Consider the following 229,430-nt stretch of genomic DNA (forward strand, 5'->3'; position numbering starts at 1 on the left):
GATCCAGCCCGCCCGCCACGCCATGCTGATCGGCGAACGACAGGCTGCCATAATCCGGTGCTCCGACGCGGCCGAACCCGCCCAGCGCAGGCGGAGTAGACAGGAGCGGCGCGTCCATGGTCGGCGCGCGCGCATAGGTCGGCAATGCCTGATCCAGGTCACGAACGTCCGCGCCGCCGAGCGCGGCGGGCGGAACGGCGACGGGTTGCGGCCCGACGCCGTCGGTAGCGGCGTCGGGCCACCCTGCGCCACCGGGCGCGCCGACCGCCGCAGTCTGCCCGGGCAGCGCGGAGAACAGCGCGCTGGCGATCCGGGCGAGCAGCCGCTCGTCCTCGCCAGCCGAAGGCACGGACACCGACGCGTCGGGCCGATCAGTTGTACTGATATTCATGGTAAAGTCCCACATCCACGTCGTCCAGCACGGCGACCGCGTCGTCGGTGAGGACGGCCAGCGAGCAATAGAGCGAGATCAGGTAGGACGAGATCGCCTTGCTGTTGATCCCCATGAAGCGCACCGAAAGGCCGATGCTTTGTTCGCCGGGCAGGTTCGGCTGATAGAGGCCGATCACGCCCTGCTTGGCCTGGCCGGTGCGGAGCAGCAGGATCTTGGTCTTGCCGCCTTCGATGCGGATCTTGTCCGACGGGACGAGCGGGATACCGCGCCACGTCAGAAACGGCGATCCGAAGATGTTGACCGTGGGCGGCGGCACGCCACGACGGGTGCATTCACGCCCGAAGGCTGCGATGGCAAGCGGATGCGCCAGGAAGAAGGCCGGTTGCTTCCACACGCGCGCCAGTATCTCGTCCAGATCGTCCGGCGTCGGGCGGCCGTTGCGCGTCTTCAGCCGGTTGGCTGAATTGGTGTTGGCGATCAGGCCGTATTCCGGATTGTTAATCAGCTCCGATTCCTGACGTTCCTTGATCGTTTCGATCGTCAGACGCAATTGTTCCGCGGTCTGGTGATAAGGAGCGCTGTAGAGATCAGCGACGCGCGTATGGACCTCGACCACCGAGTTGACCGCACTCAACAGGATCTCGCGCGGATTTTCATCATAATCCACGAACGTCTTGGGCAGTATCCGCTCATCCCGTGCCGAACACTCGACCTCGATCGCGCTTTCTTCCTTAACCTTGTTCAGGCGGAAGATGCCCGCCTCGACCGGCACCCATTCGAGGAAGTGAACCAGCCAGCGTGGGGAGATCGTGGAAAGCTGCGCGGTCGTTTTGGTCGCATTGGCCAATTGCCGCGCCGCCACGTCCCCGAGCGCGGTAGGTAGAGAAACTTCCCCGGCCATCAAAGACTCCATTTTATATATTCTATCATAAACAAGCAGTTACCATATGGGAAACTGACTTGCTTTGATATATTGGCGGATACTTCATGAGTCGAGCATCTGTCAATTGAAGTATGTAAGTGTTCATCGGATTGAGTAGTTTAATTTTTCTCGATGTAATAGTTGCGCAATTACAGAATGTTGCCGGACGGGCAATGTCATCGCTATCCTCGACGGTCCGGCCCGCCATCCGAGCCATGTGACGTGACGGTTACTTTTACACGATAAAGGCGACGGGGGCGCTTTGAAGCGGCGATAGGTGCTTCCTTGGCCAGCACTGCTTTGGCAGAAGGATAGGTTTCGGGATCGCAAGAGCATCCAGCCCATGGCGGCGCGGGCCGACGGCTTGAACTATGGCCGGCTGCACCATTTCATCGGCGCGGCTCTCTGGGATCGTGCGCCGCTGGAGGCGATCTTGTGGCGGCAGGCGGACGCATTGGTCTGTCGGCATCGTTCCGGCGGGCCCTGAGCGCGCGGGGGTTATGCTGGGCGGTCGGCATTCCACGGCATCAGAAGGTCTATCCGGTTGACATGCGATTGATCTTCCCGATGGCGGGGCATGGCAGACCGCGTGTCTGCCATGTGTCCGACGTCACATCCCGGGGACTGTCAGGAATTTTGTGCGGGCGGCCATAGGGTGGAATGGGAAGGACCATCGAAATGGCAATCGACAAGGACGTACTGGACCAGCTTCTGGCTGGTCGTGATCCGCAAGAGTTGTTCGCCAAGGACGGTCTGCTCGACGAGCTGAAGAAGGCGCTGTCGGAGCGGATGCTGTCAGCGGAGCTCGACGATCATCGTAAGCGTCCGGTCTTCTCCGCCTTGCTGACGAGGTGATGCGCAAGCCACAGGTGCGGCACTGTGGCAGACACCGGTGCGGCATCATGGCAACGCGAATTATCGAGATGGATGGGCCTGAGCCGCGACGACGGTTCAGCGACGATGACAAGGCGCGGATCGTGTCGGAGGCGATGATGCCGGGGGCAAGCGTGCTGGACGTGGCGCGGCGACACCGGGTGTGCACGTCGCTGGTGTACCGCTGGCGACGCACGCTGCTGCGCGACGGGGTCGCGAGCGAAGCATTGCCCTTGCCGGGCGCGGCGTTCGTGCCGGTCGAAGTGGCGAACGTACCTATGGCGCCGCAGCCGGAACCGCTCGGACCGGGTGTGGTGGAAGTGGTCGGCCCGGCCGGGCAGCGCATCCACTGGCCCCTCCCATCGACGCGCGGGTGCTGAAGGCCGTGCTGGCCGGTTTTGCTTGATCGGGCCGCCGAGCGGCGTCCGGGTGTATCTGGCGGCCGGGGTCACGGACATGCGCAAGGGGTTCGACGGGCTGGCCGCGCTGGTGCAGTAGCGGCTGCGCCAGGATCCGTTTGGTGGTGCGGTGTACGCCTTCCGGGGCAGGCGCGGTGATCTGGCCAAGCTGCTGTGGTGGGACGGCCAGAGTCTGGTGCTCCATGCCAAGCGCCTGGAGCGGGGCCGGTTCCTCTGGCCGGCGACCGCGGACGGTGTCGCGGTACTGACCCCGGCGCAGTTGTCGATGCTGCTCGAAGGGGTGGACTGGCGGCATCCGATCCGGTCCTCGCAACCGGTACTGGCCTGGTAAAAAGCACGCTTTCCTGCGGCTTTCACGTGTATCGGCACGATTGTTACGGTATAAGTGGGCTTGTCGCCGGGACTGTCAGGAATTTTGTGCGGGAGGCCGGTTATCGTCGTCAGATGACGAAGCGCTCTTCGAAGATCACGGCGAACTGGCTTTTGGCCTCACCCCATTCGCGCGGTGGACGTTTCCATTCATCCGCCGCGTGATGGAGCACGAGATATAACAGTTTCATCGCGGCATCGTCACCGGGGAAATGGCCGCGGGTACGGACGGCACGGCGAACCTTCAAATTCAGGGCCTCGATGGCGTTCGTAGTGTAGATGATCGGCGAACGCCCTCGGGAAATGCGAAGAACGGGATAACCTGGTCCCAGTGCCGCCGCCAGCTCATGGCGATGGCCGGGTGTTTGTGGCCCCAAGGGCCTTCCTCGAACGCCTCCAGCGCCGCCATGCCGGCTTCCGGCGTCTCGGCCCGGTAGACGCCGCGCAGCCCCTGGGCGATGAACTTGTGCTGCTTCCAGGACGCAAAGCTCATGCTGTTGCGGATCAGATGGACGATGCAGGTCTGGACGACGGTTTCGGGGGAGACGGCGTTGATCGCCTCGGAGAACCCCTTCAGGCTGTCCACGACGGCGATCAGGATGTCGGCGACGCCGCGGTTCTTGAGCTCGTTCATGACTCTCAGCCAGAATTTGGCACCCTCGGTCTGTTCGATCCAGATGCCGAGCACCTCTTTCGTGCCGTCTTGTTTCGTGCAGTCTGGCTGAATGCCCAGCGCGATGTACACCGCCTTGTTCCGGACGAACCCTTCGTCCCGGGTCTTCACCCGGATCGCGTCGAAGAACACCAGCGGATAGCAGGTGTCGAGCGGCTGGCCCTGCCATTCGGCAACCGCCTCCAGCACCGCATCAGTAACGCTGGAGATCAGGTCGGGCGAGACATCGATCCCGTACAGTTCCTCAAGATGTCCCCGGATCTCGCGCACCGTCATGCCACGTGCGTACAGCGAGACGGCGTGCCGGGGCATGATCCCCCGGATCATGCCCTGTCCGGCGCGCTGTCGTCGAAGTCGGGGAGACGGCGTTGGTACTTGGCGATGAGCTTGGGGTCGAACGTCCCCGCCCGGTCGCGCGGCACGTCCAGCGTCACCTTCGACGTGCCTGTCAGCATCGTCTTTCTCGACGGTTCGTTGCGCCGGTTGATGCTGCCCGCGGCGCCTTCGTTTTCCAGATGATCGTCGAACTCCGCTGACAGCATCCGCTCCGGCAGCGCCTTCTTCAGCTCGTCGAGCAGACCGTCCTTGGCGAACAACTCCTGCGGATCACGACCAGCCAGAAGCTGGTCCAGTTCGTCCTTGTCGATTGCCACTTCCGGTGACCAAGGCCGTCCGCCTGTTTTCCACCTTCGGTCATTCATTCAGGACCAAGGGAAGGGTGATGCCGGAAATACTCCTTCCTGTCTGCCAGCACAGGCCTGTCCCGAAAACGATCGGGAAACGGGAATCATCCTTTGACGGCGACAGGCTCGATCAGGTCCCAGCGGTGGGCATAGAGGTCTTCGAAGACGGCAACGATGCCATAAGGATCTGGCCGAGGTTCCTCGACGAAGCGGATACCCCGTTGCGTGTAGGCAAGGTGGTCACGGGCAAAATCATCTGTTTCGAGAAATAGGAACACGCGACCACCACTTTGATTGCCGATCACCTTGCACTGCCGGTCACCGACAGCCTGCACCGGTGGCAATGGAGCCGCCGCGGCGTGCGGCGCGACCACGGCCCATCTGAAATGGTGAAACGGGAATAACGAAGATGATGCTGGTCATTGTATGCACGAACCTGAACCGCATCGTTCGTTACTGAAGGCTCGTCCATGTCCCCGCTGTTTACCGGCCTATCGGCCTTTCCGCTCACGCCCGCCAATGCCGATGGCGTCGTCGATACGGACGCGCTGGGGATATTGGTCGATCGTCTCGCGAACGCTGGTGTCGACTCGATCGGCCTGCTCGGCAGCACGGGGAGTTACGCTTATCTCGATCGTACCGAGCGCATCCGTGCGATTGCGGCCGGCATCGAAGCTGCGGGCGGACGTGTGCCTGTCATCGTTGGCGTCGGGGCGCTGCGGACAAGCTGGGCGGTCGAACTGGCCCGCAACGCGGAGCGCGCGGGCGCAAGCGGGCTGCTGCTCGCACCCATGTCCTATTTCCCTTTGAAGCAGGACGAGGCAGCGGCCCACTACCGCGCGGTCGCCGGAGCGACCGCGCTGCCGCTTTGCATCTACAACAATCCCGGCACGACCGGCTTTATCTTCTCCGATGCACTGATTGCCGATCTGGCAGCCGTGGCGGGCATAGCCGCGATCAAGATGCCGCTGCCGGCGGACGCGGACTATGTCGCCGAACTGGCCAGCCTGCGGGCGATGACGCCGGAGACGTTTGCGATCGGCTACAGCGGGGATTGGGGCGCGACCGCGTCGCTACTGGCCGGGGGCGCAGCCTGGTACAGCGTCGTTGCCGGCCTGCTGCCCGAACCGGCCCTCCGTCTGACGCGAGCAGCTCAGGCGGGACGCCGGGACGAAGCCGAAGCAATGGAAGCGGCATTCGCTCCGCTGTGGGCGCTGTTCAAGGCACATGGGAGCCTGCGTCTCATGTACGCGATCGCAGACCGACTCGCGCTGTCCGTCGGTGACCCACCGCTGCCGCTCATGAGGGCACCGGCTCCGGCCGTGGCCGCCGTCCATGCGGCGCTTGATCGCCTCGGCGTCTGAACCCTCGTCGCCGGTGCGGTCGCGCTCACTTCATGGCTGGCGCTGCGGTCCCCGCGTCGAGACCGAAGACGGTTCCCGGCAGTTTCGCGATACAGTCCCCGCTCAGGGGCGCGCCGGGGTCATGAAGGAACGCCAAGGTCATCTGGCCGCCGCACCGGTTGAACATCGCCCCATGCGACTGGCCGGGTATCTGTACGAACCGGGCGTTCGGCATGGTGCGGAGCAGGCGACGCCCCCAGGCGGGAGGGGTGACGGGATCGAACTCTCCGGCGAGAATGAGGACCGGCACGTCGCTTTTCACCGGCTGGTTCGCCTTCGCGTCAGCGGGTGACACGCGCCATGCGGCACACATTTCGGGCGTGGCGGTACGATTATCCACGCCACCCAGGTCCAGCGCCGGGGCCGTTTGCGCGGCCATCCGCAAAGACGTCTCGAACGGCATCTCCTCGCCGCACCAGATCGACAGGCGCAACCCCCAGTTGAAACTCGATGGAGTCTGTCGGGTCAGCGGCAGCAATCCGGCCAGCCGTCCATCTGCCGCCTCGCTGATGATCCGCGGCAAAGTGGGGATGATGGCGGGCTGCTGCAGACCCGCGCCGACGGCTTCGACGATATCGCGACCACGCAACATACGGTCCGGCGCCGCTACCCCGCTCCGATCGGCGTCGGCAACGAGCGTCGCGAAGCGAGCGTGAAGGTCGGGATATCGGGTGTCGCACGCCGGGTCGTTCGCGCACGCGGCCAGCAAGGCGTCGATCGCCCGTCGCAGCGAAGACGCGGCGGTTTCGTCGTAGTTGACGTCGATCGGCAGGACCGAATCCAGCACGACGCTCCGCAGCCCCTCGGGATGGCGTTGCAGCACCGTCTGCGCGAGGCGCGTGCCGTACGAAAAGCCGATCAAATTCCATTGCCGGATACCCAGCAGCCGGCGGAGAGCATCGAGGTCGTCGGCGGCTTCGGCCGAGGTATAGCCATCGAGGTCGACCCCGGATGCGACCAGTGCCGCCCGACACCGTGCGACCGCCTCGGTCTGCCTGGCAGGATCCGCGTTCTGCGCGCGGAGGACGTTGATATCGGGACACGCCAGCGACGGGCGAGCAAATGCGTTGCCCCGTCCTTCGAGTAGGATCAGGTCGCGTTCCATCAGGAACGGATTGCCTTTGCCCGTCGTGCGCCCGTCGATGCTGCTCAGGCCCGGCCCGCCGGGGAGATAGACGACCGGATCGGCCGCGGGGGTGGCGGCCGTGCTGCGAAAGATCATCACCGGCAGGCTGATCGTGCGACTGCGCGTCTTCCGCCGGTTCTCCGGCACATACAGGACGCCGCATTCAATCCGCTCGCCGGGCATCACCTTCACGGCGCATTCGGCTTTCTCGAAGCGCGGCGCGGGACGCTTGGCACCGGACGCATGTGCCGCCGTCGCGATCATCATGACAGCGACGATGACGGGAAGCTTGGCGAGGTTTGTTTGTGTCATCATCGGTCCTCGATGCCTAAGTTACCACTGTATCATGTCACCAACACACTTTGGCAGGCGTCAGACGCCGCTGCAACCAGTGCGATCAGACCGTGAGACGGGTCTGCCGTCGTGGCGATCCTCGACACGTCGAGCGTGTTGCCATAGTAATACACATATGCGAGGATGACGGCAGGCTTTCTCCTTCGGGGTCATTGCATGAACACGCTGGTCCTGGCGGCTTTACTCCTGTTCGCGACGCCTGCTTGTGCCCAAGTCCCGGGCGAAGGGTTGGCGGCGTTCCTCAAGGCGAAGATGCAAAAGGAGCGCATACCGGCGCTTCAGGTCGCCGTCGTGCAGCATGGGACGATCGTGGCATCGGCAGCCTATGGCATCGCCGATGTGGAGCATGACGTGCCCGCTACCACGTCCAGCATCTTCTCGATCAATTCCTGCACCAAGGCGTTCACGGGCGTCGCGATCATGCAGCTCTCCGAGGCAGGCAAGCTGAGGATCGACGATCCGCTTTCCAAATATCTCGATGACCTGCCGCCGGCGTGGCGGGCGATCACGATCCGGCAAGTCCTTTCGCACGTGTCGGGGCTGCCGAACATCATCGATGACAAGGAACATTTGATCGGCGACGGGACCGGAGCGTCGGCATGGGCGGCGGTGAAGACGCTGCCGCTCGAGTTCAAGGCGGGGGCACGATACAGCTATAACCAGACCGGCTACGTCATGCTGGGCCGGATCATCGACAAGCTGAGTGGCATGCCGTTTGCGGCGTTCATCGCGAAACAGCAGTTCGCGCCTGCCGGGATGGTGCATACCCGGTTCGGCGATTCCTCCGACGTCGTGCCCCAGACGGCGCGAAGCTATTCCTATCTCGCCAACACCGATGGCGTCTGGCGGAAAGGCGACCGGCTATTGGCGACCTACGCGACATTTCCGGGCTATTTCAGGACAGGGGCAGGCATCCTCTCCACGGCCGACGATGTGGCGAAATGGCTGATCGCGCTCCAATCCGGCAAGCTCCTGAAGGACAAGGCCAGCGTCATCGCCTTGTGGACGCCGATCGTGCTGAACGACGGCACTACCGCAGGCACGAACGAACTGCTCAACGGATCGGGGCTGGGCTGGCCGGTGACGATGCGGACGGAGCATCCGGCGGCCGGCCCGATCGGCGGGATGCGATCGGCCTTCTTCGTCTATCCGAAGGATGACCTGTCCGTCGTCGTGCTGACAAACCTTCAGGGCGCCAACCCGGAATATTTCATCGACGAGGTCGCTGGCTATTACATTCCCGGGATGCACGAGGCCGATGGCTTCGGCCTGCCGCCGGCCGTGAAGGCGTTTCGTGCCGAACTGCTTCGCCATGGCTTCCAGCAGGCGCCGCGCATATTGCGTTCGATGCAGGCGAAGCCGAGCGAGGCCGAACTGAACGCCTGGGGCTACAAGCTGCGCGAGCAGGAGCAGCCGGATCAGGCTCTCGCCATCTTCAGGCTGAACGCGGCTAATAACCCCGGAAGCTGGAATGCGCATGACAGCCTGGCGGAAGCGCTGGAGGCGACGGGCGACCGCGCCGGTGCGATCGAGCATTTCAAACGATCGCTGGCCCTCAATCCCGGCAATAGCAATGCGACCGAGCATCTGAAGACGCTGGGAACGCCGCGAACACGGACAAATTAGTTCGGATCAGGACGACGAGCGGCACTGCGGAAGTGGCGCGTTGATACCGCAGATTTCTCAAAAGGACTGGTGATCGAGGGATCGGACGCCGTTCCGCCGGAAGCGAGTTTCGGGAAAGCTGGCGGCAATTGCCGACGCGGATTATCGACTATCGTGCTGTCGCCGTTCCGCTCGCCGTCGGACGAATAAATCGTTGTGGGAGTTGCCGTCGTTGATTGTTCGCCAGGCCACCATTGCCGATCTGGACACACTGGTGCCGTTGTTCGACGCCTACCGCCAATTTTACGAGCAACCGTCCGACCTGATCGGCGCGCGATCGTTCCTGTTCGATCGCTTCGAACATCAGCAGTCCATCATCCTGCTGGCTTGTGAAGGAAGCCGGGCGGTTGGTTTCGTACAGCTATTTCCTTCTTTCTCGTCAGCAAGGCTCGCCCGCACGTTCATCCTCAATGACCTGTTCGTCTCCCCTGACGCGCGCGGTATGGGGGCGGCACGCATATTGCTGGACGGGGCATGTGAATATGGCCGGAACGTTGGCGCAGCGCGGCTTTCGCTCTCTACCGCCGTCACCAACACGATCGCCCAGTCGCTTTATGAAAAGGCCGGGTGGACACGCGACGACAAATTCTACGCTTATGGCATCCCGTTGACCTAACACAGAGACGCTTCCCGATTGGCAACGGGCCGCAAGACGGCCGGGGCATTCCCATTGGGTCAAACTTCGGGAAGGACCCGATTGCGGACGTTTGGATCGCGCTCCCTACTTCTCAAACTCGGACATTCGTTCATTGTGGTCTTGCGCGGCGCTAAGCGCCCAATGCCGTTATTCGGCGCTGACCGCCTGACACTTGAGGTTGGATGCGTCGTGCGATGACGCCAGTGCGATCAGATGGCATGCTCCAGATCACTTGCGTTTGAGACAGCCCTGTGATGCATTGGTCACCAAGCAGAAGGCTAAGTCGTTGTTTTTGCAGGCGGTGGCGGGATCAGGAAAAATCCTCGTCGCGCCCACTATCCCCATCTAGCGTCGATCGCGCGATCGGTGGTTGGGGCCGACATCCGCTCGGAGCGTACGCTGAATTTGGGACCCGAGCCGCCAGCCTTCTTCTGCTGTTCAGGCCGAACCGGGTCGCCGAGCAGGCTCTTCGCTACACCAAGAATGGCCAGTTTCAGCGCTATCGGTCGTTCTTAGCAGCGATGGTGATCGGCAGTCTTATACCACTTCATGTCGGTTCGGACCGGCCTCCGCGGCTCATCGAGTGCTTGAGCAAACTACATGAACGAACGGGCGCAGTTGGGAAGCGCATGCAGCGCGCTGGATGGCGGGAAGTGGGTCTCGTCCGCCTCAAAGCCGCCGAGCGGCTGCCGCCCAATGCCAGTCTCGTGATCCTCGTAAGAGCCGCCCGGAGGCGGCCCTTGGGCAGCAAGCAGGGTCAGGATCGTCGTTCGCCTACATCGATCCGATTGCCATCCGGGTCGGCGAAAACGAAGGCACGTTGTCCGTAAGCCTTGTCGGCAAGACCCTTTATGATCCGCACACCTTCAACCTCACAGATGGCATAGAGCGCCGCCACGTCGCTGACGAACATATGCATGACATTGACGGTTGAGGCTTTGTGGTCTGGCTTTTGGCTCAAATGGATTTCGGCGCGATCCTTTTCCATTACCATGAAGCCAACCGGATCGCCGTTTTCAAACACCTTCCGGAAGCCCAGCACACGCGCATAAAAATCCTGCGCGGCCTGAATGTCGCGGACACAGATGCCAGGCGCAACACGGCCGAAGCTGATCTCGGCCACAGCGGAGTCCGCCATCGTCTCTTCCTTGTCGGGCAGGGGCGGCGGTGCGCGTGCCGGTTATGGAGCGGTGTCCGAGCCGTTTTGCTGCTTTGTCTGCCGGAACATGTCAACAGAGAGGATGGCCGCGCCGCGATGCCACTAGGTCGCACCATTCAACTGCCGAATTTGCATGCCCGAAACCAGGCATTTGCCGACATGAACGAATGGCGGGAGTTGGGAAGGTAAATAACGGTGTGAATAGCCGCATCTGGGTCCGGGTCGACGCCGAGGGTCGGTCGCGCTAGCCTCAGCCTCATGCTCTCAACCGTCTGTCGATCTGCTAACCTTACCCTCAACGATGATGGAGCCCAGCTGTTCGCGCAAGCTCTGGACGAAGCGGCGTGCGATCGCCTCGAGACTGCCTTGGCCGCGCTGCCGACCAGCAGGCCGGGTGTGCGGATAGGGGAGGGGCGGCAACTGCAGCCCTTCCTCAATGACGCCGGACCGGTCGGCGCGATCGCGACGTCGGTGCTCGGGGAACAGGCTCGCCCTGTACGTGCGATCCTGTTCGACAAAACCGCGGAGCGGAACTGGGCGCTCGGCTGGCACCAGGACCGCACGATCGTGGTTGAGAAGCGTATCGACACGGACGGGTACGGGCCGTGGACGGTTAAGTCCGGGCTGATCCAGGTGGAGCCGCCGTTTGAGATCATTGAGCGCATGGTGACGCTGCGCATACACTTGGATGCGGTTGACGAGCGCAACGCCCCCTTACGCATCGTGCCCGGCTCGCACCGGCTGGGCCGCCTGCCCGAAGCCGAGATCGGGCGTGTGGTGACGTCCTTCGGCGAGCGTCTCTGCCTTGCCGAACGGGGTGATGTTTGGCTCTACGCCACATCGATCGTTCACGGCTCGCTTGCAGCCGATCCGCCGCGACGGCGCCGCGTCCTCCAGATCGACTTCTCGGCTGACGCGGCCCCAGGTCCGCTCGCCTGGCGCGGCATGTAGGCGCCAGGGTTGAGGCATCCCCGCACTCGCACGGTGCTGTTCGTGTGCAGCCAGAACAGGCTGCGCAGCCCCACCGCCGAGCAGGTGTTCTCGCGCCGGGAGGACTTGGAGGTGGACTCTGCCGCACTAATCACGACGCCGACAACCCGCTCACGGCCGAGATGGTCGCGTCGGCCGACGTGATCTTCGTCATGGAGAAGGCGCACCGCAGCAAGCTGCAGCGGCGCTTTCGGGCGGCACTGGGGGGCAAGCGCGTGGTCTGTCTTGATATACCTGACGAATACGACTTCATGCAGCCTGAACTCGTCCGGCTATTAAAAACCAAGGTGAGCCGCCACCTGCCTGCGGCGCCAGTGACGCAAAAGCCGAAGGCTTGATCGACCGGTTCGACATGCCGAGCGAGTTCCTGCGTCATTCAGATTAACGAATGGCCGAAATTGGGAAATGAGCCAGGGAGACTGAACGGCCGGAAATGGGTCACCCAGACATATCTGGCTCGTCGTCGAGCCTAGACGTAGCGGCCAGACAAAGTGGCCAAGCGGCGTTGATCACGGTATCTACGGAGTGAATATAGTTGTTAGCTCCCCAGTCCAACGCGATATGGAGAAGACCGCCCTCAATTCCACGCCGTAATAAGGGGTCCCCACGCCAATGGCCGTTCTGATCTGAGGCCAGCGCAGCGAACAGGGGGGACGACAGATCATGCATGGACTGGCGGATCGCATCGTCGATTTCAGGCGACACCCCGACAATCTCGATCAGAAACACCCGCGCGGCCGCCGGATGCGCGCGCAGGGCGGCATAATAGGCGCCTAGCATCCGCCGGACGCGATGCTTGGCAGATTTGCCCGGTTCGTCGGCTTCAACTATTTGGGTGAGGAGCGCCTGGATGACTTCGTTGAAAGCCGCCAGCAGTAGTTCCTCGCCATTCGCAAAGCTTTCGTAGAAATAACGCTCGGTCAGGCCGGCCTCTCGGCAGATCGCCCGGACACCGGTACCGTGGAACCCTTGCGTTCCGTAGAGGCGCACACCTGCCGCGATCAGCATTTCGCGTCGTTCGGCCCGGCGCGCATCAAGCGATCTGCCGGTCCAGCGTTTTACAGTCGTTGTCGTCATGCTCCTTCCATAGTCCAATTGACAATGACAACCAGCATTGTCACTTATATGCCGCGAGGATGAGCGGAGACGGATATGGAGCGACTTGACGTTCTGATCGTAGGGGCGGGACTGTCCGGCATCGACGCCGCTTATTGGATCTCGAAGGGCAAAGCGCATCGTCGCTGGGCGATCTTCGAAGCGCGTGATGCGATCGGCGGCACTTGGGATCTGTTCCGCTACCCCGGCCTGAGATCTGACTCAGACATGGCGACGCTGGGGTTCCCGTTTCGGCCATGGACGGGCGACCGCTCGATCGCTGCCGGCGCCGACATCCGCGACTATATCCGCGACACTGCCGCCGAGTACGGCATAGATCGGGGCATCCGCCTGAAGCATCGCGTTACCGCAGCCGACTGGTCGTCGGCGGACGCTGTATGGACGGTGACGTACGAAGCGGCGGGCGACGTGCGGCAGGTTGCCTGCCGGTTCCTGTTCTTGTGTTCAGGCTATTACGATTATGCCGCCGGACATGCGCCGACGTGGCCGGGTATGGCGACGTTTGCGGGACAGATCGTTCATCCGCAATTCTGGCCCAACGCGCTCACCATCGCAGATCGCCGCATCGTCGTGATCGGATCTGGTGCAACCGCGGTTACGCTGGTGCCGGCGCTTGCAGAAATGGGGGCCGCGCACGTCACCATGGTACAGCGGTCGCCGACATATATCGTCTCGCGCCCGTCGCGAGACATGCATGCGCAAACGATGCGACGTTGGCTGCCCGCACGCGCGGCGGGGGCGGCAATCCGCTGGAAGAATATCCTCTACGGCAGCTTCGTCTACACGATGGCGCGTCGCAAGCCGCATGTGGTGAAGCTGAAGATCGCGCAGCATCAGCGCGCGATGCTGGGTCCCGATTTCGACATAGAGACGCATCTGACACCACGCTACGATCCCTGGGATCAGCGGCTGTGCCTGGTGCCGGATGGGGATCTGTTCAAGGTGCTCCGCAAGGGGCAAGCGTCGATCGTGACCGACGAGGTCGCGGCGTTCGAACCGGGCGGCCTGCGCCTCGCGTCGGGCGGGGTGGTGGAGGCGGACATCGTCGTCACCGCCACCGGCTTGAAGGTGCAGCTCATGGGAGGGGCGCGGATCACGGTCGATGGCGAGGTCGTCGATCCGGGACGTCGGCTGCTCTATAAGGGCGCGATGCTGGACGGAGTGCCGAACCTTGCCTTCGCGATCGGTTATACCAATGCATCATGGACGCTGAAGTGCGACCTGACCTCGCAGTTCGTCCGCCGTTTACTGGACCATATGGCGGCGCGCGGTGCGACGAGCGTGGTACCAGTTGCGCCCGCAGCGCCAACCGACGAGCCGCCGATCCTCGACCTGACTTCCGGTTACGTCCAGCGTGCCGCCGCGCTGCTTCCGCGCCAGGGCGCTCGTGCGCCCTGGCGGGTGCAGCAGAACTACGTGCAAGATCTTTGGGCGCTGCGCACGGGGCAAATGGACGATGGCGTGTTGCGCTTTAGCTATGCGCGAACGACGCCAACGGGGGTGGCGGTATGAGCGCTCGACTGATGCTGGACGGCAAGGTAGCGGTCGTCACCGGTGCGGCAAGCGGGATCGGGCGTGCGATCGCGCGATCAATGGCGGCTCGGGGCTGCGATGTTGCCATCGCAGATATCAATGAGGCCGGCCTTGCCGAAACTGCGGGGCTGATCGGCGATGCCGTTCGCGTGACCTGCCATCGGGTCGACGTGGCAGATCGGAGCGCCGTCGCGCGCTTTCCCGACGAGGTCGCGGCAGCGCATGGCGTGGTCGATGTCGTAATCAATAACGCCGGCGTAGCGTTGGCAGGGACGTTTGCCCAGTTGACCGAGGCGGAGTTCGACTGGCTGCTTGAAATCAATCTTCAGGGTGTGGTGCGGATGACCCGGGCGTTCCTGCCTGTGCTCGAGCGGCGGCCGCAGGCGCAGATCGTCAACCTGTCGAGCCTGTTCGGCCTGATCGCACCCCCGGGTCAAAGCGCCTATGCTGCAGCAAAATTCGCGGTACGCGGATTTTCGGAGGCGCTGCGCCATGAATTGGAGGCGGCGGGGTCGCCGGTCGGGGTGAGCGTCGTTCATCCCGGTGGCGTGCGGACCGGCATCGCGACGAATGCCCGTGCGGCCGCGGCGGTAGATGCGGTCGAGGCCGCCAGGCAACAGGCGCATTTCCAGAAGGTGTTGCGCCTCGATGCAGATCAGGCGGGAGAGATCATCGTGCGCGGTATCGAACGGCGCCAGCCACGTATTCTGGTCGGGCAGGATGCCAAATTGGTCGCCGTGATCGAACGTCCTATGCCGGTGGGCTATTGGCACATCATTGGTCGCCGTCGCGGTTGATCCAGCGTCAGCCCCTTGGCGACGGCAGCAGCTCCTCCAGCGTGCCGTTGGGGGCCGCTCGCTCCAGCAGCGACGCGAGCAAGTCTACCGACTCCTGCATTGCCTGGGGATCATCGATGAACTCGCGCCCCAGTGACATCCCGCGCATCGCCCAGACGACTAGGCGGATCGCCGAATTATCAACGACGGTGGTTCCGAGCCGGTCGCGGAATGCCTTTGCTGCCAGCTCTTCAATCGCGCTTTGCACGGGCTTGATGAGCGTCGCCAAATCGGGGTCGCTGCGCGAGGCGACGAAGATCTCGAGGACCGCCATGCCCGATGGCCGCGACAACACCTCCCAGGAAATGCGCGGCCAATCCGAAACGCGCGATCCGATCTGCCGCTCGCGTTGCAGTTCTCGATAGGCGACCACCTCTGCGTCAAAGACCCAACGCACCACCTCGGCGATGAAAGCGGCGCGGGACGCGAAATGATGGGTTATTGCGCCGCGGCTAATCCCAGCCTCGTCGGCAATGATCGCGTTGCTGGCGCGCGTGTATCCTAGCCGGCTGATCGCGCGCACTGCTGCCTCGAAGAGCGCCGCGCGGGTTTCCGCCGTTCGCTGTTCCTGCGTCCGCCGCTTAGGCCTCGTTTCGCTCATCATCATCGTCTCATTTCATAAAAGCATGAGCCGGTCACGCTGCACGAGACAAGGCCTTACGTATCAGAAGCGCCACTCGAATGCGCCACCGATCCGGCGGAAGGCATTGTCAGGCAAAGTCTGTACATATTGTCCGGCGGAGAAGTTGCCGGGGAAGATGGCAGCGGCGTAGCGCTTGTCGAACAGGTTCCGGACGAACACACTGAAGCGGGCGTGATCGCCGATGTCGGCGATACCGATCGTCCCGTTGACCAGTGAATAGCCCGACTGGATCGTATTGGGATCGTTGACGGCGTAGAAGAAGCGGCTGCGATACCGCCAGTCGGCGGTCACAAAGACCTTCAGGTCGTTTCCGATCGGCTGATCGATGTTGGCGGCGAGGCTTGTTGTCCACTTCGAGGCGCCGACCAGTGGCGTGCCCGCGGCATTGAAACTGGGGCCAGCGAGTGTGCAGCCTTGCGCGGCGGTCTGTCCGGAGAAGCAGGCGACGTTATAATTGCCGTATTGCGCGTCAAGATAGGTGATGCCGCCGTTGAAGCTGATGCCGCGCGCGGGTCGGACGATCGCCTCCGCCTCGACGCCGCGGGTCTTCAGTTCGCTCGCATTGCCGGTGCGGAACGAGCCCAGGCCGCCATTCAGCGTAGGGTCAAAGACTTGCGCTTGAAAATCGCGAAAGTTGTTAATGAAGCCGGCGACGTTGAGGCTCAGCTTGCGGTCGAGCAGGTCGAATTTCCCGCCGATCTCGTAAGCGTCGACCTTTTCCGGGTCGACGTTGAATGCGACCCCTGCCGCAGAGCTGATTGCCGGCCCCTTATAGCCGCGCGTGTAGGTGGCGTAGAGATTGGCCGTTGGCGCTATCGCATATTCGATGCCCGCGCGCCCAGAGAAGCCGTTGGCGTTGCGACCCGCCAAAATGGGCGCGGCGAGGGCGCCGATGCAGCGCCGGCCGCCGCTGAGCAGGAAGGTGACGAGGTTACACACGCCCGGTACCGCGGTGACGGTGGTCGTCGAGTCGATCTCGTCGCGCGTGTAGCGACCGCCGGCAATCAGACGGAGCTGCGAGGTCAGGTTGAAGGTCAGCTGCGCGAAGCCGGCATAGCTTTTAGTCGTGTAGTTGAAGTTCGATTGCCCATTGACCGGCGACAGGCGCACGGGGAAGCTGGCGGGGAAAACGCCGAACGTACCATCCTGCAAAATCTGCGCGTCGATATGCTGGCGGAAGAAATAAAGGCCTGCGGTATAGTCGACGAATCCATGGCCCGCATTGAAGAGGCGGAGCTCCTCCGACAGCTGATAAGACTGCGAATTGGCGATGTTGGTGTCGAAGAAAGGCACCGGCGTCTGATCGACATCGTTGTTCGCACGCGCCTTCAGGTTTCGATAGGCGGTGACCGACGTGATCGCCACTGGACCCGCATCGTAATTGACCGACAGCTGCGCGCCGGAGCTCTTCTCGTCGCGCACGACGTTGGTGCTGCCGATCGCGGTCTTGTTGTTTGTAGGGGAGGCGACGACGCCTAGCGCAGTGTTCTGCGCGAAGACGAAATTGGCAGGCGCCAGCGGGCGGAACGCGGCGGGAATTGGCGTCGGGTCGTTGCCGCCGAATTTGCGGATCGTCGAATAGGCTTCGATCCCGCTGTTGTTCTGGTTGTCGACGATCGCGTAAAGAGTCAGTCGGTCGGTCGGCTTCCACAGCAATTTGCCGGTGCCAAACCAGCGCCGCACTGGGTCGAGCCGGCCAGGGCCGACCAATTGCGTCGAGGGCTTCTGATACTGATATCCGCCGACAACGCGCAACGCCATGGTATCGCCGATCGGCACGTTCACCACTGCCTGTGACTGAACCTGGTCGCGACTGCCGGCCTGCACGCGGCCGCTGCTGCTCCACGTGCCGAGCTCTGGCCGCGCGGTGGTGATCGAAATGAGGCCGGCGGTGGTGTTCTTTCCAAACAGCAGCCCCTGCGGCCCGCGCAGCACCTCGACGCGCTCGACATCCGCCAGCGAATTGAGCGGGACGTAGCGCGGTAGCGTGATGTTGACGTCGTCGACGGCGATACCGACCGCGGACTCGATGCCATAGTCGAAAGAGTTGGTGCCGACGCCGCGGATCGCGAAATTAGGCACGCCAGGGGTGGCGGTGAAGTTGAGGCTAGGGGCGCGCTGCGTGATGTCGGCCAGCTGGTTCGCACCGGTTTCGCGCAGCGATTGGCCGTTGACGACGGTGATTGCGATGGGGACGTCGCGCAGGTTTTCCGTGCGGCGCTGTGCGGTGACGACGATGTCGCCGTCGGCAGAGCTCGCGTCGGCCTGCGGAGTCGTAGCCTGGGCATCGGTCGCCGGAGCGGTCTGTGCCTGCGCACTACCGGCCCATGCCAGCACGCTCGAACCAATCAGCAGTGCCAATCCACGCATCGTCTTTTCCTCACCCAATTCGCGGTCCGTGCCGCTTGACAACAAGCATTGTCTGTCTGAAACATACTGTCAAGCGCGTATGCAAGTTACCGCGCGATCGGGAGTAAGCATGATGACATTTCGGTACACCCGCGCAGTGGCGCTTGCCGTCCTGCTGGGCTCCGCCGGATCGGCAGGCGCGCAAACCGCCCGGTCCCCGCAAACCAGCGAAGCGAACGCCGATCGACGTGCATCCGAAACCGAACGACGCATGCAGCCCGATGAACGGACGGTGCTGACCCGCGGCCTGTGGGCAATCCCGCTGATCCCGAACGTGACGATACCAGCCGAGGCAGTGCTGGGCGCGGGCTATGTCACCGGCATCCCGCGGCTCGACGTGCCGGCACTGGTTGAAACCGATGCGAGCCTGGGCGTGTCGTACATCGCGGGACTGCGCAAGGACGGCGCGACGGCATTGCCGTCGGCGACGGCGATGGGGTCTACGTGGAACCCCGGTCTGATCCGTCGTGGCGGTGCGATGATCGCGGGCGAGGCGCGTGCGAAGGGCTTCAACGTTCTGCTGGGCGGCGGGATTAACCTGATGCGCGATCCGCGCAACGGGCGGACGTTCGAATATTTCGGTGAGGATCCGCTGCATTCCGGCGTGCTGGGCGGCGCAGCGATCGACGGCGTGCAGTCTCAGCACGTCCTTTCCACGGTCAAGCATTTCGCCCTCAACGCGCAGGAGACCGGGCGGCATGCGGTGGACGGCAGGATCGCCGACGATGCCTTTCGCATGAGCGACCTGCTCGCCTTCGAGATCGCGATTGACCAGGGTAAGCCCGGAGCGGTCATGTGCGCCTACAACCGCGTTGAGGGCGCGCCGGCGTGCGGCAGCGACTATCTGCTCAACCGCGTGCTGAAGCGGGATTGGCGCTATCCCGGCTTCGTGATGTCGGACTGGGGCGCCGTCGGCGCCACCGATTTCGCGCTCGCCGGACTCGACCAGCAGTCGGGTGCGCAAATCGACAAGCAGGTGTTCTTCGGCGCGCCGCTGGCGGCCGCCGCGGCGCGCGATCCCGCCTACGCCGGTCGCGTCGCCGACATGAACAGGCGCATCCTGCGCTCGATTTATGCGATCGGCCTGGATGCCAACCCGCCGGTGAAGGCGCCGATCGATTTTGCCGCAAACGCCGCGATCGCCCGTGCGGTCGAGGACGAGGGCATCGTGCTGCTGCGCAACCGGAACGCGCTGTTGCCGCTGTCGAAGGACGTGGGCTCGATCGTGGTGATCGGTGGCTATGCCGATGCGGGCGTTCTGTCAGGCGGCGGATCGACGCAGGTCCAGCCCGTCGGAGGGCCGGCGGTATCATTGCCGATGGGCGGCGAAGGCCCCCTCGCCAAATACAACAACCAGACCTTCCACGGCACCGCGCCGCTCGCAGCGATCCGTGCGCTGGCGCCCAAGGCGAAGGTGACGTTCGTCGATGGGCGTTATCCTGCTGAGGCCGCCGCGGTCGCGCGCCGCGCCGACGTCGCCATCGTCTTCGCAACGCAGTGGATGAGCGAGGGTGCCGACGTGCCCGATCTGTCGCTGCCTGGGGGGCAGGACACGACGATCGCCGTGGTCGCCGCTGCCAATCCCAAGACGATCGTCGTGCTAGAAACCGGCGGCCCGGTGTTGATGCCCTGGCTCGAGCGGACGGGGGCAGTGCTCGAGGCGTGGTATGGCGGCGCGAAGGGCGGCGATGCGATCGCGGCGACGCTGTTCGGCGACGTGAACCCGTCGGGTCGGTTGCCGGTAACGTTCCCGGCCTCGATCGAGCAGCTGCCGCGGCCGGCGCTACCTTATGCGGGGATGATCGACCGCGATTTCGCCGCCGGGTTAGCGGCGGGCAAGAGCTATCCGATCGATTACAACATCGAGGGCGCGGACGTCGGCTATCGCTGGTTCGCACGCAAGGGGGCGGTGCCGCTGTTCCCGTTCGGGTTTGGCCTCGGCTATACGACCTTCGAGCACGGCGCGGTGAAGATCGTCGGTGGTGCGAACCCCCGAGCAACCGCCACGATCCGCAATACGGGGACGCGCGCAGGCAGCGACGTGGCCCAGCTCTACCTCGTTTCCACGCCCGCCGGACGTACGCTGCGCCTCGCCGGGTTTGCCAAGGTGGCTGTCGAGTCAGGCGCGATCGCAACCGCAACCATCCCCATCGAACTGCGCCTGCTCGCCGATAATAAGGGCGGCCGCTGGAGCATGCCCGCGGGAACCTATCGCTTCGCGCTTGGCCGGTCCGCCACAGATCTCGGCCCTGCCGTCACCGTGACCTTTCCAGCGCGTCAGTGGCGCTAACCCTCCTTAGCAAAGGATTATCCGATGTCGCGTCACCGCATCGTCAGCGCTTTGGTCGCGCTCGTTTGTCCGATGTCCGCCTCTGCGCAGGGCATTCCGGTCGCGCCGATGGCGACACCGGCGCAGTCCGGCGCTATTCCGCTCGGCACCGGCGGGGTGCCCGGCATGCCGGCGGAAAGCTGGTTCACGCTCGCCGGCCGTCCGACCGTGCGCAACGTGTCGACCGCGACGCTGCTGCCCGTTCTGCCCGCCAAGGACAAGGCGACGGGCGCCGCGGTCGTTATCGCGCCTGGTGGCGGCTTCGTGATGGAATCGATGGAAGCGGAAGCGATGAAGCCCGCGCGCTGGTTCGCGGATCACGGTATCGCCGCTTTCGTCCTCAAATATCGTCTGGATCCCACGCCCGCGGCGATGGAGGCGTTCAAGCAGGCGGCACTCGCCCGTTTCGCGGCCGCCGCTATGGCGGGCGCGAAAGGGGGGGCGGACATCCCCGCGCCCGCGCCGGCACTCGCCGATGCACAGGCGGCGATGGGACTGGTGCGAACCCGCGCCGCGCAATGGGGCATCGACCCCAAGCGCGTCGCGTATGTTGGCTTTTCGGCGGGAGCGATCATGGGCGTGGATCTGGTAAGGGCCGCTGCCCCCGGGACGGCTCCAGACCTGTTCGCCGCCATCTATCCCTCCATGGCGCCGACCACCGTATCCCCGAACGCACCGCCGCTGTTCGTTGCGGTGGCGAGCGACGACGAGCTTTTCGGCAAGCAGGGCTACGGCCTGCCCGACAGCTGGCGCCGTGCCGGACGCCCGGTCGAGTTGCACGTCTACGAACATGGCGGCCACGGCTTCGGCTTCGACGGCAAGGCCGGCACGACCAGCGTCGGCTGGAACCAGGCGCTGCTCGGCTGGCTCGGCGCGCACGGCTGGCTCACGAAACAATAGGAACGGCCCGGAGAGGCTGGCTGAGAGGATAACTCCCTGACAAGGAGACGGGACAATGCGTTGGTCATTGATAGGTGCGTTGATTGCGGTGGCCATGATCCGGCCGGTCACAGCGGCGACGTACCAGCCGAACGGGCCGATTGAGCGGCGCTACGCCGCGGATGGTCCATGGGCGACGACAACCACCGTGTCGAACAGTGCGTGCGACCGTGAGGGCAACGTCTGCGACATCTGGTATCCATCAACTCTAGGCATCAATCCGTTAAGGCGGATGGCGGACAGGTTCCGCCACCCCGTCATCGTCTTTGCCCATGGGACCGCCGACATCGTGCCCGCTGACAAGAACGGATCGACCTTGGCGCGCTGCCGCAGGTAATGCGGGGTTCGATCTTCTATGTCGGCGGTGATGCGGACGTCATCTCCAGCCTGCCGCTATGAGCCGTGGGAGCCCATTCCGCGTTCCCGGCCCCAGATGACGGCGCCGCTGCGCCGGCTCACCCCCAATTTGGAGTAGATCCTCGCGACGTGGTTGCGCACGGTGTTGCGCGACAGGCTCAGGCGCTCGGCAATGGCGCTATCGTCCAGATCGTCGCAGATCAGGCCGAGCACCTCCCGCTCGCGGGGGCTAAGATCTTCGGCGGGGGATTGCGTCTGTGGGCGGCGGAGGGTGGCGAGCTTGTCGAGGATAGATCGGCTCAACCAGCTCGTATCCTGCATCACCTCGTCGATGGCTCTGGCCAGTTCGAGTTCGTCGCGGCGGCGCTCGGTCACGTCCTGATAGAGCCACAGCACGCAATCCGTGCCATCGACGTTGATGGATTCGCCCGAAACGAGGCAGTCGATCAATTCGCCCGCGCGTGACCGCAGACGCGCTTCGTAGTGCCGCAACGTGCCGTGTTCCGCCACGAGCCGGTCCGCTGCGTGATAGGCGTCGTGCACGTCCCATACGCCCTGGCCATCCGTCGTCGGCGCGATCAGCTCTGCGCTGTCATATCCCGTCAGTGCCCGGAACGCCGCGTTGACGCGGATGATCGACCGGTCGGCGCCTTGCGTGACCGCCATGGCGACGGGGGCCATCTCGAACACGGTCAGAAGATGTCGTTCGCTGGCGGCGAGCGCCTGTTCCGCCTCGCGTCGCGGCTGAAGGTCGGCGAAGGTGAGCAGCAGCGCGTCCTCTTGCGTGACGTCGATCGGTTGGCCGGCGAACAAGACCAGCCGCCGCGATCCGTCCGCCGTGAGCAATTCGGCTTCGGCCTGGGGTACGACCCGTCCCTCCTCGATCAACGCCCTGACCTCTTTTGCGCCCGCGAGGCCGTCGAGAAGCTCCAGGCCGAACAGCGCCTTGCCCCTAAGGTCGTCATCCCTGAACCCTGTCAGCGACTGGAATCCCTGATTGGCCCGCATCACGCGCAGATCGGACAGGCGCACGACCAGCGCCGGTGCCGGGTTCGCCTGGAACATCGCCTTGAACCGCGCTTCGGCATCGAATCGTGCGGAGACATCGCAGAGAACGAGCGCAAGATAGTCCGGCTCTCCCCCATCCACATCCATCGTGACATCGCGAACCTGATGCACCCAGCGCACCTCGTCTTCGCCGGCCGGCATCACCTCGACGATTTCGTCCGGAAAGCTTTCCCCGGCGAGCAGCCGGAACAGCGGATACTCGCGGCGCTTGAGCCGCCGGCCAGTGCCGGAGCGGAGCGTGAAGCGTTCGGCATAGCCCTCGGCGGTCGCACCCAGATCTTCGAGCTTTTCGATCCCGTGCATGCGCAGTGCCGCGGCGTTGGCACTCAGGATCACGCCGGTGGCATCGAGCAGGATCACGCCGTCCAGCAATTGCGCCATAAGCTGTTTGAGGTGGCGGAACGTCGGCGAGGATGCGGGTGAAGCCATGGTCTTACAAGCGCTCGGGCAGCGTCGACGTTCCCGATCGGCACTAGTCCGATTAGTGCTGGCGCACCAATAGCCCCGGCCTGCGATCTGGTGCCGATCTGAACATCATCGTGCCGTCGCCCGTTGAGCGACCACGAAATCATGATGTGAAGGAACCACCATGGGACTGATTGTACTTCTTATCGTCGGCGGATTGATCGGCTGGGTGGCGAGCATGATCATGCGCACCGACGGCCAGCAGGGGATATTCCTCAACATCGTCGTCGGCATCGTCGGCGCCATGCTCGCGGGCTTCCTGATTACGCCGCTGATCGGCGGCGCACCGATCACCAGCGGCGTGATCAGCATCCAGTCCGTGGTGGTGTCGCTGTTGGGCGCGGTGGTGCTGCTGGCGATCATCAATCTCTTTCGCCGCGGCGCGGTGCGCTGAGCGACAGCCCGGCCGTGCGTCCCGCCCGAAAGGGGCGGGCGACACGGTCGGGCCGACGCCCGTGCGGAACCGTCGATCGGTCCCCCGAACGCGGGCCGGTCGCAGACCCCGCATGAAGACCACAACATCAACCCAGGAGAGTTTATGGTTCGATATCTGGTGGCCGCCTCGGCCGTCGCCCTGTTCGCCAGCGCCGCGCCGGCGCAGACCCAGGCCGGCTCCCATAACCCGGCGGTAAAGAACGGCGCGCCGCATAGCGTCGCAGCGCCTGCCAAGGGCGCCAATTCGTTTACTGAGGATCAGGCGCGCGGTCGCTTTGCGAAAGCGGGCTACAAGCTCGCTTCGAAGCTGACCAAGCAGAATGGCCTTTGGCAGGGTGCGGCGACGAAGGGCGGAAAGCAGCTCACGTTGATGCTGGACTACAAGGGCAACATCACGACGCGCTGACCGAATTGATGAGGAGAGATGTTATGTCACAGACCGTTACGCGCCTGTTTGACCATTATGCGGATGCCACTGCCGCAGTCCGCGATCTGGAGCAACTCGGGATTGCGCACGATGATCTGAGCATCGTTGCCAGCAACGCCGACGGGCATCATGGCGACCATGCCACGCATGATGATGAGGGAGTCAACGATCACGGCGATGTCAGCCGCGGCGCATCGACCGGCGCGATGCTGGGTGGCGCGGGCGGTCTGCTCGCAGGCCTTGGGCTTCTCGCCATCCCGGGGCTCGGGCCGATCGTCGCTGCCGGTTGGCTTGCGGCAACGGCCGCCGGAGCCGGCATCGGCGCGGCGGGTGGCGCGGCGACGGGCACCATCGTCGGCGCGCTCAAGGACGCCGGGCATGACGAGAACGACGCTCACGTCTATGCCGAGGGGGTTCGTCGCGGCGGTTCGCTGGTCAGCGCCAAAGTGCCGGACGCGCTGGTCGGCGAAGCCGAAGCCGTGCTCGACCGGAACGGCTCGGTGACGGCAGCGACTCGCGGCGCCAGCTATCGCGAGAACGGTTGGAACTCGTTCGACCCGGATGCTCCTGCCTATACGCTCGATCAGGTGCGCGAGGAGCGTACCCGCTACGCGCAGCCGGCGCGCTTCTGAATACGGCTGTCGGCTCCCGTCGAAAGGCGGGGGCGGACAGTAACCCGCGAGGCGCTGTGGTCACTCGTCACGATCAGGCGGATCGTACTCGTCAGCGGGCACATCTGACAGCTTGAATGAGATCGCCGTGCCCGGCTGCTCAGCCTGTTCGACCGAGCGCCGTTCACTGTAATTAAGCTGAACCGCGAAGCTTGAGGCGGGAATGCTCTTCAAGTTCGACGACCTCAAAGTCGAAACGCCTCCATCCGTGCCGCTTCGCCGCTTCTTCCAGTAAAGCCTTCTTGCTGGCCGCCTCCTTTGCGGAGGCTGTGTGACCCCAGAACACCTCGGTCCTGCCATTGTGAAGATGCGCGACGATGCGCCAGTAATGGGTGAAAGGCGCAGCCGTGGGGCCGATCGTCTTTACATAGCCGTCGGCCATCGTCGCGGTCAGGTAGCGCTTCTTCCTAGCCATTGCCGCGGGATAGCGCAGTGGCGGCGAATGCGGGAGAGCAGCCCTCGCTTTACCTCTCGTCGGGCCGGCCATTCCCGTTGGGCCCGACTGCGTAGAGAGCGACCGAACGCTCCAGCTCAGCCCCATCAGGTGATGGCCCACCGATCCGTCGACCGCGCGCCACCTCGCCCAGGCGAATTGTAGCATTCGCGGCGCTCGGATCCACGTTTCCGTGGCGCCCGAGTCCGGCGCGCTCACGAGAGGCTTGCAACCCATCGTTGCAGCGCGGGAGTGTCGCGCATGTCGCCGGTGTAACGGTGAACCGGCACCGCAGGGACGTTCGATCCGCGCTTGCGGCCGCGATAGACCTTCATCGGCACGATCGCCTGCGCGAAGCCGCTCGGCAGGGGGACGCGGCGGATGTCCATATAGAGCGAGTCGGCGCCCGTCTCCTGCCCGATCTGCACCGCGCCGAGCGCAGTCCACAGGTCAACCGCGTCGAGGCAGGCGGACGCGCAGCCGAGGTCGGTCAGCACGTACACCCGGCCCTTCGGCGGCAGCACGGGAGCCGTGATATCGGTGGGCGGCGCCGCGGCCTCCTCGTCGGCCTCCCGCCACAGCGTGTCGCCGCGCGCGAGCGCGCTGTTGAGCCCCGCAGAGACACGATCCCCCCAGCGCATCGCCTCGGGCGAAGCGTCCGGCGCCGCTCGCCAGGCGGAGCGATAGCCGTCGATCGTCGCAAGATTGCCTGGCGACACGCGCCAGTCGACCGCCTGGCTATCCGATGGCAGCCTCCGAATCGCAGCGGCGCCCCATAGGATCGTCGCGACCTGTCTCGACCAGTCGGACGAGCCGCCATTGTTGCCGCGCAGGTCGAGCACGATGCGCGGCGCCGCCGCGAGCCCTGCGGCATCGGCCTTCATGCTGGCGATCAGCGGCACCAGAGCTTTGGCATCCTTACCCATAGGGTCGCTGTCAAAACCCGAGAGCGTGTACCAGCGAGTGCCATCGGGCAGCGTCGTCCCGCCGATCTCGGGATGCGCGCGCGGGCTCGCCGCCGCGAAGCGGGTGTCGAACTCGGCGTCGGGCAGGTCGCGCCATTGCAACACGACCTCGCGCGATCTGCCGTCTACCGTGAAGCGGCAGCGTGCGGGGCGACGGACGTACGGGTTGCCCGCGTCGATGAACAGGCGGCCCGCGGTTGAGGCCCGCTGGCTGAAAAGACTCCAGCGGCCGCGGAAATCGCCGACGTTCCGCATGGCGAGGGTCTTTGCGGGGATGCCGTCGCAGCTTACCAGCTCGGCGCCAAGCGGCAGGGCAACGTCGTCGGCGCGGGTGACAACCACCGCCCGCTCGGCACCGTCGAGCGTGGTGAGGAAGCCCGGCCAGCGCAGCGGCAGCGGCACCGGCTGGTTGACATCGAACGCGACATGGCCGTCGTCGAAGCCAGCGACATAAGCGCGCATCGCCCACAGATAGGCAGGATAGTCGCGTGCGTTCGCCGCCCGGCGCAGCGCCAGTGCGAGCCCGGCATCATTGCGCTCGGTGAAACGGGGGTCGAGGCGATTGACCGGGCCCGGATGGTTCGCCGCTATCGCGTCGTGGAACGCGGTCGCATCGGCCCGCAGCGTTGCCGACCAGTCGCGGAGCGGCTCAGCTGCGGCGGCTAGCAACGGAATGGTGAGTGCGATCAAGCTCTTGTGCATGGTCATGTCCTCAGTAGCCCTCCGGCGTCGCGTCGAGCATCGCGGCGGGCGTCGACCCGGCCTTGCTGTTCGAGGCGGTGGCGGGCGGGCCGCTCGACTATGGCTATCTGCACGCCAAGGGCAAGGCGATGCTGGCGAACGACTTCGCGCCGAGCTTCTCGGTCGAGAGAGGCGCCAAGGATGCGCAGCTCGTTAACGATGCGGCGACGGCGGCCGGGGTGCAGGTCGATCTGGCGGCGGCGGGGCTGGAACGCTTTCGCCGGGTGGTCGCGGCCGGGCATGGCGATGCGGATGTCGCCGCTTCGTTCTTGGCGTGACGCGCGTCGAGACGCTCGTCGACAGCCTGCCGGTCGGTCGCCTGAGCAAGCCGAGGGACAACGCACTCTGGAAAAAACGCTGCGCTGATCGATAATCCATAAGGTTAATCGGAAGATCATATCTGCAGCAGGTTCCGCGCGATGCGCCAGACCACGTCCAAATGACCGGGCAACAAGATCACACCCCCGCATGGTCGTTCGGCACGCGGGCGCAAGATGGGCGCGATCGTTTGCCTATAGAACAGGAACGGGACTCCCGTCGGTGTGAAGCCGGCTTGCAGGGTTTATGCGCGTGCCTCTCGGCGACTGCCCTTGCGGCGGGCTTGCCGTCGACTGACGGGATCGCCACGAGGTCCACCAGCAGATGGGCGGCACGGTCCTGCGCTCCGTCCGGCGCAATCTGCGCCGCGACCAGTGATCGCCGCGACGAGGCTCGGGAGGATCATAAGGTCACCCGCGCGCACGTATAAAGGAAGCGGCCGTTGATCCCGATCGGCGACAAGGGGTCGTACGCCAGATTGCCCGCGCCGTTGAAATCGTCGATCGACCGATCGGGATAACGGTCGAGCAGGTTGCTTCCCCCGACGCTCACGGTCATTCCGCGGCGCACGGCCAGCGACAGCTCGGCATCAAGCGACCATGCCGCCCCGAACCGCTGCCGCGGCGTGAAGCCGCCGCCGAAATCGAAGACGTGTTCGACCGATCCATAGCGGACGCCGCGCAGGAGACCGGAGACCGCCCCACGGGCCGCATCCGCCGACAGGATGATCTTGTCGCGCGGTGCGGCGGTCTCCAGCGTATTGGTCTCCTCCAGCCCGATCAGCCCGCCGCCGATGCCGTTGGCGGCGAGTTGCGCCGGCGGCGCCGTGACGCGACGGATCGTGTTCCTGGCATAGCTATAGGCTGCGGCCAGTCCGATCGTGGTGCCGCCGTAGGTGCGGCGATAGTCCGCGACCGCATCGATCCCGCGCGTCTTCAGGTCGACCGCGTTAGTGAAGAAATTGATCGCGTCATAGGTGGCGAGACCGAGCGCGCTGCGCCGCGACGGCGTCACGGCGGACAGATCGAAGCGTTCCGACAGTGTGATGCGATCGTCGATCAGGATTTGGAAGACATCGACCGACAGCCGCAGTCCCGGCACCGGCGTGGTGGTGATCCCGCCCGACAGGTTGACGCTGCGCTCGGGTCGCAGGTCGCGCGCGCCCAGTCCGCGCGCCGCCGGACTGTCGACCGGCAGCGTAGAGACGCGGCGCAGCTGCCCGCCCTCGCCAAAACTGAGCGAGGTGGCAGACGTGCCGAGCTGTGCGAGGCCCGGCGCGCGAAAGCTGTTCGACACCGATCCGCGTACCGCGAGGCCGGGTGCGATCGCCCAGCGCACGGCGGCCTTCCCCGCCACCGCGGTGCCCGCATCCGAATAATGTTCGATCCGTCCCGCCACATCGGCCAGCACGCCCGGCAGCAGGTCGGCAGAGGCTTCGGCATAGCCGGCCACGACGTCGCGCCCCAGCGAGCGGGCATCGTCCGGAGTCAACCCCGGACCGGCCTGGGCCCCCGGCTGCAATCCCAGTGACGCCGGATCCGCGAGCGGTCCGATCGCATAGGAGGCGGCATCCCCGGGGCGGGAGCGCCAGCGCTCATGCCGATATTCCAGGCCCGCCGCCAGCGTGACGGGCGAGGTCAGCCCGAGGTCATAGTCCCGCGACACGTCGAGATTGCCGACGAGCTGATCCGAGCGGGTTCGGGACAGCAGGAAGGCGGTCGGGCTGGCGGCACCGAGCGAATAATTGAGCGAGTCGCGCAGCCGATAGCGGATCCAGTTGCCGCCATAGGTGACGCTGCCATCGACCTTCCACCCGCCAAGTATGCCGCGCACGCCAGCGGTGACCGAAAGGTCGCCGTTGCGGACGAGACTTTGCGGGAGGAACCCGTTGCCCGGCTGGCCGGGCGCGACATAATCGTCGCCCTTGCCGTCGACGATGACCGGCCAGCGGAAGAAATTGGCGCCGGCCGCTTCGCGCAGATGCAGGATGCCGAAGCTGTAGAGCGTCGCGCCGTCGTCGCCCGCGCTTTCGGCATTGAACCACAGATGGCCGCTGTCGACCCGCGGATCGCCGACCTTGAACAGCCGCCGCCCGAGAAATGCGTCGTTGCGCGGATCGGCATAGCTGCCGTTCGATAGATATTGGCCGCCGCGATCATAGCCGGCGCGGTTGGTGCCTTGCTGCCGGCCATAATCGCCGCCAAGGGTAAGAAAGCCGGTCTCGCCGAGCCGCGTGCCGGTCTTCAGGTCGATGACGGCGGTGCGCCCGTCGTGCAGTGTCCGGTCGAGCGCATCGGGCCGGGTGACGTTTCCGCCATATGTGATGCCGGCGGCGGCGCCATGGTCGAGCCGGTCGAGACCGATATCGACGACGCCGGCGATCGCATCCGAGCCATATTGCGCGCCCGCCCCGTCGCGCAGCACGTCGAGCCTCGCGACGCCGCCGACGGGTAGCGTGTTGAAATCCACCGGCGCCGTGCCGCGGCCGATCTTGGCGTCGAGCGCCGTCGTCGCGGTGGGATGATAGCGTTTGCCGTTGACCAGCACGAGGACCTGATCGGGCGAAAGACCACGCAACTGCGCCGCGCGCACGGTGTCGCCGACGCCCGAATTCGACTGGCGCGGGAAGTTGAACGCGGGCAGCAACGTGGCGAGCGATTGGGCGAGCTCGCCGTTCGCGCCCGCCTGACGGATCGCATCGCCGCGGATCACATCGATCGGCACCGGGCTGTCGGTGGTGTTGCGTCCCGCGCCGCGCGTGCCGATGACGGTGATATCCGCCCGGGCAGCCTCGCCGTCGTCATCCGGGTGCGCCTCCTGCGCCCGTACGCTGCCGCCAGCGACCAGCCATATGGCCGCGACCCCGACGAGCAGCCGCTGCCGCATCATCCTCATCATGTCCCCCATCGTCGTCTTGCAATCCGATATTCCATTTGACTGGTCGGAATTGGCAAGGATTGATAACGGACCCGTAACAAAAACTTCCCGGCCCTTCGGCTGGGGCTGAACGGGGACGTACATGACGGAATCCGCGTCTTTCTTGCCGACCGGCGCCGAGCGCGACATGCCGCTGCGCCGGTTGATCGGCCCCTGGCAGGCGTCGTCGGTGGTGATGGGCATGGTCGTCGGCGCCGGTATCTTCCGCTCGGCGTCGTTCGTCGGCAGCGCACTGGGATCCGCGTTCGCCGTCTATGCCGCCTGGACGATCGGCGGCATCGTCGCGCTGATCGGGGCGCTGTGTTACGCCGAATTGAGTTCGGCCTTTCCGCATCCCGGTGGCGATTATCGCTTCCTCAAGGAGGCCTATGGCGACACCATCGCGTTCCTGTTCGCCTGGTCGCGCTTCGCGGTGATCTTCACCGCCTCGGCCGCGATGCTCGCCTTCGTCGGGACCGATTATCTCGGCGAGATGATCCCGATGGACGGCACTGCGCGCGCGATCCTCGCGGGCACCCTCGTCGTCGCGCTCAGCGCGATCAACCTGCGTGGGTTACGGACGAGTGCGCGCAGCGAAGTGGTGTTCGTCCTGCTCGACGTCGTCGCGCTGCTCGCGGTCGGCGGCGCCGCATTGTGGCTGACGTTGCAGGGCGGCGTGGAGCATAATCCGGTTTCCGGCTCGTATCCCACACCCGATTTCGGCGTGGCGATGGTCTATGTCATGCTGGCTTATGGCGGCTTCAACGACGCCGCGACGCTCTCGGCCGAGGTGCGGCGGCCGCGCGACATGACCCGCGCGCTGATCGGTGGGATGAGCGCGGTCACCGCACTCTACCTCGTCGCCAACTGGGCCTATCTGCAGGTCCTGGGCAGCGCCGGTCTCGCGACCAGCGACGCGCCTGCCGCCGCGGTGATGCTCGCCGTATTCGGGCGCACGGGCGAAACGATCATGGTCGCCGCGGTCGGACTGGCGACGATGGCGGTGCTCAACGCGCTGCTCATCGTCGGGGGGCGCACGCTTTATGCCGCGGCCGCCGACACGCCCGGGCTGGAACGGCTCGCCGGCTGGGACCTGTCGCGTGGCGTGCCGCGCGCGGCGATCCTGCTCCAGACCGTCATCACGCTGCTGCTGATCGTGTGGGGTGCCCTGACGCCGACCGGCTTTGCGACGATGGTCGACTATATGTCGCCGGTCTATTGGCTGTTCCTGACGCTCAGCGCGCTCGCCGTGCCGATCCTGCGCCGCAAGCGCCCGGCGGCGGTGCGGCCGTATCGCATGCCGTTCGCGCTATTGTTGTCGGCGATCTTCGCCGGAGTCGCGCTCTACATCCTTCGCGCCAGCGTCGTCCATGTCGGCCCGATCGGCGCGCTGACCAGCTTCGGTACGATCGTCATCGGTCTGGTCGCACGGTGGATCCTGCACCGCTACGCCGCGCGCCGCGACGCTCGCGAGGGCGCCTGCGTCCACTGACGAACGCCACGTGGGGCGCCGGACGGCTCCAGGCGAGCCGCGATCCTGTCGTTCAGCTCTTCGGCAGCCCGGGCGGGTTCGTCTGCGACCGGTCGATCGCTTCCGCTTCGAGGCCCCAGCGTTTGAGCAGGCGCGCGTAGGTGCCGTTGGCGATCTGCGCGTTGAGCGCCGCGGTGATCGGCTCGGTGAGTCCCGATCCCTTGCGCGTGGCCACCGCGACCTGCGCGGCCAGCGGCCAGCCGCCCGAGAAGCTGCCGACCTTGCGCGTCTTGCCGTCGCGCGCCGCCCAGGCGGAGGTCGAGTTCGGGTCGAACGACACGTCGACGCGGCCAGACAGCAACGCCAGCCGCATGATCCCGGTATCGTCATAATATTGCGGTTTCGCAGGCTTCAGCCCGGCGGCGATATTCTGCGCGTTCCAGCGATCGAGGATCTGCGACTGGTTGGTGCTCGCGCCCACCGCGACCGACAGGCCGGCGATGTCCCGCGGCGCGTTGACCGCCTTCACCGGCCCGTCGCTGCGCGTGTAGATGCCGAGCAGGTCGTTGCGATAGGTCGAGAAATCGAACTTGGCCTTGCGCTCCTCGGTCACCGTCACGTTCGACAGCACCGCGTCATATTTGCCCGATTCCAGCCCGAGCGGCCAATCCGCCCAGGCGACCGGGACGACATGCAGTTCCAATCCGAGGCTGTCGGCGATCAGTCGCGCGGTATCGGGCTCGGTGCCGATCACCGTGGTGCCGTCGGCGGCGAAATCGGCGAGCGGCAATTGCCCGACCGTCATCGCGACGGTCAGCGTCCCCGGTTCGGCGAGACGCAGCGGCTTGGGCAGCCGCGCGATCACCGCGTCGACCTTCTTCGCGCGGATCGGTGGTGCGTCCTGCGGCCCTGCCGCATCGGGCGGCGGCTTGCAGCCCGGCGAGACGAGCGTCAGCGCAAGGATCGTGGTGAGGATCAGCCGCATTCAGAGGACCTTGGAGAGGAATTCGGCGGTCCGCGCCTCGCGCGGCCGGGTGAGGATCTGGTCGGGCCGGCCGGTCTCGACGATGCGGCCGGCGTCCATGAACACGATCGTATCGGCGACCTCGCGTGCGAACCCGATCTCGTGCGTGACGATGATCAGCGTCGTGCCCGATCGCGCCAGCTCCTTGATGACGTCGAGCACCTCGCCCACCAGTTCGGGGTCGAGCGCCGAGGTCGGCTCGTCGAACAGCAATACCTTGGGTTTGAGCGCGAGCGCGCGGGCGATCGCGACGCGTTGTTGCTGGCCGCCCGACAGGTGGCGCGGATAGGCGTCCGCCTTGTCCGACAGGCCGACGCGCGCGAGCCATTCGCGCGCCTCCACATCGATCTCGGCCCGCGGGCGGCCGCGCACGCTGACCGGCGCCTCGACCACATTCTCCAACACGGTAAGATGCGGAAACAGGTTGAAGCCCTGGAATACCATGCCGACGTCGACGCGGCGGCGCAGGATTTCGGGCTCCTTGAGCTCGAACAGCAGCTCGCCCTGCTGGCGATAGCCGATCAGCGCGCCGTCGACCGCGATGAACCCTTCGTCGACGCGTTCGAGATGGTTGATCGTGCGCAGCAGCGTCGACTTGCCCGAGCCCGAACGTCCGAGGATGACGGTGACGCTGCCCGAGGGTGCGGTGAACGACACGTCGTCGAGCACGCGCAACGCCCCGAAGCTCTTGGTGACATGCTCGACCACGACCGTACCGCCGCGGACGAACGGGAGCGCGGCGGCCGCCGGCGGCGCCGCGGCGGACGAAGCCGGGGATGCGACGGCGAAGGACACGCGCGCCGCCGTTCCCGCCGCGCCGCGCGCGAAGCGCCGCTCGATCCGTCGCTGCGCCACCGACAGCGCGGTGAGGATGATGAGATACCAGACCGTCGCCACCATCAGCAGCGGCACGACGTCGAGGTTGCGCCGGTAGATGACCTGCACCGTGTAGAACAATTCGGGCAGCGCGAGGATGTAGACGACCGACGTCCCCTTCGCGAGATTGATGATCTCGTTGAACGCGGGCGGCAGGATGCTGCGCATCGCCTGCGGCAGCACGATGCCGAAGATCTGGCGGCGGCGCGGCAGGCCGAGCGCGGCGGCGGCCTCGCGCTGGCCATGGTCGACCGACAGGATGCCGCCGCGGATGATTTCCGACGAAAAGGCCGCCTGGTTGAGCGTCAGCCCGATCACCGCCGCGCTGAACGGGCTGATGAGTGCGGTCGTCGACCAGGATGCGAAGGTGATGCCGGTCAGCGGGATGCCGAGGCCGATCGTCGCGTAGAGATAGCCGAGATTGTTGAGCAACAGCAGCAACACGATCAGCGGGATCGAGCGGAACAGCCAGATATAGCCCCACGCCACGCCGGCGAGCAGCGGCGATCCCGACACGCGCGCCAGTGCCAGCGCGGTGCCGAGCAGCGACCCGAACAGCGTGCCGAGCAATGTCAGCAGCAGCGTCCGCCCCAGCCCGGCGATCACCGGTTCCGACAGAAACCATTGCGCGAACACCGGCCAGCCCCAGCGCGGATTGCCGAAGATCGACGCGGCGATCGACGCGATCAGGATCACCGCGATGACCGTTCCTGCGGTCCGCGCCGGATAGCGCGCCGGGACGATGCGCAGATGGTCGTAGCGGCCGGTCGCGGCATGGTGATCGGACGGCAGCACGGCGGCGGTCATGCGTCGCGCACCGTCTTCGCCAATCCCTTTTCGAAGGGCAGCTTGAACAGCGCCGCGAGATCGGCCTGCGGATCGTAGAGCGGGCTATAGCCGAGCCGGTGGTAGAGCGCCGCCGCCTCGGGCTGGCGGAAGCCGGTGGTGAGGAAGACGCGGGTATAGCCCAGCCGTGTCGCCTCCGCCTCCAGCGCGGCGACGATGCGGATCGCCAGCCCCTGCCGGCGATGGCGGTCGGCGGTCCAGATCCGCTTGAGCTCGGCGGTGAGTGGATCGGCGTGGCGCATGAAGCCGCCCCCCGCGATGGGCTCGCCGTCGCGCAGGAGGAGCAGGAAGGCGCCGTGCGGCGGCTCGAACGCCTCCGCCGGGTAGCGGTGATAGACCTCCTGTTCGGCGGCACCGGCATGATCGGGCAAATCGCCGTAACGACGGTCGTATTCGCCGAGCAAGCCTTCGAGCAGCGGGCGGGCGAGCGGGTCGCGTGGCGACGATGGGACGATCCGGTCCTGTTCAAATCCCGGCGGCGCGGCGGCGGCGCCGGCATGCAACGTGGCAGGGGCGGTGGACATCGGACGATCCTCCGGACTCAGGACAGATAGGTCTCGGCGAGCCGCGCCCAGAAGGCGGCGGCGGGCGCGATGACGGCATCGTTGAAGCGGTAGCGCGGGCTATGCAGCGGCGCGCCGTCGCCGGTGCCGACGAACAGGAAGCTGCCCGGCCGCGCCTGCAGCATGAAGGCGAAATCCTCGCTCGCGGTGCGCGGCGCGAGGTCGGCGATCAGCCCCTCCGCGCCGAACAATCCGGTCGCGACGTCGCGCGCGAAGGCGGTTTCGGCGGGATGGTTGATGACGCTGGGGAAACCGGCGCGCTGCTCGATCTCGGCGGTCGCGCCGAAGCCGGCGAGCACCTGCCGCGCGAGTTCGGGAATGCGCGCCTGCAATGCGTCGCGCACCTCGGGGCGGAAGGTGCGGACGGTCAGCTTGAGATCGACGTGATCGGGGATGACGTTGGCCGCGTCGCCGCCGTGGATCGAGCCGACCGTCACCACGGCGGTGTCGAGCGGCGCGACGTTGCGCGACACGATCGTCTGCAAGGCGGTGATCAGATGCGCGGCGGCGACGACCGGGTCGACCGTCTCGTGCGGTGCGGCGCCATGGCCGCCCTTGCCGACGACGCGGATGCCGATCCAGTCGACCGAGGCCATCGCCGGCCCGTCGACGAAGCCGAGCTTGCCCGCGGGCAGGCCCGGCCAATTGTGCAGGCCATAGACCGCGTCGCAGGGAAACCGCTCGAACAGACCGTCGGCGATCATCCGCTTCGCGCCCTGGCCGATCTCCTCGGCGGGCTGGAAGATCAGGTGCAGCGTACCCGAGAATGTGCCCTGTTCGGCGAGATAGCGCGCCGCGGTCAGCAGGATCGTCGTATGACCGTCATGGCCGCAGGCGTGCATCCGGCCCGGCGCCTCGCTGGCGAACTCGAGCCCGCTCGCCTCCTCGATCGGCAGCGCGTCCATATCCGCGCGGATGCCGAGCGACCGGGTCCCGTCGCCGCGCCTGAGCGTTCCGACCAGCCCGGTGCCGCCGACTCCGGTGGTGACCGCATAGCCCCAGCCGCGCAGCAGGTCGGCGACGCGGCCGCCGGTGCGGTGTTCGTCCCACGCCAGTTCGGGGTGGCGATGGAAGTCGTGTCGCAGCGCGATCGATTCGTCGATGAACGTCTCGATCGCGGCATGGACGGGCGCGACGTTCCGGCGGAGCATTGTATCGGTCATGCGCTGCGCCGCGTATCGGTGGCGTCCGTCGCCGGCGCCGCATGGCGGCTTTCGCGATAGGGCAGGCCGAGATGGTCGCGCAGCGTCGTGCCGTGCAGCACCCGGTCGTAGCGTCCGCGCGCTTCCAGCGCCGGCAGCACATGCGTCACGAAATCGTCGAGCCCTTCGGCGGCGACGGGAAAGCCGAGGATGAAGCCGTCCGCCGCGCCGGTATCGACCCAGCGGATGATCTCGTCGGCGACCTTTTCGCCGCTGCCGAGGAAATGCGGTCGCGGCGTCGCCGAGCGCAGCGCCACCTCGCGCAGCGTGAGGCCGAGCGCGCGCGCCTCCGCCTTGATCCGGTCGGTGGTCGAGCGGAAGCTGTTCGCGCCGATGTCGCCCAGCTCGGGGAAGGGGGCGTCGAGCGGATGGGCGCTGAAATCATGGTGGTCGAAGAACCGGCCGAGATAATCGAGCGCATCCTCGATCGTCAGCAGGTTGCGGATCGTCTCGAATTTCGCCTCCGCCGCCGCATCCGTCGCGCCGGTGACCACGGCGATGCCGGGGAAGATCTTGACGTGATCCGCGGATCGGCCATGCACCACCGCGCTTGCCCGGACCTGCGCGCGGAAGCGCGTCGCCTCGTCGTGCGTCGCCGGACCGGTGAACACCGCATCGGCGAACTTGCCGGCGAGCCCGATCCCCGCCTCGGACGATCCCGCCTGGAAAATGACCGGCTGCCCCTGCGGCGACCGGCCGATGTTGAGCGGCCCCTCGACCGCAAAGAACCGCCCCTTGTGGTCGAGCCGGCGGAAGCGCGCCTTGTCGACATAGGTGTCGCTCGTCCGGTCGCGCGGGAAGGCGTCGTCGTCCCACGAATCCCACAGCCCCTGCGCGACGGTGAGATATTCGTCGGCGATCTCGTAGCGCAGCGCGTGATCGGGATGCGCGCGCCCGTAATTGCGGCCCGACCCCTCGAGCGGCGAGGTGACGACGTTCCAGCCGGCGCGGCCACCGCTGATGAGGTCGAGCGAGGCGAATTGCCGCGCGACGGTGAACGGATCGCTGTACGAGGTCGATACGGTGCCGGCGAGGCCGATCCGGCTGGTCGCGGTTGCCAATGCGGACAGGATGGTCAGCGGCTCGAACCTGTTGAGAAAGTGGGGAATCGACTTTTCGTTGATGTAGAGTCCGTCGGCGACGAAGGCGAAGGCGATGCCGTTCGCCTCGGCCTTCAGCGTCTGCCCGGTGAGGAAGGGCAGGTTGATACTGGCGTCGGCCGGATTGCTCGGGTGCTTCCAGGCATGCATGTGGCCGCCGGGACCGTGCAGCATGAGGCCGAAGGGGATCGAAGACCGGCTGCTCATCGCATTCGCTCCTGGCGTAAAGGGGGTCAGGCCGCGCGCGCTTCGAAGGCGCGGGCGGGGGACAGGGTCAGCGGCGCGAGCCGCTCGATCGAATCGAGCCGCTGGGCGAAGCCGGCGACCGGCGTGTCGATGACGAATTCCTCGACGCCGAACGCGGCGTGCAGCCGGTCGAGCTCGGCGCGGACCTGTGCCGCGGTGCCCGACAGCACGTTCGGCACGATCTCCTCGGTCGTATAATCGGCGACGCCTGCCTGCCGCGCGAATTCGGCGGCGGCATCGAGATTGGGCAGGTTGACCGTCTGCCCATCGGCGAGCCGCACGCGATAGAGGCGCAGCGGGCCGACATGGCGCCGTGCAATCGCTTCGGTCTCGGCCGCGAAGGCGACGAGCGCGAGCAGCGGCGACCGGCCCGTCGCCGCGCGATAGACGGCGAAGGCGCGACCCATCCGTTCGGCATCGCCGTCGAAATGCCCCGCATAGCAGAAGTCCCAGCCGAGCTCGCCGGCGAGCGCCGCGCTCTCGACGCTGGCGCCGAGCAGGATGCGGCTCGCCGGCTCCTCCGGGCGCGGCGCGGCGATCGCGCCGGCATAGGGATGGTCGTCGGGCAGCGCGCCGGTGACGAACGCGTCGAGGTCGCGCAGCTTCGCCGCGAAATCCTGCGCCGCCGCCCCTTGCTGGTTGGCGCGGAGCGCCCGCGTCGCATTGGGGAGGCCGCCCGGCGCCTTGCCGATCCCCAGATCGACCCGTCCCGGCGCGAGCGCGGCGAGCAGATTGAACGTCTCGGCGACCTTATACGGCGGATAATGTTGCAGCATCACGCCGCCCGAGCCGACCCGGATCCGCCGCGTGCGCGCGAGCACGAACGCCGCGAGCGTCTCGGGCGCCGAGCTGCCCAGCGTCGCCATGCCGTGATGTTCGGCGAACCAATAGCGATGATAGCCGAGCTGGTCCGCGCGCACCGCCAGCTTGACGGTCCCGTCGAGCGCATCGGGCGCGGCGACCCCCTCGGGGATCAGGGCCTTGTCGAGGATGCTCAGGCGATAGGCCATGGTGGTCGCATATCCTCCGCATTGTTCGCCGCGACATCGGCCGTATCGTCTGATTTAATACCTACCAATCTCATATGATAACATAGTTCCATCTGGAGCAGTTAAAGCCCAGCTTTGCCGATTCTTCAGGAAAGCTCGATCGCCGGGCCAAGGCATTCCCTCGTCATGACAAATCATCGATACCCTATCGTTCTAATGGGAATTATAGAAATTCTATCAGGCGATCGGCGCGACGCTCCGTAGGATGCGGGGGTCGGAGCGTGGCCGGGACAGGCCCTCCGTCCCGGTTCCGTCAGAATGGCCGGTCGTAGCGAATGGAGGTGCTCGCGTGACGGAGAAGAACGTCCTTCGCTTGCCGAAGGCAAATCTGGTCGGTGCCGCGCCACGCCTTCGCCGCCGGGCACGGTGCGGGATAAGCCTCGTCGCGGCAATGCTCGGGCTAGCTGCGGAGGGCGGAGCGCCGGTTCGCGCCGCCGATGCGGGGGCTACGGTCGACTGGGTCGCGGCGCCGATCGTCGCGGCACGGCCGGGGCGCCGGGTCGTCATCACCGTCCGCGGCACGATCCGCGACGGCTGGCACGTCTATGGGCTGAAGCAGGCGGCCAACGGTCCGACGCCGCTGCGCGTCTCGCTCGACCCGAATGCGGTCGCTCGAGCCGACGGTGCGGCCAGCGGCAGCAGTTCGATCAACGCGTTCGATCCCGCCTTCGGTTTCGTCACGCCGACGCATGCCCATGCCGTCAGCCTGACCGTGCCGGTGCGGCTTCGCGCCGGACTGGCACCGGGACGCCAGCAGGTACCGGTCACCATCCGCTACCAGTCCTGCGACGGCCGTATCTGCCTGCCGCCGCGAACGGTGCATATCGCGGCACCGGTCGAGATCGTCGCCTGAGCGATGGGAGGCGTGGTTCGCTCCCCCCGATCCGGTGCTGAGGCACGACGCGACTCCATGGCCGCGGTCATCGGGCCGCTGTCGCTCGTGGTGGCGACGCTGACGCTCGGTGGCGTCGTCGCCGCCCGGCATATGATCGGTTACGCCGACGCGCAGATCGCGGTGCAGAACCAGGGCTATGTTCCGTTCAGCGATGCGCCGATCCGCTATCGCGATCCGGTCCGCGATCCCGTCGCGCTGGCGCAGAAGGCGCTCGATGAGGGCCGGGCGACGCTCGCCTATGACAAGGACCGCGGCTACCTGCCCGCGGTGCTCAAGCTGCTCGGCATCCCCGTCAGCTCGCAGACGCTGGTGTTTTCGAAAACCAGTTTCCAGTTCACCCGCATCTCCGCCGATCACCCCCGGGCGCTCTACTACAACGACGACGTCTATGTCGGCTCGGTGCATCAGGGAAAAACGGTGGAGCTGATCTCCTTCGATCCGATGCAGGGGGCGATCTTCTACCTGCTGGACGATGTCGACACCGCCCGGCCGCGATTCCAGCGCGCCGAGCTGGACTGTACCCAATGCCATATCGCCGCCGGTACGCGCGGAGTGCCGGGGGTGCTGCTACGCTCGGTCTACCCGGCGCCGACCGGCACGCTGACACCACGCGCACCGCAATATATCACCGACCAGAAAAGCCCGCTCGGCGAGCGCTGGGGCGGCTGGTACGTGACCGGCGCGCTGGCGTCGGCGACGATGGCCAATGCCGCGACCTTGCCGGCCGCTGCGGCAGTCACGCCGGCGGACCGGCGCTTGCCGGCGTTGGGACCGATTAGCACCCGCTTCGACGCCGCCGCCTATCTGACGTCGACCAGCGATCAGGTCGCGCTGCTGGTGCTCGGCCACCAGACGCAGATGCACAATCTCATCACATTGACCAACTACCAGACACGGATCGCGCTGCACATGCTGGCAGCGGGCGGCAAGGTCGCAGCGACCCCGCCGGCGCTCGAATCATTGCCGCCCGCGACGCAGGAGATGATCCGGCGCCCCGCCGAGCAACTGATCCGCTATCTGCTCTTCTCGGGCGAGACGCCGCTCGGCGGGCTGGACCGGCGCAGGACGATCGCCGCCTCCGCATTTGCGCGCACGTTCGCAGCGCAAGGTCCGCGCGACCGGAAAGGCCGCTCGCTCCGCGACTTCGACCTGCACGACCGGATCTTCCGCTATCCGTGCAGCTACCTGATCTATTCCGCCGCGTTCGACGCGATCCCCGAGCCGGCCAAAGGTTATGTTTACCGGCGCTTGCTCGAAATCCTGACCGGCGGCGACCGGAACGCCGATTTCGCCAGTTTGTCGGCGGCGGATCGCGAGGCCATCCTGTCGATCCTGATCGACACCAAGCCGGACCTGCCGCCGGCATGGCGCCGCCACGCCGCCGCCACCGGCCCGTCGAACGTGCGCACGATCCTGAAGACGTAACGGCCCATCCATCATCCACCACGCGATAGGAGACCATCATGACGATGATTTTCAAAGCCACCGCATTCGCCGCCGCACTCCTCGCCGGCGCCCCCGTGATCGGCGCCGAGCCGAATGCATCCGCCGTCATCGGGCGATGGGACGCGGTCCTGTCGCGCAACGGTGTCGACATTCCCTTCCGCCTCGACATCGCGCCGGACGGGGAGGGGCTGAAGGGTGTCTTCTACGATGGCTTCAAGCCCTATGACGGCACCACCAGCGCCACCTTCCGCGACGGCAAACTGGTGCTGAACGTCGATCATTATCTTACCACCATCGATGCGAAGCTGCAGGGCGGCAATCTGGACGGCACCGTCGTCGCGCAGAATCGCGAGACGAGCGCCGACTATGCCTTCCACGCCGTTCGCCACGTCGATGCGCCGCCAGCCGCGGTGAAGGCGCCGGCGATCGCGGGCAATTGGGAAATCCCGCTCGCCACGCCCTCGTCGAAGGGCGAGAAGGCATTCCGCTTCGTCGTGCAGCAACAGGGGGCGGATGTCGCTGCGTCGATCCTGCGCATCGACGGCGACACCGGCGCCTATGCGGGCAGCTTCCGCGACGGCAAATGGGTGCTCAGCCATTTCGACGGCAGCCGCCCCGGCGTGATCGTCGTGACGCCCAGGGTGGACGGCGCGCTCGACATCCAGCAGCAAGTGGAGCGGCCGAAGGTCGCGGCGGCCGGCGAGGCGGCGCCCGTCGCCAGCGATTATGCGTCGGATGCGGCACCGGACGGCCGCTATGCGAAGACGCTGGTCGCCTATCGCCCCGCCGTCGCGCGGGCGAAGGGCTTTGCCGAGCCGGATGGCTTCCTCACCCATACCACGGTCACCAATCCGAACGAGAAGTTCAAATTCGCCTTCCCCGACAATGACGGCCGTATCGTCACCAACGAGGATCCCCGCTTCAAGGGCAAGGTGGTGGTGGCGGTCGTTACTGGCACCTGGTGCCCCAATTGCCACGACGAGGCGCAATATCTGGTCAAGCTGGATAAGCAATATCGCGATCGCGGGCTGGCGATCGTCGCGCTCAACTTCGAGGAGCCCGAGCAGCAGGACACGCTGAAGCGGCAGAAGGCGTTCGTGAAGCAATATGGCGTCAAATACACTTATCTGGAGGCGGGATCGCCCGCCCAGATGTGGGAGAAGGTGCCACAGCTCGCGCATCTCGACACCTGGCCCGCGACGATCTTCATCGGTCGCGACGGCAAGGTGAGGGCGGTTCACTCCGGCTTCGCGTCACCGGCCAGCGGCAGCTATCACGCCCAGCTCCAGCAGGATTTCACCGGTCGCATCGAGCAGTTGCTCGCGGAGCCGGCGCCTGCCGTCGCATCCGCTGGGTCTGCCGTGCGGGTCGCGGCGAAGTGATGCGGCGGACGCGGACTGTGCCGGTTCCGGCGGTGCATTGCACCGGAAGCGATGTGGGGTCGGATCGATGCCGGTCGGATGGACGCTGATGCTGCCCGGCGGCGCGGTGGTGCTGTGCGTGGTCGCCGCCGCAAATGCCCAGCATGTCGATCCGCGACCGCGCGGCGCGGTGCTGTTCGAGAATCGCTGCGCGCGGTGTCACGGCGTGGCGGGTGATGGCGACGGCGGCCTTGCGCCGTCGCTGATCGGTATTGTCGGTCGGCCGACGGCGAGTCGATCGGATTACGCCTATTCCACGGCGTTGAAGGCGAAAGGCGGTATCTGGTCGCCGGAGACGCTCGATCGCTATCTCGCCGATCCGCAGGCCTTCGCGCCGGGTACGGAGATGGACGTTCATTCGCCCGACCCGGCCGAGCGCGCGGCGATCATCGAGCAACTGAAGGGGCTACGATAATGGGCCGCGATCCAGGCTCCGCCGGCCCGGCACCGAGCGGCCCGGCACTGGCCGAAGGGCGTGATCGGACGGCATCGGTCAGCGACATGGCGGCCCCGCCGGCGGAGACGGCGGTGATATGGGACGGGTGGGTACGCCTGGTCCATTGGCTGATCGTGCTGCTCTTCGCCGTCTCCTGGTACACACATGGCGGCAATCTGGAATGGCACCGTTATGCCGGCTATGGGCTGCTCACGCTGGTGCTGTTCCGCATCTATTGGGGCTTCGCCGGCAGTACCACCGCGCGATTCTCCCATTTCGTCACCGGCCCCGCCGCCACGATCCGCTATGCGCGCACGTTGCTGCGACGCACGTCCGTGACCCGGGTCGGGCACAATCCACTGGGCGCGATCGCCATCGTCCTGCTGCTCGCGCTGTTGCTGACGCAATGCCTGATCGGGCTGTTCGTGACCGATATCGATGGATTGGAATCAGGCCCACTGTCGGCCTGGGTCAGCTTCGACACCGGTCGGCTGCTGTCGGAATGGCATGGCCGCATCTTCAGGGCGTTGCAGGCGCTGGTCGGGATCCATGTCTTCGCGATCCTCTTCTATCTGATCGTTCGGCGCGACAATCTGATCGGCCCGATGCTCACCGGCCGCAAGCATCTGGTCGAACGGGTCGAGCCGCTGCGGCTTGGCCGCTGGTGGCACGGCGCTGCGGCTTTGATCGTCGTCGCGGTTCTCGTCCTCGCCGTCGTGCGGACAGGCTGACCGCGCCATCCATTCCCCCCCTTATCAAGCGAGAGAGACGATGTTCTGTAAACGACTGACCCGGGGCCTGCCGACGATCATCATGCTGCTGGCGGGTACGGCCGCGGTGGCGGGCGGCATCAATGACGTGATCGCCACGCGACAGGCGCACTATCGGGAGATCGGCAAGGCGTTCAAGGCGATCAACGACCAGCTCAAATCCGACAGTCCCGACCTCGCCGTCATCAGGGCCAATGCGCCGGTGGTCGAGCGGCTGGCGCGACAGCAAGGCAAGGAGAATTGGTTTCCCGCCGGATCGCAGGCCGGGCAGGGACTGCAGACCTCGGCAAAGCCCGCCATCTGGCAGAACCGGGCCGACTTCGAGGCCAAGCGCGCTGATTTCCTAAGGGCTGCGGCCGGCTATACCGCGATCACGGGCAGAGGCGACGTCGCGGCGATCGGTGCCGCGACCGCGACGATCGGCAAGACCTGCAAAGGCTGCCACGAAAGCTATCGCGATCAGGACAGGAGCTGACGATACGACCGCCGGCGCCTTCATTTGTCGGCGTGTCTGTTTGCGGAATTTGCCACTTTCTCCTCCCGCTGTTCGTCTGCGAATTTTTTCATGGTATGCCGACTTGGCATGCAATGGCCGTGCTTTAAACAATTAATATACGCTAATACTTATTTAGTACGATATTAGATCAGATCTTAATATGTAAAGTCGGAATGTATATTGGAGAAGAATTGCTGTTTTGTTGATCTGGCATTTGAAAGATCATCGTCCCTTTGCCCTCCCACACCGTCGCGCCGCGAGATCAGCAGACGGCGGCTGGGGGGCCAGACAAGGGGGAACAGCTTTGGCCATCTTCACCATCGTGCGCGTCGCGTTGCTGGCATCGGCAATGTCGACCACCATCGTTCATGCCACCGATCGCAAGCCGTCCGACACCGCGTCGGCCGCGACGGCTGACGGAAGCGACGACATCGTCGTCACCGGTACGCGGCTGACCGGCACCCGTGCCGCCGACAGTCCGGCGCCGATCCAGTTGGTCGACAGCAGCAGTCTCGTCCGCACCGGCCAGCCCGGTCTCGTCCAGGCACTCAACCGCATCGTGCCGTCGCTCAACGTGCAGGCCTTTGGCGGTGATGCCAGCAACCTGAAACTGTCGCTGCGACTGCGCGGGTTGAGCGCCAATCATGCGCTCATCCTGATCGACGGCAAGCGTCGGCACGGCACGTCCAACCTCACGGTGGCCACGACCGGCGGCTTCGTCGGTGCGGCGGCAGCAGACCTCAGCTTCATCCCGGTCAGCGCGATCGATCATGTCGAGGTGCTCACCGACGGCGCCGCGGCGCAATATGGTACCGATGCGATTGCCGGCGTCATCAACGTCATCCTCAAGAAGAACCACCGCGGCGGCCTGCTCACCGCGACCGGCGGCGCCTATGGCGAGGGCGATGGCGAGACGCTGGGCGGCGCAGCCAATATTGGGCTGGGGTCGTCGTCGGCCTTCCTGAACGTGACCGGCGAGCATCGCTATCACGATTATAGCGATCGCGGCGGGCCCGATCAGCGGGTCTTCACCGCCGCCAACCGTGCCAATCCGGCGCTGCCGTTAATTCCCGGCTATCCGCATCTCAACCGTATCTACGGCGATTCCAAATATGAGCTGTCGCTGTTGAGCTACAATGCCGGGCTCGATCTGGGTGGCGTGGAACTCTATTCCTTCGGCAATTACGGTCATCGCTTCGGCCAGTCGCGCCAGAACTATCGCTTTCCCAATATCGCGCCGACGCTCTGGCCACAGGGCTTTACGCCGGTGTTGACCGACGACGAGGACGATCTGTCCGTCACCGGCGGGGCGCGCGGCGAACTGGCCGGCTGGCATTGGGATTTGGCGTCTACCTATGGCAAGGATATCAATCGGATCCGCAACATTCATTCCGCCAATAGCTCGCTGATCGCGGACACCGGCACCAGTCCGACCGACTTTCACGTCGGCGATTTCGTCGCCAGCCAATGGAGCAACACGCTCGATATCAGCCGTCCGATCGAGATCGGGCTGGCGGGGCCGCTCAACGTCGCAATCGGCGCGGAATATCGACAGGAAAGCTATGGCATCCGCGCCGGCGACGCGCCATCGCGCTACAAGACCGGCGTGCAGGCCTATCCCGGTTTCGCGCTGACCGACGCCGGCACGCACCGGCGGCGCAACGTCGCGGCCTATGTCGATCTGGCGGCGGAGCCGGTCGCGCGGCTCCAGCTCGATGCCGCCGGACGCTTCGAGCATTTCAGCGACTTTGGCGACACGCGCGTCGGCAAGCTCACCGCCCGCTACGATACCTCGCCCGCCCTCGCGCTGCGCGGCACGATCAGCACCGGTTTCCGCGCGCCGACCCTGGCGGAAGAATATTATTCGGCCACCAAGGTGTCGCCGACCTCCGCCGGCGTCAATCTGCCCGCGAACGGCGCCGCGGCGCGGTTGCTCGGAATCACCGGATTGCGACCGGAGAAGTCGACCAATGTCAGCGCCGGTCTGGTTCTTCGTCCGGCCCACCGGCTCAACGCCACGCTGGACCTCTACCGGATCGATCTTCGCGACTGGATCGTCAGTACCGGCACCGTCTACGGCCTACAGACGATCAACGGTGTCCGGACGGTGCGCTCGCAGGCGGTGACCGACGCGATCATCGCGAACGGCAACGTCATCGACCAGACCGTGACGTCGACGTCGATCTCAACCTTCGTCAATGGCGCGGACAGCCGGACCAAAGGCGTCGATCTGGTCGTCAATTACGATCTGCCGCTGCCCGGGTCGGCGACGCTCGACCTGACCTTGATGGGCAATTACGGCCGGACCCGCCTGACGAAGCTGGCCGCCCCGTCGCCCCAGATTGCCGCGTCGGGCCAGCGCTATCTGGACCTGACCGCGATCTCCTATCTCGAAACCGCCGCGCCCGACTATAAGCTGTCGCTCGACAATGTCTTTCGTAAGGATGGCTGGGCGATCGACTTGCGCGGTACGCTCTATGGTCCGTCGTCGGCCTGGATCGACGGCGGCGGCACCAGCAATTTCGTTCGCAACGTCGTCGACAAGGCGTTGATCGTCGACCTCGACATTCACTATGCGATCACCAGTACGATCGGCATATCAATCGGCGCGAACAATCTGTTCAACGTCTATCCGACCAAGGTCGACCCGATCACTTACGCCGCCGGGCTGGCCGCGGGCGGCAACGGCGTCGCCACGACCAACAATTGGGCGCCGTTCGGCATCAACGGTGGCTATTACTACAGCAACCTGACGATCAAATTCTGATGTGGGGGCGGGACCCGCCGGCGCCCGGCGGGTCCTCGCGTGAGGAAGATCGTCACCTTTGGCATCGGGCGCAGCGCCAATCAGCGCTGGGGAACACCGCCGCATGCCAAGGTGACGGCAGTCCATCGCCTCACGCTTTCGCGCGGTCCGGCGGTCATAATCCCACCGACAACGTCGCCTGCACCGTCCGCGGGCTGAGCGGCCGGAACAGTCCGTCGCCCGTCACCGCCGGCGAGATGAACGACAAGGCGTCCTTGTCGAACAGATTGTCGACGTTCAGCCGCAGGCGGATGTTGCGGACCGGCCCGATGCTGATGCCGTCGCCGATATCGACATAGGCGGACACGACGGTGAAGCCGGGCACCTGCGATCCGGGCGCGTTGACGAAGGTCGACTGGCGCCGGCTGGTATATTTGGCGGAGAGGTTCGCCACCAGCCAGCTCGCCGGTTCCACCGTCAGCCCGCCCGACACGATCCAGCGCGCACTGTCGGGGATCGTCTTGCCGACGGTCGCGAAAGCGGTCGGGCTGGCCGCGATATCGTCAAGGAAAGTGGCGTTGTTCCAGGTGACGTTGAGGTTGGCGTAGGCAAGACCGCCGGTCCATGCGGGCCGGTAATTGCCTAGCAGCTCGACGCCATAGGCGCGCGTCCGTCCGACATTCTGGTAGAAGGTCTCGGTGACGGTGGTGGTGCCGGGCAGGATGGCGGCGATCGCCTGGATGCGATTGTCGAAGCGCGTGTAATAGCCGGTCAGCGATGCGAAGAGTTCGCGCTGGTTGGTGCGGATGCCCAGCTCCGCGTTGCGCGACCGTTCGGGCGCGGGCGCCGCCACCACCGCCGCCGAGCTGTTGAGCGCGACCGCATAGATATCGTCCATGCCCTTGGGCAGCGCGAGATTCTCCGAATATGAGGCGAAGATCTGGCTGTGGTCGTCGGGCAGCCGCAGCAGCAGGCCGGCGGTCGGCAGGAAGGCGTCGCGATAATGCGCGCGATTGTAGTGCGGGCCCCAGCCGGGTCGCACCGTGTCCGCCACGACGCGCGCATAATCGTTGAAGTCGCGATAGCCGCGCTGCTGATAGTCGAGGTCCAGCCCCTTGATGCCGAGGTCGAGGCTGACCGCGGGCGAGAGGGCGATCCGGTCGCGCAGGAAGACCTGCGTCGTCTCGCGTCGCGACCGATAGTCGCGCCGGCGATACACCACTTCGCCGTAATTGGCGGCGCTGGCCGGCGATCCGTCGGTCGTGTTGTAGCGCAGCTGCGTGCGGTGATAGCGATCGCTTTCCGCCCAGATGCCCAGATCGATCGCGTGCGCGCCGAGATCGGCATGCAGCGCTTCGACGATGCCGTAGCGGTCGCCGCCGACTCCCGAAAAGCCGAATTGCGTGCCGCGGGGCGCCACCACGGCCTGACCCAGCGCGGCCTGCTGGCGATAGCGCGTCAGGCTGTTGGCATAACTGTCGGGCGATACGCCATAGCCGGATTTGTCTTCCCAATAGACCGTCGTCTCCAGTTGCACGCCATCGGCGATGCCGGCATGCGCCGTGCCGCCGTAGAGCCGGTCGTGGCGGACGTTGATCGAGAGATGCGAATTGTAGGTATAATTGGCGTTCGAATAGCGCGGTCCGCCGGTGACCGGCGCATACTCCGGCACGCTGCCGATATAGCCCCGGTCGCGGCCGGTCTTGCCACCGAGATCGGGAGTCGCCGACAGATAGTCGGAACGCGACAGGGTGGGCGAGTCATAGTCGAAGAAGTCGTTGCTGACGAACTTCAGCCGTGCCCAGCTGTCGCCGCCCAGCTCGATCTGCGCCGCCGCCTCCCAATGTTCGCGGTCGACGCTGCCCGCGCCGCGCCACAGGTCGCTGTCGAGCTTGGTCCGGCTGACGAACGCCGCGACCGGTCCGATCCGGCCGCTGCTCAGCCGCACGAAGGTGCGTTTGAGCCCATAGTCGCCGAACGTCTGCGCGGCGAAGGCGCCCGCCTCGTCCTGCGGCGCGATCGAGCGATAGGACACGATCGGGCCGAGCGACGCATAGCTCGGCGCGGTGACGCCGCCGGCGCCGGGCGACGCCTCCACGACCGCGAGATTCTCATTGTCGACATAGCGGAACACCGGGCTGCCGCCGAACGCGTCGCTGCGTCCGGTGGGAATGCCGTCCACGACGAAACCGATCTGGTCGAGGTTGAAGGCGCGCACCTGCACGCTGTTGCCGAACTCGTAAAGGCCGAGCGCACCGTCGGTCTGCACGTTGAAGCCCGGCAGCGCCTCCAGCATCTTCAGTCCCGAGATGCCCGAGGGTGCCGAAAGCAGCGCATCGCGGGTCACCGCGACGGTGCTGGTCGTCCGATCCTCGCCGATCGCCTGCGTCGCCTGCGAGATGCGCCGGCCGCTGACGACGATCTCGCCGCCTTCCTGCGGCTGGTCCGTATCGACCTGTCCCGTCTCGGGCCGCCCGGTCTGCGCCGTCGCCAGGCCCGGCACCAGCACCATGATCGGCATCAGTGCGATGCAGGCGCGTCGCCGCGCACGTGAAGCACTCATCTCGTTCCCCCCTTCGATGGCTTGATGCCCGGGCGTATCGCCCTCGGCACGCCGCCATCGTGTCGATCCGTCGACGGGGAGCAACAAACTTATACTATATTGATGGGAATTAGACTCGCGGCGATGGCGGTCGTCCGACATCACGCAAGCGAGCGACGTCCGACCAGCTGTCCGGTGCACTGCCGAGGCATCGAAATGGGGAGGGGGTTAGACCGACGCCGACCCCGCAATGGGGGGAAATGGCTCCCTGAGTAGGATTCGAACCTACGGCCGCTCGATTAACAGTCGAGAGCTCTACCGCTGAGCTATCAGGGAACGTTGCGTCGTGGAGGGGGTCTATAGCCGCCAGAAATCGGAGTGCAACCCCGTTGTCACCTTTTTCCACAGCTTCGTGTCAGGAGACGAACTGCTCCATCGTGATGCGGTCGTCGAGCGCGTGCTCGGGGTCGAACAGCAAGGTCAGCTCGCGCGCGCGGTCCATGCAGATCGCCACCTCGGCAACGTCGCGGAACTCGCGCTGGTCGGCGACCGCCGATACCGGGCGCTTGGCGGGGTCGAGCACGCGCAGCGTGATCCGCGCCTTGTCGGGCAGGATCGCGCCGCGCCAGCGCCGCGGCCGGAACGGGCTGATCGGGGTCAGCGCCAGCATGTTCGAGCCGAGCGGCAGGATCGGCCCCTGCGCCGACAGATTGTAGGCGGTCGACCCCGCCGGCGTCGCGACGAGGATACCGTCGCAGGCGAGTTCGGGCATGACGACGCGGTCGTTGACGGTCACTTCCAGCTTCGCGGTCTGCCGCGTCTCGCGCAGCAGCGACACCTCGTTGATCGCCGGCGCGCGATGGACGCGGCCGTCGATGCCGGTGATCGTCGCGGCGAGCGGCGTCACCTTGAACGACTTGGCGCGGTCGAGCCGCTCGCCGATGCCGTGGCGGCGCCATTCGTTCATCAGGAAGCCGACCGTGCCGAGGTTCATCCCGAACACCGGCACCGGCGCCGCGCGCCGGTCGAGCAGCCCGTGCAGCGTCTGCAACATGAAACCGTCGCCGCCCAGCGCGATGATCACGTCGGCCTCGGCGGGATCGACCCAGTCGAGCGCGTCGGCAAGCTCCGCCGCCGCGGCCTGCGCGGGTGCCGTCGGGGAGGCGACCAGCGCCCGCCGCTCGTAGCTCATCCGCCGGTGACGCTCATGTGGCGGGCGACCGCGGGGGCGGCGTCGCGGCCGATGCGGAAATCGTGCCGCGCCGGCTTGCGGGTGAGGCCGAGGTCGATCGCCGCGTCGAGCCCGTCGATGCCGCCGTCGCGCAGCGCCGCCTTGAGATCGACCTGATCGTCATGGCCGAGGCACAGATAGAGCTTGCCCTCGGTGGTCAGCCGCACGCGGTTGCAACCGTCGCAAAAATTGGCGGTGAGCGGCGAGATCAAGCCGAGCTTCGTCGCCGTCCCCTCGACCCGCCAATAGCGCGCCGGCCCACCCGTACGATGCGCGTCGCGGTGCAAGGCGAATTGCGTCTGGAGATCGGCGAGCACGCGGGTCAGCGGCACGAAGCGATCGGTGCGATCCTCGTCGATCGCGCCGAGCGGCATCGTCTCGATCAGCGACAGATCGTGGCCTTCTTCTACGCACCAGCGCAGCATCGCCGGGATTTCGGCCTCGTTGAGCCCGGCAAGCGCGACCATGTTGATCTTGACCGCGAGCCCCGCCGCCTTCGCCGCGGCGATACCGCGCAGCACCTGGTCGAGGTCGCCGTGGCGGGTGATGTAGCGGAAGCGCTCGGCGTCGAGGCTGTCGAGGCTGACGTTGATCCGGCGGATACCGGCGTCGACCATCTCCTGCGCATGCTGGTCGAGCCGCGTCGCGTTGGTCGTCATGGTCAGTTCGTCGAGCCCGGCGCCGACGTGGCGGCCGAGCCGCCTCACCAGATCGCCGACGTCGCGGCGCACCAGCGGCTCGCCGCCCGACAGGCGGATCTTGGTCACGCCGCGCGCGATGAACCGCTCGGCGATGATCGCGATCTCGTCGAGGCTGAGCAGCTTGGCACGCGGCAGGAAGGTCATCTGCTCGGCCATGCAATAGCGGCAGCGCAGGTCGCACCGGTCGGTGACCGAGATGCGCAGATAGCGGATGGTGCGACCCTGGGGATCGACCAGCGCCGCGGCGGATTGGGGGAGAACGCTGGTCATAGGATGGAGCTAGGCGGTCAACCGTTCAGCGACAAGTCCGTTCCCGTTCGACAGATCGCCACCACCTGCCATTGCCGCTTTGCGGTCAGGGGCTTAGGCAGGGGGCAATGGGTATCGAGGCCGAGCGGGCGACGCTGTTCATCGTTTCGGGCGCGGCCCGCAGTGCGGGCGACGCCGCGGTCGGCGATCTGCCCGGCTGGCGGATCGTCGCCGACGAGGGCGGCGAGGGGGTCGCGGCACGCGCGCTGGCGAGCCGGCCGGCGCTGTTGCTGGTCGACGGTCGCGGCGATCCCGCCGGCGGCCTCGCCGGCGTCCGCGCGCTCGGCGGCCTCGCCGGGGCGACCGGCGGCGCCTTGCTCGCGGTGGTCGACGACGGTGCGGCGCTCGACGAACTGCACGTCGCCGGCGCCACCCACTTTCTGATCGACCGCGGCGATCCCGCCGAGCTCCACCAGGCGATCCGCTTCGCCGCGCGCACGCCGCCGCGCGAGCCCGGCGAGCGTCGCGGGCGCGGCATCGGCATCAGCGTCGAGGCGGGCGATGCCGAAGCATGGATCGGCAGCCGCCTCGCCGCGGGCACGCCGGTCGGCGTGCTGATGATCGCGCTGTCGCGGCTCGACATCCTCAACGCGGCGCGCGGCCGCGCGGTCGGCGACGCGCTGATCGCCGCGGCGCGCGCGCGGGTCGAGGCGATCACGCTGGCGCTGCTCGGCCCGGCCGGCTTCGTCGCCGCGCCGACCGGCGGCGACATGATCGTCGCCTCTGCCGCGGCGCCGGCGACGCTCGCCACGCTCGCCGCCGCGCTCGACGCCGCGCTTGCCCAGCCGCTGCTGGTCGGCGCGCGCCAGGCGGTGCTGGGAAGCCGCTGGGGCATGGCGGCGAGCGGCCCCGACGACGATGCCGCGCGGCTGCTCCGCCGCGCCGGCGAGGCGCTGGTCGCCGCCAAGGCGAGCGACGGCGCGATGATCCGCGTCGCCGGGCCGGAGGGCGCCGCGCCGCTCGATTCGCTGGCGATCGACCTTCATCTCGCTATCGAGCGCGGCGAGATCGACGTGCTGTTCCAGCCGCAGGCGCGGATCGATACGCGGACGATCACCGGTGTCGAGGCGCTGGCGCGCTGGCATCACGGCCGGCTCGGCCCGCTCGGCGCCGACGCGCTGTTCGCCGCCGCCGACCGCGCCGACCTCGGCATCGCTTTGTCCGATCACATCCAGCGGCTGGTGCTCGCCCGCGTCGCCGCCTGGCCCGCCGCGCTGTCGGCCTTGCGCGTCTCGCTCAACCTCACCGCCGGCGATCTCGGCCGGCCGGGCTTCGCCGCGCTGTTCCTCGACCGGGTCGCGGCGAGCGGCGTGCCGTTCGACCGCCTCACCGTCGAGATCACCGAGACCGGCGCGATCCGCAATCTGGAGGCCGCCGCCGAGGTGCTCGCCACGTTGCGCGCGGCGGAGGTGCGGGTGGCGCTCGACGATTTCGGCACCGGCTATTCCAGCCTCGCCTATCTCACCGCGCTGCCGCTCGACTATCTCAAGCTCGACAAGGCGCTCGCCTGCGGCATCGCCGCGACCGCGCGGCAGCGCGGCGTGGTGCGCGCGGTGATGACGCTGGCGCGCTCGCTCGACCTGCCGGTGATCGCCGAGGGGGTGGAGACCGACACCCAGCGCGCTTTGCTCGCCGCGGAGGGCTGCGCCTATCTGCAAGGCTATTGGCTCGCCGAGCCGCTCGACGAGGCGGCGCTGGCGGCGATGGTGGAGGGGACGCGATGCTGATCGTACCGATGATGCTCGCCGCAGCAGCGGCACCGACGACCGCGGAGGCGGCGATCACCGCGGCGATGACCGACAGCGCCGCCGGCTGGAGCGCGGGCGACATGCCGCGCTTCCTCGCCGTCTATGCCGAGAATGCGGTGTTCGTCACCAAAGACGGCCTCGTCCGCGGCAAGCCGGCGATCGCCGCACGCTATGCGAAGACTTACGGTGCTGATCCTGCCGCGCGGGGGCGATTGTCGTTCCGCATGCTCGGCTTCCGCCGGATCGACGCGAATCATCGGATGCTCTGGGCGAAGTGGCTGCTCGACTATCCCGGCGGCAAGCAGGATGCGGGCGTCACCTCGCTGCTGTTCGAGCGGCAGGCGACCGGCTGGAAGATCGTCTCCGACCACAGCAGCTGAGCGGCCGATACGCCCGTTCGCCCTGAGCCTGTCGAAGCCTGTCCTGAGCGACGCCGCAGGCGGCGTCGAAGGGGGCGGTGAGACTCAGGCCCTTCGACAAGCTCAGGGCGAACGGGGGAAAGGGTGTGGCCGTAAGCCACTCACCCGCAGCCTTCGCCAGCCCCTCCGACCACGGTAGCTGACCCGCCAACAGGCCTACCTCCGTTCGCCCTGAGCTGGTCGAAGGGCAGGTGAGACTCAGGCCCACCAACAAGCTCGGGGCGAACGGGCCGTAGCCGCGAGCGCTTACCCCGCCGCCTTCGCCAGCCCCTTGGACAATTGCAGCGCGCCATGCAGCCGCGATTTCGCATCCGGCCACGCCCGTTGCAGCACCAGCTTGCTGTCCGGCCGCAGCTTCGCGACGCCGTTCAGCCGCTCGACATAGGCCAGCAGCCCGGGAACGTTGGGCGGCGTATCGTCGTGGAAGCCGACCAGCACGCCGCGCGGCCCGACGTCCATCTTGGCGATACACGCCTTGCGCGCATTGAGCTTGATCTCGATCACCCGGATCAGATTGTCGGTCGCGTCGGGCAGCGGCCCGAACCGGTCGATCATCTCGGCGGCGAACGCCTCGATCTCGCGATTGTCCTCCAGCTCGTTCAAGCGGCGATACAGGCCCATCCGCAGGTCGAGGTCCGGCACGTAATCGTCCGGGATCAGGATCGGCGCATCGACCGTGATCTGTGGGCTGAAGTCGCGCGGGCGCAGCGCCATGCCGCCGGCCTTGGCGTCCATGATCGCCTCTTCCAGCATCGACTGGTAGAGTTCGTAGCCGACCTCCTTGATATGCCCCGATTGCTCGTCGCCGAGCAGATTGCCCGCACCGCGGATATCGAGATCGTGGCTGGCGAGCTGGAAACCGGCCCCCAGCGAATCGAGATCCGACAACACCTTGAGCCGCTTCTCCGCGGTCTCGGTCATCTGCCGCTCGGGCGGCGTCACCAGATAGGCATAAGCGCGCGTCTTCGACCGCCCGACCCGCCCGCGCAGCTGATAGAGCTGCGCCAGCCCGAACCGGTCGGCGCGGTTGACGATGATCGTGTTTGCCGAGGCGATGTCGATCCCGCTTTCGATGATCGTCGTCGAGACGAGCACCTCGAACTTCTTGTCGTAGAAGGCGCTCATCCGTTCCTCGACCTCGGTCGGGCTCATCTGGCCGTGCGCGACGACGTAGCGGATCTCGGGCACCTCGTTGCGGAGATATTCCTCGAGATCGGGCAGGTCGGCGACGCGCGGCGTGACGATGAAGCTCTGCCCGCCGCGATAATGTTCGCGCAGCAGCGCCTCGCGCAGCACCACCGGGTCCCAGGGGATCACGTAGGTGCGCACCGCGAGCCGGTCGACCGGCGGCGTCTGGATCACCGACAGCTCGCGGATGCCGCTCATCGCCATCTGCAACGTGCGCGGGATCGGCGTCGCGGTCAGCGTCAGCATATGCACGTCGGCGCGCAGCGCCTTCAGCCGCTCCTTGTGCGTCACGCCGAACCGCTGCTCCTCGTCGACGATGACGAGACCGAGCCGCTTGAAGTCGATATTCTTCGCCAGCAACGCATGCGTGCCGATGACGACGTCGACCGTGCCGCCGGCGAGTCCTTCCTTGACCGCCTTGGCCTCGCCCGCGGGGACGAGCCGCGACAGCCGCCCCATGTTCATCGGAAAGCCTTCGAAGCGGGCGCTGAAATTGTTGTAATGCTGCCGCGCGAGCAGCGTCGTCGGACAGACGACCGCAACCTGCTTGCCCGCCATCGCCGCGACGAAGGCGGCGCGCAGCGCGATCTCGGTCTTGCCGAAGCCGACGTCGCCGACGATCAGCCGGTCCATCGGCTTGCCCGCCGACAGGTCGCCGAGCACGTCCTCGATCGCGCGATCCTGATCGTCGGTCTCGGCATAAGGGAAGCGGTCGACGAAGCTCGGATAGCCGCTGACATCGGGTTCGAGCACGTCGCCGGGGTGCAGCGCGCGTTCGGCGGCGGTCTTGATGAGCTCGCCCGCGATCTCGCGGATCCGCTCCTTCATCTTCGACTTGCGCCGCTGCCACGCCTCGCCGCCGAGCCGGTCGAGGCTCGCGCCTTCCTCGTTCGAGCCGTAGCGCGACAGCACCTCGAGATTCTCGACCGGTACGAACAATTTGTCGCCGCCGGCATATTCGACCGCGACGCAATCGTGCGGGCTCTTGCCGACGGGGATCGAGGTCAGGCCGAGATATTTGCCGATGCCGTGGTCGCTGTGGACGACGAGGTCGCCCGGCGTCAGCGCCGCGATCTCGGCGAGGAAGGCGTCGGCGGACTTCTTGCGCTTGGCGCGCCGCACCAGCCGGTCGCCGAGCATGTCCTGCTCGGTAAGTACGGCGACGTCGGGCGCGGTGAAGCCGTGGTCGAGCGGCAGCACGACGAGCGCGACGCCCGCCGACTTGCCCGTATCGGCGACGCCCAGCGCCTCCTGCCAGCTGTCCGCCGCCTTGCCGCCGTGGAGGCCATGGTCTTTGAGCAGATTGCCCAGCCGCTCGCGCGCACCGACCGAATAGCTCGCGAGGACGGGCTTCTTGCCCGCCTTGCGCAAGCCCTTGAGATGATCGACCACCGCCTCGTAGACGTTGGCGCTCGCCGACCGCTCCGGCCCGAAGTCGCGCGGTCCGTCGACGTCGAAGTCGAGGACGGTGGCGCTTTCCGGCTCGTGGAACGGCGTCGTCAGATGCGCGCGCGCGGCGTCGAGGCTCGCCGCCCATTCCTTGGCGTCGAGATACAGCGTCTTCGCGGCGAGCGGCCGATAGCTCCCCGGCTGCGCCGCCTCGGCGCGCTGGCGGTTCTCGTAATAATCGGCGATCGATTCCATCCGCCCCTCGGCGGCGCCGGTGACGCCGAAGTCGCGCACCACCACGTCGTCGGCGGAGAGATGGTCGAACAGCGTCGCCAGTTTCTCCTCGAACAGCGGCAGCCAATGTTCCATGCCGGCGAGCCGCCGCCCGTCGCTGATCGCCTGATACAGAGGATCGCCGGTCGCGGTCGCGCCGAACTTGTCGCGATAGCGGGTGCGGAAGCGCTTGATCGATTCCTCGTCGAGCAGCGCTTCCGACGCGGGCAGCAGCGTGAAGCCGTCGATCCGCCCGGTGGTGCGCTGGTCCTCGGGGGAGAAGGTGCGCACCGTCTCGATCTCGTCGCCGAAGAAATCGAGGCGCAGCGCCTGCTCCTCGCCGCTCGGGAACAGGTCGAGGATGCCGCCGCGCACCGCATATTCGCCCTGGTCGTGGACCGTTTCGGTGCGGACGTAGCCGTTCGCCTGCAACAGCCGGGCGAGATCGTCGCGATCGATCCGCGCGCCGGGCTCCAGCGTCGCGACGAGCTGGCGGATGCGGAACGGCGTCAGCACGCGCTGCGTCGCCGCATTGGCGGTGGTGAGGACGAGTTGCGGCGTCTTCTTGGGGCGCTGCAACTGCCACAAGGCCGCGATCCGCTCCGCCATGATGCGCAGCGTCGGGCTGGCGCGATCATAGGGCAGGCAATCCCACGCCGGGAAGCTGATGACCTCCAGCTCGGGCGCGAAGAACGCCGCCGTCGCCGCGACCGCGCGCATTGCCGCATCGTCCGGCGCGACGAACACCGCACGGCCGCCCTTGCCGCTATGCGCCGCGGCGCGCGCGAGATCGGCGAGCAGCGACGGCTGGAACCCGGCGGGCACGCCGGCGAGCGTCAACGGGGATTTGGCGGACAGGATCGTCTTCAGATCGGGCATTTTTTTCTCGGTTGGGCGCCTTTGCGGACGAGGTGCCGGCAGATGGCATGAACGAAATGGGTCGGCCGATGGAGCAGGTAGCTCGCCCCCATATTCCCCGTCACCCCGGACTTGTTCCGGGGTCCACCCCGCGGCGGGGAGCGGGGCTGGAGGCGTGAGCGGACCCCTGCGGTCCGGTGGACCCCGGAACAAGTCCGGGGTGACGGGTGGAGGCGGCGAGACCTTCGCAAACCGCCGACAGTGTCAGCGGCTGACCGGCACGTAGCTCAGCGAACGCATCTGCATCATCATCGGCCCGTCCCATTCGGGCGGGCAGGGCAGCGATCCGATCGCCCAGCCCATGATGTCGACATCCTGCTCCTCCAGCAGCGTTTCGAACCAGTCGAGCTGTTCCGGCGTCCAGTCCGCGCCGTGCGCGTCGAAGAAGCCGCCGATCATCAGATCGGCCTCCTTGGTGCCGCGATGCCAGGCACGGAACTTCATGCGCTTGAGGCGGGTGGCGTGATCCATCGACAATCCCATGCAAATAGCCCGGCAACCGCTGGCCGCGGCGGTCGGGTACGGTATAGCGGTCATGTAGTCATGCGCCCCGATATCCTCAATCCGCTGTTCGCCGAGGTCACCGCCCTGAAGGGGGTCGGCCCCGGCCTCGCCAAGCCGCTCGACCGGCTCGGCCTCGCCCGCGTCGTCGACGTCGCCTTCCATCTGCCCAGCGGCTGGATCGATCGCCTGCCGCGCGACGAGCTGGACCATGCCGATGCCGGCCGCATCATCGCTATCACTTTGATTCCACGCGATTATAAGACGAGCACCGGCCGCGGCCCAACCCGCGTCCAGGCCACCGACGCGGCCGGCAATAGCGTGAACTTAGTGTATTTTGGCGGCTCGTCGGGCTGGGTGAAGAAGCTGCTGCCGCTCGGCGAGCCGCGTCGCGTGTCGGGCAAGCTCGAAAGCTACGGCGAGACGCTCCAGATCATCCATCCGGACCTCGGCGAACCCGACGAGCTCTTCCGCGAGCGCGAGGCGATCTACCCGCTGTCCGAGGGGCTGACCTCGCGCCGCCTCGCCGGCTTCGCCGCGCAGGCGATCGAGCGCGCGCCCGAGCTGGCCGAATGGATCGAGCCCGGCCTCAAGGCCAAGCGCGGCTGGCCCGACTGGCGCGAGGCCTTGCAGCGCATCCACGCCGACCCCGCCGACAAGACCGCCCGCGAGCGTCTCGCCTATGACGAGATCTTCGCCAACCAGCTCGCGATGACGCTGGTCCGCGCCGATACGCGCAAGCGGCGGGGCAGGGCGCTGGTCGGCGACGGCCGGCTGCGCGACCTGCTGCGCCTGCCCTACACACCGACCGGCGCGCAGACCCGCTCGGTGGCGGAGATCGAGGGCGACCTCGCCCAGACCGCGCCGATGCTGCGGCTGCTGCAAGGCGATGTCGGCTCGGGCAAGACGCTGGTCGCCGCCATGTCCCTCCTGATCGCGGTCGAGGCCGGCGCGCAGGGCGCGATGCTCGCGCCCACCGAGATCCTCGCCCGCCAGCATTACGACAGCCTGCGCAAACTGCTCGCCGGCCTGCCGATCGAGATCGCCGTCCTCACCGGCCGCGACAAGGGCAAGGCACGCGAGGCGACGCTGATGGCGCTCGCCAGCGGCGAAATCGACATCCTCGTCGGCACCCATGCGATCTTCCAGGAGGCGGTCGGCTACAAGGACCTCGGCCTCGTCGTCGTCGACGAGCAGCATCGCTTCGGCGTCGCGCAGCGCATGCTGTTGCAGGCCAAGGGCAAGGCACCGCCGCATCTGCTCGCGATGACCGCGACGCCGATCCCGCGCACGCTGACGCTCGCGCAATATGGCGAGATGGACGTCAGCCGCTTGGACGAGATGCCGCCCGGCCGCGAGCCGATCGAGACGCGCGTCGTCTCGGAAGACCGGCTCGACGAGGTGGTCAATGCGATCGGCCGCCATATGGCCGACGGCGGTCAGGCCTATTGGGTCTGCCCGTTGGTCGAGGAAAGCGAGAAGAGCGACCTCGCCGCCGCCGAGATGCGCGCCGAGACGCTGCGCAACCGCTTCGGCGAGCGGATCGGCGTCGTCCACGGCCGGATGAAGCCCGCCGAGAAGGACGCGGTGATGGAGGCGTTCGCCGCCAACCGGCTCAGCGTGCTCGTCGCGACGACGGTGATCGAGGTCGGCGTCGATGTGCCCAATGCAACGCTGATCGTCATCGAGCACGCCGACCGCTTCGGTCTCGCCCAGCTCCACCAGTTGCGCGGCCGAGTCGGGCGGGGCGGCGGGCTTTCGCGCTGCCTGCTGCTGCGCGGTGCCTCGCTGAGCGAGACGTCGCGCGCGCGGCTCGCCCTGATGCGCGAAAGCAATGACGGCTTCCGCATCGCCGAGGAGGATCTGCGCCTGCGCGGCGGCGGCGAACTGCTCGGCACGCGCCAGTCGGGCGAGGTGACCTTCCGCCTCGCGCTCCCCGAGATGCTCGCCGACCTGCTGCAATGCGCGCAGGACGACGCCCGGTTGCTGATCGATCGCGACGGGGGCCTTGAAGGGCCGAGAGGGCAGGCGGCGCGCGTGGCGCTCTACCTGTTCGACCGCGATGCCGGGGTCGCGCTGCTGCGATCGGGGTGACGCGCCCAGAGCAGCGTGCCGTATCCTCCCCCCTTGTGGGCAGGGCTATCGCATATGGACGTCTGTAAGATTTGATGATTTCCAAAACCACTCCGTCACCCCGGCTTTGCGCCGGGGTCCCGCTTCTTTGGACGGTGCGAAGAAGCGGGATGCCGGATCAAGTCCGGCATGACGGGATGTAAATACCGTCGCAGCACGCCGAATAGTCATCTGCGATTGCCCCGCCCCGCAAGGGGAGGACAAAGCGGGAGCCCCGCGATCCCCCAGGAACCGCTACCCTGCCATCGCCCCCAGCACGGCATGATAGCGGTTCGCGGGGATCGGCCGCTCCAACTGGCAGCCGATCCGGCCGCCCAGCGCCCAGCGCACGACGACGCGGACGTCGCCCACCGCGGGCAGCCGGATGAAGAGCCAGTCGCCGGCACCCACCGCCACGTCGCTGCGGATCATCAGACCCGACGGCGACAGATTGACGATCAGCACCGTGACGCGACGCTCGTCGGCGAGCATCGCGCTGCTGCGATGATGCACCTCGTCGCGCGGTTCGCTGCGGTCGTCGGACAGGGTCGCTGCAATCACCACCAGACTCCTCCGAAACGATCCTACTCCAGACCATTTCGGACTTATCCCTACAGGGTGATGCGTTTACGAGTCCTTACCGTGCCGGGGTGAGCAGCCCGTGCAGCTTCTTGCCCGCCGACACCCGCACCTCGGCCTCGCCGAGCGCGATCGTCGCCGCCTCGTCGCTCACCTTCTCGCCGTCGATGCGCGCGCCGCCACCAGCGATCAGCCGCCGTGCCTCGCCCTTCGACTTGGCGAAGCCGAGCGCGACCAAAGCATCGACCACCGCGATCGACTCTCCGGATACCGCAACGCTCGGCAAGGCATCGCCGCTTGTGCCCTCCTCGAAGGTGCGCCGCGCCGTCTCCGCCGCCTGTTCCGCCGCCGCACGACCGCGGCACATCGCGGTCGCCTCGTTGGCGAGCACCTTCTTCGCCTCGTTGATCTCCGCCCCCGGCAACGCCTCCAGACGCGCGATCTCGTCGAGCGGCAGGTCGGTGAACAATCGCAGGAAGCGGCCGACGTCGCGATCGTCGGTGTTGCGCCAGAATTGCCAGTAATCGAAATGCGGCAATTGATCCTCGTGCAGCCACACCGCACCGGCCATCGTCTTGCCCATCTTGCCGCCGTCGGCGGTGGTGATCAGCGGCGTGGTGACGCCGAACACCTCGGTGCCATCCATGCGGCGGGCCAGCTCGATGCCGTTGACGATATTGCCCCATTGATCGCTGCCGCCCATCTGCAACCGGCAGTTCGCACGCCGCGACAGTTCGAGAAAGTCATAGGCCTGCAGGATCATGTAATTGAATTCGAGGAAGCTCAGCGATTGCTCGCGGTCGAGCCGCAGCTTGACCGAGTCGAACGACAGCATCCGGTTGACCGAGAAATGCTGGCCGACGTCGCGCAGGAACGGGATATATTCCAGCCGGTCGAGCCATTCGGCATTGTCGACCATCACCGCATCGGTGGGGCCGTCGCCGAAGGTCAGGAAGCGCTCGAAGATCCGCTTGATCGACGCGACGTTCGCCTTGATGCCATCCTCACCGAGCAGCTTGCGCGCCTCGTCCTTGAAGCTGGGATCGCCGATCTTGCCGGTACCGCCGCCCATCAGCACGATCGGCTTGTGGCCGGTCTGCTGGAGCCGGCGCAGCAACATGATCTGGACGAGGCTGCCGACATGGAGCGACGGCGCGGTCGGATCGAAGCCGATATAGCCCGGCACCACCGTCTTCGTCGCGAGCGCATCGAGCGCGGCGGCATCGGTGAGCTGGTGGATATAGCCGCGCGAGGCGAGCGTGCTCAGCAGGTCGGACTGGTAGGTCATCCGCGCCGGTTAGCAAGCGACGCGACGCCCGTCACCCTCCGCAGCTGCCGGAAGTTACCGCCTTGGCAATTGGCTCTGCGGATCGACCGGTGTGCGGCCCTTGCGCAACTCGAAATGCAGTTCGGGCTGGTCGGCGAAGCCGGTGTCGCCCGACAGCGCGATCGTTTGGCCGCGCTTGACGCTCTGCCCGCGCTGGACGAGCAGCTTGGCGGCATGGCCGTAGACGCTGGTCCAGCCGTTGCCATGGCGGACGATGACGAGCCCGCCGAGTGCGGCGATGCCGTCACCGGCATAAGCGACGACCCCGTCGGCGGTCGCATGGACCGGCGTCGATACCGGCACCGCGATCTTGATCCCGTCGTTGCGTTCGCCGCTCTTGCCCGGCCCGAAGCGGCGGACGACCTTGCCGTCGACCGGCCAGACGAAGCCGCCCTGCAACCGTGCCGGCGCCGCGACGACGGCGGTCGGTGGCAGCACGCGGCCGGGGTTGGCGACCGGCTTGGCGGGGGCCTGACGCGGTGCCGCCGCGGGCTCGCCACCGGTCAGGATGTCGTCGATGTCGAGCTTGAACGCCGCCGCGCGATCGGCACGGCTCGGCGCGGCGCCGGGATCGCCGGGAATCAGCACGCGCTGCCCGGCGCGCAGCACATAGGGTTCCTCGAGCGCATTGGCGGCGACGATGCGCGACCATTCGACGCCATAGGCGCGGGCGATGGCGATGCCCGTCTCGCCGGGACGGACGAGGTGATAGCGCCCGCCCGGGATGGTCAGCCGCTGGCTGGCGCGGATCGTATAGGGCGGCGCCAGTCCGTTCGCGCGCGCGATCGCCTCCGATCCCGCGCCGGTACGCTCGGCGACGCGGCGCAGCGAATCGCCCGGCGCGACGACATAGCTCTGCTCGGCGACGACCCGCGCATCGGGCGTGACCGGCCGTGCCTCCCACGCCGGGCGCGCCGTGCGCGGCATCGCGACATCGCCGCGTGCGGCGGGACGGGTCGGCGGCAGGTGGCGAACGGGCGGGGTTGACCGCGGCGGCGGCGGTTCGTTGCGCGGCGCGGGTTCGCTATACTGTGGGACGCGTTGCGGCGGCGGCGCGCGCTCCACCGACGGCGGTGCGTCGACGCTCGGGATACAGGCGGACAGCGTCAGGCCGGCGAGCGCCAGACTGCCTGCGATCCGCCCCCGCACCATGCCGTCAGCGCTTGGCTTCGAGCCGGTCGAGCCCGCCGAGATACGGCTGGAGCACCGCCGGCACTGCGACCGAGCCGTCCGCCTGCTGGTAATTCTCCAGCACCGCGACCAGCGTCCGGCCGACCGCCAGCCCCGAGCCGTTGAGCGTGTGAACGAAGCGCGGCGCCTTCTCGCCCTCGGCACGGTAGCGCGCGTTCATCCGCCGCGCCTGGAAGTCGCCGCAGGTCGAGCAGCTCGAAATCTCGCGATACGTATCCTGTCCCGGCAGCCAGACCTCGAGGTCATAGGTGCGCCGCGCGGTAAAGCCCATGTCGCCCGCGCACAGCAGCATCCGCCGATAGGGTAGCTCAAGCGCGTCGAGGATGCTCTCGGCACAGTGCGTCATCCGCTCGTGCTCCGCCTCGGACGCCTCCTCGGCGACGATCGACACCATCTCGACCTTGTCGAACTGATGCTGGCGGATATAGCCGCGCGTGTCGCGTCCCGCCGCGCCCGCTTCCGAGCGGAAGCAGGGCGTCAGCGCCGCGAAGCGCAGCGGCAGCTCGCCCGCGGGCAGGATCGCCTCGCGCACGATATTGGTCAGCGACACCTCGGCGGTCGGGATCAGCCAGCGGCCGTCGGTGGTGCGGAACAGGTCTTCGGCGAATTTGGGCAATTGCCCGGTGCCGAACACCGCCTCGTCCTTGACGAGCAGCGGCGGCGCCACTTCCTCGAAGCCATGGTCGCGGGTCAGCGTGTCGAGCATGAACTGGCCGAGCGCGCGTTGCAGCCGCGCCGCCGGCCCGCGCACCAGCGTGAAGCGCGCGCCGGCGATCGCGACGCCGGTCTCGAAATCCAGGCCGATCGCTGGCCCGATCGCGTCATGTTCGCGCGCCGGGAAGGCGAAGGCTGGCGGCGTGCCGCGCTGGTGGACGACGACGTTGCCGCTCTCGTCCTCGCCGGCCGGCACGTCGGCGGCGGGCAGATTGGGCAGGGCGGCGAGCGTCGTGTTCAGCCGCTCCGCCGCATCGGCCTCGCCGGCCTCGAGCTGCGGCAGCAGATCCTTGAGCGCGGCGACCTCGGCCATCAACGCCTGTGCGCGCGCCTCGTCCTTCTGCGCCTTGGCCTGGCCGATCTGCTTCGAGAGATCGTTGCGGCGGGTCTGCGCGTCCTGTGCGGCGGCGATCGCGGCGCGGCGCGCATCGTCGAGCGACAGCAGCGCCGCGGCCTGCGGGGCGACGCCGCGGCGGGCGAGGGCGGCGTCGAAAGTGGCGGGATCGTCCCGGATGGCGCGGATGTCGTGCATGATCCGGCGGCTATGCCGCCGCGCCCCCGACCGCGCAAGTCGGCAACCCCATCGCCCTCGGCGGCGTTGACCCCGAGTCCAACGATCAGGAGTAACCCGATGCAGGTCCCCCACAATGCCTTCGTACTGGTCGCCGACGGCCGCAAGGCCCTGTTCTTCCGCAACGAGGGCGATGCCGAATTCCCCAACCTGCAGGTCGAACACGCCGAGGAACGCGTCAATCCTGCCGATCGCGACCAGAAGACCGACGCCGCCGGCGGTGCCAGCGCGACGCAGATGGGCACGATGGACGAGGTCGATTTCCATCAGCAGGAGGAGGATCGGTTCGCCGCCGACACCGCCGATATGCTCAAGCGCCGCGCACTGGCGAACGAGTTCGACTCGCTGATCATCGTCGCGCCGCCGAAGACGCTCGGCGAGTTGCGCCGCCACTATCACAAGGAGGTCAGCAACCGCCTCGCCGGCGAGCTGGCCAAGGATCTCACCGGTCATCCGGTGCCCGACATCGAGAAGGCGCTCAGCGCCGCCTGACGACAGCCTGATGCGACAAGGGGTGCCGGACGCGAGTCCGGCACCCCTTTGCCTGTCCGTCGATCAGGCCGCCTGTGGCTTGGCGAACCGCTTGCGGGCGATCAGCGCGGCGGCGGCGGCGCCGAACAGCAGCACCATCGGCGGGGCCGGCACCGGCGCGGGCGGACCGCCCGACGATCCCGGCGGTCCCGGCGGGCCGCCGTGATGGCCGCTCGACGTCCAGCCACCGTTCGATGACCAGCCGCCGCTGGTGCTCCAGCCCTTCGAGCTCGACCCGTAATTGTTCTGGTTCTGCCCCTGGCCCTGATTTTGATTCTGGTTTTGATTCTGGCCCTGGTTTTGATTTTGCCCCTGGTTCTGGCTCTGGTTGTTGCTGTTGTTGTTCGTGTTGGAATTCTGGTTGTTGTTCGAATTCTGATTGCTGTTGGAATTGTTGTTATTGTTGTTGATGTCGACGTTGGCGCCACCGGTCGAGCTGCTGGTCGACGACGAGCTCGATATGTTGCCCGACGACGAACTCGACACGTTGCCCGACGACGACGAACTGCCCGACGAGGAACTGCTGGTCGAACTCGACCCGCCGCTCGACGTCGACGAGATCACGACGCTGCCGCTCGATCCGGACGATCCGCCGCCGAAGAAGCCACCGCCGAACCCGCCGCCAAAGCCGCCGCCGAACCCGCCGCTGCCGCCGACCACCACGGGTACGCCGCCGCCGCCGCCGCCGATGAAGCCTTGCGCCGCGGGCAGCGGCACCGGCACGGGCGCCGCCTGGCTGGCCACCGTCACCACCGCGGGGGCGCAGCTCGTCGTGGTCGTCGTGACGACGCGGCGGCGCACACCCTGGCGCTGCACCGCGGCGACCTGCCGCCGCACGACGACGCGCTTCTTGACCTGCTTGACGTAGACGGGTCGGTTCGGTCGCTCGGCGACGTGCACGGCACCGCCACCGATCAACGCTCCCCCGCATGCGCAAGCGCATAATTTCGCCAAGGCCATCCTTACGGACATAAGGTCTCTTTCTCGTTGCTGGTGGCCATGCCCCAGAATCCCGCTCGCAGCACGGCGGTGCTGCCATAGGACAAAGGGCCAAAGAAACGATTAAGTGCAAGAACCTTCGGCACTTTGTCGCACCGATATCGCCTTTTCACCACGCCGATGTGTCGCGATCGCCGTTAACGTACCAGAGTGGAACAGATGTTTGATTCGCCGTTAACCACGACCGCCCCGTCGCGGCGCGGTCGCATTCTGTCCGCCGGCATGCTGCAATAAAAGAACGCCGAGGCGTACGATTCGGCAACTCTCATCGCTTGTGGTTCCTTTCGGGCGCGATTATAGGCGCTTCAACCATTTGGGGGCGGCCCCGAGGTCATCATGGGGCCGGAGGGAGAGTGGTATGGCAACGCAAGTCAGTCAGATAGACGATGTAACGACCAATCCGCCGGCGGCCAACGATGCCGACGATGGCTATCGACCCAGCAACGACGAACCGTTCATGACGCGGCGTCAGCAGGCGTATTTCCGCAACAAGCTGCTGCGCTGGAAGGATGCGATCCTCCAGGATGCTGCGGGCACGCTCAACCAGCTCCAGGTCGACTCGCTGCGCGAGGCCGATCTCACCGATCGGGCGTCGAGCGAGACCGACTGGTCGATCGAGCTGCGCACCCGCGATCGCCAGCGCAAATTGGTCTCGAAGATCGAGGCGGCGATCCGCCGCATCGACGAGGGCGAATACGGCTATTGCGAAGTGACCGGCGAACCCATCAGCCTCGGCCGGCTGGAGGCGCGCCCGATCGCGACGATGACGCTGGAGGCGCAGGAGCGGCACGAGCGCAACGAGAAGATCTCGCGCGAGGATTGAACCGGCGTGGGCGGTTAACGCTTTCGCCACCATCGGCCATTAGGCGCCGGCGCCTAATCCCGCACGGTCACACAGGCTTCGTTTATGGACAGCTACTCCCACGACCCGTTCGACAAGGCCGATGCGGCCGGTGGGTCGCAGCGCAGCCGTTCGCGCGACAGCCTGTTCCTCATGGCGCAACTGCGCTTCGAGGAGGAGACGACGGTCCGCGACGTGCGCGTCCGCAATCTGTCGGAGGGCGGGCTGATGGTCGACTGCGCCCGCGTCAAGGAGCCGGGAACGCCGGTTTCGCTGGAGCTGCGCGGTATCGGCAAGGTGACCGGCAAGGTCGCCTGGTGCACCGAAGGCCGGATCGGCATCGCGCTCGACTCGCCGATCGATCCCAAGAAGGCCCGCAAGCCGGTGAGCGGGGCCAAAGGATAAAGCGGGATCGACCGTCGGGGCATCTGAGCAGGGGTCCTGCATGACCCTGATGCAAAAGGCCCCTCCGCGACGGGAGGGGCCGAAGGGCCTTACAGGCCGCTGAGCTCTTCCTTGAGCTTCAGCTTCTTGCGTTTCAGGTCGGTGAGGATTGCGGCGTCGGGCAACGGGCGGTGGACCTCGTCGGCGATGCGGCGGTCGAGCGCGGCATGCTTGGTCTCCAGTGCCTGTTGATGCGTCGTCTGCATTTCGGTTCCTCCTGATGCATGCGTGTTGGGGGACTGAGTAAACCATCGAAGAGGTTAAAAGTCCTCATCGCAAAGCGACGAACGCGATTAGCCGAGTGGCTACGTGCGACGACTTGGTCCGCGCCCGCGGCTGGGCTAGGGGAGCCACGCAGGCGGCAGGGGATTAGGCATGGACGAAGCACAGATCATCGCCCGGCTCGACGCGCTGCGCACCGAACATCGCGATCTGGATGCCGCGATCGACGCGCTCACCGCGACCGGCGTGCCCGACCAGTTGCAGGTCGCGCGACTCAAGAAGCGCAAGCTGCGGCTGCGCGACGAGATCGCCAATTGCGAGGATCAACTGATCCCCGACATCATCGCCTGAGATTATTTCGTCCCGGACCGAATCACTTCGGCACAATCGGCACAATCGGGACCGTTGCGGCACCTGTCCAAGCCGGGGGGCTTGTGCCACCCAACGGTCATGACCCGCAGCAGCAGCGAATCACGCATCCACGATCGTCTGATCGACTCGCTTTATACCGAGGCGATGCTGCTCGCCGACGAGGCGCGCGACTATTTCGACAGCGAGGGCCGGCTGGAGCGCGAGACGCTCGATCCGCTGATCCGCGTCGGCTTCTCCTGTGAATCGCTCAAGATCACCACGCGGTTGATGCACGTCATCGCCTGGCTGCTCACCCAGCGTGCCATCGACGCCGGCGAGATCAAGCCGCGCGAGGCGCTCGACCCGACGCGCCGGCTCGGCAGCGCGCCGCAGTTCGACGCCGATCTCGTCCGCGCGCTGCCGGTGCGCGCGCAGGGTCTGGTCGCCGCCAGCGCCAATCTCCATCGCCGCGTCGGCCTGCTCGACGATGCGCAGGTGCCGCACCCGACGTCGAGCCCGGTCCACCATCTCCACGATCGTCTCGCGCTGGCCTTCTGAACCGCGGTCTGTCCTACATCGGCGACGCCCGCTAGACCGGCGACATGGCGCGCCCCGTTCTCCTCCAAAGGCCTTCCCTGCCTAGAAGAGAAGGACTGGCGTCATGTCAAAAACGGAAACGATCTGAGCCGATCGTTTCCGTTAAGGTGTCCATCTTGTCCATGTCGTCCAACACGACGCACGGCTCAGCCGAGCAGGCGCGCCTTCGCCGCGGCATATTCCGCCCCGAATCGTGCAACGCGGTCGGCGACGCTCTCGACCTTGTCGATCACGCCGATACCCTGTCCGGACCCCCAGATGTCGCGCCACGCCTTGGCCTTGCTGCCGTCACCGCCGCCGAAGTTCATCGTCTTGAGGTCGCCCTCGGGCAGATTGTCGGGGTCGAGCCCCGATGCGGCGATCGAGCTGCGCAGGTAATTGCCGTGCACGCCGGTGAACAGATTGGAATAGACGATGTCGGCCGCGCGGCTGTCGACGATCGACGCCTTATAGTCGGGCGCGGCATTCGCCTCTTCCGTCGCGATGAACGGCGAACCGATATAGGCGAAATCGGCGCCCATCGCCTGCGCTGCGAGGATCGCGCCGCCGCTGGCGATCGATCCCGACAGCGCCAGCGGTCCGTCGAACCATTGGCGGATCTCCTGCACGATCGCGAACGGCGACAGCGTGCCGGCATGGCCGCCGGCACCCGCCGCGACCGCGATCAGCCCTTCCGCGCCTTTCTCGATCGCCTTGCGCGCGAAGCGGTCGTCGATCACGTCGTGGAGCGTGATGCCGCCCCAGCCGTGCACCGCGGTATTGAGGTCCTCGCGCGCACCGAGCGAGGTGATGACGATCGGCACCCGCCATTTGGCGCAGGTGGCGAGGTCCTGCTCCAGCCGATCGTTCGACTTGTGGACGATCTGGTTGACCGCGAACGGCGCGGCGGGCGCCTCGGGATGGTCGCGGTCGTGCGCGGCCAGTTCCTCGGTGATCCGGTGGAGCCATTCGTCCAGCAGCGCCTGCGGCCGCGCGTTGAGCGCCGGGAACGAGCCGACGATCCCCGCCTTGCATTGCGCGATCACCAATTCGGGACCGGAGATGATGAACAGCGGCGAACCGATCACGGGCAGGCGCAGGCGGTCGAAGATCGGGGGTGTCATGGCGGCGGTTTCCTCTCTGGATCGGTTGTTTAGCGCAACCGATCGGCCTGTCCAGCAAGCCCCGTCTTGCCCGCGCCGCCCAAAGGCGTATGGGCCGAATGATACAGTGTTTCCGGAGTGTATCCTTCCATGAAGCTAGCCGTCGCCGCCGCCCTTGCCTTGACCGTCTCCACCCCCGCGCTTGCCGCCGGCAGCCTGCCCGCGACCGTCGTCCCGGTGCTCTACGACATCGACGTCACACCGAATGCGCAGGCGATGACCTTCACCGGCAGCGAGACCGTCCAGATCGACGTCAAGGCGGCGACCAGGACGATCACGCTCAACGCCGCCGACCTGGCGATCGCCGCGGCGACGTTCGACGGCAAGGCGGTGCCCTTCGCGCTCGACAAGGACAAACAGCAGCTCGTCCTGACGTTGCCCGCGGCGGCGAAGGTCGGCCGCCACACCGTCGGCTTCCGCTGGAGCGGCAAGATCAACCAGTCCGCCGCCGGCCTGTTCGCGATCGATTACACCAATCAGGACGGGTCGAAGGCGCGCATGCTCGCGACGCAGTTCGAGGCGCCGGATGCGCGCCGTTTCGCGCCGATGTGGGACGAGCCCGCGTTCAAGGCGAAATTCCGGCTGAAGGCGACCGCGCCCGCCGGCCAGCTCGCTTTCTCCAACATGCCCGCCGCCTCGGTGGCGAAGCAGGCGGACGGCACCCAGCTCTACAGCTTCGCCGAGACGCCGGTGATGTCGAGCTATCTGCTCTATCTCGGCATGGGCGATCTGGAGCGCAAGACGGTACAGGCGGGGAACGTCGAGATCGGCGTGATCACCCGTCGCGGCGTCGTCGACCAGGGCGATTACGCGCTCGCCGAGGCGAAGCGGCTATTGCCCTATTACAACAGCTATTTCGGCCAGCCTTATCCGCTGCCCAAGCTCGACATGGTCGCCGGGCCGGGTTCCAGCCAGTTCTTCGGCGCGATGGAAAATTGGGGCGCGATCTTCTATTTCGAGCCCGAATTGCTGTTCGACCCGAAGCGCGCCACCGAAAGCGGCCGTCAACGCATCTTCACCGTCGTCGCGCATGAGATGGCGCACCAATGGTTCGGCGACCTCGTCACGATGAATTGGTGGGACGACCTCTGGCTCAACGAGGGCTTCGCCTCGTGGATGGAGAACAAGTCCGCCGCCGACCTCAATCCGGCGTGGAAGGCCGATGCGGCCGCGGTGTCGACCGATCGCGAGGCGGCGATGGGCATCGACGCGACCGCCGCGACGCATCCGATCATCCGCAAGATCGAAACCGTCGACCAGATCGGCGAGGCGTTCGACGGCATCACCTATTCCAAGGGGCAGGCCGTCATCGGCATGCTCGAATCGACGCTCGGCCCCGACAAGTTCCGCGACGGCATCCGCCGCTACATGGCCAAATACAAGTTCGGCAACACCGTGACCGAGCAGCTCTGGGCCGAGCTGTCGGCCGCGGCCGGCCAGCCGGTGGCGGAGATCGCCCACGGCTATACGCTGCAGGGCGGCGTGCCGCTGGTGACGCTGACCGGGGCGCGCTGCACCGGCGGCACCACCACGGCGACGCTGGCGCAGGGCCGCTTCGGTCTCGACGCGGCGTCCAAGACGCCGCAGACGTGGCAGGTGCCGCTGGTCGTCGCGACGATCGGTGGCGGCGAGACGCGGACGATCGTCACCGGCCCGGCGACCACCGTCTCGGTCAAGGGTTGCGGCACGTTGCTGCTCAACAAGGGCAAGGGCAGCTACACCCGCGTGCTCTACGACCAGCCCGGCCATGACGCTCTGGTTCGCGACTATACGCGGCTGCCGCTCGAGGATCGGCTCGGCACGCTCGCCGACGATTATGCTTTGGCGGCGGGGGGATATCAGGACCTGTCGCGCTATTTCGCGGTGATGGGTCAGGTTGGCGCCGGCGCCGATCCGCTCGAATGGTCGCTGGTTTCCGGCCGGCTCGGCGGACTCAACGGCCTGTTCGAGGGGACGCCGCTGGCCACGCCGCTGCGCGCGCGCACCGTCGCGATCCTCGGTCCGGTCCTCCAACGCATCGGCTACACCGCCCGGGCGGACGAATCGCCGCTGGTCGGCAATCTGCGCGAGAATCTGGTCGGCCAGCTCGGCGCCAACGGCGATCCGGAGGTGCTGCGCCAGGCGCGCAGCTACGTCGCCAAGCTGGCCACCGATCCGACCGCGATCCCGCCGGCGATCCGCCAGCCGATCCTCGCCACCTTCGCCGCCAATGCGAGCGCGGCGGACTGGGACCTGCTGTTGCGCCTCACCAAGGCGGAGACCAATCCGGTCGCCAAGAACCGCTTCGTCTCGTTGCTCGGCTACGCCAAGGACGATGCGCTGGCGACGCGCGCGCTGGAGTTGCTCAAGACCGACACGTTCACCGCGCCGCAGCGTGCCGCGCTGCTGCGCGCGGTGTCGGGCGAGCATCCCGACATGACGTTCGACTGGGCGGTGGCGAACCGCGCGCTGGTCGAGGGGTTCATCGAGGACAGCAGCAAGGCGAGTTTCATCGTCGGCCTCGGCGGCGGTTCGGTCGATCCGGCTATGCCCGGCAAGATCAATGCCTTCGCAGCGACGATGCCGGAAACCTCGCGTGGTCCCGCCAAGCGGGTGGTGTCGAGCATCGCCGTCCGCAAGGCAGCGGCGGAGCGCCTGCGTCCGGCCGTCCAGACCTGGCTCGGCAAGAGCGCCTGACCGGGCAGGGGGCGGCCTCGCGGCCGCTCCCTCGTCGGATCAACCGCCGGCGCGAGCCGGAATGCCGGTGACTTCCGCCACCCCGTCGTCACCGAGTGCGACCAGCCACGCGCTGCCCTCGATGCACCGCACCGCCCATACCGGCTTGCCCTTGCGATCGGCCTGGCGGGTTACCGCAGCGACGCCCTGGCACGGCTGTTTGGCATCGTCGATCGCCCGGTAAAGCACGCCGTTGAGCTGCCGCGGCGGCAGCGCGGTGACCTTGGCGATATAGCCGGTTTCCTTGGGTGCGGCGCTGGCGATATTGGCGGCCTGCGGTTCGGGTTGCGATCCGCAGCCGGTCAGGGCCGCGGCCAGCATCAGCATCAATCCATTTCGCATTGCCGTCTCCATCGTCCTGTCCGCCCGAAGATAGGCGGGGGAGGCCGGGATCGACAAGGCTCCGTGTGAGGCTCCGGGGCGCTTCAGCGCCAGCCGGTGATCGCCCGCCCGCGGTCGACGTCGTGGTCGACCACTTGCTGGGTCAGGCGCAGGAACAGCCGCTGCGCCTGCCGCCATGCGACCGCGCCCGCGCGCCGGTCGCGAACGCGATCGCCGACGACCAGCCGGCTGCCCCAATCGTCGACCGCCGCCGCCAGATCGTCGGGCGCGCCGCCGGGGCGGATCACCAGCGAAGGAAAGGGCAGGCGCGATCGGGGGGAGGCGAACAGGTCGCCCGCATCGGTCGGCGGCGCGAACAGCAGCGCGCCGGCGACCTTGCGGACATCGTCGGTCGGCGACAGCCGCGCCCACCATGCGCTCGCCGCGCAGCCCAGTCCCTCGGCGACGATCAGCACGCGCGCATCGGCCTCGCGCACCGCCCGGTCGAGCTTCGCCGCCCAGATGTTGCGCGTCGCCGGCGAGCGCGCATCGAGCGGCACCGCACCCGATCCGCCTGCGGGCCAGCCGAACATGCGCTGCCAGGCTGGCGTCTCTTCCCCGTCGCCGATCGTGACGATCGACAGGCGGGGGTCGGCAAAGTTCAGGGCGGCGATGGCGGTCATGCGCGTCTCACTCCTCGACGCCGGGCGACTCGGCGAAGGTCGAAGTATGAACGCTTCCTGACGGCGGACCAGCCCCGATACGCTCTCGCGCGCCGAAGCGGGCGGCGGGCGGGACGATCATCGCAGCAGCGGGTAGCCGAGCGCGATCGCATCCCGCTCCGCCGATCGGACCGGCGCCAGTGCAGTCTCGTCCGCTGGTATGATATCCCGCAGGAACAGCGCGTCGCGGGCGGTCGCGAGCGTCGGATCGGCGATCACCGCCGCAAGCGCTGCCCGGATCGCGGCGAGGTGCGCGTCCGACGTCGCCGCTGCGGTGACGAAGGGCAGCGCGGGGGTGGCGCCCGTCGTCGCGATCACCCGCAGCCGCCCGGTCGACACCGGCTCATGGCGTCGCAGCGCCGCCCAGGTCACGCAGTCGATCGCGGCACAATCGGCCTCGTCGCGGACGATCGCCTCGGCACTGGCGCGGTGGCTCCCCGTCACGACGACCTGCGAGAAGAACGCCGTCGCGTCGGCCAGCGGTGCCACGACGGCGCGCAACAGGTTCATGCCGGTGTTAGAGGCCGGCGCATTGATCGCCGCCCGCGATCCCCGCAAGTCTGCGACGGCATCGATCCGATCCGCCGCCCGTACGACGATGACGCTGCGGTGGCTCGCACCGTCGCAGCCGGGCGCATCATAGACCGGCAGCGCGACCACCAGCACCGCCGGCGCGTCGGCGGCGGTCAACGGATAGCCGCACGCCTGCGCGAACAGCAGGCGAGCGTCGTGCCAGATCGCCTCAACCGATCGCGACCGGTCGAGATCGTCGGGCACGCCGGGAATGCCCGCGACCCGCAGCCGATGTGCGAGACCGCGCCAGAGCGCGTCGTTTGCCGCTCGCTGTGCCGGGTGATCGTACATCCCGAGCGACGCGACCAGCGTCACGCCGCTTGATCCGGCCGATAGGCGGGATGGTGCAGATCGTCGTGTGCACGGAACGCAAAGCGACGCAGCACCTCGCCATATCCGCGATAGATGCGGCCGCCCTCGGCGACGAACCGGTCGCGATGCGCGCGGTGATAGGCGGGCAGGCGATACCACGGCAGGCCCGGGCGCTCGTGATGCGCGACATGAAGGTTGTTGTTGAGGAACAGCAGGGCGAACGGTCCTCCACGCTCGACGATCGCCGCATGGGCGGTGGTTGCGAGATCGGCACGATGCTCGGCATAGCTGCGCAACAGCGTCAACGCGATGCCGGGATAGATGAAGGCGACCAGATAGGTGCCGATCGGCAGGCCGACATGGCTGAGCCACGCGAGCAGCAGCGCCACCCCCGCCAGATGCGGCAGCCAGTCGCGTGCGACTGCTCCCGGCGCGCGCCTCATCCGCCCGATCTCGCCGGCGAGAAACCGCCCGACCACGAGCGCCGGTCCGAAGAGCAACTGACCGATCAGGGTCGCCTGCACCGCCGCCAGACGCCGCGCCACGCCGCGACCGGCATGATAGCGCGATTCGGGATCGGCGGCGGGATCGGTGATCGCGCCGCAGCCGTGATGGGCGAGATGCGAGCGCCGGTACATTGCATAGGGCAGGTATAGGCTCAGCGGCGGCATGCCGATCATGTCGTTGAGCAGGCGACGATCGGTAGGATGACCGTGGATCGTCTCATGTTGCAACGACCCCTGCCAGCCGACGATCGCCCCGCCGAGCAGCATCAGTATCGGCAGCGGCACCAGCGCATGCCAGGCGGTGAGCGCCAGCCACCCGCCGTAGACGACGATGGCGACGGCGATCGTCGGCCAGTCAACGGCCGCCGCGGCACGTCGTTGAGGATCGGACCGGGGCATACAGTCTCCTGACGTTCTCCCATCAATCTCCACGCTTTCGATAGGATTTGGCAAGCCAAGGCTTGCTTGTCACGGAGATCGCTCAGCTTGTTGGGTACGGGGCATCGTCAAGCGGCGCTTCCTCGGCTAGCGAATGGCTGCGGCCGTCGATGGCCTCGCGAAGACGGAGCAGACAGACGATGCCGAAGACGTTGGTAACCGGGGCGGCGGGTTTCATCGGCATGCATACGGCGGAAGCGCTGCTCGCACGCGGCGACAGCGTGGTCGGCATCGATTCACTCAACGATTACTATGATCCGGCATTGAAGCAGGCCCGGCTTGCCGAACTCACCCGGCGGCATGGCGACCGCTTCACCTTCCTCGCGGTCGATTTCGCCGATGCCGCGACGTTGCGCGACGCGCTGGCACCGCATGCGTTCGAGCGCATCGTCCATCTCGGCGCGCAGGCGGGCGTCCGCTACTCGATCGAGCATCCCGAGGTCTACGGCCAGTCCAACCTCGTCGGCCATCTCAATATCCTCGAACTCGCACGCACGCGGCGGGTCGAGCATCTGGTCTATGCGTCCTCGTCGTCGGTCTACGGCGGCAACGCCTCGGTACCGTTCCGCGTCGAGGATCGCGTCGATCGCCCGGTGTCGCTCTACGCCGCCACCAAGCGCGCCAACGAGGTGATGAGCGAAAGCTACGCACACCTCTATCGCCTGCCGCAGACCGGATTGCGCTTCTTCACCGTCTACGGCCCGTGGGGCCGGCCGGATATGATGCTGTGGATCTTCACCCGCGCGATGTTCGCCGGCGAGCCGATCCCGGTGTTCAACAACGGCCAGATGGAGCGCGACTTCACCTTCATCGACGATATCGTCGCCGGCGTGATCGCCGCGCACGACCAGCCGCCGCCTGACGACGGGCAGGAAAAGCCCGGCGGCAGCGTCGCGCCGCACCGCCTCTACAATATCGGCAACAACCGCTCGGAGCCGCTCGGCCGCGTGATCGGCTTGCTCGAGGCGGCGATCGGCCGGCCGGCAGTGCGCCGCGACCTGCCGATCCAGCCTGGCGACGTCGTGCGGACCTTCGCCGACATCACCGCGATCGTCGACGATCTAGGCTATCGGCCGACCACGACGATCGACGTCGGCGTGCCGCGCTTCGTCGACTGGTATCGCGCCTATCACCGGCTCTAGGACGCCACCGCCCACGGCGCTGTCGCCAGCGCCCGGGCGAGATGATCGATCAGCACCGTGACGCGGCGCGGGCGCAACGGGCTCGGCGGGGTGATGAGGTGGAGACCGAGCGGCGCGACGCTCCACTCAGGCATTGCCACCTCCAGCCGCCCCTCGCGAATTTCGCGCCAGACGAGGAATTCGGGCTGTAGCGCCAGGCCTTGCCCGGCGAGCAGCGCCGGGTTGAGCATGTCGGCATTGTCGGTCCAGACGCGTACCGGCGGCTCGACCGTCTCCTCGCCGAACTGCGGATGGCCGAAGCGCCAGACGCCGCGGCTCGACCCGCCGGTATAAGCGAGCGCGCAATGGTCCTTGAGCTGCGCGGGGTGGCTCGGCCGCCCGTGCGCGTCGAGATAGGCGGGCGCAGCGACGAGCAGGATGCGCACCGTGCACAGCCGCCGCGCCAGCAGTGAGCTGTCCTCCAGTGCGGCGATGCGCAGTGCGAGGTCGAAGCCTTCCGCAACCAGATCGACGCGCCTGTCGCTCAGCGCGAAATCGAGGGTGATCTCGGGATAGGCGGCGAGGAAGTCGGGCAGCGTCGCACCGACATAAGCGGTACCGAACGACAGCGGCGCGCTGATCCGCACCAGTCCGCGCGCGACGTCGGATTGCTCCGCCGCCTCGTCCTCCAGCGCCTCGCCCTCCTGCAGAATGCGGCCGGCGCGGGTGAGCGCCGCGCGCCCCGCCTCGGTCAGCGACAGCCGCCGCGAGGTGCGCGACAGCAAGGCGACGCCGAGCCGCGCCTCCAGCCGCGCGATCGCCTTCGACACGGTCGGGTTGGCGAGGCCGAGCGCCTCCGCCGCGCCGGCGAAGGAGCCGCGCTCGGCGACCTTGGCGAAGATCGCCCAGGCTTCGAAATCGGGGAGGCGACGTGTCATTATCGGCAATGATGAGATGCCATCATTGCCGTTTCGTCAAGTCGCCCGCTCCCCCATCTTGGCCCCAACAGGAAGCGTCCCGGCTTCCACAGGAGACAGACCATGATCGACCGTCGCCCCTTCGCCAGCCTCGGTGGTGCCAACCACGGCTGGCTCGATGCCAAGCATCATTTCTCCTTCGCCAATTACTACGATCCCAAGCGGATGGGCTGGGGCCCGATCCGCGTCTGGAACGACGATACGATCGCTGCCGGCACCGGCTTTCCGCCGCATCCGCATGCCGACATGGAGATCATCACCTATGTCCGTGAGGGTGCGATCACGCATCAGGACAGTCTGGGCAACATCGGCCGTACCGAGGCGGGCGACGTGCAGGTGATGAGCGCCGGATCGGGCGTGCGCCATTCGGAATATAATCGCGAACCCGGCACGACGACGATCTTCCAGATCTGGATCGAGCCCAAGACGCGCGGCGCTGCGCCGTCATGGGGCGCCAAGCCCTTCCCCAAGGGCGAACGCGCCGGCACGTTCGTAACGCTCGCCAGCGGCTTCGGCGACGATGCCGACGCGCTGCCGATCCGCACCGACGCACGCATCGTCGGGGCGACGATCAAGGCGGGCGAAACGGCGGAATATGCCCTCGGCGCCGGCCACCATGCCTATCTGGTGTCGGCGACCGGCAAGGTCGAGATCAACGGCGTGGCGCTCGATGCGCGCGACGGCGCCGCGATCGTCGACGAGGCGGTGATCCGCATCACCGCGACCGAGGATGCCGAGATCGTCCTGGTCGACGCCGCCTGACCCCGACCGGGGAGCGCGCCTTGCGCTCCCCGGCACTTGCCGCGAAGGGGGTGCGATGAGCGATACCATCCTGATCTTCTACGGATCCTACCGGTCCGACCGGCAGGGCATCCGTCTGGCGCATTATCTGGTCGACGCATTCCGCGCCCGCGGGGCCAATGCTGAGCTGATCGACGCCAAGGCGCTCGACCTGCCGATGCTCGACCGCATGTACAAGGAATATCCCGCCGGCGAGGCACCGGCGGCGCTCGAGGCGCTGGCGGGCAAGATCAAGGCAGCGGACGCCTTCGTCTTCGTCGCCGGTGAGTATAATTGGAGCGTCCAGCCCGGTCTCAAGAACTTGACCGACCATTTCCTCGAGGAATGGTATTGGCGCCCCGCGGCGATCGCGAGCTATTCGGCCGGGCGCTTCGCCGGCGCGCGTGCCGGTCTGGCGTGGCACGGCATCCTGTCGGAGATGGGGATGGTCGTCGTGTCGAGCAGCCTCGCGGTCGGCGGCATCGGCCATGCGCTCACCGCCGAGGCCGAACCGGTCGGCGACGGCGGCGCGAGCCTCGACAAGGCGTTCCCGCCCTTCGCCGACGATCTCGCGTGGTGGACCGAGGCGGCGCGAGCGCAACGGGCGATCAAGACGCCGCCCTATTGAGCGTCCGCCGCCTTACGCGCGGCGCGGAAGCGATGGAGCAGCGGCTCGGTATAGCCATTAGGCTGGTCCACCCCTTCGAACACGAGCGCGCGGGCGGCCTGCCAGGCGAGGCTGCTAGCCTCATTCCCGTGCATCGGCCGATAGAGCGGGTCGTCGGCATTCTGCACGTCGACCTTCGTCGCCATCCGCGCGAAGGCGGCATCGACGTCGGCGGGTGACGCCACGCCATGCAGCAGCCAATTCGCGATATGCTGCGACGAGATGCGCAGCGTCGCGCGATCCTCCATCAGGCCGATGTCGTGGATGTCGGGCACCTTGGAACAGCCGATCCCCTGATCCACCCAGCGCACGACATAGCCGAGGATGCCCTGCGCATTGTTGTCGAGCTCGGCGCGCACTGCGTCCGCCTGCCAGTTGCGCCCGGCTTCGGCGACCGGGAGCGTGAGCAGGTCGGCGAGCGGCGCGGGGGTCTCGGCGCTGCGCGCGCGCTGGCGGGCGAAGACGTCGACGCGATGGTAATGCGTCGCGTGCAGCGTCGCAGCGGTGGGCGAGGGGACCCAGGCGGTGTTCGCACCGGTCTGCGGATGGCCGATCTTCTGGTCGAGCATATCGGCCATGCGATCGGGCGCCGCCCACATCCCCTTGCCGATCTGCGCCTTGCCCGACATGCCGCAGGCGAGCCCGATCTGCACGTTGCGGTTCTCATAGGCGGCGATCCATGTGCTCGTCTTCATCTCGGCCTTGGGGATCATCGCGCCGGCGTGCATCGACGTGTGCAGCTCGTCGCCGGTGCGGTCGAGGAAGCCGGTGTTGATGAAGACCAGCCGGTGGCGGACCGCGTGGATGCAGGCGGCGAGATTGGCGCTGGTGCGGCGCTCCTCGTCCATCAGGCCGAGCTTGATCGTATGACGGGGCAGCGCGAGCAGGTCCTCGACCGCGTCGAACAGGCGGTCGGCGAAAGCGGCCTCGGCGGGGCCGTGCATCTTGGGTTTGACGATATAGATCGAACCGGTGCGGCTGTTGCGACCGCGATCGTGGCGCGCGATCAGTGACGTGACGATCGCGTCGAGGATGCCCTCGGGCGCGTCGCTGCCGTCGGGCAGGCGGACCGCGGGCGTGGTCATCAGGTGGCCGACGTTGCGGACGAACAGCAGGCTGCGTCCGGGCAGCGTCAGCGGGCTGTCGTCGGGGGCGGTGTAGGTGCGGTCGGGGGCGAGCGTTCGGGTGCGTGTAGCGCCGCTTTTGGCGAAGCTGGCGGTGAGGTCGCCCTGCATCAGGCCGAGCCAATTGGCGTAGGCGACGACCTTGTCGTCGGCGTCGACCGCGGCGATCGAGTCCTCGAGGTCGCAGATCGTGGTGAGCGCGCTTTCGAGGCGGACGTCGGCGATACCGGCGGGGTCGGTGGCGCCGATCGGGTGGGCGCGGTCGATCACCAGCTCGATGTGCAGGCCGTGGTGGCGGAAGAGCAACGTGTCGCCGGCACGGCCGACGCGCTGCGCGGGGTCGGCGAGCACGGGATCACCGCCCGTCCAGTCGGCCCAGCGGCCGCTGGCGAGCGGCACGGCTTCGTCGAGGAAGGCCTTCGCCCAAGCGATCACCTGCGCCCCGCGGGCCGCGTCGTAGCCGCCGGTGGCGGGCGTGCCGGGGAGCGCATCGGTGCCGTAGAGCGCGTCGTAGAGGCTGCCCCAGCGCGCGTTGGCGGCGTTGAGGAGGAAGCGGGCGTTGAGGATCGGGACGACGAGCTGCGGCCCCGCCATCGTCGCGATCTCGGCGTCGACGCGCCCGGGGTCGATCGCGAAGGGGGCGGGCTCCGCAACGAGATAGCCGATGTCGGTCAGGAAGGCGTGGTAGGCCGCCGGGTCGAAGGTGTTGGCGCGGTGCCAGCCGTCGATCGCCGCCCGGAGCCGGTCGCGCTCGGCGAGGAGGGCGCGGTTTTCGGGGGCGAAGCGGGCGAAGAGCGCGGCGACACCCGACCAGAAGGCGGCCGGGTCGAGGCCGGTGCCGGGAAGGGCCCTTTCCTCGATGAAGGTCGCCAGCGGGGGGGCGATGACGAGGCCGGCGCGGTCCATAACTTCTCTATCCTCTCGCATAGGCCGTGAGGCTAGACCCAAGGTCGGCCGTTCGCTAGCCATGAAGATGTTGAAGCAGTTTATCCTGTGGAGAACGAATGGCCTTCGATCCGGACTATGCGCTGTTCGTCGCGGTGGCGGCGGGCGGCAGCCTGTCGGCGGCGGCGCGCAGCCTGCACATTTCGCCGGCCATGGCCTCCAAGCGGTTGCAGCGGCTGGAAAACAGGCTGGGCGTCCGGCTCGTCCACCGGACCACGCGGCGGCTGGCGTTGACCGAGGCCGGGGCGCGGTTCCGCGACGATCTCGACGGGGTGCTCGCCGCGCTCGGCGAGGCGGAGGCGCGGGTGACCGGCGCCCGCGGCGAACCGGCGGGGCCGCTGCGCGTGTCGGCGCCGACGTCGTTCGGGCGGCTGCACGTCGCCCCGCATCTCGGTGCGTTTCTGGCCGCCTATCCCCGCATCGATCTCGCCTTCGACCTCAGCGACCATTTCGTCGATCTGCTCGGCGAGCGCGTCGATTGCGCGATCCGGATCGCGGGGGCGGTGCCGGGGAGCGTGGTGGCGCACCGGCTCGGCGAGAGCCGGCGGGTGTTGTGCGCGGCGCCGGCCTATCTGGCCAAGCACGGCGCGCCGGGGCGGATCGGCGATCTCGCCGACCATCGCCTGCTCGCCGCCGACGGGCAGATGCCGTGGCGGCTGGTCGCCGCCGGCAAGACCGTCGCGATCGAACGCGCGAGCCATGTGCGGACCAATTCGAGCGAGATGATCCGCGAACTGGCGCTCGGTGGCGTCGGGATCGCGTTGCGGTCTTTGTGGGATGTCGGCGACGCCTTGCGCGACGGGCGGCTGGTTCGCGTGCTCGACGCGTGGGAGGGATCGGCGGAGGTCGGCATCTATGCGGTGCACCTGCCCGGTCCGGCGGTGCCGGCGGCGGTGAGCGCCTTCGTCGCCTTCCTGCGCGAGACGATCGATCCGCGGCGCTGGGAGGCGATGACACCGGCATGACGCCGAATTCATGGAACATGACGGTTGCGTCACGGCTTTTCCCAGCAAGGTTTCGTTACAGGAGTTCGCCATGAAGAGTCTGATGTTCCTCGCCGCCGCCACCGCGCTCGTCGGCGCACAGCCGGCGCTCGCCAAAGGCTGTATCCGTGGCGCCGCCGCCGGCGGGGCCGCCGGCCATTTCGTCGGCAAGGGCCATGCGATGATGGGCGCGGCCGCCGGCTGCGTCGCGATGCACCACCATTATGCCAAGCAGGCGCGCGCGCAGAAGGCCGCGGCGAAGCAGCGCTGAGCGTTTCACCCGGCGTATCGGGGTGAGGACGACCCGGACGGCGCAGGCCGTTCCGGGTCGTTCGTGTTTTCGGGCTCGGGTGTCACCGTGCCTCGACACGCTCGGGACTGACGGTGGGGTCGTCGGCGTAAGAAGAAGGGTGATTCGCGCAGAGGCGCGGAGGCGCGGAGGTGTTGCGCTCGCCGCGACAGCGGCGCTTTCCATCTGCCATGAGGGAAGGGACCGCGTTTGCCGCAAGCGGAACACCTCCGCGTCTCTGCGCCTCTGCGCGAACAGAACCTTCTCCAGAGGGCATTCACAGCGCGGAGGTTCCGCCTAGCTTTTCACCCGGCCGCTCAATTCGCCGCCGGCCTGCGGGTCGAACCTCGCACTGACGAAGATCACTGACGGTGGGGTCGTCGGCGTAAGAAGAAGGGTGGTTCGCGCAGAGGCGCGGAGGCGCGGAGGTGTTGCGCTCGCCGCGTCAGCGGCTTTCTCCATCTGCCATGAGGAGAAAGGACCGCGTTGGCTGAAGCGGAACACCTCCGCGTCTCTGCGCCTCTGCGCGAACAGAACCTTCTCCAGAGGGCATCCACAAGGCGGAGCTTCCGCCTAGCTTTTCACCCGGCCGCTCAATTCGGCGCCGGCCTGCGGGTCGAACCGCGCATTGACGAAGATCGCGGTCAGCGAGATCGCCGTCACCGTCCAGAAGGCGAAAGTGAAGTCGGGGAAGGCCACCGCATCCGCCCCACGCCACAGCATCGAGACGTGCAGCGCGGTCGCGCCGATGCAGATGCCGAGCGACAGCATCAGCTGCTGGAAGGTCGAATAGAAGCTCGTCGCCGCGCTCATCCGGTCCTTGGCGATCTCGTCATAGGCGATGGTGTTGTAGGCGGTGAACTGGAACGACATCAGGAAGCCCGACAGCACCAGCACCGCGAACACCGCGGGCAGCGGCCAGGCGGGATCGAACAGCCCGCAGCAGGCATAAGCAGCGGTGCCGGCGACGCCCATCACGACGAGGCTGTTGCGGAAGCCGAAGCGTTTGAGGATGCGCCGCGCCACGCCCTTCATCCCGAACGAGCCGATCGCCGAGGCGACGGTCATCGCGCCGCTCTGCGCGGCGGTGAGGCCGAAGGCGAGCTGCATCATCAGCGGCAGCAGGAACGGCTGCGCGCCCTGCGTGATCCGCGCCAGCGAACCGCCGAGCACCGACAGGCGGAAGGTCGGGATGCGCATCAGCGACAGATCGAGGATCGGATGCTCCGTGCGCCTGGCGTGGCGCCAATAGCCCAGACCGAAAACCGCGCCGGTGGCGATCAGCGTTGCCGCCAACCGGCCCTCGCCGGGGCGGCTCGCCATTTCAAACCCGAACAGCAGGCAGCCGAGCGCCGCGCCCGACAGCAGGAAGCCGAGCGGATCGAATTTGTGCGGCGTGTCCTCGCGCACGTCGGCGATGAAACGGCCGACGAGGACGATGCCGGCGACGCCGATCGGCAGGTTGAGCCAGAAGATCCAGCGCCAGTCGAGATAGGTGACGATTAACCCGCCGACCGGCGGGCCGACGATCGGCCCGATCAGCGCCGGCATGATCAGCCACGACATCGCCGACACCATGTCGCGTTTGGCGACCGAGCGGAGCAGCACCAGTCGCCCGACCGGCATCATCATCGCGCCGCCGATCCCCTGCAGGAAGCGTGCGGCGACCATCATCTCGAGGCTGGGCGACAGGCCGCAGGCGAGGCTGCCGACGACGAACAGGCCGATCGCGGCGCGGAACACGCGGCGCGCGCCGAACCGGTCCGCCATCGTCCCCGAGGCGGGAATGAACATCGCCAGCGCGAGCAGGTACGAGGTGAGCGCGATGCTCATCTCGGGCGCCCGCACGCCGAAGTCCCGCGCCATCGTCGGCAGCGCGGTGGCGAGCACGGTGGCGTCGAGATTCTCCATGAACATCGCGGTGGCGATGATCAGCGCGACGGTGCGGTAGTTGCGCGTCGGTCGTTCGCCGCCGGTGTGGTCGGCGGTCTGCGCGATATCGTCGCCGGCGGGGACGATGCCGTCGCGCACCTCCGCATTGACCGAGGCGATCCCGCGCCGCCGCGGCCTGAGATAGAGGCGCGGATCAAAAGCGGCGGGAAGGTGCAGGTGCATGCGAAGGGTAAAGCTTTCTCGCTTGATCGGCCTCTCCGGGAAGAGCGTGGCCGGGTCTCGCGGGCGGGGCCTTCGCTGTTTTCCATATAGGGACCGGCGGGTGGTATTGAAGTTTTTCCGTGCGGTTTTTGTCGTTTCGGGGGTTGAGACACAGTGCGCACGCTGGTGGAGCAGCACAGTGCTCCTGCGAAAGCAGGAGCCTAGGGTCAAGCAGGACAACGGGTACCGGCGATCGGGACTCCTGGGCTCCTGCTTTCGCAGGAGCACTGGTATGGTTTTGCAGAGGTCTCGATTTGATCCGGGCTAGCCGAGCGTCTTGGCCGCGGCGAGCGCGCGCTCGCGGCCTTCGCGGTGACCGATGATCTTGGCGGGATAGGCGTCGGGACGGACGCCGTGTGCGTCGGGATCGTGGATCGTCTCGTCGGACAGGTCGGCCAGTTCCGGCACCCATTCGCGGATATAATCGCCCGCCTCGAACTTCTCGGACTGGCCGAGCGGCGCCATGATCCGGCCGAACATATTGGCGTCGACGCCGGTGCCGGCGATCCACTGCCAGTTGACCGAATTGTTGCCGTAGTCGGCGTCGATCAGGCAGTCCCAGAACCAGCGCTCGCCCTCGCGCCAGTTGACCAGCAGATGTTTGACGAGGAAGCTGGCGGTAATCATCCGCACGCGATTGTGCATCCACCCCGACTGCCAGAGCTGGCGCATGCCGGCGTCGACGATCGGATAGCCGGTGCGGCCCTGCTGCCACGCCTTCAGATCGCGCTTGGCGGCGGCATCGTCGCGCCACGGCAGCGCATCATATTTGCGGCGGCCGTTGACGCTGCCGTAATCGGGGAGCGCGAGCAGCACGCCTGCCGTGAAGTCGCGCCACGCCAGTTCGCGCAGGAAGGCCGCCGCCGCGGCATCGTGGCCGAGCGCGTGATAGACGGTGCGCGGCGACACCTCGCCATGGTGGAGGTGCGGGGAGAGGCGCGACGTCCCCTCTTCGGACGGCAGATTGCGGCGGCGGTCGTAGGCGGCGACCTCGTCGGGGAAATCCTTCGCCTTGACGAGCGCCTCCGCCTCGCCCGGCGTCCAGTCCTTGGCGAAGGCGGTCGACCAGTCGGGTTTGGTGGGCAGCAGGTCCCAGTCGGCAAGCGCGTCGCTCTCGGGCCAGTGCTCGGGGGCCGGGATGGTCCGCGGGACGGGCAGCGGCTGCTCCGGCGGCAATTGCGCCTGCAACGCGCGCCAGAAGGAGGAGAAGACGCGGAACGGCGTGCCGGCGCCGGTGGTGACGTCCTCGACGCGCGACAGGCGGTTGCCGTCGTAGAGGTCGAGCACGTCGCCAAGCGCATCCTCCTGCTTGCGCCACCAGGGTTCGTAATGGCGGATCGCATGGATGCGGGTGGCGCCGGTGTCCGCGAGCAATTGCCTGAGGATCGCGACGGCGTCGCCGCGGCGCAGGATCAGGCGGCTGTGCTTGGCGGCGAGTTCCTTGCCGAGCGCGTCGAGGCTGTGATGCAGCCACCAGCGTTGCGCGCCGCCGATCCGCCATTGGCCGGGCGCGTCGTCGTCGAGGATGTAGACGGGGATCACCGGGCCGGCATGCGCGGCGGCGACGAGGGCGGGCTGATCGTGGAGGCGCAGATCCTGGCGCAGCCACAGCAGGGTCGTTTCGGTCATCGCGGGGTGAAGCGTTCGGGTGCGGGCCGGGGTTCCGTGCTGCAAAGAGTAACCCACCGGGCTCGCATGTATTCCCGCGCAGGCGGGAATCCAGGGTCACGCAGAGCAACAGCGGTGGGTGTGCGGGACCCTGGGCTCCCGCCTGCGCGGGAGCACTGGCTCTGTCCGGCGGCATCCCATCCCGGACGTGCCGGATTTGGCGTGCTAGGACGGCGTATGACTGTCGGGACGAAACGATGAAGCGGATCATGATGGCGGCGACGATGCTCGGCGCCTGTTCGCCCTCCGCACCTGCGCCGAGCGCGCCGCGGCTGCCGGTGGCGATCCGCGGCGCGGAGCAGATGACGCTGGTGCGGGGCGCGGCGCTCGAACGGCTGGTGCGCGGCAGCGTGCAGACGCGGGACGGGGCGGTGCCGCCGGTCGAGCGCTTCGCCGCCGTCGGCGAGGACTATACGCTGCGCTACAACGACAAGCCCGATTCGGCGGGACGCTATCGGGTGACGCCGGATCGGGTGTGCCTGCGTTTCGCGGGGGATCGCAGCATCTATTGCCGCTTCTACCTCACCGATCGCGCGGGCAGGATCTGGATGGCGGAGGACGACCGCGACTATCCGCTCCACGTCGCCGCGGTGACGGTGGCGCGGGAGCGGTGACCATACCAAGTCCCCTCTCCCCGCGGGGAGAGGGGATGATGGATCACGCCATCATCGACGGGCCGGCGATGACCTTGTCGAGCGTGACCGGATATTCACGGACGCGCACGCCGCTGGCATTGTAGACCGCATTGGCGATCGCCGCGCCGACGCCGCATAGGCCGAGCTCGCCGACGCCCTTGGCCTTCATCGGCGACGACATCGGATCGACCTCGTCGAGGAAGATCACCTCCTGATGCGGGATGTCGGCATGGACCGGCACCTCGTAGCTGGCGAGATCGTGGTTGACGAAGAAGCCGAAGCGCTTGTCGACCGCCAGTTCCTCCATCAGCGCGGCGCCGACGCCCATCGTCATCGCGCCGATCACCTGGCTGCGCGCCGACTTGGGATTGAGGATGCGCCCCGCCGCGCAGACCGCGAGCATGCGGCGGATGCGGATCTCGCCGGTATAGGCGTCGACGCCGACCTCGACGAAATGGCCGGCGAAGGTCGATTGCTGTTCCTTCTTGGCGAGGTCACCGAATTCGATGCTGTCCTCGGCGGACAGGCCGGCATCGCCCGCGGCCTGCGCCAGCGGCACGCTGCGGTTGCCCGAGCGGACCTTGCCGTCGGCGAATTCGACGTCGGCGGAGTTGAAGCCGAGCTTCTGCGCCACCGTTTCGCGCAGCTTCATGCAGGCGGCATAGACGCCCGCGGTCGAGCTGTTGGCGCCCCATTGGCCGCCCGAGCCGGCGGCGACGGGGAAGCTGCTGTCGCCGAGCAGCACGTTCACCTTGTCGAGGGTCACGCCCATCACCTCGGCGGCGGTCTGCGCGATGATCGTATAGCTGCCGGTGCCGATGTCGGTCATGTCGGTGGCGACGGTGACCATCCCCTTCTTGTCGATGCCGACGCGCGCGCCCGACTTCATCGTCATGTTGTTGCGGAAGCCCGAGGCGACGCCCATACCGACCAGCCAGCGCCCGTCGCGGACCGAGCGCGGCTTGGCCTGCCGCTGCGACCAGCCGAATTTGTCGGCGCCGAGACGCAGGCATTCGACGAGCTGACGCTGCGAGAATTTGCGGCCGGGCTTTTCGGGATCGACCTGCGTGTCGTTGACGATGCGGAACTGGACGGGGTCCATGTTCAGCTTCTCCGCCATCTCGTCCATCGCGACCTCGAGCGCCATCAGGCCGGGCGCCTCGCCGGGGGCGCGCATCGCATTGCCTTCGGGCAGATCGAGCACCGCGAGCCGCATCGAGGTCAGGCGATTGGCGCCCGCGTACAGCAATTTGGTCTGCGACACCGCGGTCTCGGGACCGCCGCCGGGAAGGTCGCCCGAACCGCTCTCATGCGCGATCGCGGTGAGCTTGCCGTCCTTGCCGGCGCCGAGGCGGATGCGCTGGCGCGTCGCCGGACGGTGCGTGGTGTTGTTGATCATCAGCGGGCGTTGCAGCGTCACCTTGACCGGCCGGCCCGCCTGTTTCGCGCCGAGCGCCGCCAGCACCGCATCGGCGCGGACGAACAGCTTCCCGCCGAAGCCGCCACCGATATAGGGCGAGATCAGGCGGACATTGTCCTTGGGGATGCCGAGCGTCTTGGCGACGTCGCCCTTGCCCCAGGCGATCATCTGGTTCGACGTCCACAGCGTCAGCTTGTCGCCGTCCCAGCGTGCGATGCTGGCATGCGGCTCCATCATCGCGTGGCTCTGGTCGGGCGTCTCGTACACGGCATCGAGCTGCACCGGCGCGGCGGCGAAGGCCTTTTCGAAATTGCCGACGCGGTCGATCGGCGGCGCGGAACTGCCCTCGCCGCTGCTGTCGCCCTTCAGCGGGGCGGTCTTGAGCGCGGTGTCGAGGTCGAAGCGACCCTTCTCGCGCGCGTAATCGACGCGGATCAGCGCCGCGGCGGCGCGGGCCTGTTCGAACGTCTCGGCGACGACCAGCGCGATCGCCTGATGATAATGGTCGACCGCGGGGCCGCCGAGCAGCTTGGCGGTGTTCATGTCGCCCTTGCCGAGTGCGCCAGCGGTGTCGGCGGTGACGATCGTCAGCACGCCCGGCGCGGCCTTCGCCGCGGCGAGGTCCATCGACGCGATCCGCCCCTTGCCGATGCCGGCGCCGAGGACATAGCCATAGGCCGCGTCGGGGACGACATCGTGGCGCTCATAGGCATAGGGCGCAGTGCCGGTGGTCTTGAACTTGCCGTCGATACGGTCGGTGGGCTTGCCGATGACCTTGAGCTGGTCGATCGGGTTCTGGCCCGCGGGCTGGTCGAATTTCATGCTGCGTCTTTCGCTTCGGCCAGCACTGCGGCGAGCGTGCGCTCGACGAGGGGCACCTTGAAGGCATTGTCGGCGGTGGGGCGGGCCCCGGCGAGCAGGCGACCGCTCACCGCCTTGGCACCCTGCGGCAAGGTGGCTTCCGCGGCCTCGACGCGCCACGGCTTGGGGGCGATGCCGCCGATCGCGACATGGCCGCTGCCGTCGCGCTGGACGATCGCCGCCACCGAGACGAGCGCATAGGCGTAGGACGCCCGGTCGCGCACCTTGTGGTAGATGTGCGTGCCGCCGACCGGCTTGGGCAGCGTCACCGCGGTGATCAACTCGCCCGGCTGCAGGTTGGTGTCGATATGCGGCGTATTGCCCCACAGGCGATGGAAGTCGGCGATCGGGATGCGCCGCGTCTGGCCGGAAGGCTGGACCGTCTCCACCGTCGCATCGAGCACGCGCATCGCCACCGCCATGTCGCCCGGATAGGTGGCGATACAGGCATCGCTGGTGCCGATGATGCCGAGCTGACGGCTGTAGCCGCCGATCGCCGCGCAGCCGGTGCCGGGCTTGCGCTTGTTGCACGGCTGGTTGGTGTCGTAGAAATACGGGCAGCGCGTGCGCTGGAGCAGATTGCCCGCGGTCGTCGCCTTGTTGCGGAGCTGACCGCTCGCCCCGGCGACGATCGCGCGGGTCAGCACGCCATAGTCGCGGCGGACGCGGGCGTCAGCGGCGAGATCGGTGTTGCGCACCAGCGCGCCGATGCGCAGGCCACCGTCCGACGTCGGCTCGATCTTGTCGAGCGCGAGGCGGTTGACGTCGACCAGATGCACCGGCTCCTCGATCTGGAGCTTCATCAGGTCGAGCAAATTGGTGCCGCCGGCGATGAACTTGGCGCCGGGCTTGGCCGCGACCGCCGCGGCGGCCGCTGCGGGCGTCTCGGCCCGCTCATAGGTAAAGGCCTTCATGCTTTTGCCCCCGCGACGTCGGACATCGCTTCGATGATGTTGGAATAGGCGCCGCAGCGGCAGATGTTGCCGCTCATCCGCTCGCGCATCTCCACCGCCGAGGCGGTCGGCTGGCCGACGATATCGGCCTGGACGTGGCTGGGAACGCCGCGCTTGATCTCGTCGAGCACCGCGACCGCCGAACAGATCTGGCCGGGCGTGCAATAGCCGCACTGGTAGCCGTCGTGCTTGATGAAGGCGGCCTGCATCGGGTGCAGGTCGTCGGGCTTGCCGAGCCCCTCGATCGTGGTGATCTCGTCGCCGTCGTGCATCACCGCGAGGGTCAGGCACGAGTTGATCCGGCGGCCGTCGACCAGCACGGTGCAGGCACCGCATTGGCCGTGATCGCAGCCCTTCTTGGTGCCGGTCAGCTTCCAATGCTCGCGCAGCGCGTCAAGCAGGGTGGTGCGGGTGTCGAGGTCGAGCTTGCTGGTGCGGCCGTTGACCTTGAGCGTCACCGGCACCGTCGGCACCGGCGCGCGATCCTGCATCTGCGGCGTCGCCGCTTCGGCCGGCAGCGCGGTCGCGGCAACACCGACGGTCCCGACCGCGATTACCCCGCGGCGGGACATCTGAAAATCATTCTGGCGCATAGGGGCCCCCGTGATGCTGTCGAGCGCCGGGACCTCTATGATCCCGATCGTCCGTCGGCTCCGGTGGGGCTTATCCTGCCTTATCCAACCAAAGCAAACGCTTGGGGAGAGTACGCGGCAGGATAGGTCCGGGTTCCACCTAACGCAGGCGAAACCCGGACTTTCGCATCAGAAACCGATGTGCGCGCCGGCCGAGAGGACGACGGCATGCGCGTCCTGCAACGTGCCGTTGGTGAGCACCGGCGTCTGTACCAGCGTACCGGCATAAGCCGCGGTACGGCGATCGATCGTCGTGTCGGAGAAGTCGACGTAGTTCGCCGCGAGATCGATGCCGATCTTCGGCGTCAGCTGGAAGGTGCCACCGGCGCCATAGTTCCAGCGGTTCGCGTCGGGCACGCGTGCGTCGCGCAGGCCGTCCTGCGTCGGCGTCGTCGCCCGCTGCACACCGGCGCGGAGCGTCAGCTTCGGCGAAACGGCATAATCAACGCCGCCGGCGAGGCTGTAGCTGTCACGATAATTCTCGGGCAGTGCGGTGTTGAGCGGCGCGCCGAGGCGGATCGCGTCGAACTTGCTCCAATTGTAGCGGACTGCCTGGCCGTTCAGCGTCAGCTGCGGCGTGGCGCGGATGCGCGCGCCGACGATGACCTGCGCCGGCGTGTAGAAGCTCGCCTCGACATCGTTGACGGTGCGGTTCTGCGTGGCGAGCGGGCCGACGAGGCCCTCGACCAGCAGGTCGCCCTTCAGCGTATGTTCGATGCGCGACTTGTAGCTGACGCCGACGGTCGCCCAATCGTTGTGCATCTGCATGCCGGCGGTCCAGCCGAGATCCCAGCCGTCACCTTCCAGCTTCTGGCGGCCGTCGGCAGCGGTGGTGAGGTTGGGCAGGTTGTTGCCGAGGCTGGCATAGACGTGCTCGACGTTGGCGGCACCGCCGACGCGCAGCCAGTCGGTCAGCGCGATGGCGATCGACGGCTGGATGTCGATCGTCTGCAGCTTGGTGCGGGTCGCGCTGTAGCGGGTCCAGCTCGTCGAATCGTAATCGGTGGTGAAGCTGTAGGGCGAGGTGACCGCGAGGCCGATCGCGACCGGGCCGAACGGCATGGCGATCGCGCCCGACGGCAGCAGACCATTGTCGATCGGATTACGCGCGACCTGATCGCCGCCGACGGCCGCGAAGTTGGTCGGAACCTGGCACGACACGCCGGCCGGACGGCAGATCAGCGTACCGTTGTTGACGACCTTGCCGCGCGGCAGGATGCCCGAGGCGTTGATCGCGGCTTCGCCATTCTCCATGCCGGCGATCGACGCCGGGTTCCACCACAGTGACTGCGGACCGGTGTCGGCGACTTCGCCCGAGAAGGCACGGCCGGCGCCGCGCGCCGACTGTTCCTGCAGGTAGAAGGCCTGCGCGTGCGCGACGGTGGCGAAGCCGAACGAGCCGAGCACGGCGGTGGCGAGCAGGGAGGTCTTACGAAGGGTCATGGGGGTCTTCCTTAAGCGAACTGGGGGCAAACACGTCGGACGGACACGCTTTTAGCGGATGCGGGTCCAGGTCTGCGTTTTGCACAAGGGGACGAACACGCAGCCGCGGACCTTGAGCGTGTTGGCGTCGACCGGCGTCACCTTCGCCTTGTAGGTCTTGCCGTCGTCGGGATTGTAGATCTGGCCACCGGACCAGCCGTCGCGGTCGGCGGTGAAGCCGCTGATCAGCAGCAGGCCCTTGAGCGGACGGCTGCGCTGCGCGACGTTCTGGTTGTTGGCGTCCTTGAGGTCGGGCTGCTGGCGAAGCAGTTCGGAGGTCAGCAGACGGCCGCAGATCGACGCGCCGCAGCGCTGAATCTCGACGATGCCGTTCTTCGTCTCGGTCTTCCAGCGGCCGATCGCCGTATCGGCGGCGGGGGCAGGGGCCGCTGCGAGCAGGGCGCCGAGCAAAAGCAGGGACATGATGATTCTCCTCTCCGGGATGCACGCTAACAGCCGCATGCATCGAATAAGCCTTCCAAAAGCTTTCGCGCCGTATCCGTACGGTCGCGGTGTGTCGCCATCATTGCCGGTCGACGATGAACGATGACCTAATGGCTAACAGGATGCCGTATACGGCAACCTGCGGCCCGCCTAAACCGCTGGCGTCGGGTGTCAAGCGGGGGTTGCGTGGTGGTGGCAGGTTTTGGGGGACGTGCGGCGTGGGGGCCACGGACCTGATCGCTTGCTTGCGAGCATTGCCGCTGTCCGAGGCTGACGAGATGATGCTCGATCGGCATCCTCGTCAGGTTCGTCACCCCGGACTCGTTCCGGGGTCCACCGGTCAACGGGCGAACGGTGCTTGCTCTAGCCGTTCTCCTCGCCGCGGAGTGGACCCCGGAACAAGTCCGGGGTGACGGGGTGAATCCGGGAAGCCTTGGACCTGGTCGAACACCTTCGTGTGACTGTCCCGAGCAACCGGTAACGGGATCGGGATCAGTTCCGCAGTGGCTTACCCGTCGTCAGCATCTGCTGGACGCGTGCCTGCGTCCGCGGGTCCTTCACCGCGGCCATGAAGCCTTCGCGTTCCAGCGTGAGGAGGTCGTCCTCCTGCACGAGGTCGACCAGATCGGCGTCGCCGCCGGTCAGCACCATCGCCAGCCGGGCCGAGACGATCTCGTCATATTCGGTCGCCATCCCCTTCTTGCGGAAGCCGTCGACTACCCCGGCGATGCCGACACGGCCGCTCTCGCCGGGCAGGCGGAAGGTCGGCTTCTCCGGCGGCGCGTAGCCCTCGACCAGCGAGAGCGCCTTGGCCTTGGCGTCGGCGAGCAGCCGGTCGCGGTTCATCGTGATGCCGTCGCCCGGCCGCAGGAACATCATCTCCTTGGCGAGCGCCGCCGATTTGGAGACCTGCGCGGTCGAGATCGTCTCGAACGCCTTGGCGACCGCGGGCATCGGCCCGCGCGGCATCATCGGCGCCTTCGCCATACGGTCGAGCATCTCGCCGTTGCCGCCCCAGCCGGGCAGCAGGCCGACGCCGCATTCGACGAGGCCGACATAGGTCTCGGCATGCGCCTGCACCGCGTCCGAATGGAGCAGCACCTCGCAGCCGCCGCCCAGCGCCATGCCGGCGGGTGCCGACACGACGGGGAAGGGGGCGTATTTGAGCGCCTTGAGCGCCTGCTGGCCGCCGGCGATCAGCTTTTCGATCTCGCCCCACATGCCCGCGGCGACGGCGAACATCGCCATGCCGAGATTGGCGCCGGCCGAGAAGTTCGAGCCCTCGTTATAGATCACCAGCGCCTTGAACCGCGCCTCGACGATCGGGATCGCCTGCTGGATCAACGCCATGATCTCGCCGTCGAGCGCGTTCATCTTGGTGGTGAATTCGAGCGCGGCGACGCCGTCGCCGATATCCCAGAGCGCCGCGGAGGCGTTCCTGACGATCGGCTCGGCACCGAGCTTGATGTCCTCGAGCAGCACGACGCCCTCGCCGCGCACGACGTCCCGATACTCGCCGGCGAGGGTGAGGAACTGGCGCTTGCCGTCGACGACGCGGTAGAAGGGACGGTCGCCCGCAGTGTCGAGGATCGCGGGGACGCTGCGCCCCTCGTCGCGCAGCCGCGCGGCGAAGGTGCCGGCGCCGATCTTGTCGATCAGCTCGAACGGCCCGAACTTCCAATTGTAGCCGAGCTTCATCGCGTCATCGATGCCGACGATATCGTCGGCGGCCTCGCCGACCAGCATCGCCGCATAGGACAGCGTCTTGCCGAGGATCTCCCAGGCGTAATCGCCGACCTTGCCGGGTACGGCGATCAGCGCGGCGAGGTCCTTCTCGGCCTTGGGCGGCAGCGCGGCGGGCTTGACCCCCTCGCGATACTCGCCGGTGGCGAGATCGAGCGCGAGCTTGGTCCTGGTCGCCTTGTCGAAGCGGTAGAAGCCGCCCTTGCCCTTGCGGCCGGTGAAGCCGTCGGCGATCATCCGGTCGACCAGCGGCATCGGACGCACCGTGTCGAAATAGGGATCGCCCTGCGGCAGCGTCGAGGACAGGCTCTTCGACAGGAGCGGCATCAGGTCGACGCCGACGAGATCGACGAGGCCGAAGATGCCGGTCTTGGGCACGCCCATCGGCCGGCCGCCGATCTGGTCGGCCTCCTCGACGGTGAGGCCCTGGTCCATCGCGGCGTTGATCGCGACCGCAAGCCAATAGGTGCCGATGCGGTTGGCGATGAAGCCCGGCGTATCCTTGGCGCGGACGATGCGCTTGCCCATGAACCGGTCGACGAACGCCTCGACCTTCTCCGCCACGGCGACGTCGGTCTGTTCGCCGCGAACGATCTCGATCAGCCGCATGTAGCGCGGCGGATTGAAGAAGTGGGTGATGAGGAAGTCGGCCTTGAACTGGTCGGAGCGGCCGTCGACCAGATGGCCGAGCGGGATCGTCGAGGTGTTCGACGACACCGCGGTGCCGGGGCGCTTCAATGCCTCGAGCCTGGCGTAGAGCGACTGCTTGATGTCGAGCCGCTCGACGATCGCCTCGACGATCCAGTCGCATTCCGCGACGCGATCCAGATGATCGTCGATATTGCCCGTCTCGACCAGCTTCGCCGCACCGGTCGACATGAACGGCGCGGGATCGGTCTTGAGCATCCTGGCGACCGCGCCCTTGGCGACCGCGTCGCGATCGTCACCCTCGCGCGCGGGGATGTCGAGCAGCAGCACCGGGATACCGGCATTGGCGACCTGCGCGGCGATGCCGGCGCCCATCACGCCGGCGCCGATCACGCACACCTTGCGAATAGCGTCGGCCATCATGCGCGCTCCAGCACCGTGGCGATGCCCTGACCGCCGCCGATACATTGGGTCGCCAGCGCATAGCGCCCGCCCTCGCGCTCGAGCAGCGCCGCCGCCTTGCCGACGATGCGCGCACCGGTCGCGCCGAGCGGATGGCCGATCGCGATCGCGCCGCCGTCGAGATTGATCGTCTCGTCCTTGAGGCCGAGGTCGCGGATGCAGGCGATCGCCTGGCTGGCGAAGGCCTCGTTGATCTCGACCACGTCGAGGTCGGCGACCGATACGCCGGCGCGGGCGAGCGCCTTCTGCGAGGCGCTGATCGGGCCGAGGCCCATCGTCTCGGGCTCGATCCCCGTCACGCCGACCGCCTTGATCCGGGCGAGGATCTTGAGGCCGTGCTTTTTCGCGAACTCCTCGGAGGTGACGAGCACCGCCGACGCGCCGTCGGTCAGCGGCGACGAGGTGCCGGCGGTCACCGACCCGTCCTGGCTGAACGCGGGCTTGAGGTTGCCGAGCGCCTCGACGGTGGTGTCGGGGCGGATCGTGCCGTCCTCGCTGACCGTGCCGGCCTTGGTGGTGATCGGCACGATCTCGTCGGCGAGACGGCCGTCGGCGCGTGCCGCGGCGGCCTTCTGCTGGCTCTTCACCGCGAACGCATCCTGCTCGCCGCGGGTGATCTGATATTTGGTCGCGACATTCTCGGCGGTGTCGCCCATCCCCATGTACGCGCCGGGGTTCGCCTTCGCGAGCACCGGGTTGGGGAGGGGGTTGTAGCCGCCCATCGGGATGCGGCTCATCGATTCGAGGCCGGCGCAGATGAACGCCTCGCCCGCGCCGATCTGGATCTGGCCCATCGCGATATGGATCGCGCTCATCGACGATCCGCAGAAGCGGTTGACCGTCATGCCGCCGACCGACAGCGGCAGATCGGCGAGCAGGCCGATCAGCCGCGCGACGTTGAGGCCCTGTTCGCCCTCCGGGAAGGCGCAGCCGAGGATGATGTCCTCGATCTCCGAGGCGTCGACGCCGGTCTTCTCGATCAGTCCGCGGATCGTCTGCGCGGCGAGATCGTCGGGCCGGACGCGGGCGAGCGCGCCCTTGCCGGCGAGGTGGAAGGGCGAGCGCGCATAACCGGCGATGACGACGTTGGTCATGAAATCCTCTCTTTTGCGGGCAACCGAGGCTTGCGGGATGCCGTATAGGTGCGATACCTTCCCATTACGTCAAGTGGCACGAGCGGACAATATGCTCGATGGTGAAGATGAGAGGATGGACGGATGAGCGACGACGCGAGCCGAGACACGAGCACGACCCTTGCCGCGCCGCTGGCGGTCCGGAACGGCGTGCCGCTGGTCGCACAGCCGCGGCTGCTCGGTGATCTGCTCGCCCGGTCGGCGACGCGCTTTCCCGATCGGCCGGCGGTCGATTTCATGGGGCGGATCACGACCTGGGGCGCGCTCGCCGCCGATGTCGATCGTGCCGCCGCGGCGTTGCAGGCGCTCGGCGTCGTCAAGGGCACGCGCGTCGCCCTGTGCCTGCCCAATACGCCTTATTATCCGGTGCTGTTCTACGCGACGCTGAAAGCGGGCGGCATCGTCGTCAACGTCAATCCGCTCTACGTCGAGCGTGAGCTGACCCATTTGATCGAGGATTCGGGCGCCGAAATCATCGCCACCTGCGACATCGCCGACATCCAGGCACGCGTGCTCAAGGTCGCGGGCGAGACGGGCATCCGCCACGTCATCAGCTGCCCGATCGCCGACGTTTTGCCGGGGCTCAAGAAGTTCGGCTACAAATTGGTCAAGCGCAAGGAGATCGGCCGCGCGCCGGCGAGCGCCCGCCACCTCTATTACGCGGCCTTCATGGCGAAGGGCGGCACGCCCAGGCCCGTAGCTGTCGACCCGCACGAGGTGGCGGTGCTGCAATATACCGGCGGCACCACCGGCGTGCCCAAGGCGGCGATGCTGAGCCACGCCAATATCGTCGCCAATACCGATGCGATGCTGGTCCATTGCGGCGGCGAGGTGCCCGATCAGGATCGCGTGCTCGGCGTGCTGCCGCTGTTCCACGTCTTCGCGCTGACCAACGTGCTGACCTTCTCGACGCTCGTCGCCGCCGGGATGATCCTGCTGCCGCGCTTCGAATTGAAGCAGTTGCTGGCGACGCTCAAGCGCACCCGTCCGACCTATTTCCCGGCGGTGCCGACGATCTACAACGCGCTCGCCAATCTGCCGGCCGGGCAGCGTCCCGATCTGTCCGCGATCAAGGTCTGCATCTCGGGCGGCGCGCCGCTGCCGGTCGAGGTGCGTCACGCCTTCGAGGCCAATACCGGCGCCAAGCTGGTCGAGGGCTATGGCCTGTCCGAAGCCTCCCCGATCATCACCTGCAACCCGTTCGAGGGGGTGAACAAGGAAGGCTCTGCCGGCCTGCCGTTCCCCGGCACGACGATCGAGATCCGCGACCGCGAAGACCCGACGCGGATCGTGCCGGCGGGCGAGAAGGGCGAAATCTGCGCCCGCGGCCCGCAGATCATGGCGGGCTATTGGCACAAGCCGGCGGAGACCGCGGCGGCGTTCGCCGACGGCGCGTTGCGCACCGGCGACGTCGGCTATCTCGATGCCGACGGCTATCTGTTCATCGTCGACCGGATCAAGGACATGATCCTGTGCGGCGGCTACAACGTCTATCCGCGCGTCATCGAGGAGGCGCTGTACGAGCATCCCGCGGTGGTCGAGGCGGTGGTGATCGGCGTCGCCGACGCGCATCGCGGCCAGGCGCCCAAGGCGTTCGTCGTGCTCAACCCGCCGGGCGCCGCGACGCCGACCGAATTGCGCGATTTCCTGCGCGACAAGATCAGCAAGATCGAGCTTCCCCGCGAGGTCGAAATCCGCGACACTCTGCCCAAGACCTTGATCGGCAAGCTTTCCAAGAAGGAGCTTGTCGAGGAGGAACTCGCCAAGGCGGCGCGATAAGCCGTCGGGCAGGGGTAGGCGTCGGGGAGCGGATGATGGACGAAAGCGGAGACCTGCAGGGAATCCAGGAGGTGGCCGACATGCTCGGCATCACCGCGCGGACGCTGCGCTTCTACGAGGACAAGGGCCTGATCGAGCCGTCCCGGATCGGGACGACGCGCGTCTACCGCCGGCGCGAGATCGCGCGGATGCAGCTCATCCTGAGGGGCAAGCGGCTCGGCTTCTCGCTGACCGACATCGCCGAATTCCTCGACCTCTACGACGCCGATCCGCAGCATCTCGAACAGATGCGCGCGCTCGCCGAACGGGTGCGCCAGCGCATCACCGAATTGGAGCAGCAGCGCGACACGCTCGACCAGACGCTCGCCGACCTCGCCAAGCTGGAGGGCGAGGCGCTGGCCCGCGTCCATGCGCACGAACCCGAAGGGCGCCGCGTCGCGGGGTAGATATCGCGCGAAAGCAAGGCCGTGCGTGACGATGGCCGGGCTGCGCGGCGGAGCGGCGGACCAGCTTCTTGCCGGCGGGGAATTGATGTTCTGGCAGAAGGGGGACTATAGGCAGCGCCACATCCCCCAGGACCGTTGAGGTAATACGTGGCCAAATCGCCTGCTCCTCCCGCCGTACCGCTCACCAATCGCGAGCGTCCCGCCGATCCCAAGCCGTTCGAGGCGACCAAGGAGCAATTGCTCGACTTCTACAAGCACATGCTGCTGATCCGCCGGTTCGAGGAAAAGGCCGGCCAGCTCTACGGCCTGGGTTTCATCGGCGGTTTCTGCCATCTGTACATCGGTCAGGAAGCGGTCGCGGTCGGCCTGCAGTCGGCGCTCGACGGCGACAAGGACTCGGTGATCACCGGCTATCGCGACCATGGCCACATGCTCGCCTACGGCATCGACCCCAAGGTCATCATGGCGGAGCTTACCGGTCGCGCCGCCGGCATCAGCCGCGGCAAGGGCGGTTCGATGCACATGTTCTCTACCGAGCATAAATTCTACGGCGGCCACGGCATCGTCGGCGCTCAGGTATCGCTCGGCACCGGCCTCGCCTTCGGTCACAAGTACAGCAACGATGGTGGCGTCTGCCTCGCCTATTTCGGCGACGGCGCGGCCAACCAGGGCCAGGTGTACGAAAGCTTCAACATGGCCGAGCTGTGGAAGCTGCCGATCATCTTCGTGATCGAGAACAACCAATATGCGATGGGCACCAGCGTCAATCGCGCCTCGGCCGAGGACCAGCTGTATCGCCGCGGCGAGAGCTTCCGCATCCCCGGCATTCAGGTCGACGGCATGGACGTGCTCGCCTGTCGCGGTGCCGCCGAGGAGGCGCTCGCCTGGGTGCGCGCCGGCAAGGGTCCGGTCATCCTCGAGATGAAGACCTATCGCTATCGCGGCCATTCCATGTCCGACCCCGCCAAATATCGCAGCCGCGAGGAAGTGCAGGGGGTGCGCGACAAGTCCGATCCGATCGAGCACGTCAAGAAGCTGCTCGAAGCGCAAGGGGTGGGCGAGGCCGACCTCAAGACCATCGAACAAGAGATCCGCAAGACCGTGAACGAAGCCGCCGATTTCGCCGAAAGCACGCCCGAGCCCGACGAGGCCGAGCTGTATACCGACGTGCTGGTGGAGACGTACTGAGATGGCAATCGAGATCAAGATGCCCGCGCTGTCCCCGACGATGGAGGAGGGCACGCTCGCCAAATGGCTCGTCAAGGAAGGCGACACCGTCAAGTCCGGCGACATCATGGCCGAGATCGAGACCGACAAGGCGACGATGGAATTCGAGGCGGTCGATGAAGGCACGATCGGCAAGATCGTCGTCGCCGAGGGCACCGACAATGTGAAGGTCGGCGACGTCATCGCCGTGCTGCTCGAGGACGGCGAGAGCGCCGATGCCGCGACCACCGCCGGCTCCACCGCGGGCGAGGGCGCCAATCCGGCGCCCAAGAACGAGGCGACCGACCAGGCCGCGCCGCCGATCCCCGAGGGCGCCGCGGCGGCCGAGCAGGAGAGCGGCACGCAGAAGCTCGTCGCCTCCGCCGAGAAGAAGGGCGTTCAGGACCCGGCGATCCCCGAGGGCACCGAGATGGTGAAGACCACCGTCCGCGAAGCGCTGCGCGACGCGATGGCGGAGGAGATGCGCAAGGACGACCGCGTCTTCGTGATGGGCGAGGAAGTCGCGCAATATCAGGGCGCCTACAAGGTCACGCAGGGGCTGCTCGACGAGTTCGGCGATCGCCGCGTCATCGACACGCCGATCACCGAATATGGCTTCGCCGGCGTCGGCACCGGCGCGGCGATGGGCGGCCTGAAGCCGATCATCGAATTCATGACGTTCAACTTCGCCATGCAGGCGATCGACCACATCATCAATTCGGCGGCCAAGACCAATTACATGTCCGGCGGCCAGATGCGCTGCCCGATCGTCTTCCGCGGCCCCAACGGCGCGGCGAGCCGCGTCGGCGCGCAGCATAGCCAGAATTACGCGCCCTGGTATGCCAGCGTCCCCGGCCTGATCGTCATCGCGCCCTATGACGCGGCCGACGCCAAGGGCCTGCTCAAGGCGGCGATCCGCTCGGAAGACCCGGTCGTCTTCCTCGAGAACGAGCTGATGTACGGCCGCTCGTTCGACGTTCCCAAGCTCGACGATTACGTCCTGCCGATCGGCAAGGCGCGGATCATGCGCGAGGGCAAGCACGTCACTCTGGTGAGCTATTCGATCGGCGTCGGCCTCGCGCTCGAAGCCGCCGAGACGCTGGCGGGCGAGGGCATCGAGGCGGAGGTCATCGACCTGCGTACGCTGCGTCCGCTCGACAAGGACACGGTGCTCAAGAGCCTCGCCAAGACCAACCGCCTCGTCGTGGTCGAGGAAGGCTGGCCGACCTGTTCGATCGCGTCGGAGATCACCGCGATCGTGATGGAGGAGGGGTTCGACGACCTCGACGCGCCGGTGCTGCGCGTCACCAACGAGGACGTGCCGCTGCCCTATGCCGCCAATCTCGAGAAGAAGGCGCTGATCGACGCCAAGCGCGTCGTCGCCACGGTGAAGAAGATCGTGTGATCGCACCGCCGATCCCGGCATGGCCGGGGTCCGCACCGATCAAGGGAAGGCCGGGCAATCGCCCGGCCTTTTTTTGTGAGAGCTTCGCCCCGCCGGGGGGCAGATCGTGCGCTCAGCTCGCCGTATAGAGATCGCAGAACGATTGCGTCGCGGCCGGTGACGGATTGTAGATCTGGCTGAAATCGCGGCGGTCGCGCACGATGTAGGAGGCGGTATAGCGGATCCGCGTCACCGCCGCGCCGCCGGGCACCCATGCCGAGCTGAACACCGGTCGATAGTCGTAGCTGACCTCGATATACATCACGCCCGATCCGACGGGCGCGTTCACCTTGGTCCCGCTGCTGTCGCCCATGCCATTGGGCATCGACACGCCGGCGCTGGCAGCGCTCGTGCCGATGCCGTCGCCGCGGTCCATCGTGCCGTTGGTGCGGTCGTAGCTGGAATCGTAGCCGGTCCCGCTGCGCTTGCCGAGGCAGCGCTGCCAGTGGAGATACTGGCTGCCTGCGGTCTGCTGTTCGAGGCTGGAAATGGTGATCCGGCCGCGGTTGGTGAGGTCGAGAGGCGCACCCTGCAGACGCGCCGAGGTGAGCACGTCGTTGATGTCGGCCTCGCGCAGCTGCGTGATCCCGCTGTTGCTCATCAGGCCGACGCGCGATGCCGTATCGGCGAGGTTGAGCGCGACCTGGCTAACGCGCAGATTGGTGATCGCGAGCCATGCCATCTCCGTGCCCCACGCGCCGACGCCGAGCACCAGCGGCAGCGTCAGCGCAAATTCGAGCAGGGCGAGGCCGCTCGTCTCGGCGGCGAGCCGGCGGGTCGCCCGGGCAATTCTCATCGGCGTCATCACGGGCATACCAATTGCGCAGTCGGACCAGCCTGTGTGGCATAGGGCTGGTTCTTGAGGATCGTCGTCGCGCTGATCGTCGCGCGTCGCGACCAGCCGATGATGGCGGCGAGCGGGAACAGCCGGTTGAACTGCACCGTCATCGTGTAGACGACGACGTCGTTGGCGCCGCCCTGACCCGCGATTCCGGGATCGAGGTCGCGCGTGCCGTTGCCGTTCACGTCCGTGAAGCATTCGGTGGCGGCGTCGTAGACGCCGTTGTTGTTATTGTCCTGGAACGGCTCGGCCGCGATATAGCCGAACTGGCCGAAGCTCTTGCGCGACGAGGTGCCGGTGGCGGTCTTGGCGAGGCTGTTGATCTGGCTCATCACGCGCTGATCGAGCGTCGTACCGGCGGTGTTCGAGGCATTGTTCTGGATGGTGCCGTCGCGGCCCGCCTTCTGCACGGCGCCGGTGAGCACCGCCTGCATATACGCCTGATAGGCCAGATCGCTGAGACCCATGATGAGGAGCAGCATGACCGGGACGACGATCGCGAATTCGATGATCGTCGCGCCGCGCGTGTCCTTCGCAAGGTGGCGGAGCCGCGGCCTCACTGGCTGATCCTCAGCATCGCGAGCCGTTGCGCGATCGTGCGGAAGGCGCCTTTCACCGCGTCGGTGCTGCTCGCCTGGAACGCCTGGCCGGGGGACGCGCAATAGGTCAGGTCCGGGGTGATGCTCGTGCCGAGCGCGACGACGAAGATGCTGATGCCGCGCTTCTTGGCCGCGTCGCACTCGATGCGGAAGCGCGCGGTGTGATTGGCATAATCCTGATTGTCGTTATTGGCGCCGCCGGTGCGATTGTCCCAGTCCTCGATGCCATATTGGCCGTAGATCTGACCGTTGGGCGACATGGTGCCGTCGGTCATGAAGACGATGTTGCGCGACGGTGCAGGCCGACCCGGTCGCGCGGTGGTATCCGCGGCGAACACGCCGTTGGGCGACAGCATCCGCAGGCCCCAGATCATGCCGACGTCGTGATAGGTGCCGCCCACCGCCTTGAAGTCGCTGTTGTAGACGTAATCGTTGACGTCCTGTGCGCTCATGACGGTCAGCCGCTGCGCCTGCATGCCGCAAGCGGTGTAGGCGCTGTTCGCCAGCGCATAGCCGGCGCGATAGCTGTTGCTGTAGTCGTTGGTGTTCTCGTCGTTGATATCCTGGAAATTGCTGTTGTTGCGCTGGTAGACGACGTCCGCCCACATCGGCCGCCACTTGTTCGTCGCCGCCGCGGGGATGATGTCCGGGTTGAGATCGTCGGGCAGCGCGTTGACGTCGAACGTGGCGCTCTTCGAGGTGTTCAGTTCCTCGATACAGCCCTTCCAGCTCGACGTAGAACCGTCGAACCGCGTCGGATCGGCGACGGTGCTGCCGTTGATGGTGCCGAGCAGCTGCGAGACGTCCCATTGCACCGGCTCGTAGCGCCAATAGGGGCGGAGCGGCTGTTGCCAGCCGGAACAGGTCCCGCCCGACGAGGACGTCCAGCTGACGTTGTAATATTTCATCGCCTGCGGATAACTGGTGTTCCAATTGGGGCCGCTGGTGATGAAGCCGGTCGCCGGGTAGCGCTGTGCAACGCACATCGCCTTTGGGATGTTGGACAGCGAGAAGGCGGTGGCAAGCAGCTGATAGGGGGCGTAATCGCCCGGCAGCATCTTGTCGCTGCCGCCCCAGCCGACCGCGCCGATCAGCGGCGAGAGGTGGCGGCTTTGATAGGTCCAGCTCTGTTGCAGATATTGCGACGGGATCAGCCGGCCGACGTTGACCGCCGAGGCATAGGGTACGAAGCCATAACGGATGCGGGTCGACGGATCGGTGCTCGACCGCATCGTACTGTCGAAAAGCAACACCGACTGGCGAAGCGATTCGATCTTCGAATAGGTCATGTTGGTGCCCAGACCATAAGCCGGTTTCTCGGTGGCGTTGCCGCAGGTCGCGGGGTCGGAAGGGTAACAGTTCATCGACCCGGTGATATCGAGCACGAACATGACGTCGGCATCGCCGACGTCGAACACCGCCTGGCAATTGACCGTCAGCGGCCGCGCGCTCACGCCGAAGAACTGCATCAGCGCCATCGGCACGGTCGCCGAGGCCGTGCCGCTGACCGCATTGGCCACCCCGACGGTGGTATTGACCGAAGCCTTGCTGGTCGAGAAGCTGACGTTGCGGTTCTGATACCAGCCGGGACGGAAGTTGTTGTTGAAGAAGGCCGTCGCCTGCTGTTTTGCGGCATCTTCCAATGGCGTCGACATCTGCGTGTCGGTCATCGCCTTGCGACCGGCGAGCACGCCCGCGTCGCACGCCTGCTGGAGGCGGACCTTGACGACGTATAGACGTGCCATGTCGACCGCCGAACCGGCGAAGCCGATCAACGGAATCAATGCCGCCGCCATGATCGCCAGCGTGTTTCCGCGAATGTCGCGGCGGAGTCTGGTCAGCAGACCCGGAGGGGAGGACGACCGCGACGTGTGCATGGCCAAAACCGGCTCTCGTTTGTTCTATTGGACAATCCCAGTTAACCCGCCGGTATGAAATCGCAGTCAAACGGCATGGTTAATCAAAGTTTGCAGGCGAACGACACAGCGGCCGCGCCGAACGGGGATCGATCGTTGGCGATCCTCGCAGTGCCGTCGCGCCACCGCCCGGCGATTGAGACGCTGTTCGCGCTCGATGCCCGTCTCGCCGGGATCGTCCGTGCGACGCGCGAGCCGATGGTCGGGCAGATGCGGCTGACCTGGTGGCATGAGGCGCTCACCAAGCTCGACGGCGCGCCGGCGCCGGCCGAGCCGCTGCTCCGCGACGTCCAGCAACATCTGCTGCCCGCGGGCGTCAGCGGCGCGCGGCTCGCCGGGATGATCGACGGATGGGAGGAGTTGATCGTCGCCGACGCGCTCGGCGCCGAGACGCTGGATCGCCACGCCGGGGCCCGCGGGGCCGGGCTGTTCGCCGCGGCGGGAATGGTACTCGGCGCCGACTCGCCGTTGCTCGTGCCGGCGGGGCGGGGCTGGGCGCTCGCCGATCTCGCCGGGCATCTGTCCGCGCCGACGGCGGCCGGGCTGGCCGCGGACGCCGCACGACGCGAGTTGTCGCATGCTTTTTCAGCACCTTGGCCAGCAAAGCTGCGCCCGATCGGTGTATTGAGCCTGATCGCGCGGCTCGATGCCACCCCCGGATCGGCACTTGCCAAGGCTTTGAAGGTAGGGCGGTTTAGAATAACCGGACGATGAACATTTGCGACGATCGTTCGCCATGCTAGCCTCGACTTGCAACGAGGGACTCGGCAATGCGACGACGGGTGATGGCAGAGGTGGCGTTACTCGCCGGCTGTAGCGTCGCATTGGTCGCGGTGGTGCATGCGGACCGGCCGCCGACCGTGCTGCCGGCCGAAACCAGGCACGTGCCGGTGTGGTCGGCGGCATCGCCGGATGCCGCGGCGGTCGCGCATGCCGCGCTCGCGGCGCATGACCGCAATCACGACGGCGTGCTGTCGCGCGACGAATATCGCGCCGCCATGCGGGCGGGATTCGCCCGGCTGGACGGGGATGGCGACCGCCGGCTCGATCTCGGGGAATGGGCGGATCCGCAGTTCGACGCGGCGGATCACGATCGCTCGGGCACGCTCGACGCAGATGAACTCGGCAGAGGGCTCGACCCGCACCGCGATGCAATTCGGCGCGCGGACGACCGCCGGCTGGACCCGCCGCAGGGTTTGTCGCTGGGATGATCGATGGCGAAGGGGGACGCGTGATGTGGCGATATTGGGCGATCGGTGCGGCGGTGCTCGCGGCGGTGGCGGGCGGGGCGATGCTGTTCGGCGGATCCGGGCGGCCGACGTTGCTGCCGGCGCAGCCCGCGGCGCAGGCCGCCGCAGCGCCGGCGACGGGGGCCGCCGCCGCCGACCCGGTGCCGGAAGCCTCCGAGGCGACGCGCGAGCAGAAACGCTTCGCGCGCTACGATCGCGATCAGGACGGCAAGGTCACGAGGGACGAATATCTCGCCAACCGGCGCAAGGGCTTCGCCAAGCTCGACGTCAATGGCGACGGCCGGCTCGACTTCGACGAATGGGCGGCCAAGGCGACCGCCAAGTTCGTCGCCGCCGACCATGACAAATCCGGTGCGATGGACGCCGCCGAATTCGCCACCACCGCGGTCAAGCGGAAGCCATCGTCCCGGCCGAAATGTCCGCCGACGGCTGCGGCGCCGGCGGAGGAGAGTTGAGCCAGCCGGCGAAGGCGGTGCGCGCGCGATCGGTGTACATCCGCTTGCGGTCGGCCTTCTTGGTGCGGCCGGGGATCGGCGGCATCAGCCCGAAATTGACGTTCATCGGCTGATAGGTCTCCGCCTCCGCGCCGCCGGTGATATGGCCGAGCAAGGCACCCAGCGCGGTCTCGACCGGCGGCGGCGCGAGCGTCTCGCCCGCCAGCTCCGCCGCGGCGAAGCGGCCGGCGAGCAGGCCGATCGCGGCGCTCTCGATATAGCCTTCGCAACCGGTGATCTGGCCGGCGAAGCGCAGGTTCGGGCGGCTCTTCAGTCGCAGCGTCGGGTCGAGCAATTCGGGCGAGCGGATGAAGGTGTTGCGATGCAGCCCGCCGAGGCGTGCGAACTCCGCATTCTGCAGGCCGGGAATGGTGCGGAACAGCCGCACCTGTTCGGCATGCTTCAGCTTGGTCTGGAAGCCGACGATGTTCCAGAGCGTGCCCTGCGCATTGTCCTGGCGAAGCTGGACCACCGCATAGGGCCAGCGGCCGGTGCGGGGATTGTCGAGCCCGACCGGCTTCATCGGGCCGTAGCGCAACGTGTCGAGCCCACGCTCGGCCATCACCTCGATCGGCATGCAGCCCTCGAAATAGGGCGTGTCCTTCTCCCAGTCCTTGAACTCGCCCTTCTCGCCGGCAAGCAAGGCGGCGTGGAAGGCGAGATATTGCTCCTTATCCATCGGGCAGTTGATATAATCCGCCTCGCCCTTGTCCCAGCGTGACGCCTTCCATGCGACGTCCATGTCGATCGTGTCGGCGTGGACGATGGGGGCGAGCGCATCGAAGAAGGCGAGCGCCTCCGCGCCGGTCGCGCCGCCGATCGCCTGCGCCAGCCCCGCCGCGGTGAGCGGCCCGGTGGCGAGGATCGCCGGCCCGTCCGGCAGCGCGTCGACGCGTTCGCGGATCAGCGTGACGTTGGGATGATCGGCGAGCGCCGCGGTGACGCCGGCGGAATAGCCGTCGCGGTCGACCGCCAGCGCCGACCCGGCGGGGACGCGATGCGCATCCGCCTGGCGCATGATCAGCGAGCCCATCGCACGCATCTCCTGATGGAGCAGGCCGACCGCATTGGCCTCCGCATCGTCGGAGCGGAAGCTGTTCGAGCAGACGAGTTCGGCGAGATGATCGGTCTGGTGCGCGGGCGTACGCTCGCCCGAGCCGCGCATCTCCGACAGGCGGACGCGATAGCCCGCCTCGGCGAGCTGCCAGGCGGCTTCCGAACCGGCGAGGCCGCCGCCGACGATATGGATATCATGGGTCATATGGGTGCCTTAGGCCGCACCGGGGCGGCGGGCAACGCGGCGGTCGGCTCGTGCGTTCTGCCGACATGACCACGATCTACACCATCGGCTACGAGGCCACGACGATGGCCGACTTCCTCGCCGCTTTGGACCGTGCGGGGGTGAAAAGGGTGATCGACGTGCGTGCGCTGCCGCTGTCGCGGCGGCCCGGCTTCTCGAAATCCTCGCTCGCCGCCAGCCTCGCCGAGGCGGGGATCGCCTATGTCCACCTCAAGGCGCTCGGCACCCCCAAGCGCGGGCGCGACGCCGCCAAGAAGGGCGACGTGGCGACGCTGGAGGCGGTGTATGAGGAGCAACTCGAACTGCCCGAGGCGCAGGCGGCCGCCGCCATCATGCTGGGATTGGCGGCGGAGACGCCGAGCGCCCTGCTCTGCTTCGAGCGCGATCCGAAACATTGCCATCGTACGCTGCTGCTCGACGCGGTCGGCGAGGGGGCGGAGGTTGTCGACCTGTATACATGAGCGGGCTCTTCGGAGCCGTTCCGGGCCTTCAAGTGCCTCCGTCGCTTTCCAATCCCATCCTCGTCACCCCGGACTGGTTCCGGGGTCCACTAGGCGGCGAGGAGAGCGGCTTGAGCGGGCACCATTCTCCTGCGGACCGGTGGACCCCGGAACGAGTCCGGGGTGACGGGGTGGATGTGGAAGCGGCTCGATCCTCATCCCCGCAGCCAAATGCGATAGCCTTGGGGCGAACGGCGTGAGGGTGGGGCCGCTCACACCTTGCCCGGCACTGCTTCCCCCAGCCGCCGCACGCGCCGGATGCGGGGCTCGCGGTCGATCTCCGCCTCCGCGCGGATCGACTGGCGCAGTTCGTCGCGCTTCTCGTGGATCGAGGCGATCACCGGTCCCATCGCGACGCCGAGGTCGACCAGCACCGCCTCGGACAATTGCAGCGAGCTTTCCAGCGTCTCGGGCACCGCGTCGGTCACGCCGGCGCGATAGAGTTCGGCGGCATGGTGCGGATCGCGGGCGCGGGCGATGATCGGCAGCGCCGGGGCGAGCGCGCGCATCCGCCGGGTAAGCTGTACGGTCAGCACCGGATCGTCCATCGTCAGGATCAGCGCGCGGGCACGGGCGAGGTCGAGCCGCTCGACCCAGTCGCCACGCGCGATGTCGCCGAACAGCACCGGATGGCCGCTGCGCCGCGCCTCGGCGACGGTGTCGATGTCCGCCTCGACCGCGATATAGCGCTGGCCGTGGACCGTGAGCATGTCGGACACCATCCGCCCGACGCGGCCGAAGCCGATCACCACCGCGCCCGGTCCCTCGCCGAGCGTATCCTCGGGCAGGCCGTCGCCGGGGGTGAAGCGGTCGATGCCGCGCGACAGCCGCTGGCCCGCCTTGGCGAGCAGCGGCGTGATGGTGAGGCCGATCGCGGTCACCGTCTGCCAGAAGGCGGCGGTCGACGGCAGGATGAGCTGCGCCTGTGCCGCGGTGGCGAGCACGATCAGCGTCGTCTCCGACGGGCTGCCCATCAGCAGCCCGGTTTCGGCGGCGATGCCGCGCCCGGTCTGCGCGACGCGGAGCAGCAGATAGGTGACGACCGCCTTGACCCCGACCACCGCGACCACTGCGCCGAGCAGCGACGGCCAATTGGCCAGCACCTCGCGCAGGTTGACGCTCATCCCGACGGTGATCAGGAAGACGCCGAGCGCGAGGCCCTTGAAGGGTGCGGTCATCACCTCGACCTCGGTGTGATATTCGGTCTCGGCGATCAGCAGCCCGGCGAGTAGCGCGCCGACGATCGGCGACAGGCCGGCGGCGGTGGTCGCGACGCTGGCGGTGATGACGACGAGCAGCGAGGCGGCGAGGAAAAGTTCGGGGCTCTTGGTGCGCGCCGCCTGGGCGAACAGCCGCGGCAGCACCAGCCGGCCGCCGAGGTACATCACCACCACCGTCGCCAGCCCGCGCAATGCGACGCCGGCGATGCCGACCCAGCCGTCGGGGCTGGCGGTCGGCGCCATCGCGCCGAGCGCGAAGATGATCGGCACCAGCGCGAGATCCTCGAACAGCAGCATCGCGAAGGCGGCGCGGCCGACCGGACTGGTCGTGCCGACGAGCGGCAGCACCAATGCGGTCGAGGACAAGGCCAGCGCGAGGCCGAGGCCGGCGGCGCCGCCCCAATCCTGGCCGAGCAGATGGACCGCCACCGCGATCAGCGCCGCCGAGCCGATCAGCTCGGCCGGGCCGGTGCCGAACACCTGCGCACGCATCGACCACAAGCGCTTGAACGAGAGTTCGAGCCCGATCGAGAACAGCAGCAGCACGATGCCGAATTCGGCGAAGGGCTCGATCGAATCGGGATCGGAGATGGTGAGATAATAGAGCCACGGCGCCCGGTCGGTCAGCGCGCCGAGCCCGTCGGGGCCGACGAGCATGCCGACGAGGATGAAGCCGATGATCGGGCTGACCCGAAACCGCGCGAAGGCGGGGATCACCAGCCCCGCCGCCCCCAGGATCACCAGCGCGTCGCTGAAGCCCGCATTGTCCAGTCCGATCGCCATAAGGGGATTGTAGGCACAAGACGTGAAATGTCAGCCGATGATTGCAATTTCCTCGTGCGCGCGGCCGGGCAGGGGATCGGTCGTCTCACGCCGCGAACCGATAGTCGCGGAATTGCTCGCGCAGCGCCGTCTTGAGCAACTTGCCCGTCGCGGTGTGCGGCAGCGTATCGACGAATTCGATTCCGTCGGGCAGCCACCATCTCGCCACCACGCCGGCGAGATGGTCGAGGATCGCGCGCGCGGTGACGTCGCTGCCCGGCTTGCGGACGACGACGAGCAGCGGCCGTTCGTCCCATTTGGGATGGGGGATGCCGATCGCCGCCGCCTCGGCGACGCCGGGGCAGCCGATCGCGGCATTCTCCAGCTCGACCGAGCTGATCCACTCGCCGCCCGATTTGATCACGTCCTTCGAGCGGTCGGTGATCTGCATCGTGCCGTCGGGGTGAATCACCGCGACGTCGCCGGTGTCGAACCAGCCGTCGGCATCGATCGCATCCGCCTCGGCGCGGAAATAGCGTTTGATCACCCACGGGCCGCGGATGTGCAGCCGTCCCGCGCTGGTGCCGTCGCGGGGCAGCGGCGTGCCGTCGTCGTCGCGGACGACGAGTTCGACGCCATAAGGCACGCTGCCCTGCCGGGTGAGCAGGTCGAGCTGGCGCTCGCGCGGCCAGCTCTGCCAGTCCGGCGGCGGCGCGGCGGCGGTGGCGACCGGCGAGGTCTCGGTCATCCCCCACAGATGCTTGACTTCGACGCCCATGTCGATCAGCCGGGCGATCATCGCGCGCGGCGCCGCCGAACCGCCGATCGTCGCCATCCTGAGCGCGCGCGGCGCTTCGCCGGTCGCATCGATATGCGCGAACATCGCCAGCCATACCGTCGGCACCCCCGACGAGATCGTGACGCCCTCGCGGTTCATCAGATCGCACAGCACCTTGGCGTCGTTGACCGCGGAGAAGACGAGCTTCGCGCCGGCGAGCGGCGCGGCGAATGGCGTACCCCAGGCGGCGGCATGGAACAGCGGCACGACCGGCAGCAACACCGCCGCCGACGACAGGCCGAGCACCGCGGGCGAAGCGACGAGCAGCGCGTGAAGCAGGATCGAGCGATGGTCGTACAGCACGCCCTTGGGATGGCCGGTGGTGCCGCTGGTGTAGCAGAGCATGCAGGCCTCCCGCTCCGATCCGGTGACCCAGTCATAGTCGCCGTCCTCGGGCGCGATCAGCGCGGCGACGCCGTCGGGGCCGTCGTCGTCCATCACCACATAATGGTCGATGCTGGTCCATCGCGTCCGCAGCCGGTCGACGATCGGCTGGAACACGCGATCGTAGAGCAACACGCGATCCTCGGCATGGTTGGCGATGTAGACGAGCTGGTCGTCGAACAGGCGCGGGTTGATCGTATGGATCACCGCGCCCATGCCGATCGTCGCATACCAGGCGGCGAGATGATGACCGTGGTTCATCGCCAGCGTCGCGACGCGCTCGCCGCGCTGCACCCCGAGCCGTTCGAGCGCCTGCGCCAGCCGTTTGGCGTCATGCGACAGGGTACGCCAGTCGCTGCGCGTCTCGCTGCCGTCGGCCCAGCGGGTGACGATCTCGCGGGTCGGGTGCTCGCGCGCGGCGTGATCGATCAGCGTCGATACCCTGAGCTCGAAATCCTGCATCCCGCCGAGCATCGATTCGTCCTTTCCCATGGTGCGCGGGGGTCATCCCACATCGGACCGAACCATACCGCAGGAAGGAGGCGAGGCAAGCTCACAAGGCGTGACGAAGGATTGCCACACCGTCACCCCGGACTTGTTCCGGGGGCCACTCTGCGGCCAGGAGAAAGGCTTGATCCGAGACCATTCCCCTGCGGGCGGGTGACCCCGGAACGAGTCCGGGGTGACGAATCTCGTGAGGAAGCCGATCGAACCTCATCACAATTGCTATATGCGATGGCCCTTGGAGAGGGAGGCTGAACGCGACCCCCCGCTTCAGTTGCCCGTGACCGTCCGCGATTGCGGGCTCACGCTGCCGTTCACCGCGATCGCGGTGTTGCTCGGCCGTCCGGCGATACGCACCGCGGCCGCGCCGGGCAGGCCGGGGAAGCGCGGCCACAGGCCCTGCGCCAGCGCCGAGCGGCTGACCGATGCCTTGCGGCCGCCCTGCGCCTCGTACATCCAGTAATTGCGCAGCACCGTCGTCACATAGCCGCGCGTCTCCCAATAAGGGATGCTCTCGATATAGAGCAGCGGGTCGCCGTTATCGTGGACGATCGCATTCCAGTCGCCGACCGGACGCGGCCCGGCGTTATAGGCGGCGATCACCTTGGGCAGCAGCCCGCCGGTCACGCCGGCCATGTCGCGCAGCCGTTCGAGATGGCGCTGGCCGATATCCATGTTGGTGGCGGGTTTGGTCAGCGCCGCCTTGTCGAGCGGCAGGCCGCGCTCGCGCGAATAATCGGTCGCGGCGGCGGGCATGATCTGCATCAGGCCATAGGCGCCGGCCGGGCTCACCACCTTGTTGCGGAAGCCGCTCTCCTCGAGCGTGTGGGCGTAGACCAAAGCCTTGTCGACGCGCCAGCCGCTCGACGGCGTCCAGTTCGGCGTCGGATAGCGCGCCTCCGCAGTGGCGACGACGCCCTGCGGGCAATTGTGCGCCAGCCATACGGTGGTGGCGGGCAGGCTCAACGCCTCGGCGACGCGGACGAGGCTGCCGAATTCGGACGGGTCGCCGATGCGCGCCTGCTGGCGCACGACGGTGTCGGCGAGGTCGGTCTCGCCGATCTCGGCGAGCGCGGCGGCGACGCGGATATTGGGCCGCTTGTCGAGCCGCGCCCAGTCCGCCGCAACGACCTGCGTCGACGGCTTGCCCTTGTCCTTGATCAGCAGCGCCTGGCGCGACAATTGGCCGTAGAAGCTCTCGGAGAATTGCGCGGCGGATTGCAGTCGCGCCTGCACCTTGTCGGGCCGGCCGCAGACCATGTCGGCGCGCGACGTCCAATAGAGCGCGGCGGCGCGCAGATCGACGTCGGTCGCGCGTGCGGCGACTCCCTCGAAGCCGCTTTCCGCCGCGGCGCAATCGTTCTGGCGCCATGCCGCGAGCGCACCGGTCCAGCGGCCCTGCACAGCCCAGTCGCCGTAGCCGGCGGCGGCCTTCGCCGCCATCGCCCGGGTATTGGCGTCGTCGCCGGTGAGGAAATACATCCAGGCGACCTTCGCCTGCCATTCGGTCTGCGCCTCGAGGGTGAGGCCCGGCGTCGTCTCGAGCAGCGCCTGCGCCTCGGGACCCATGTCGGCCTTGACGAACGGCTGCATCTTGAGCGCCAGATCGGCGGCGATCTCGTCGCTCTTGGTGGCCTTGGCGCGGACGCGGCGGGGGGCGCCGTCCTGCCAGATCAATCGCTGCGCCTGCGGCAGCGGCGGCAGTTCGGCCGCACCGCGCGACTTGGCGAGGCGGGCAAGCGATTCGGCCTCGGGCAGTTCGGGCGCCTCGTTGAGCAAGGCGACGAGCGGCTCCAGCTCGACGCGCGGCGAGCCCTTGGCGGTGAACAGCTCGGCACGCGCGATGGCATGGAGCGGGCCGGGCTTCATCGCGTCGAGCCCGAGCTGCGCGTCCTGCCATTTGCCGTCGCGGATCGCCTGGAACACCGCGCGATAGCCCTCGCGCTGCGTCGCATCGAGCTGATCGGGGATGCGATCGGCGAGCGCGGTGGCCGCGGGCAGTCTGGCGTCGCCGGCGGGTTCGGTCGGCCCGGCGGCATGCGCGGCGGCGGGCAGCGCGATCAGCGCCAGGGTCAGCGCGAGCGTGCGGGTCATGCGGGCAGGTTTCCCATCAGCAATTGCAGATCCTTCCAGGCCTCCGCCTTCGCCACGGGCTTCTCGATGAGGAAGCGCGGGTGAAAGCTGGCGACGACCCCGGTCTCTCCGCTCTTATGGTTAAATGAATGCAAAGACCCGCGCGTCCCCGGCATTTCCGCCCCCAGAATGGCACGGCTGGCCGCATTGCCGAGCAGCAGCAGCCGTTTTGGCGCGACCAGCCCGATATGGTGCTTCGAAATGTCGGACAGCCGCGTCTCGGTATCGCGCGGCATCCGCCCGGCCACCGGCCGTCTGGCGCAGACCGCGGCGAGGTGGATCGTGTCGCGCGACAGGCCGATCGCGGCGAGCATCCGGTCGAACAGGGCGCCGGCGGCGCCGCTCAGCAAGGTGCCCGCCTCGCCGTCGTCCTTGTCGGGGCAATCGACGAGGACCATGATCGCGGCGTCGGGCGGGCCGCTGGCGGCGATCGACACGCCGCGCCACTCGACCTCGGGCACCGCATTGCCCAGCCGCCACGCGATGAAGTCGGCGAGCGCGTCGGGCATCGTCGCGGCGGCGGGGGCGGGCGGCACCGCGGCCGCGGAGACCGCTGCGGCGAAGGCGGCGGGCGCCGGCATCGGCTGGCTCAGCCAGTCGCGCGGCGCATCCTCGACGAGCGTGTCGACGCCCGCCTCCTGCCACCAGTCGAGCGCGCTGCCGACGCTGCTCATCCAGTCGATATGCTGATCGGCCCCCACATTATTCCTTTTTGTTGCGACGATCCTTCTCCAGGTTGACGTTTGCGTCAACTTGTCCGATCGCGGGCCGGAGACGAGCCGTTGTCGTCGTGCGCCTGAACGCTTTTGCCGCCGCCGACAACATACAAGCGTGATGCACCGCGGATGGTGCCCGGGAGTGGAATGATGTCGACACGCGAATCGATGCCCTATGACGTGGTGATCGTCGGCGCCGGCCCGGCGGGCCTGTCGGCGGCGATCCGCTTCAAGCAGGTCGCGGCCGAACAGGGCGCGGACCTGTCGGTCTGCGTGCTGGAGAAGGGCTCGGAGGTCGGCGCGCACATCCTGTCGGGTGCGGTGATCGATCCGCGCAGCCTCGACGAACTGCTGCCGAACTGGCGCGAGGACGGCTGCCCGCTCGCCGAGGTGCCGGTGACCGAGAACCACCATTGGGTGCTGACCGCGACTGGCAAGCGCACTTTGCCCGAATTCCTCACCCCGCCGTTTATGCACAACAAGGGGACCTATACCGGCAGCCTCGGCAATCTGTGCCGCTGGCTGGCGGGCAAGGCCGAGGAGCTGGGCGTCGAGATCTTCCCTGGCTTCGCCGCCGCGGAGATTTTGTTCGACGAACAGGGCAGTGTGAAGGGCGTCGCCACCGGCGACATGGGCGTCGCACGCGATGGCACGCACAAGCCCGATTACACGCCGGGGCTCGAGCTCCACGCCAAATACACCTTCTTCGCCGAGGGCGTGCGCGGCCACCTCACCAAGGAAGTGATCCGCACCTTCGATCTGGCCAAGGATGCGCAGCCGCAGGTCTATGGCCTAGGCATCAAGGAATTGTGGGACATCGATCCCGCGCTGCACAGCCCCGGCCGCGTCATCCATACGCAGGGCTGGCCGCTCGGCGACGACGCCAACGGTGGCAGCTGGCTGTATCATCAGGCGAACGGACAGGTCAGCCTCGGCTTCGTCACCTGGCTCAATTACACCAATCCCTATCTGTCGCCCTTCCAGGAGATGCAGAAGTGGAAGACCCATCCCGAGATCGCCGCGATCCTCAAGGGTGGCAAGCGCGTGTCCTACGGTGCGCGCGCGATCAATGACGGCGGGTTGCAGTCGATCCCGAAGCTGGTCTTCCCCGGCGGTGCGCTGATCGGCTGTTCGGCGGGCTTCCTCAACGTGCCGCGGCTCAAGGGCACGCATGGCGCGATGAAGTCGGGGATGATGGCCGCCGAGGCTGCGGTCGCGGCGATCCTGTCGCAGCGCGAGCACGACGAACTGGCCGCCTATCCCGCGGCGTTCGAGACGTCTTGGCTGCACAAGGAGCTGTCGGTCGTCCGCAACGTCGTGCCGCTGGTCAAGAAGTTCGGCGACTTCCTCGGCTCGGGCCTCGCCGGCGTGACGATGTGGCTGGAGCATTTCGGGCTCAAGATGCCGTTCACGATGAAGCATCATCCCGATCACGAAAGCCTGTGGCGCAAGGATCTGGTCAAGCCGCCGGTCTATCCCAAGCCCGACGGCGTGCTGACCTTCGATCGCCTCTCGTCGGTGTTCCTGTCGAACACCAATCACGAGGAGGACCAGCCGGTCCATCTGACGCTCAAGGACCCGAACGTGCCGGTCGAATACGACCTGCCGCTCTACGACGAACCCGCGCAACGCTATTGCCCGGCCGGCGTTTACGAGATCGTGGGCCAGGAGACCGGCGATCCGAAGTTCGTGATCAACGCGCAGAACTGCGTCCACTGCAAGACGTGCGACATCAAGGACCCGACCCAGAACATCAACTGGGTGGTGCCGGAGGGTGGTGGAGGCCCGAATTATCCCAATATGTAAACGCCTGTTCCTCGCGTCGCTGCTGAGCCTCGGCGCGGTCCCGCCGGCAGCGGCCGACACCGGTCATCTCGCCGACTATCTCAAGGCCGGCGCCGCCGATGCCGACGGCCGGGTCGATCTCGCCGCGGCCGGCTATGCCCGCGCGCTCGCCGCCGCGCCGGCGAGCACGGCCGTCGCGTTGCGCGCCTATCGCGAGGCGCTGGCCGCCGGCGACGTCGCGCTCGCCACCCGCGCCGTCGCGGTGCTGCGCGGCCGGCCCGAAGCGCCCGCCGACCTGCCGCTGCTGCCGCTCGCCGTCGCCGCGGCGAAGCAGGACGTCGCCGGCGCGACCGCGGCGACCGATGCGCTCGCCGCGACGCCGCTGGCGGTGCTGGTGCCGTCGCTGCGCGCGTGGATCGCGTTCGCGGAAGGGACCGATCCCGCGCCGCAGATCGCCCGCGCGGGCAAGGACCCGGTCAGCCAGCGGCTCACCGCCGAGACCGCGGCGCTGCTCCAGATCGCCCGCGGCGATACCGCACGGGGGCTGGCCACCATCCAGGCGCTGCGCGAGACGGGGTCGCCGGTCGACCTGCGCCTGTCCGCCGGCCAGTTGCTGTTCGGTCGCGGCGAGACCGATCGGGCGCGCGCGCTGCTCGCCGGCGGCGATCCGGGGTTCGCAGCGGTGCGCGCGGGCGACGCCGCGCAGCCGACGCTCGGGTTCGGCGTGTCGCGGCTGCTCGGGCGGATCGCCGGCGACCTCGCCGATCAGGACGCCACCGACCTGTCGATCGCGCTCGCGCGCACCGCGGTGATCGCTTATCCCGCCAACGACCGCGCCCGACTGCTGCTCGCCGCCGCGCTCGCCAAGGACAAGGCGATCCCGCGCGCGCTGGCGACGCTCGACGGCATCGCGCCCGCCAGTCCCTATGCGGCGACCGCCGGCGCGACGCGGATCAGCATCCTGACCACCGCCGGCCGCCCCGCCGACGCGCTGGCGCTCGCCCGCAGCGGTGCCGAGCGGGCAGGGGCGGGCGAGAGCGACTGGCAGACCTATGCCGACCAGCTCAGCGCGATGAACCGTCATCGCGAGGCGGCGGACTGGTATCGCCGCGTCGTCGACGCCGATCCGACCGCGTGGAGCGCATGGCTGCAATATGGCGGCGCGCTCGAACAGGCGGGCGACTGGCCGGCAGGCCGCGTCGCCTTGCAGAAAGCGGTGGCGATCGCGCCGCGCGAGCCGCTCGCGCTCAACTATCTCGGTTATGCGCAGGCGGAGCGGCGGGTCGACGTGCCGCAGTCGATCGCGATGCTCGAACGCGCGCATGCGTTGAAGCCCGACGATGCCTCGATCGCCGATTCGCTCGGCTGGGCCTATTTCATCGGCGGCGACCTCACCCGCGCGCAGCCGCTGATCGAAAGCGCCGCCGCGGGCGATCCGATCAATGCGGAGATCGGCGAGCATCTCGGCGACCTCTATTGGACCCGCGGCCGCCGTTACGAGGCGCGCTACGCCTGGCGCGCCGCGGCGCTGACCGCCTCGGCCGACGATGCGACGCGGCTCGCCACCAAGGCGGTGCAGGGGCTGCCGCGCAAATGATCGTCGAGCCGGCGCCTGCCAAGATCAACCTCGCGCTCCACGTCCGTCGTCGTCGCCCCGACGGCTATCACGAGCTGGAGACGCTGTTCGTCTTCGCCGCCGATGGCGACAGCGTGACGGTGGTGCCCGACGCGACCGACCGGTTCGCGATCACCGGGCCGTTCGCCGCCGCGCTCGCCGGCGCTGCGGAGGCGGACAATCTGGTGATCCGCGCCGCGCACGCCTTTCGCGCGGCCTTCGATATCGCGCAGCCGCATGCGATCACGCTCGACAAGCATCTGCCGATCGCCTCGGGAATCGGCGGCGGATCGGCCGATGCGGCGGCGACGCTGCGGGCGCTCGCCGGGCTGCACGGCATTGCGCCCGACGACCCGCGGCTGTTCGTCATCGCCGAGGCGCTTGGTGCCGACGTGCCTGCCTGTCTGCTCGGCCGCGCGACGCTCGGCACGGGGAAAGGCGAGGCGTTGCTGCCGGTCGAGGGGCTGGCGGGCATGCCGTTGCTGCTGGTCAATCCTGGCGTTGCGGTAAGTACCGCGGCGGTGTTCGCGAGATGGGATGGCGAGGATCGCGGCGGTATTGCCGCCGACGGCGATCTGCTCGCGCGTGCGCTGGTCGGGCGCAACGACCTGCAGGCGCCGGCGGTGGCGATCGCGCCGGCGATCGCCGCGGTGTTGGCGCTGCTCGATGCGGCGGCGGGTGTGCGTCTGGCGCGGATGTCGGGGAGCGGCGCGACCTGTTTCGCGCTGTTCGAGTCGGTCGCGGCGCGCGACGCCGCGGCGGCGCGCGCAGCCGCCGAGGGGTGGTGGACGCTGGCGACGACGCTGACCTGAGCCCGTTCTTCGCGGACGCCTTTCCTGCGCGGGATGGCGAAACACCCACAATCCTGCCGAGGCTTAGCGTTCCCCTCTTGTTCCAAGAGAACAAACGCCGTACATAGCGAAACAGACGCGTTGCCCCGGTGACGCGCTTGCTCTAGCGAGGAACCTCCCGATGGCCGCCAATCTGAAAGTGATCGACACCGGCATGGCAACCGCATCCACCGACCGGCAGAAGGCGCTCGACGCCGCGCTGGCCCAGATCGACCGCGCCTTCGGCAAGGGCTCGGCGATGAAGCTCGGCGCGAAACAGTCGATGGAGGTCGAGACGATCTCCACCGGTTCGCTCGGCCTCGATATCGCGCTCGGCGTCGGCGGCCTGCCGCGCGGCCGCGTGATCGAGGTCTATGGCCCCGAATCGTCGGGCAAGACGACGCTCGCGCTGCACGTCATCGCCGAGGCGCAGAAAGGCGGCGGCACCGCCGCCTTCGTCGACGCCGAACATGCACTCGATCCCGTCTATGCCAAGAAGCTCGGCGTCAACATCGACGAGCTGATCGTCTCGCAGCCCGACACCGGCGAACAGGCGCTCGAGATCGTCGACACGCTCGTCCGCTCGAACGCGATCGACGTGCTGGTGGTCGATTCGGTCGCCGCGCTCGTGCCCCGTGCGGAAATCGAGGGCGAGATGGGCGACAGCCACGTCGGCCTGCAGGCCCGGCTGATGTCGCAGTCGCTGCGCAAGCTGACCGGTTCGATCAGCCGCTCGCGCTGCATGGTGATCTTCATCAACCAGCTGCGCATGAAGATCGGCGTGATGTACGGCAATCCGGAGACGACGACGGGCGGCAACGCGCTGAAATTCTACGCCTCGGTCCGTCTCGACATCCGCCGCACCGGCGCGATCAAGGACAAGGAAGAGGTCACCGGCAACGCTACGCGCGTCAAGGTCGTCAAGAACAAGGTCGCGCCGCCGTTCAAGCAGGTCGAATTCGACATCATGTATGGCGAGGGCATCTCCAAGATCGGCGAGATCCTCGATCTCGGCGTCAAGGCCGGGCTGGTCGAGAAATCGGGTGCGTGGTTCAGCTACGACAGCGTCCGCATCGGCCAGGGCCGCGAGAATTCGAAGACCTATCTGCGCGAGCATCCCGAAATGGCCGACCGCCTCGAAAAGGCGATCCGTCAGCGCACCGAAAAGGTCGCCGAGGAGATGATGGCCGGTCCGGAAGCCGACGACGACATCTGATGCCGGCACATCGATAAGCACGAAACGAGAGGCTCGCCGGCAACGGCGGGCCTCTTTTGCTTGGAATTGCGCCAACCTTCTCCGGAGACTGCCGATGACCACCCATATTGACTGGACCGGCCGCGTCGGCACCGTCTGGGCGGAGGAATGGCGCCGGACCGAGCGCGCCTTCGCCGATCTCGCTCCACGGCTCGACGCCGCGATCCTCGCTGCCGCGCCGGCCGGCGCGATCAATGCGCTCGACATCGGCTGCGGTGCCGGTGCCACCGCCGCCGCGCTCGCCGCAGCGCGGCCAGACGCGCAAGTCACCGGTGCCGATCTGTCACCCGACCTCGTCGCCGTCGCCGAGGCGCACCATGCGCGCGCCAACCTCAGCTTCCGCACCGCCGACGCGTTGGTCGCCGCTGCCGGGCTCGCGCCGCTCGACCTGATCGTTTCGCGCCACGGCGTCATGTTCTTCGCCGATCCCGCGGCTGCCTTCACCCGTCTTGCTGCCGCGACGCGGCCCGGTGGCCGCTTGGTGTTCAGCTGCTTCGCCGCCGTCGCCGACAATCCCTGGGCGACGCTGATCACCCCCGCGCCGCAACGCTCGGGCAGCTACGTGCCCGGCCCCTTCGCCTTCGCCGATCCGGAGGCGGGCGCTGCGGTCCTCGCCGCCGGCGGCTGGGCCGACGCGACCGCCGTTCTCACCCGCTTCAGCTATCGCGTCGGCGCGGGGGAGGAGGCGGTAGAGGATGCCGTCGCCTTCCTCACCCGCATCGGACCTGCCGCCTCCCGGCTCCGCGATGCCGCCGCGGAAGACCGGCCGGCGCTTCTCGCCCGCCTGCGCGCGGCGCTGACGGCGCAACGAAATGGCCCTGTCGTGGATTTCCCTGCGGCGGCCTGGCTATGGACCGCCCGCGCGACAGGGGAGACCGTATGATCATCGTCCACCATCTCGAGAACAGCCGCTCGCAGCGGATCTTGTGGATGCTCGAAGAATTGGGCCTCGATTATCAGATCAAGCGGTATCAGCGCGATCCCAAGACGATGCTGGCGCCGCCCGAGCTGAAGCGCGTCCACCCGCTCGGCAAGTCGCCGGTGATCGAGGACCTCGACGCCAACGGCGGCCGGGTGATCGCGGAGACCGGTGCGATCGTCGAATATCTCGTCGAGAAGGCTGACGGCCGGCTCGGGCCGCCGGCGCATCGCGAGTCGGTGCTGCGCTACCGCTTCTGGCTCCATTATGCCGAGGGTTCGATGATGCCGCCGCTGCTGCTCAAGCTGGTGCTCGGCCGCATCCCGCTGATGGGCAAGGCGGCGGTCAAGCGCATCCAGCCGATGATCGACGTCCATCTCGACTATGTCGAAGCGGAGCTGGCGCAACGCCCGTGGTTCGCCGGCGACGTGATGACCGCCGCCGACATCATGATGAGCTTCCCGCTCGAAGCGGCGCGCAGCCGCGCCGGCCTCGATGCCTCGCGCCCGGCGACGATCGCCTGGCTCGAGAAGGTCCATGCGCTGCCGGCCTATCAGGCGGCGCTGGAGAAGGGCGGCCGCTACGCCTACGCCTGATGGCGGCTAGTGCCGGAAGCTGGTCGCTGCCGGTGCCGCCGGCCCCTCGGCCACCGCGGGGTCGATCGTCGCGGGCTCGCGCGGATCGAACCCGCCCTCCCATTTCGCCACCACCGACGCCGCCACCGCGTTGCCGATCACGTTGGTCGCGGTGCGCCCCATGTCGAGGAAATGGTCGATCGCGAGGATCAGCAGCAGGCCCGCTTCGGGGATCTTGAACACCGGCAGCACCGCCGCGATCACGACGAGGCTGGCGCGCGGCACGCCGGCGATGCCCTTGGACGAGATCATCAGGAACAGGAGCATCGCGATCTGCGTGCCGAGCGGCAGGTCGATGCCATAGGCCTGGGCGATGAACAGCGACGCGAAGGTCATGTAGATCATCGAGCCGTCGAGGTTGAACGAATAGCCGAGCGGTAGCACGAAGCTGGCGATGCGCGGCGGCACCCCGAATTTGTCGAGCGCCTCCAGCATGCGCGGATAGGCGGCTTCCGACGAGGCGGTGGTGAAGGCGACGAGCAGCGGCTCGCGGACGTAGCGGATCAGGTCGCGGATGCGCGGCCCGATGAACAGGAAGCCGATGCCGAGCAGGATCGCCCACAGGCACAGCAAGGCGAGATAGAAGCTGCCCATGAAGAAGGCGAGCTGGCCGATCACCCCGGCGCCGCGCTCGGTCAGCGTCGCCGCCACCGCGCAGAACACCGCGAGTGGTGCGACGCGCATGACGTAATCGGTGATCCGCAGCATCACCGCGACCAGACCGTCGATCGCCCGGGTCAGCGGCGCGGCGCGCTCGCCGACCGCGGTGATCGCGACGCCGACGAAGATCGAGAAGACGACGATCTGCAGGATCTCGTTGGTCGCCATCGCCTCGACCATCGAAGCGGGGACGATGTAGGTGATGAATTTGTCGAGGCTGAACGCGGCGGTGGCGATGCCGGCATCGGCGTCGACCGGCGGCAGCGGCAGGTTGATGCCGACCCCCGGCCGGATCAGATTGACCAGGATCAGCCCGAGCCCGAGCGACAGCAGGCTGGCCGAGACGAACCAGCCGATCGCCTTGGCGCCGACCCGGCCGAGCGCCGACGTATCGCCCATCTGGGTGATGCCGCTGACCAGCGTGGCGAAGACGAGCGGCGCGATGATCATCTTGATCAGCCGCAGGAAAATGGTGGTGCCGATCGCGAAATAACCGGCGATGCCCTTCAGCCGCGCCGCCGCCGCGGCCGAACCGTCGTCGAGCCAGCCGTTGATCGCCAGTCCCACCACGACACCGAGCAACAGGCCGATCACGATAAACAAGGTCAGCCGTTTGGCCATGCACGAAACTCCAGGATTTGCCGCTAGGGAAGGGGATTGCGGCCGCCGGGTCAAGCGCCGTATCGCTGCATCATGGTCTTCAGCCCCTCGCGCCGTTCGCTCCTCGCCGCCGCCGCGGCGGTGCCGCTCCTGTCGTCGGGGCTGCTCCGCGCCGCCGAACCCGATCTGTCCGCGCTGCGCGACATCACGACGGGCGCGGTGCCGATCGGCCGCGACGAGCGCGCCCGCCGGCTGGCGCGGGCACAGGCGCTGATGGCGGCGAACGGGCTTGGCGCGGTGCTGATCGAGCCGGGCTCGTCGATGCTCTATTTCACCGGCGTGCGCTGGGGGCGCAGCGAACGGCCGACGCTGGCGATCCTGCCCCGCGAGGGCGAACCGCTGATCGTCACGCCCTTCTTCGAGGAGCCGTCGGTCCGCCAGACGCTGAGCGTCCCCGCTGCGGTGCGCGTCTGGCAGGAAGACGGCAATGCGCTGGCCGTCGTCGCCGGCTGGCTGAAGGAGCGCGGGCTCGACCGGCTGCCGATCGGCATCGAGGAGACGACACGCGTCTTCATCCCGGCCGACCTCGCCCGTTTCGCCCCCGATGCACGACAGGTGAGCGCCAATCCGGTGGTGCGCGGCTGCCGGATGATCAAGACGCCCGCCGAACTCGCCTTGATGCAGTGCGCGACCGAGGTGACGCTCGCCGCCTATCGCTGGCTGGCGCCGCGGGTCGAGGCGGGGATGACCGGCAGCCAGATCGGCGCGCTGATGACCGCCGCGACCACCCGGCTCGGCGGCGATCCCGAATTCGCGCTGGCGCTGATCGGTCCCGCCGCCGCGCTGCCGCACGGCAGCCGCGAGGTGCATCGCATCGCCGCGGGCGAGATCCTGCTGATGGACTGCGGCTGCACCGTGCAGGGCTATCAATCCGACATCTCGCGGACCTGGGTGCCGCAGGGCCGCGCGACCGTCGCGCAGCGCAAGGTCTGGGATCAGGCGGCGCGCGGCCAGCAGGTCGCGCTCGCCGCGGCGCGGATCGGCGTCACCGCGGGTAGCGTCGACGATGCGGTGCGGCGCTATTACACCGGCCTCGGCTACGGCCCCGACTATAAGCTGCCCGGCCTGTCGCACCGCACCGGCCACGGCATCGGCATGGACGGCCACGAACCCGTCAACCTCGTTCGCGGCGAGACGACGCGGCTGGCCGCCGGCATGTGCTTCTCGAACGAGCCCGGCATCTACCTGCCCGGCCAGTTTGGCGTCCGGCTGGAGGATTGCTTCCACATGACCGCCGAGGGGCCGCGCTGGTTCAGCACGCCGCCCAAGTCGATCGATCAGCCTTTCGGATGAAGGACCAGCATATGCGGCTTTCCTGCGCCTACGCCCTTGCTCTGCTGTCGCTTGCCGGACCCGCGGTCGCGGCGCAGCCGCCGGGCTTGCCGAAGCGGGTCGGGACATGCGTGTTCAGCACGGTGCGCAACGTCTCCGCGCGGCTGGAGGATGGATCGGGCCGGCCGGTGCCCGAGAGCGGTACGAGCATATCCCTCGCCAATGGCCTGTACGGCGTCTCCTACAGCCGCGTCGCGGCGGCACAGAATGCGCGGCGGGGGGATCGCGTGCTCGCCTGCCTCGTCAGCATTCCACGGCATTGCCCGCCGGGCGACGATCGCGGCCGGATCTATACGACGACCAACCTGCGCACGATGGAATCGTGGACGCTGCCCGACTCGCAGCACATGTGTGGTGGCGCGTAACGACGCTTGAGGGCGGGCCGTCTCTCGCCTAAGTCGCTTGGTCTATGACCTCGACCAACGACATCCGCCGCGGCTTCCTCGACTATTTCGCGAGCGCGGGCCATGCCATCGTGCCCTCCGCGCCGCTGGTGCCGCAGAACGACCCGACGCTGATGTTCGTCAACGCCGGGATGGTGCCGTTCAAGAACGTCTTCACCGGCCTCGAAAGCCGGCCCTACACCACGGCGACCAGCAGCCAGAAGTCGGTGCGCGCCGGCGGCAAGCACAACGATCTCGACAATGTCGGCTATACCGCGCGGCATCACACCTTCTTCGAAATGCTCGGCAATTTCTCGTTCGGCGATTATTTCAAGGAACAGGCGATCCACCACGCCTGGACCTTGCTGACGAGCGTCTGGGGTATTCCGGCCGAGAAGCTGACCGCCACCGTCTATCATACCGACGACGAGGCGTTCGGCCTGTGGACCAAATATCTGCCCGAAGAGCGGATCATCCGCATCGCCACCAAGGACAATTTCTGGGCGATGGGCGACAGCGGTCCGTGCGGCCCCTGTTCCGAGATCTTCTACGACCATGGCGACCACATCCCGGGTGGCCCTCCCGGCAGCCCGGACGAGGATGGCGACCGCTTCGTCGAGATCTGGAACCTCGTCTTCATGCAATATGAGCAGGAGGCCAATGAGATCGTCGGCGAGCTGCCCAAAAAGTCGATCGACACCGGCATGGGGCTGGAGCGGATCGCGGCGGTGTTGCAGGGCGTCCACGACAATTACGATACCGACACGTTCAAGGCGCTGATCGCCGCTTCGACCTCGCTGACCGGCACCGATGCCGAGGGGCCGCGGCGGGCGTCGCATCGCGTCATCGCCGATCATCTGCGTTCGTCGGGCTTCCTCGTCGCCGACGGCGTGCTGCCTGCGAACGAGGGGCGTGGCTATGTGCTGCGGCGGATCATGCGGCGCGCGATGCGCCACGCGCATCTGCTCGGCGCCAAGGAGCCGTTGATGCACCGGCTGGTGCCCGCGCTGGTCGCCGAGATGGGCGCCGCCTATCCCGAGCTGGTCCGCGCGCAGCCGCTGATCGAGGCGACGTTGCGCCAGGAAGAGACGCAATTCCGCAAGACGCTCGACAAGGGGCTGAAGCTGCTCGACGAGGCGACCGTCGACATGGCCGAGGGCGCGACGCTCGCCGGCGAGACCGCGTTCCGGCTCTACGACACGTTCGGCTTCCCCTACGACCTCACCGAGGACGCGTTGCGCGAGCGCGGGCTGACCGTCGATCGCGCCGGCTTCGATGCGGCGATGGCCGAGCAGAAGCGTGCTGCCCGCGCCGCCTGGAAGGGCTCGGGCGCCAAGGCATCGGACGATCTGTGGTTCGACATCGCCGAGGAGACCGGCTCGACCGAATTCATCGGCTATAGCGCCGACGTCGGCGAGGGCGAGGTAGTCGCGCTGGTCAGGGACGGTGCGCGCGTCGATCAGGCGGCGGCGGGCGACACCGTCGCGATTATCGTCAACCAGACGCCCTTTTATGGCGAGAGCGGCGGGCAGGTCGGCGACACCGGCACGATCACGACCGACGGCGGCCTGCGGGCCGTGGTGACCGAAACCTCGAAGCAATTGGGCCGCGTCTTCGTCCATCATGCGGTCATCGAGGGCGGTGCGATCAAGGTCGGCGATGCCGTCCGTCTCCAGATCGACGTCGCGCGTCGCGCGCAGATCCGCGCCAACCATTCGGCGACGCATCTGCTGCACGAGGCGCTGCGCCAGCGGCTCGGCACGCATGTTGCGCAAAAGGGCTCGCTGGTCGCGCCCGAGCGGCTGCGCTTCGACGTCTCGCACCCGGTGGCGATGACGGCGGAGGAACTCGCCGACGCCGAGATCGCGGTCAACGCGCAGATCCGCGGCAACGGCAGCGTGACGACCCGGCTGATGACCCCCGACGAGGCGATCGCCGAGGGTGCGATGGCGCTGTTCGGCGAAAAATACGGCGACGAGGTCCGCGTCGTGTCGATGGGGACCGAGGATGGCGGCAAGGCCTATTCGGTCGAGCTGTGCGGCGGCACCCACGTCAATGCGCTCGGCGACATCGGCCTGTTCAAGGTCGTCGGCGAGGGCGCGGTGTCGTCGGGCGTGCGGCGCGTCGAGGCGCTGACCGGCGAGGCGGCGCGCGCCTATCTCAACGGTCGCGACGAGCGGCTGCGCGAGGCGGCGAGCGCGCTCAAGACGACGCCCGACGAGGTGCCGGCGCGGGTGATCGCGCTGCTCGACGAGCGGCGGCGGCTGGAGCGGGAACTCGCCGAGGCGAAGAAGGCGCTGGCAATGGGCGCCGGCGCCGGTGGTGCGGCAGCGGGACCGGAACAGGTCGGCGGTGTCGCGTTCATCGGTCAGGTGCTCGACGGCTTCGAGGCGAAGGGGCTGCGTGGCGCGGTCGATGACGCCAAGCAGCGTCTAGGCGGCGCGGGCGTCGCGGTGATGGTCGCGGTCAACGACGGTCGCGCCTCGATCGCGGTCGGGGTGAGCGACGATCTGGTCGGCCGGGTCAATGCGGTCGACCTGCTGCGCCGCGCGGTTGCGGTGCTCGGCGGGCAGGGCGGCGGCGGCCGGCCCGACATGGCGCAGGGTGGCGGTCCCGACGGGGCGAAGGCGGCGGACGCGGTCGAGGCGATCCGCGCGGCGCTGACCGAGCAGGCGGTCGCGGCCTGAAGATCGTCAGTTGGTGATGCGGCGGTGAGCGTGACGGTGCCGACGAGGCTCGACGCTCAGGCCTGAAGAAAGTCCTCCCCCTGGCGGGGGAGGACTTTATCTGAATATTGATCCGGTCAATTCGTTTAGGTCGAAGCGGGGAGGGCGGACCCTCCCCGATCCGTTACTTCGCCGCGCCGGTGGTGGCCGCTGCGAGCTGGTCGGCGGTGATGCCGGCGACGATCTTGCCGCTCGCATCGGCGCTGAAGCCGGCGATCGGCAGCTTCACGTCGCCCTTGGCGGTCGTCAGCGTGACGAACTGCGCGTCGGCCGCCTTGATCGTGCCGAGCGTCGCGCCGTTGAGGCCGGTCACCGACGTGCCGGGGGTCAGCTTGGACTTCACCGCCGCCTGCGCCTGTGCCTGCGAGCTCGCGACCGCGGCGTCGAGATCGGCCTTGGTCATCGCCATCGCGAAGCCCTTGTCGGTCTTGCCGATCGACGCGGGGGGGACGGGCACCTGCGCGGTGCCGGTGTTGAGGATCACCGCCTGCGGGGTGATGCTGGCGACGGTGCCGAGCGCGACGCCCGCACTGTCATAGATCGTCGCGCCGACGGTGGGCGCGGTGGCGGTGGCGGAACCGGTAGCGGTCGCCGCGGCGCCGGGGGCAGGCTGGGCTTGCTGTGCCAGAGCCGCGGCGGGCACCATCATCAGGCTGCCGATCGTCAGGGCCAGGGTACGCATTGGAATTCTCCCATCTTGGTCGTTGTGACGGGGTAACGATGGTGTTCCAAATGCGGTTCCGCCCGCCTTTCTCGGCGAGCGGAGCCTGAACCGGGATCAGCCGGCGATCGGCAATCGGACCGTCCCGTCCGCGGCACGCTCCAGCGGACCGTAAGCGATGACGGTTTCGAGCAGCAGCGGCTCGTAGAGATGCGGGAAAAGCTGGCCGCCGCGCGATTCCTCCCACTTCAGCGTGTCGCCGAAACTGCCGAGGTCGATTGCGACGACGTGCAGGTCGCTCTGCCCGGCGAAATGCTTGTCGACCGTCTCGGTGAGCTGTGCCGCCGTCGACATATGGATGTAGCCGTCGGACAGGTCGACGGGCGCCCCGGCGAACTGCCGGTCCCGCTCCAGCACCGCCATCTGCTCGGCGGTCAGCACTTTATAGGCGGTGGTGGGACGCTCGCTCATGCCTCATCCCCGCTCTCGCCGTCGTCGCTGTCGTCGACCTGCTCGTCCATCGTCTGCGGCCCGGTGCCGTCGTCGACCACCAGATCGTCCCCGCCCGGCAGCGCCGGGGTGCTGCCCAATTCCTCGGCGATCACCGCCTCGGCCTCGTTCTCGGGCTCCTCCTCCTCGTCGATCCGCGCGGCCGAGACGACATGTTCGTCCTTGGCGACGCTGAACAGCGTCACGCCCTGCGTGTTGCGGCCGGTGACGCGGACGTCGCCGACCGACATGCGGATCAGCTTGGCCTGATCGGTGACCAGCATCAATTGCTCGCCCGAATGCGCCGGGAAGCTCGCCACCACTGGCCCGTTGCGGCCCGCGGAGACAATATTGGTGATGCCCTGGCCACCGCGGTTGGTGCGGCGATATTCATAGGCCGAGGTGCGCTTGCCATAGCCGTTCTGGGTGACGGTGAGGATGAACTCCTCCGCGGCCTCGAACTCGGCCATCCGCTCGGGCGGCAGCGCCGCCTCGCGCTCGCCTTCCTTCCAGGCCGCGGCTTTCAGATATTGCTCGCGCTCTTCGGTGGTGGCGTGGAAGCCGCGCAGGATCGAGAGCGAGATCACCTCGTCGCCCTCGCCGAGGCTGACGCCGCGTACGCCGGTCGAGGTGCGGCTCTGGAATTCGCGCACGTCGGTGGCGGCGAAGCGGATCGCCTTGCCGTTGCGCGTGGCGAGCAGCACGTCGTCACTCTCGGTCAGCACCGCGACCCCGATCAATTTGTCGTCGGACCCTTCGTCGAAGCGCATCGCCAACTTGCCGTTCGACGGGATGTTGGCGAAGGCGTCCATCGCGTTGCGGCGGACGGTGCCGTTGGCGGTGGCGAACATGACGTGCAGGTCGCCCCAGCGCGTCTCGTCCTCGGGCAGCGGCAGGACGGTCGAGATCGTCTCGCCCGGCGCCAGCGGCAGCAGGTTGATCATCGGCCGGCCGCGCGTCGCCGGCCCGCCCTCGGGCAGGCGCCAGACCTTCTTGCGATAGACCTTGCCGAGGTTGGAGAAGAACAGCACCGGCGTGTGCGTCGAGGTGACGAACAGGCTGGTGATCGCATCCTCTTCCTTGGTCGCCATGCCGGCGCGCCCCTTGCCGCCGCGCTTCTGCGCGCGGAAGGCGTCGAGCGGCGTGCGCTTGATATAGCCCTGCACCGTGACGGTGACGACCATGTCCTCGCGCTCGATCAGATCCTCGTCGTCGATGCCGTCGGCGGCAGCGGCGATCTCGGTCCGGCGCGGCGTCGCGAAGATCGAGCGGACGTCGACCAGCTCCTCGCGCATCACCTCATAGAGGCGCTTGCGGTTGCCGAGGATCTCGAGCAGCGCGGCGATCGAATCGGCGAGGCCCTTGAGCTCGTCGCCGATCTCGTCCCGACCCAAAGCGGTGAGGCGATGCAGGCGCAGATCGAGGATCGCGCGGACCTGCACGTCGGACAGGCGGTAGCTCTCGCCGACCTGGATGCCCTCGACCGCCTCGACCAGGCTGAGATAGGGGGCGATCTCGGCGACCGGCCATTCGCGCGCCAGCAGCGCGGCGCGTGCCTCCGCCGGGCTCGACGAGCCGCGGATGATCCGCACCACCTCGTCGAGGTTGGTGACCGCGATCACCAGCCCGAGCAGGATATGCGCCCGGTCGCGCGCCTTGTTGAGCTCGAACTTCGAGCGGCGGGTGATGACCTGTTCGCGGAACTGGACGAACGCCTGGATGATGTCCTTGAGGTTCAGCGTCTCCGGCCGGCCGCCGCGGATCGCGAGCATGTTGGCGGGGAAGGACCCCTGCGCCGGCGTGTGCCGCCAGAGCTGGTTGAGCACCACGTCCGGCGTCGCGTCGCGCTTGAGGTCGATGACGATGCGCACGCCCTCGCGGTTCGATTCGTCGCGGATGTCGCTGACGCCCTCGATGCGCTTGTCCTTGGCGGCCTCGGCGATCTTCTCGACCAGCGCGTTCTTGCCCTGCTGGAAGGGGATGGCGGTGAGCACGATCGAGCGCCGGTCGCCACGGCTCTCCTCGACGATATGGCGCGAGCGGACGATGATCGAGCCGCGGCCGGTATGATAGGCGGAGCGCGCGCCCGCCTTGCCGAGGATGATCGCACCGGTCGGGAAGTCGGGGCCGGGGACGATCTCGATCAGCTCGTCGATCGAGATCGTGCCGCCGGCCATCGTCGCATCGATATAGGCGATGCAGGCGTCGACCACCTCGCCGAGATTGTGCGGCGGGATGTTGGTCGCCATGCCGACCGCGATGCCGCCGGCGCCATTGACGAGCAGATTGGGGAAACGCGCCGGCAACACCTGCGGCTCGCGCTCGCTGGCGTCGTAATTGGGCTGGAAATCGACGGTATCCTTGTCGAGATCCTCCATCAGATAATTGGCGGCGCGGGCGAGGCGCGCCTCGGTGTAGCGCATCGCGGCGGGCGGATCGGGATCCATCGAGCCGAAATTGCCCTGGCCGTCGATCAGCGGCAGGCGCATCGCCCAATCCTGCGTCATCCGCGCCAAGGCGTCGTAGATCGAGGTGTCGCCGTGCGGGTGGTATTTACCGATCACGTCGCCGACGATGCGCGCCGACTTGCGGTACGGACGGTTGAACAGGAAGCCGTTTTCCTGCGCCGAGAACAGGATGCGGCGATGGACCGGCTTCAGCCCGTCGCGCACGTCGGGCAGCGCGCGCGCCACGATGACGCTCATCGCATAGTCGAGGTAGCTCGACTTCATCTCGTCGACGATGGAAATCGTCGAAATGTCGGAGGGTTCGGCGAGGGTGGTCTCGTCGGCCAAGGCTATACGCTTTCGGATTGTTACAGAAGTGTGCCGATCTTGTAGGACCACCCGGACCGAAAGTCACGCGCGCACGCACATACGCGTGCGCGCGGGATACAGGAGTGGCGACGCTTATTTCTTGCAGGCGGTCTTGGTCGCGTTGCCGGCCTTGCTGCAATCGTAGGTGACGGTCTTGCCGGTGCTGGTCTTGGTCGTCACCATCCGGCCCTTGGCGGCGGAGGTGGTGCGCGTCGTCGTCTTGGCCGTCGCGGTGGGGCGGCCGACGGCGGGCTTGGTGGTGGTCGTCGTGCGGCTGGTCGCCACCGTCCTTGCGGTGGTCTTCGGCGTGGCGGCCTGCGTGGCGAGGGCCGCCGAGCCGCAGCACAGCGACGCGACGGCCAGCATGGCGAAGGGCAGGGACTTGGTCATGGCATCATCTCCAGCGGCGGACGCGTGGATCGCGTCGCCCTGCCGGCAAGGATGCGCGCGCCGGGCTGACGCGTAAATGGCTGAAACATGACGATTATGTCATGTTCGGGGGGCTTGCCGGCTACCCGTCGTCTTCCCGCGCGGCGCTGCACGATGGCGTTCCAGGCGCACCCGGCCACCGTGCCCTGCAGTGTTCCTGCGGACGCAGGAACTCAGGGTCAAGCAGAACCACAGCTGACGGCGTTCCGGACCCTGGGCTCCTGCGTTCGCAGGAGCACTGGTGGGGTTGGGCAGGGGCAGCGGTACACGTCGGGGGTGACATCGAGCGGTGAAGCCCCAATCGAGCCCCATCACCACAGCCTTATGCACCGGGTTAGGTCAGGCGTCGCATCCAGCCGCGCCCTAAGGCGCGACTTCCTTGCCCTCGAAGTCGAACAGCTTGCCGCTGTCGGTTACGGTCAGGCCGTCGATCACGTCGAGTAATTGCGACGCCGCGCGATCCGGCGTGAACAGCGTGCCCGGCCGCACATTGCCCTGGAACGGCTTCGACAGCGCGGTGTCGACCGTGCCCGGATGCAGCCCGACGACGATCGAGCGATCGTTGCGGCGCTTTTCCTCGATGCTCAACGTCCTAACCAATTGATTGAGCGCGGCCTTCGCCATTCGATAGCCGTACCAGCCGCCGAGCCGGTTGTCGGAGATGCTGCCGATCCGCGCCGAGAGGACGGCGAACACCGTCCGCCCCTGTTTGGGCATCAGCGGCAGCAGATGCTTGGCGACCAAGGCCGGCCCGACCGCATTGACGCGCAGCACCTGTTCGAGCCACGCCGGATCGAATTCGCGATAGCTTTTCTCCGGGCCGCGCTCCGCATCGTGCAGCAGGCCGGTGGCGAGGATGACGAGCGACGGCGCCGGCCCGGTGGCGATCCGCGCCGCGGCGGCGGCGATGCTCGCCTCGTCGGTGATATCGATCGGCGCGGCACCCGAGCGCGACAGCGCGTGGATGCGGGCGTAGGCCGCTTCCTCGACCAGCGCCTCATGCAGCGCGGCACCGATCCCGCCGGATGCGCCGATGACGACCGCGGCGCTCAACGCGAGAACCGCCATTGATCGTCGCTGCTCGCCGCCGCGTCGAACGCATAGCCGTCGCTGTCGAACCCCCGCATCGCGTCGATGTCGGTGATGCGATGCTCGACCATCCAGCGCGCCATCATCCCGCGCGCCTTCTTGGCGTGGAAGCTGACGAAGCGGTCGCCGTCGCGGAAATCGATCGCCACCACGCGGACGTCGGCGGGCAGGTAGCCCGCGACCCCCGCCCAATATTCCTGGCTGGCGAGGTTGAGGACGACCCGCTCGCCGTCGGCGGCGACATCCTCGGCCAGCGCCTTGCCGATGCGGTCGCCCCACCAGTCGGTCAGCTTCTTGTGCCGTGGCGCCCAGCGCGTACCCATCTCCAGCCGGTAGGGGCGCATCAGGTCGAGCGGGCGCAGCATGCCGTACAGGCCCGAGAGCAGTCGCAGATGATCCTGTGCGAAGGGGAGCGCCTCCTCCTCCAGCGTCTTGACGTCGAAGCCGGTGTAGACGTCACCGTCGAACCCGAAGATCGCCGGCCGTTCGGGCGCGTCCGCAAAGTTGCGGAAGCGGTCGGCGTTGAGCTTGGCCAGCGCCGGCGAGATTTGCATCAGCTCCGACAGCTTCTTCTGCGTCAGGTGCGATGCGGCGGCGGCGAGCGTCTGCGCCTCCTTGGCGAAACGCGGCCGGGTCGGCGCGAGATCGGGGATGGGCGACTCATAGTCGAGCGTCTTGGCGGGGGAGAGGACGGCGATCATCGTGTCCGCCGGTAGCCGCCCCGCGGCGGCCGTTCAATCGCCGTTCAGTGCGGGTGCCGCAACCGGGACGGGCATGGCATCGCTTGAACGGCTTGCGACGGACCGTTACAGCCCCGCAGACGTTAGCGGCAGCGATGCCTCACTATCTGGAGAGAGAGTTAGCATGAAGACCCTTTCGAAGCTCGCGCTGGCCGCGGTGCTGGCCACCGGCGTGAGCGGTCTGGCGATCGTCGCCCCCGCGGCCGCCAAGGACAAGAAGGAAGAGCAGGCGGCTCCTGGCTTCAAGCTCAGCAAGCCGGTGCAGGCGATCGCCTTCCAGGCGCAGGAAGCCGTCAAGGCCCGCAATCCAGCCACCGCCGAGCCGCTCGTCGCGCAGGTCGAGGCCGCGGCCACCACCGACGACGACAAATATATCGCCGCCGCACTCCGTTACGATCTGGAGAACACCAAGCTCGTCATCGCGCAGGAGGCCAATCCCAAGGCACCGCTTGACGAGACCGTGCTCGCCAAGCCGCTCGACGCGCTGATCGCCGCCAAGAACACGCCGGCCGCCGACCGCGGCAAATATCTGTTCCGTCGTGGCCAGCTCGCCTACAACAGCGGTCAGTATCCGGTGGCGACCCAGTATTTCACCCAGGCGAAGGCGGCCGGCTACAACAGCCCCGATTTCGATCTGCAGCTCGCCAAGGTGAAGGTGCAGGCCGGTGACACCGCCGGTGGCCTCGCCGATCTCGACCGGTTCATCACCGCGCAGAAGGCGGCGGGCCAGACCGTGCCGGAGGCCTATTACCGCTTCGGCATCGCCACCGCGAACAACAAGAAGATGGCGCCGGAAACGCTCGCCTGGATGCAGAAATACGTCGCGGCCTATCCGAATGCCCGGGTGTGGCGTGACGTCATCCTGCAATATGCCTTCGCGCAGAACAGCCTCGCCGCGCCGGACAAGGCGCAGACGGTCGATCTGTATCGCCTGCTGCGTACCGCCGGTGCGATGCCGGATCAGGCGATGTACGAGGATTATGCCAAGAACGTCTACGACCGCGGCAATCCCTATGAGGCGGCGGCGGTGCTGAAGGAAGGCATGGCCTCGGGCAAGATCCCGGCGACCAGCGCCTTCTCAAAGAGCCTGCTGACCGCGGCGAACACCGCGATCAAGGCGGACGGATCGCTGGCGAGCAGCGAGAAGACCGCGATGGCATCGAAGGATGGCAAGATCGCCGCGTCGACCGCCGACGCCTATCTCGGCCAGAACAACTATGCCAAGGCGATCGAATTGTATCGTGCGGCGCTGAGCAAGGGTGGTGTCGACGCCAATGAGGTGAACACCCGCCTCGGCATCGCGCTCGCCAAGTCGGGCGACAAGGCCGGCGCGCAGGCGGCGTTCGGTGCGGTCACCGGCAATCCGCGCGCGGGCATCGCCGCGTTGTGGAATACCTGGACGCAGGTCGGCGCCACGCCGGCCACGCCCGCCACGCCGGCCTGATCGACCGGTAACGACGGGAAGGGGGCGGTCCGGCGACGGGCCGCCCCCTTTCGTTTGTCAGTCGCCGTCGCGGGTCAGTCGATGACGACGGGGATGCCCGACGTCGACTTGGCGGTGCGGATGGTGAGCGAGGTCTTGACGCTGGCAACGTTCGGTGCGGGCGTCAGGTGCGTCGTCAGGATCTCCTGGAAGCTCTTGAGGTCGCTAGCGACGATCTTCAGGATGAAGTCGATTTCGCCGTTTAGCATGTGGCATTCGCGGATTTCCGGGATGTCCGCGACATGCGCCTCGAACGCGGCGAGGTCGTGCTCGGCCTGGCTGCGCAGCGACACCATCGCGAATACGGTGATCGGAAAACCGAGGCTGGCGGGATCGAGATCGGCGTGATAGCCGCGGATCACCCCAGCCTCTTCCAGCGCGCGGACGCGGCGCAGGCAGGGTGGCGCGGTCAACCCGACGCGTTCGGCCAGTTCGACATTGGTCATCCGCCCATCCTGTTGCAGGTGGGCGAGAATCTGACGATCGATCCGATCGAAGGACATTGCGTATCAAACTCCAGAAACAGGCCGGATGTAAACGGCGGCTCCCCCTAAGCATAAGAAAATTGCGGCGCAACGCAATTGTCCCACTATGCGACGTGTTGCCGGCGGGCGACAAATCGGCAGTTCCTCTCGCGTGCCCCGATCGTTAAGGGATCAGCGCGCACATCGTTGAGGTGGGGCGGTCTCCAGGAGTTGGTGTGCGTTTCGACGATAGCCTGAAAACGGTGCTTTCGGCCGACATGGAGAGTGGGTTCGGCGCGCAATCGGCGTGGCGGCAGCTGACCGACCTGATGGGCCGCGGGCGCATCGCTGCGGATGCGGCGTCGCTGGACCGGCTGCGCGGGCTGCGACCGGCGGTGCCGCTGGCGATTCGGGCGGCGAGTGCGCGGGCGTTGGCCTTCGCCCGCCCGCCCGCGGCGCTGATCGGCTTCTTCGCCGAGGATTCGATCGAGGTCGCCGCGCCGTTGCTGCGCACCGCACAACTGGCAGATACGGACTGGCTGGCGCTGCTGCCCCGGCTCGATGCACATGGTCGCGCCCTCCTCCGTCACCGCCGCGACCTGCCGGGTGCGGTCGAGCGCGGGCTCGCCAGTTTCGGCCCGGCGGATTTCGTGCTGCGTTACGACGCGCCGGCCGCCGCCAACGATCTGGCCGAGCCGACGCCGCCGGCAGACATCGCCCCCGTCCCGCATCTCCACCCGGTCGCGCCGCCGCCGCCCGAGCCCAATGCCGAGGGTGGGTTCCAGATCGCCGATCTCGTCGCGCGGATCGACGCGTTCCAGAAGCAGCGCGATCCCAACGAGCCGATCGCTGCCGCCGCGAGCGAGCCGCCGAGCTATTTCCATTTCGACACCGATCACCTTGGCATCATCCGCGCTGTCGACGGCGTGGCGCGGGGGGCGCTGATCGGTGCCTCGCTCGCGGTCGGCATGCCGCAGGGGGAGGTCCGCGTCGACGCGGTGATCACCGGGGCATTGCGGCAGCGCCAGCGCTTCGCCGGCGCGCGGCTCGATGTCGGCGGCCATTCCGATGCGGCGGGGGCATGGCGGGTCGCGGGCACGCCGCAGTTCGATGCCGAGAGCGGCCGCTTCACCGGCTATGTCGCGATCGCCCGCCGGCCGCGCGCCGACGAGGAGGCAAGCCTCACCCCGCGCAAGATGGTGTCCGATTCGCTGCGCCAATTGGTACACGAGCTGCGCACGCCGACCAATGCGATCGCCGGTTTCGCCGAGCTGATCGAGGCGCAACTGCTCGGCCCGGTCGCCCCGGTCTATCGCGAGCATGCGGTGACCATCCGTCAGCAGGCGGCGAGCCTGCTCGGCGCGATCGAGGATCTCGACACCGCCGCGCGGATCGAGGGCAAGGCGCTCGAGCTGCGGCCCGGCCCGGTCGTGCTCGAACCGCTGCTCGAACGGATCGCGCAGGATCTCGCGCCGCTGGCGGCGCTGCGCGGTACCGCGCTCGACATCCATCCGATGGGCGACCATGCCGCGCTGAGCGACGATCGCGCGCTGGAGCGGCTGCTGTCGCGACTGCTGGCGGCGCTGACCGCGGCGGCGGTGGCGGGCGAGCGGATCGACATCGCCGAGGCACCGGCGCCGGACGGGCAGGTGGCGATCTGCTTCGCCCGGCCGCTGGCGCTGTCCGCGGACGGCGAGGAGGCGTTGTTGAGCCTCGACGGCGAGGCGGCGGGGCCGACCGATGCGGAGGGCGCGCCGCTACTCGGCACCGGCTTCGCGCTGCGGCTGGCGCGCAATCTGGCGGTCGAGCTGGGCGGTGAGCTGGTGTTCGGCGAGGATCTCCTGACGCTGCGATTGCCCGCGGCGGTCGACGAGACGGTGGCGCAGGCGACGCATTGATCGGGCGAGGCGGCGCAGTTTCGCCGTATCGGGTGCCGGCGCCGACGGACGACGCGCTCATCCGCTGGCCGGCTTCGTTCGGGCGCCGCTTCATCGTCTTCGTCGACGTCGAGGAGGAGTTCGACTGGTCGGCGCCGCTCGATCCCGGCCATCGCGCGGTCACGGCGATGCGCGCGCTGCCCGAGGCGCATGCGCGCTTTGCCGAGCGGGGGATCGGGCCGGCCTATATGGTCGATCATCCGGTGGCGAGCGATGCGGCGGCGGTGGATATCCTGCGGGAGATACTGGCGGATGGGCGCGCGTCGCTGGGCGCGCAGCTCCATGCCTGGGTGACGCCGCCTTATGCCGCGCCAGCGGCGGGCGACAGCTACGCGGGCAATCTGCCGCCGGCGCTGGAGGCGGGCAAGCTCGACAGCCTGACCGGTCTGCTCACCGAAGCGTTCGGACGGCCGCCACTCGCCTATCGGGCCGGACGCTATGGCATCGGGCCGGCGACCGCCGGGCTGCTCGCCAGCCGCGGCTATCGCGTCGAGAGCTCGATGCGGGCGCGCTATGACTATCGCGGCGATCTCGGGCCGGACTTCACCGCGGTGGGCAGCGAGGCGTTCCGGATCGGGTCCTTGGTCGAGCTGCCGCTGACCACCGTGTTCACCGGTCGGCTGCGCCACTATGGCGCGACGCTCTATTCGGCGCTGGCGCGCGTGCCGCGCGGGCGCGGTGCGGCGGCGCGTGCGGGGCTGTTGCAACGCGTGGCGCTGACGCCCGAGGATATGCCGATCGCCGATGCGCTTGCCGCGGTGCGCGTCGCGGTCGAGGAGGAGGGGCAGCGGCTGATCAGCTTTTCCTTCCATTCGCCGAGCCTCGTGCCCGGCCACACGCCCTATGTGCGCAGCCGCGACGATCTGGCGCGGTTCTGGACGTGGTGGGCGCGCATGTTCGACCTGCTCGACGCGCTCGGCGTTCGGCCAGCGGGCGTCGACGACATCCTGGCGGCGGCGGATCGGACGACGGGCTGATGCCTGCCGCACAAGCAATGCCGGACCCGGCAGATGTTGCCGCAAGATGAAGATCACGACTTCAAAGTGCAACAAACCACCGTGGCCGCGATATCTTCCGCTTTGGACCAGTCCTGACAAGCAAGCATTGCTTTGTACGCCCTCGTCCGGGGCTATTGCCGTCGGATAGGCAGTCGAACGCGCCGTTCATCGTGCCGGATCGGGCGATTCATCGCCTATTCGATGGTAGCGCGACCTTTTCGGATTGTATTTTGTTCGTGCCGCTGCCAAGGGAGCGGCTCACCACGTGAGAGGGGAGACCATCATGGTTGCCAAGTATCTGATGGCTGCTGCTGCAGCCGCCCTGGCCGTTGCTCCGGCCGCTGCCGCTCCTGCCAACCCGGCAGCGAGCCTGTCGGTTGCCAAGTCGGTTCGCACCGGTTCGGTTTCGGCGAAGAAGAACGAGCTCGCCGGTGGCGGTCTGATCATCGCGCTCGTCGCGGCGGCTGCCGTCGTTGCGGGCATCGTGATCGTCGCCGACGACGACAACAGCGACAGCAACTAAGATCGTTCGCGGATCGGCGGCGTCCTCGCGGCGCCGTCCATCGGAACGTGACGCAAGGGGGGCTTCGGCCCCCCTTGTTGATTCTGCGGGCTGGGGGGTCGGTGTTGCGTGGGGGCGGAGCTTTGGCCTTCTCGCTGTCCGGGGGTGGCCGAGACCTCTACGAACGTCCGCATCGCTGGTGGATCAGCGCAGTGCTCCTGCGAAAGCAGGAGCCCAGAGCCAAGCTAGACAACGTCTTATGGCGTTCGAGACTCCTGGGCTCCTGCTTTCGCAGGAGCACTGGGCAGCTTTGGCAGGCCTTGCGTTCCGAAGTGACGGATCGATGGTGTCGAGGTCGTGGCGCGACCTTGCCGGAATGCGTCGGTCGATGCGTGTGACATGCTCGTCGTGTTGGACGACATGGACAAGATGGACACCTTAATGGAAACGATTCACGTCCGATCGTTTCCATACTTGCACCAGTCTCGTGGTCGCGATGAAAAAGAGCGTGAGCGCCGTTTGCGGACGCCTATCATTGCGACGACGATGTAGGACAGGCCGGCAAATTGGTCTTTGGCTGTCAGGGGGATGACGACAGTCGCGTCCCACGCGTGGCGCGGGGTCATGCGAATCGCGCGACGAGTGTCGCAGGCGAACCGATACGGGGCGGCTGCGTCCGCCGCCCCGGCTGCGGTGCGGATCAGCGCGGCGTGGCGACCGGGCCGCCGCTGGCCTGGAACAGCGCGACGGTGTCGCTGAGCCGGGCGGCGCGGGCCTGCACCAGTTGCGCGCGCGCCTGCGCGTCGGCGGCGGTGGCGTTGAGCAGCGCGAGCGTGCCGACGTCGCCGAGTGCGAGCTGGCGGCGGACGTAGGTCAGCGCCCGGCCCGAGGCGTCCGCCGCGCGCGTGGCCGCGTCGAGCGCATTGGCGTCGGTGGCGAGGCCGGTCAGCGCATCGGAGACGTCGCCGAACGCCTGTAGCACCGCGCTGCGATAGGCCGCCTTGGCACCGTCGAGCGCCGCCTCCGCCGCGTGCTGCTGATGGCGCAACGCGCCGGCGTGGAAGATCGGCTGGGTGATGCCGCCGATCAGCGTCCAGAACGGATTGCCGTCCTTGAACATGTCGCCGAAGCGCTGCGCCGAGCCGCCGGCATTGGCGCTGAGCGTGATCGAGGGCAGCCGCGCGGCGATCGCGGTGCGCACGTCGGCACCGGCCCCTTCGAGCTGCGCACGGGCCGCGAGCACGTCCGGCCGCCGCGCGACGAGATCGGATGGCAGGACCAAGGGCAGTGCGCCGGGCAGCGTCAACGCGGCGAGCGCGGGCAGTGGCGGCAGCGTATCGCCGGCGGGGCGGCCGAGCAGCGTCGCGATGACGACCCGCTGGTGCGCTTCCTGCCGGATCAGTGGCGGCAGTGCGCCCTCGGCGGTGGCGAGCGCGGTCTGCTGCGTGGCGACGTCGGCGGCACCGATCGCGCCGAGCTGCTGACGGCGGAGCAGGCTGTCGAGGATGTCACGATTGACCGCGACCGCGGTCTTCGCCGCCTCGACCTGATCGGCGAGCGCGGCGCGCTGGATCACCGCCTGGACGAGATTGGCGACGACCGTGGTGCGTGCGGCGCCGAGCCGCTGGCGCTGGACCTCCGCGGCGGCGCGCGCCGAACGCACCCGCGAGCGCGTGCCGCCGAACAGGTCGAGGCCGTAGCTGACGTTCACCTGCGCGGTGTGCAGCGTATAGAGTTCCTGATTCTGGTCGGCGACCGGCGGCGACAGCGCGTTCGAGACACGGGCGCGTTCGGCCTGATAGCCGGCGTCGACCTGCGGCAACGCCGCGCCGGCGGCGGCACCGGCCAGCTCGCGCGCCTGACGCAGCGAGGCGTCGGCGCTGGCGATATCGTTGTTGTGCGCGAGCGCTTCGGCGACGAGCGCGTCGAGCTGCGGGCTGGCGAAGGCGGTCCACCAGTCGACGCGCAGCGGCGCGGCGGTGAAGGTCTGCGCGGTGCCGGCCGCGGGCGCGATCGGCGCCGGCGTCGCCGCCGGGGGCAGCGGCGCGTGCGCGTCGAGATCGTGCGGTCCCGCGGCGCAGGCGGCGGTGGTGCAGGCGAGCAGCAGGGCGAGGGCGCGGCTCATGCCACCACCTCCGGGCCGGCGGCATCGCCATGCGGCGGGGCATGGCCCACGTCACGACCGTGCGCGCCGCGATCCTCCGGCGGCACCCGCTTCGAGAAGCGGTCGATCAGCACCGGCAGCACCAGCAGGATCAGCAGCGGCGCGAGCGCCATGCCGCCGACGACGACGAGCGCGAGCGGCTTCTGAACCTGGCTGCCGATGCCGGTCGACAGCGCCGCGGGCAGCAGGCCGATCGCCGCGACGAGGCAGGTCATCACCACCGGGCGCAGGCTGTGGCGCACCGTGGTGCCGATCGCCGCGGCGCGATCGACGCCTTCATCCACCGCATTGTTGAAGGTGGTGACGACGAGGATGCCGTCCATCACCGCAATGCCGAACAGCGCGACGAAGCCGATCGCCGCGGAGATGCTGAACGCGGTGCCGGTCAGCGCCAGCGCGAGCACGCCGCCGACGACCGCCATCGGGATGGCGGAGAAAGCGAGCAGACTGTCGCGGATCGAGCCGAAATTGGCGTAGAGCAACAGCAGCATGAGCAGCAGGCTGATCGGCACGACGATCTCCAGCCGCGCGATCGCGTTGGTGAGATTGTCGAGTTCGCCCGCCCATTCGAGATGATAGCCGGCAGGGAGATGCACCTTCTGCGTGATCCGCGCGCGCGCCTCCTCGACCGCACCGCCGAGATCGCGGCCGCGCACCGAGAATTTGATCGGGATGTAGCGTTCCTGATGCTCGCGGTAGATGAACGATGCGCCCGAGGTGAGGTGGACGTTCGCCACTTCCGACAGCGGCACCTGGATCGTGCCGCTGGTGCCGTCGGGGGCGGGGGCGCCGATGGTGATGCGGCGGATCGCCTCCAGCGAATCGCGCTGCTCCGATTTCAGCCGGACGATGATCGGGAAGTGGCGGTCGGTGCCGGCCTCGTAGAGATCGGCGGACGAACTGCCGCCGACCGCGGCGGCGACGGTCGCGTTGATGTCGTCAGGCGTCAGGCCGTAGCGGGCGGCGCGCGCGCGATCGACGTCGACGCGCACCGTCGGCTGGCCGAGCGACTGGAACACGCCGAGATCCTCGATGCCGCGGACCTGGCTCATCTGGTCCTTGATCTGGTTGGCGTATTTTTCGAGCGTCGCGAGATCGGGGCCGAACAGCTTGATCGAATTGGCACCCTTCACGCCCGAAGCGGCTTCCTCGACGTTATCCTCGATGATCTGCGAGAAGGAGAAATCGACGCCGGGATATTTGGCGGTCAGTCGCTGCGACAGTTCGGCGATCAGCGTTTCCTTGGTGACGCCGTGCGGCCATTCGCTGGCGGGCTTGAGCGGCACGAAGAATTCGGCGTTGAAGAAGCCGGTGGCGTCGGTGCCGTCGTCGGGCCGGCCATGCGCGGAGAGCACCGCGGTCGTCTCGGGATAGCTGGCGATGATGCGGCGGATGCCGTTCACCGCGGGCTCGCCCGCCTCCAGGCTGATCGAGCCGGGCAAAGTGGCGCGGATGTACATATTGCCCTCTTCGAGGTGCGGCAGGAATTCGATGCCGAGCGTGCGCACGCCGAGCACCGCGACCAGCAGCATCAGCGCGGCGGCACCGAGCGTCAGCACGCGATTGCCGAGCGCGAAGGCGGCGGCGGGTTCGTAGGCGCGGCGCAGCTTGCCGACGATCCACGTCTCGACCTCGGACAGTTTGTCGGGGAGGAGGAGGGTGGCGAGCACCGGTGCGACGGTGAAGGTCGCGAGCAGGCCGCCGCTGATCGCATAGGCATAGGTCTTGGCCATCGGGCCGAAGATATGGCCCTCGACCCCGGTCAGCGTGAACAGCGGCAGGAAGCTGGCGATGATGATCGCGGCGGCGAAGAAGATGCCGCGGCTGACCTCGCTGCTCGCGCCGAGCACCGCCGAGAAGCGGTTGGCGAGCGTGTAATGGCCGCGCCCGCTTTCGAGGTGCGCGGAGCGTTCGACCATGTGGCGGAAGATGTTCTCGACCATGATGACGCAGGCGTCGACGACGAGGCCGAAGTCGAGCGCGCCGACCGAGAGCAGGTTGGCGCTCTCGCCCTGCAGCACGAGGATCAGGATCGCGAAGGCGAGCGCGAAGGGGATGGTGGCGGCGACGATGATCGCGCTGCGTAGATTGCCGAGGAACAGCCATTGCAGCGCGAAGATCAGCAGGATGCCGACCACCATATTCTCGAGCACGGTATGGATGGTGAGGTGGATGAGGTCCGACCGGTCGTAGATGCGGTCGAGATGGACGCCGGGCGGCAGCACGCCCGAATCGTTGATATTGGCGACCTCCTTCTGCACCGCCTCGATCGTCGGCATCGACTGGGCGCCGCGCTGCATTAGCACGATGCCCTGCACGATATCGTCCTGGTCGTTATAGCCGGCGATGCCGAGCCGCGGGCTGTTGCCGACCTTCACCGTGGCAACGTCCTTGACCAGCACCGGCTGGCCGCCGGCGCTGCCGACGAGGACGTTCTCGATCCCCGACGGGGTCTGGATCAGGCCGACGCCGCGGACGATCGCCGCCTGGCTGCCGAAGTTGATCGTCTGGCCGCCGACGTTGCCGTCGCTCTTGGCGATCGCGGCGAGCACCTGGCTGACGGTGACGTTGTGCGCGGCGAGCCGGTCATTGTCGATCACCACGTCATAGGCGCGCAATTTGCCGCCCCAGCCGGTGACGTCGATCACGCCGGGGATGCGCTTGAACCGGCGTTGCAGCACCCAGTCCTGCAACGTCTTGAGGTCCATGACCGAATAGCCCTTGGGGGCGCTGATCTTGTAGCGGTAGATCTCGCCGACGGGACTCGTCGGCGACAGCGTCGGCTGCGCACCGCCGCTGAGCGGCGGCAGCTGCGACAGGCGGTTGATCACCTGCTGCTTGGCTTGGTCGTTGGTCAGGTCGTAGCTGAACTGGATCTTGATGTCGGACAGGCCGAACAGGCTGATCGCGCGGATCGCGGTGAGGTGCGGGATGCCCGCCATGCCGACCTCGATCGGGATGGTGACGTTGCGCTCCATCTCCTCGGCGGAGAGGCCCTGCGTCTGGGTGATGACCTCGACCATCGGCGGGACGGGATCGGGATAGGCCTCGATATTCAGGTTGGCGAAGCCGATCACGCCGGCGGCGAGCATCGCGACGAAGACGCCGACGATGAGCAGCCGCTGGCGGAGCGCGAAGGCAACGATGCGGTTCATTCGCCGATCCCCGCTTCGTTGACGAACAAGGCGCCGGCGGTGACGATGCGCTCGCCGGGGGCGAGGCCCTTGACGATGACGACTTGGCCGTCCTGCGCGTCGCCGGCGACGACGTCGCGCGCGACGAGCAGGCCGTCGGGGCGGACCACCCAGACGCGCGCCTGATCGCCCTCGTGGATCACCGCGGCGGCGGGGACGCGGATCGCGTCGCCGGCCTGCGCACGGTGGATCTGGAAGCTGGCGAACATCTGCGGCTTGAGCGCGCCGTCGGGATTGGCGATCGCGGCGCGCACCGGCAGGCGGTGCGTCTGCGGATCGAGCGCGGCGCCGACGAGGTCGATGCGCGCCTGGAAGCGGCGGTCGGGCAGCGCGGGGGTGGTGACCGTCGCCGAATCGCCGACGTGAATCGCCTCGGCATCGCTTTCGGCGACCTGCGCGACGAGCCAGACGCGCGACGGATCGGTGATCGTCATCACCGGCTTGTCGCCGCCCTGGCTGACATATTCGCCTGCGGACACGTCGCGCGAGGCGATCAGGCCGCTGATCGGCGCGTGCAGCGTGGTGACGTCGTGGATGCCGGAGACTTCGCCGACGCCCTCGAGCTGGCGGATCTCCGCCGGCGACTTGCCGAGCACCGCGAGCTTGTCGCGCGCGGCGCCGAGCGCGGCGGCGGCGGTGCGGGCGGTCGCCTGCGCCGCGGCGAGATCGGTTTGCGCCTGCTGATAGTCCTTCTGCGCGCCGCCCGCGGTCTCGTAGATCAGCCGCTGGCGTTCGGCGGTGCGCTGCGCGGTGGCGAGCTGCGCCTGCGCGTTCTGATAGGCTGCCCGCGCCGCGAATAGCGCGTTGCGGCCGTCGACGAAGTCGTTGGTGCGGACCAGCAGCAACGGCTGCCCCTGCGTGACGCGCTGGCCGGCATCGACGAGCACGCGGACGACCTGGCCGCTATAGGGCATCAGCACCGGTGTGCTGTGGTCGCCGTCTACCGTGATCGCGCCGCTGGCCAGCGTGCGCGCGTCCGACGCGCCCATGCCGACCCGCATCGTGGCGAGCGACGCCATCTGCGTTTTGGTCGGGCGAAAGGTGCCCGGCGGCGGGGGCGGCGGCGCGGTCTCCTCATGATGGGTGAGCTTGCCGACGAGCATGACGAGCAGCACCACGCCCGCCAGCACCACCGCGACGATGCCCAGCCAGCGCCATTGCGCCGATCGGGACAAAGTGGTGGCGGGGGCGAGGGGTTCGGGGTGTTCGGTGGCGTGCATCGGGGACCTGCGCATGCGATGAAGCTTGGAGCCGATAGGCGGGCTGGCTTACAGCGTGCTGACGGATGCTGCGGCGCGGGAGGATGTTTGCGGATTTTGCTGATCGAGGACGATGCGGCGCTGGCCGACGCGCTGACCGGTGCGCTGCGCCAGCGCGGCATGACGGTGGACCATGCCGCCAGCATCGAGGAGGCGGAGGCCTATCTCGCCGCGATCGACCATGCCGCGGTGCTGCTCGACCTCGGCCTGCCCGACGGCGACGGGCTGGCGCTGCTGCGGCGAATGCGTGCCGGCGGCAACGTCCGCCCGGTGCTGGCGCTGACCGCGCGCGGCAGCGTCGATGCGCGCATCCGCGGGCTCCACGGCGGCGCCGACGATTATATTGTCAAGCCGTTCGATCCCGACGAGCTGCACGCGCGCATCCTCGCGGTGCTGCGCCGGCAGGGCGGCTATCTGGGCGTATCGCTGAGCTGCGCCCGGCTCGTCTTCGACGTCGAGACGCGGGTGGCGCGGGTCGGCGAGACGTTGCTGCCGCTGTCGGCGCGCGAAACCGAATTGCTCGAGCTGCTGCTGCGTCGCGGCGGCAACGTCGTGCCCAAGCGGCTGGTCGAGGACCATCTGTTCGGCGCCGGCGGCGATCTCGGCTCGAACGCGGTCGAGGTCTATGTTCACCGGCTGCGCAAGCGGCTCGACGAGGCGGAGACCGGCGCGCGGATCGAGACGGTGCGCGGCGTCGGCTATCTGCTCCGCGCCGCGGCGTGAGGCTGCGCGCGCCGCGCTCGCTCGCCGGGCAGTTCGCGCTGCTCCACGGCGTCACCGCGCTGATCGCCGCGGCGATGCTGCCGCTCGGTGCCTTGATGCTGCATCGCGTTGCGCATCATTACCAGCGCGACGTGCTGCGCCAGCAGGCCGAGGGGATCGCGACGCTGCTGCGCGACCATGATCCCGGCCAGGCGATCGAGGCGGCGGACATCCTCGCGGGCGGGCTCACGCTGACCGTTGTGGATGGCGGCCGGCACATCCTCGCGCAGCGCGGGCGGCCGCGGCCGGGGATCATCCGCGCGGTGCCGCTCGACGGGCAATTGCGGATCGTGCGACGGGGCACGCTGGCGGCGGTGAGCCGGCCGGCCGGCGGGCGCTGGGTGGTGGTGGCGCAGGACGATGCCGCGCCGGAGGTGGTGGCGGACGATATCGTGGACGCCTTCCTCGCGCGGTTCGCGCTGCTGCTGCTGCCGCTGGTCGTGCTGCTGCCGCTGGTCGGGGTCGGCCTGACGCGGCGGCTGACGCGGCGGATGACCGCGGCGTCGGACATCGCCGCGGCGATCGGCCCGCAGACGCTCGACCGGCGACTGCCGCACGGCACGCTGCCGTGGGAGGTCGAGCCGCTCGCCGCGGCGACCAATGCCGCGCTCGACCGGCTCGAACAGGCGTTCGCCGCGCAGACCGCCTTCGCCGCCGACGTCGCGCACGAATTGCGCACGCCGCTGGCGACGATCCGGCTGCGCGCCGATGCGATCCCCGACGAGGCCATCCGCCGCACGCTGCTCGGCGAGGTCGATCGCGCGGCGCGAGTGATCGCGCAATTGCTCGTGCTCGCCGAGCTGGAACGGCCGATCGAGGGGGCGGGGGCGGCGATCGACCTGATTTCGGTGGCCGCCGACGTGGTCGCGGACCGCGCGCCGGCGATCATCGCGGGCGGGCGGCGGATCGCGCTCGACGACCGCGGCGCGCCGCTGCTGCCCGGTTATGCCGGGGCGATCGGCCTCGCGCTGGAGAATCTGATCGACAATGCCGCGCGGCACACGCCGCCGGGGACGCGGATCACCGTGCGGGTCGGGCCGGGGCCGGAGGTGAGCGTCGGCGACGACGGCCCGCCGATCGCCGCGGCGCATCTCGAACGGATGGCGACGCGCTTCTGGCGGGCCGGCACCGCGCGCACTGAGGGTTTCGGACTCGGCCTGTCGATCGTCCAGCGCGTCGCGGCGGCGCATGGCGGACGGCTGCACATCGGCGCCGGCGACGACGGCCGCGGGTTGCGCGCGACGATCCGCTTCAAGCGGACGGCGGAGGACGCTATCGCTCAGCCGTTCGCGGCCACCGCGGAGAGGCCCTGAACCAGCGCGTCGAAGACGGCGCGATAGCGTTCGCTGCGGCGCAGATCCTCGTGCATCACGATCCACATCGGCAGCGGCAGGTCGAGCGCGTCGGGTAACAGGCGGACCAGCGCGGGATCCGTGCGGGCGATCGCGATTTGGCAGATACCGATGCCGAAGCCGGCGCGGATCGCCGCCAGTTGCGCCGCCTCGCTGTCGACGCGCAGCGCGAAGGCGTCGCGGTCGATCCCCGGCAGATGGCGCATCGCGCTGCGGATGAACGGCGTCTCGGTGTCGAAGCCGATCAGGTCGTGGGCGCGCAGCTCGGCGGCGCTCTCCGGCATGCCGCGACGGTCGAGATAGTCGCGATGCGCGTGGAAGCCGACGTGGAGCGCGCCGATCCGCCGCGCGACCAGCGCCTGCTGCGTCGGCTCGACCATGCGGACGGCGATATCGGCGCGCCGCTGCAACAGGTCGTCGACCTCGTTCGACAGCGCCAGCTCGACGATCAGCCCCGGATGCTCCCGGCGCAATGCGGTGAGGATCGGCGGCAGGTGTGCGACGCCGACCGAATGACTGGCGCTGATCCGCACCACGCCGGCGACCGCATCGGGCCGGCCGGTCCCGGTCCGGCGCAGCGCGTCCGCCGCCACCGCCAGCGCCTCGGCATGCGGCCGCAGCGCAAGCGCGCGATCGGTCGGCGACAGGCCGCGCTGCGAGCGGACGAACAACGTGCCGCCGATCGCGCGTTCGAGCGCATCGACGTGGCGGGCGATGCTCGGCTGGGTCATGCCGAGCGCGCGCGCAGCGGCGGACAACGAACCCTCGCGCAGCACCGCGGCGAAGCTGCGGTAGACGTCCCAACTCGGTTCGCTGTTCATGCATTTCCGTATAGCAGCCCATCGGCTTTCGACAATTCCCGTGGTGCTGGATCGCGGCCATTTCCTTCTTCGCACGATGATGGAGATGGTGATGACACAGCGGACGGCATTGATCCTCGGCGCGACCGGCGGGATCGGCGGCGCGGTCACGCAGCGGCTGCTGCACGACGGCTGGCAGGTGCGTGCGCTCGTCCGGCATGGGGCGGCGCGGCTCGATCCGCGCTGCGTGCCGGTCGTCGGCGATGCGATGGACCCGGCGGCGGTGGAGGCCGCGGCGCGCGGCGCGGCGGTGATCGTCCATGCGGTCAACCCGCCGGGCTATCGCGACTGGCAGCGGCTGGTGCTGCCGATGATCGATGCGACGATCGGCGCGGCGCGGACCAGCGGCGCGCGCATCGTCCTGCCCGGCACGGTGTACAATTACGGCCCCGATGCCGGCGACCCGATCGACGAGGATGCCCCGCAGCGGCCGGTAACGCGCAAGGGCGCGATCCGGGTGGCGCTGGAGCGGCGGTTGCAGGCGGCGGCGGAGCGTGGCGAGGCGCGGGTGCTGATCGTCCGCGCCGGCGATTATTTCGGGCCGGGCGCGGCGAACAGCTGGTTCGCGCAGGGGCTGATCGCGCCCGGTGCGCGCCCCAAAGTGATCCGCCAACCGGGGCGGCGTGGTGTCGGCCACCAATGGGCGTATCTACCCGATGTCGCCGAGACGATGGTGCGGCTGCTCGACCGGCCGGGAGCGGCCGCCTTCGAGCGCTTCCACATGGAAGGGCAATGGGATGGCGACGGCCGGCGGATGGTCGAAACGATCGCGCGGGTGCTCGGCGACCCCGCCCTGCCGATCCAGCCGCTGCCGTGGTGGCTGCTGCGGCTCGCCGCTCTGGTCGCGACGACGCCGCGCGAGATGATGGAGATGCGCTATCTGTGGCAGCGGCCGGTGCGGCTGGGCAATGCGCGGCTGGTCGCGGCGCTCGGCGCGGAGCCGCATACGCCGCTGGAGCGTGCGGTGCGGACGACGCTCGCCAGCCCTGGCTGCCTGTGAGCCGGGCGGTCGATCGCACCGTCGTGGCTTGACTTTGCCCGCGGGCCGCGGGGTTAGTCGTCGCCATGCGTGCCAAGAGCCTTTCCGATCTCGCCCGGTTGAGCGGTTTGTCGATCTCCACCATCTCGCGCGCGCTGTCGGGTCATTGGTCGGTCGCCGAGGGGACGCGCGAACGGGTACGCGATCTCGCCGAGACGCATGGCTATCGTCCCAACGAGATGGCGCGGAACCTGCGCCTGCAGCGGACCAATGCGATCGGCATCGCCTGGCCGCTCGGCCATGCGGTCGGGCAGCATCTCACCGATCCGTTCTTCCTCAGCCTGCTGGGGCATGTCGCCGACGCGCTGGTGCTGCACGGCTATGACATCGTGCTCAGCCGGGTGCTGCCGGCGGGCGAGGACTGGCTCGACCGGCTGGTCGATTCGGGCAAGATCGACGGGCTGATCCTGATCGGCCAGTCGGATCAGGCCGAGACGATCGCGCGGGTGGCACGGCGCTATCCGCCGCTGGTGGTGTGGGGCGCGGCGCTGCCGGACGCGGGCTATCCGACGGTCGGGTCCGACAATCGCGAAGGCGGACGGGTCGCGGCGCACCATTTGCGCGCGCTCGGGCGGCACCGCTTCGCCTTCGTCGGCGATGCCGGCCTGCCCGAATTCGGCCAGCGGCTCGCCGGCTTTCGCGCGGAACTGGCGGGGGTGGAGGTTGTGATCGTGCCGGCGGCGGCGACGGTCGATGCGGCCGCCGCGGCGGTGGCCGCGTGGTGGCGCGACGGCGCGCGCGCCGATGCGCTGTTCGCCGCGTCCGACGTGGCGGCGATCGGGGCGATGCAGGCGCTGGTCGCGGCGGGGGCCAAGGTACCGGAGGAGGTCGCGATCGTCGGTTACGACGACGTGGCGATGGCGGCGCATGTCACGCCCGGCCTGACGACGATCCGCCAGGATGTCGCCGAGGGCGCGCGACGGCTGGTCGCGGCGCTGTTCGAGCGGCTCGCCGGGCGGGCCGCGCCGTCGAGACTGCTGCCAGCCACGCTGATCGTGCGCGGCTCGACCGTCTCAGGCGGCGGCGTGGCGCGGCCCGCGGACGGCTAGCGTCGCGATTGCGGCGGCGATCATCAGCCCGCCGGCGAGCATGATGACGTGGCGCGGATCGCCGCCGAGCAGCGAGCGGTAGAGCAACGGCATCGTGACGCTCTCGATCATCATCGGCACGACGATGAACATATTGAAGATGCCCATATAGACGCCGTTGCGCTCGGCCGGGATGCTGTCGGTCAGCATGACATAGGGATTGCCCATCAGGCTCGCCCAGCCGAAGCCGATGCCGAGCATCGGCAGCAGCAACGTCCAGCGGTCGGCGCAGAAGGGGATGGCGAGCATCGCGACCCCGGCGAACGCGACGCAGGCGGCGTGGACGATCTTCGGCCCGGCGCGGCGGGTGAAGGGGACGAGCGCGAAGGCGGCGACGAAGGCGACGAAATTGTAGAAGCCGCCGAGCAGGCCGACGTCGAGCGCCGCCTGGCGGAAGCCGGCGCTGGCGGGGTCGGCGGTGTGGTAGAGCGAGGCGGCGAGGCCGTGCGCGATGAACTGCCAATACGCGAACATCGCATACCATTGGCAGAACATCGCGATCCCCAGCCGGCGCATCGCCAGCGGCATCTCGCGGATCGCCACCGCGATATCGGCGAGCGCGGTCGCCGCGGACAGCGGCCGGCGCCGCATCGCCGCCACCGCCGCGGGATCGAGCGGCAGTTCGGGCACCCGCCACACCGACCAGAGGATCGTGCCGAGCGACAGCGCCGCGCCGATCAGGAAAGCGATACGGGTGATATCGGGAATGCCGTTGGCGTCGACCGCGTCGCGGCTCATGCCGAGCGCGACGAGCAGCGACGGCGACAGATAGGCGAGCGTCTGCGCCAGACCGGTGAACGCGCTCTGCATCAGGAAGCCGAGCGGCCGCTGCCGCGCGTCGAGCCGGTCGCCGACATAGGCGCGATAGGGCTCCATCGTGACGTTGTTGGCGGCATCGAGGATCCACAACAGGCTCGCCGCCATCCACAGCGTCCGGCTGTAGGGCATCCCCAGCAGCCCCAGCGAACACAGGATGGCGCCGATCAGAAAATAGGGCGTGCGCCGCCCCCAGCGACTCACCGTGCGGTCGGACAGCGCGCCGACGATCGGCTGGACGAGCAGCCCGGTCACCGGCCCGGCGAGCCAGAGCAGCGGCAGCGTCGCCTCGTCGGCGCCGAGATAGCCGTAGATCGGCCCCATATTGGCCTGTTGCAGTCCGAAGCTGAATTGCAGGCCGAAAAAGCCGAGGTTCATCTGGACGATGTGCCAGACGCCGAGCCGCCCTGCCGTCGTGCCGCCTGTCCTGTCGTGCATCGTCGCCTCTCCCCCCGGGGCCGCCGTCATATCCGCTCCGCTTGACGATCACAATCGATTGTGAAAGGCGGCGCGGATCATCGGGGCAGGCAGGCCGCAGCGGGTGATACCGGCGGCACGGGAGGACGGACATGCACGGTTCACCAGTGGCGGGCGACGGCCCGGCGGATCGCGGCGCGGCGCTGATCGCCTTGCTCGATCCCTTGTATCGCGATCATCCGCAATGGGCGGCGGAGCAGGCCCGGCTGCGCGCGGTGCTCGATGCCGCCGCCGAGGCGCGCGCCTACGATCTGCGTACGCTCGACGGCGACCGTGCGGCGGATCCGCGCTGGTTCGGTGCGTCCGACATGATCGGCTACAGCTTCTACGTCGATCGCTTCGCGCGCAATCTGGCGGGGCTGCAAATGCGGCTGGGCTGGCTCAACCGGCTGGGCGTGCGGCTGCTCCACCCGCTGCCGATGACGCTGCCGCAATCGGGCGACAGCGACGGCGGCTTCGCGGTCGCCGATTATCGCGCGATCGATCCGCGGCTCGGCAGCGTCGACGACGTGCGTGCGATCGCCCGCGACCTGCACGAGCGCGGCATGGCGCTGGCGATGGACTGCGTGCTCAACCATTGCGCGCGCGATCACGCCTGGGCGCAGGCGGCGCTCGCCGGCGACGCCGAGAAGCGCGGCTATTTCCGGATCGTCGCCGAGGCCGGCGAGGTCGCCGCCTGGGAGGCCGGGCTGGACGAAGTCTTCCCCGATACCGCGCCGGGCAATTTCACGTACGAGCCGGCGCTCGACGGCTGGGTGTGGACGACCTTCTATCCGTTCCAATGGGATCTCGACTGGTCGAACCCGGCGGTGTTCCGCGAGATGCTCGACGTATTGCTGTTCTGGGCGAACGTCGGTGTCGACGTGTTCCGGCTCGACAGCGCGCCCTATCTCTGGAAGCGGCAGGGCACGGCGTCGCGCAACCTGCCCGAGACGCACCGGCTGGTCGCCGCGCTGCGCGCCGGGCTCGACGCGGTGGCGCCCGGCGTCGCGCTGCTCGCCGAGGCGATCGAACAGACCCGCGAGGTGCTCCCCTATCTGGAGCCGACGGACGGCAGCCGCGCCTGCCAGATCGCCTATCACAACGGCGCGATGGCGGCGCTGTGGACCGCGCTGGCGACCGGGGATGCGGCGCCGTTGGTCACCGTGCTCGACCGGACGCGGCTGGCGCGGCCGGATACCGCGTGGCTGACCTATCTGCGCTGCCACGACGACATCATCTGGACGGCGCTGCGCGGGATCGTGCCGGAGGCGGTGCTGCGCGGCTGTTCGGCCTTCTTCGCCGGGGAGGGCAGCTACGCGCAGGGCCGCTCGTTCCAGGCCCGCGCCGATGCGCCGGTCGCGACGGTCGGCATGCTGGCGTCGCTGCTCGGCGGCGAGGGGGAGGCGACGCTGGCGCGCTATCGGCTGATGCTGGGGGTGCTGCTGGCGCTGCCGGGGATGCCGATGCTCTATATGGGCGACGAGATCGGCCTGCCCAACGACGACGAGGGCGCGGCGGCGCTCGACGCGCGCTGGCTGCACCGGCCGGCAATGGACTGGACCCGTGCCGAGGCGGCGGCCGGCGACGCCGGTCCGGGGGCGCCGTTCCTCCGCATCACCCGCGCTTTGCTCGCGGCGCGCGCTGGGAGCCCCGCCTTCGCCGCTGCGGCACCGGCCCGGGCCGAGATGACGGCGGACGGCGTGCTGGTGATCGACCGCGGCGAGGTCGTGGTGCTCGCCAATTTCCACGACACCGCGCGGCCGATCGATCGCGGTGGCGACCGCACCGACATGCTGACCGGCGCGGCCGCGGGCGAGACGATCCCGGGCTACGGCCTGCTCTGGCTGGCGCGCGACTGAGCGCCGGTCACAGCATCTCGAGCGGCACCGGCCGGGTCGGGCGTGGGAAGAGCTGGTCGAGATGGGCGAGGTCTTCGCGGGTGAGTGTCAGGTCGGCGGCGGCGCGATTGGCCTCGACATGGGCGAGCATGCCCGCCTTGGGGATGGCGATGACGTCGTTGCGGGCCAGCAGCCAGGCGAGCGCGAGCTGCGCCGCCGTCACGTCCCTCTCCGCCGCCAGCGTGCGCAGGCCGGGATGGGCGGCGAGGCGGCCCTGTTCGACCGGGCTATAGGCCATGACGGGGATCGCGCGCTGCGCCAGCCAGGGCAGCAGGTCATGTTCGGGGCCGCGACGGGTGAGATTGTAGAGGATCTGGTCGGTGGCGCAGGCGGCACCGCCCGCGGCGATCAGCTCGTCCATATCGTCGGTATCGAGATTGCTGACGCCCCAGCGCAGGATCTTGCCCTCGGCGACCAGCCGCTCCATCGCCGCGACCGTCTCGCCGAGGGGCACGCCGCCACGCCAGTGGAGCAGATAGAGGTCGAGCCGGTCGGTGCCGAGCCGGCGCAGGCTCGCCTCGCATGCCTGAGGCAGCCGGTCGCGGGAGGCGTTCTGCGGATAGGCCTTGCTGACCAGAAACACCCCGTCGCGGCTACCGGCGATAGCCTCGCCGACCAGCCGTTCGGATTCGCCGTCGGCGTACATCTCGGCGGTGTCGATCAGCGTCAGGCCGAGGTCGATACCGGCGCGCAGCGCGGCGATCTCATCGGCGCGGCGCGCGGGGTCCTCGGCCATCATCCAGCTGCCCTGGCCGAGCGCGGGAACGTGGGTGCCGTCGGGCAAGGCGATCGTCTTCATGACGCTTCGAACGCCCGAGCGTCGATTTGGATCGACGGGGTCAGAAGCGCAGCGACGTCTCCACGCCGATCTCGCGCGGCCGGCCGGGGGTGAAGCGATCGATGCCGAAGCCGCCGAAGAAGCCGGTCCGCGCCTGCTGCGTCACCGTGTCGAAGAGGTTGGTGCCCCACAGGCCGATCCGCCACGGCCCGTCGGCGCGTGGGGCGAAATCGAGCCGGAAGCCGACCAGCGCATAGGCCGGCAGGCGGCAGACATAGTCCGCGCCCGACTGGCAGGCGGGCTTGGCGCCGACGCCGCGCACGTCGACGCTCGGCGTCACCGTGCCGCCGTCGGCGAGATGCAGGTCGTACGCGACCGCGGCGCTGTAGGTATATTTGGGCGCGGAACTGACCGGCGTGTCGAGCGTCAGCGTCACCGCATTGGGGCGGATGCTGTCGTAACCCTGCGTCAGATAGGCCGCATTGCCGCGCAGCGTCAGGTCCGGCACCGGGCGCAACACTACCTCCGCCTCGAACCCCGCCTCGTGCGCGGAGGCGGCGCTCTGCACCTGCCGGGTCGAGACGTTGCCGATCAGCACGTTCACGCCCGCCTGGATATCGGTGTATTTCTGGTAGAAGCCGGACAAGTTGACGACCGCGCGCCGCGCGAGCAGGTCGAGCTTGATGCCGGCCTCGTACGACCACAATTTCTCGGGATCGTAGGAGGAGGGGAAGCGGCCGTCGCTCGACGAGCCGCCGATCTGCTGGTTGAAGCCGCCGGCGTTATAGCCGTGCGCTGCGGTGAGATAGGTGAATATGGTGTTCGACCAGCGATAGGACAGCTGGAGCTTGGGATCGAAGCCGTCCCAATGATTCCGGCCGCTGGCGGTGAACGGCGCGCCGCCGCAATTGGCGATGCCGCCGAGAAAGTCGCCGGTGAAATAGCCGCATGACGTCGGCAGGCCATTGTAGAGGAACGTGTTGCTGCGGCCGGCGAAGAAGACGTAGCTCGATCCGGTCTTGCGGTCGTAGGTGTAGCGCGCGCCGAGCGTCAGTTCGAGCTTCGGCGTGACCTTGTACGATGCCTGCGCGAAGCCGGCGTAGCTGCGGTAGGTGAGCGCGGCATCGTAGACGTAGCCGAGCGGATCGATCCAGTCGGGGCCGGTGTCCTGCAGGAAGCGGGTCTTCTGCTGGAAGTAGAAGGCGCCGGCGAGGAAGGTGAGGCGGTCGTCGGCGACGGTGCCGCCGATCGTCACCTCCTGCGTGAACTGGCTGGTGCGGGTGTCGTCATATTCGGCGTAGATGTCGTCGGGGGCGTTGTTGACCGGCGTGTAGAAGCGCGCGCGCGAGCGGCGATAGGCGGTGACGCTGTGCAGCGCGATGCCGCCGCCGAGATCGTAGCCGAGGCGGCCGTTGAGCGTGGTGGCCGTCGTGCGGTTGAACGGGCCGAGGCCGCGATAGCGGCCGGCGCCGTCGGCGTCGCCGCCGCGGGCGAGGTCGGTGACCGCGGCGCTGGTCGGGGCGAGCAGCGTCGCGCCGCCATAGACCGTGTCGCTGCGCCCGAGCACGGGATAAGCGGTGCAATAGGGCACGCGATGCAGCGCATCGTAATTCTGGATATAGTCCGCGCCAGGCAGGCAGGCGAGCGGGATGGTCGCGCCACCGTCGGTCGAGGAGCGGTTGTACTCGCCGAGCAGGTCGATGGTGAGTGGGCCGCCCTTGTCGAGCCGCAGCTGCAGCCGGCCCGACTGGTTGTTGACGTTGCCGCTGCGCCCGTCGTCGAGAACGTGCTTGATGAAGCCGCGGACGCTCTGCGTGCGGAAGCTGGCGCGGGCGTAGATACCGTCCGCCAGCGGCAGGTTGAGCGCGCCCTCCGTGTCGATGCGGCGCAGGCTGCCGGCGCGAACCTGCGCATAGCCTTCGAACCGGTCGGTCGGGCGCTGCGTGGTCAGCAGCACCGCGCCCGCAGTGGTGTTCTTGCCAAACAGCGTGCCCTGCGGCCCCTTGAGCACCTGCAACGACGCGATGTCGTAGAAATAGAGGTCGTTGCCCTCCTGCCGGCTGACGTACATCTCGTCGACGTAGAAGCCGGCCTTGGTGTCGGAATTGACCTGGTTGAAGGTCTGGCCGATGCCGCGGACGGTGAAGCTCGTCCCTCCCGACAGCAGCGGCACCAGTTCAAGGTTGGAGACCGCGCCGCGCAGGTCCTGAAAGCTGCGGACGTTCTGCTGGAGCAGGTCGCTGCCGGACAGGACGGTGGCGGAGACCGGCGTGGTGGCGAGGCTTTCCGTACGGCGGCGGGCGGTGACGGTGATCTCGGCGATCTCCGACGGTGCGGGGCTCGCGGCCGCATCCGGCTGGGGCGCGACCGACTGTGCCGCCGCGGGGGCTGCGACGATGCCGGCGCCGAGCGCGACCACGCACAGGACGTGCGGCGCCGATGATCGAAATATTGCCATGATTCCCCCGTCGCGGACATGTCGCCCGTCATTCCCGTCCGCTGGTCGCGGCCGGTGCGATCATTCCTACCGGCGGGATCGGAATGACGGACAGAGGAATTGTTGGCCGCGGCATCGCTCGGCTTGGGCGGCGATGCCGCCGGCCGATTGCCGTATCGCCGACCAGCGTCCGCTTCGCATCCGCGTGATCGCGGGGTAAGGGCGCGGTCGTCCGCCAGCAGGAGGCTCTTCTCGATGACCCGTCCGTTTCGCCTCGTCGATGTGTTCGGCACCGGTGCCTTCACCGGCAATCCGCTCGCCGTGATCGCCGACGCCGACGGCCTGTCGGGCGAGGAGATGCAGGCGATCGCCGCCTGGCTGAACTTCTCCGAGACGACCTTTCTGCTGCCGCCGGGCGATCCGGCCGCGGATTATCGCGTCCGCATCTTCACCATGGCGCACGAGCTGCCGTTCGCCGGCCATCCGACGCTGGGCAGCGCGCATGCGTGGCTGGAAGCGGGCGGCCGGCCGAAGACGGAGGGGACGATCGTGCAGGAATGCGGCGTCGGGCTCGTCGCGATCCGTCGCGGCGCGGATCGGCTGGCATTCGCGGCGCCGCCGCTGGTGCGCGGCGGCGCGCCGAGCGAGGCGGAGATCGACGCGGTGGCGGCGATCCTGCGCCTCGACCGCGCCGCGATCGTCGATGCCGCCTGGGTCGACAACGGGCCGGGCTGGATCGCGGTGATGCTCGACTCCGCGGACGCGGTGCTGGCGGTGGAGCCGGTGCGCCATCATCCCAGCCATGTCGACATCGGTATCGTCGGGCCGCATGCCGCGGGCGGCGAAGCGGCGTTCGAGCTGCGCGCGATCTTCAGCGACGCGCATGGCGGTTTGATCGAGGACCCGGTGACCGGCAGCCTCAACGCCTCGGTCGGCCAATGGCTGTTCGCGAGCGGCCGGGCCAGCGGTGGCTATGTCGCCGCGCAGGGCACGCGGCTGGGGCGGACCGGGCGCGTCCACGTCACGCAGGACGGGGCGGGGCAGGTCTGGGTCGCCGGCGAGACCCGCACGCTGTTCGTGGGCGAAAGCGGCGGGTGACGGAAGCCGGCGCGGATGATCCGCGCCGGCCCCATGCCGCCTAGAAGTGGACGTTCGCGCCGAAGCGGAAGGTCCGGCCGACCGCGCCGATCTGCGTATAGGTCGGGTTGTAGTTGGTCGCGGCGTAATTGCCCGCGTTGAGCGGCGCCTTGGCGTCGAGCAGGTTGATGACGTTGAAGTAGAAGTTGAACTTGTCGTTGACCTTGACGCTGCCGGTCAGGTCGACGTCGATGAAGCGGCGGACGTGGCAATTGAAGTTCGGATCGCTGCCGCCGTAGGTGCTGCCGCCGTTGCAATCGGTGGTGCCGAACTGATCGAAGGCGACCGCCTTGTAGCCGGCCACGTAATAAGCGGTGCCGGTCAGCGTATAGGCGCCATATTCGACGCTGTTCTGCCAATTGCCGCGCCATTGCGGCGTGCCCGCGCCCGACGAGGTGATATAGGGCGCCTGCGTGCCGACGAAGTCGCTGTAGGGCTGGTCGGCGCTCGGCTTGAATAGATAGTGGAGGATGTAGGTCGCCTCCGCGCGGCTGGTGACGTGCAGATCGTCGCTCGGATGGAGCTGGACCAGCGCCGACACGTCGATCCCCGAGGTCTTGAGCGCCGCGGCATTGGCGAAGGGCGAGTTGACGAACAGCGCGCGTTGCGGCGCGTTGGGGAAGGCCGGATCGATCGCGTCCGGCGTCACCGAATAGCCGTTGGGCAATTGGGTGCCGGCATAATAAGCCGCGAGTGCCTGGTTCGACAGCGGACCGCCCGAGATCACGTCGGTCTTCTTGATGTTGTAGTAATCGGCGGTGAAGCTCAGCCAGCGCAGCGGCTGGACGACGACGCCGCCGGTGAAGCTGCGCGACAGTTCGGGCTTGATATTGGGATTGCCGACGGTGTTGAAGCCGATCGAATAGCTCTGGTTGTAGGCGCTGCCGCCCGAACAGGTGCCGTCGGTCGCGACGGTGCCGCCATGCTGCGCCTGGATCGAGCAGGGCGCCTTGGTGGTGGTGAAGCCGATCACCGATCCCGACGTCTCGGCGAAGCTCGGCGCGCGGAAGCCCTTCGAGAAGGTGCCGCGGATCGCGAGCTGGCGGAACGGCGTGAACTTGGCGCCGATCTTCGGCGAGAAGCGGTTGTAGCCCTCCTCGTAATGATCGAACCGGCCCGAGCCGTTGATCTCCAGGCTGGTGAGCACCGGCGCGTTGACCTCGAAATAGCCCGATTCCACCGTGCGGCTGCCGACGGCGGTATATTGGTTGAGCCCGATCGTGGTGAGGTTCGGGTTCTGGTTGGGATCGTTCTGCGCCTCGTAGCGGAACGAGCCGCCGACGCCGAGCTGCAGCGGACCGCCGGGCAGCGCGAACAGGTCCTTAGTGATCGTCGCCTGGATCATGTCGAGGTCGCTGGTCGCCTGCGTCCGCACCGCCGGCGACAGCGCGCTGCGCACCGCCGCGCTGTTCTGCGTCGGGTCGACGAAATTGTAGCTGCCGGTGTTGATCGCGTTGGTCAGCGCGGAGAGGTTGAGATAGCCGTTCTGGGTGATGTCGAGCCACGAATGCGCGACCGTCGCCGACACCGAATAGCCCCAGCCGTCGCCGAACCGGCCGTCGATCCCCGCCGCGCCGCGCAGCACGTGGTTCTTGTAATCCGACGAACCCGGTATGTCGCCGAACCGGTAATAGATCGACGCCGGCTGGCCGGTGGCGGCGAAGGGGTTGTTGGGGTTGAGCTGACCGTTGCTCAGCAGCACCGGCAGGACGATGTTCTGCGTGTTGATCGGATTGTACGAGCGGATGTTGGCGGCGGTGCTCGACGCCTTCACCTCGTTCTGGAAATAGGAGGCCATGATATAGGCCTGGGTCTGGTCGTTGACCTGCGCCGTCGCATGGACGGTGACGCCGAAGCGGGTCTGTTCGGGCTGGATCTGGCCATAATCGGCGACGAGATTCTGCTGGCAGCCGTTACCGGCGGTGCCGCTGATCGGCGTCGTCGAGCCGGTGCAGCCATTGGGGTTGAGCACCTGGAACGGCCCGGTCGCCAGCCCCGATCCGGACAGGACGTTGCCCGGCGTCAGCTGCGTCGTCGGCGCGACCACCGCGCTGGTCGTCGTGCCGGGGACGGCGGACCCGGCATTGTTGTTGTCGCCGCCGATCCCGCTCAGATCGGCGGTGTTGAGCGGAAAGCCGCGGTTGCGCGCCCAGATCGGGTCGTCGTGCTGATATTCGCCGCTGATGTAGAGGTTGAACCCCTTGTCCTTGAGATGGCCGGTGCCGAGCGTCAGCGTCGCGCGCTGCTCGCCGCCGTCGCCGCGCTGCGACACGCCGCCCTCGACGGTGCCGTAGACCCCGGTGATCTCCTTCTTCATGATGATGTTGACGACGCCGCCGATCGCGTCGGCGCCATAGCTGGACGAGGCGCCGTCCTTGAGCACCTCGACCCGGTCGACGATCGCGTCGGGAATGGTGTTGAGGTCGACGAACGAACGCTGGCCGTCGTCGGACAGCGGATAATTGGCGGTGCGCAGCCCGTCGATCACGGTCAGCGTCGAATTGACCGTCAGCCCGCGCAGCGACACGCCCGACGAGCCCGCGCCGAAGCCCGAGGAGAAAGCGGTCGGGATCGAGCCGCTGCTGTCCGCCGAGATCGAGCGGATCGCATCGGAGACGGTGGTGATGCCCGCCTTGGCGAGCGAGTCCGCGGTCAACGTGGTGACCGGCGAGGGCGTCTCGGTATCGGTGCGGCGGAACAGCGATCCAGTGACGATGATGTCCGCGCCGGTGGCGGGGGTCGCCTGTGCGGACGGTTGCGCCGTTTGGTCGGGCGCGGCCGCCGCCGGGGCGGCGGTGTCCTGTGCATTGGCGTCCTGGGCGGCGGCCGGGCTGGCCGTGATCGCCATGCCGATCATCGCGGCGGGCAGCAGCACGGGCAGGGCCGCGCCGCGCATCAGGGACGTCCGGATCGGGGAAACTCGGGTCAAGGCTAGATACTCCACCTGACATCCGCGGGACCGGCGACACGGCCCATTGTCGTGTCGCTGTGCGGAAGCAGCACTCGCTGTCGGGCGAGTTAGGAGGGTGCCGAGCCCGGTGTAAACGACCGGAACGAGCGTAATTGCGGAAGCAGATACGGTGTTGCCCGGCCGCTACGGATAATGACGGTTGCATCATTATCCGATACGGACATTATAACTGTCTATTCTGCTAAGTCACGGACGGGGAAGGAAAACTAATTGGGCACGCTGCTGTAAGCAAATTGTCAGCAAAAAGCTGTCATCGAGCTGTCATGTTGCTGGAAAGCGGCTCCTGCCGGGTGCGCCCGGCTTCGTAGGGCTCTGCTGCACAAGATCCGTCGAGAGATCGCCGATGCGCGGGGTGGGAGTGGGCCAAGGGAATGTAACTCGAGCGGATATATCAACAAAATGGGACAGCAGCTTTGGCCCGCCGTTCACCCAAACCGCACCGATAAGGATCCACCACGCCCTGCATTCCTGAAACACCATCGAGATTCGGGAATGGTTGTGGATGGGGCGTTTCCAACCGTCAGCTCTGGACGGATAAGGCGAAAAGCCGCCGCAACGATACAAATGCCGCGGCGATGGCTCTTGATTCTACTCGGCCGGGCACCGCCAACAGATCAGCTTACCATTTTCATCATCGATCCGCTCGCCGACCTGAACGAAGCCGTTGCGAGTGAGCACTCTGCGTGCCGTTGATTGCTGGTGCTCGTTTCCGCCGTCATCGCCGTCACTCCTGGCTTGGGACGATCCGGTTGCGATCGGGACGGGGATGACCGGTCTTGCTAGCTTCGGTCGACCTCTGCGCGCTTGCGAGTGCTCCGGACCTTGAGCAGGTCATGGCGCGAGAGGATGCCGAGAACCCGATTGGTGCCCACCTCGACGATGGGAATGCGCCCGACCCCGCTCTCGACCATCAAATCGGCAACCTCGCCGATCGGCGAGTGCAAATAAGCGATCTGCTGCGACGAGTCGGACAGCGCTTCGGCAAGCGACGTCTCCGGCAGCTCGCTTTCGACCTGCCAGCGCAGCGCATCGGACCTCGACACCATCGCCACCAGTCGCCCAGCCGCGTCCACCACGGGATATGTCCGGTGCGTCGCGCCGTTCCCGAAATAGGCCACGGCATCCTTGATCGACATCGCCCCCGACAGAACGGCGGGATCGGGTGTCATCACCTGCTCCGCTTGCAGGAACTCGTGCGGATCGACCGTATATTCCTGAAGGATGTGGCGGCCGCGGCGAGCGATCTTCTCGGTGAGGATCGACCGGCTCATGATTAGGACGCTGATCGCATAGGCTCCGGTCGCAGCGGCGATCGTCGCCGGCAAGGCGTCGAAATGGCCCGTCAGCTCGACCGCGAACAGCGCGCCGGTCAGTGGTGCGCGCATGGCACCGCTCATCATCCCCGCCATGCCGACCATCGCCCAGAACCCTGTCGACCCGGGCAGGAACTGTCCAAGCAGGGCACCCAGGGCACCGCCCATGATCAGCAAGGGCGCAAGCACGCCGCCCGACGTTCCCGAACCCAGTGCGACCAGCCACACGATCGCCTTCACGACCAGCAGTGCCAGGATGACCCGCACCGCCAATGATCCGTCGAGCAGTGCCTGGATGTTCGAATAGCCTGCGCCGAGGACGCGGGCGTCGATCAGGCCGCCGATCCCGACGACGATACCGCCCAGCGCCGGCCACCACATCCAATGCACGGGCAGCCGGTGGAACGCGTCCTCGACGCGGTAGAGCAACGCGGACAGCAGAGCCGCCTCCAGCCCGACCAAGACACCCATGCCCAGTGCCAGACCTTCGGTCGGCCACCACGCCTGCACGGGTGCCGCCACGAACGGAAAGAGCGGTGCGGCCCCCAGCAGCATGGGCCGCCAAGCAAATGCCACCAGCGTTCCGAGGACCACGGGAACGAAGCTGCGGGGCTTCCACTCGAAGAGGAGGACCTCGATCGCCAGCAGGATCGCGGCGATCGGCGTACCGAATATGCCGGTCATGCCGGCCGCAGCACCGGCAACCAGCAGCGTCTTCCGCTCGGCCGCGCTCAGATGAAAGCGTTGAGCGAAGAGCGATCCGATGGCACCCCCGGTCATGATGATCGGACCTTCCGCGCCGAACGGACCCCCGCTGCCGATCGAAATCGCCGAGGACAATGGCTTGAGGATCGCGACCTTGAGCGACAGACGGCTTTCACCGTAAAGAATGGCCTCGATCGCCTCGGGAATCCCGTGCCCCTTGATCTTTTCCGAGCCGAAGCGCGCCATCAGGCCGATCAGCAGACTGCCGATGACCGGTATCGCGACGACCGCCAGTCCGACACGCGCGTTCACGATCTCAGCCGGTGCGGCCGATATCCTGCCGAACCAGAAGAGGTTGGTGGCGAGCGCGATGAGCTTCAGCAGAACCCAGGCTCCGAACGCAGCGCCGGTGCCGACGACGACGGCCGCTCCGGCGAGCATGATCATGCGCCGGTCGGCGCTATGATCGGCAAGCCGCCTGGGTTCTGGAATGTTGATTGTGGACGCCGTCATACACACCCGCCGGTTCAGGAACGGCAACCGCTTATATCGTGACACGATATACTTCAACGCTTAGGATACTATCGATGATCGATCGGGATGAGCTGACTGACGCCGACTATGCCGCGCTCGCGGATTTTCGGTATGCGCTTCGGCAGTTTCTGGCGTTCAGCGAGCGCGGCGCGGCAAGCTGCGGTCTGACGCCTCAGCAACACCAGGCGCTGCTCGCCATCCGGGGGGCTGCGCATGCGAACGTCACCGTCGGCTATGTCGCCGAGCGTCTGGCCTTGAAGCCGCATAGCGCGACCGGGCTGGTCGATCGTCTGGAGACGCTTGGTCTCGTCACACGTCGGCCATCCCCCGACGACGGCCGACAGGCCTTGCTCGCACCGACGCAGAAGGCTCGAACGCTCTTGCGGGAGCTGTCGGAGACGCATCGCGAAGAGATCCTGCGGCTTCGCCCCATGTTGACCGAACTGCTTGCCCGCATGGATTGATCCAGTCTGCCAATCGCTCTGGTTGCGACATGTGTCGTATCACGATGTATCGCGCATCAGGGAGTCGGCGACATGCTGCCTGCCGAAGCTGAAGAGCAATATCATGTTGCCGCGGAGAAGCTCGATATGACAGCGTAACCCACAACCTATGGCCTCCGGTAAATCCGGGGCGGTTCACCTCGTATCGAGCCGAACCGGGATGGGCGCCATAGGAATGCGCTGCTCGCCTACGTCAACGCCCGTCGTGACATCCAGCGGGTCGATCGGCCGGTGGTCATCGCCGCGCCGTGCGCAGCCGCCGGCGCAGCAGCATCGTCACGACCGGCCGGGGCAGGATGGTCGCCAGCCTCACGAGCCAGCTCGTCACCGCGGGAAAACGATAATCGCGGCGTTCGCGGCGTAGCGCGCGAACGATATGGGCGACGCCTTGCCGCTCCGAAATCTCGAACGGGGACGGCATGTCGTGCGCCCGCGTCCGTTCGGTCGCGACGAAGCCGGGATAGATGCTGACGAAGCGGATGCCGTGATCGGCGAATTCGATGCGGCACGTGTCCATCAGCAACCGCATCGCGCCCTTGGCGGCCGAATAGGGGCCTTGTAGCGGCACGCCCATCAACCCCGCGAGGGAATTGGTATGCGCGATCAACCCGTCGCGCTGTCGCATCATCTGGCGCAGCACGGGAAACAGGTAATGGACGCAGACATCGTAATTGCTCCGCATGTAACCGATGACCTCGCCCGCGCCGATCGTGCGCAGGTCGAGATCGGGCGCGCCGCCGACGTTCATCAAAAGCAGGTCGACCCGCCCGAATTGCGCGATGGTCGCGGCAACCACCACCGCGGCCGCCGCCGCGTCGCGCGCGTCGGCGGGATGGATCGCGCATTGCCCGCCTTGCAAAAGGATCTCGGCGGCGAGGCTTTGCAATTTCGCCTCGCGGCGCGCGGTGGCGACGATCGTCGCGCCTTCGGCGGCCAGATGCAGCGCGACGCCGCGACCCATCCCGCTCGATGCGCCGACGATGAGCACGACCTTGTCCCTGAACATCATCGCCCGTCGCCGATCGGTTTCAGTCCGGCGAGCAGGCGCATCGTCAGTCGCGCGGTCGCACCCCAGGGCGGCCCGAGCCGTTCGAACATGTTGATCGGCCCCGCCTTGTGGACGCCGCGCGCATGGCTGAACCGGCGGAAGCCGTCGCGGCCGTGATACGCGCCCATGCCACTCGGGCCGATCCCGCCGAAGGGCAGGGTGTGCTGGCCGACATGGAGCAGCGTCCCGTTGATCGTGACTCCGCCCGAAGTCGTGCCGTCGAGGATCGCCCGCTGCGTCGCCGAGCCATCGGCAAAGCAATAGAGCGCGAGCGGGCGCGGGCGCGCACGGACGAAGGCCAGCGCCGCGTCGAGCGTGTCATAGGGCTTCACCGGCAGCACGGGGCCGAAGATCTCCTCGCGCATCAAAGTGCAATCGTCGGGTGCGCCGAGCACCACCGTCGGCGCGATGCGATGGCTGGTGGATGCCGGGGCAGGGTGGGTCAGTATCTCGGCACCACAGCGACGGGCTTCCTCGATCGCATCGGTCAGACGCCGGTGGTGGCGCGCATCGATGACGTTGCTGTAATCATTGTTGTCGGCGATCGACGGATAGCGGCGCACCGCAGCCGCCAGCACGCCCTCGGCGAAGCGCCGCGCCGACGCCGCCGGCACCAGCGCATAATCGGGTGCGACGCAGGTCTGGCCGGCGTTGAGATAGCGGCCGAAGGCGATCGATCCGGCGGCGCGTTCGATCGCGTAATCGGGGGCGACGATCGCCGGCGACTTGCCGCCGAGTTCGAGCGTCACCGGTGTCAGATGCTCGGCGGCGGCGCGCAGGATATGGCGCCCGACATTGGTCGATCCGGTGAAGACGAGGTGATCGAGCGGCAAGCCCGACAGGGCTTGCGCCACCTCGACCCCGCCGGTCACGACGGTCAGCCGGTCGGCGTTGAACCGTTCCGCGACCAGCCGGGCTAGCAGCGCCGCGAAGGCGGGCGAGGATTCGGAAGGCTTGATCAGCACGCGATTGCCCGCGGCGAGTGCATCGAGCGCCGGCCCGAGCGTCAGGAACAGCGGGTAGTTCCACGGCGCGATCACGCCGATCACCCCGAGCGGTTCGTACCGCACCCAGGCACTGCCCGGTTTCAGGCTCAGATCGACGCGCCGCGGTTCGTCGCGCATCCAGTGTTTCAGATGGCCGCGGGCGTGGCGGATCGCGGTGATAAGCGGGACGATCTCCAATATGTCGGTCTCGCTCCGCGACCGGCCGCCGAAGTCGTCGGAGATCGCCTGCGCGAGCGCCGGGCGCCCGTCGAGCAGCAGGCCGTGCAGCGAATCGAGCAGCGCCCGCCGCGTCGCAAGGTCGGCGGCGGGTGCCTCGCGCGAGGCGCGATACTGGCGGTCGAAGGCGGCGTGCAACGCCTGCGCGTCGGGGGTCATATCCATCCTCTCCATCATGCGTCGCCGGGCGACACCTTGCGACCCTATGGCGCTCGATCGGATATAACAAGATCAACGCTCACATATAGATGTAGCGTAGTTTATAAAAGCTGATAGGGTGATCGTATCGACTCGGTGAAGAAGTCGACACGATGGAGAGGAGCGACATGGTCGATCGCGAGAGCGTCGCGTCGGCACGGACCGGTGCGTCCGCAGCCGTTGCCTACCGTCTTTATGCCGATGCGCTCGCGGGCGAGCGGCTGCCCGCTGCCTTCGTCGATCTCGACGCGCTCGACCGCAACGGCGAGCGGCTTGGCGCGCGTGCGGCGGGACTACCGGTCCGGCTCGTCACCAAGTCGATCCGCTCGGTGGCGATCCTGCGCTATCTGCTCGCCAGCTTTCCCTATCTGCAAGGCCTGCTCTGCTTCTCGCCCACCGAGGCGGCGTGGCTGGCGGGGCAGGGGTTCGACGATCTCGTCGTCGCCTACCCGACCGTCGAGCGGAGCGAGATCGCGCTGGTCGCGGCGGCGGTACGCGGCGGCGCGTCGATCACGCTGATGGTCGATCATGTCGACCAGCTCGACATCATCGATGCCTGCGCGGCTGCGGCGGCGACCTCGCTGCCGGTGGCGATCGACATGGACGCGTCGACCGCTTTCCCCGGCGTGCATTTCGGTGTCTATCGCTCGCCGGTGGCGACCCCGGCGGCGGCGCTGGCGCTCGCCGCGGAGATCGCGGGGCGGCCCTATCTGCGGCTCGACGGGGTGATGGGCTATGAGGGCCAGATCGCCGGTCTCAACGACGCCGTGCCGGGCCAGGCGGTGCGCAACCGCATCATCCGGACGCTCAAGGCGCGCTCGATCCGCGACGTCCGGCGGCGACGGGGCGCGATCGTCGCCGCGCTGCTAGCGGCCGGACACCGGCTGCGCTTCGTCAACGGCGGCGGCACGGGCAGCTTCGAGAGCACTGCACGCGATCCCAGCGTTACCGAACTCGCAGCGGGATCGGGCTTCTACCTGCCGGGGCTGTTCGATCATTACGCGATCCGCCTCGGCGAGCCCGCCGCGGGCTTCGCGCTGCCCGTCACGCGCCGTCCGACGGCCGGGATGGTGACCTGTGCGGGCGGCGGCTATCCCGCCTCCGGTCCGATCGGGCCCGACCGGCTGCCCAAGCCGTGGCTACCGGCGGGGACGACGCTGATCGCCAACGAGGGCGGCGGCGAGGTGCAGACGCCGGTGCGGCTCGCCGCCGCCGGCGCACTGCCGATCGGCGCCCCCGTCTTCTTTCGCCACGCCAAGGCCGGCGAGCTCTGCGAGCGCTTCGAGACGCTGCTGCTTCTGCGCGGCGGTGCGATCGTCGACCGCGTCGCGACCTATCGCGGCGACGGCCGCTGCTTCTTCTGACCTGCAACGACAGGATTGCGCCAACGGCAAAGGGGATGACGATGACACGGCACGGATTACATTACGGGATGCTCGCCATCGCGCTGGCCGGATCGACCGGCGCGCGCGCGCAGACCGCCGATCAGCCCGCGGCGCCGGCCGAGGGCGATATCGTCGTCACCGCGCAACGTCGGTCCGAACGGTTGCAGGACGTGCCGATCGCGGTGACCGCGATCACCGGCGACGATCTGCGCGAACGCCGCATCGCCGACGTGCTCGACCTGTCGGGCCGCGTCCCCGGCCTGCAGATCCGTTCGGCGGACAATGGCGCCAACCCGCGCATCTTCATCCGCGGCGTCGGCCTCAACGACTTCAACCCGGCGACCGCCAGCGCGGTCGGCATCTACGTCAACGGCGTCTACGTCGCCTCGACGCTGGCGCAGCGCGATGCCTTCTTCGATCTCGGGCAGGTCGAGGTGCTGCGCGGACCGCAGGGGACGCTGTACGGCCGCAACACCACCGGCGGCGCGATCAACGTCACCACGCGCAAGCCGGGCGATACGCCCGAGGGCGACCTGTCGCTCGATTACGGCCGCTTCGATGCGGTGACGTTTCAGGGCGGGGTGAGCGCGCCGGTCGTGCCCGACCTGCTCGCGGTGCGCGTCGCCGGCCTCTACCAGCGCGACGACGGCTATATGCGCAACACGCTCACCGGCGATCGCGGCAACAACGTCGATCGCTGGGCCGTGCGCAGCAGCGCCCATGTCACGCCGTCGAGCACGATCACCGACGATCTCACCGTCAATGCCAGCCGCTCGAGCGGTGGCTCGCTTCAGGCATATTCTCGCTCGCTGATCCCGCAGACCGCGGCGGCGACCGGAGCGGACGGCCTGTGCGCGCCGGCTTTCTACACTTCCGGGCAATGCACCAACATCCTCGGCTACGCCAATACCAGCCGCAACCTCTACGAGGGCGCCTACCGGTTCGAGGGACGCGACCGGGTCAGCCTCTATGGCGTCGGCAACACCGTGTCGGTCGATCTCGGGACGGTCAGCCTGATCGCGGTGACCGGATTCCAGCATGCCACCCGCAACGATCAGGAGGATACCGACGCCAGCCCGGTGCCGGTCGTCGCTGCCTCCTACATCACCCGGCAGGACACGGTCAGTCAGGAATTGCGGCTCCAGTCGAACGGCCACGGCCGGCTGCGCTATGTCGCCGGTCTCTATTATGCGCACGATCTGATCCGCAACGCCTCGTCGTTCGACGTATTGCCAGGCCTGCGTTCGCCGACCGCCGACAATCCGAGCGGCGTCGATCTCGCCGCGGGGATCGGCGACTTCGCCTGGCCATCGCGGCAGGCGACCGACAGCTATGCCGCCTTCGGCCAGCTCGACTACGACCTGACGCCGCGGCTGACGTTGACCGGCGGCCTGCGGTATTCCGCCGATCGCAAGGACTTCACCTATCGCGCCGACGCCGCCGGCGGCAGCATCACCCTGTTCACCTTCGCCGATGCCAAGACATTCGGTGCGTGGTCGGGCCGCGCCGGACTGCAATACCGGTTTTCGGAGGCTGCCAACGTCTACGCGAGCTACAATCGCGGCACCAAGAGCGGCGGCTTCTTCAGCGGCTTCGCGCAGGATCCGTCGCTGATCGGCCCTTACAGGGACGAGACGGTGGACGCTTATGAGGTGGGTGCCAAGACGCAATGGCTCGACCGCCGGCTCGGCCTCAATCTCTCGGCCTTCTATTACGATTACCGCGATCTGCAGGTCTATACCTCGGTGGTGCAGGGGCTCATCACGACACAGCTCTTCACCAACGCCTCGGCGGCGCGAATCTACGGTGCTGAAATCGAACTGACCGCGCGACCGATCGACGGGCTCAACCTCGCCGCCTCGACATCGCTGCTCGACGCCACCTATCGCAACTTCATCTCGCAGGGGGCCGACTATTCGGGCAATCGCCTGCCATCGGCGCCCAGGGTCAGCGTCCAGGCGAGTGCCGACTATCGCAAGCCGATCGGCAGCGGTGCGCTCGTCGCGCGCGCCGATTTGTCCTATCGCAGCCGCGTGTTCTTCGACACGTCGAACGCCGCCCGGCTCGGCGACCCCGCGCGTGCCTTCGTCGACGGGCGGATCGGCTGGCAGTTCGCCGGGGACCGCTACGAGGCGGCATTGTGGGTCCGCAACCTGTTCGACGTACCGGTCATCTCCGACATCACGCCGCTGCCCGCGCTCGGCTTCGACGCGATCGTCGTCGGGCGGCCGCGGACCTGGGGCCTGTCGCTGCGGGCGCACTACTGATGGCGGCACCCACGACCCGCGCGGCCTATGTCGCCGCCTTCGTCGCCGGGGTCTACGGCATCCTGATGGCGGGGCTCGCGCCGCTGCTGCTCGGTACGCTCGTCACCGAGGGTCATCTTACCGCGGCGCAGCTCGGGCTGGCCGCGACCGCCGAGCTGGTGACGATGGGACTCGCCGCGGGCACCGCCAGTCTGCTGGTCGAATGCGTGTCGCCGCGGCTGCTGGCGCCGATCAGCGTGGTGGCGATCATGGTGCTCGACGCCGCGACCGGCCGCGCCACCGGCATCGGCGTCATCCTGATGCGCGCACTCGCCGGCGTGCCGAGTGGCGTGCTGATCGGCCTCGTCACCGCGATGATCGTCCGGTCGGCACAGCCGGCGCGGCAGGCGGGCCTCTATCTCACCATCCAGACGGTGGCGCAGCTCACCTGCGCCGCGCTGATCGGTGGGCTGGTCGCGCAACGGCTGGGCGCGGCGGCGGGATTTCTCGCCGTCGCCGCGCTCGGCGCGCCGGTCGGGCTCGTCGCGCTGTGGACGCCGGCACGGCTGTCACCGTTCGCCGCCGGACGGGGGATCGCATTGCCCGACGTCTATGGCTGGCTGGCGCTGGTCGCCGCCTTCTGCTTCTTTGCCGGCATCCTTGCCATCTGGATCTATCTCGAACCGCTCGCGCATCAGGCCGGGCTGTCGCCCGCCACCGCCGGACTGGCGGTGGTGCTCGCACTGGCGGGGCAGGTGGTCGGCGGCGCGCTGGGTGCCGCGAGCGTGCCGCATTGGCCATGTCGCGTCGTCCTGCTCGGCTCGACGCTCGTGCTGATCGTCGCCGCGGCGATATTTGCGACGTTGCCCGGCGCCACGCTCTTCCTCGCCACCGCAATCCTCTTCGGACTGCTCTGGGCCTTCGCCAGCCCGTATTTCACGCGGCTGCTGATCGACGTCGATCCCAGCCATCGCGCCGCCTTGCTCGGGTCGGCGGCGCTGCTGCTCGGCTGCGCGACCGGGCCAACGCTCGCTTCGCTGAACGTTGGCGATGTCGACGTGCGCGGCTGCCTGCGCCTCGGCACCGGGATGCTGACCGTCGCCGGTGGTATCGTGCTGCTGCTTCCCGTTCTCCGGCGACTGGGCGGGATCGCCTTCGCCCAACCGAAAGATCGATCATGACCGAATGGAGCAACTGGTCGGGCAGCGTCGTCGCGCATCCCGCCGCGGTCGCGCGTCCGCGCGGTCTCGACGAACTGGCGGCGATCGTCGCCGGCGCTCGACGGCTGCGTCCGGTTGGCGCGGGCCATTCGTTCATGCCGCTGTGCCAGACCGAGGGGACCTTGCTGTCGCTCGCCGATCTCGAAGGCGATGTCGAGGTCGCCGCCGACCGCCGCTCGGTCTGGGCACCTGCCGGCTGGAGCCTCGCGCGGCTGACCGACGCTTTGTGGCCGGAGGGGCTGTCGCTCTACAATCAGGGCGACGTCAACCCGCAGGCGCTGGCCGGCGCCGCCGCCACCGGTACCCACGGCACCGGAGAGACGCTCGGCAGCATCGCCACGCAGGTCACCGGTGTCCGGCTGATGCGCGCCGACGGCACGCTCGTCACCTGCGACGCGCAGACCGAACCCGCATTGTTCCAGGCGCAACGGCTCGGCCTCGGCCTGCTCGGCGTCGCCGTGGCGATGCGAATCGCGGTACTGCCGGCCTATCACCTCGAGGAGCGGGTCGAGCGCTGGCCGCTTGCCGTGGTGCTCGACCGGTTCGACGAGCTGGCGGCGGCGTCGCGACACATGGAATTCTGGGTCTTTCCTTATGCGGACCACGTCATCCTCAAGCGGCTGCATCCGGTCGAGCCCGAGGGCCCTTATCGTCACGCCAACGACGTCAACGAGGGCGCCTTCCGCGTCGCCTGCAACATCTCACGGCGCCGGCCGGGGCTGATCCCCATGCTCCAGCGCGGCATGATGCACGCGATCGGCGGCCCGAAGCGCCGCGTCGGCCCCGCCTATCGGATCTTCGCGCAGGAGCGGACCGTGCGTTTCGAGGAAATGGAATATGAGGTGCCGCGTGCCGACGGGCTGGCGACGTTGCGCGAGGCGCTCGGCTACGTCCGAAAGGCGCGGCTGCCGCTTTCCTTTCCATTCGAGGTGCGTACCGTCGCGGGTGACGATATCTGGCTGAGCCCGTTCCACGCCGGACCGTGCCTGTCGATTTCGGTCCATCAATATGCCGGCATGCCGTGGCGCGATGAGTTCGCCGCGGTCGAGTCGATCCTGCGCGGCGCGGGCGGGCGGCCGCACTGGGCGAAACGCCACACGCTCGATCCGGCAAGCGCGCACGCGCTCTACCCGCGGCTCGCCGACTTCCTCGCGGTGCGCCGCGACGTCGATCCGGAGGGCAAGTTCGTCAACGCCTTCTTCGGCCGGCTGTTCGCCATCAGGGGGTGACAGGGCGCGGCGACAAACGGCCGTTTGCCTTCGGCGGCGTGGCAAGCCACAGCGATCCCGTCATGGTCCAACCACGCCGACTTCCGATGCAGGAGCGCAGTCTCCGCCGCCGCGAGGCGATCCTCGTCGCCGCGCAGGAGCTGCTCGTCACCGAAAACCCCGAGGATCTCGCAATGCGCGAGGTGGCGCGCCGCGCCGGGATCTCGATCGGCTCGCTCTATCAATATTTCCCGTCGAAGCCCGCGATCCTGCGCGCGCTGGTATTGCGCAATCTCGAGAAGGTCGGCGAACTGCTGCGCACCGAGGTGGAGACGCTGCTCGCCGATCATGGTGGCCGGCCGACGATCGTACAGGCCGTCGACCGGATCATCGACGCGTATGTGAACCATTATCGCAGCCATCCCGAGACGATCGCGGTGTGGGCCGGGGCGCAGGCCGATCTGGAGCTGCGCCGGCTCGACGTGATCGATACGCATGCCACCGCCGACTTCATGGTCGCGCCGATGATGATCCTGCTATCGTCGTCCGACCGCGATCGGATCCTGTCGGCGGCGCTGCTCATCACCGAACTCGCCGGCCATGCGGTGCGGCTGGCGCTCGCGGTCGAGTCGCCGATGACTGAGCGAATCGTCGCGCAATTCAAGACGATGGTCGTCGCGGTCCTCGAAGCCAATCGCGAGGCGGGTTAGCGCGGCGTCATGCTCCGCTTCACCTCCAGCCGCAGCCCGAGAAGGAAGGCGATTTCCGCCACGACGAACAACGGCCCGACGATCAGGCCGGACAGATCGTCGACGAACGCCGGTTTGCGGCGTTCGAAATAATGGCCGACGAATTGAAACGCCCAGCCTACCACGAAGGCGCCGATCCCGATCCCCAGCCACGCGCCGGTGGACAGGCCGGCGACCGCGACGCCCACCCAGCAGCTCAGCGCGAGCAATATGGTCATGACGAGCCCGAACCGCAGGTCGAGCCTCAGATAGAAGACCGCGACCGCCGCCGACAGCAGCATCGCCGGTGTCAGCGACATACCCCCGCCCACTGCGATCGCCGGCCGAGACGCGAGGATCGCGATCGCCAGCACGATCAGCGGTATGCCGAGCATATGCGTTGCGATATTGCGTTCGTCGCGATGATAGTCGGCATAAACGGACAAATGCCTCACGAGGTCGGTCATCGTGATTCTCCTCTGGTCTCAAATGACGATAGTTGATGCGTGCGGTTGCGACTGTCGCATGGGCGACATCGGAAGCGCGCGGTGACCCGCGACGCCATGCTGGCCATCCTCGCCGAGGGGGCGTGGTTCAACCGACTGTCGCCGTCCTTCCGTGCGGCGTTGCTCGCGGACGGGCGGGAGATGCGGTTTGCGGCGGGGGCGCCGGTCTTCTGGCGCGGCGACACCGCCGACGGGCTTTACGCGGTGCTCGACGGAGCGGTCGAGATCGGTGGGGTCGATGCGGCCGGTCACGCCGCGACCTTGATCCATGTGCAGCCGGGCATGTGGTTCGGCGAGATCGCGCTGATCGACGGCATGGCGCGCACCCACGACGCGATCGCGGTGCGCGAAACGATGTTGCTTTGCGTTCCCCGCGGACCGCTGTTTGCCGGTCTGGACCAGCGGCCCGGTCATTGGCGCGAATTGGCGTGGCTGACCACGGAGAAACTCCGTCTCAGTTTTCGGGCGGCCGAGGCCGCATCGCTGCTCAGCGCGCCGCAGCAGGTGGCGACCCGGTTGATGATGATGGTCGATGGCTATGGGGGCACGGGCGCGCGCCATACCACGCTACGGCTTTCGCAGGAGCAACTCGCGGCGATGCTTTCGCTGTCCCGTCAGACGGTCAACCGCATTCTAAAAGCGCTCGAACAGAATGGCGTAATCGCCGTCAGTCATGGCCGAATAGACATCGTGGATCTTCCGTCGTTACGAACAATCTGCGAATGACTGACAGGTCTCCCGTGATCCAAGGTGAAAGCTATGCTGTGTACAGGGCTTGGTGCTTGCCGATCTGCCGCCGCTTAGCTCGAGCGCCTCGTCAGGCGTGATTGTCCCGCGCACTATGGTCATCTACAGCGAGGGTGATCGTGTCTGTCGGCGGCCGCGAGACCCGGACGGCAATCTGATCGAAATCTCGTCCTACGACGAATAGGTTCGTCATCGAATTGCCAAGGCCGTATCGCGCGACGACCGACATTAGGCCGGCGTCCGCCCTCTAAGCGATGGGCGGGCCGGGAAGCGGATCGATCGCCAGCACGAGACGACGTTCGCCAGTAGCGCTGATTGGTGGCGAGCGGTGGAGAATGGTGGGCGGGTCGAGCAGCAACCGCCCCTTGAACACAGCCACCGCGCCGGTCGGCACCTCGCAGACGGCATCGGCGGCATCGGCGCGGCACCACTGGGTGCCAGGCCCGATATAGCTGCACAGCAGCCGCAGCGTCACGAAGTCGGCGTGGAAGCGGCGGCAGGCATCGGTTTCGACGACTTCGAGTCGCAGCCGCAACCGATCCTCGCCGATCAGCGCGGCATGGCGCCGCACCAACAGTCCGATATCTTCAGCAAGCAGCGTCGCGACCGGATCGGCATAGCTCGCGTCGGCAAGTGCGCCATCGATCGCCTCTCCGGCGGCGAGGTCGAGCGACACATCATCGACTGTGTCGAGGTCGAGAAATGCCAGCGCGGCGCGCAGCGCGTCCGGCAGCGACCGCCACCAGATGGCCAAAGCGGCATCGGGCCGCGCAATCGCGTCGAGCGAAGAGCGATCATGGCCGAGCACCACGATGTCATCAGGCATGACGAGCGTCATTCTGCCGCCTCCGGCTGGCGCTTGCCCCAGCCCGGGAACGGATCGCGCAAGCCGGACCACAGTGCCGGGGTGAAGGCGGCGGCGGGCACGAGGCAGGCGTCGAGTCGCGTGCGAATCCTTGCCTCGTCCATGCCGATGCCGATGAACACCAGCTCCTGCCGCCGATCGCCCCAGATCATATCCCAATGCCTGGCGACGAACTCCTCGAACCGGCCATCGTCGGGCCATTGGTGTTTGGGGATCGACGCCCACCAGCGACCCATGCGCGCAGTTTCGGTCTGGCTGCCCGCCACCGCCAGCTCGCCGACCCAGTCGGGGCGCGTCGCCAGCCAGAAATGCCCCTTGGCACGCACGACGTGATCTAGGCCACCATCGGTCAGGAAGGCATGGAACTTCGCCGGATCGAACGGCGCGCGTGTGCGGTAGACGAAGCTCTCGATGCCATATTCCTCGGTCTCGGGCTGGTGATGGGCATAGCCGTACAGCTCCTTGGCCCAGAGCGGATGGCGCGACGCCTTCTCCTCGTCGAACAGCCCGGTGGCGAGGACGAGATCGAGATCGATGCGGGAATGGTCGGCCGCGACGATCACCGCATCGGCATTGAGGCTGGCGACCAGTTTCGTGACCACCCCGAGCTGCTCGGCCGACACCGACGAGGCCTTGTTGACGATCACCACATCGGCGAATTCGATCTGCTCGACCAGCAGGCCGACCAGGCTGCGCGTATCGTCCTGGCCCATGCTTTCGCCGCGATCGGCGAGGAAGTCCTGGCTGGAATAATCGGCGAGCAGGTTCACCGCATCGACCACCGTCACCATCGTGTCGAGCCGCGCGACATCGCCCAGCGATACGCCGTCCTCGTCGCGGAACGAGAAGGTGGTGGCGACGGGCAGCGGCTCGGAGATGCCGGTGCTCTCGATCACCAGATAGTCGAACCGTCCTGCCTCGGCGAGCGTGCGCACCTCCGCCAGCAGGTCGTCGCGCAGCGTGCAGCAGATGCAGCCATTGGTCATCTCGACCAGCGCTTCCTCCGACCGCGACAGTGCCGCCTCTCCACCGCGCACCAGGTCGGCGTCGATATTCACCTCCGACATGTCGTTGACGATCACCGCCACCCGCCGCCCCTCGCGGTTCACCAGGATGTGGTTGAGCAGGGTCGTCTTTCCGGCCCCGAGGAAACCGGACAGCACCGTCACCGGCAGGCGGGTGTCTTGCAGAATATGGCTTGCCATGTTTGTCTCTTTGGCAGGTAATGTTACAACGTAACATTGCCATTAGCTTCAGCGGATGTCCAGTAGCTCCCCGATCACAGGCGATCGCCCGCCTTGCTGGCTCGACGTGACCACCTCGATCCTGCGTCTGATCCATTGTCCCTTCCACCAGTCACGATCCTTTTTGGGAAAGCGGGCGGGGTAGCGGGCAGGACCAAGGCTAATCACCTCCTGCATTGCGAGAGTGAATGAATTGCATGAGCTTGGCAGCCGAAAAGAGGCCGGGAATGACCGGACGTGGATCTCGTAGCTCGCCGCCGCTTCGCCAGCCTCCACATCCGGCTCGATGTAGGTACGGAGGGGCGAGGTGCCGCAGCAAGGACCGACACCATCCGGTCCCTTCTAGCTCCCAGTGATGGAACGGCTGACGCGTCCCTCGGCGTCAAGGAAGTCGATCGCCGCCTTTCCGTCTGCGGTCACGCGCACCTCCAGCCGTTTTCGGCCGGTCGCGTCACGCATCGTCAAGATCGACGATTTGTCCAGCGCCCTTCCCAAGAACGCGCGCGGCGTCACCGCAGCACCCGCCGCGCGCACGGCTGCGTCGCGGGTGCCGCTCGGCGGTTCCTGCACCAGTTGTGCTACCGCGGGGAAATCAACTGGCTGATCGGGGCGGTCGTTGATCGCAAGCCCGACCTGGCGATCTTTGCCATCCTCGGTGCTGCTGAGCGCAAGCGTCTGGTCCTGTCGCCAGCGATCGAACGACAATGCGCCCAGATTAGTCGGTTTGCCGTCCTTCAGTGCCCCGGAGAATACAAGTCCGCCGTTCTCGGTGCCTTCGTCATTGTAGAACAGCATGCCGGCCTGCGGTCGATCGGGATGTGGAGTCTCACGACCGGCAACGATGATCCCGGGCATCCGGCTGCGGGACGCGACGGTCATGCGCAGCGTGCCGTCCGGCTCCCGGACGTTGATCCGTTCGACGTCGATCGTTTCGAACGCCGCGACCTTTGAACCAGTGTTCGCTCCAAGAAGCAGCCACGCGGTGGCGAGGGTCATCACAGCAGCGTACCCGCCCAATGCCCGAGACGCATCCACTCTCATCTCTTCCTCCCGTTCTATCGTGCCATACGGAGCGGAACGGATGTCGAGCACCGTCGGAGACAATGCGCCGACTTCGCTCCGTCCCGAACCTAAAGCATTGATATACTACGGGTCAGGCACTTGTTTTAGCTTCGAGTTCTCGGTCTTTTCCCCGCCGCGTGCCGCAACGTACTCGGACACGAACCAGCGGCCGGTTTGGGGTGGCAGGCGACCCGGGCTGAGTGACGGCAACCGGGTCAGAATACTTGGATGCCGGACCTCGCGACAGGCAGCGATCTGACCCTGGTTCCATCCGCTGCCGCAAGTGCGTTAGCGAGCGCGGCAGCGGTCGGCCCCTGCGCGCACTCGCCCGTCCCGAGGAACGGCGTGCCTGGCCGGTCCACGACGTCGACCACGACGCTACGTGGTGCGTCGCCGAAGCGGAGGATGGGATAGGTGCTCCAGTCGTAGTCGGTTCCGCTGGTGGGCGATCACCGCCGGTCGAATGCAATCGTCTCGCCTGTAGCGAACGGCGGGCTTACCATGGCTTCGTACCAATCGGCACGGACGCCCGGCAGTTCAGATAGGTGCGTGATGAGGTCTGGTCAGCTAGTCTCTTCCTCATGGAAGGTCTATACATGTCCTGCGACTTTAACGTCGCAGCAGATCAAATCTATCTTGAGTCCATTTCGCTTGTAGAAGACCACCGCACAGACATTAGGTAGCGATAACTGAGCTAGGACGGCTGGAGTGGTTGTCACCTTTAATTTGTGCCTTGATTAATGAACGGCTGAAATTGGACCGTGCAACGGTAACTAAGGACGGCGAACCTTTGTCGTCAACGTAAGGTCCGGTCTTCGGTGCAAAGCTGACGTTTGCCTTGACGTTGCGTTGGGCGACGCGGATGGCGTCGCGTTCGGGTTGGCTAAGAGGCGGTCTCATCTTGGTCCCGGCGGCAATTGTCCTGCGAGGAATGGCAGAACGTCGGCCTGATAAGCTGGCTGTGATCGGAGCGATTGCCGCTGCTATCGCCACGATCGCCATCGGATGGGTGTTCGCCATTGAGCGCGAGCGCTAGCCGGTCGTCCGCCTGTGGGCGTCAGTGGCCGCGAAAGATGGCGATCAGAACGCATGTCGTCACGCCCGTCGCTGTTATCAAAAGCCATAGACGCCAATTTTCGCGGTTCGGCCCGCCGGTTGCGATTAAGTATTCGAGGGATGAGTTGATCAACACCGTTCAACTTTTGCCGCCGTCGGTATCAATATCTTACGGATTAGCAGGTATTCGGAAGGGAGCGCAAGCAGACGTCGGCGTACGGGATGGGCGGGGCTTCTGTTCGACCGGTACCGTTGCCCTCGTGGAATGCCGATGGCGAAGGATAGATTGCCTAGCGCGACTGCCGTGATTTCGCCACGTAAGGATTATCCACCGCAACACCCGAACTTTCCTATCGCCTATCGCCTATCGCTAGGGCGCGGGGTGAGGTTTTTTGGGGCCTTTAATGACTTCTTGGTGGCATGAGGCTCGGCACGGACACGCTGCCTAGACTTGCTATACTCGCGTTCTTTCCATTGCTCGGTGCCACTGTGAATGCCAACCGAACGTGGGTCTGACGCATACGAACCTAAGGCTTGGGCAGCCAAGACAGGAAAAGGGGCCATGCCAAATAGCAGGGTCGCGATTGTCGCCGTTTTCACGATGTATCACCTTCGCTCGCTGTGAAGCAGCTCCTATATCAATTAGGGTGCGAGGCAACTAGCACGAGGGTTGGTAAGCAAGCGCCTGGTCAATGACTTGGAGATTGGATCTCGGGCCAATGAGCATGTCCGCAATGTTCAAGGTCGCATAACGCACCCGATTTCGCGCGATGCTCGTTCCGCCGACGACATTCTGGAGTGACCGCATGGACCTGACCGGCATCGTGACTGCCATCGCCGACGAAATTGACGCGAAGGCGCTGGAGATCGAGGGCTCGGCCGATGCGAAGAACCCCGACGCGGAGCCGGGCGGCTTTGGCATGGCGATCGTGCCCGTCGACGGCCCCGTCGTTCAAGTGGGTGCGATCGACACCTTCCCGATCCAGAGCATCTCGAAGGTGCTAGCGCTCAACCTTGCTCTATGCGAGCGGGGGGATGCCGTATTCGAGCGGGTGGGACGCGAGCCGTCCGGCGATCCCTTTAACTCGATCGTGGATCTGGAGCGAACAAGCGGCCTACCGCGCAACCCCTTCATCAACGCCGGCGCGCTCGTCATCGCCGACATGCTGGTAGAGCAAAGCGGCGGCCCCGACTCGGTGGTTGACTTCGTCACCGAGCAACTCGACGGCAATATTGTCCCGCTCGATGACGATGTGTTGCACGAAGGCGGCGACCTCAATCGGGCAATGCTCAGCTTCATGCGCCACCACGGCAACGTCCGCTCGGACAGCGAGTCGGTAATGCACGCCTATGTGCGGCAGTGCGCGATTATGGTCGACTGCGAAGGACTGGCGAGGGCCGGTCACTTCTTAGCTCATACTCGGCTCGCCGGAAAGGACGACGCCGGTCAGGTTGAGGCGAAACGCATGCGCACGGTTCTCGCGCTTATGATGACCTGCGGGCACTACGACGGCTCGGGCGACTTCGCGGTGCGGGTGGGGCTGCCGGCCAAGAGCGGCGTAGGCGGCGGCATTTTGGCGGTCGCTCCCGAGGTTGCATCCATTGCCGTATGGTCGCCAAATCTAGACCAGCACGGCAACTCGATACTTGGAATTCGCGCGCTCGAGATGCTGGCGGCGCGCACCGGTTGGTCAGTGTTTGGACCGCCGCTCAGCTCAAATGGCCGACCTTCCTAGCGCAAGAAGTTGACGCCCATCGCCCTGAACGATCGTCCGAAGCTGGGCACGCGAGCATCGATCCCCTAGTGACCGAAATCGGGTCTTTACCCCGGCGATGCGGGGGCTGTGACTACAATGGTGGCGGGGCCATCGACGTAAGCGAATGGGGCGCCTAAACGGTCTTCATAGCCAGCCGGGGTGCAGGATTATAGTAACAGGGTCCGCCAGGATACGACTTGCGACCGTCGCGGCGCCGGGCGCAATGCCACCGGTGATCTGGTTAGGTATCACAATCATTCTCACGATCGTCGACGCCTTTGGCGTCGCTACGGCGTTCGGATTAATGCTCGCGCTGGTTTTTTGGGGCGCACTGGTCGCCGTAAACATGCTCGGCTGGTCCGCTTGGCGACGATCACTGCCGGGGAAGCGTGACAGCGCCGGCCGTACGGCGCTTGGGGCCCTCGTCCTTAATTTGCTGCTCCCGATCGAGGTGCCGCTGCTCTATCGCCTGATGGGGCGGGGAGACGCCTCAGTTGATTGGAAACCGTTCGCTTATGGTCTGCTGGTGACGGGCTTCGTCACGGTCCTGCTCCGCGCCACGCGCGCGCGGCATACGCCGGCCGGGCAGGACGACGAGGTGGCCGACACTGCTCGCTCGCCAGCGATGCCGGCAACGAGTTTCGGCATTCTCGCCCGCGCCGGCATTGATCCGGCCGACCTCCTCTCGGTTCGGGCCGAAGACCATTACTGCCGCCTCGCGGTACGCGGTGGGGGGACGCTGCTGGTCCATTATCGCTTCCGCGATGCGGTCGGCGATCTTGCCGACGTGCAAGGTGCTCAGGTCCACCGCGGGGCATGGGTCGCCGATCGCGCCGTCACGGGCAGCGAGCGCACCGGGCGGCGCTGGTCGCTGCAGCTCGTCGACGGGTCGCGCGTGCCGGTCAGCGAGACCAGCATTGCACTGTGTCGTGCGCGTGGCTGGCTGGAGCGCGGTGGACTGGCGTAACGCCAGACCGGTTTCGCGAAATTTGTATCTATCCGGCGCAATCACACCTTACCGAACCGCGATCCGCCGACCATCACCGCTCCCGTATTGGGGAAAGGGGACGGGCGATGGGAGGAATATCGACAATCGGTGCGGCGCATGTTTCGATGGGAAGCGTGGCGCTGGTCAGCGCCGCCGCCGTGTTGATGTTGGCCAAGGGGGCAGCGCGGCACGGGCGCGTTGGCAGAGTCTATGCCGCCGCGATCCTCGCGATCAATGGCACCGCTCTGTCGATGTACGACCTTACAGGGCGACCCAACGTCTTTCACGTCATCGCGCTCGTCAATCTCGCTACGCTGGCGATGGGACTGCTGGCGCTACGTCGGTGGCGTCGAACGCATGAACCCGGCGACCTCGTCACCCACCAGCGACGGATGGCGATGAGCTATGTCGGCGTGTGGATGGCCTTCGTCACCGAACTGCTGGTCAATCCTATGATGGGCGTCAGCCGAATGAGCGACCCGCGCAGCCACTGGCCATTGATGATCGCACTGAACCTTGCGCTTTTCGTCGCTGGTGGCTGGCTGGTGCTGACGCGCCTGACCGTTACGACGGTGCGGGCATGACGCCGGGGTCATCCGCGGGTCTGCGCCTGCCGCCCGCCGACGTCGTCGCGCTGACGGCGCTGGCCTGGGTAGCAGCGGCCGCGCTGCACGAGGGCGTGGGGCATGGCCTCGCCTGCACCGCGTTGGGGGGGCATCCGTCGAACTGGAGCACCTTCCACTTCGGCTGCGACCCACAACCCATGTCGCTGTGGGGCCGGCGGATCGTCGCAGGAGCGGGAACCGCGGTCAACGTCATCCTCGCCGCGCTTGGTTGGCTCGTCTGGCGAGGGAGCAGCGTGCTGAGGGGCCGGCTTGCAGGTTGGATCGTGTTCGCGCTCAACGGATTGACCACCTTCGGCTATCTCGTCTTCTCCGCAGTCCTCGGGATCGGCGATTGGAACGGGCGCGGAGTGATGACCGGGGTGGCCGATCCTGTTCTCGCCCGTGTCGCGCCCGCGGTTATTGGCGTCGCCGGTTACTATGCCGTTGTTCGCCTCGCCGCAGGAATGCTGTCGCCCATGCTCAACGGTGCAGATGTCGCTGCGCAGGCACGGCGGTATTCAGTCATCGCGTGGATGACGACAGGGGTGATCTCGCTAGCCGCTGCGCTCGCTGCGGGCAGCGACTGGCGCTCTACGATCGGCGCGTCGATCGGGGTCGCACTCGGCGGTAATGCCGGCCTGTTGAGCATGGGTCGGTTCATTAAGCCAACGGCTGCCGCATCGACAACCACCCTTCCGCCGAATTGGCTGCTGCGGGTGGCTGCTATCCTCGGGACGGTAGCGTTTGTCGCGATCCTGGGGCCGGGGATCGCCTTGTAGCGCAACGGACTAGGGGCTTCGCCGAGTGGTCACGGGACTGCCTCCCCCTTGGACATGAACCAGTGTCTGAAGTTGAGAAGCGGGGGAGGGCATCCGAATGGCCGAAATGGGCATGGCGGCCGAGGGGAGGGCGGCCGCTCCCGCCCCGCATTCCGACATTCTGCTGCGGAGCTGATCTGATACTGGAGGCGGCGTCGATCCGCAGCACGGCGACCATTATTCACCTTGTACCGATCGGTAAATGTTGGTACCGATCGGTACAAAGGGACGTACGAGTAAGGGACATCGACCGTGCGCTCAACCGCTGTGCCAACGGTGTTTTCCCAAGTGCCGGCGCTTGCTCACGCTTTCCGTATGCCGAAAGGATCAGAGATGTCCCGTCCACCGCTCCCTCCGTTCACGCATGACTCCGCCGTCGAGAAGGTTCGCCTGGCGGAGGATGGTTGGAACACGCGTGATCCGGCGAAAGTCGCGCTCGCCTACACGCTGGATACCCGCTGGCGTAATCGGGTCGAGTTCGCGACGAACCGGGATGAGGCTCAAGCCTTTTTGACCCGCAAGTGGAACAAGGAACATGAATATCGGCTCATCAAAGAGCTCTGGGCCTTCACCGGCAACCGGATCGCCGTACGCTATGCGTATGAATATCGGGATGATGGCGGTCAGTGGTTTCGTGCCTACGGCAACGAGAATTGGCTGTTCGTCGAGGACGGCCTGATGTCGGACCGCCATGCCAGCATCAACGAGATGCTGATCGCCGAAGCGGACCGGAAGTTTCGCTGGCCGCTGGGTCGGCGTCCGGACGACCATCCGTCGCTGAGCGATCTGCACCTATGAGGCCGAAGCGCGTCCTGACGGATCGCGCACGCGCACTTCCGGCTTTGGCGGAAGCCTTCCGCGAGCACGGCTACGACGGCGCAAGCCTTACCGTGCTCTCGAAGGCGACGGGCCTGGGCAAGGGCAGCCTCTACAACTTCTTTCCCGGCGGGAAGGAGGAGATGATGGCAGCCGTGCTCGACGATATCGACCAGTGGTTCGCTGAAGCAATCTTCCGGCCATTGGAAGAGAGCACGGACCCAGCCCAGGCGATCGCGGTTATGCTCGACGTCGTCTCTACCTATTTTCTGTCCGGAAGACGGGTCTGCGTCGTGGGCAGCCTCGGTCTGAATTCCTCTGGCGAGCTTTTTGCGAGCCGAGTTAGGCAGTATTTCGCGCGCTGGATTGTCGCTCTCGCCGGCTGCCTTGAAAAGGGCGGCGTCGCGCCTGTAACGGCAACGGATCTCGCGGAAGAGGCGGTTTCCAGCATCCAGGGAGCGATTGTTCTAACCCGCGCGCTCAATGAAGAAGCCGCGTTTCGACGCATCATCGCTCGACTTCGATCTCTGTTGATTGATGCCATCAACCACAAGCGCTGATCGATATTCCCGGCGAATGTCCGCCCCCCGATAGAAGATACTAAGCTTCCTAGCATTGTGGTAAGTGACCCACTTTAGAGCGATGAACGAACGGCAGAAAGCGGGAAGCAGCCTCGCAGCCGCGAACGGCCGTTTCATGGGTTTGTCCGCCTTTGATCGGCGGAGGGGCTGTAGGACTTCGGGGCTACCGGTTGCGGCGATCGACAGGCCTCGTAGGCCGTTACCCGAAAGCTACGGACGTTTAGATCCAGCGCTGTCTTGTCGGGAGCGGGGCAGGGCTGTCCCGCAGGCGGCACCTGGTCGGCAGGGCGGAGCCTTCCACCCTGACATTTCGGCTTGCAGGGCCAATAGGATTTGGGCGGCGTAGGTCCCGCGCTCGTCTTGGCTCAGAATGCCGTCATGATCCGTATCGGCGTCGGCGAACGATCGATCTGCGCCTTCAACGGCTTCTTTGAGCGATATCCGTCCGTCATGGTCGGCATCCGCCAAGTCAAACTGTCGGCGAGCAACCCGGCTCTCGACGGATGGGGCGGGGAGGGCCCCCTTTGGGACCACCATTGAATGTGCTGTCGTGCTAAGCTCTTGAAAGGTGACGTAGCCATCGTGATTGGCGTCCATTCTCTCGTGAAGCGCGATTGCAGCCGATCTGTTCTGTACACGGGTTTGACCGACGGCCGCGGACATGCCGATGAATAAGGAAAGCAGGACCATATGGGATGGTGTGGGCCACCGAGAGTGACAAGATGATGACCGGTATATGGAGATTGTCGCTCTCATCCTTGCCGGCAAGCCACAATCCGCTACCGCCAAAAAAGGCCAATCAATCGACCGATGTAACCCTCGATGATCTGCAACTTACGATATAAACCAATGGCAGGAGCTGGAACGCTGGCGGGCCGCTCGGAACGACCGGTTCTGGTCCCTCCGTATCAGGCTGCCGAGTGCCATCGCTCTCCCTGAGCTTCGCAGCGGAGAGCGATGGGCATCATTCAAGCGGTTGCGCCGCCATCGATGTTGATCGTGGTACCGGTGATATAGCTTGCATCCGGTCCGGCGAGGAATGCGACCGCGCCCGCGATCTCCTCGACCTTGCCGTAGCGGCCGAGCGGGATGGCTTGCAGCACCTGCCCCGCGAACTCGCTGTCGGCGGGGTTCATGTCGGTGTCGATCGGTCCCGGCTGCACGGTGTTGACCAGGATGCTGCGCGGAGCGAGATCCTTCGCCCAGCCCCGTGCCAGCGCCGCGACCGCCGCCTTGGTAGCGCTGTAGACCGTGGTCGCGGGGAAGGCCATTTCGCCCGAGATGCTGCCGATCAGGATGATCCGGCCGCCATCGCTGAGATGCGGCAGCGCGGCGCGCGTGCCGACATGCAAACCCTTCACATTGACGTCGAACTGGCGGTCATAGGTCTCGTCGGTATCGTCGGTAACGATGGAAAATTCGGCCACGCCGGCATTGTGGACGAGGATGTCGATCCCGCCAAGGGCAGCGGCGGCCTGCTCGACGCCCGCGCGCTGCGATACTGGATCGGCGGCATTGGCCTGGAAGGCGAACGCCGTGCCGCCGACGCTTTCGATCTGCGCTACGGTGGCGTCTGCGGCGGCCTTGTTGCCGGCATAGGTGATCGCGACGCTCGCGCCATCCGCTGCCAGTCGCTTGGCGATCGCCGCACCGATGCCGCGCGATCCGCCCGTGACTAGCGCCTTCTTGCCCTGAAGTGACATGTGCTTTCTCCAAAAGTGTCGCCGGCGATTGCGATGTCGTGTGCTGCCGGCAGGCAGGAAGATGGCGTGCCGTTCCAACGGTTCAATATTCCCGAACTATTAAATTCACGGCGGTGCCCTATATTCCCATGCATGGCCCGCTTCACCCACCCCCGGCTGGAGGACGTTCCGCTCGATCTGGCGCTGCATGCGCTGGCAGATACCAATCGGCTTGGCATGGTGGCACGGCTTGCGGAGACCGAGCGGCTGAGTTGCACGGACGCGGCGCCATGCGAGACGATCCCCAAAAGCACGCTGTCGAACCACCTCAAATTGCTGCGCGCCGCGGGACTGATCGAGACGACGCAGGCCGGGCGCGAGATGATCAACACGCTGCGGCGCGACGACTTCGATAAGCGCTTTCCCGGCCTGCTCGACGCGGTCCTCGCCAACCGGCCCGCCTAATTCTCGCCAAACGCGTCAAGCTCGGTTGGCGCGGCGGATCAGCTCTTGAACGAGGCGGTCGCGGGTGGTGGATATATATCTCTATCCAAGGATTGGCTTTGGCCGGCGCTGGACAGCGGCACACCCGAGGCGGTGCTGCGTGACAAAGCGGTTTATTCGCTCACATGAATGGGCGGCATGTTTCGGGAAGCGAGAAGGGACGTGCGAACCGCCGGGACAGGGTCCCCACCGCCGCATTGAGTCTTGCTCTGGTCTGCCGGCAGTCAAGCGGTTGCGATCTCACTGCCGGCAGCAGGCGTACGCTGTAACAGTTTCCATTTCGGCCGGACGAAGTGACACGTGTATTCGTTGGGTCTCCGTTCGAGATAATCCTGATGTTCCGGCTCGGCCTCCCAGAAATCGCCTGCCGGGGATAGTTCGGTGACGACCTTGCCCGACCAGAGCCCCGACGCTGGCCGGCGGCATTTTTTCTGCCGTGGTGTGCAACCGCGCATTCGAGAGCAGCTGGACGATCGACACCGCCGATGGGCAACACGCAATTGCAGTCAATCCAGTGCTCCGCTTGTTCTCGCTGGTGATGATCCGGGATGCGGCGCGTCATGGTGCCGGCGTGGCGCGCTTACCCCTGTCGCTGGTCAGCCGGGACATCACACGAGGGCGGCTGATCGTGTGGGGCGATGTCCAGAGCTCACGCATCGCGCTATGGGCGCTTTACCCCTCGCGTCGCTTGCTGAACGCCAGGGTGTCGGCATTCTTGGAGTTCCTGCGGCAATCCTTTCCGAACGGGACGGCCGAGGAACTTGCAGCCTATCTGGATGATCGGTGCTGACCTCCAGCAGCTAGCCGGTCACGACGGGTCACCTCCACGAATGACGGCTTTCGGGCGGCGCCTGCCTGGCGACGAATGGCAGGATGTGGATCGGGCCAGCCAAAGTGCCCGCCTGAAAGCGAGCACGGCAATCCATGATAGTCGTGCGACTTATTCGCTCCCGTTCGTTGGGCGGGTGAGGAGTAACATGCCGATGACCCGTCGCATTCTTATCACCGGCGCGAGCGTCGCCGGCAACACCGCTGCCTGGTGGCTGGGGCGCACTGGCTTCGGCGTCACCGGATTCGAGGGCACGCCCGGATTTCGCGATGGCGCCCAAAACATCGACGTGCGCGGTGTCGGCCGCGAGGTGTTGCGCCGCATGGCGCTGGAGCAGGCGGCATTGGACCTGAGTACGGGCGAAGAGGGCACCGCCTCGGTGAACAAGAACCGCAAGATCAAGGCGGAGTTTCTATTCAACGATACGGTTGCCGACGGTCCTACCGCGGAGGTGGAGATCTCGCGTAGCGACCTCGACCGGCTGCTCTACGAACCGGCACGCGAGCATGCGCCCTACCGGTTCCGGCCGCACCTGCAGCGGTTGCCGGCCCGGCGTGAGGCGCTGACATGAGGCCGCGTCCAGATCCGGTGGCGTCCGGTCAGGAAAGCGTGTGGCGTTATCCCCGACCCGCCATCGCCGAGCCCAGCGATCGGCACATCCGCATCGAACATCACGGCGTCCTCGTCGCGGACACCCATGCGGCCGTCCGGACGCTGGAAACCAGCCATCCGCCGACCTGGTATCTGCCGCCGGTCGATCTGACGCCCGGCCTCCTGCGACGGTCGGAGCGACAATCGTTCTGCGAGTGGAAGGGCCATGCGGTCTACTGGCACCTGATGATCGGCGGCGAGCTCTTGCGCGACGTGGCGTGGAGCTATCCCGATCCGACGCCGGGCTTCGCCGTGATGCGCGACCATGTCGCCTTCTACGCCGGTCCGCTCGATCACTGCACGGTCGACGGTGAACAGGTCCGTCCCCAGCCGGCCGGCTTCTACGGCGGGTGGATCACGTCCGACCTCGCCGGGCCATTCAAGGGCGCGCCGGGCAGCATGGCATGGTGACGCCCCCTCTGCCCCCCGGCCTTCACGACTGGTGGGAGGCACCGCGCGTGCGGGCGTTGAACGAGCGCGTAGGGAAGCCTGACGGTCGCTACGTTCTCTGCTGGCTCCAGCAGGCGCTGCGCGCGCGCGATAATCCCGTGATCGATGCGAGCATCCGGCTCGGTAACGCACTTGGGCTCCCGGTGCTGGTCTATCATGGCGTACGCGAGGATTATCCTTACGCCTCCGACCGGCTGCATCGCTTCATCCTGGGAGCCAGCCGCGATTTGGGGACCGAATGCCGCGACCGCGGCCTCGCCTGTGTTCAGCACGTCGACAGGGCCGGCCACCGGGAAAAAGGCCTCGTCCATCGCCTCGGGGCCGAGGCGGCGGCGATCGTGCTGGAGGATCAGCCGACCTTCGTCGCGCGCTGGCAGGCCGGGCGGGTCGCAATCCGCACCGCCGTGCCCGTCTACGCGGTCGATGCCGCCTGCCTGGTGCCGCCGGCGGTGCTGGGTGACGGCATCGGCGGCCGGTCGGCCTTTCTGCGCCGCCACGAGCCCGAGCGTGACGGCTGGATGAAAACGCAAGACGTGGTGCCGCAGCTGCCGGTCTATACGGGACCGCTGCCGTTCGTCCGGGATGCGTTGGACGCATGCGATCTCGACGGCCTGGTCGCCGGGCTCGCGATCGATCACACGCTGCCGGTCAGCGCCATGCATCCGGCCGGGCGGGGTGCGGCGGCCGACCGGCTGCGTCGCCTGACAACTCAGGTGCTACCCGGCTACGCCTCGACCCGCAACGACGCTACCCGGCCCGACGGCGCGAGCGGGCTGTCGCCCTATCTGCACTTTGGCGTGCTCGGTCCTAGGGAGGTGATGGCCGCCGTCGCTGCCGCTGACGCAGGCAGCCAACACAAGCGCAAATTTGCCGATGAGCTGCTCGGCTGGCGCGAATGGTTCCACTTCCAGGCGCGGGCGCTCGCCGCACCGGAACGCTACGATCGCATACCAGCATGGGCGTTGCAGACGCTCTCAGCTCATGCCGGAGATCCAAGGCCCGAGCTGGAGACGCTGGAGGCGCTGCTTCATGGCGAGACGCGCGACGAAACTTGGAACGCCTGCCAGAGGCAGTTTCTGGCCGACGGGTGGATGCACAACAACCTGCGGATGTACTGGGGCAAGCGCCTCCTGGCGATGACGCCCAGTCCCGAGGCGGCATGGGCAACCGCCTGCTATCTCAACGATCGACTGAGCCTCGATGGTCGCGATCCGTCGACCTACGGCAACATCGCCGCCATGTTCGCCAGCTCCCCGTCAGACCGCGAGCGGCCGATCTACGGCCGCGTCGCGACCCGCGGCGACGGTTCTACCCGCCGCAGGGCGGGCGGCGATGCATGGCTATCGGCCGCCGCGTCAAGGCCTGTCCCGCAGGTATCGACTCCCGTGGAGGTGCCCGTCGATCCGTATCTCACCGGCGAGCCGACGATCTAAAGCATAATGGAATCGGTCTTTAGGGCGTGCGATTTTGCTTTAAGGTCGCTGCGGCGACAGGTTCTCACGCATGTCGGAGGGTCTGTGGCCGACCACCTGACGGGCAGCACGTTCAGTTCGGTTGGTTACCCTCTTCACGCTGCTTGGCGGCGCGCTCCGTCAGCGTTTTCAACGTCTCGTCGAAGCGGCCCTCGCGTTCGGCCTGACGCAGGAACTGGACCTCGTCAACAAGGATTTCGGCTGGCGTAGGTTGCTGGGCGAATTGCATGGCGACAGCATCGGCGAACGCGTCGAGCGGCATGTAGCCTGGTCGGTTCGCCTGTCCTGGCGTGAGGTCGGTCTGCACGCCCGGCGGGGCCAGCTCGATCACCTCGATCTTGCCCGCCAACTGGGTCCGGAGCGAGACTGAGTAGGAGTGGATAGCTGCCTTGGTCGCCGAGTAGGTCGGCGCCGCCACCAGCGGCACATATGCAAGGCCCGAGGTGACCGTGACGATCGCGGCATCGGGCTGACCCATAAGATGGTCGATCAGCGCGTTCGTCAGCCGGATCGTGCCGAGTATATTGATCGCCAGCGTCGCTTCGGCGTCGGCCAGGTCGCGCCGACCCGTCAGATCCTCAAACTTCATGATGCCGGCATTGTTGAACAGCACGTTCAGCGCCGGAAAGTCGGCTACGACCTGCTTGGCGAAATCGTCGACTTGCGCAGCGTCTTCGACATCCAGCGTTATTGTATGGATGCGATCACGCCCATCTGCCGCCCGCTGAAGCGCCTCTTGGCGTCGCCCGGCGATTATGACCGTGTCACCGCGATCATGGAAGCGGTGCGCCAGCGCTTCGCCGATACCGCTGCCTCCACCCGTCATCAGGATCGTGTTGCCGCTAATCTTCATGGTTGATCGCTCCGCATCGGGAAAAGGTCGTCGGCTCAGAATGATCGCCGCACCGGATCGTTCATCGATGCCTGAGCCGGCGCGTCGACATACCTGAACGAGCGACCGAATTCGGTAGAGCCTCAACCTGTCCTGAATGACTGCAACTGGGCGGAAGCGGAAGCGATACCCACCAATCGCCCGTGATCGCATAATGAACGGGTGTCCGAAGATGGTGAGCGCACAAATTGGTTTGGCAGTCGGCTTCCGGGTCCGAACGGTTATGGCCTGCCGAACATCGCTATCATCGATGCCTGCCGTCGATCTATGCGCCAGTGAGGTCGGTGGATGCCGTAAATGTGCAAGAATATCCCGGAATGCTATCGACGGCAGGCAGGGTACGTCGTGCTGAATGGCCGCTCGAAGCGCAAGCGAGACAGCAATCGCTATGCCGGCACTATGAAGAAATCTAAAATCAATCTCGAGATGCTACGTCGCGCGCGATAGCTGAACTGCCACAACAAGGATTGTGGCATGCCTGCTCGACATCGTCTGCAACCCGTCGATTTTGGTCTCCGTGCTGTCGGTGCACTTCTCTGCTGCATCGCCTACGTTGCGATCGCGCATCTCACGGCCATGCACATCCGGCCTCGATCGGCAGGAGCGCTCGCCTACGGCCTGGCCACGGCCGGCTTCTTGGGTGCGAGTGCGGGCAGCACCATGACCGTTCTCGGTCATCATCTCTTCGACGCGATCGAGGTGAGCCAGCGGTGGCAGCACCGGCCGCAAGCCATAACGCAATCGTATCTTCAACCGGAGTTTGCAACTGCGATGGACAGGTCGGATGTCGAGATGCTGGTCGTCGGTATGGATGCCGACGGCGGCTGGACGGTACTAGGCGGCGAAGGGTGGCTGCTCGGACGTTTTCCCACAAGACAAGCGGCCCAGCATTACGCGCGCGACCAGCGGCGGCAGCGTCCGGCCATTTCGATCGCGTCGTCATCGGGCCATCCTCCCCGGCTTGAGGGGCGTCTCAGCCTGGCAAGCGTGCAGCGGCCCAACGGATCTGTCGGGAATGTATGACATGGGCCACCGCCTCTGCGGTCTCGCCACGTTCGTGTTGGGATGTCTCGGATGGCTGCTCGTCATCCACGGCAGGGCGCTATTCAGGCGTGGAGATCGGTCAACGGGTATAGCAGGACGCGCGCCATATCCCAGCTTCCGCTCGAGACTGATAGCGCCGATCACTGCAGCCGGGCGCGCCTACGATACGCGACATGGTGCCTTGGTGATGAAGACGCGGCACGCGGCGGCTTCAGGGCAGGCATCGGCCGGCCGGCACGCCAGCGAAGGGACGGGTTGCCCGGGACATCAAAGCGCTGTCACCATCCGGCCGCGGCGTTAAACGACATCAATGCCTGTCATTGCTGCCTATCTATACCGGCATGGCCGCCGGGTACGCGAGATTGCCATCGACGAGCGCGTCGACTGCCCAATCGATCGGTCTGAGTTCGTCTGGATCGGGCTGACCGATCCGTGCGCGCAGGAGGTGGATCATCTCCGGCAGCTCTACGGTCTCCATCCTCTTGCGGTGGAGGATTCGCTGAAGGACGGGCAGCTGCCCAAGGTCGACGTCTACGGCGACCAGCTCTTCGCCATCGGCCGCACGGCCTATCTTGACGGCGGACATATCGTCTATGGCCAGACCGCCGTCTTTTTGGGGCATAGCCACATCATCACCGTGCGGCAGGGCTCGGTCCGCTCGCACAAGCCGCTGCGAGCACATCTGGAAGCATCGCCCGATCTGCTCGGCCAGGGCTGCGACTACGTTCTGCACGCGATCCTCGATTTCATCGTCGACGGCTATCTGCCGTTGGTGACGGCGCTCGAAGACGAGGTCGCCGCGATGGAGCAGCGGATGCTCGACACGTTCCTCGACCGCGCCGAGATCGCGCGCATTTTCGCGCTGCGGCGCGAGCTGATGCGCTTCGACCGTATTCTGGTGCCGATGGAGGAGGTCGCCCGCAAGCTCGCCAAGAACGACCTGCCGTGCATCGATGGGGAAGCGCGCCATTATTTCCGCGATGTGCTCGACCATGTCCGCCGGGTCGAAGCGATGGCCAGCGGCTTGCGCGAAGTCCTGACGTCGGTGTTCGAGTTCAGCAACCTGATCGAGCAACAGCGCACCGGCACGATTACGCGCCAGCTCGCCGCGTGGGCGGCAATCCTCGCGGCGCCGACCGCCATCGCCGGCATCTATGGCATGAACTTCGAACATATGCCCGAACTGCATAGTCCCTACGGTTATCCGGTGACGTTGGGCGTCATCCTGACCGTCTGCGTGTCGCTATACTGGCAATTCAGGAAGGCGCGCTGGCTCTAGCCGACGGCTGGAATGCGACGAACCGTTTGCAATGCTATGCGCGCGCTATGCCGTCTCCGCAAATCGACCTCGAATGGCTATGAGCGGCTGCGTAGCTATGCCGGGCGGGCGCAGGACACCCGATCATAGAGGCAATCGAGGCGACATGTCGTCTGAACCCATTACGGAGCCCGACGAACGCGGGCTCGTCATCTACGTCGGTCAAGATGTGGCGGGTCACTGGCTGGTGCAGGACAATTGCAGGAAGCTGGAGGGCCGTTTCGTCTCCCGGAGTGCGGCGCTGAGTTTCGCACATGCCGAACGCGACATCTATCATGCACGCCTTGAGCTGAGCGCGCTGACCATGGTGCCGCTCATCCCCTTCGGTCCCGTCGCGGCCGAAGAGCATATGCTCCTTCGCGCCGCCTGACAGGATCCGATCATGACACACGAGATGACGGTCGGCACCATGCCGACGTGTTTCCGCGCGTATCGTCGCGCCTCCCAGGCACCCGGCTGCCGAACCGTTTGCGCCGACCGACGTTGGCCGCAGATCGCTGCAGCCCTCGGAGAACTGCGGGAGCGCGGCCGCCATGCGGTGCGTATCGTCGATGCCCAGTGCGCCTGCGGTACGCTTCTTATCGTGGCGGCGCGCCACGCTCACGCAATGGGCTTCACAGGCATCGAGGCGCGTGGGATCGACCGCTCGCCGGCACGCATCGGGCGGGCGCGGGCGGCGGCCAACCGTCTGTGTGATCCGGCGATAGGCTTTCGCTTCGAGGTCGCCGATACGGTGGAGGCGCTCGCCGAAGAGGCCGACTTCCCGGCGGACATCGTTTTATGGCACGACCAATCATCAGGCGGTTTGCAAGCCGGCATCCGCGAGGCGGTGACTGCTGCAGGCGACCTCATCATCGGTGATCCGGCGCCTGGTACGTTCGTGAAGGCGGCGGCATGACCCGTCGCGACCTGCAATGGAAGGCGGTTGGCTTCGTCCTGACCGCAGGCTCCTGTGCGATGTCGCTCGCGCTCGACGGTTCGCCGCTCATGATTGGCTTCTTCTTCCTGGCCTTCGTCGGCATGCCGCTGATGATCCACGGCAAGCGGGTGGGCCAGGCATTCCGCGCCGAGCGACGTGGGCATTATCACACCGCCGACGTGCTGCACGCCGCCCGCCTTCGCCGACGCCTCAAGCGTGACGGCGATTCCGACTTATGATTCTCGCGGAGCAGATCGCCGTCGTCGCGCAGGAAATCAGCATCGTTCGCCGGATACAGTTCGAGCTTCAGCCGCCCTCTGGCGCCATGAAGGCCCTCGACCCGGACCGTGACGAACGGCCCCGCGCCGGCGACGCAACGGCCATCGCCCGGCAGCGCTGCCGAGGCAGGTTGAACCGCGCAACCCGTGCCGATGAGCGCCGCAAGACGACAGAGCGTCATCGCAAGCCGGGCCGGTCGGGCGGCATAGCCGGCAGCTATGCTCATAGCTGGTGCACCATGCGAAGCCCGGCGCGGGGCCGCCACGCGCTGCCCTCGTCGCGTGCCGCCCCGAGGCCGAACTGCAGCTGAATCCGCCGGCTCAGGCCCTGTTGCAGCTGCGGCATCACCAGCGTCGAACGCGCGCGGCCGATCCTCAGGTTGACCTCGACCCCCGCGGTACTCGCGGCGGCGATATCGTAGAAACTGGTATGGTTGATCAGCAACGCGCGGGTCTCGGCGCCTGCCGCGCCGACATCGCCGATGCCGACCATCGTCAGCGTGCTGGTCCTGCGTCCGAACCGATTGCCGACCACGTACAGCACCGAACTCTGGAAGCGACGATGCTCGCGGTTCCACAGGCCGAGATATTGGACGCCGTGGATGCCGCGGCCCCGATTGAACTGGCCGAACGTCCCTTGCAGGCCGAGCTTATAGTCGGTGACGCGGCGATCCTCGAACGGCAGTTCGAACTCGATCGCCATATTATCGGCAAAGGCATATTCGATTTCGGGCGCCCATTCGACCGTCCGATGCGGACCGGACAGGCTGCGCTGCGCCAAGGCGTTGACCTCCAGTTCGCCGCGCCGGGCGCCGAGCGGGCGAACGAGGTCGAAGACCATCGGCTCGGCGATCACCGGCGCGTCCTGTGCTTCGGCATCGGTGGCGAAAGCCGCGAGCAGCAGGAGACCGAACCACAGCCGGGTCATCGCGTCGCCCCGCGTGCAAGCAATTCGGTATAGGCGTCCCATACCATGGCGGAGGCGCGATCCCAGCTATAGCCGGCGCTTGCCTCGCGCGCGCGCCGGCCGATCGCTCGGCGCCGCTCGGGGAACATGACGAGACGGGCGAGCGCTTCGGTCGCGGCATCGAGATCGCCCGCCGGATAGAGGAGGCCGCCACCGTGATCGAGCAAGGCCGCGGCGCTCGGCGCATCGACGCTGACAGTCGGTAGGCCGCTCGCCATGGCTTCCAGCGTGACGTTGCCGAACGCCTCGGTGACGCTTGGATTGAAGAAGATATCGGCGCTGGCGACAGCGCGGCCGAGCGCGGCGCCGTCAAGATGGCCGGTCAGTCGCGCGGCCGGCAGCCGCTGCCGCAGCCATTCGCGCTCCGGTCCATCGCCGATGACGAGCGGTTTGACCGCGACGCCGGCACCGGCCAGCCGGTCGATGACCTCGACATAGTCCGCCAACCCCTTTTCCCGGACGAGGCGGCCGAAGAACAGGACGGCACAGTCGTCGCCGGTGATATCGTTGACGCGCCGCCACGATAGGTCACGGCGGGCGGGATCGAATTGATGACGGTCGACGCCGCGGCTCCACAGTCGCGCCACCTCGCCGAGACCTTCGGCGGCGAATTCGTCAAGGATAGGGTAGGTCGGCACGAGAACGCAGTCGCACTTGCGATAGAAGCGCCGGAGATGGCGTTCGATCGCCGGACGGACGAGGCCTGCACCATAAAATCGGGCGTAGGTTTCGAACCGGGTGTGCAGGCTGGCGACGAGTGGCACGTGCAGTGCGCGCGCGAGGCGCTGCGCGGCGAGCCCTGTCCAGTCGGGCGCCGAAACGTGGATCAGGTCCGGTTTGAAGCTGTGGATGTCGCTTCGCAGCCGAGAGGACAGGCCAAGGCCGAGGCGATAGTCGCCGCGTCGGGGAAGACGGATCGATGGCACGGAGACCAGTGTGCCGCTAGGCGCGAAGGCGGGATCGGGGGCGGTGGGTGAATAGACGCGAACGTGTGCGCCTCGCTGTTCGAGGTCTTCGACAAGCCGGTTGAGCGCGCGATTGGCGCCGTCGCGGATATAATTGTAATTGCCCGAGAACAGCGCGATGCGGATGGCGGGTCGGGTCTGCGCGCCGGGCATCGGATCAAGCGGAATCGGACGCGCGCGGGTGGCGGCGGTCGCCATTGTCGAAAACTCCATTTCGAGAGCGAGGGATCGGTCGTCGCCGCAGCGATGGCGGCGCGGGTGCTGGAGATCGGCTAGATCCACTGGATTACGTGAACCTTACGTCGCGCCGACGAAGACAGGGCGGGGCAACTGGGCTAGCCGGAGCAACGATGCGCTTGTTGATCATCGAAGACAGTGCCGATCTGGTACGGATGCTGCGCCGCGTGTTCGAGGGCGCGGGGCTCGCACTCGATCATGCCGGCACCGCGGAGGACGGCATGCTGATGCTCGATGTCGGTCATTATGCAGCGGTCATCCTCGACATCGGTCTGCCCGATCGCGACGGGCGCGAGGTGGCGCGGGCGATGCGGATGCGCGACGATCCGACCCCGGTCCTCCTGCTGACCGCGCGCGGCAGCGTCGCCGATCGCGTGTCCGGCTTCGATGCCGGGGGCGACGACTATCTCGTCAAGCCGTTCGCGCCGGAGGAACTGGTCGCACGCGTCCAGGCGCTGCTGCGGCGGAGCGGGATGGTCGCGCATCGCGAGATCGTCTGCGGCAATATCGTTTTCGACCCGGCATCACGCGACGTCCGCATCGCCGGCGTCGTGACGGTGCTGTCGGCGCGCGAGCTCAGCGTGCTGGAAGCGCTCATTCACCGCCACGACCGCGTCGTCGCCAAGAGCCAGCTCGAAGCGCAATTGTTCGGCATGGGCGACGAACTCGGCTCGAACGCGCTTGAGGTGTATGTCCACCGCCTGCGCCGCCGATTGGCCGAGGCGGCGGCGAGCGCGCAGATCGTCACGGTCCGCGGAGTTGGCTATATGCTGGTCGCATCGGCGTGAGGATCGTCGGCCCCCGCTCGCTGCTGTCGCGCATCCTGTTATGGCACGGGGTGGCGGTGATCGTCACCGCACTCGCCGTATCGCTCGGCGTCTACCTGTTTCTCGAAGCCACCGCGGACCATCTCGAACGGCAGACGTTGCGCTCGCAGGCGCTGGCGGTGCAGCGCGCGCTCGTTATCGACGGCACCGGCAGGCCGGGCATCGCGATACCGCGCGATGCGATCGCGCCCGGCACGGCGGCGGGGATGGGCTATGTCGTGGTCGATCGTAGCGGCCGCGCGCTGCTGGCCTCGTCCCCCGCGCCGCCGATCATGTTCCGCCACATACCGCGCAAGGCGGAGGCCGCCTATTTCTCCCGTCGCTCGCGTCACAGCGTCTATTCGGGGTTGAGCGTACCGGTCGTCGTGAGGGGGCGGTCGATGTGGCTGGTAGCGACGCAAAATCTCGACCATCCCGCCAATATCGTCGATGATATCGTGCGACAGTTCCTGTTCTATGGCGTGCTGATCGTGCTGCCGCTGCTGCTGATCCTGCTCGCAATCGACGCGCTGATCGTGCGGCAGGCACTGCGCCCGGTACGCCGCGCCTCGGCACTGGTTCGCACCATCGCGCCGACGCGGCTCGACGTGCGGCTGACCGATCCGCGCCTCCCGCTCGAGGTCCGCCCGCTCGCCGAGGCGGTCAACGTTGCGCTCGACCGTCTGACCGACAGCCTGCGGATGCAGCGCGATTTTACCGCCGACGCGGCGCATGAGCTGCGCACGCCGATCACCGTCGCGCGCGTCCGCGCCGGTGAAATCGCCGATGCGGCGCTGCGCGATGCATTGATCGGCGATCTCGACTCGCTGACACGGACCGTCGGCTATCTGCTCGATATCGCCGAGATGGACTCGTTCGATACACTGCCGCTGGAAAGGGTGGACCTGTCGCAACTCGCACGGGAGAGCATCGCCGGAATTGCACCTTTGGTCTTTCGCGGCGGCAAGTCGATCGCGTTGCACGATGCCGACGAGCCGGTCGTCATCCTCGCGCAGCCGCAATTCATCGCCCGCGCCCTGGGGGCGCTGCTCGAAAATGCGGTCAAGCATACGCCTGCGGGTACGCGGATCGATGTCCGTCTTGGTCCCACCAGCCTCTCCGTCACCGACGACGGTCCCGGTATTCCGCAGGCCGAACAGGATGAAGTCTTTCGGCGATTTTGGCGACGTGATCGCAGCACGGCGGTGGGCGCTGGGCTCGGATTGGCAATCGTGCAGCGCGTCGCGGAAATCCACGGCGGGAGGGTCGTTCTGGACTCGCAGCCAGGGCAGACACGATTCACGATCCAGTTCAAGAAACAGGCGTGATACGTGCGCCCAGGCCGCTTCGCGACATTGTGACAACGCTTAGAAAAGGCGCGACACCATCAGCCGCAACGACGCCGTATCACTCCCAGCAACCTGCAACAGATACCGTCCTGGTTGCAGATCGAAGTCGACCATCTTGCGAACTGTCGAGCAGGCAGGGCCATGGCCATGGGCAACCGATGTGGCCGGCGTGGTCCCGCGCAGAACGTCGATCCAGGCAGCGGCCCCGAGGGCTATGCGGTAGCGACCGGCGGTCGGCACCACGAACGCAAAGATCCCGCCGTTACTAGTCGAGCCACCGGGCTTCCCCGGACGAATGGCAAAAGTAATTTTCGACATCGGCAGCAGCGTCGCGGTTATACCAGTGCCGAGCGTCAGCGCCGGTGCTGCCTCGCCACGTGCGGCCGCTTTTGCTGGCTGCGCTTGCGCCCATCCTCCCATACCTGCCGGCAACGCTGTGGGACCCCCGGTACAGGGTGTGGTCTGCATCGGCATGGCCATCGACTGTGGTGTGGCGAGCAGGAGGGCGAGAGCGAGCGGCATGGCGTCTTCTCCGTTGGGCGATGGCGATGCATACGAGCGAGCTTAATATCTGACCAGATACGGTCTCTTCGTTCGCAAGGTTCGTCAAGCACGCTTGACGTAAAGCATGCTTGCCATGTAAAGCGTCCTTCACATCGATTCGAAGGAGCTTCGTAATGCCTGAGGTCAGTCGGCAGAGCGTCAACGCAATCGAGACCGGGCGCTACGACCCCTCGCTCCCGCTCGCCTTCCGCATCGCCGAACTCTTCGCGCTTCCCATCGAAACCATCTTCATCAGCCCGTCGAAGGAGTAGATCCATGAACCGCATATTCGGCCTTCGCCTTGCCGCCGTCGCCTTCACGCTCGGCGTCGTCCTCCAGCCATCGCCAAGCCATGCCTCGCCCGCTACACCCGCTCGATCGTCCGAGGTCCGGATGGACCACATCTCCATCGTCGCGACCGGCAGGGGCAGCCCGGTGATCCTGATCCCGGGCCTGTCCTCCCCACGCGCCGTCTGGGACGGCGTCGTGCCGGGGCTCGCGAAGAGCCACCGCGTCTTCGTCGTCCAAGTCAACGGCTTCGGTGGCGACGCGCCGGGCGCGAACCTGACACCGGGGGTGCTCGACGGAATCGTCGCCGACCTCCACGCCTTCATCGCCAAGGAGAAGATCGCCGGCGCCGCAGTGGTCGGGCACTCGATGGGCGGGCTCGCCGCGCTGATGCTGGCCAAAGCGCATCCGACCGACGCGGGTAAGCTGATGATCGTCGATTCGCTGCCGTTCATCGGCACGCTCTACTCCCCCGCCGCGACCACCACGCTGATCGAGCCGCAGGCGCGCGCCATGCGCGACGCGCAGGTCGCGAGCTACGGTAAGCCTGTGAACGAGGCGGCGGCGGCCGCGATCGCCGACCGGCTCGCCGCCAAGCCGGAATCGCGCGCCAAGGTTGCTGCCTGGGCCAAGGCCGCCGACCCACGTGTGTCTGGACAGGCGATGTACGAGGATCTGACCACCGACCTTCGTCCCGTCATGAAGGACATTACGGCGCCGATCACGATGGTCTTTCCCTGGGGCGCCGGCGGGCAGACCAAGCCATTGGCCGAAGCTATGTACAAGGGCGCTTATGCCGATGCGCCACAGGTGACCTTCATCGACATTGGCGACGCTGCGCACTTCGTGATGCTCGACCAGCCCGCCGCGTTTCAGGCGGCGGTGACGGCGTTCGCGAACGCCAGATAGGCTGCCGACGTATACGGATCGATCATGGTCTTTCCGATGACATGCCCTACGGCGATCGACAGGGCGAGGTTCGCGACCCCGCGGGCAACATCTGGTGGGTGTCGCAGCGGACGACCGCGGACCCGTATTCCGACTACCGCCCCCGCTTCTGGCGCGTTCGATCGATATTCGACGCTATTGCTGTCATCGCATGTGCTACGCGGGCGGTGACGGGCATCTCGCAGCCTATGATATCCGATCCTTGAGCGAACAAGCGAGGTCGAGGCCCATTTATGAGACGCGACCTCGCCCCGGATGCGTGAGCGGTCAGACCTATGAGAGCTGCCGCTGCGTAATTTCGTAGGCTTAAGGAAGAGGTGTGCCAGGTGGAGCGATAAATCCTCCGGCCATACGGCCATTCGCGTCGAGAACCGCGGACATCAACACGCCACCATTGGCAAATACAAGATCGTAAACGTCATCCCCCATCTTGCCCTTGCCCCGATAGGCAATCGACTTGAGCTCCCCCATGGATTTGAACATGGGGTGTGACATCGGCATATCTCGGCGCACCAGATCACCGAATTTGGGGGCAAGCCTGTCGTAGTCCGGCGAGCCGCTTGCCAAGCCGGCGACCAGGCGTCTTAGCGCAGCCTCGGTGCCCGGTGATGGCGTCGTCGAAGAAGGAATGCGGTTGCCCGGTTGCAATATGCCGCCGGCCATTCTGCCCTCCGCATCGAGTGCGGCCGACATCAAGACCTCGCCATTGGTGAAAACGAGATTGTAGACGTCATCGTTCTTCATGCCGCGCGAGCGAAACGTTACAGACTTCAGCTCGCCGAGAGCCTGGAACATGGGGCGTGTCATGGGAAGATCTCGGCGAACAACCGCGGCGAATTCCGGCGACAGTTTCTCGTAATTGGGTGAGCCACTCGCGAGACCGGCGACAAGCTGCCGGAGCGCATCTTCAGTGCCTGGTAGCGGCGCTGCGATTGTTGATACTGCAGACGGCGCACCGCCGGCACCGGGCTGAAGTACCTGTTGGCCGGCATGGCCAGACGCTTGAAGCCAGACGAGAAGGGCGGCTGCCGCGACTAAGATCATAAGGATCGCTCCCGGAGTGATGTAGATGGAGTTGCGCCGCTCCCCCCGCGTGCTCGACGGGGGAGAGAAGGCGGCGGGAACCTCCTCCCCGATCGCAGTGGCTCGGGACAGGCCGGACGTCTCGGGTACCAGGCGGTTGGACGCGTCGTCCGCGGCCACCAGCCTGGCCGCCTCGAGCGAGGACGACAGGCCCAGCTTGGCACGCGCCATCTTCAGACGCTTTTCGACAGCGTGAGGAGAGACACCGAGATCGATCGCCATTTCCTTAGCTGTCTGATGGGCCAGACAACGCCTCAAACACTCCCGCTCGCCGTCCGTCAGGCGCCGGATCGCAGCCCGCATGTTGTCGTCTATCTCGTCTGTCTTCATGCAGCTTATGGTAGCGCCTATGGGCGAAGTACCAACTCTGGCATTCTGGTACCGCTCTAGTACTCTGACAGGGTACCAGTCTGTTCCGGCGGCATGCGGAGATCGCCGAAGAGGCCATGGTCGGTCCCGCCTGCGGGCGCTGACGAACTTCGGGGATCGGTGGGCCATGAACCACCGGTGAGCGACCAAACGCAGGTTACGGTGGCATAGGGGGCGATAGACGATCGCCGATGCGACAGCTGCGTCGTGTCGTGATGGAGTTAGCCAATAGTAATTTCGGTCGAATTCCGGACCGTAATGGCAGCTTGTCCGTTCAGCGCTCCTCATCCGCTACCACTTGCTGGACATCACCGACCATGCCTGACCATTCCGCATCGCCCATATTGCAGCCCGTCCAGATCGGCGACTTGTCGCTGCGCAACCGCATCGTCATGGCGCCGCTGACGCGCAGCCGTTCCGACGACGACGGGATCCCGCCCGCATTCGCCGCCGACTATTACGCGCAGCGTGCTGACGCCGGGATCATCATAAGCGAGGCGACCAACGTCTCGCCGCAGGCGGTCGGCTATGCGCTGACACCGGGGATCTGGAACGATGAGCAAATCGAGGCATGGCGCCCGATCGTGCAGGCTGTCCATGATAGCGGTGGCGTGATCTTCCTTCAGCTGTGGCACACCGGGCGCATCTCCCATCCGGACTTGCAGGGTGGGGAACTGCCGGTTGCGCCGTCGGCGATCAAGCCGGTCGGCCAAGCGTTCACCAAGGACGGGATGAAGGACCACGTCACGCCGCGCGCGCTCGAGACCGACGAGATCCCAGGCATCATCGAGGACTACCGCCGCGCCGCCAGCAACGCGAAGGCGGCTGGCTTCGACGGGGTCGAGGTCCATTCGGCGAACAACTATCTGCTTGAACAGTTCGTCCGCGACAGCACCAACCAGCGCACAGACCGCTATGGCGGATCGATCGAGAACCGTCTGCGCTTCCCGCTTGAAGTCGTTGACGCGGTGATCGGCGTGTGGGGCGCGGGGCGTGTCGGCATTCGGCTGTCGCCGGCGACGACGATGCCCGGCGAGACGCCGCTCGATAGCACGGTGATGGAAACCTTCGGCACCTATGTCGATGCGCTGTCGCAGCGCGGGCTGCTCTATGTCCACGACATCGAGGGCGTAACGCAGCAGACGCGTGATGCGGACGGCGTCGATTTCGCCGCGCTGCGCAAGCGCTTCGACGGGACGTACATCGCGAACAACCAGTACACGCTTGCGCTGGCCGAGGAGGTTCTGGCGCGGGGCGATGCCGACCTGTTCAGCATGGGGCGACCGTTCATTGCCAATCCCGACCTCGTTGATCGCCTGCGCACCGGTGCGCCGCTCGCGGAGGCACCGAAGGATTATTGGTATGGCGGCGGCTCGGTCGGCTATTCCGACTGGCCGACGATGCGCGGCGAACGGGATCGCGGCTGAACCGACCCAGCTTCTGAAGCCGCTGTAGGATCGAGCCCATTCGAAGGCTCGATCGTCGGCGGAGATTTTGGAGGTTGGAGGGCGAAATCGTGGCTGCGGCGGCAGTTTACGCTTGATCGGTCGCGAAAACGGCGTTCGCGCCGACCGGGCAGACGCTGACGCTGGCTTCTCGCAACCACCCTCGGCGGGAAGCTGTCGTGCCGAGGACCTGCCGATCGGCGTATCCCCGATACCCGCAAGGCGGCGCCGGCGAGTCCCGCACCGCGGCCGACGGCCATGGTCGTCGGGGCGATCCCGCAGGTAGCAACACGGCGTTCGATCTGCTGCCCGGAGAAGGGGCTACCACCTTGAAGGTCGAAGACCGTATCGGCGACGGCCTTCGCGGCTGTTCCAGCCGTTGTCGATCAGGCGCTCGCGATCATCGAGCGACCATTTCGCATCGACGCCACGCTTCGACAGGTCCACGCCTCGGCATAGCGATAGTCGAGGCTGGCATGATCGATGGCGGGGCTGCTGCTGGCGACCTGATCATCAAGAATACGCCGCAACTGTCAGCGCAGCGCGTCGCTAAACACCTTCTTGAGCTGATCGGGGTTTACCCCCGACGACGACTGACCATAACCCATGCGCGATGCTTCCGCCGCAGAACCAAGACGCAAGGCAATGACCCGCGCGTCTCCGAAGCTCATTGCGCCCAACGGTGACGCCAGCGTTAACCGCACGCCCGCGACCGTCATTTTCTTCCGCCACCAATAGCGACTGCCGCGCAGCGCCACGCTCGAAAAGCCCATTCCGCCACCCCAAGGGGTACAGCGAGGGGACAATTGGGGGTGCAACGGTGCCTGATCGCCGTCGTTAAGACGCGGAATCAAAGGCTTGTAAGCGGATGGTCGGGGAGACAGGATTCCTGACCTACTTTTGCCGCGCGCTGAGCAATTGATTCTACGTCGTCACACAACCCGTCTGTCAGCGCGTTGCACAGTTAGGGGTACAATAGGGGGGTACAGGTAGACAAGCGCTTGAACGCCACGCATTGGGTATGTGGTGATCGAGAGCACCGGCATCTCCGAGCCGCTGCCCGTCGCCACCACCTTCTCGTTCCGCGACGAGGACGGCGTGTCGCTGGGCGATGTCGCGCGGCTCGACACGATGGTGACGGTGGTCGATGCGGTGAACCTGCTCGCCGATTATTCCAGCCAGGACTTCCTCGCCGATCGCGGCGAAAGCATGGGCCAGGACGATACGCGCAGCCTGGTCGGCCTGCTGGTCGAGCTGATCGAATTCGCCGACGTGGTGATCGTCAACAAGGCCTCGTCAGTGTCGGCCGAGCAGCTGGCGGTGGTCAAGAAACTGGTCGCCAGCCTCAATGCCGATGCGGTGATCGTCGCGGCCGACCATTCCCGCATCGATCTCGATCTCGTCCTCGCCACCGGCCTTTTCGACGAGGAGAAGGCCGCGCGCCGTCCGCTCTGGGCCAAGGAGCTGTACGGCTATGTCCAGCACCAGCCCGAGACCGAGGAATATGGCATCGAGAGCTTCGTCTATCGCAGCCGCGCGCCGTTCGATCCGACGAAGTTCCATGCCTTCCTGACCGATGGTGGCCTAGATCACGTCGTGCGTGCCAAGGGGCATTTCTGGCTGGCGACGCGCCCCGACTGGGTCGGCGAGCTGGCGGTGGCGGGCAGCCAGACCGAAACTGCGCGCATGGGTCGCTGGTGGGCGTCGATCCCCAAGCACCAATGGCCCGACGATGGCCGGTTCGAGGAGTTCGTCGCCAGGCATTGGGACATGATCTGGGGCGATCGGCGGCAGGAGCTGGTGTTCATCGGCATCGGCATGGACGAGGCAAGGATTCGCACGCGACTCGACGCCTGCCTCGTGCCCGCCGCCGCCTTCACCCCGGCGCTGTGGTCCGGCTTGCGCGATCCGTTCCCGGGCTGGGGCAAGCGCCAGCCGGAGGCGGCAGAATGACGCTCGTCATGCCTGATGACATCGTGGTGCTCGGCCATGATCGCTCTTCGCTCGACGCGATTGCGCGGCCCGATGCCGCTTTGGCCATCTGGTGGCGGTCGCTGCCGGACGCGCTGCGCGCCGCGCTGGCATTTCTCGACTTCGACACAGTCGATGATGTGTCGCTCGACCTTGCCGCCGGAGAGGCGATCGATGGCGCACTTGCCGACGCGAGCTATGCCGATCCGGTCGCGACGCTGCTTGCTGAAGATATCGGACTGTTGGTGCGGCGCCATGCCGCGCTGATCGGCGAGGATCGGTTGCGGTTGCGACTGGAAGTCGTCGAAACCGATGCCTGCCGCCGCTTCCACGCCGACTTCGTTACGCTGCGGCTGCTGTGCAGCTATGTCGGGCCCGGCACCCAGTGGTGCCGCGCCGATGCCGCCGATGCCGTCTGCGAGGTGCCGACCGGCGCGGTGGCTGTGTTCAGGGGCGGTTGCTGCTCGACCCGCCCACCATTCTCCACCGCTCGCCGCCAATCAGCGCGACTGGCGAACGTCGTCTCGTGCTGGCGATCGATCCGCTGCCCGGCCCGCCTATCGCTTAGCGGGCGGACGTCGGCCTGATGTCGGTCGTCGCGCCTTGTCGATTCGGTGACGAACCTATTCATCGTAGGACGAGATTTCGATCAGATTGCCGTCCGGGTCTCGCACATAGACCGAATGGATAGGGCCTCTGGCGCCTTGCTTGACGACCGGTCCCAGTTCGATCTTCACCGCGTTTTCGGAAAGATGCGCCGCCACTTGTTCCGGGGGCATATCGGTCAGAAAGCAGATATCCTGGCTGCCCACGCAAGGCTGCTTGCCAGTGAACCAACTGTCCTGCGTCGCGTCGATGGGGCGAAGATTGATTTTGTTATGGCCGAAAGCGACGCTGGTGCGGTCTTCACCGGCGTCCGACCGGGTCTCGAGCCTGGCCATCCCGAGGATGCGGACATACCAGTTCGCGGACACCTCAATGTCGCGAACGTTGAAGACGATGTGATCGACGGCGGTAATCTTCAGCATCGCGAGCATCGTCCCGTCCTGGTCCCGGACGGTCTGTCATAATTGGCGCGGGATCGACGCGCTATCCCGGGCGGCCATCGGTTTCGATATTTCCATGCCGACGGGTTCGTAATGGCAAGATCGATGCCCGCACGTGTTCATCTCGGCGGGCACGAACCGGGTGCAGATAGTAGGTCTGCACCGGATGGCCGGGTCATTCCCCGCGCAGACGATCTAATGCGAAGTCTGAAACACCGAACCTCGCAGAAAACGGTCGCTTTCGCGTTGGTGTCACGACTGGACGGTTGTGACACCAATAAGGACATATTCATACAGCTGAGGCGGGCTCACATCACCGGTGACGGCTGCCTCCCGCCAGCGGGCGTGACATCCATAAACCTTGGGGCGCGGGCGAAGTCTGCGGTGCCGAACGGTCGATCGCGGAAGAGATAGCCATAGTAGAAGGTGCGCAGACGACCATGAAACTCGCGGATGCGGTCTTGGTAAGCCAGCTGCGCATCGAGGTCCGTGCGCGCAAGGCGGGTCAGCAGCGCCTGCACCCCGACTGACGGCAGCACCCACCCGAACGCGCGTCCTGCCGCGTCGCGCGCCTCTAGGCCGGCTCGGTACGCGCGCACGCGTCCGGCCACGCTTTCGTCGCCGTTCTGGTGGAAAGCGAGGTACCATTTGTAGTGGAACTCGGGTCCGAGCGGGGGTGAATCCGCCCATTCGGGATGATGCGCGTAAAAGCGCCGCATGGTGTCGTCACGCGGGATATCCCAGGCCCGGTTGACTGCCTCGCGTTGCGCCAACGCAATCTCCGCACCCTGATTGACCGGTATGGCCTGGTTGATCGCGACATTGGCAAGGGTCGGCACCACCAACACCAGCACCAGCCACGACGCTGCGAGCGTCGCGGCATTTGCGACCGAACTCCAGCGCAGCCGTCCGACCAGCGCGGCGAGGCCGGTCCAAAAGAGCAAATAGGCGATGATCGAGAGCAACACGATCAGGATGATAGCGAAACCGACGCCCTCGATAGTAGCTGCGGCCACGAACGGTACCGCCAGGACGGCCCAGAGCAGCGTGAGACGTAGCCATGTACGCCTACGCCACAACGCTCGCCCGCCGTTTGGCAGCGCCTCCAGCATCCGCGCGCGGCCTGCCTCGCGCTCGGCGGAGACCAGGTCGTGGAAGAGCGCGATCACGAACAGGGGCGCAAGAAACACCAGCACGAACGCGAAGTCGAACCGGCCGGGCAGTGCGAGTTCAGGGTTGAAGGTATCGCCATCGTAAACCTGCGCCTCCAGCCCCAGGGCACGCACCCGCAGGATGTACGGAGACACATCACGCATGCCCAGCGCAGCGAAGGCTAGCGGGGAAGGAGCGTCCCAGGTCGGATGAAAGCTGTAATAGGCGGCCGAGCCGGAGTCTTTCTCCTTATCCACCCAGGCGGCGATCGGGCCGATGTCCTGGGCCTGCGCGGCGGGAATGGCGGCGATCGCGGCGCGCTGACGCGCCACCTCCGCCATTCCCGCGACAAGTGCGGCGACGGTCAGTGCTGCGAGCAGTACGAGAGCGATGACGGTCAGCCGTTGCCGGAGGAGCAGACGGAGTTCATGGGCGAACAGGCTCATCGACGGGCTCCTAGCTGGCGGGTAGCGAGCATGAGCAGCGCCGCGGCGACAGCCAGCCAACCGAGGACGATTAGGAGCGCCGGCACAGCGCCCCTCGCGAGCGTGGCGCCGTCAGGTGCCGCAAAGACGAACGCAGGCATGGCCTGCCAGTTGCCCGCGTCGATCCGCTTGCGGCGGTCGGCGCCGGCGTCCTTTGCAGTGTCGTCGGCATAGCTGACCGCATTTGCCTGAAGTCGATTCAGTCGCTGGACGAGCGCATAGCGATACGCCTCCGCCTGCTCGAGAAAACGACGATGGCCGGCGAAGTCGGTGCCGGCAGCCGCCATCGATAGCGAGCGGATTGCGATGGCAGGGCTGAGCATCCCGGCGGCCTCGACCAGCGCGTTCTGACTTTCTTGCGCGGCGTAGCTTTGCCCGGCGTAGCGTTCGAACAGATCGGAACTCAGCCGCTCGCCTTCCAGGCCCAGCAAGCCCTTGTAGTTCACCGGCAGGTCCTCGACCCGGCTTACGCCATAGCGCGCGAGCACTTGCGCCTTGAACGCGGCGAAATGCGGGTCGTCTGGGTTATGGCTGTCGCCCATCGCTCGCAGGTCCCGTGCAATTGCCACGTCAGTCTGGAGACGATTCTGGAGCGGCACGACCGCGCTCGCGACATCAGGGGCAACGCGCGGCAACAGCACTACGGCGACCGCCCACAGCGCCACCAGCGCAAGCAACGCATCGCGGCTGCGCCGGACCACCGCGGAGACGAGCAGGATCGCGACGACCCATAACGTGAGCCATGCAAGATAGCCGAGTGCGATGACCAGCATCGGCAAGGCCAGCGCATCCGGCTGTCCCGCGATCAACACGAAACCGATCATCGCCGGCAAGCCGGCCAGCAAGGCCACCGTGCCGAGTGCAAGCAGCTTGCCGCGCACGACCTGCCCGCGAGAGACGCCTTGCAACATAAGCAGGCGGAGCGTGCCGCGCTCCGTTTCCCGTGCGAGCCCACCATAGCCAAGAAAGATCAAGAGCAGTGGCGCGACCACTTGCAGCACGAAGGCGGGGGTGAGCTGGCCGAAGCGCACCAGAAGCGAGCTTTGCCGCACGTCGCCGAAGTTGGCGGTATTCTGGCGATGCCCCTCCAGGAACATGCTGTTGCCCGTGAAGGCGTCGACACCGGGATCAAAGGCGGCGAGGGCACCCAGCGGACGGAAGATAAAATGGCCGTAATGCACCATGCGGTGCGGATGGCGGTCAGGCTGGGCGTCGAACGCCTGCTCGGCAACTGCCGCATGACGGGCGCGAAGCTCGGCAATGCCGCGCTGGTGCGACCAACTGCTCAGCACCGCCACCAAGGTCAGCAGCACCAGCAGTATAAGGGCGATGACCGCAACCCGGTTGCGCGCCATCAGGCGCAGCTCGTCGCGGGCGATCAGACGGGCGGCGCTCATGCCGCAATCGCCGCGGTGCCGGTCTGGAAGCGCGCGTGAAGCGCACGCACGTCGAAGCGCTCGGGACCGCTTGCCGCAATGTCGTCCACCACCCGACCGCCCTCAAGGAACGCGATCCGATCCGCGACGTCAGCCGCGGACAGCAGGTCGTGAGTCACCATCAGCACCGCCGTGCCGCGATCACGAACCGCCGTGACCAGCGCGTTGAAGTCGGCGGTGGCGCGAGGGTCGAGGCCGGACGTCGGCTCGTCGAGCAGCAGAACCGGCACCTGCCGAAGGAGTGCGACCGCGATCGCCACCTTCTGCCGCATACCCTTGGAGAAACCACCTAGCCGCTGGTCCCAGGCGCGCTCCTGGAGGCCCGCTGCGGCAAGGGCGTCGGTGATAGCGGCACGTGCCTGCCGCTCGCCTGAAAGGGCTAGCAGATAGTCGGCGTTTTCGACCGCACTCAGATGCTCGTAGAGTGCTACATTCTCGGGCAGATAGGCGATCTGCCGGCGCGCACCGTCCGGGTCCACAGCGGGATCGATCCCGCACACCGAAACCTCGCCGCCGCCTGTTTTTGCGAAACCGAGCAACACGGAAAGGGTCGTGGACTTTCCTGCGCCGTTCCCACCCAGCAGCGCAGTGACGCTGCCGCTCCTGATGGAGAGTGACAGACCGTCGAGGACGCGGTGATCGCCGTAAAACAATGTCACGTCGTGGAGGCGGATGGGTTCGGCTCGATCAGTCATGCCCCTAACTTGCCAACCTTCATGATACAGTGCAACATATCATTGATAGAAACCATCGGTTGCGGACATGCAGCCTTAGGGTTCGGAAGGGGAATACAAGTGACACGCACGGTTCCGCGGCTCGCCGCGACCGCAATGATCGCGGCGCTTACGGCCGCACCGGCGATGGCGCAGACGACGCCGGCGGAGACGGCCGATACAGAGCCGACCGAGCCAACCGAGCCAACCGATACGACGGAGAACGAAATAATCGTGACCGGCAGCCGCTTCGGCGGGCGCACCGCGACCGGTTCCGCAACACCGGTGGACGCGATCAGCCGTGAGCAGCTTCAGCAGAGCGGGCGCGTCGACCTGATCCAGCAGCTCAAGGTCGAGGTGCCAAGCTTCAACACGCCGCGTCCGCTCGGGTCAGGGGTCGGCGATTATCTGCAACCACCATCGCTGCGCGGCTTGGGTCCAGGTGAGGTGCTCGTGCTGGTGAACGGGAAGCGACGGCACACCTCGTCCGATCTGAACGCCTCGAACGGGGTCGGTCGCGGCGACGTGTCGGTCGATTTCAACGCGATTCCCTCCTTTGCGCTCGACCGCGCGGAGGTGCTTCGCGACGGTGCGTCGGCGCAATACGGCTCCGATGCGATCTCGGGCGTTATCAATCTCATCCTCGACCGGTCGGTGGGCACGCGCGCGCAGGTCACGGGCGGCATCACCACGGCAGGCGACGGCGCCTATGGTGAGGCGAGCGTTTCGTCGGGTATTCGCGTCGGAGACGGCGGCGCCTTTCGGCTGACCGCGTCGATCCAGAAGGCCGAAGGCACAAACCGCTCCCGCCCCGACACCCGCCAGCAGTATTTCGGTACCAATGCGGCCGGTCGGCCGGTTGCGATCTCCGGCAACTACGGCTCCGGCACTGGGCTGACGCCCGGCAACGGCACGCTCGATCCGCGCGAAGCGACGATCGACCGCAACGTGTTCCGGTTCGGCGACCAGCCGAGCACCAACAAACAGGTGTTCGTCAACTTCGTCACGACAGCCGCACCGAACGTCGAGGTGTACAGCTTCGGCGGCTACAGCCGCCTCGACGGGGATATCGAGTATTTCTTCCGCCGCGCCGGGCAGAACGAAACGCTGCGCGCGTTCGACCCTGATGGATATCGGCCGGTGCTGGACTCTCAGTTAGAGAATTTTTCGGTGGCGGCCGGCATTCGCGGCACCGAGCTTGCCGGGTTCGGGTGGGACCTGTCGAGCAGTTACGGCGTCAATACGCAGGACCTTTTCTACGACAACAGCGTCAACGTGACGCTGGGCACGGCTTCGCCGCGCCGCTTTTACCGGCTCGGTTCAGATTTCTATCAGTGGACCAGTAACCTGGATCTGACCCGCGCCATTCCGCTGGGCGACGACGCTCCGCTCAACGTCGCCGTGGGAACAGAATATCGCGAGGAGACCTATCGCCTCTTCTCGGGCGACATCGACGGTTTCCGTGACGGCGGAGTGCGCATCATCGATGGGCCTGCGGCAGGCGCGATAGGACCGATCGGCGCCCAACCCGGACCAAGCGCCGGCCCTGACGATCGTGCCAGCATCGGGCGACGAAGCTGGGCAGTTTATGGCGAACTCGAGAAAACCCTGTTCAACCGGCTGCTCCTCGAAGGCGCGGTGCGATATGAAAGCTATTCGGATTTCGGCGACACCACCAACTACAAGGTCGCTGGTCGGCTGGCGCTGTTCGGCGGCCTTGCGATGCGCGGCTCCTATAACACGGCGTTCCGCGCGCCCGCGCTGGCGCAGCAAGGCTATAATGCCTCGAACACCCTGATCCTGAACGGTGCACAGGCGATTGTGCGGGTCGCGGCCGTGAACAGCCCTGCCGCCCGTCTGGTTGGTGCGACCGATCTCCGGCCCGAGCGGTCGGACAACCTTTCAGCAGGGCTGGTGTTCGAGAGCCGCGGGATAACCGCGACTTTGGACGCCTATCAGATCAAGCTCCGCGATCGCATCGCGATTTCCTCGACCTTCCAGGATACGCGCCTGACCAACTTCCTTGTCAGTCGCGGCGCCGGCAACTTCAGCGCGATTTCGTACATCACCAACGCGGTCGACACCGACACCAAGGGCATCGATCTCGTGGTCAACGCGCGCCACCGCTTTGACGATGGCAGCCTGTTCACCGGCACGTTGGCGGGAAATTATACCAAGACAGAGTTCGACCGGATCGCCGGTACGCCTGCGCCGCTCGCCGCGCTCGGGATCACGACGCCGTTGTTCGACCTGACGCAACAGCTGCGATTCTCAGACAGTCTGCCGCGCACCAAGGTGACGCTGGATCTTAACTACACGCGAGGGCTGGTGACGCTATCGCTCACCAACACCCGCTACGGCGAAGTGGCGACGGTGGCGCTGACAAACGTGACGATTACGCGTGCTGACATTCTGACGCCGGGCTATCAGACGAGGCGGGTCGCGGCAGCGGCCAATCCGGCCAACATCGACATCATTCAGGAATTCGGGGCCAAGGTGCTGACCGATGTGGAACTGTCGTGGCAGGCGACGCGTGCGTTGCGCCTAAGTGCCGGCGCGCAGAACCTGTTTGATGTCTACCCGGACGAGAACATCGCCTCGACGGTCGCGAGCGTCACAGCCGGTACGAACGGCGCCGACAATGCGGGTACGCAACCGTATAACGCGATTTCGCCGTTCGGCTTCAATGGCCGAACCGTCTTCGTGCGAGCAGGCGTAAGCTTCTAGGATTCATCGGCCCATACGGTGGTGGAAGCAGGGCGGAATGTCCAAGTGACACGACCTGCCGGCAACGGTAGGTCGCTCTCCGTGCAGACCATGCGGCATCTCCTCGCGCAACGCCAGCTTGCCGTGCTGCTTTGCGCGGCGACGCTGCTGCTGAAGCTGCTGGTCCCCACCGGTTATATGATCGACAGCGATCATGGCCGTATGACCATCACCATCTGTTCGGGCACCGCGCCGCGCACGATGACGATGGCCATGCCGGGGATGCACGGTGCCATGACCGGCCACGGCAAGTCGAAGGATCATAGCAAGGCGGAGATGCCTTGCGCCTTCTCGGGCCTGTCGGCCGCGATGCTGGGGTCGATCGATCCCGTCCAGCTCGCGGCACTGATCGTCTTCATCCTTGCCCTCGGCCTGATCGCGACCGTCCCGCGGGTATTCTCACGTCCGACCTATCTACGGCCTCCGCTGCGAGGACCACCGGCCTACCTTTGACCTGTCATCCCGCACCGCTTCATCCGGCGCGACCATGAACTGCGGCCCGCGCCCCCGGCGTCAGGCCGGTCAAAGGTATTACCATGATCCGAACACATCTTCTGGCGGGCGCGGCTGCGCCCTGCCTGCTGCTGGCCGTCCCGGCCGCGGCACAAATCCGCGACACCGCCGATGACCGCACCGATGTGACGATCGTCGTCACCGGCCAGCGCGATCCGCTGAAACTGGACGATCAGGCGCAGGCGGGCAGCCGGCTCGGACTGTCGATCCGCGAGACGCCGGCGAGCGTCGAGGTGCTGACGCAGGACGATCTCCAGGTTCGCGGCCTGCGCACCGCGCGCGAGACGTTCAACGACGTGGTGGGGGCGATCGCCGGTAACGTGCCGGGCAACCCCGCCGTCGTCTCCTTACGCGGTTTCGCCGGCAACACCGTATCGATCCTTCAGGACGGCGTGCGGGTGTCGGCATCGACCGTTGTCCAACGCGACAGCAACAACTGGCACTATGATCGGGTCGAGGTGCTGAAAGGACCGGCCTCGGTTCTCTATGGCGAGGGCGCGCTGGCCGGGGTCATCAACAAGCTGACGCGCAAGCCGGTGCTGGGCGAACGCCACCTCGATACGCTGCTGTCGGTCGGGAGTTTCGACACGGTGTTCGCAGCCGGCGGGGTCAACCTGGCGATATCGTCCGAACTCGCGGTGCGGGCGGATGCCAGTTACGAGCGATCGGACAGTCTCTACGACGTCGATAACAACGATACCTTCTCGGCCGGGCTGACAGCCAGCGCGCTATGGAAAGCGAGTGATCGCCTCTCGCTGCTCGTCGCGGTCGATCACTTCGAGGATCGCTACGACGCCACCTATCAGGGTCTGCCCCTGATCCCCGGTCAATATGCGTTGCGCCCGACCGACGCTGTGACAAGCGCGATCGGCCTGGTCGCCGATCGCGCGCTGCGTCGCCGCAACTACAATCCCCAAGGCGCCTATTCCGGTGCCGACGAGACGACGGTGCGCGCGCGGCTCGACTGGGCGATCGGCAGCGGGTGGACTTTCGCGCTCGACCTGACCGGTTACACCGCGAAGCGTGCGTTTCTGCTCGCCGACAGCCAGACCTTCGTTGCGCCCACCGGGGCATTCCCGAATGGCAGCTTCCGCCAGACCTATCAGGATTTCCGGCACGATCACCAATTCTGGAACGCGCGCGGGGTGATCGGCGATGACAGCCGGATCGCGGGCCTGCGCAACCGCTCCAGCCTCGGCATCGAACATAATGACACCGATTTCGTCAGCCTGCGCCAGACGGCCGCCACCTCGGCCCTCCCGGCAGTGAATGTCCGCAACCCGGCCATGGTGCCGCTGCCCACTGGAACGGCGATCTTCACTGCCGGCAATGTCACCTTCGACTCCAAGCTGAAGCAGACCTCCGTCTTTGCAGAGGATGCGCTGAACCTGACGCCCAAATGGCTGCTGGTCGGCGGGGTGCGCTGGGACCATTTGGAGCTGGACCGGGCGACGATCCAAAATGTGGGCGGCGCGATCGACCGCAACAGCCCGACCTTCAACCCTGTGTCTTGGCGGGCAGGCTCGACCTGGGACGTGACACCGGGCCTGACGCTCTACGCGCAATATACGACCGCGGTATCGCCGGTGTCCTCGACCCTGCTGGCCTCGATCGCGAACAGCCGGTTCCGGCTGACCAAGGGCCGCGCCTACGAGGCCGGGTTCAAGGCGAGTGCATGGGGCGGCCGGGCGAGCGTCACCGGCGCGGCTTACCGGATCGAACAGAAGGACATCCTGACGCGCGATCCGACCAACCCGGCGCTGGCCGTCCAAGGCGGGCGGCAATCCTCGCAAGGTGTCGAACTGTCCGGCGTCGTTACCCCTGTGAAGGCGCTGCGCCTGTCGGGCGGCGTGTCCTACACCGACGCGCAATATGACGAGCTGTCCGAACTGGTGAGTGGCGTCCGGATCGATCGTAGCGGCAACCGCCCGATCAATGTTCCCTCGACCACGGTCAACGCCTCGGCGCTTTACACGGTCGCCGACAAGGTGACGGTGGGTGGCTTCCTGCGGCACGCCAGCGCCTTCTACACCGACACCGCCAACACCATCCGGGTCGCCGGGCATACCGTCCTGGATGCCAGCCTGTCGTTCCCGGTCAGCCGCCAGGCGACCCTGATGCTGCGCGGCCGGAACCTGACAGACGCCTTCTATGGCGAATATTCCGGCTATCCGACCACCAACGTCTATATCGGCGCGCCACGATCGTTCGAGGTAGCGCTGGCGACGCGGTTCTGACGACCGCGCGCCGCCGATCGGCAGCATCACATGCGCGCATCCTCGTGCGCCGCGTCCACCTCTGGCTGGGGCTGAGCCTGGGGCTGCTGTTCGAAGTGCTGGGCCTCACCGGGTCGGCGCTGGTGTTCTACACCGGCATCGATGCCGCACTTCATCCTGCCGTCCAGACCGGGCAGGCCGGTCCTGCACCGGACCTGGCCTCGCCCATTTGGTATCGAGCGCTGGCGACCGGGCGCGCCCGCTGGCACGATCCGGCCGGCAAATGGACGGTCGAAGTGACGGGCGAGGGCGGCACCATTCCGGCGCGCTTCGCTGGTCACCGCAATGCAATGCTACGAGCCCGAATCCTGGCTCGATACGCCACACAATTGGACCTTCGTCGTCAACGGCCGCGAGGTGCTGCGCATCCTGCGCGATTATGACGTCCTCGCCGTGCTCCAGGCGCACAGCCAAGTCTCTGAACGGATCGAGCTGAATGGCATATCGTTCATCACCACGGGTGCCGTCGCCGGCGCAGACTGGCGCGGCGCGTTCCTCGGCACGCCCGAAGGCTATACCGAAATCGCCGTCTTGGGCCGTGCCGTGACGAGCCACTACCGGTCGTACGGTTTTGCCAGCGTGGATCCGCAACCCGTAGCGATCTGATGCTTCCGATTGCCACTTCGAGGCGTAGTGCGAGAGCATGTGCACGCCGTGGCGCTCGACGATGGTCGCGACATCCTCGACCATCGTCTCGACTCTCTCCTTCTGCTCCGTATCGCTAGGGTTTGAGTTAAGCGATCGCCAAGCTTGTGCTTGTACCCATCGAGCGATGAGTAAGATGTCATTTTTCACTAGGATTTTCGGACTGCCGCTGCTTGCGGTTCTGGCGCTCCTAGGCTTCCTGACACCCCGCTATGTACCTAGCAATTGCGCATGGTGTGGCGCGCTACCTCCGCCAGCAGGTCGGCGCTTGTTTCCGGCTACATAGATCAAACTCTTCGCCGCACGATCGTGCTCGCAAGAGCCGGTTAGGCCTAGCTTTTTTCCAGCATCCGCTTGCCGGTCGTCGATGTCGCGACTTGGTGGAAAGCCGCCTGTCCGCTTTCGGGAGGCGGTCGCAGGTAAGCAGCCACTCGTTCAGGCGGCGGGGCAGGGGGTTTAAACGCCTCCCGTTGGTGGAGAACGGTCCGACCGCTTTCGGGAGTTCCGTTGGCATAGGCAGCCCTTCGTTCAGGCTCACTTGGTCGACAGCTTGACGCCCCTCCTCGGTCATCCAGTTGGATTCGGGGGCATCCCGAAACCCGCCATTGGAAGCGCGTCCGTTGAGAAGCGCGATCGATCAATATGCGCGCAGTTCGCGCCAGCAATTCGAGGTGGGCAGCCGCCGACAGCCTTCACCGGCCTTCAGCCTGGTGCTGGAAGCGCTGCGGTATCGGACCTGACGCCGTAAAGATTTCGGATGCGTCAAATGCGGTTCGCTCTCAAATCCATCCAGGTGCAATCGTCAGATCCGTCTATCTGTGCAAAAGCTGTCTCCAGTGGCGCCGTGCTGGGCGAAGTGATCGCAACCTGACGTTACCTCGCCAAGAAGAAACAGTCTCGGAGACCGGCTTTGACTTTTCCTCGACGTAGCCTGTTGAAGGCAGCGCTAGCTGGTCCGCTGGTGCCTGCTATGTCTGCGATCCCCAGTGATCCTGCATACGCGGCAGCAGCCGAGAGCGGCAAGCGTTGGGGCGTCGGGTCTGACGGACAACGCAAGGCCGACCTCGGCAATGGCATGTTCCGCAATCCGATCGTGGCAGGCGACCATCCCGATCCCACCATCCTGAAGGATGGCGATGATTACTACATGACGTTTTCGTCTTTCTATTCCTATCCTGCCTTGGTCATCTGGCACTCGACCGACCTGGTGAATTGGGCGCCGATCGGCCCGGCGTTGCACGACAATCTCGGCGTGATCTGGGCGGTGGATCTGGTGAAGCACGATGGCCGCTACTTCATTTACATTCCCGCCGATCCCATGGGGAAGGGCTGGTCGATCTTCGTGATCTGGGCCGACGACATCCGCGGGCCGTGGAGCAAGCCCATTGACCTTGGTATAATGGGGCAGATCGATCCGGGGCACATTGTCGGCGAAGACGGCCGGCGCTACCTTTTTACCAATGGCGTGAAGCGGATCAGGCTGCGCGCCGATGGCCTGGCGACGGATGGCGTCCTCGAAGCCGCTTATGCGCCATGGCACTATCCGGATGACTGGGTGACGGAAAACTTCGCACCCGAAGGGCCCAAGCTGCTGCGACGGAATGGCTGGTTCTATCTCGTTACCGCTGTTGGTGGCACCGCCGGTCCGGCGACGGGGCATATGGTCATCGCGGCCCGATCCCGCTCCGTGAACGGACCGTGGGAACACTGCCCCCATAACCCGCTGGTGCGTACCACCTCGACGGACGAACCATGGTGGTCGCGCGGCCACGCCACGCTGGTAGAAGGGCCGGGTGGTGACTGGTGGATGGTCTATCACGGTTACGAGAACGGGTTCAGGACGCTCGGTCGTCAGACCTTGCTCGCGCCGATCGAGTGGACCGCAGACGGCTGGTTCAGGGCAAAAGGCGGCGACTTGTCGCACCCCATGCCCAAGCCGTTGAAGGGGCAGGGTGGCCCTTCCGCGCCGGCACTGACCGACGATTTTTCGCGTGATCGCATGGGCGTACAATGGAGCTTCCACGAGCCGGCCGCAGGCGAGGCTGGTCGCGTCCGATACGAGCCCAACGGTCTCCTCATCCGCGCGACGGGGGCGTCGCCTGGCGATTCATCGCCGCTGACCTGCATCGTGGGCGACCGCTCCTATGAAGCGGAGGTTTCCCTCGATCTCATCGGAGACGCGGAAGCGGGGCTATTGTTGTTCTACAACCACAAAGCGTACGTCGGGATGGGGTTCACCGCCGACACGCTCAAGCTCTTCGAATATTCGGATGAGCTTCGCTGGGCACGCAAACCGCATAAGACGCGGACGCTGCGCCTTCGTCTACGCAATGACGAGCATGTCGTTACGCAATCCTACTCTACCGATGAAGGGCGAAACTGGACGCGGCACGACACGCGCATGGAGGTCTCGGGGTTCCACCACAATGTGTTCGGCAGCTTCCTCAGTTTGCGGATCGGTATATATGCGGCCGGTAAAGGCGAGGTGCGCCTTCGCGACTTCCGCTATTCGGCTGCGTTGGCGTAAGGATCGACCTTCGTCCCTGATACTCCGGTACCCGATGCGTCCATGGCGATCTTCGAATGGTAGGTTGGGCGATGTCGGACCCTGCCATCTTTTCGAACGCCCGGCGGGTGTTGCTGCGGTGACGGCCTGAAGCAGCGCACGGGAGTGCTGTTCGCCGCTCGACCCCTCCAGTCTGCAATTCGCCCCCCTTCGCATTCGATTGCAGAGAAATTTTTGACGTCTATGGATGAGGCTCGATGGGCATCGGAATGCGCACGAGGGGATACCGAAGGGGTAAGCGGCGTGGATGATACGAATGCTGCAATTCGTTCCGTTCTGATCGTCGGGGGTGGTACGGCCGGATGGATGACCGCCGCGGCATTGTCGCATGCCCTTGGCGAGCGGTGCCAAATCACTCTTGTCGAGTCCGATGAGATCGGGACCGTCGGCGTAGGCGAGGCGACGATCCCGCCGATCAGGCTGTTCAATGACACGCTTGGCATCGCGGAGGCGGACTTCCTTCGCGAGACCAAAGGTAGTTTCAAGCTCGGCATCGAGTTCGTTGATTGGGCCAAGCTGGGACATCGTTATTTCCACCCCTTCGGTACGTTCGGCAAACCGTTCGATCTGGTCGCGGTGCATCAGCACTGGCTGGCGGCACGCGCGGCGGGATCCACGATCCCGCTCGATGATCTGTCGATGGCTTGGGCCGCCGCCAGCCGGGGGCGGTTCGCCGCGCCGATGACGGACCCGCGCAGCGTCGCCTCGACGTTCGATTACGCTTATCATTTCGATGCCGGCCTCTACGCCGCTTTCCTGCGCCGCTATGCCGAAGCACGTGGCGTCAGTCGCGTGGAGGGCCGGGTCGGCGACGTCGCGCTGCACGGGGAAACCGGCCATGTCGCGCACGTCGGTTTACGGGACGGGCGGCGGATCGATGCGGATTTCTTCGTCGATTGCTCGGGCTTTCGAGGTCTGCTGATCGAAGGGGCGCTGGCCACAGGTTACGAGGACTGGGCACATTGGCTGCCGTGCGACCGTGCGGTGGCCGTGCCATGTGCCACCGGGGGTGACGGTATGACGCCCTATACACGATCCACCGCACGCGCGGCCGGATGGCAATGGCGTATCCCGCTCCAACATCGAACCGGCAATGGCTATGTCTATTGCAGCCGCCATATCTCCGACGACGAAGCCACGGCGACGCTCATGGCGAACCTCGACGGAGAGGCGCTGTCCGAGCCCCGCCTGCTGCGTTTCACCACCGGCCGCCGTCGCACGTTCTGGAACAGGAACGTGATAGCGATCGGACTGGCAAGCGGCTTCATGGAGCCGCTTGAGTCTACGAGCATACACCTCATTCAAACCGGTATCGCCAAACTGCTCGCCTATTTTCCAACACGAGATTTCAGTCCGCTACTGATCGACGAGTACAATCGCGTGGCTATCACCGAATATGAGCGGATCCGTGATTTCCTGATCCTGCATTACAAGCTGACGTCGCGTGACGATGCGCCGCTGTGGAGGGACTGCGCCGCGATGACGATACCCGATACGCTGGCATTGAAGATTGCTCATTTCCGCCAGGGCGGCCGTCTCATCGCTCGAGATATGGATCTATTCGGCCCCGCGAGTTGGCTGGCCGTCCACATCGGCCAATTGAACCATCCCCTTGGTTCCGACCCTCTGCTGGACAGTTCCAAAGCCGCGGCGGCAAGCACCACGTTTATCGGTCGCCTGTCGGAAGCAATGGCGACGATGGCACGGTCGATGCCGACCCATGAGAGCTACCTCCAGCGTCTTACCCGGTCGATGGCATAAAATGTGATGCAAGCATGCTGCAATCCATTGCACAATGTGTTGCAAACGATTGTGAAGCTGGTATGTGCGATCCCATAGCCCCCGGAGCGGGGCGTACGAGGAGGGATTGCCATGAAGATGAAGGTTCTGCTGGCCTGCACGTCGCCGATTGCGATGCTGGCGGCGTCTCCTGCTTTTGCAGGGCAGACCGCCGATCCTCAGGCGACCAACTCCACCGCCAATCCCGTCGCCACCGGTGCGGACACCGTGACCCAGGCGGGCGATATCCCTGACGCGGGCCTGCAGAGCGACGACATCGTCGTCACCGCGACCAGCGGCGAACGCTCGCGGTTTCGCAGCTCGATCTCGGTATCGCAGATCAGCCAGGAAGCGATCCAGAACTTTACGCCGCGCTCCGAAGCCGAAGTGCTCCGCAACATCCCGGGCTTGCAGCCTTCGGATACCGCCGGTCCGGGCGGCAATGCCAATATCGGCGTACGCGGCATCCCGGTGTCGACCGGTGGTTCCGAATATGTCGCCTTGCAGGAGGACGGCCTGCCCGTCGTGCTGTTCGGTGACATGAACTTCGGTAACAACGATTACTGGCTGCGCTTCGACCAGAACGTCCAGCGCGTCGAGGCCGTCCGTGGCGGCTCCGCCTCGACCTTCTCCAGTCAGGCGCCGGGCGCCGTCGTCAACTACCTCAGCAAGACCGGCGACAAGGCCGGCGGCCAGGTCGCGTACAGCAACGGCCTCGGTTATCGCGAACATCGCGTCGACTTCGATTACGGCGCTCCCATCGACGATACGACGCGCTTCCATGTCGGTGGCTATGCCCGCAACGGCGGCGGCCTGACCAACGAGAATTTCAACATTCTTCGGGGTTACCAGATCAAGGCGAACCTCACCAAGGACTTTGCCGACAATCGCGGCTTCATCCGGCTGAACTTCAAGCGGCTCGACGAACAGGCACCGACCAACACCACGACGCCGTCGCTCGCAACCTATAGCGGCACGAAGATCACCGGATTCTCACCGCTGCCGACCTTCGACGGTCGCGATGGTTCGTCCTATTCCATCTACAACCGCAGCTTCCAGTATCTCGATTACGATGGCGGCGGCGTGAAGAATGCCGAGGTACAGGGCATCCACCCGCGCGTCACCGGCATCGGCGCGCAAATCCACTACGACCTGACCGACAATATCACGATCGACGACAGCATCCGCTATCAGTGGATCAACGGCAATTTCACCACCCAGTTCATCAACGTCGCGACCCGCACAGGCGCGGGCGGCGTGATCGGTTCGACCGTGAACGGCAGCACGGTGGGCTCGCTTCGCTATGCCGCGGGTCCGAACGTCGGACAGGTCTATACCGGCACCTACGTCAACACCAATCCGAACATCAATACGTTGATGAAGAACATGAACAACTTCGTCAACAACCTGACGTTGAACGGGAAGTTCGATGCTGGGCCGGGCAAGGCGACGGTGACGACCGGCGTGTTCCTGATGAAGCAAAACATCGTGCAGGACTGGCACGTCAACCGCCAGTACAGCGAGTTGAACGGCGAGAACGCCGCGCCGCTCGACCTGTTCTCGACCACCGGTACGCAGCTGACTGCCGCGGGCCAGGCGGGGTTCAACGACAATTGGGGCAGCTGCTGCGCGCGGCGCGTCGACCTGACCTATACCGACACCGCGCCGTTCCTGCAGGTCGGTTACGAGCTCGGCGGACTGAACCTCGATGCCAGCGTCCGCTATGACAGTGTACATGGCGAGGGCACAGCGCAGGGTGGCGTCGCCGGGCCGACGACGCGTGTCGCCGATGCGCTGGGATCGGCGCTGATCCCGTCGCTGGTGCTGAGCAACACGGTCGAGAACATCGACTACACGGACCATTATGTCAGCTGGTCGCTGGGCGCGCTCTACGCCTTCGATACCAGCACCAGCGTGTTCGCGCGCGCCAGCCGCGGCGGCCGCTTCAACGCCGATCGCCGGGTACTGTCCGGCAATTTCAACGCCGACGGATCACTGAACGCGCAAGGCCAATCGACGTCCGTCAATTTCCTCAATCAGCAGGAAATCGGGCTGAAGCAGCGTGGCGGAGTGTTCGGTGGATCCTATTCGGTTGAGATCACCGGCTTCCACTCCACGCTGACCGAAAACAATTACGACTTCACCCGCATCAGCCTGCCGGCCCCGAACAACGATCCGAACATCTCGAACGGCTATCGGTCTTACGGTATCGAATTTACCAGCCGGGTCACCGCGGGCAACTTCCACCTTGCCGCGGATGCGACCTATTCGAATTCCAAGATCACCAGCAGCGGCACGGCCGCGCTGGTCGGCAATCGTCCGGGCGGGCTTCCCGAATTCCTCTTCGTCGTTTCGCCATCGTACGACGCCGGGATCGTGGCCTTCGGCGTTAGCGTGAATGGTCAGACCAGCACCAAGTCGGACGATTTCAACCTCTACACGATCAAGGGGTCGACCTTCGTCAACGGCTTCGTGACGGTACGCCCGGTCGAGCGCGTCGAATTGGGCCTCAACGTCAACAACCTGTTCGACAAGCTCGGCTTCCGTGGTGGCGGCAGCCTCAGCCCGATCCTGTCCTCCTCCAGCGCCGTATTCAGCAATACCGCTCTTTATGGCCGTACGGTCACGGGCTCGGTCCGTTACCGCTTCTGATCCTCCCCGGTGGACGGAGTGCGGCAACGCCGTGCTCCGTCCTTTTGTTTGGATTGTCGCCGGGTTAGTGCTGGCCACATGACGAAAGCAAAGCCCGGCGTCACCATTCGAACCCTTGCGGATCTCGCGCGTCTCGCCGGTGTTCACGCGGGTACGGTATCGCGCGCGCTCGCCGGCAGCACGGTAGTGAACGACGAAACGCGATTGCGGATCGAGGCGCTCGCGGCGCAGCACAACTTCCAACCCAATCAGATGGCTCGCCGGCTGCGAACGCAACGTACGGGTGTGATCGGCATCGCCGTGCCGCTCGGTCACGAACGCCGTCAGCATGTCTCCGACCCGTTTTTCCTCACGCTGTTCGGGCATCTTGCCGATGCGCTGACCGAGCGCGGCTATGACATCATGCTGTCGCGCATCATCCCCGATGCCGAAGACTGGCTAAGCCGAGTGGTCCGATCCGGGATGGTCGATGGCGTCCTGCTCATCGGGCAATCCGACCAGTTCGACGTCATCGAAGCCGTCGCACAGGATTACCAGCCGTTGGTCGTATGGGGCAGTCATGTGCCGGGCCAGCGGCACTGCGCGATCGGCGTCGACAACTTCGGTGGCGGCCGATTGGTCGGCGAGCATCTGATCGCCCGGGGCTCGACCCGCATCGCCTTCATGGGCGAAATCCGCACACTCGAGATTACGGAACGCCACCGCGGTTTATGTGCCGCGGCCCAAGCGGCGGGCATTGCGCCACCGATCCAGCTGGACACGCACATGGCATCCGACGTGATGGGCGAAGAGATCGCCGCGAACCTCGACCGGGTTTCGGGAAAGATCGACGCGATCGCCTGTGCCTCCGATGTCATAGCGCGTCAGACGATCCGCACGTTGACCGAACGCGGCCTTTCCGTACCGGGCGACATCAGGGTCACCGGCTTCGACGATCTGCCCTTTACCGAACAGATGATCCCGTCGATCACGACGGTCCGCCAGGATCTCGCGATCGGCAGCACCGCCATGATCGACGCGCTTTTCGCGCGGATAAAGGGTGAAGACACACCGTCTCTGGAAATGACGCCTCGCCTGATCGTTCGCGACAGTGCCTAGGGTGCCGCCTCGAAAACGAAGGCCGCTCCCACGAAATCACCCTTGAGCGGCGCACGAATGCCCTGCGTCATCCAATAGCGTCCGCTAGCGATCGTGGGTATGCCTGCCGGCAGTGCACCGCCACCAAGCATCCGCACCCTGTAGCGCTGTTCAGGCGCCAGCCCCAACGGCAGGATCGCACCCGGGTTGTCGCGCCACATCGATGAATGCAGCATCTGGAACAGCACCGCCTGTCGCTGATCCCGGCCCACGTACATCGTCGCGGACGTCGAGACCGACGCATCGGGGCTTACCAAGCGATAGAGTTTTCCGCGCTGCACGGTCGGGCGAATGGTCTTGTAGGCAGCGATCCATTTCGTCGCGGTCGCAAAGTCCTCCGCCTGCCATTTGATCAGGTTCGCGCCGATCCCAAGCCCGCCCTGCATCGCGGACAGGAACCGATAGTCGAGCGAGGTGACACGCGTGTTCGCCCAATTGGGACTGTCGGTCACCCACGCCATCATCGTTGCCGGCGCATAGGCGCGGGTAAAGCCGTCCTGGATTGCGAGCCGGTCCGATGGATCGGTATTGTCCGATGGCCAAACCTCGTCGACCCGCGCCATCATCCCCAGATCGACGCGGCCGCCGCCCCCCGCGCACCCCTCGATTTCCAGACCCGGATGGCGCTGCCGCAGCGTATCGAGGATCGCGTACAGGTTGCGGATATAGTCCACGTAAAGCCTTTGCTGATCCTCCGGTGCCTGTCCGGGCCAGCCCGGTTCGGTCCAGCGGCGGTTGACGTCCCATTTGAGGAAGGCGATGTCGTTCTCGCTCACCAGCCGGTCGAGCCAGCCGAGGACATGCGCGCGGACATCGGCACGCGCGAGGTTCAGGACGAGCTGGTTGCGCGCTTCGGTGCGGGGACGCCCGGGGAAGGCAATCACCCAATCGGGATGCCTGCGATACAGGTCACTGTCGGGATTGACCGATTCCGGTTCGACCCACAGGCCGAAATCCATACCGAGCGACTTCACCTTATCGATCAGCGGCTTCAGCCCATTGGGGAATTTGCGCGGGTTGACGGTCCAGTCGCCCAATCCGGCGCGGTCGCTGTCGCGTGCGCCGAACCAGCCATCGTCCACCACAAACCGCTCGGCACCGATCGCCGCCGCCTTCTCCGCCAGCGCCATCTGCCCTGATTCCGTTACGTCGAACGCGGTTGCTTCCCAGCTGTTGTACAGCACCGGGCGCAGCTTCGCGCGGGCATGGTCCGGCAAAATGTGTGCGAGTTGAAAATCGTGGAAGGTACGCGATGCGCCGCCCATTCCATGATCCGAATATCCGGCATAGAAGACCGGCGTCTCCAGCGTTTCGCCCGGCTTCAATCGCCACGCGAAATCGTAAGGATTGTACCCCGCTGCAATCCTCACCCGACCTAGCACGTCCTGGGCGACGCTGATCCGGAACGAGCCCGACCAGGCGAGGGCGCCGAACCACACGGGGCCGCTTTCCTCGGCGGTCTTGCCCTCTTTGCCGATCGCGAACCATGGGTTGTTGCCATGGCCGGTCAGGCCGCGCCGGCTTTCGATCGCCGTCAGGGCCGGCGTGACCGGCACCGTCTTCAACGTCCATTCCGCGGCATGCCGCCCGGTCAGATAGTTCAGACGATAATCGTCGCCGCTCGGCAGCGTGAACACCGCCGCGGCGAGCTGTTCGACCCGCACCGGGCGACGGCTGCCGTTGTGGATGGTCGCCGAGCGCGCGAGGATGCCCGTGTCGGGATCGATCGTGTAGCGCAGGGTCGCGGTGAAGGGCTGCGCGATATCGGCCAGTTCGACCGTCAGCGTTTCGCCATCGACGCGGTGGCTGCGGTATTTGAGGACGAGGTCGCGATTGCCGTCCGCAAACGCAACTTTGACGCCCGGTTCGGTGACCAGCCCTTCGCCTTGCCCCGGAAACTCCTGCGCCGTCACGGTGGGTGTCGGATCGAAGCTCGACGGTTCGGTGACGATCGGCACGACGATGGGATCGCTCTCGGCTACGGCACCACCCCAGTGGATCGATCGCAGATAGCCCTTGTCGTCGATACCGAGCGCATAGGTCACGCCGTTGCCATCGAGCCGGAACACCCGCGCGCCCGGCGCTGCCGTAACCCGCGCCTGCGCCGGTATCGCCAGAACCACGAACGGCAGGCCGAGCCACAGGCGTCGCATCACCGCGGCACCACGACGGTCGCCGTATCGCCCTGCAACGCCAGCCGGAACCAGGGCGCCGCCGTTCCGCCGAAATGCGCGCGGCGGACCGTCGCGTCATCCAGCGGCTTGCAGGCCAATCCCCAGAAATCGACGAAGCTGATGACGTCGCCTTCGCCCGTCACCCACCAGCAATAGCCCTGATACGGCTCCGCCGGCGGATTCGCGGCGACGAGGCCCGAACCGTTGAGCGGACGCCAGGGGCCCGACATGTCGGATGCGACCATGCCGTACAATCCGGTTGGCGCGCCAAGGCCATCGGCGAAGCGCTTCGCCTGGGTCGACCAGAACAGATAATACAGGCCGTCGCGGTGCACGATGTGCGGGCGTTCCAGCTCGCTATTGACGCCGATCGCTTCGACCAGCGGCGGTGCCAGCGTCCACGCATCGTCGCTGCTCGCCCGGCGCGCGACACCGACAACGCCATCATGCACGTCGTCGACCCGGCCCGCCGATCCGCTGAACAGCAGATATTCGGCGTTATCCGCAGGGTCGCGGAAATATCCGGGATCGCGGAAGCCCTTGATGCGGCCGTCCACTGCGTCCTCCTGGTCGGCGCGGAGGTACAATTCGCCATCCGCCGCGATGGACTCGACCGGCATACTCCAGTCGCCAACCCGCCCGTCGGCGAAGCGCCCGCGCGTTTCGAACAGCCGCTGTTCGAAGGTGCGCGGTCCGCCTTTGCGCCCCGATGCGGTGAAATACATCGTCAGCGTGACGCCATCGTCGTCCAGCACTGCCGACCCCGACCATTCGCGGCTGCCCGGCGTGAACCCGTCCGGAAAGGCATTTCCATGATCGCGCCAGCCGTCCGCGCCATGGCTGGTCAGCCGGATGCGCGCCGCGTCGTGCCGGTCGTCGGGATCGGCGAACCGCGGCGTCGCGAGGAAGAACCACCAGCTGCAGCCCTCGACGATCACCGTCCGGCCGTCGGCATCGGCGATCTGCCACATATCCCACAGGTCGTGACCGGCGATGATCGGAACGACATCGGCCGCCGTGATGACCGGAAGCGCCGCGGCGGGCTGGTCCGCCGCCCTTCGTGCCTGCGCCGCGGTCCAGGGCGTCGGGATTTCAGGATCATCGCGAAAAGCCGGGGAGGGAGCGGTCGGGATCATGGTGTCTCCAGTGCGAACAGCGCGACGCTCTCCGCCTTCATCATCGGGATCGGGAGACCGGCCTGTGCCAGCCAGTCGCCGTCGAACAGCACGCCCTCCGCCCGCATCCGGGCGAACAGAGGGGCATCGGGCGGCGGGTGTCCGTCTTCGCTCGCAAGGTCGATCAGGCGGACACGCACCGGCCCGGCACCGGCCAGCGGCGGCAGCGTCACCGCGGGCGGACGGCGGACGATCGTGGGATCGATCCGCGTCACGCTCAGCAACAGGTCGCCGATGTCACCATGCATCTGCCAGACCAGCCCGTCGGGTCCGTCGCCCAGCCAGACGCGGCCCGTGTGAAGCCGATCCCGTAGCGTCTTGTACCGCGAGATCGCCTCGCCGAGCACCGCCGCATCCCGATCGGTCAGCGTCGCGGGATCCAGCTCGACCCCGAAATGCCCGGGAAGCGCGACCGCAGCGCGGAACGCCATGCCCTGTCGCCGCCCGGTGGAATGTGCCGGGCTGGCGCCGACATGGCTGCCCATCATCTCCGGCGGCATGAAGTGCAGATACCCCCGCTGCATCCGCACCCTGCTGACCGCGTCGATACAATCGCTGGTCCAGAACCGGTGTGTCCGCGCCGCGATACCGGCGTCGATGCGCCCGCCACCGCCTGCACAGGCCTCGATCTCCACCGCCGGATGCGCCACCCGCAGGCGATCGAGCACTGCGTAGGCGCCGACGACCTGTGCATGATAGCCGGGCCGTCCGTCCGCGCCCCCCGCGGGTGCCAGGTCGCGGTTGTGATCCCATTTCAGATAGGCGATCGGCAGGTCCCGCAGCAGGGCATCGATCGCCTCGAACAGATAGTTTCGCACCTCCGCCCGACCGAGATCCAGCACCAGCTGATGCCGCGACGTCAGCAACGGAACACCATCCGCCTGCAATGCCCAATCGGGATGTGCCCGCGCCAGATCGCTGTCCGGGTTGACCATCTCCGGCTCGATCCACAGCCCGAACGTCATGCCGAGGGCCACGACATGATTCGCCAGCGGCGCCAGTCCGTTCGGATATTTGGTGCGATCCGTCACCCAATCGCCCAACGCCGCGGTGTCGTCGTCGCGCCCTTTGAACCAGCCGTCGTCGAGCACGAACCGCTCGACGCCCAAGGCGGCGGAGCGATCCGCGAGCGCCATCAGCGCCGCCTCGTCATGGTCGAAGTAGAACCCTTCCCAGCTGTTCACATGCACGG

201 protein-coding genes, 1 tRNA gene and 4 pseudogenes (2 of these 206 cut by a window edge) are annotated in these 229,430 nt (G+C 66.9%); 110 read left to right on the forward strand and 96 right to left on the reverse strand.

The features are described from left to right. Both MC45_RS00265 and MC45_RS00270 read right to left on the reverse strand, forming a co-directional pair. On the reverse strand, positions 1-391 hold the start of the coding sequence (locus MC45_RS00265) for a cysteine desulfurase (protein WP_081974256.1). It extends 1,400 nt beyond the left edge of the window; only the first 391 of its 1,791 coding nucleotides appear in the window; the start codon lies at positions 389-391; its stop codon lies off the left edge, out of view. Then, positions 372-1,295, reverse strand: a complete 924-nt coding sequence (locus MC45_RS00270; RefSeq protein WP_038658187.1) for a family 2A encapsulin nanocompartment shell protein — start codon at positions 1,293-1,295, stop codon at positions 372-374. Before MC45_RS00270 ends, MC45_RS00265 begins: the two co-directional genes overlap by 20 nt. A 364-nt stretch (positions 1,296-1,659) precedes the next feature. Between MC45_RS00270 and MC45_RS19980 the strand changes: the two genes are divergently transcribed. The 5 genes and pseudogenes from MC45_RS19980 (at position 1,660) to tnpB (ending at position 2,939) form a co-directional block, all read left to right on the forward strand. Beyond that, complete coding sequence (locus MC45_RS19980) at positions 1,660-1,803, forward strand: hypothetical protein (protein ID WP_425423990.1); 144 nt, start codon at positions 1,660-1,662, stop codon at positions 1,801-1,803. Continuing rightward, positions 1,752-1,934 (forward strand): annotated as a pseudogene (locus MC45_RS18710) (transposase); the annotation flags it as partial. The gene MC45_RS19980 and the pseudogene MC45_RS18710, both read left to right, overlap by 52 nt. Positions 1,935-1,994: 60 nt before the next feature. Next, positions 1,995-2,132 (forward strand): annotated as a pseudogene (locus MC45_RS00280) (IS256 family transposase); the annotation flags it as partial. Positions 2,133-2,218: 86 nt separating this feature from the next. Beyond that, positions 2,219-2,569: an IS66-like element accessory protein TnpA gene (tnpA, locus tag MC45_RS18510; protein ID WP_169742502.1), complete on the forward strand. Its 351-nt coding sequence runs from the start codon at positions 2,219-2,221 to the stop codon at positions 2,567-2,569. Positions 2,570-2,690: 121 nt separating this feature from the next. Continuing rightward, positions 2,691-2,939: an IS66 family insertion sequence element accessory protein TnpB gene (gene tnpB / locus MC45_RS00290; protein ID WP_342667022.1), complete on the forward strand. Its 249-nt coding sequence runs from the start codon at positions 2,691-2,693 to the stop codon at positions 2,937-2,939. A gap of 109 nt (positions 2,940-3,048) precedes the next feature. Here the strand turns inward: tnpB and MC45_RS00295 are convergent. After that, positions 3,049-4,303: pseudogene (locus tag MC45_RS00295) on the reverse strand (IS256 family transposase). A 134-nt stretch (positions 4,304-4,437) separates the two neighbouring features. Next, positions 4,438-4,707: a VOC family protein gene (locus tag MC45_RS19100; protein WP_156143724.1), complete on the reverse strand. Its 270-nt coding sequence runs from the start codon at positions 4,705-4,707 to the stop codon at positions 4,438-4,440. 96 nt (positions 4,708-4,803) lie between these two features. On the opposite strand from MC45_RS19100, the gene MC45_RS00305 reads away from it, so the two are divergent. Beyond that, a complete protein-coding gene (locus MC45_RS00305; RefSeq protein ID WP_038658196.1) occupies positions 4,804-5,697 on the forward strand; it encodes a dihydrodipicolinate synthase family protein in 894 nt (297 codons plus the stop codon). Positions 5,698-5,722: 25 nt separating this feature from the next. Here the strand turns inward: MC45_RS00305 and MC45_RS00310 are convergent, their stop codons facing one another. Continuing rightward, the gene (locus MC45_RS00310; RefSeq protein WP_038658199.1) at positions 5,723-7,177 is read right to left on the reverse strand and encodes an alpha/beta hydrolase; all 1,455 of its coding nucleotides are present in this window, start codon (positions 7,175-7,177) and stop codon (positions 5,723-5,725) included. Positions 7,178-7,372: 195 nt separating this feature from the next. Between MC45_RS00310 and MC45_RS00315 the strand changes: the two genes are divergently transcribed. After that, positions 7,373-8,842, forward strand: coding sequence for a serine hydrolase (locus MC45_RS00315; protein WP_038658201.1), 1,470 nt, complete (start codon positions 7,373-7,375; stop codon positions 8,840-8,842). Positions 8,843-9,044: 202 nt separating this feature from the next. Continuing rightward, complete coding sequence (locus MC45_RS00320; protein WP_038666059.1) at positions 9,045-9,497, forward strand: GNAT family N-acetyltransferase; 453 nt, start codon at positions 9,045-9,047, stop codon at positions 9,495-9,497. Positions 9,498-10,275: 778 nt separating this feature from the next. On the opposite strand, the gene MC45_RS00325 is transcribed toward MC45_RS00320, so the two are convergent. Continuing rightward, on the reverse strand, positions 10,276-10,656 hold the full coding sequence (locus tag MC45_RS00325) for a glyoxalase superfamily protein (RefSeq protein ID WP_038658204.1): 381 nt from the start codon (positions 10,654-10,656) through the stop codon (positions 10,276-10,278). A gap of 279 nt (positions 10,657-10,935) precedes the next feature. On the opposite strand from MC45_RS00325, the gene MC45_RS00330 reads away from it, so the two are divergent. From MC45_RS00330 to MC45_RS19990, 3 genes are all read left to right on the forward strand, one after another. Further along, a complete protein-coding gene (locus tag MC45_RS00330) occupies positions 10,936-11,628 on the forward strand; it encodes a phytanoyl-CoA dioxygenase family protein (protein WP_038658207.1) in 693 nt (230 codons plus the stop codon). 84 nt (positions 11,629-11,712) lie between these two features. Then, positions 11,713-11,811: a hypothetical protein gene (locus MC45_RS19985; protein ID WP_342667023.1), complete on the forward strand. Its 99-nt coding sequence runs from the start codon at positions 11,713-11,715 to the stop codon at positions 11,809-11,811. Next, positions 11,790-12,005, forward strand: a complete 216-nt coding sequence (locus tag MC45_RS19990) for a hypothetical protein (RefSeq protein WP_342667000.1) — start codon at positions 11,790-11,792, stop codon at positions 12,003-12,005. Before MC45_RS19985 ends, MC45_RS19990 begins: the two co-directional genes overlap by 22 nt. Positions 12,006-12,105: 100 nt before the next feature. Here MC45_RS19990 and MC45_RS00340 read toward each other — a convergent pair whose 3' ends face one another. Next, on the reverse strand, positions 12,106-12,744 hold the full coding sequence (locus MC45_RS00340) for a TetR/AcrR family transcriptional regulator (RefSeq protein WP_038658210.1): 639 nt from the start codon (positions 12,742-12,744) through the stop codon (positions 12,106-12,108). A gap of 75 nt (positions 12,745-12,819) precedes the next feature. Here MC45_RS00340 and MC45_RS00345 point away from each other — a divergent pair, with 75 nt between their 5' ends. Both MC45_RS00345 and MC45_RS00350 read left to right on the forward strand, forming a co-directional pair. Then, positions 12,820-14,295, forward strand: a complete 1,476-nt coding sequence (locus MC45_RS00345; RefSeq protein ID WP_038658214.1) for a flavin-containing monooxygenase — start codon at positions 12,820-12,822, stop codon at positions 14,293-14,295. Positions 14,296-14,306: 11 nt separating this feature from the next. Then, a complete protein-coding gene (locus MC45_RS00350) occupies positions 14,307-15,113 on the forward strand; it encodes an SDR family NAD(P)-dependent oxidoreductase (RefSeq protein WP_218916681.1) in 807 nt (268 codons plus the stop codon). A gap of 7 nt (positions 15,114-15,120) precedes the next feature. Here MC45_RS00350 and MC45_RS00355 read toward each other — a convergent pair whose 3' ends face one another. Both MC45_RS00355 and MC45_RS00360 read right to left on the reverse strand, forming a co-directional pair. After that, positions 15,121-15,759 (reverse strand): TetR/AcrR family transcriptional regulator, encoded by a 639-nt coding sequence (locus tag MC45_RS00355; RefSeq protein ID WP_052075427.1) that lies wholly within the window; start codon positions 15,757-15,759, stop codon positions 15,121-15,123. A 57-nt stretch (positions 15,760-15,816) separates the two neighbouring features. Beyond that, entirely contained in the window at positions 15,817-18,165 is a 2,349-nt protein-coding gene (locus MC45_RS00360; RefSeq protein ID WP_156143727.1) for a TonB-dependent receptor, read from the reverse strand. Between the two features lie 136 nt (positions 18,166-18,301). Here MC45_RS00360 and MC45_RS00365 point away from each other — a divergent pair, with 136 nt between their 5' ends. Genes MC45_RS00365 through MC45_RS19105 form a run of 3 tightly spaced genes read left to right on the forward strand, consistent with a single transcriptional unit; the run spans position 18,302 to position 21,809 of the window. Next, the gene (locus MC45_RS00365; RefSeq protein ID WP_245640784.1) at positions 18,302-20,494 is read left to right on the forward strand and encodes a beta-glucosidase family protein; all 2,193 of its coding nucleotides are present in this window, start codon (positions 18,302-18,304) and stop codon (positions 20,492-20,494) included. 24 nt (positions 20,495-20,518) lie between these two features. Further along, entirely contained in the window at positions 20,519-21,433 is a 915-nt protein-coding gene (locus tag MC45_RS00370; protein WP_038658224.1) for an alpha/beta hydrolase, read from the forward strand. Positions 21,434-21,488: 55 nt separating this feature from the next. After that, positions 21,489-21,809, forward strand: coding sequence for a hypothetical protein (locus MC45_RS19105; RefSeq protein ID WP_156143728.1), 321 nt, complete (start codon positions 21,489-21,491; stop codon positions 21,807-21,809). Positions 21,810-21,865: 56 nt separating this feature from the next. On the opposite strand, the gene MC45_RS00375 is transcribed toward MC45_RS19105, so the two are convergent. Then, on the reverse strand, positions 21,866-23,326 hold the full coding sequence (locus MC45_RS00375) for a helix-turn-helix transcriptional regulator (protein ID WP_038658227.1): 1,461 nt from the start codon (positions 23,324-23,326) through the stop codon (positions 21,866-21,868). Positions 23,327-23,486: 160 nt separating this feature from the next. Here MC45_RS00375 and MC45_RS00380 point away from each other — a divergent pair, with 160 nt between their 5' ends. The 3 genes from MC45_RS00380 to MC45_RS00390 all read left to right on the forward strand — a co-directional run bounded on the left by MC45_RS00380 (position 23,487) and on the right by MC45_RS00390 (position 24,856). Further along, positions 23,487-23,756, forward strand: a complete 270-nt coding sequence (locus tag MC45_RS00380; RefSeq protein WP_038658230.1) for a GlsB/YeaQ/YmgE family stress response membrane protein — start codon at positions 23,487-23,489, stop codon at positions 23,754-23,756. A gap of 144 nt (positions 23,757-23,900) precedes the next feature. Then, complete coding sequence (locus MC45_RS00385; RefSeq protein ID WP_038658233.1) at positions 23,901-24,203, forward strand: hypothetical protein; 303 nt, start codon at positions 23,901-23,903, stop codon at positions 24,201-24,203. 23 nt (positions 24,204-24,226) lie between these two features. Next, positions 24,227-24,856 (forward strand): hypothetical protein, encoded by a 630-nt coding sequence (locus tag MC45_RS00390; RefSeq protein WP_038658235.1) that lies wholly within the window; start codon positions 24,227-24,229, stop codon positions 24,854-24,856. A gap of 172 nt (positions 24,857-25,028) precedes the next feature. Here MC45_RS00390 and MC45_RS00395 read toward each other — a convergent pair whose 3' ends face one another. Both MC45_RS00395 and MC45_RS00400 read right to left on the reverse strand, forming a co-directional pair. Further along, positions 25,029-25,310: a hypothetical protein gene (locus tag MC45_RS00395; RefSeq protein WP_038658237.1), complete on the reverse strand. Its 282-nt coding sequence runs from the start codon at positions 25,308-25,310 to the stop codon at positions 25,029-25,031. A 233-nt stretch (positions 25,311-25,543) separates the two neighbouring features. Then, positions 25,544-26,995 (reverse strand): S41 family peptidase, encoded by a 1,452-nt coding sequence (locus tag MC45_RS00400; protein WP_245640785.1) that lies wholly within the window; start codon positions 26,993-26,995, stop codon positions 25,544-25,546. A gap of 38 nt (positions 26,996-27,033) precedes the next feature. On the opposite strand from MC45_RS00400, the gene MC45_RS00405 reads away from it, so the two are divergent. Further along, complete coding sequence (locus tag MC45_RS00405; protein ID WP_081974259.1) at positions 27,034-27,312, forward strand: NAD-binding protein; 279 nt, start codon at positions 27,034-27,036, stop codon at positions 27,310-27,312. A 442-nt stretch (positions 27,313-27,754) separates the two neighbouring features. On the opposite strand, the gene MC45_RS00410 is transcribed toward MC45_RS00405, so the two are convergent. Beyond that, positions 27,755-30,250, reverse strand: a complete 2,496-nt coding sequence (locus tag MC45_RS00410; protein WP_038658240.1) for a TonB-dependent receptor plug domain-containing protein — start codon at positions 30,248-30,250, stop codon at positions 27,755-27,757. A 121-nt stretch (positions 30,251-30,371) separates the two neighbouring features. Here MC45_RS00410 and MC45_RS00415 point away from each other — a divergent pair, with 121 nt between their 5' ends. Beyond that, positions 30,372-31,760, forward strand: coding sequence for an APC family permease (locus tag MC45_RS00415; protein WP_052075431.1), 1,389 nt, complete (start codon positions 30,372-30,374; stop codon positions 31,758-31,760). Positions 31,761-31,812: 52 nt separating this feature from the next. Here MC45_RS00415 and MC45_RS19110 read toward each other — a convergent pair whose 3' ends face one another. Genes MC45_RS19110 through MC45_RS00450 form a run of 6 tightly spaced genes read right to left on the reverse strand, consistent with a single transcriptional unit; the run spans position 31,813 to position 38,606 of the window. Beyond that, positions 31,813-32,724 (reverse strand): ABC transporter substrate-binding protein, encoded by a 912-nt coding sequence (locus tag MC45_RS19110; protein ID WP_052075432.1) that lies wholly within the window; start codon positions 32,722-32,724, stop codon positions 31,813-31,815. Then, a complete protein-coding gene (locus MC45_RS20030) occupies positions 32,725-34,446 on the reverse strand; it encodes an amino acid ABC transporter permease/ATP-binding protein (RefSeq protein ID WP_156143729.1) in 1,722 nt (573 codons plus the stop codon). Then, entirely contained in the window at positions 34,443-35,009 is a 567-nt protein-coding gene (locus MC45_RS00435) for a GNAT family N-acetyltransferase (RefSeq protein ID WP_081974261.1), read from the reverse strand. Before MC45_RS00435 ends, MC45_RS20030 begins: the two co-directional genes overlap by 4 nt. A 17-nt stretch (positions 35,010-35,026) precedes the next feature. Further along, on the reverse strand, positions 35,027-36,211 hold the full coding sequence (locus MC45_RS00440) for a M20 aminoacylase family protein (protein WP_038658243.1): 1,185 nt from the start codon (positions 36,209-36,211) through the stop codon (positions 35,027-35,029). Continuing rightward, a complete protein-coding gene (locus MC45_RS00445) occupies positions 36,208-37,557 on the reverse strand; it encodes an LLM class flavin-dependent oxidoreductase (protein ID WP_038658246.1) in 1,350 nt (449 codons plus the stop codon). Before MC45_RS00445 ends, MC45_RS00440 begins: the two co-directional genes overlap by 4 nt. Before the next feature lie 26 nt (positions 37,558-37,583). Further along, positions 37,584-38,606, reverse strand: coding sequence for an LLM class flavin-dependent oxidoreductase (locus tag MC45_RS00450; protein WP_038658249.1), 1,023 nt, complete (start codon positions 38,604-38,606; stop codon positions 37,584-37,586). Between the two features lie 430 nt (positions 38,607-39,036). Between MC45_RS00450 and MC45_RS00455 the strand changes: the two genes are divergently transcribed. The 7 genes from MC45_RS00455 (at position 39,037) to MC45_RS00485 (ending at position 46,876) form a co-directional block, all read left to right on the forward strand. Then, a complete protein-coding gene (locus tag MC45_RS00455; protein ID WP_038658253.1) occupies positions 39,037-39,498 on the forward strand; it encodes a protein-disulfide reductase DsbD domain-containing protein in 462 nt (153 codons plus the stop codon). A gap of 57 nt (positions 39,499-39,555) precedes the next feature. Next, positions 39,556-40,965, forward strand: coding sequence for a hypothetical protein (locus MC45_RS00460; RefSeq protein ID WP_052075435.1), 1,410 nt, complete (start codon positions 39,556-39,558; stop codon positions 40,963-40,965). 38 nt (positions 40,966-41,003) lie between these two features. Next, on the forward strand, positions 41,004-42,368 hold the full coding sequence (locus tag MC45_RS00465; RefSeq protein ID WP_038658256.1) for a peroxiredoxin family protein: 1,365 nt from the start codon (positions 41,004-41,006) through the stop codon (positions 42,366-42,368). 67 nt (positions 42,369-42,435) lie between these two features. Further along, positions 42,436-42,822, forward strand: coding sequence for a c-type cytochrome (locus MC45_RS00470; protein ID WP_052075436.1), 387 nt, complete (start codon positions 42,436-42,438; stop codon positions 42,820-42,822). Then, on the forward strand, positions 42,822-43,574 hold the full coding sequence (locus tag MC45_RS00475; RefSeq protein ID WP_156143730.1) for a cytochrome b/b6 domain-containing protein: 753 nt from the start codon (positions 42,822-42,824) through the stop codon (positions 43,572-43,574). Before MC45_RS00470 ends, MC45_RS00475 begins: the two co-directional genes overlap by 1 nt. Positions 43,575-43,614: 40 nt before the next feature. Continuing rightward, the gene (locus tag MC45_RS00480; protein WP_081974263.1) at positions 43,615-44,088 is read left to right on the forward strand and encodes a c-type cytochrome; all 474 of its coding nucleotides are present in this window, start codon (positions 43,615-43,617) and stop codon (positions 44,086-44,088) included. A gap of 325 nt (positions 44,089-44,413) precedes the next feature. Next, complete coding sequence (locus tag MC45_RS00485; protein ID WP_218916683.1) at positions 44,414-46,876, forward strand: TonB-dependent receptor plug domain-containing protein; 2,463 nt, start codon at positions 44,414-44,416, stop codon at positions 46,874-46,876. A gap of 154 nt (positions 46,877-47,030) precedes the next feature. On the opposite strand, the gene MC45_RS00490 is transcribed toward MC45_RS00485, so the two are convergent. From MC45_RS00490 to moaA, 4 genes are all read right to left on the reverse strand, one after another. Beyond that, positions 47,031-49,418 carry a TonB-dependent receptor gene (locus tag MC45_RS00490; protein WP_245640786.1) on the reverse strand — a complete coding sequence of 796 codons (2,388 nt, stop codon included), beginning with the start codon at positions 49,416-49,418 and terminating at the stop codon, positions 47,031-47,033. 240 nt (positions 49,419-49,658) lie between these two features. Beyond that, a tRNA-Asn gene (locus MC45_RS00495) sits at positions 49,659-49,733 on the reverse strand. Positions 49,734-49,812: 79 nt separating this feature from the next. Further along, positions 49,813-50,589: an NAD kinase gene (locus MC45_RS00500; protein ID WP_038658258.1), complete on the reverse strand. Its 777-nt coding sequence runs from the start codon at positions 50,587-50,589 to the stop codon at positions 49,813-49,815. After that, entirely contained in the window at positions 50,586-51,599 is a 1,014-nt protein-coding gene (moaA, locus tag MC45_RS00505) for a GTP 3',8-cyclase MoaA (RefSeq protein ID WP_038658260.1), read from the reverse strand. Before moaA ends, MC45_RS00500 begins: the two co-directional genes overlap by 4 nt. Before the next feature lie 107 nt (positions 51,600-51,706). On the opposite strand from moaA, the gene MC45_RS00510 reads away from it, so the two are divergent. Continuing rightward, positions 51,707-53,365 carry an EAL domain-containing protein gene (locus MC45_RS00510; protein WP_038658263.1) on the forward strand — a complete coding sequence of 553 codons (1,659 nt, stop codon included), beginning with the start codon at positions 51,707-51,709 and terminating at the stop codon, positions 53,363-53,365. After that, positions 53,359-53,766 (forward strand): YybH family protein, encoded by a 408-nt coding sequence (locus MC45_RS00515; protein ID WP_038658266.1) that lies wholly within the window; start codon positions 53,359-53,361, stop codon positions 53,764-53,766. The genes MC45_RS00510 and MC45_RS00515 overlap by 7 nt, the downstream gene beginning before the upstream one ends. A 285-nt stretch (positions 53,767-54,051) precedes the next feature. On the opposite strand, the gene mfd is transcribed toward MC45_RS00515, so the two are convergent. Together mfd and MC45_RS00525 are read right to left on the reverse strand one after the other, a co-directional pair. Further along, positions 54,052-57,534: a transcription-repair coupling factor gene (mfd, locus tag MC45_RS00520; RefSeq protein ID WP_038658269.1), complete on the reverse strand. Its 3,483-nt coding sequence runs from the start codon at positions 57,532-57,534 to the stop codon at positions 54,052-54,054. 243 nt (positions 57,535-57,777) lie between these two features. Next, positions 57,778-58,044 (reverse strand): FAD assembly factor SdhE, encoded by a 267-nt coding sequence (locus tag MC45_RS00525; RefSeq protein WP_038658272.1) that lies wholly within the window; start codon positions 58,042-58,044, stop codon positions 57,778-57,780. 72 nt (positions 58,045-58,116) lie between these two features. Between MC45_RS00525 and recG the strand changes: the two genes are divergently transcribed. Next, positions 58,117-60,168 carry an ATP-dependent DNA helicase RecG gene (gene recG / locus MC45_RS00530; protein ID WP_038658276.1) on the forward strand — a complete coding sequence of 684 codons (2,052 nt, stop codon included), beginning with the start codon at positions 58,117-58,119 and terminating at the stop codon, positions 60,166-60,168. A gap of 273 nt (positions 60,169-60,441) precedes the next feature. On the opposite strand, the gene MC45_RS00535 is transcribed toward recG, so the two are convergent. The 4 genes from MC45_RS00535 to serS all read right to left on the reverse strand — a co-directional run bounded on the left by MC45_RS00535 (position 60,442) and on the right by serS (position 64,529). Continuing rightward, a complete protein-coding gene (locus MC45_RS00535) occupies positions 60,442-60,747 on the reverse strand; it encodes a PilZ domain-containing protein (RefSeq protein WP_245640787.1) in 306 nt (101 codons plus the stop codon). A 76-nt stretch (positions 60,748-60,823) separates the two neighbouring features. Then, positions 60,824-62,053 carry a tyrosine--tRNA ligase gene (tyrS, locus tag MC45_RS00540; RefSeq protein ID WP_038658279.1) on the reverse strand — a complete coding sequence of 410 codons (1,230 nt, stop codon included), beginning with the start codon at positions 62,051-62,053 and terminating at the stop codon, positions 60,824-60,826. A 54-nt stretch (positions 62,054-62,107) separates the two neighbouring features. Further along, complete coding sequence (locus tag MC45_RS00545; RefSeq protein WP_038658282.1) at positions 62,108-63,244, reverse strand: M23 family metallopeptidase; 1,137 nt, start codon at positions 63,242-63,244, stop codon at positions 62,108-62,110. A 4-nt stretch (positions 63,245-63,248) separates the two neighbouring features. Next, positions 63,249-64,529: a serine--tRNA ligase gene (gene serS, locus MC45_RS00550; protein ID WP_038658285.1), complete on the reverse strand. Its 1,281-nt coding sequence runs from the start codon at positions 64,527-64,529 to the stop codon at positions 63,249-63,251. Between the two features lie 99 nt (positions 64,530-64,628). Here serS and MC45_RS00555 point away from each other — a divergent pair, with 99 nt between their 5' ends. Next, on the forward strand, positions 64,629-65,060 hold the full coding sequence (locus MC45_RS00555) for a host attachment family protein (protein ID WP_038658288.1): 432 nt from the start codon (positions 64,629-64,631) through the stop codon (positions 65,058-65,060). Between the two features lie 63 nt (positions 65,061-65,123). Here MC45_RS00555 and MC45_RS19115 read toward each other — a convergent pair whose 3' ends face one another. After that, positions 65,124-65,999, reverse strand: coding sequence for a hypothetical protein (locus MC45_RS19115; protein WP_156143731.1), 876 nt, complete (start codon positions 65,997-65,999; stop codon positions 65,124-65,126). A 457-nt stretch (positions 66,000-66,456) separates the two neighbouring features. On the opposite strand from MC45_RS19115, the gene dksA reads away from it, so the two are divergent. Continuing rightward, complete coding sequence (dksA, locus tag MC45_RS00565) at positions 66,457-66,921, forward strand: RNA polymerase-binding protein DksA (RefSeq protein ID WP_038658291.1); 465 nt, start codon at positions 66,457-66,459, stop codon at positions 66,919-66,921. Positions 66,922-67,005: 84 nt separating this feature from the next. Then, positions 67,006-67,344 carry a PilZ domain-containing protein gene (locus tag MC45_RS00570; RefSeq protein WP_052075440.1) on the forward strand — a complete coding sequence of 113 codons (339 nt, stop codon included), beginning with the start codon at positions 67,006-67,008 and terminating at the stop codon, positions 67,342-67,344. 89 nt (positions 67,345-67,433) lie between these two features. On the opposite strand, the gene MC45_RS18725 is transcribed toward MC45_RS00570, so the two are convergent. Continuing rightward, positions 67,434-67,589 (reverse strand): DUF465 domain-containing protein, encoded by a 156-nt coding sequence (locus tag MC45_RS18725; RefSeq protein WP_081974265.1) that lies wholly within the window; start codon positions 67,587-67,589, stop codon positions 67,434-67,436. 169 nt (positions 67,590-67,758) lie between these two features. On the opposite strand from MC45_RS18725, the gene MC45_RS00575 reads away from it, so the two are divergent. Together MC45_RS00575 and MC45_RS00580 are read left to right on the forward strand one after the other, a co-directional pair. Beyond that, a complete protein-coding gene (locus MC45_RS00575; protein WP_038658294.1) occupies positions 67,759-67,956 on the forward strand; it encodes a YdcH family protein in 198 nt (65 codons plus the stop codon). Between the two features lie 99 nt (positions 67,957-68,055). Continuing rightward, positions 68,056-68,514, forward strand: coding sequence for a DUF1465 family protein (locus tag MC45_RS00580; RefSeq protein ID WP_038658297.1), 459 nt, complete (start codon positions 68,056-68,058; stop codon positions 68,512-68,514). 185 nt (positions 68,515-68,699) lie between these two features. On the opposite strand, the gene MC45_RS00585 is transcribed toward MC45_RS00580, so the two are convergent. Continuing rightward, positions 68,700-69,656 (reverse strand): NAD(P)H-dependent flavin oxidoreductase, encoded by a 957-nt coding sequence (locus MC45_RS00585; protein WP_038658300.1) that lies wholly within the window; start codon positions 69,654-69,656, stop codon positions 68,700-68,702. 129 nt (positions 69,657-69,785) lie between these two features. Here MC45_RS00585 and MC45_RS00590 point away from each other — a divergent pair, with 129 nt between their 5' ends. Continuing rightward, on the forward strand, positions 69,786-72,371 hold the full coding sequence (locus MC45_RS00590) for a M1 family metallopeptidase (RefSeq protein ID WP_038658301.1): 2,586 nt from the start codon (positions 69,786-69,788) through the stop codon (positions 72,369-72,371). 39 nt (positions 72,372-72,410) lie between these two features. Here the strand turns inward: MC45_RS00590 and MC45_RS00595 are convergent, their stop codons facing one another. From MC45_RS00595 to MC45_RS00610, 4 genes are all read right to left on the reverse strand, one after another. After that, positions 72,411-72,731 carry a hypothetical protein gene (locus tag MC45_RS00595; protein ID WP_156143732.1) on the reverse strand — a complete coding sequence of 107 codons (321 nt, stop codon included), beginning with the start codon at positions 72,729-72,731 and terminating at the stop codon, positions 72,411-72,413. Positions 72,732-72,835: 104 nt separating this feature from the next. Beyond that, positions 72,836-73,414 (reverse strand): alpha/beta hydrolase, encoded by a 579-nt coding sequence (locus MC45_RS18520; RefSeq protein WP_052075442.1) that lies wholly within the window; start codon positions 73,412-73,414, stop codon positions 72,836-72,838. Positions 73,415-73,531: 117 nt separating this feature from the next. Then, entirely contained in the window at positions 73,532-74,341 is an 810-nt protein-coding gene (locus MC45_RS00605; protein WP_245640788.1) for a phosphate/phosphite/phosphonate ABC transporter substrate-binding protein, read from the reverse strand. Next, positions 74,338-75,243 (reverse strand): fatty acid desaturase, encoded by a 906-nt coding sequence (locus MC45_RS00610; protein ID WP_038658304.1) that lies wholly within the window; start codon positions 75,241-75,243, stop codon positions 74,338-74,340. The genes MC45_RS00605 and MC45_RS00610 overlap by 4 nt, the downstream gene beginning before the upstream one ends. Positions 75,244-75,422: 179 nt before the next feature. On the opposite strand from MC45_RS00610, the gene MC45_RS00615 reads away from it, so the two are divergent. Continuing rightward, positions 75,423-76,424 (forward strand): NAD-dependent epimerase/dehydratase family protein, encoded by a 1,002-nt coding sequence (locus MC45_RS00615; RefSeq protein ID WP_038658306.1) that lies wholly within the window; start codon positions 75,423-75,425, stop codon positions 76,422-76,424. Here MC45_RS00615 and MC45_RS00620 read toward each other — a convergent pair. Then, positions 76,421-77,341: a LysR family transcriptional regulator gene (locus tag MC45_RS00620; protein WP_038658308.1), complete on the reverse strand. Its 921-nt coding sequence runs from the start codon at positions 77,339-77,341 to the stop codon at positions 76,421-76,423. The two genes, MC45_RS00615 and MC45_RS00620, sit on opposite strands and share 4 nt — an antisense overlap. 102 nt (positions 77,342-77,443) lie before the next feature. On the opposite strand from MC45_RS00620, the gene MC45_RS00625 reads away from it, so the two are divergent. Further along, positions 77,444-78,142 (forward strand): pirin family protein, encoded by a 699-nt coding sequence (locus MC45_RS00625; RefSeq protein ID WP_038658310.1) that lies wholly within the window; start codon positions 77,444-77,446, stop codon positions 78,140-78,142. Positions 78,143-78,197: 55 nt separating this feature from the next. Then, complete coding sequence (locus tag MC45_RS00630) at positions 78,198-78,788, forward strand: NADPH-dependent FMN reductase (protein WP_038658312.1); 591 nt, start codon at positions 78,198-78,200, stop codon at positions 78,786-78,788. Here the strand turns inward: MC45_RS00630 and MC45_RS00635 are convergent. After that, a complete protein-coding gene (locus MC45_RS00635; protein WP_038658315.1) occupies positions 78,782-80,878 on the reverse strand; it encodes a malate synthase G in 2,097 nt (698 codons plus the stop codon). The two genes, MC45_RS00630 and MC45_RS00635, sit on opposite strands and share 7 nt — an antisense overlap. Positions 80,879-80,955: 77 nt before the next feature. On the opposite strand from MC45_RS00635, the gene MC45_RS00640 reads away from it, so the two are divergent. Next, positions 80,956-81,861 (forward strand): LysR family transcriptional regulator, encoded by a 906-nt coding sequence (locus MC45_RS00640; RefSeq protein ID WP_038658318.1) that lies wholly within the window; start codon positions 80,956-80,958, stop codon positions 81,859-81,861. A 70-nt stretch (positions 81,862-81,931) separates the two neighbouring features. After that, the gene (locus MC45_RS00645) at positions 81,932-82,150 is read left to right on the forward strand and encodes a hypothetical protein (protein WP_038658321.1); all 219 of its coding nucleotides are present in this window, start codon (positions 81,932-81,934) and stop codon (positions 82,148-82,150) included. Positions 82,151-82,741: 591 nt separating this feature from the next. Here the strand turns inward: MC45_RS00645 and MC45_RS00650 are convergent. Together MC45_RS00650 and MC45_RS00655 are read right to left on the reverse strand one after the other, a co-directional pair. Beyond that, positions 82,742-84,283, reverse strand: coding sequence for a DHA2 family efflux MFS transporter permease subunit (locus tag MC45_RS00650; protein WP_052075443.1), 1,542 nt, complete (start codon positions 84,281-84,283; stop codon positions 82,742-82,744). A 303-nt stretch (positions 84,284-84,586) separates the two neighbouring features. Beyond that, a complete protein-coding gene (locus MC45_RS00655) occupies positions 84,587-85,951 on the reverse strand; it encodes a cryptochrome/photolyase family protein (protein ID WP_038658323.1) in 1,365 nt (454 codons plus the stop codon). 236 nt (positions 85,952-86,187) lie between these two features. On the opposite strand from MC45_RS00655, the gene MC45_RS00660 reads away from it, so the two are divergent. Further along, on the forward strand, positions 86,188-86,604 hold the full coding sequence (locus MC45_RS00660) for a hypothetical protein (RefSeq protein ID WP_038658326.1): 417 nt from the start codon (positions 86,188-86,190) through the stop codon (positions 86,602-86,604). 43 nt (positions 86,605-86,647) lie between these two features. Here MC45_RS00660 and paoC read toward each other — a convergent pair whose 3' ends face one another. From paoC to MC45_RS00695, 7 genes are all read right to left on the reverse strand, one after another. Then, a complete protein-coding gene (paoC, locus tag MC45_RS00665; RefSeq protein ID WP_038658329.1) occupies positions 86,648-88,867 on the reverse strand; it encodes an aldehyde oxidoreductase molybdenum-binding subunit PaoC in 2,220 nt (739 codons plus the stop codon). After that, positions 88,864-89,820 carry an FAD binding domain-containing protein gene (locus MC45_RS00670; protein WP_038658332.1) on the reverse strand — a complete coding sequence of 319 codons (957 nt, stop codon included), beginning with the start codon at positions 89,818-89,820 and terminating at the stop codon, positions 88,864-88,866. Before MC45_RS00670 ends, paoC begins: the two co-directional genes overlap by 4 nt. After that, on the reverse strand, positions 89,817-90,452 hold the full coding sequence (gene paoA, locus MC45_RS00675; protein ID WP_038658335.1) for an aldehyde dehydrogenase iron-sulfur subunit PaoA: 636 nt from the start codon (positions 90,450-90,452) through the stop codon (positions 89,817-89,819). The genes MC45_RS00670 and paoA overlap by 4 nt, the downstream gene beginning before the upstream one ends. A gap of 168 nt (positions 90,453-90,620) precedes the next feature. After that, entirely contained in the window at positions 90,621-91,934 is a 1,314-nt protein-coding gene (locus tag MC45_RS00680) for an OmpP1/FadL family transporter (RefSeq protein WP_038658338.1), read from the reverse strand. A gap of 51 nt (positions 91,935-91,985) precedes the next feature. Further along, positions 91,986-92,396, reverse strand: coding sequence for a DUF2147 domain-containing protein (locus MC45_RS00685; RefSeq protein ID WP_038658341.1), 411 nt, complete (start codon positions 92,394-92,396; stop codon positions 91,986-91,988). 513 nt (positions 92,397-92,909) lie between these two features. After that, positions 92,910-95,228: a 3-hydroxyacyl-CoA dehydrogenase/enoyl-CoA hydratase family protein gene (locus MC45_RS00690; protein ID WP_038658344.1), complete on the reverse strand. Its 2,319-nt coding sequence runs from the start codon at positions 95,226-95,228 to the stop codon at positions 92,910-92,912. Beyond that, a complete protein-coding gene (locus MC45_RS00695; protein WP_038658347.1) occupies positions 95,228-96,364 on the reverse strand; it encodes a thiolase family protein in 1,137 nt (378 codons plus the stop codon). Before MC45_RS00695 ends, MC45_RS00690 begins: the two co-directional genes overlap by 1 nt. 123 nt (positions 96,365-96,487) lie before the next feature. Between MC45_RS00695 and MC45_RS00700 the strand changes: the two genes are divergently transcribed. The 4 genes from MC45_RS00700 (at position 96,488) to MC45_RS00715 (ending at position 101,239) form a co-directional block, all read left to right on the forward strand. Beyond that, the gene (locus tag MC45_RS00700) at positions 96,488-98,182 is read left to right on the forward strand and encodes a long-chain-fatty-acid--CoA ligase (RefSeq protein ID WP_038658350.1); all 1,695 of its coding nucleotides are present in this window, start codon (positions 96,488-96,490) and stop codon (positions 98,180-98,182) included. Between the two features lie 32 nt (positions 98,183-98,214). Beyond that, the gene (locus MC45_RS00705) at positions 98,215-98,628 is read left to right on the forward strand and encodes a MerR family transcriptional regulator (RefSeq protein ID WP_038658353.1); all 414 of its coding nucleotides are present in this window, start codon (positions 98,215-98,217) and stop codon (positions 98,626-98,628) included. A gap of 147 nt (positions 98,629-98,775) precedes the next feature. Then, positions 98,776-99,816 carry a pyruvate dehydrogenase (acetyl-transferring) E1 component subunit alpha gene (gene pdhA / locus MC45_RS00710; RefSeq protein WP_038658356.1) on the forward strand — a complete coding sequence of 347 codons (1,041 nt, stop codon included), beginning with the start codon at positions 98,776-98,778 and terminating at the stop codon, positions 99,814-99,816. Position 99,817: 1 nt separating this feature from the next. Then, entirely contained in the window at positions 99,818-101,239 is a 1,422-nt protein-coding gene (locus MC45_RS00715; RefSeq protein WP_038658359.1) for a pyruvate dehydrogenase complex E1 component subunit beta, read from the forward strand. A gap of 112 nt (positions 101,240-101,351) precedes the next feature. Here MC45_RS00715 and MC45_RS00720 read toward each other — a convergent pair whose 3' ends face one another. The 3 genes from MC45_RS00720 to MC45_RS00730 are packed head-to-tail and all read right to left on the reverse strand — an operon-like array spanning position 101,352 to position 104,514. Then, positions 101,352-102,074: a TadE/TadG family type IV pilus assembly protein gene (locus MC45_RS00720; protein ID WP_038666109.1), complete on the reverse strand. Its 723-nt coding sequence runs from the start codon at positions 102,072-102,074 to the stop codon at positions 101,352-101,354. Between the two features lie 8 nt (positions 102,075-102,082). Further along, the gene (locus MC45_RS00725; protein ID WP_038658361.1) at positions 102,083-102,679 is read right to left on the reverse strand and encodes a TadE/TadG family type IV pilus assembly protein; all 597 of its coding nucleotides are present in this window, start codon (positions 102,677-102,679) and stop codon (positions 102,083-102,085) included. Beyond that, positions 102,676-104,514 carry a pilus assembly protein TadG-related protein gene (locus tag MC45_RS00730; protein WP_052075444.1) on the reverse strand — a complete coding sequence of 613 codons (1,839 nt, stop codon included), beginning with the start codon at positions 104,512-104,514 and terminating at the stop codon, positions 102,676-102,678. The genes MC45_RS00725 and MC45_RS00730 overlap by 4 nt, the downstream gene beginning before the upstream one ends. On the opposite strand from MC45_RS00730, the gene MC45_RS19715 reads away from it, so the two are divergent. The 4 genes from MC45_RS19715 (at position 104,462) to MC45_RS00745 (ending at position 106,339) form a co-directional block, all read left to right on the forward strand. After that, a complete protein-coding gene (locus MC45_RS19715) occupies positions 104,462-104,653 on the forward strand; it encodes a hypothetical protein (protein WP_245640928.1) in 192 nt (63 codons plus the stop codon). The genes MC45_RS00730 and MC45_RS19715 overlap by 53 nt on opposite strands. 77 nt (positions 104,654-104,730) lie before the next feature. Then, entirely contained in the window at positions 104,731-105,348 is a 618-nt protein-coding gene (locus MC45_RS00735; RefSeq protein ID WP_245640790.1) for a squalene/phytoene synthase family protein, read from the forward strand. Positions 105,349-105,419: 71 nt separating this feature from the next. Further along, positions 105,420-105,845: an EF-hand domain-containing protein gene (locus MC45_RS00740; protein ID WP_169742503.1), complete on the forward strand. Its 426-nt coding sequence runs from the start codon at positions 105,420-105,422 to the stop codon at positions 105,843-105,845. 23 nt (positions 105,846-105,868) lie between these two features. After that, complete coding sequence (locus tag MC45_RS00745; RefSeq protein ID WP_038666111.1) at positions 105,869-106,339, forward strand: EF-hand domain-containing protein; 471 nt, start codon at positions 105,869-105,871, stop codon at positions 106,337-106,339. On the opposite strand, the gene trmFO is transcribed toward MC45_RS00745, so the two are convergent. Then, on the reverse strand, positions 106,272-107,639 hold the full coding sequence (gene trmFO, locus MC45_RS00750) for a methylenetetrahydrofolate--tRNA-(uracil(54)-C(5))-methyltransferase (FADH(2)-oxidizing) TrmFO (RefSeq protein ID WP_038658371.1): 1,368 nt from the start codon (positions 107,637-107,639) through the stop codon (positions 106,272-106,274). The two genes, MC45_RS00745 and trmFO, sit on opposite strands and share 68 nt — an antisense overlap. Positions 107,640-107,704: 65 nt before the next feature. Here trmFO and MC45_RS00755 point away from each other — a divergent pair, with 65 nt between their 5' ends. After that, a complete protein-coding gene (locus MC45_RS00755; protein WP_038658373.1) occupies positions 107,705-108,139 on the forward strand; it encodes a DUF488 domain-containing protein in 435 nt (144 codons plus the stop codon). Between the two features lie 251 nt (positions 108,140-108,390). On the opposite strand, the gene MC45_RS00760 is transcribed toward MC45_RS00755, so the two are convergent. The 4 genes from MC45_RS00760 to MC45_RS00775 all read right to left on the reverse strand — a co-directional run bounded on the left by MC45_RS00760 (position 108,391) and on the right by MC45_RS00775 (position 114,720). After that, on the reverse strand, positions 108,391-110,181 hold the full coding sequence (locus MC45_RS00760; RefSeq protein ID WP_038658381.1) for a cation:proton antiporter domain-containing protein: 1,791 nt from the start codon (positions 110,179-110,181) through the stop codon (positions 108,391-108,393). Between the two features lie 85 nt (positions 110,182-110,266). Next, positions 110,267-111,856 carry a long-chain fatty acid--CoA ligase gene (locus MC45_RS00765; RefSeq protein ID WP_081974507.1) on the reverse strand — a complete coding sequence of 530 codons (1,590 nt, stop codon included), beginning with the start codon at positions 111,854-111,856 and terminating at the stop codon, positions 110,267-110,269. Positions 111,857-112,156: 300 nt separating this feature from the next. Continuing rightward, on the reverse strand, positions 112,157-113,980 hold the full coding sequence (locus MC45_RS00770; RefSeq protein ID WP_038658387.1) for a lytic transglycosylase domain-containing protein: 1,824 nt from the start codon (positions 113,978-113,980) through the stop codon (positions 112,157-112,159). Further along, on the reverse strand, positions 113,977-114,720 hold the full coding sequence (locus MC45_RS00775) for a uracil-DNA glycosylase (RefSeq protein ID WP_038658390.1): 744 nt from the start codon (positions 114,718-114,720) through the stop codon (positions 113,977-113,979). Before MC45_RS00775 ends, MC45_RS00770 begins: the two co-directional genes overlap by 4 nt. A 165-nt stretch (positions 114,721-114,885) precedes the next feature. Here MC45_RS00775 and MC45_RS00780 point away from each other — a divergent pair, with 165 nt between their 5' ends. The 6 genes from MC45_RS00780 (at position 114,886) to MC45_RS00805 (ending at position 121,735) form a co-directional block, all read left to right on the forward strand. Then, on the forward strand, positions 114,886-116,541 hold the full coding sequence (locus MC45_RS00780; RefSeq protein WP_038666112.1) for an electron transfer flavoprotein-ubiquinone oxidoreductase: 1,656 nt from the start codon (positions 114,886-114,888) through the stop codon (positions 116,539-116,541). After that, positions 116,513-118,117 (forward strand): tetratricopeptide repeat protein, encoded by a 1,605-nt coding sequence (locus MC45_RS00785; RefSeq protein ID WP_245640791.1) that lies wholly within the window; start codon positions 116,513-116,515, stop codon positions 118,115-118,117. The genes MC45_RS00780 and MC45_RS00785 overlap by 29 nt, the downstream gene beginning before the upstream one ends. Next, positions 118,114-118,947, forward strand: a complete 834-nt coding sequence (locus MC45_RS00790; RefSeq protein WP_038658393.1) for a 4-(cytidine 5'-diphospho)-2-C-methyl-D-erythritol kinase — start codon at positions 118,114-118,116, stop codon at positions 118,945-118,947. Before MC45_RS00785 ends, MC45_RS00790 begins: the two co-directional genes overlap by 4 nt. A gap of 160 nt (positions 118,948-119,107) precedes the next feature. Continuing rightward, on the forward strand, positions 119,108-120,181 hold the full coding sequence (gene recA, locus MC45_RS00795; RefSeq protein ID WP_038658396.1) for a recombinase RecA: 1,074 nt from the start codon (positions 119,108-119,110) through the stop codon (positions 120,179-120,181). Positions 120,182-120,275: 94 nt separating this feature from the next. Continuing rightward, on the forward strand, positions 120,276-121,103 hold the full coding sequence (locus MC45_RS00800) for a class I SAM-dependent methyltransferase (protein WP_038658399.1): 828 nt from the start codon (positions 120,276-120,278) through the stop codon (positions 121,101-121,103). Then, the gene (locus MC45_RS00805) at positions 121,100-121,735 is read left to right on the forward strand and encodes a glutathione S-transferase family protein (RefSeq protein WP_038658401.1); all 636 of its coding nucleotides are present in this window, start codon (positions 121,100-121,102) and stop codon (positions 121,733-121,735) included. The genes MC45_RS00800 and MC45_RS00805 overlap by 4 nt, the downstream gene beginning before the upstream one ends. Before the next feature lie 6 nt (positions 121,736-121,741). On the opposite strand, the gene MC45_RS00810 is transcribed toward MC45_RS00805, so the two are convergent. After that, positions 121,742-123,055, reverse strand: coding sequence for a dicarboxylate/amino acid:cation symporter (locus MC45_RS00810; RefSeq protein WP_038658404.1), 1,314 nt, complete (start codon positions 123,053-123,055; stop codon positions 121,742-121,744). A gap of 72 nt (positions 123,056-123,127) precedes the next feature. Here MC45_RS00810 and MC45_RS00815 point away from each other — a divergent pair, with 72 nt between their 5' ends. The 3 genes from MC45_RS00815 to alaS are packed head-to-tail and all read left to right on the forward strand — an operon-like array spanning position 123,128 to position 127,496. Then, positions 123,128-124,387, forward strand: a complete 1,260-nt coding sequence (locus tag MC45_RS00815) for a M24 family metallopeptidase (protein ID WP_038658407.1) — start codon at positions 123,128-123,130, stop codon at positions 124,385-124,387. 11 nt (positions 124,388-124,398) lie between these two features. Continuing rightward, positions 124,399-124,791 carry a hypothetical protein gene (locus MC45_RS00820; protein WP_038666114.1) on the forward strand — a complete coding sequence of 131 codons (393 nt, stop codon included), beginning with the start codon at positions 124,399-124,401 and terminating at the stop codon, positions 124,789-124,791. A 44-nt stretch (positions 124,792-124,835) separates the two neighbouring features. Beyond that, positions 124,836-127,496 (forward strand): alanine--tRNA ligase, encoded by a 2,661-nt coding sequence (gene alaS / locus MC45_RS00825; protein ID WP_038658410.1) that lies wholly within the window; start codon positions 124,836-124,838, stop codon positions 127,494-127,496. A gap of 163 nt (positions 127,497-127,659) precedes the next feature. Here the strand turns inward: alaS and MC45_RS00830 are convergent, their stop codons facing one another. The 6 genes from MC45_RS00830 to yaaA all read right to left on the reverse strand — a co-directional run bounded on the left by MC45_RS00830 (position 127,660) and on the right by yaaA (position 133,720). Next, positions 127,660-128,217 carry a hypothetical protein gene (locus MC45_RS00830; RefSeq protein WP_038658413.1) on the reverse strand — a complete coding sequence of 186 codons (558 nt, stop codon included), beginning with the start codon at positions 128,215-128,217 and terminating at the stop codon, positions 127,660-127,662. Positions 128,218-128,313: 96 nt separating this feature from the next. Then, the gene (locus MC45_RS00835; RefSeq protein WP_038658417.1) at positions 128,314-128,667 is read right to left on the reverse strand and encodes a DUF952 domain-containing protein; all 354 of its coding nucleotides are present in this window, start codon (positions 128,665-128,667) and stop codon (positions 128,314-128,316) included. After that, a complete protein-coding gene (gene gyrA / locus MC45_RS00840) occupies positions 128,664-131,480 on the reverse strand; it encodes a DNA gyrase subunit A (RefSeq protein WP_038658420.1) in 2,817 nt (938 codons plus the stop codon). Before gyrA ends, MC45_RS00835 begins: the two co-directional genes overlap by 4 nt. 114 nt (positions 131,481-131,594) lie before the next feature. After that, the gene (locus tag MC45_RS00845) at positions 131,595-131,891 is read right to left on the reverse strand and encodes a hypothetical protein (RefSeq protein ID WP_038658422.1); all 297 of its coding nucleotides are present in this window, start codon (positions 131,889-131,891) and stop codon (positions 131,595-131,597) included. Between the two features lie 402 nt (positions 131,892-132,293). Further along, entirely contained in the window at positions 132,294-132,998 is a 705-nt protein-coding gene (locus MC45_RS00850) for an SDR family NAD(P)-dependent oxidoreductase (protein WP_038658426.1), read from the reverse strand. Beyond that, a complete protein-coding gene (yaaA, locus tag MC45_RS00855) occupies positions 132,980-133,720 on the reverse strand; it encodes a peroxide stress protein YaaA (protein ID WP_038658430.1) in 741 nt (246 codons plus the stop codon). Before yaaA ends, MC45_RS00850 begins: the two co-directional genes overlap by 19 nt. Positions 133,721-133,883: 163 nt before the next feature. Here yaaA and MC45_RS00860 point away from each other — a divergent pair, with 163 nt between their 5' ends. Further along, the gene (locus tag MC45_RS00860) at positions 133,884-135,203 is read left to right on the forward strand and encodes an outer membrane protein assembly factor BamD (RefSeq protein ID WP_038658433.1); all 1,320 of its coding nucleotides are present in this window, start codon (positions 133,884-133,886) and stop codon (positions 135,201-135,203) included. Positions 135,204-135,277: 74 nt separating this feature from the next. Here the strand turns inward: MC45_RS00860 and MC45_RS00865 are convergent, their stop codons facing one another. Further along, positions 135,278-135,745, reverse strand: coding sequence for an Lrp/AsnC family transcriptional regulator (locus tag MC45_RS00865; RefSeq protein WP_038658436.1), 468 nt, complete (start codon positions 135,743-135,745; stop codon positions 135,278-135,280). Between the two features lie 197 nt (positions 135,746-135,942). Between MC45_RS00865 and MC45_RS00870 the strand changes: the two genes are divergently transcribed. The 3 genes from MC45_RS00870 (at position 135,943) to MC45_RS00880 (ending at position 139,164) form a co-directional block, all read left to right on the forward strand. Further along, positions 135,943-137,604, forward strand: coding sequence for a sensor histidine kinase (locus tag MC45_RS00870; RefSeq protein WP_342667001.1), 1,662 nt, complete (start codon positions 135,943-135,945; stop codon positions 137,602-137,604). Between the two features lie 32 nt (positions 137,605-137,636). Next, positions 137,637-138,620 (forward strand): polysaccharide deacetylase family protein, encoded by a 984-nt coding sequence (locus tag MC45_RS00875; RefSeq protein WP_245640792.1) that lies wholly within the window; start codon positions 137,637-137,639, stop codon positions 138,618-138,620. A gap of 304 nt (positions 138,621-138,924) precedes the next feature. Beyond that, positions 138,925-139,164 carry a hypothetical protein gene (locus tag MC45_RS00880; protein WP_171009465.1) on the forward strand — a complete coding sequence of 80 codons (240 nt, stop codon included), beginning with the start codon at positions 138,925-138,927 and terminating at the stop codon, positions 139,162-139,164. Positions 139,165-139,843: 679 nt separating this feature from the next. On the opposite strand, the gene MC45_RS00885 is transcribed toward MC45_RS00880, so the two are convergent. From MC45_RS00885 to MC45_RS00895, 3 genes are read right to left on the reverse strand one after another with little or no spacing between them, the layout of a single operon-like run. Beyond that, positions 139,844-141,268, reverse strand: a complete 1,425-nt coding sequence (locus MC45_RS00885; RefSeq protein WP_038658443.1) for an efflux transporter outer membrane subunit — start codon at positions 141,266-141,268, stop codon at positions 139,844-139,846. Then, positions 141,265-144,462 carry an efflux RND transporter permease subunit gene (locus tag MC45_RS00890; RefSeq protein ID WP_038658444.1) on the reverse strand — a complete coding sequence of 1,066 codons (3,198 nt, stop codon included), beginning with the start codon at positions 144,460-144,462 and terminating at the stop codon, positions 141,265-141,267. Before MC45_RS00890 ends, MC45_RS00885 begins: the two co-directional genes overlap by 4 nt. Beyond that, a complete protein-coding gene (locus tag MC45_RS00895; protein WP_038658446.1) occupies positions 144,459-145,721 on the reverse strand; it encodes an efflux RND transporter periplasmic adaptor subunit in 1,263 nt (420 codons plus the stop codon). The genes MC45_RS00890 and MC45_RS00895 overlap by 4 nt, the downstream gene beginning before the upstream one ends. 87 nt (positions 145,722-145,808) lie before the next feature. On the opposite strand from MC45_RS00895, the gene MC45_RS00900 reads away from it, so the two are divergent. Both MC45_RS00900 and MC45_RS00905 read left to right on the forward strand, forming a co-directional pair. Then, complete coding sequence (locus tag MC45_RS00900) at positions 145,809-146,483, forward strand: response regulator (protein WP_038658449.1); 675 nt, start codon at positions 145,809-145,811, stop codon at positions 146,481-146,483. Beyond that, positions 146,480-147,835 carry a sensor histidine kinase gene (locus MC45_RS00905; protein WP_245640793.1) on the forward strand — a complete coding sequence of 452 codons (1,356 nt, stop codon included), beginning with the start codon at positions 146,480-146,482 and terminating at the stop codon, positions 147,833-147,835. The genes MC45_RS00900 and MC45_RS00905 overlap by 4 nt, the downstream gene beginning before the upstream one ends. Here MC45_RS00905 and MC45_RS00910 read toward each other — a convergent pair. Beyond that, complete coding sequence (locus tag MC45_RS00910) at positions 147,802-148,695, reverse strand: LysR family transcriptional regulator (RefSeq protein ID WP_038658452.1); 894 nt, start codon at positions 148,693-148,695, stop codon at positions 147,802-147,804. The genes MC45_RS00905 and MC45_RS00910 overlap by 34 nt on opposite strands. Before the next feature lie 91 nt (positions 148,696-148,786). Here MC45_RS00910 and MC45_RS00915 point away from each other — a divergent pair, with 91 nt between their 5' ends. Further along, entirely contained in the window at positions 148,787-149,734 is a 948-nt protein-coding gene (locus MC45_RS00915; protein WP_038666121.1) for an NAD-dependent epimerase/dehydratase family protein, read from the forward strand. A 65-nt stretch (positions 149,735-149,799) separates the two neighbouring features. After that, positions 149,800-150,822 (forward strand): LacI family DNA-binding transcriptional regulator, encoded by a 1,023-nt coding sequence (locus MC45_RS00920; RefSeq protein ID WP_052075445.1) that lies wholly within the window; start codon positions 149,800-149,802, stop codon positions 150,820-150,822. Here the strand turns inward: MC45_RS00920 and MC45_RS00925 are convergent. Continuing rightward, entirely contained in the window at positions 150,787-152,115 is a 1,329-nt protein-coding gene (locus MC45_RS00925; protein WP_038658455.1) for an MFS transporter, read from the reverse strand. The genes MC45_RS00920 and MC45_RS00925 overlap by 36 nt on opposite strands. Positions 152,116-152,246: 131 nt before the next feature. Between MC45_RS00925 and MC45_RS00930 the strand changes: the two genes are divergently transcribed. Continuing rightward, positions 152,247-153,995 (forward strand): alpha-amylase family glycosyl hydrolase, encoded by a 1,749-nt coding sequence (locus MC45_RS00930; protein ID WP_081974267.1) that lies wholly within the window; start codon positions 152,247-152,249, stop codon positions 153,993-153,995. Positions 153,996-154,002: 7 nt separating this feature from the next. On the opposite strand, the gene MC45_RS00935 is transcribed toward MC45_RS00930, so the two are convergent. Both MC45_RS00935 and MC45_RS00940 read right to left on the reverse strand, forming a co-directional pair. Further along, complete coding sequence (locus MC45_RS00935) at positions 154,003-154,833, reverse strand: aldo/keto reductase (RefSeq protein WP_038658458.1); 831 nt, start codon at positions 154,831-154,833, stop codon at positions 154,003-154,005. A 40-nt stretch (positions 154,834-154,873) separates the two neighbouring features. After that, positions 154,874-157,270 carry a TonB-dependent receptor gene (locus MC45_RS00940; protein WP_038658461.1) on the reverse strand — a complete coding sequence of 799 codons (2,397 nt, stop codon included), beginning with the start codon at positions 157,268-157,270 and terminating at the stop codon, positions 154,874-154,876. A 234-nt stretch (positions 157,271-157,504) separates the two neighbouring features. Here MC45_RS00940 and MC45_RS00945 point away from each other — a divergent pair, with 234 nt between their 5' ends. Then, positions 157,505-158,347 (forward strand): PhzF family phenazine biosynthesis protein, encoded by an 843-nt coding sequence (locus MC45_RS00945; protein ID WP_038658464.1) that lies wholly within the window; start codon positions 157,505-157,507, stop codon positions 158,345-158,347. A gap of 40 nt (positions 158,348-158,387) precedes the next feature. Here MC45_RS00945 and MC45_RS00950 read toward each other — a convergent pair whose 3' ends face one another. Further along, entirely contained in the window at positions 158,388-161,282 is a 2,895-nt protein-coding gene (locus tag MC45_RS00950; protein ID WP_038658467.1) for a TonB-dependent receptor domain-containing protein, read from the reverse strand. 854 nt (positions 161,283-162,136) lie between these two features. Next, on the reverse strand, positions 162,137-163,822 hold the full coding sequence (locus MC45_RS00955; RefSeq protein WP_156143733.1) for a chloride channel protein: 1,686 nt from the start codon (positions 163,820-163,822) through the stop codon (positions 162,137-162,139). 140 nt (positions 163,823-163,962) lie between these two features. On the opposite strand from MC45_RS00955, the gene MC45_RS00960 reads away from it, so the two are divergent. Further along, positions 163,963-164,373: a MarR family winged helix-turn-helix transcriptional regulator gene (locus MC45_RS00960; RefSeq protein ID WP_038658471.1), complete on the forward strand. Its 411-nt coding sequence runs from the start codon at positions 163,963-163,965 to the stop codon at positions 164,371-164,373. A gap of 274 nt (positions 164,374-164,647) precedes the next feature. Here the strand turns inward: MC45_RS00960 and MC45_RS00965 are convergent, their stop codons facing one another. Together MC45_RS00965 and MC45_RS00970 are read right to left on the reverse strand one after the other, a co-directional pair. Beyond that, positions 164,648-165,421, reverse strand: coding sequence for an SDR family NAD(P)-dependent oxidoreductase (locus tag MC45_RS00965; RefSeq protein WP_038658472.1), 774 nt, complete (start codon positions 165,419-165,421; stop codon positions 164,648-164,650). Then, complete coding sequence (locus tag MC45_RS00970; protein ID WP_038666127.1) at positions 165,418-166,842, reverse strand: coniferyl aldehyde dehydrogenase; 1,425 nt, start codon at positions 166,840-166,842, stop codon at positions 165,418-165,420. The genes MC45_RS00965 and MC45_RS00970 overlap by 4 nt, the downstream gene beginning before the upstream one ends. A 152-nt stretch (positions 166,843-166,994) precedes the next feature. On the opposite strand from MC45_RS00970, the gene MC45_RS00975 reads away from it, so the two are divergent. The 5 genes from MC45_RS00975 to MC45_RS00995 all read left to right on the forward strand — a co-directional run bounded on the left by MC45_RS00975 (position 166,995) and on the right by MC45_RS00995 (position 173,650). Then, positions 166,995-168,245: an alanine racemase gene (locus MC45_RS00975; protein WP_038658475.1), complete on the forward strand. Its 1,251-nt coding sequence runs from the start codon at positions 166,995-166,997 to the stop codon at positions 168,243-168,245. A gap of 68 nt (positions 168,246-168,313) precedes the next feature. Then, a complete protein-coding gene (locus MC45_RS00980; RefSeq protein ID WP_038658477.1) occupies positions 168,314-170,533 on the forward strand; it encodes a TonB-dependent receptor in 2,220 nt (739 codons plus the stop codon). Then, positions 170,533-171,693, forward strand: coding sequence for an MFS transporter (locus MC45_RS00985; protein WP_052075449.1), 1,161 nt, complete (start codon positions 170,533-170,535; stop codon positions 171,691-171,693). Before MC45_RS00980 ends, MC45_RS00985 begins: the two co-directional genes overlap by 1 nt. Continuing rightward, on the forward strand, positions 171,690-172,961 hold the full coding sequence (locus MC45_RS00990; RefSeq protein ID WP_038658480.1) for a D-arabinono-1,4-lactone oxidase: 1,272 nt from the start codon (positions 171,690-171,692) through the stop codon (positions 172,959-172,961). The genes MC45_RS00985 and MC45_RS00990 overlap by 4 nt, the downstream gene beginning before the upstream one ends. Before the next feature lie 86 nt (positions 172,962-173,047). Then, positions 173,048-173,650, forward strand: a complete 603-nt coding sequence (locus tag MC45_RS00995) for a TetR/AcrR family transcriptional regulator (RefSeq protein WP_038658483.1) — start codon at positions 173,048-173,050, stop codon at positions 173,648-173,650. Here MC45_RS00995 and MC45_RS01000 read toward each other — a convergent pair. Continuing rightward, on the reverse strand, positions 173,647-174,135 hold the full coding sequence (locus MC45_RS01000; protein WP_052075450.1) for an Mpo1 family 2-hydroxy fatty acid dioxygenase: 489 nt from the start codon (positions 174,133-174,135) through the stop codon (positions 173,647-173,649). The two genes, MC45_RS00995 and MC45_RS01000, sit on opposite strands and share 4 nt — an antisense overlap. Positions 174,136-174,216: 81 nt before the next feature. Here MC45_RS01000 and MC45_RS01005 point away from each other — a divergent pair, with 81 nt between their 5' ends. Then, the gene (locus MC45_RS01005; protein WP_218916685.1) at positions 174,217-174,900 is read left to right on the forward strand and encodes a Crp/Fnr family transcriptional regulator; all 684 of its coding nucleotides are present in this window, start codon (positions 174,217-174,219) and stop codon (positions 174,898-174,900) included. A 268-nt stretch (positions 174,901-175,168) separates the two neighbouring features. Here the strand turns inward: MC45_RS01005 and MC45_RS01010 are convergent, their stop codons facing one another. From MC45_RS01010 to MC45_RS19120, 4 genes are all read right to left on the reverse strand, one after another. Next, positions 175,169-175,759: a DUF1826 domain-containing protein gene (locus MC45_RS01010; protein ID WP_038658489.1), complete on the reverse strand. Its 591-nt coding sequence runs from the start codon at positions 175,757-175,759 to the stop codon at positions 175,169-175,171. Further along, complete coding sequence (locus tag MC45_RS01015; protein ID WP_179944553.1) at positions 175,756-176,991, reverse strand: GTP-binding protein; 1,236 nt, start codon at positions 176,989-176,991, stop codon at positions 175,756-175,758. Before MC45_RS01015 ends, MC45_RS01010 begins: the two co-directional genes overlap by 4 nt. 381 nt (positions 176,992-177,372) lie before the next feature. Next, positions 177,373-178,026, reverse strand: coding sequence for a hypothetical protein (locus tag MC45_RS01020; RefSeq protein WP_245640794.1), 654 nt, complete (start codon positions 178,024-178,026; stop codon positions 177,373-177,375). A 741-nt stretch (positions 178,027-178,767) separates the two neighbouring features. After that, positions 178,768-179,112 carry a hypothetical protein gene (locus MC45_RS19120; protein ID WP_156143734.1) on the reverse strand — a complete coding sequence of 115 codons (345 nt, stop codon included), beginning with the start codon at positions 179,110-179,112 and terminating at the stop codon, positions 178,768-178,770. Positions 179,113-179,954: 842 nt separating this feature from the next. On the opposite strand from MC45_RS19120, the gene glsA reads away from it, so the two are divergent. The 6 genes from glsA to MC45_RS01050 all read left to right on the forward strand — a co-directional run bounded on the left by glsA (position 179,955) and on the right by MC45_RS01050 (position 184,692). Next, positions 179,955-180,884 (forward strand): glutaminase A, encoded by a 930-nt coding sequence (glsA, locus tag MC45_RS01025; protein WP_038666137.1) that lies wholly within the window; start codon positions 179,955-179,957, stop codon positions 180,882-180,884. Positions 180,885-181,128: 244 nt separating this feature from the next. After that, positions 181,129-181,872 (forward strand): LytTR family transcriptional regulator DNA-binding domain-containing protein, encoded by a 744-nt coding sequence (locus MC45_RS18735; RefSeq protein ID WP_169742504.1) that lies wholly within the window; start codon positions 181,129-181,131, stop codon positions 181,870-181,872. 155 nt (positions 181,873-182,027) lie between these two features. Then, on the forward strand, positions 182,028-182,477 hold the full coding sequence (locus MC45_RS19460; protein ID WP_169742505.1) for a DUF2306 domain-containing protein: 450 nt from the start codon (positions 182,028-182,030) through the stop codon (positions 182,475-182,477). Continuing rightward, positions 182,474-183,277 carry a hypothetical protein gene (locus MC45_RS01040; RefSeq protein WP_038658495.1) on the forward strand — a complete coding sequence of 268 codons (804 nt, stop codon included), beginning with the start codon at positions 182,474-182,476 and terminating at the stop codon, positions 183,275-183,277. The genes MC45_RS19460 and MC45_RS01040 overlap by 4 nt, the downstream gene beginning before the upstream one ends. Before the next feature lie 372 nt (positions 183,278-183,649). Next, positions 183,650-184,114 carry a nuclear transport factor 2 family protein gene (locus MC45_RS01045; protein ID WP_038658498.1) on the forward strand — a complete coding sequence of 155 codons (465 nt, stop codon included), beginning with the start codon at positions 183,650-183,652 and terminating at the stop codon, positions 184,112-184,114. Beyond that, positions 184,111-184,692 (forward strand): TetR/AcrR family transcriptional regulator, encoded by a 582-nt coding sequence (locus MC45_RS01050; RefSeq protein WP_038658501.1) that lies wholly within the window; start codon positions 184,111-184,113, stop codon positions 184,690-184,692. The genes MC45_RS01045 and MC45_RS01050 overlap by 4 nt, the downstream gene beginning before the upstream one ends. Before the next feature lie 231 nt (positions 184,693-184,923). Here the strand turns inward: MC45_RS01050 and MC45_RS20035 are convergent, their stop codons facing one another. Together MC45_RS20035 and MC45_RS01055 are read right to left on the reverse strand one after the other, a co-directional pair. Next, positions 184,924-185,469, reverse strand: a complete 546-nt coding sequence (locus MC45_RS20035) for an EF-hand domain-containing protein (RefSeq protein WP_081974270.1) — start codon at positions 185,467-185,469, stop codon at positions 184,924-184,926. A gap of 212 nt (positions 185,470-185,681) precedes the next feature. After that, the gene (locus MC45_RS01055; protein ID WP_038658504.1) at positions 185,682-186,416 is read right to left on the reverse strand and encodes a 3-oxoacyl-ACP reductase family protein; all 735 of its coding nucleotides are present in this window, start codon (positions 186,414-186,416) and stop codon (positions 185,682-185,684) included. A gap of 132 nt (positions 186,417-186,548) precedes the next feature. Between MC45_RS01055 and MC45_RS01060 the strand changes: the two genes are divergently transcribed. Continuing rightward, positions 186,549-186,860 carry an ArsR/SmtB family transcription factor gene (locus MC45_RS01060; RefSeq protein ID WP_038658507.1) on the forward strand — a complete coding sequence of 104 codons (312 nt, stop codon included), beginning with the start codon at positions 186,549-186,551 and terminating at the stop codon, positions 186,858-186,860. A gap of 263 nt (positions 186,861-187,123) precedes the next feature. Here MC45_RS01060 and MC45_RS18745 read toward each other — a convergent pair whose 3' ends face one another. Then, positions 187,124-187,354 (reverse strand): peptide-methionine (S)-S-oxide reductase, encoded by a 231-nt coding sequence (locus MC45_RS18745; RefSeq protein ID WP_425423991.1) that lies wholly within the window; start codon positions 187,352-187,354, stop codon positions 187,124-187,126. Between MC45_RS18745 and MC45_RS01065 the strand changes: the two genes are divergently transcribed. From MC45_RS01065 to MC45_RS01080, 4 genes are all read left to right on the forward strand, one after another. Further along, complete coding sequence (locus MC45_RS01065; RefSeq protein WP_245640796.1) at positions 187,339-187,689, forward strand: LysR substrate-binding domain-containing protein; 351 nt, start codon at positions 187,339-187,341, stop codon at positions 187,687-187,689. The two genes, MC45_RS18745 and MC45_RS01065, sit on opposite strands and share 16 nt — an antisense overlap. Positions 187,690-187,876: 187 nt before the next feature. Further along, the gene (locus MC45_RS01070; protein ID WP_052075453.1) at positions 187,877-188,299 is read left to right on the forward strand and encodes a Rossmann-fold NAD(P)-binding domain-containing protein; all 423 of its coding nucleotides are present in this window, start codon (positions 187,877-187,879) and stop codon (positions 188,297-188,299) included. Beyond that, positions 188,296-188,790, forward strand: coding sequence for a DUF427 domain-containing protein (locus MC45_RS01075; protein ID WP_038658510.1), 495 nt, complete (start codon positions 188,296-188,298; stop codon positions 188,788-188,790). The genes MC45_RS01070 and MC45_RS01075 overlap by 4 nt, the downstream gene beginning before the upstream one ends. A 47-nt stretch (positions 188,791-188,837) precedes the next feature. Beyond that, a complete protein-coding gene (locus MC45_RS01080) occupies positions 188,838-190,262 on the forward strand; it encodes a deoxyribodipyrimidine photo-lyase (RefSeq protein WP_245640797.1) in 1,425 nt (474 codons plus the stop codon). 112 nt (positions 190,263-190,374) lie between these two features. On the opposite strand, the gene MC45_RS01085 is transcribed toward MC45_RS01080, so the two are convergent. Further along, the gene (locus tag MC45_RS01085) at positions 190,375-191,154 is read right to left on the reverse strand and encodes an SDR family oxidoreductase (protein WP_038658515.1); all 780 of its coding nucleotides are present in this window, start codon (positions 191,152-191,154) and stop codon (positions 190,375-190,377) included. 513 nt (positions 191,155-191,667) lie between these two features. On the opposite strand from MC45_RS01085, the gene MC45_RS01090 reads away from it, so the two are divergent. The 5 genes from MC45_RS01090 (at position 191,668) to MC45_RS01110 (ending at position 194,713) form a co-directional block, all read left to right on the forward strand. Beyond that, the gene (locus MC45_RS01090) at positions 191,668-192,216 is read left to right on the forward strand and encodes a hypothetical protein (protein WP_156143736.1); all 549 of its coding nucleotides are present in this window, start codon (positions 191,668-191,670) and stop codon (positions 192,214-192,216) included. Positions 192,217-192,547: 331 nt separating this feature from the next. Next, positions 192,548-193,516, forward strand: coding sequence for a magnesium and cobalt transport protein CorA (locus MC45_RS01095; protein ID WP_038658519.1), 969 nt, complete (start codon positions 192,548-192,550; stop codon positions 193,514-193,516). A gap of 145 nt (positions 193,517-193,661) precedes the next feature. Next, a complete protein-coding gene (locus tag MC45_RS01100) occupies positions 193,662-193,925 on the forward strand; it encodes a hypothetical protein (RefSeq protein WP_038658521.1) in 264 nt (87 codons plus the stop codon). A gap of 12 nt (positions 193,926-193,937) precedes the next feature. Next, positions 193,938-194,453, forward strand: coding sequence for an SAM-dependent methyltransferase (locus MC45_RS01105; RefSeq protein ID WP_245640798.1), 516 nt, complete (start codon positions 193,938-193,940; stop codon positions 194,451-194,453). Then, a complete protein-coding gene (locus tag MC45_RS01110) occupies positions 194,450-194,713 on the forward strand; it encodes a hypothetical protein (protein WP_038658524.1) in 264 nt (87 codons plus the stop codon). Before MC45_RS01105 ends, MC45_RS01110 begins: the two co-directional genes overlap by 4 nt. A 262-nt stretch (positions 194,714-194,975) precedes the next feature. On the opposite strand, the gene MC45_RS01115 is transcribed toward MC45_RS01110, so the two are convergent. Together MC45_RS01115 and MC45_RS01120 are read right to left on the reverse strand one after the other, a co-directional pair. Further along, complete coding sequence (locus MC45_RS01115) at positions 194,976-195,680, reverse strand: hypothetical protein (protein WP_038658527.1); 705 nt, start codon at positions 195,678-195,680, stop codon at positions 194,976-194,978. Then, complete coding sequence (locus MC45_RS01120) at positions 195,677-196,882, reverse strand: glycosyltransferase family 4 protein (protein WP_245640799.1); 1,206 nt, start codon at positions 196,880-196,882, stop codon at positions 195,677-195,679. Before MC45_RS01120 ends, MC45_RS01115 begins: the two co-directional genes overlap by 4 nt. 152 nt (positions 196,883-197,034) lie before the next feature. Here MC45_RS01120 and MC45_RS01125 point away from each other — a divergent pair, with 152 nt between their 5' ends. Next, entirely contained in the window at positions 197,035-197,709 is a 675-nt protein-coding gene (locus MC45_RS01125; RefSeq protein ID WP_038658530.1) for a response regulator, read from the forward strand. Next, positions 197,706-199,055, forward strand: a complete 1,350-nt coding sequence (locus MC45_RS01130) for a sensor histidine kinase (protein WP_038658533.1) — start codon at positions 197,706-197,708, stop codon at positions 199,053-199,055. The genes MC45_RS01125 and MC45_RS01130 overlap by 4 nt, the downstream gene beginning before the upstream one ends. A 39-nt stretch (positions 199,056-199,094) precedes the next feature. Here MC45_RS01130 and MC45_RS01135 read toward each other — a convergent pair whose 3' ends face one another. Further along, positions 199,095-199,598, reverse strand: a complete 504-nt coding sequence (locus MC45_RS01135; protein WP_156143737.1) for a homogentisate 1,2-dioxygenase — start codon at positions 199,596-199,598, stop codon at positions 199,095-199,097. Between the two features lie 161 nt (positions 199,599-199,759). Between MC45_RS01135 and MC45_RS01140 the strand changes: the two are divergent. After that, a pseudogene (locus tag MC45_RS01140) lies at positions 199,760-199,891 on the forward strand (helix-turn-helix transcriptional regulator); the annotation flags it as partial. A 4-nt stretch (positions 199,892-199,895) separates the two neighbouring features. Further along, on the forward strand, positions 199,896-200,816 hold the full coding sequence (locus MC45_RS01145) for an alpha/beta fold hydrolase (protein WP_038658536.1): 921 nt from the start codon (positions 199,896-199,898) through the stop codon (positions 200,814-200,816). 345 nt (positions 200,817-201,161) lie between these two features. On the opposite strand, the gene MC45_RS01160 is transcribed toward MC45_RS01145, so the two are convergent. Then, the gene (locus MC45_RS01160) at positions 201,162-202,268 is read right to left on the reverse strand and encodes a helix-turn-helix transcriptional regulator (protein ID WP_038658542.1); all 1,107 of its coding nucleotides are present in this window, start codon (positions 202,266-202,268) and stop codon (positions 201,162-201,164) included. 230 nt (positions 202,269-202,498) lie between these two features. On the opposite strand from MC45_RS01160, the gene MC45_RS01165 reads away from it, so the two are divergent. Continuing rightward, positions 202,499-203,734: an alkene reductase gene (locus MC45_RS01165; protein ID WP_245640800.1), complete on the forward strand. Its 1,236-nt coding sequence runs from the start codon at positions 202,499-202,501 to the stop codon at positions 203,732-203,734. 404 nt (positions 203,735-204,138) lie between these two features. Here the strand turns inward: MC45_RS01165 and MC45_RS19130 are convergent, their stop codons facing one another. Both MC45_RS19130 and MC45_RS19135 read right to left on the reverse strand, forming a co-directional pair. Then, the gene (locus MC45_RS19130; protein WP_156143738.1) at positions 204,139-204,282 is read right to left on the reverse strand and encodes a hypothetical protein; all 144 of its coding nucleotides are present in this window, start codon (positions 204,280-204,282) and stop codon (positions 204,139-204,141) included. A 3-nt stretch (positions 204,283-204,285) separates the two neighbouring features. Continuing rightward, a complete protein-coding gene (locus tag MC45_RS19135; protein ID WP_156143739.1) occupies positions 204,286-204,525 on the reverse strand; it encodes a hypothetical protein in 240 nt (79 codons plus the stop codon). A 250-nt stretch (positions 204,526-204,775) separates the two neighbouring features. On the opposite strand from MC45_RS19135, the gene MC45_RS01170 reads away from it, so the two are divergent. After that, positions 204,776-205,705, forward strand: coding sequence for a GTP-binding protein (locus MC45_RS01170; protein ID WP_342667002.1), 930 nt, complete (start codon positions 204,776-204,778; stop codon positions 205,703-205,705). Beyond that, entirely contained in the window at positions 205,702-206,310 is a 609-nt protein-coding gene (locus MC45_RS01175; protein ID WP_245640802.1) for a DUF1826 domain-containing protein, read from the forward strand. Before MC45_RS01170 ends, MC45_RS01175 begins: the two co-directional genes overlap by 4 nt. A 36-nt stretch (positions 206,311-206,346) precedes the next feature. Here the strand turns inward: MC45_RS01175 and MC45_RS01180 are convergent, their stop codons facing one another. From MC45_RS01180 to MC45_RS01195, 4 genes are all read right to left on the reverse strand, one after another. Further along, on the reverse strand, positions 206,347-206,760 hold the full coding sequence (locus MC45_RS01180; protein ID WP_245640803.1) for a VOC family protein: 414 nt from the start codon (positions 206,758-206,760) through the stop codon (positions 206,347-206,349). A 317-nt stretch (positions 206,761-207,077) separates the two neighbouring features. Continuing rightward, a complete protein-coding gene (locus MC45_RS01185; protein ID WP_038658548.1) occupies positions 207,078-208,367 on the reverse strand; it encodes a DUF3526 domain-containing protein in 1,290 nt (429 codons plus the stop codon). Next, complete coding sequence (locus tag MC45_RS01190; protein WP_038658551.1) at positions 208,364-209,803, reverse strand: ABC transporter permease; 1,440 nt, start codon at positions 209,801-209,803, stop codon at positions 208,364-208,366. The genes MC45_RS01185 and MC45_RS01190 overlap by 4 nt, the downstream gene beginning before the upstream one ends. Continuing rightward, a complete protein-coding gene (locus tag MC45_RS01195; RefSeq protein WP_038658554.1) occupies positions 209,800-210,537 on the reverse strand; it encodes an ABC transporter ATP-binding protein in 738 nt (245 codons plus the stop codon). Before MC45_RS01195 ends, MC45_RS01190 begins: the two co-directional genes overlap by 4 nt. Positions 210,538-210,636: 99 nt before the next feature. Between MC45_RS01195 and MC45_RS01200 the strand changes: the two genes are divergently transcribed. The 9 genes from MC45_RS01200 to MC45_RS01235 all read left to right on the forward strand — a co-directional run bounded on the left by MC45_RS01200 (position 210,637) and on the right by MC45_RS01235 (position 224,850). Continuing rightward, complete coding sequence (locus MC45_RS01200) at positions 210,637-213,282, forward strand: TonB-dependent receptor plug domain-containing protein (protein WP_218916687.1); 2,646 nt, start codon at positions 210,637-210,639, stop codon at positions 213,280-213,282. Between the two features lie 90 nt (positions 213,283-213,372). Then, on the forward strand, positions 213,373-213,774 hold the full coding sequence (locus MC45_RS01205) for a DUF2946 family protein (protein WP_038658556.1): 402 nt from the start codon (positions 213,373-213,375) through the stop codon (positions 213,772-213,774). An 83-nt stretch (positions 213,775-213,857) separates the two neighbouring features. Continuing rightward, the gene (locus tag MC45_RS01210; protein ID WP_052075455.1) at positions 213,858-216,071 is read left to right on the forward strand and encodes a TonB-dependent receptor; all 2,214 of its coding nucleotides are present in this window, start codon (positions 213,858-213,860) and stop codon (positions 216,069-216,071) included. Between the two features lie 44 nt (positions 216,072-216,115). Beyond that, positions 216,116-216,493 (forward strand): PepSY domain-containing protein, encoded by a 378-nt coding sequence (locus MC45_RS18755; protein ID WP_218916689.1) that lies wholly within the window; start codon positions 216,116-216,118, stop codon positions 216,491-216,493. After that, the gene (locus MC45_RS01215) at positions 216,468-216,716 is read left to right on the forward strand and encodes a hypothetical protein (RefSeq protein WP_179944554.1); all 249 of its coding nucleotides are present in this window, start codon (positions 216,468-216,470) and stop codon (positions 216,714-216,716) included. Before MC45_RS18755 ends, MC45_RS01215 begins: the two co-directional genes overlap by 26 nt. Positions 216,717-217,725: 1,009 nt before the next feature. Then, positions 217,726-219,282 (forward strand): family 43 glycosylhydrolase, encoded by a 1,557-nt coding sequence (locus MC45_RS01220; RefSeq protein WP_081974274.1) that lies wholly within the window; start codon positions 217,726-217,728, stop codon positions 219,280-219,282. Between the two features lie 282 nt (positions 219,283-219,564). Beyond that, on the forward strand, positions 219,565-221,082 hold the full coding sequence (locus MC45_RS01225; RefSeq protein ID WP_038658561.1) for a tryptophan halogenase family protein: 1,518 nt from the start codon (positions 219,565-219,567) through the stop codon (positions 221,080-221,082). Positions 221,083-221,193: 111 nt separating this feature from the next. Continuing rightward, positions 221,194-223,752 carry a TonB-dependent receptor domain-containing protein gene (locus MC45_RS01230; RefSeq protein ID WP_038658564.1) on the forward strand — a complete coding sequence of 853 codons (2,559 nt, stop codon included), beginning with the start codon at positions 221,194-221,196 and terminating at the stop codon, positions 223,750-223,752. 78 nt (positions 223,753-223,830) lie between these two features. Then, on the forward strand, positions 223,831-224,850 hold the full coding sequence (locus tag MC45_RS01235; RefSeq protein WP_038658566.1) for a LacI family DNA-binding transcriptional regulator: 1,020 nt from the start codon (positions 223,831-223,833) through the stop codon (positions 224,848-224,850). Here MC45_RS01235 and MC45_RS01240 read toward each other — a convergent pair. The 3 genes in view from MC45_RS01240 to MC45_RS01250 are tightly spaced (each overlapping or abutting the next) and all read right to left on the reverse strand, a layout consistent with a single transcriptional unit that may run on beyond the window. After that, positions 224,847-227,042 carry an alpha-galactosidase gene (locus MC45_RS01240; RefSeq protein WP_081974276.1) on the reverse strand — a complete coding sequence of 732 codons (2,196 nt, stop codon included), beginning with the start codon at positions 227,040-227,042 and terminating at the stop codon, positions 224,847-224,849. The genes MC45_RS01235 and MC45_RS01240 overlap by 4 nt on opposite strands. After that, the gene (locus MC45_RS01245; protein WP_081974277.1) at positions 227,042-228,199 is read right to left on the reverse strand and encodes a glycoside hydrolase family 68 protein; all 1,158 of its coding nucleotides are present in this window, start codon (positions 228,197-228,199) and stop codon (positions 227,042-227,044) included. The genes MC45_RS01240 and MC45_RS01245 overlap by 1 nt, the downstream gene beginning before the upstream one ends. Continuing rightward, positions 228,196-229,430: the 3' portion of an alpha-galactosidase gene (locus MC45_RS01250; protein WP_038658568.1), read on the reverse strand. The gene runs 871 nt beyond the window's last position; the window shows 1,235 of its 2,106 coding nt (coding positions 872-2,106); its start codon lies off the right edge, out of view; it ends in the stop codon at positions 228,196-228,198. The genes MC45_RS01245 and MC45_RS01250 overlap by 4 nt, the downstream gene beginning before the upstream one ends.

Origin of the sequence: Sphingomonas taxi, assembly GCF_000764535.1 — a bacterium.
Taxonomy (GTDB): Bacteria; Pseudomonadota; Alphaproteobacteria; order Sphingomonadales; family Sphingomonadaceae; genus Sphingomonas; species Sphingomonas taxi.

Excerpts from the sequence above, each read along its gene's own strand:
- MC45_RS01085 (WP_038658515.1), bottom strand. The coding sequence starts at position 191,154 with ATGAAGATTAGCGGCAACACGATCCTGATGACGGGTGGAGGCAGCGGT.
- MC45_RS00995 (WP_038658483.1), top strand. The coding sequence starts at position 173,048 with ATGCAGGAGCGCAGTCTCCGCCGCCGCGAGGCGATCCTCGTCGCCGCG.
- MC45_RS00950 (WP_038658467.1), bottom strand. The coding sequence starts at position 161,282 with ATGCGCGGCGCGGCCCTGCCCGTGCTGCTGCCCGCCGCGATGATCGGC.
- MC45_RS01135 (WP_156143737.1), bottom strand. The coding sequence starts at position 199,598 with ATGCCGCTCGCTCTCGCCCTCCTGCTCGCCACACCACAGTCGATGGCC.
- MC45_RS00440 (WP_038658243.1), bottom strand. The coding sequence starts at position 36,211 with ATGACCGATACAATGCTCCGCCGGAACGTCGCGCCCGTCCATGCCGCG.
- MC45_RS00660 (WP_038658326.1), top strand. The coding sequence starts at position 86,188 with ATGAAGCGGATCATGATGGCGGCGACGATGCTCGGCGCCTGTTCGCCC.
- paoC (WP_038658329.1), bottom strand. The coding sequence starts at position 88,867 with ATGAAATTCGACCAGCCCGCGGGCCAGAACCCGATCGACCAGCTCAAG.
- MC45_RS00330 (WP_038658207.1), top strand. The coding sequence starts at position 10,936 with ATGCTCTCAACCGTCTGTCGATCTGCTAACCTTACCCTCAACGATGAT.
- MC45_RS19120 (WP_156143734.1), bottom strand. The coding sequence starts at position 179,112 with ATGGCGAACACCCATCCGATGGCGATCGTGGCGATAGCAGCGGCAATC.
- MC45_RS00595 (WP_156143732.1), bottom strand. The coding sequence starts at position 72,731 with ATGCTGGCCGCGGCCCTGACCGGCTGCGGATCGCAACCCGAACCGCAG.
- MC45_RS00645 (WP_038658321.1), top strand. The coding sequence starts at position 81,932 with ATGAAGAGTCTGATGTTCCTCGCCGCCGCCACCGCGCTCGTCGGCGCA.
- tnpA (WP_169742502.1), top strand. The coding sequence starts at position 2,219 with ATGGCAACGCGAATTATCGAGATGGATGGGCCTGAGCCGCGACGACGG.
- MC45_RS00835 (WP_038658417.1), bottom strand. The coding sequence starts at position 128,667 with ATGAGCGAGCGTCCCACCACCGCCTATAAAGTGCTGACCGCCGAGCAG.
- MC45_RS00415 (WP_052075431.1), top strand. The coding sequence starts at position 30,372 with ATGACGGAATCCGCGTCTTTCTTGCCGACCGGCGCCGAGCGCGACATG.
- MC45_RS00625 (WP_038658310.1), top strand. The coding sequence starts at position 77,444 with ATGATCGACCGTCGCCCCTTCGCCAGCCTCGGTGGTGCCAACCACGGC.
- MC45_RS00525 (WP_038658272.1), bottom strand. The coding sequence starts at position 58,044 with ATGGATCACGCCACCCGCCTCAAGCGCATGAAGTTCCGTGCCTGGCAT.
- MC45_RS00830 (WP_038658413.1), bottom strand. The coding sequence starts at position 128,217 with ATGCGTACCCTGGCCCTGACGATCGGCAGCCTGATGATGGTGCCCGCC.
- MC45_RS00345 (WP_038658214.1), top strand. The coding sequence starts at position 12,820 with ATGGAGCGACTTGACGTTCTGATCGTAGGGGCGGGACTGTCCGGCATC.
- MC45_RS00650 (WP_052075443.1), bottom strand. The coding sequence starts at position 84,283 with ATGCACCTGCACCTTCCCGCCGCTTTTGATCCGCGCCTCTATCTCAGG.
- MC45_RS00585 (WP_038658300.1), bottom strand. The coding sequence starts at position 69,656 with ATGACACCCCCGATCTTCGACCGCCTGCGCCTGCCCGTGATCGGTTCG.
- MC45_RS00780 (WP_038666112.1), top strand. The coding sequence starts at position 114,886 with ATGTCGACACGCGAATCGATGCCCTATGACGTGGTGATCGTCGGCGCC.
- MC45_RS00400 (WP_245640785.1), bottom strand. The coding sequence starts at position 26,995 with ATGCACAAGAGCTTGATCGCACTCACCATTCCGTTGCTAGCCGCCGCA.
- MC45_RS01015 (WP_179944553.1), bottom strand. The coding sequence starts at position 176,991 with ATGGCAAGCCATATTCTGCAAGACACCCGCCTGCCGGTGACGGTGCTG.
- MC45_RS00935 (WP_038658458.1), bottom strand. The coding sequence starts at position 154,833 with ATGAAGACGATCGCCTTGCCCGACGGCACCCACGTTCCCGCGCTCGGC.
- MC45_RS01145 (WP_038658536.1), top strand. The coding sequence starts at position 199,896 with ATGAACCGCATATTCGGCCTTCGCCTTGCCGCCGTCGCCTTCACGCTC.
- MC45_RS00985 (WP_052075449.1), top strand. The coding sequence starts at position 170,533 with ATGGCGGCACCCACGACCCGCGCGGCCTATGTCGCCGCCTTCGTCGCC.
- MC45_RS19990 (WP_342667000.1), top strand. The coding sequence starts at position 11,790 with ATGGTCGCGTCGGCCGACGTGATCTTCGTCATGGAGAAGGCGCACCGC.
- MC45_RS00615 (WP_038658306.1), top strand. The coding sequence starts at position 75,423 with ATGCCGAAGACGTTGGTAACCGGGGCGGCGGGTTTCATCGGCATGCAT.
- MC45_RS01050 (WP_038658501.1), top strand. The coding sequence starts at position 184,111 with ATGAGGCCGAAGCGCGTCCTGACGGATCGCGCACGCGCACTTCCGGCT.
- MC45_RS00470 (WP_052075436.1), top strand. The coding sequence starts at position 42,436 with ATGCCGGTCGGATGGACGCTGATGCTGCCCGGCGGCGCGGTGGTGCTG.
- MC45_RS00640 (WP_038658318.1), top strand. The coding sequence starts at position 80,956 with ATGGCCTTCGATCCGGACTATGCGCTGTTCGTCGCGGTGGCGGCGGGC.
- MC45_RS00945 (WP_038658464.1), top strand. The coding sequence starts at position 157,505 with ATGACCCGTCCGTTTCGCCTCGTCGATGTGTTCGGCACCGGTGCCTTC.
- MC45_RS00680 (WP_038658338.1), bottom strand. The coding sequence starts at position 91,934 with ATGACCCTTCGTAAGACCTCCCTGCTCGCCACCGCCGTGCTCGGCTCG.
- MC45_RS00865 (WP_038658436.1), bottom strand. The coding sequence starts at position 135,745 with ATGTCCTTCGATCGGATCGATCGTCAGATTCTCGCCCACCTGCAACAG.
- MC45_RS00845 (WP_038658422.1), bottom strand. The coding sequence starts at position 131,891 with ATGACCAAGTCCCTGCCCTTCGCCATGCTGGCCGTCGCGTCGCTGTGC.
- MC45_RS00815 (WP_038658407.1), top strand. The coding sequence starts at position 123,128 with ATGGTCTTCAGCCCCTCGCGCCGTTCGCTCCTCGCCGCCGCCGCGGCG.
- MC45_RS00340 (WP_038658210.1), bottom strand. The coding sequence starts at position 12,744 with ATGACGACAACGACTGTAAAACGCTGGACCGGCAGATCGCTTGATGCG.
- MC45_RS01210 (WP_052075455.1), top strand. The coding sequence starts at position 213,858 with ATGATCCGAACACATCTTCTGGCGGGCGCGGCTGCGCCCTGCCTGCTG.
- MC45_RS00705 (WP_038658353.1), top strand. The coding sequence starts at position 98,215 with ATGATGGACGAAAGCGGAGACCTGCAGGGAATCCAGGAGGTGGCCGAC.
- MC45_RS00760 (WP_038658381.1), bottom strand. The coding sequence starts at position 110,181 with ATGGCGATCGGACTGGACAATGCGGGCTTCAGCGACGCGCTGGTGATC.
- MC45_RS00375 (WP_038658227.1), bottom strand. The coding sequence starts at position 23,326 with ATGGCTTCACCCGCATCCTCGCCGACGTTCCGCCACCTCAAACAGCTT.
- MC45_RS00955 (WP_156143733.1), bottom strand. The coding sequence starts at position 163,822 with ATGATCATGCTCGCCGGAGCGGCCGTCGTCGTCGGCACCGGCGCTGCG.
- MC45_RS00390 (WP_038658235.1), top strand. The coding sequence starts at position 24,227 with ATGTCACAGACCGTTACGCGCCTGTTTGACCATTATGCGGATGCCACT.
- MC45_RS01115 (WP_038658527.1), bottom strand. The coding sequence starts at position 195,680 with ATGACCCGGCTGTGGTTCGGTCTCCTGCTGCTCGCGGCTTTCGCCACC.
- glsA (WP_038666137.1), top strand. The coding sequence starts at position 179,955 with ATGGACCTGACCGGCATCGTGACTGCCATCGCCGACGAAATTGACGCG.
- MC45_RS01190 (WP_038658551.1), bottom strand. The coding sequence starts at position 209,803 with ATGAGCGCCGCCCGTCTGATCGCCCGCGACGAGCTGCGCCTGATGGCG.
- MC45_RS00730 (WP_052075444.1), bottom strand. The coding sequence starts at position 104,514 with ATGGCGGCGGCATTGATTCCGTTGATCGGCTTCGCCGGTTCGGCGGTC.
- MC45_RS01220 (WP_081974274.1), top strand. The coding sequence starts at position 217,726 with ATGTCTGCGATCCCCAGTGATCCTGCATACGCGGCAGCAGCCGAGAGC.
- MC45_RS01000 (WP_052075450.1), bottom strand. The coding sequence starts at position 174,135 with ATGACCGACCTCGTGAGGCATTTGTCCGTTTATGCCGACTATCATCGC.
- MC45_RS00755 (WP_038658373.1), top strand. The coding sequence starts at position 107,705 with ATGACCACGATCTACACCATCGGCTACGAGGCCACGACGATGGCCGAC.
- MC45_RS00820 (WP_038666114.1), top strand. The coding sequence starts at position 124,399 with ATGCGGCTTTCCTGCGCCTACGCCCTTGCTCTGCTGTCGCTTGCCGGA.
- MC45_RS01195 (WP_038658554.1), bottom strand. The coding sequence starts at position 210,537 with ATGACTGATCGAGCCGAACCCATCCGCCTCCACGACGTGACATTGTTT.
- yaaA (WP_038658430.1), bottom strand. The coding sequence starts at position 133,720 with ATGATCGCCGTCCTCTCCCCCGCCAAGACGCTCGACTATGAGTCGCCC.
- MC45_RS00695 (WP_038658347.1), bottom strand. The coding sequence starts at position 96,364 with ATGACCAACGTCGTCATCGCCGGTTATGCGCGCTCGCCCTTCCACCTC.
- MC45_RS01160 (WP_038658542.1), bottom strand. The coding sequence starts at position 202,268 with ATGAAGACAGACGAGATAGACGACAACATGCGGGCTGCGATCCGGCGC.
- MC45_RS01075 (WP_038658510.1), top strand. The coding sequence starts at position 188,296 with ATGAGGCCGCGTCCAGATCCGGTGGCGTCCGGTCAGGAAAGCGTGTGG.
- MC45_RS00790 (WP_038658393.1), top strand. The coding sequence starts at position 118,114 with ATGATCGTCGAGCCGGCGCCTGCCAAGATCAACCTCGCGCTCCACGTC.
- MC45_RS00805 (WP_038658401.1), top strand. The coding sequence starts at position 121,100 with ATGATCATCGTCCACCATCTCGAGAACAGCCGCTCGCAGCGGATCTTG.
- MC45_RS00800 (WP_038658399.1), top strand. The coding sequence starts at position 120,276 with ATGACCACCCATATTGACTGGACCGGCCGCGTCGGCACCGTCTGGGCG.
- MC45_RS00920 (WP_052075445.1), top strand. The coding sequence starts at position 149,800 with ATGCGTGCCAAGAGCCTTTCCGATCTCGCCCGGTTGAGCGGTTTGTCG.
- MC45_RS00965 (WP_038658472.1), bottom strand. The coding sequence starts at position 165,421 with ATGATGTTCAGGGACAAGGTCGTGCTCATCGTCGGCGCATCGAGCGGG.
- MC45_RS00455 (WP_038658253.1), top strand. The coding sequence starts at position 39,037 with ATGCTCGGGCTAGCTGCGGAGGGCGGAGCGCCGGTTCGCGCCGCCGAT.
- MC45_RS18520 (WP_052075442.1), bottom strand. The coding sequence starts at position 73,414 with ATGACCGCCATCGCCGCCCTGAACTTTGCCGACCCCCGCCTGTCGATC.
- MC45_RS18735 (WP_169742504.1), top strand. The coding sequence starts at position 181,129 with ATGCCACCGGTGATCTGGTTAGGTATCACAATCATTCTCACGATCGTC.
- MC45_RS01120 (WP_245640799.1), bottom strand. The coding sequence starts at position 196,882 with ATGGCGACCGCCGCCACCCGCGCGCGTCCGATTCCGCTTGATCCGATG.
- MC45_RS01235 (WP_038658566.1), top strand. The coding sequence starts at position 223,831 with ATGACGAAAGCAAAGCCCGGCGTCACCATTCGAACCCTTGCGGATCTC.
- MC45_RS00715 (WP_038658359.1), top strand. The coding sequence starts at position 99,818 with ATGGCAATCGAGATCAAGATGCCCGCGCTGTCCCCGACGATGGAGGAG.
- MC45_RS01070 (WP_052075453.1), top strand. The coding sequence starts at position 187,877 with ATGCCGATGACCCGTCGCATTCTTATCACCGGCGCGAGCGTCGCCGGC.
- MC45_RS00450 (WP_038658249.1), bottom strand. The coding sequence starts at position 38,606 with ATGGCCTATCGCCTGAGCATCCTCGACAAGGCCCTGATCCCCGAGGGG.
- MC45_RS01175 (WP_245640802.1), top strand. The coding sequence starts at position 205,702 with ATGACGCTCGTCATGCCTGATGACATCGTGGTGCTCGGCCATGATCGC.
- MC45_RS00915 (WP_038666121.1), top strand. The coding sequence starts at position 148,787 with ATGACACAGCGGACGGCATTGATCCTCGGCGCGACCGGCGGGATCGGC.
- MC45_RS00270 (WP_038658187.1), bottom strand. The coding sequence starts at position 1,295 with ATGGCCGGGGAAGTTTCTCTACCTACCGCGCTCGGGGACGTGGCGGCG.
- MC45_RS01095 (WP_038658519.1), top strand. The coding sequence starts at position 192,548 with ATGCCTGTCATTGCTGCCTATCTATACCGGCATGGCCGCCGGGTACGC.
- MC45_RS00570 (WP_052075440.1), top strand. The coding sequence starts at position 67,006 with ATGGACAGCTACTCCCACGACCCGTTCGACAAGGCCGATGCGGCCGGT.
- MC45_RS00895 (WP_038658446.1), bottom strand. The coding sequence starts at position 145,721 with ATGCACGCCACCGAACACCCCGAACCCCTCGCCCCCGCCACCACTTTG.
- MC45_RS00315 (WP_038658201.1), top strand. The coding sequence starts at position 7,373 with ATGAACACGCTGGTCCTGGCGGCTTTACTCCTGTTCGCGACGCCTGCT.
- MC45_RS19105 (WP_156143728.1), top strand. The coding sequence starts at position 21,489 with ATGCGTTGGTCATTGATAGGTGCGTTGATTGCGGTGGCCATGATCCGG.
- MC45_RS01205 (WP_038658556.1), top strand. The coding sequence starts at position 213,373 with ATGCGGCATCTCCTCGCGCAACGCCAGCTTGCCGTGCTGCTTTGCGCG.
- MC45_RS00690 (WP_038658344.1), bottom strand. The coding sequence starts at position 95,228 with ATGGCCGACGCTATTCGCAAGGTGTGCGTGATCGGCGCCGGCGTGATG.
- MC45_RS00620 (WP_038658308.1), bottom strand. The coding sequence starts at position 77,341 with ATGACACGTCGCCTCCCCGATTTCGAAGCCTGGGCGATCTTCGCCAAG.
- MC45_RS00810 (WP_038658404.1), bottom strand. The coding sequence starts at position 123,055 with ATGGCCAAACGGCTGACCTTGTTTATCGTGATCGGCCTGTTGCTCGGT.
- MC45_RS00350 (WP_218916681.1), top strand. The coding sequence starts at position 14,307 with ATGCTGGACGGCAAGGTAGCGGTCGTCACCGGTGCGGCAAGCGGGATC.
- MC45_RS01055 (WP_038658504.1), bottom strand. The coding sequence starts at position 186,416 with ATGTCACTTCAGGGCAAGAAGGCGCTAGTCACGGGCGGATCGCGCGGC.
- MC45_RS00325 (WP_038658204.1), bottom strand. The coding sequence starts at position 10,656 with ATGGCGGACTCCGCTGTGGCCGAGATCAGCTTCGGCCGTGTTGCGCCT.
- MC45_RS00355 (WP_052075427.1), bottom strand. The coding sequence starts at position 15,759 with ATGATGATGAGCGAAACGAGGCCTAAGCGGCGGACGCAGGAACAGCGA.
- MC45_RS00980 (WP_038658477.1), top strand. The coding sequence starts at position 168,314 with ATGCTCGCCATCGCGCTGGCCGGATCGACCGGCGCGCGCGCGCAGACC.
- MC45_RS00510 (WP_038658263.1), top strand. The coding sequence starts at position 51,707 with ATGGGTATCGAGGCCGAGCGGGCGACGCTGTTCATCGTTTCGGGCGCG.
- MC45_RS00555 (WP_038658288.1), top strand. The coding sequence starts at position 64,629 with ATGCAGGTCCCCCACAATGCCTTCGTACTGGTCGCCGACGGCCGCAAG.
- MC45_RS00580 (WP_038658297.1), top strand. The coding sequence starts at position 68,056 with ATGACCCGCAGCAGCAGCGAATCACGCATCCACGATCGTCTGATCGAC.
- MC45_RS00460 (WP_052075435.1), top strand. The coding sequence starts at position 39,556 with ATGGCCGCGGTCATCGGGCCGCTGTCGCTCGTGGTGGCGACGCTGACG.
- MC45_RS18725 (WP_081974265.1), bottom strand. The coding sequence starts at position 67,589 with ATGCAGACGACGCATCAACAGGCACTGGAGACCAAGCATGCCGCGCTC.
- alaS (WP_038658410.1), top strand. The coding sequence starts at position 124,836 with ATGACCTCGACCAACGACATCCGCCGCGGCTTCCTCGACTATTTCGCG.
- MC45_RS00720 (WP_038666109.1), bottom strand. The coding sequence starts at position 102,074 with ATGAGAATTGCCCGGGCGACCCGCCGGCTCGCCGCCGAGACGAGCGGC.
- MC45_RS00885 (WP_038658443.1), bottom strand. The coding sequence starts at position 141,268 with ATGAGCCGCGCCCTCGCCCTGCTGCTCGCCTGCACCACCGCCGCCTGC.
- MC45_RS00850 (WP_038658426.1), bottom strand. The coding sequence starts at position 132,998 with ATGGCGGTTCTCGCGTTGAGCGCCGCGGTCGTCATCGGCGCATCCGGC.
- MC45_RS00655 (WP_038658323.1), bottom strand. The coding sequence starts at position 85,951 with ATGACCGAAACGACCCTGCTGTGGCTGCGCCAGGATCTGCGCCTCCAC.
- MC45_RS00610 (WP_038658304.1), bottom strand. The coding sequence starts at position 75,243 with ATGCCCCGGTCCGATCCTCAACGACGTGCCGCGGCGGCCGTTGACTGG.
- MC45_RS00490 (WP_245640786.1), bottom strand. The coding sequence starts at position 49,418 with ATGAGTGCTTCACGTGCGCGGCGACGCGCCTGCATCGCACTGATGCCG.
- MC45_RS00500 (WP_038658258.1), bottom strand. The coding sequence starts at position 50,589 with ATGAGCTACGAGCGGCGGGCGCTGGTCGCCTCCCCGACGGCACCCGCG.
- MC45_RS00475 (WP_156143730.1), top strand. The coding sequence starts at position 42,822 with ATGGGCCGCGATCCAGGCTCCGCCGGCCCGGCACCGAGCGGCCCGGCA.
- MC45_RS20035 (WP_081974270.1), bottom strand. The coding sequence starts at position 185,469 with ATGAGAGCGACAATCTCCATATACCGGTCATCATCTTGTCACTCTCGG.
- MC45_RS19110 (WP_052075432.1), bottom strand. The coding sequence starts at position 32,724 with ATGCGGCTGATCCTCACCACGATCCTTGCGCTGACGCTCGTCTCGCCG.
- MC45_RS00515 (WP_038658266.1), top strand. The coding sequence starts at position 53,359 with ATGCTGATCGTACCGATGATGCTCGCCGCAGCAGCGGCACCGACGACC.
- MC45_RS01245 (WP_081974277.1), bottom strand. The coding sequence starts at position 228,199 with ATGATCCCGACCGCTCCCTCCCCGGCTTTTCGCGATGATCCTGAAATC.
- MC45_RS01185 (WP_038658548.1), bottom strand. The coding sequence starts at position 208,367 with ATGAGCCTGTTCGCCCATGAACTCCGTCTGCTCCTCCGGCAACGGCTG.
- MC45_RS00930 (WP_081974267.1), top strand. The coding sequence starts at position 152,247 with ATGCACGGTTCACCAGTGGCGGGCGACGGCCCGGCGGATCGCGGCGCG.
- MC45_RS00990 (WP_038658480.1), top strand. The coding sequence starts at position 171,690 with ATGACCGAATGGAGCAACTGGTCGGGCAGCGTCGTCGCGCATCCCGCC.
- MC45_RS00630 (WP_038658312.1), top strand. The coding sequence starts at position 78,198 with ATGAGCGATACCATCCTGATCTTCTACGGATCCTACCGGTCCGACCGG.
- recG (WP_038658276.1), top strand. The coding sequence starts at position 58,117 with ATGCGCCCCGATATCCTCAATCCGCTGTTCGCCGAGGTCACCGCCCTG.
- MC45_RS01010 (WP_038658489.1), bottom strand. The coding sequence starts at position 175,759 with ATGACGCTCGTCATGCCTGATGACATCGTGGTGCTCGGCCATGATCGC.
- moaA (WP_038658260.1), bottom strand. The coding sequence starts at position 51,599 with ATGACCAGCGTTCTCCCCCAATCCGCCGCGGCGCTGGTCGATCCCCAG.
- MC45_RS00395 (WP_038658237.1), bottom strand. The coding sequence starts at position 25,310 with ATGGCTAGGAAGAAGCGCTACCTGACCGCGACGATGGCCGACGGCTAT.
- MC45_RS01180 (WP_245640803.1), bottom strand. The coding sequence starts at position 206,760 with ATGCTCGCGATGCTGAAGATTACCGCCGTCGATCACATCGTCTTCAAC.
- MC45_RS00975 (WP_038658475.1), top strand. The coding sequence starts at position 166,995 with ATGGAGAGGAGCGACATGGTCGATCGCGAGAGCGTCGCGTCGGCACGG.
- MC45_RS00770 (WP_038658387.1), bottom strand. The coding sequence starts at position 113,980 with ATGACCCGCACGCTCGCGCTGACCCTGGCGCTGATCGCGCTGCCCGCC.
- MC45_RS01090 (WP_156143736.1), top strand. The coding sequence starts at position 191,668 with ATGCCTGCTCGACATCGTCTGCAACCCGTCGATTTTGGTCTCCGTGCT.
- MC45_RS00380 (WP_038658230.1), top strand. The coding sequence starts at position 23,487 with ATGGGACTGATTGTACTTCTTATCGTCGGCGGATTGATCGGCTGGGTG.
- MC45_RS00310 (WP_038658199.1), bottom strand. The coding sequence starts at position 7,177 with ATGATGACACAAACAAACCTCGCCAAGCTTCCCGTCATCGTCGCTGTC.
- MC45_RS00765 (WP_081974507.1), bottom strand. The coding sequence starts at position 111,856 with ATGCTCGGCGGGATGCAGGATTTCGAGCTCAGGGTATCGACGCTGATC.
- MC45_RS00925 (WP_038658455.1), bottom strand. The coding sequence starts at position 152,115 with ATGCACGACAGGACAGGCGGCACGACGGCAGGGCGGCTCGGCGTCTGG.
- MC45_RS00910 (WP_038658452.1), bottom strand. The coding sequence starts at position 148,695 with ATGAACAGCGAACCGAGTTGGGACGTCTACCGCAGCTTCGCCGCGGTG.
- MC45_RS00670 (WP_038658332.1), bottom strand. The coding sequence starts at position 89,820 with ATGAAGGCCTTTACCTATGAGCGGGCCGAGACGCCCGCAGCGGCCGCC.
- MC45_RS01165 (WP_245640800.1), top strand. The coding sequence starts at position 202,499 with ATGCGACAGCTGCGTCGTGTCGTGATGGAGTTAGCCAATAGTAATTTC.
- MC45_RS00635 (WP_038658315.1), bottom strand. The coding sequence starts at position 80,878 with ATGCGAGAGGATAGAGAAGTTATGGACCGCGCCGGCCTCGTCATCGCC.
- tyrS (WP_038658279.1), bottom strand. The coding sequence starts at position 62,053 with ATGACCTACCAGTCCGACCTGCTGAGCACGCTCGCCTCGCGCGGCTAT.
- recA (WP_038658396.1), top strand. The coding sequence starts at position 119,108 with ATGGCCGCCAATCTGAAAGTGATCGACACCGGCATGGCAACCGCATCC.
- MC45_RS00745 (WP_038666111.1), top strand. The coding sequence starts at position 105,869 with ATGTGGCGATATTGGGCGATCGGTGCGGCGGTGCTCGCGGCGGTGGCG.
- MC45_RS19715 (WP_245640928.1), top strand. The coding sequence starts at position 104,462 with ATGTCGACCGCCGAACCGGCGAAGCCGATCAACGGAATCAATGCCGCC.
- MC45_RS18745 (WP_425423991.1), bottom strand. The coding sequence starts at position 187,354 with ATGCGCGGTTGCACACCACGGCAGAAAAAATGCCGCCGGCCAGCGTCG.
- MC45_RS01045 (WP_038658498.1), top strand. The coding sequence starts at position 183,650 with ATGTCCCGTCCACCGCTCCCTCCGTTCACGCATGACTCCGCCGTCGAG.
- MC45_RS00435 (WP_081974261.1), bottom strand. The coding sequence starts at position 35,009 with ATGTCCACCGCCCCTGCCACGTTGCATGCCGGCGCCGCCGCCGCGCCG.
- MC45_RS00445 (WP_038658246.1), bottom strand. The coding sequence starts at position 37,557 with ATGAGCAGCCGGTCTTCGATCCCCTTCGGCCTCATGCTGCACGGTCCC.
- mfd (WP_038658269.1), bottom strand. The coding sequence starts at position 57,534 with ATGCCCGATCTGAAGACGATCCTGTCCGCCAAATCCCCGTTGACGCTC.
- paoA (WP_038658335.1), bottom strand. The coding sequence starts at position 90,452 with ATGCGCCAGAATGATTTTCAGATGTCCCGCCGCGGGGTAATCGCGGTC.
- MC45_RS01240 (WP_081974276.1), bottom strand. The coding sequence starts at position 227,042 with ATGCGACGCCTGTGGCTCGGCCTGCCGTTCGTGGTTCTGGCGATACCG.
- MC45_RS01020 (WP_245640794.1), bottom strand. The coding sequence starts at position 178,026 with ATGACCCTCGCCACCGCGTGGCTGCTTCTTGGAGCGAACACTGGTTCA.
- MC45_RS00360 (WP_156143727.1), bottom strand. The coding sequence starts at position 18,165 with ATGCGTGGATTGGCACTGCTGATTGGTTCGAGCGTGCTGGCATGGGCC.
- MC45_RS00700 (WP_038658350.1), top strand. The coding sequence starts at position 96,488 with ATGAGCGACGACGCGAGCCGAGACACGAGCACGACCCTTGCCGCGCCG.
- MC45_RS00970 (WP_038666127.1), bottom strand. The coding sequence starts at position 166,842 with ATGACCCCCGACGCGCAGGCGTTGCACGCCGCCTTCGACCGCCAGTAT.
- MC45_RS00685 (WP_038658341.1), bottom strand. The coding sequence starts at position 92,396 with ATGTCCCTGCTTTTGCTCGGCGCCCTGCTCGCAGCGGCCCCTGCCCCC.
- MC45_RS00590 (WP_038658301.1), top strand. The coding sequence starts at position 69,786 with ATGAAGCTAGCCGTCGCCGCCGCCCTTGCCTTGACCGTCTCCACCCCC.
- MC45_RS00860 (WP_038658433.1), top strand. The coding sequence starts at position 133,884 with ATGAAGACCCTTTCGAAGCTCGCGCTGGCCGCGGTGCTGGCCACCGGC.
- MC45_RS00545 (WP_038658282.1), bottom strand. The coding sequence starts at position 63,244 with ATGGTGCGGGGGCGGATCGCAGGCAGTCTGGCGCTCGCCGGCCTGACG.
- MC45_RS00480 (WP_081974263.1), top strand. The coding sequence starts at position 43,615 with ATGTTCTGTAAACGACTGACCCGGGGCCTGCCGACGATCATCATGCTG.
- MC45_RS20030 (WP_156143729.1), bottom strand. The coding sequence starts at position 34,446 with ATGACCGCCGCCGTGCTGCCGTCCGATCACCATGCCGCGACCGGCCGC.
- MC45_RS01100 (WP_038658521.1), top strand. The coding sequence starts at position 193,662 with ATGTCGTCTGAACCCATTACGGAGCCCGACGAACGCGGGCTCGTCATC.
- dksA (WP_038658291.1), top strand. The coding sequence starts at position 66,457 with ATGGCAACGCAAGTCAGTCAGATAGACGATGTAACGACCAATCCGCCG.
- MC45_RS01105 (WP_245640798.1), top strand. The coding sequence starts at position 193,938 with ATGACACACGAGATGACGGTCGGCACCATGCCGACGTGTTTCCGCGCG.
- trmFO (WP_038658371.1), bottom strand. The coding sequence starts at position 107,639 with ATGACCCATGATATCCATATCGTCGGCGGCGGCCTCGCCGGTTCGGAA.
- MC45_RS19135 (WP_156143739.1), bottom strand. The coding sequence starts at position 204,525 with ATGGGCTTTTCGAGCGTGGCGCTGCGCGGCAGTCGCTATTGGTGGCGG.
- MC45_RS00940 (WP_038658461.1), bottom strand. The coding sequence starts at position 157,270 with ATGGCAATATTTCGATCATCGGCGCCGCACGTCCTGTGCGTGGTCGCG.
- MC45_RS00575 (WP_038658294.1), top strand. The coding sequence starts at position 67,759 with ATGGACGAAGCACAGATCATCGCCCGGCTCGACGCGCTGCGCACCGAA.
- MC45_RS00410 (WP_038658240.1), bottom strand. The coding sequence starts at position 30,250 with ATGATGAGGATGATGCGGCAGCGGCTGCTCGTCGGGGTCGCGGCCATA.
- MC45_RS00880 (WP_171009465.1), top strand. The coding sequence starts at position 138,925 with ATGGTTGCCAAGTATCTGATGGCTGCTGCTGCAGCCGCCCTGGCCGTT.
- MC45_RS01040 (WP_038658495.1), top strand. The coding sequence starts at position 182,474 with ATGACGCCGGGGTCATCCGCGGGTCTGCGCCTGCCGCCCGCCGACGTC.
- MC45_RS01125 (WP_038658530.1), top strand. The coding sequence starts at position 197,035 with ATGCGCTTGTTGATCATCGAAGACAGTGCCGATCTGGTACGGATGCTG.
- MC45_RS00740 (WP_169742503.1), top strand. The coding sequence starts at position 105,420 with ATGGCAGAGGTGGCGTTACTCGCCGGCTGTAGCGTCGCATTGGTCGCG.
- MC45_RS00465 (WP_038658256.1), top strand. The coding sequence starts at position 41,004 with ATGACGATGATTTTCAAAGCCACCGCATTCGCCGCCGCACTCCTCGCC.
- MC45_RS19980 (WP_425423990.1), top strand. The coding sequence starts at position 1,660 with ATGGCGGCGCGGGCCGACGGCTTGAACTATGGCCGGCTGCACCATTTC.
- MC45_RS00305 (WP_038658196.1), top strand. The coding sequence starts at position 4,804 with ATGTCCCCGCTGTTTACCGGCCTATCGGCCTTTCCGCTCACGCCCGCC.
- MC45_RS00370 (WP_038658224.1), top strand. The coding sequence starts at position 20,519 with ATGTCGCGTCACCGCATCGTCAGCGCTTTGGTCGCGCTCGTTTGTCCG.
- MC45_RS00960 (WP_038658471.1), top strand. The coding sequence starts at position 163,963 with ATGATCGATCGGGATGAGCTGACTGACGCCGACTATGCCGCGCTCGCG.
- MC45_RS01110 (WP_038658524.1), top strand. The coding sequence starts at position 194,450 with ATGACCCGTCGCGACCTGCAATGGAAGGCGGTTGGCTTCGTCCTGACC.
- MC45_RS00890 (WP_038658444.1), bottom strand. The coding sequence starts at position 144,462 with ATGAACCGCATCGTTGCCTTCGCGCTCCGCCAGCGGCTGCTCATCGTC.
- MC45_RS01230 (WP_038658564.1), top strand. The coding sequence starts at position 221,194 with ATGAAGATGAAGGTTCTGCTGGCCTGCACGTCGCCGATTGCGATGCTG.
- serS (WP_038658285.1), bottom strand. The coding sequence starts at position 64,529 with ATGCACGACATCCGCGCCATCCGGGACGATCCCGCCACTTTCGACGCC.
- MC45_RS01060 (WP_038658507.1), top strand. The coding sequence starts at position 186,549 with ATGGCCCGCTTCACCCACCCCCGGCTGGAGGACGTTCCGCTCGATCTG.
- MC45_RS00385 (WP_038658233.1), top strand. The coding sequence starts at position 23,901 with ATGGTTCGATATCTGGTGGCCGCCTCGGCCGTCGCCCTGTTCGCCAGC.